Origin of the sequence: Azospirillum lipoferum (assembly GCF_024170005.1) — a bacterium.
GTDB classification, from domain to species: domain Bacteria; phylum Pseudomonadota; class Alphaproteobacteria; order Azospirillales; family Azospirillaceae; genus Azospirillum; species Azospirillum lipoferum.
Map to the genome: position 1 here is coordinate 1 of NZ_JALJXJ010000006.1, position 227,714 is coordinate 227,714.

At 67.9% G+C, this 227,714-nt stretch carries 197 protein-coding genes and 5 tRNA genes (1 of these 202 running past the window's edge); 101 read left to right on the forward strand and 101 right to left on the reverse strand.

Features of this window, described 5'->3' with window-relative positions; translation table 11 throughout:
* The 12 genes from J2848_RS14525 to J2848_RS14580 form a co-directional block, all read left to right on the forward strand.
* A partial coding sequence (locus tag J2848_RS14525; RefSeq protein ID WP_253568655.1) for a porin occupies positions 1–471 on the forward strand: 471 nt, incomplete at its 5' end.
* Positions 472–924: 453 nt separating this feature from the next.
* Entirely contained in the window at positions 925–1,893 is a 969-nt protein-coding gene (gene ytfQ / locus J2848_RS14530) for a galactofuranose ABC transporter, galactofuranose-binding protein YtfQ (RefSeq protein ID WP_149232043.1), read from the forward strand.
* Positions 1,894–1,971: 78 nt separating this feature from the next.
* Positions 1,972–3,552 (forward strand): galactofuranose ABC transporter, ATP-binding protein YtfR, encoded by a 1,581-nt coding sequence (gene ytfR / locus J2848_RS14535; RefSeq protein WP_149232042.1) that lies wholly within the window; start codon positions 1,972–1,974, stop codon positions 3,550–3,552.
* Positions 3,549–4,592, forward strand: a complete 1,044-nt coding sequence (locus tag J2848_RS14540) for an ABC transporter permease (protein ID WP_149232041.1) — start codon at positions 3,549–3,551, stop codon at positions 4,590–4,592. Before ytfR ends, J2848_RS14540 begins: the two co-directional genes overlap by 4 nt.
* Positions 4,589–5,575, forward strand: coding sequence for a galactofuranose ABC transporter, permease protein YjfF (yjfF, locus tag J2848_RS14545; protein ID WP_149232040.1), 987 nt, complete (start codon positions 4,589–4,591; stop codon positions 5,573–5,575). The genes J2848_RS14540 and yjfF overlap by 4 nt, the downstream gene beginning before the upstream one ends.
* Complete coding sequence (locus tag J2848_RS14550; RefSeq protein ID WP_149232039.1) at positions 5,575–6,621, forward strand: aldose epimerase family protein; 1,047 nt, start codon at positions 5,575–5,577, stop codon at positions 6,619–6,621. Before yjfF ends, J2848_RS14550 begins: the two co-directional genes overlap by 1 nt.
* A 96-nt stretch (positions 6,622–6,717) precedes the next feature.
* The gene (locus J2848_RS14555; protein ID WP_149232038.1) at positions 6,718–8,367 is read left to right on the forward strand and encodes a phospholipase D-like domain-containing protein; all 1,650 of its coding nucleotides are present in this window, start codon (positions 6,718–6,720) and stop codon (positions 8,365–8,367) included.
* 74 nt (positions 8,368–8,441) lie between these two features.
* Positions 8,442–8,528 (forward strand) — tRNA-Leu (locus tag J2848_RS14560).
* Positions 8,529–8,567: 39 nt separating this feature from the next.
* Positions 8,568–8,643: transfer RNA gene (locus tag J2848_RS14565), tRNA-Ala, on the forward strand.
* Between the two features lie 72 nt (positions 8,644–8,715).
* Positions 8,716–8,792, forward strand: a tRNA-Asp gene (locus J2848_RS14570).
* 4 nt (positions 8,793–8,796) lie between these two features.
* Positions 8,797–8,871, forward strand: a tRNA-Gly gene (locus J2848_RS14575).
* A gap of 28 nt (positions 8,872–8,899) precedes the next feature.
* A tRNA-Val gene (locus J2848_RS14580) sits at positions 8,900–8,974 on the forward strand.
* A 137-nt stretch (positions 8,975–9,111) separates the two neighbouring features.
* Here J2848_RS14580 and J2848_RS14585 read toward each other — a convergent pair.
* Positions 9,112–9,570 carry a hypothetical protein gene (locus J2848_RS14585; RefSeq protein WP_149232037.1) on the reverse strand — a complete coding sequence of 153 codons (459 nt, stop codon included), beginning with the start codon at positions 9,568–9,570 and terminating at the stop codon, positions 9,112–9,114.
* Between the two features lie 388 nt (positions 9,571–9,958).
* Between J2848_RS14585 and J2848_RS14590 the strand changes: the two genes are divergently transcribed.
* The 8 genes from J2848_RS14590 (at position 9,959) to hflX (ending at position 17,608) form a co-directional block, all read left to right on the forward strand.
* Entirely contained in the window at positions 9,959–10,783 is an 825-nt protein-coding gene (locus J2848_RS14590; protein ID WP_246193928.1) for a winged helix-turn-helix domain-containing protein, read from the forward strand.
* Between the two features lie 197 nt (positions 10,784–10,980).
* Complete coding sequence (locus tag J2848_RS35915) at positions 10,981–12,225, forward strand: flagellin N-terminal helical domain-containing protein (RefSeq protein WP_149232036.1); 1,245 nt, start codon at positions 10,981–10,983, stop codon at positions 12,223–12,225.
* 219 nt (positions 12,226–12,444) lie between these two features.
* A complete protein-coding gene (locus tag J2848_RS14605) occupies positions 12,445–12,864 on the forward strand; it encodes a flagellar biosynthesis regulator FlaF (protein WP_149232035.1) in 420 nt (139 codons plus the stop codon).
* Positions 12,854–13,327 carry a flagellar biosynthesis repressor FlbT gene (locus J2848_RS14610; RefSeq protein ID WP_149232034.1) on the forward strand — a complete coding sequence of 158 codons (474 nt, stop codon included), beginning with the start codon at positions 12,854–12,856 and terminating at the stop codon, positions 13,325–13,327. Before J2848_RS14605 ends, J2848_RS14610 begins: the two co-directional genes overlap by 11 nt.
* Before the next feature lie 4 nt (positions 13,328–13,331).
* Positions 13,332–13,712 (forward strand): hypothetical protein, encoded by a 381-nt coding sequence (locus tag J2848_RS14615; protein WP_149232033.1) that lies wholly within the window; start codon positions 13,332–13,334, stop codon positions 13,710–13,712.
* Positions 13,709–14,500, forward strand: coding sequence for a DUF1217 domain-containing protein (locus tag J2848_RS14620; RefSeq protein WP_149232032.1), 792 nt, complete (start codon positions 13,709–13,711; stop codon positions 14,498–14,500). Before J2848_RS14615 ends, J2848_RS14620 begins: the two co-directional genes overlap by 4 nt.
* A gap of 169 nt (positions 14,501–14,669) precedes the next feature.
* On the forward strand, positions 14,670–15,701 hold the full coding sequence (locus tag J2848_RS14625) for a hypothetical protein (protein ID WP_246193927.1): 1,032 nt from the start codon (positions 14,670–14,672) through the stop codon (positions 15,699–15,701).
* 560 nt (positions 15,702–16,261) lie between these two features.
* A complete protein-coding gene (gene hflX / locus J2848_RS14630) occupies positions 16,262–17,608 on the forward strand; it encodes a GTPase HflX (RefSeq protein WP_149232031.1) in 1,347 nt (448 codons plus the stop codon).
* Between the two features lie 70 nt (positions 17,609–17,678).
* Here the strand turns inward: hflX and J2848_RS14635 are convergent, their stop codons facing one another.
* From J2848_RS14635 to fliI, 3 genes are all read right to left on the reverse strand, one after another.
* Positions 17,679–18,098, reverse strand: coding sequence for a YbaN family protein (locus J2848_RS14635; protein ID WP_246193926.1), 420 nt, complete (start codon positions 18,096–18,098; stop codon positions 17,679–17,681).
* 75 nt (positions 18,099–18,173) lie between these two features.
* Positions 18,174–18,782 (reverse strand): hypothetical protein, encoded by a 609-nt coding sequence (locus tag J2848_RS14640; RefSeq protein ID WP_149232030.1) that lies wholly within the window; start codon positions 18,780–18,782, stop codon positions 18,174–18,176.
* The gene (gene fliI / locus J2848_RS14645) at positions 18,779–20,122 is read right to left on the reverse strand and encodes a flagellar protein export ATPase FliI (protein ID WP_149232029.1); all 1,344 of its coding nucleotides are present in this window, start codon (positions 20,120–20,122) and stop codon (positions 18,779–18,781) included. Before fliI ends, J2848_RS14640 begins: the two co-directional genes overlap by 4 nt.
* A gap of 126 nt (positions 20,123–20,248) precedes the next feature.
* Between fliI and J2848_RS14650 the strand changes: the two genes are divergently transcribed.
* The 11 genes from J2848_RS14650 (at position 20,249) to thiD (ending at position 30,305) form a co-directional block, all read left to right on the forward strand.
* Complete coding sequence (locus J2848_RS14650; protein WP_149232028.1) at positions 20,249–20,641, forward strand: flagellar biosynthesis protein FlgG; 393 nt, start codon at positions 20,249–20,251, stop codon at positions 20,639–20,641.
* Positions 20,642–20,657: 16 nt separating this feature from the next.
* A complete protein-coding gene (flgC, locus tag J2848_RS14655) occupies positions 20,658–21,077 on the forward strand; it encodes a flagellar basal body rod protein FlgC (protein WP_085940669.1) in 420 nt (139 codons plus the stop codon).
* Between the two features lie 11 nt (positions 21,078–21,088).
* Entirely contained in the window at positions 21,089–21,448 is a 360-nt protein-coding gene (gene fliE / locus J2848_RS14660; RefSeq protein ID WP_149232027.1) for a flagellar hook-basal body complex protein FliE, read from the forward strand.
* 44 nt (positions 21,449–21,492) lie between these two features.
* Positions 21,493–21,759, forward strand: a complete 267-nt coding sequence (fliQ, locus tag J2848_RS14665) for a flagellar biosynthesis protein FliQ (protein ID WP_042690077.1) — start codon at positions 21,493–21,495, stop codon at positions 21,757–21,759.
* Between the two features lie 36 nt (positions 21,760–21,795).
* Positions 21,796–22,542, forward strand: a complete 747-nt coding sequence (locus tag J2848_RS14670; protein ID WP_246193925.1) for a lysozyme family protein — start codon at positions 21,796–21,798, stop codon at positions 22,540–22,542.
* A gap of 95 nt (positions 22,543–22,637) precedes the next feature.
* A complete protein-coding gene (flhA, locus tag J2848_RS14675) occupies positions 22,638–24,731 on the forward strand; it encodes a flagellar biosynthesis protein FlhA (RefSeq protein ID WP_149232025.1) in 2,094 nt (697 codons plus the stop codon).
* Between the two features lie 4 nt (positions 24,732–24,735).
* A complete protein-coding gene (locus J2848_RS14680; protein WP_149232024.1) occupies positions 24,736–25,494 on the forward strand; it encodes a flagellar biosynthetic protein FliR in 759 nt (252 codons plus the stop codon).
* A gap of 17 nt (positions 25,495–25,511) precedes the next feature.
* Complete coding sequence (gene flhB, locus J2848_RS14685; protein ID WP_149232023.1) at positions 25,512–26,609, forward strand: flagellar biosynthesis protein FlhB; 1,098 nt, start codon at positions 25,512–25,514, stop codon at positions 26,607–26,609.
* 116 nt (positions 26,610–26,725) lie between these two features.
* Complete coding sequence (gene folP / locus J2848_RS14690; protein WP_149232022.1) at positions 26,726–27,880, forward strand: dihydropteroate synthase; 1,155 nt, start codon at positions 26,726–26,728, stop codon at positions 27,878–27,880.
* Between the two features lie 224 nt (positions 27,881–28,104).
* Positions 28,105–29,478, forward strand: a complete 1,374-nt coding sequence (gene glmM / locus J2848_RS14695) for a phosphoglucosamine mutase (RefSeq protein ID WP_149232021.1) — start codon at positions 28,105–28,107, stop codon at positions 29,476–29,478.
* Entirely contained in the window at positions 29,475–30,305 is an 831-nt protein-coding gene (thiD, locus tag J2848_RS14700; RefSeq protein WP_149232020.1) for a bifunctional hydroxymethylpyrimidine kinase/phosphomethylpyrimidine kinase, read from the forward strand. The genes glmM and thiD overlap by 4 nt, the downstream gene beginning before the upstream one ends.
* Before the next feature lie 22 nt (positions 30,306–30,327).
* Here the strand turns inward: thiD and J2848_RS14705 are convergent, their stop codons facing one another.
* The 7 genes from J2848_RS14705 to cyoA all read right to left on the reverse strand — a co-directional run bounded on the left by J2848_RS14705 (position 30,328) and on the right by cyoA (position 37,218).
* On the reverse strand, positions 30,328–30,882 hold the full coding sequence (locus J2848_RS14705; protein ID WP_149232019.1) for a response regulator transcription factor: 555 nt from the start codon (positions 30,880–30,882) through the stop codon (positions 30,328–30,330).
* Positions 30,869–32,146, reverse strand: a complete 1,278-nt coding sequence (locus J2848_RS14710; protein ID WP_246193924.1) for an ATP-binding protein — start codon at positions 32,144–32,146, stop codon at positions 30,869–30,871. The genes J2848_RS14705 and J2848_RS14710 overlap by 14 nt, the downstream gene beginning before the upstream one ends.
* An 89-nt stretch (positions 32,147–32,235) precedes the next feature.
* On the reverse strand, positions 32,236–33,006 hold the full coding sequence (locus J2848_RS14715) for an SURF1 family protein (protein ID WP_149232017.1): 771 nt from the start codon (positions 33,004–33,006) through the stop codon (positions 32,236–32,238).
* Positions 33,003–33,437 (reverse strand): cytochrome o ubiquinol oxidase subunit IV, encoded by a 435-nt coding sequence (cyoD, locus tag J2848_RS14720; protein WP_149232016.1) that lies wholly within the window; start codon positions 33,435–33,437, stop codon positions 33,003–33,005. Before cyoD ends, J2848_RS14715 begins: the two co-directional genes overlap by 4 nt.
* Positions 33,434–34,093, reverse strand: coding sequence for a cytochrome o ubiquinol oxidase subunit III (gene cyoC / locus J2848_RS14725; RefSeq protein WP_376992977.1), 660 nt, complete (start codon positions 34,091–34,093; stop codon positions 33,434–33,436). The genes cyoD and cyoC overlap by 4 nt, the downstream gene beginning before the upstream one ends.
* Before the next feature lie 3 nt (positions 34,094–34,096).
* A complete protein-coding gene (cyoB, locus tag J2848_RS14730; protein ID WP_149232015.1) occupies positions 34,097–36,094 on the reverse strand; it encodes a cytochrome o ubiquinol oxidase subunit I in 1,998 nt (665 codons plus the stop codon).
* A 14-nt stretch (positions 36,095–36,108) separates the two neighbouring features.
* The gene (gene cyoA / locus J2848_RS14735; protein WP_170307062.1) at positions 36,109–37,218 is read right to left on the reverse strand and encodes a ubiquinol oxidase subunit II; all 1,110 of its coding nucleotides are present in this window, start codon (positions 37,216–37,218) and stop codon (positions 36,109–36,111) included.
* Between the two features lie 224 nt (positions 37,219–37,442).
* Between cyoA and J2848_RS14740 the strand changes: the two genes are divergently transcribed.
* Entirely contained in the window at positions 37,443–38,708 is a 1,266-nt protein-coding gene (locus J2848_RS14740) for an MFS transporter (RefSeq protein ID WP_318604981.1), read from the forward strand.
* Here J2848_RS14740 and J2848_RS14745 read toward each other — a convergent pair.
* From J2848_RS14745 to J2848_RS14770, 6 genes are all read right to left on the reverse strand, one after another.
* Positions 38,642–39,226, reverse strand: coding sequence for a DprA-like winged helix domain-containing protein (locus J2848_RS14745; RefSeq protein WP_246193923.1), 585 nt, complete (start codon positions 39,224–39,226; stop codon positions 38,642–38,644). The two genes, J2848_RS14740 and J2848_RS14745, sit on opposite strands and share 67 nt — an antisense overlap.
* Before the next feature lie 56 nt (positions 39,227–39,282).
* Positions 39,283–40,806: a nitrilase-related carbon-nitrogen hydrolase gene (locus tag J2848_RS14750; RefSeq protein WP_149232013.1), complete on the reverse strand. Its 1,524-nt coding sequence runs from the start codon at positions 40,804–40,806 to the stop codon at positions 39,283–39,285.
* A gap of 5 nt (positions 40,807–40,811) precedes the next feature.
* The gene (locus tag J2848_RS14755) at positions 40,812–41,387 is read right to left on the reverse strand and encodes a cyclase dehydrase (RefSeq protein ID WP_149232012.1); all 576 of its coding nucleotides are present in this window, start codon (positions 41,385–41,387) and stop codon (positions 40,812–40,814) included.
* A gap of 9 nt (positions 41,388–41,396) precedes the next feature.
* Positions 41,397–42,569, reverse strand: coding sequence for a zinc-dependent alcohol dehydrogenase (locus J2848_RS14760; RefSeq protein WP_149232011.1), 1,173 nt, complete (start codon positions 42,567–42,569; stop codon positions 41,397–41,399).
* 116 nt (positions 42,570–42,685) lie between these two features.
* On the reverse strand, positions 42,686–43,291 hold the full coding sequence (locus tag J2848_RS14765; protein ID WP_149232010.1) for a hemerythrin domain-containing protein: 606 nt from the start codon (positions 43,289–43,291) through the stop codon (positions 42,686–42,688).
* A 74-nt stretch (positions 43,292–43,365) separates the two neighbouring features.
* Positions 43,366–44,835 (reverse strand): glycosyltransferase family 87 protein, encoded by a 1,470-nt coding sequence (locus tag J2848_RS14770; RefSeq protein ID WP_149232009.1) that lies wholly within the window; start codon positions 44,833–44,835, stop codon positions 43,366–43,368.
* A gap of 297 nt (positions 44,836–45,132) precedes the next feature.
* On the opposite strand from J2848_RS14770, the gene J2848_RS14775 reads away from it, so the two are divergent.
* From J2848_RS14775 to putA, 3 genes are all read left to right on the forward strand, one after another.
* Positions 45,133–45,687, forward strand: coding sequence for a DUF1003 domain-containing protein (locus J2848_RS14775; protein WP_149232008.1), 555 nt, complete (start codon positions 45,133–45,135; stop codon positions 45,685–45,687).
* A 201-nt stretch (positions 45,688–45,888) separates the two neighbouring features.
* Positions 45,889–46,506, forward strand: coding sequence for a metal-dependent hydrolase (locus tag J2848_RS14780; protein ID WP_149232007.1), 618 nt, complete (start codon positions 45,889–45,891; stop codon positions 46,504–46,506).
* 351 nt (positions 46,507–46,857) lie between these two features.
* Positions 46,858–50,589: a trifunctional transcriptional regulator/proline dehydrogenase/L-glutamate gamma-semialdehyde dehydrogenase gene (gene putA / locus J2848_RS14785; RefSeq protein ID WP_211103159.1), complete on the forward strand. Its 3,732-nt coding sequence runs from the start codon at positions 46,858–46,860 to the stop codon at positions 50,587–50,589.
* A gap of 129 nt (positions 50,590–50,718) precedes the next feature.
* Here the strand turns inward: putA and J2848_RS14790 are convergent, their stop codons facing one another.
* From J2848_RS14790 to J2848_RS14800, 3 genes are read right to left on the reverse strand one after another with little or no spacing between them, the layout of a single operon-like run.
* Positions 50,719–51,603, reverse strand: a complete 885-nt coding sequence (locus J2848_RS14790) for a helix-turn-helix domain-containing protein (RefSeq protein ID WP_149232005.1) — start codon at positions 51,601–51,603, stop codon at positions 50,719–50,721.
* A gap of 29 nt (positions 51,604–51,632) precedes the next feature.
* Positions 51,633–52,460, reverse strand: coding sequence for an alpha/beta fold hydrolase (locus J2848_RS14795; protein ID WP_149232004.1), 828 nt, complete (start codon positions 52,458–52,460; stop codon positions 51,633–51,635).
* 28 nt (positions 52,461–52,488) lie between these two features.
* Positions 52,489–52,866, reverse strand: a complete 378-nt coding sequence (locus J2848_RS14800) for a nuclear transport factor 2 family protein (protein ID WP_149232003.1) — start codon at positions 52,864–52,866, stop codon at positions 52,489–52,491.
* A gap of 207 nt (positions 52,867–53,073) precedes the next feature.
* Here J2848_RS14800 and J2848_RS14805 point away from each other — a divergent pair, with 207 nt between their 5' ends.
* A complete protein-coding gene (locus J2848_RS14805; protein ID WP_149232002.1) occupies positions 53,074–54,219 on the forward strand; it encodes an MFS transporter in 1,146 nt (381 codons plus the stop codon).
* Positions 54,220–54,235: 16 nt separating this feature from the next.
* Here J2848_RS14805 and J2848_RS14810 read toward each other — a convergent pair whose 3' ends face one another.
* Positions 54,236–55,519: a family 4 glycosyl hydrolase gene (locus J2848_RS14810; protein ID WP_149232001.1), complete on the reverse strand. Its 1,284-nt coding sequence runs from the start codon at positions 55,517–55,519 to the stop codon at positions 54,236–54,238.
* 209 nt (positions 55,520–55,728) lie between these two features.
* On the opposite strand from J2848_RS14810, the gene J2848_RS14815 reads away from it, so the two are divergent.
* The 3 genes from J2848_RS14815 (at position 55,729) to J2848_RS14825 (ending at position 59,809) form a co-directional block, all read left to right on the forward strand.
* On the forward strand, positions 55,729–57,093 hold the full coding sequence (locus tag J2848_RS14815; protein WP_149232000.1) for a GH1 family beta-glucosidase: 1,365 nt from the start codon (positions 55,729–55,731) through the stop codon (positions 57,091–57,093).
* A gap of 101 nt (positions 57,094–57,194) precedes the next feature.
* Positions 57,195–59,003 carry an ABC transporter ATP-binding protein/permease gene (locus J2848_RS14820; RefSeq protein ID WP_246193922.1) on the forward strand — a complete coding sequence of 603 codons (1,809 nt, stop codon included), beginning with the start codon at positions 57,195–57,197 and terminating at the stop codon, positions 59,001–59,003.
* Positions 59,004–59,101: 98 nt separating this feature from the next.
* Entirely contained in the window at positions 59,102–59,809 is a 708-nt protein-coding gene (locus J2848_RS14825) for a Crp/Fnr family transcriptional regulator (protein WP_301311644.1), read from the forward strand.
* 19 nt (positions 59,810–59,828) lie between these two features.
* Here the strand turns inward: J2848_RS14825 and J2848_RS14830 are convergent, their stop codons facing one another.
* Positions 59,829–62,492, reverse strand: coding sequence for a methyl-accepting chemotaxis protein (locus J2848_RS14830; RefSeq protein ID WP_149231997.1), 2,664 nt, complete (start codon positions 62,490–62,492; stop codon positions 59,829–59,831).
* A gap of 621 nt (positions 62,493–63,113) precedes the next feature.
* Here J2848_RS14830 and J2848_RS14835 point away from each other — a divergent pair.
* The 7 genes from J2848_RS14835 (at position 63,114) to J2848_RS14865 (ending at position 71,531) form a co-directional block, all read left to right on the forward strand.
* Positions 63,114–63,491: an acyl carrier protein gene (locus tag J2848_RS14835; RefSeq protein WP_253568657.1), complete on the forward strand. Its 378-nt coding sequence runs from the start codon at positions 63,114–63,116 to the stop codon at positions 63,489–63,491.
* The gene (locus J2848_RS14840) at positions 63,488–64,699 is read left to right on the forward strand and encodes an acyl-CoA dehydrogenase family protein (protein WP_170307060.1); all 1,212 of its coding nucleotides are present in this window, start codon (positions 63,488–63,490) and stop codon (positions 64,697–64,699) included. The genes J2848_RS14835 and J2848_RS14840 overlap by 4 nt, the downstream gene beginning before the upstream one ends.
* Positions 64,696–65,622, forward strand: a complete 927-nt coding sequence (locus tag J2848_RS14845) for an amino acid--[acyl-carrier-protein] ligase (RefSeq protein ID WP_149231996.1) — start codon at positions 64,696–64,698, stop codon at positions 65,620–65,622. The genes J2848_RS14840 and J2848_RS14845 overlap by 4 nt, the downstream gene beginning before the upstream one ends.
* 8 nt (positions 65,623–65,630) lie before the next feature.
* A complete protein-coding gene (locus J2848_RS14850; RefSeq protein ID WP_149232068.1) occupies positions 65,631–66,593 on the forward strand; it encodes a DUF1839 family protein in 963 nt (320 codons plus the stop codon).
* A gap of 108 nt (positions 66,594–66,701) precedes the next feature.
* Positions 66,702–69,113 (forward strand): glycoside hydrolase family 2 protein, encoded by a 2,412-nt coding sequence (locus J2848_RS14855; RefSeq protein ID WP_246193920.1) that lies wholly within the window; start codon positions 66,702–66,704, stop codon positions 69,111–69,113.
* Positions 69,110–70,906 (forward strand): alpha/beta hydrolase, encoded by a 1,797-nt coding sequence (locus J2848_RS14860; protein WP_149231994.1) that lies wholly within the window; start codon positions 69,110–69,112, stop codon positions 70,904–70,906. Before J2848_RS14855 ends, J2848_RS14860 begins: the two co-directional genes overlap by 4 nt.
* A gap of 97 nt (positions 70,907–71,003) precedes the next feature.
* Complete coding sequence (locus J2848_RS14865) at positions 71,004–71,531, forward strand: DUF2867 domain-containing protein (RefSeq protein ID WP_149231993.1); 528 nt, start codon at positions 71,004–71,006, stop codon at positions 71,529–71,531.
* 11 nt (positions 71,532–71,542) lie between these two features.
* On the opposite strand, the gene J2848_RS14870 is transcribed toward J2848_RS14865, so the two are convergent.
* Positions 71,543–72,781 (reverse strand): M20/M25/M40 family metallo-hydrolase, encoded by a 1,239-nt coding sequence (locus J2848_RS14870; RefSeq protein WP_149231992.1) that lies wholly within the window; start codon positions 72,779–72,781, stop codon positions 71,543–71,545.
* 13 nt (positions 72,782–72,794) lie between these two features.
* Positions 72,795–74,042, reverse strand: coding sequence for an allantoate amidohydrolase (locus tag J2848_RS14875; protein ID WP_149231991.1), 1,248 nt, complete (start codon positions 74,040–74,042; stop codon positions 72,795–72,797).
* 306 nt (positions 74,043–74,348) lie between these two features.
* Between J2848_RS14875 and J2848_RS14880 the strand changes: the two genes are divergently transcribed.
* Positions 74,349–74,648, forward strand: a complete 300-nt coding sequence (locus J2848_RS14880; protein WP_149231990.1) for a hypothetical protein — start codon at positions 74,349–74,351, stop codon at positions 74,646–74,648.
* Positions 74,649–74,691: 43 nt separating this feature from the next.
* Here J2848_RS14880 and J2848_RS14885 read toward each other — a convergent pair whose 3' ends face one another.
* Both J2848_RS14885 and J2848_RS14890 read right to left on the reverse strand, forming a co-directional pair.
* Positions 74,692–74,901 (reverse strand): hypothetical protein, encoded by a 210-nt coding sequence (locus J2848_RS14885; RefSeq protein ID WP_149231989.1) that lies wholly within the window; start codon positions 74,899–74,901, stop codon positions 74,692–74,694.
* 153 nt (positions 74,902–75,054) lie between these two features.
* Positions 75,055–75,594 carry a BON domain-containing protein gene (locus J2848_RS14890; protein WP_149231988.1) on the reverse strand — a complete coding sequence of 180 codons (540 nt, stop codon included), beginning with the start codon at positions 75,592–75,594 and terminating at the stop codon, positions 75,055–75,057.
* Positions 75,595–75,776: 182 nt separating this feature from the next.
* Here J2848_RS14890 and J2848_RS14895 point away from each other — a divergent pair, with 182 nt between their 5' ends.
* A complete protein-coding gene (locus J2848_RS14895; protein WP_149231987.1) occupies positions 75,777–78,206 on the forward strand; it encodes a glucose/quinate/shikimate family membrane-bound PQQ-dependent dehydrogenase in 2,430 nt (809 codons plus the stop codon).
* A gap of 70 nt (positions 78,207–78,276) precedes the next feature.
* A complete protein-coding gene (locus J2848_RS14900) occupies positions 78,277–78,900 on the forward strand; it encodes a glutathione S-transferase family protein (protein WP_149231986.1) in 624 nt (207 codons plus the stop codon).
* 78 nt (positions 78,901–78,978) lie between these two features.
* On the opposite strand, the gene J2848_RS14905 is transcribed toward J2848_RS14900, so the two are convergent.
* From J2848_RS14905 to J2848_RS14925, 5 genes are all read right to left on the reverse strand, one after another.
* Positions 78,979–79,857: a 3-hydroxybutyryl-CoA dehydrogenase gene (locus tag J2848_RS14905; protein WP_149231985.1), complete on the reverse strand. Its 879-nt coding sequence runs from the start codon at positions 79,855–79,857 to the stop codon at positions 78,979–78,981.
* A gap of 95 nt (positions 79,858–79,952) precedes the next feature.
* Positions 79,953–80,891 carry an FAD-binding protein gene (locus J2848_RS14910; protein ID WP_149231984.1) on the reverse strand — a complete coding sequence of 313 codons (939 nt, stop codon included), beginning with the start codon at positions 80,889–80,891 and terminating at the stop codon, positions 79,953–79,955.
* A 16-nt stretch (positions 80,892–80,907) separates the two neighbouring features.
* Positions 80,908–81,657, reverse strand: coding sequence for an electron transfer flavoprotein subunit beta/FixA family protein (locus J2848_RS14915; protein WP_149231983.1), 750 nt, complete (start codon positions 81,655–81,657; stop codon positions 80,908–80,910).
* A gap of 191 nt (positions 81,658–81,848) precedes the next feature.
* Positions 81,849–82,418: a cob(I)yrinic acid a,c-diamide adenosyltransferase gene (locus tag J2848_RS14920; protein WP_149231982.1), complete on the reverse strand. Its 570-nt coding sequence runs from the start codon at positions 82,416–82,418 to the stop codon at positions 81,849–81,851.
* An 11-nt stretch (positions 82,419–82,429) separates the two neighbouring features.
* The gene (locus J2848_RS14925; protein ID WP_098735145.1) at positions 82,430–82,624 is read right to left on the reverse strand and encodes a twin transmembrane helix small protein; all 195 of its coding nucleotides are present in this window, start codon (positions 82,622–82,624) and stop codon (positions 82,430–82,432) included.
* A 212-nt stretch (positions 82,625–82,836) separates the two neighbouring features.
* On the opposite strand from J2848_RS14925, the gene J2848_RS14930 reads away from it, so the two are divergent.
* Positions 82,837–84,303 carry a GH1 family beta-glucosidase gene (locus tag J2848_RS14930; protein WP_149231981.1) on the forward strand — a complete coding sequence of 489 codons (1,467 nt, stop codon included), beginning with the start codon at positions 82,837–82,839 and terminating at the stop codon, positions 84,301–84,303.
* A gap of 7 nt (positions 84,304–84,310) precedes the next feature.
* Here J2848_RS14930 and J2848_RS14935 read toward each other — a convergent pair whose 3' ends face one another.
* Positions 84,311–84,934: an NAD(P)H-dependent oxidoreductase gene (locus tag J2848_RS14935; RefSeq protein ID WP_253568659.1), complete on the reverse strand. Its 624-nt coding sequence runs from the start codon at positions 84,932–84,934 to the stop codon at positions 84,311–84,313.
* 40 nt (positions 84,935–84,974) lie between these two features.
* On the opposite strand from J2848_RS14935, the gene J2848_RS14940 reads away from it, so the two are divergent.
* Positions 84,975–85,424, forward strand: a complete 450-nt coding sequence (locus J2848_RS14940; protein ID WP_149231979.1) for a hypothetical protein — start codon at positions 84,975–84,977, stop codon at positions 85,422–85,424.
* A 4-nt stretch (positions 85,425–85,428) separates the two neighbouring features.
* On the opposite strand, the gene J2848_RS14945 is transcribed toward J2848_RS14940, so the two are convergent.
* Positions 85,429–85,731: a hypothetical protein gene (locus J2848_RS14945; protein ID WP_246193919.1), complete on the reverse strand. Its 303-nt coding sequence runs from the start codon at positions 85,729–85,731 to the stop codon at positions 85,429–85,431.
* A 260-nt stretch (positions 85,732–85,991) separates the two neighbouring features.
* Here J2848_RS14945 and J2848_RS14950 point away from each other — a divergent pair, with 260 nt between their 5' ends.
* Positions 85,992–86,984 (forward strand): peptidoglycan-binding domain-containing protein, encoded by a 993-nt coding sequence (locus J2848_RS14950; RefSeq protein WP_149231978.1) that lies wholly within the window; start codon positions 85,992–85,994, stop codon positions 86,982–86,984.
* Positions 86,985–86,997: 13 nt separating this feature from the next.
* Here the strand turns inward: J2848_RS14950 and J2848_RS14955 are convergent, their stop codons facing one another.
* From J2848_RS14955 to J2848_RS14985, 7 genes are all read right to left on the reverse strand, one after another.
* The gene (locus tag J2848_RS14955; protein WP_149231977.1) at positions 86,998–87,228 is read right to left on the reverse strand and encodes a DUF1178 family protein; all 231 of its coding nucleotides are present in this window, start codon (positions 87,226–87,228) and stop codon (positions 86,998–87,000) included.
* 85 nt (positions 87,229–87,313) lie between these two features.
* Complete coding sequence (locus J2848_RS14960) at positions 87,314–87,994, reverse strand: endonuclease III domain-containing protein (protein WP_246193918.1); 681 nt, start codon at positions 87,992–87,994, stop codon at positions 87,314–87,316.
* A 74-nt stretch (positions 87,995–88,068) separates the two neighbouring features.
* Entirely contained in the window at positions 88,069–88,842 is a 774-nt protein-coding gene (locus J2848_RS14965; protein ID WP_149231976.1) for an ABC transporter ATP-binding protein, read from the reverse strand.
* 10 nt (positions 88,843–88,852) lie between these two features.
* Positions 88,853–89,629 (reverse strand): MlaE family ABC transporter permease, encoded by a 777-nt coding sequence (locus J2848_RS14970; protein ID WP_149231975.1) that lies wholly within the window; start codon positions 89,627–89,629, stop codon positions 88,853–88,855.
* Between the two features lie 153 nt (positions 89,630–89,782).
* Positions 89,783–90,901 (reverse strand): alanine racemase, encoded by a 1,119-nt coding sequence (gene alr / locus J2848_RS14975; RefSeq protein WP_149231974.1) that lies wholly within the window; start codon positions 90,899–90,901, stop codon positions 89,783–89,785.
* 5 nt (positions 90,902–90,906) lie between these two features.
* Complete coding sequence (locus tag J2848_RS14980; protein WP_149231973.1) at positions 90,907–92,412, reverse strand: replicative DNA helicase; 1,506 nt, start codon at positions 92,410–92,412, stop codon at positions 90,907–90,909.
* Between the two features lie 132 nt (positions 92,413–92,544).
* The gene (locus J2848_RS14985; protein ID WP_149231972.1) at positions 92,545–93,129 is read right to left on the reverse strand and encodes an LOG family protein; all 585 of its coding nucleotides are present in this window, start codon (positions 93,127–93,129) and stop codon (positions 92,545–92,547) included.
* 144 nt (positions 93,130–93,273) lie between these two features.
* Between J2848_RS14985 and J2848_RS14990 the strand changes: the two genes are divergently transcribed.
* From J2848_RS14990 to J2848_RS15000, 3 genes are all read left to right on the forward strand, one after another.
* Positions 93,274–93,759, forward strand: coding sequence for a c-type cytochrome (locus J2848_RS14990; protein ID WP_149231971.1), 486 nt, complete (start codon positions 93,274–93,276; stop codon positions 93,757–93,759).
* Positions 93,760–93,762: 3 nt separating this feature from the next.
* Positions 93,763–94,659 (forward strand): cytochrome c, encoded by an 897-nt coding sequence (locus J2848_RS14995; protein ID WP_149231970.1) that lies wholly within the window; start codon positions 93,763–93,765, stop codon positions 94,657–94,659.
* A gap of 182 nt (positions 94,660–94,841) precedes the next feature.
* On the forward strand, positions 94,842–96,032 hold the full coding sequence (locus J2848_RS15000) for a LysM peptidoglycan-binding domain-containing protein (RefSeq protein WP_246193917.1): 1,191 nt from the start codon (positions 94,842–94,844) through the stop codon (positions 96,030–96,032).
* Between the two features lie 12 nt (positions 96,033–96,044).
* Here J2848_RS15000 and J2848_RS15005 read toward each other — a convergent pair whose 3' ends face one another.
* On the reverse strand, positions 96,045–96,455 hold the full coding sequence (locus J2848_RS15005) for a hypothetical protein (protein WP_149231968.1): 411 nt from the start codon (positions 96,453–96,455) through the stop codon (positions 96,045–96,047).
* A 56-nt stretch (positions 96,456–96,511) separates the two neighbouring features.
* Positions 96,512–97,537 (reverse strand): magnesium/cobalt transporter CorA, encoded by a 1,026-nt coding sequence (gene corA / locus J2848_RS15010; RefSeq protein ID WP_246193916.1) that lies wholly within the window; start codon positions 97,535–97,537, stop codon positions 96,512–96,514.
* 165 nt (positions 97,538–97,702) lie between these two features.
* Here corA and J2848_RS15015 point away from each other — a divergent pair, with 165 nt between their 5' ends.
* Entirely contained in the window at positions 97,703–98,212 is a 510-nt protein-coding gene (locus tag J2848_RS15015; RefSeq protein WP_149231967.1) for a hypothetical protein, read from the forward strand.
* Positions 98,213–98,264: 52 nt separating this feature from the next.
* Here the strand turns inward: J2848_RS15015 and J2848_RS15020 are convergent, their stop codons facing one another.
* Together J2848_RS15020 and J2848_RS15025 are read right to left on the reverse strand one after the other, a co-directional pair.
* Entirely contained in the window at positions 98,265–99,080 is an 816-nt protein-coding gene (locus J2848_RS15020) for an NAD-dependent epimerase/dehydratase family protein (protein ID WP_149231966.1), read from the reverse strand.
* Positions 99,081–99,084: 4 nt separating this feature from the next.
* Positions 99,085–99,456 carry a MarR family winged helix-turn-helix transcriptional regulator gene (locus J2848_RS15025; RefSeq protein ID WP_246193915.1) on the reverse strand — a complete coding sequence of 124 codons (372 nt, stop codon included), beginning with the start codon at positions 99,454–99,456 and terminating at the stop codon, positions 99,085–99,087.
* Positions 99,457–99,773: 317 nt separating this feature from the next.
* Between J2848_RS15025 and prs the strand changes: the two genes are divergently transcribed.
* The 3 genes from prs (at position 99,774) to J2848_RS15040 (ending at position 104,222) form a co-directional block, all read left to right on the forward strand.
* Entirely contained in the window at positions 99,774–100,685 is a 912-nt protein-coding gene (gene prs / locus J2848_RS15030) for a ribose-phosphate diphosphokinase (protein WP_149231964.1), read from the forward strand.
* Positions 100,686–100,884: 199 nt separating this feature from the next.
* Positions 100,885–101,391: a hypothetical protein gene (locus J2848_RS15035; RefSeq protein ID WP_149231963.1), complete on the forward strand. Its 507-nt coding sequence runs from the start codon at positions 100,885–100,887 to the stop codon at positions 101,389–101,391.
* The gene (locus J2848_RS15040) at positions 101,391–104,222 is read left to right on the forward strand and encodes a bifunctional diguanylate cyclase/phosphodiesterase (RefSeq protein WP_149231962.1); all 2,832 of its coding nucleotides are present in this window, start codon (positions 101,391–101,393) and stop codon (positions 104,220–104,222) included. Before J2848_RS15035 ends, J2848_RS15040 begins: the two co-directional genes overlap by 1 nt.
* 35 nt (positions 104,223–104,257) lie before the next feature.
* Here the strand turns inward: J2848_RS15040 and J2848_RS15045 are convergent, their stop codons facing one another.
* The 3 genes from J2848_RS15045 to J2848_RS15055 form a co-directional block, all read right to left on the reverse strand.
* Complete coding sequence (locus tag J2848_RS15045) at positions 104,258–105,085, reverse strand: ArsR/SmtB family transcription factor (RefSeq protein ID WP_211103158.1); 828 nt, start codon at positions 105,083–105,085, stop codon at positions 104,258–104,260.
* Positions 105,086–105,147: 62 nt separating this feature from the next.
* Positions 105,148–105,561: a type II toxin-antitoxin system VapC family toxin gene (locus tag J2848_RS15050; RefSeq protein ID WP_149231961.1), complete on the reverse strand. Its 414-nt coding sequence runs from the start codon at positions 105,559–105,561 to the stop codon at positions 105,148–105,150.
* 10 nt (positions 105,562–105,571) lie between these two features.
* Positions 105,572–105,832, reverse strand: a complete 261-nt coding sequence (locus J2848_RS15055; RefSeq protein WP_149231960.1) for an AbrB/MazE/SpoVT family DNA-binding domain-containing protein — start codon at positions 105,830–105,832, stop codon at positions 105,572–105,574.
* A 393-nt stretch (positions 105,833–106,225) separates the two neighbouring features.
* On the opposite strand from J2848_RS15055, the gene J2848_RS15060 reads away from it, so the two are divergent.
* From J2848_RS15060 to J2848_RS15070, 4 genes are all read left to right on the forward strand, one after another.
* Positions 106,226–106,822 carry a hypothetical protein gene (locus tag J2848_RS15060; RefSeq protein ID WP_149231959.1) on the forward strand — a complete coding sequence of 199 codons (597 nt, stop codon included), beginning with the start codon at positions 106,226–106,228 and terminating at the stop codon, positions 106,820–106,822.
* Positions 106,819–107,376, forward strand: coding sequence for a hypothetical protein (locus J2848_RS15065; protein WP_149231958.1), 558 nt, complete (start codon positions 106,819–106,821; stop codon positions 107,374–107,376). Before J2848_RS15060 ends, J2848_RS15065 begins: the two co-directional genes overlap by 4 nt.
* A 354-nt stretch (positions 107,377–107,730) precedes the next feature.
* A complete protein-coding gene (locus J2848_RS36140; protein WP_366520485.1) occupies positions 107,731–108,048 on the forward strand; it encodes a Fic family protein in 318 nt (105 codons plus the stop codon).
* 408 nt (positions 108,049–108,456) lie between these two features.
* Positions 108,457–109,167, forward strand: a complete 711-nt coding sequence (locus J2848_RS15070; RefSeq protein WP_253568661.1) for a hypothetical protein — start codon at positions 108,457–108,459, stop codon at positions 109,165–109,167.
* A 99-nt stretch (positions 109,168–109,266) separates the two neighbouring features.
* Here the strand turns inward: J2848_RS15070 and J2848_RS15075 are convergent, their stop codons facing one another.
* Positions 109,267–110,595, reverse strand: coding sequence for an acetylornithine deacetylase/succinyl-diaminopimelate desuccinylase family protein (locus J2848_RS15075; protein WP_149231955.1), 1,329 nt, complete (start codon positions 110,593–110,595; stop codon positions 109,267–109,269).
* 161 nt (positions 110,596–110,756) lie between these two features.
* Between J2848_RS15075 and J2848_RS15080 the strand changes: the two genes are divergently transcribed.
* The 3 genes from J2848_RS15080 (at position 110,757) to J2848_RS15090 (ending at position 113,137) form a co-directional block, all read left to right on the forward strand.
* The gene (locus J2848_RS15080; protein WP_149231954.1) at positions 110,757–111,596 is read left to right on the forward strand and encodes a 2-keto-4-pentenoate hydratase; all 840 of its coding nucleotides are present in this window, start codon (positions 110,757–110,759) and stop codon (positions 111,594–111,596) included.
* A gap of 2 nt (positions 111,597–111,598) precedes the next feature.
* Entirely contained in the window at positions 111,599–112,579 is a 981-nt protein-coding gene (locus J2848_RS15085; RefSeq protein WP_246193914.1) for a DMT family transporter, read from the forward strand.
* A 108-nt stretch (positions 112,580–112,687) separates the two neighbouring features.
* Positions 112,688–113,137: a DoxX family protein gene (locus tag J2848_RS15090; protein WP_149231953.1), complete on the forward strand. Its 450-nt coding sequence runs from the start codon at positions 112,688–112,690 to the stop codon at positions 113,135–113,137.
* Positions 113,138–113,143: 6 nt separating this feature from the next.
* Here the strand turns inward: J2848_RS15090 and J2848_RS15095 are convergent, their stop codons facing one another.
* Complete coding sequence (locus tag J2848_RS15095) at positions 113,144–113,659, reverse strand: adenine phosphoribosyltransferase (RefSeq protein ID WP_149231952.1); 516 nt, start codon at positions 113,657–113,659, stop codon at positions 113,144–113,146.
* Positions 113,660–113,877: 218 nt separating this feature from the next.
* Between J2848_RS15095 and J2848_RS15100 the strand changes: the two genes are divergently transcribed.
* The 10 genes from J2848_RS15100 (at position 113,878) to J2848_RS15145 (ending at position 125,810) form a co-directional block, all read left to right on the forward strand.
* The gene (locus tag J2848_RS15100) at positions 113,878–115,041 is read left to right on the forward strand and encodes an ABC transporter permease (RefSeq protein ID WP_246193913.1); all 1,164 of its coding nucleotides are present in this window, start codon (positions 113,878–113,880) and stop codon (positions 115,039–115,041) included.
* Positions 115,041–115,862 carry an ABC transporter ATP-binding protein gene (locus tag J2848_RS15105; RefSeq protein WP_149231950.1) on the forward strand — a complete coding sequence of 274 codons (822 nt, stop codon included), beginning with the start codon at positions 115,041–115,043 and terminating at the stop codon, positions 115,860–115,862. Before J2848_RS15100 ends, J2848_RS15105 begins: the two co-directional genes overlap by 1 nt.
* A 9-nt stretch (positions 115,863–115,871) precedes the next feature.
* Positions 115,872–116,831, forward strand: coding sequence for an MlaD family protein (locus J2848_RS15110; protein WP_149231949.1), 960 nt, complete (start codon positions 115,872–115,874; stop codon positions 116,829–116,831).
* Positions 116,832–116,839: 8 nt separating this feature from the next.
* Complete coding sequence (locus J2848_RS15115) at positions 116,840–117,454, forward strand: ABC-type transport auxiliary lipoprotein family protein (RefSeq protein ID WP_246193912.1); 615 nt, start codon at positions 116,840–116,842, stop codon at positions 117,452–117,454.
* A gap of 124 nt (positions 117,455–117,578) precedes the next feature.
* Complete coding sequence (locus J2848_RS15120; protein ID WP_149231947.1) at positions 117,579–118,343, forward strand: DUF6969 family protein; 765 nt, start codon at positions 117,579–117,581, stop codon at positions 118,341–118,343.
* Positions 118,344–118,503: 160 nt separating this feature from the next.
* Positions 118,504–119,640 (forward strand): SpbR family protein, encoded by a 1,137-nt coding sequence (gene spbR / locus J2848_RS15125; protein ID WP_149231946.1) that lies wholly within the window; start codon positions 118,504–118,506, stop codon positions 119,638–119,640.
* Positions 119,637–120,986, forward strand: a complete 1,350-nt coding sequence (locus tag J2848_RS15130) for a PAS domain-containing sensor histidine kinase (protein ID WP_149231945.1) — start codon at positions 119,637–119,639, stop codon at positions 120,984–120,986. Before spbR ends, J2848_RS15130 begins: the two co-directional genes overlap by 4 nt.
* A gap of 33 nt (positions 120,987–121,019) precedes the next feature.
* Positions 121,020–122,207, forward strand: coding sequence for a GNAT family N-acetyltransferase (locus tag J2848_RS15135; RefSeq protein ID WP_149231944.1), 1,188 nt, complete (start codon positions 121,020–121,022; stop codon positions 122,205–122,207).
* Between the two features lie 66 nt (positions 122,208–122,273).
* Positions 122,274–123,983 (forward strand): adenine deaminase, encoded by a 1,710-nt coding sequence (gene ade / locus J2848_RS15140; protein WP_149231943.1) that lies wholly within the window; start codon positions 122,274–122,276, stop codon positions 123,981–123,983.
* A 165-nt stretch (positions 123,984–124,148) separates the two neighbouring features.
* Entirely contained in the window at positions 124,149–125,810 is a 1,662-nt protein-coding gene (locus J2848_RS15145; protein WP_149231942.1) for a CocE/NonD family hydrolase, read from the forward strand.
* Positions 125,811–125,852: 42 nt separating this feature from the next.
* Here the strand turns inward: J2848_RS15145 and J2848_RS15150 are convergent, their stop codons facing one another.
* Both J2848_RS15150 and J2848_RS15155 read right to left on the reverse strand, forming a co-directional pair.
* On the reverse strand, positions 125,853–126,680 hold the full coding sequence (locus J2848_RS15150; RefSeq protein WP_149231941.1) for a class I SAM-dependent methyltransferase: 828 nt from the start codon (positions 126,678–126,680) through the stop codon (positions 125,853–125,855).
* A gap of 130 nt (positions 126,681–126,810) precedes the next feature.
* A complete protein-coding gene (locus tag J2848_RS15155) occupies positions 126,811–127,572 on the reverse strand; it encodes a Fic family protein (RefSeq protein WP_149231940.1) in 762 nt (253 codons plus the stop codon).
* 203 nt (positions 127,573–127,775) lie between these two features.
* Here J2848_RS15155 and J2848_RS15160 point away from each other — a divergent pair, with 203 nt between their 5' ends.
* Together J2848_RS15160 and J2848_RS15165 are read left to right on the forward strand one after the other, a co-directional pair.
* Complete coding sequence (locus J2848_RS15160) at positions 127,776–128,177, forward strand: bacteriohemerythrin (protein WP_149231939.1); 402 nt, start codon at positions 127,776–127,778, stop codon at positions 128,175–128,177.
* Positions 128,178–128,435: 258 nt separating this feature from the next.
* The gene (locus J2848_RS15165; protein ID WP_149231938.1) at positions 128,436–128,756 is read left to right on the forward strand and encodes a hypothetical protein; all 321 of its coding nucleotides are present in this window, start codon (positions 128,436–128,438) and stop codon (positions 128,754–128,756) included.
* 120 nt (positions 128,757–128,876) lie between these two features.
* On the opposite strand, the gene J2848_RS15170 is transcribed toward J2848_RS15165, so the two are convergent.
* The 5 genes from J2848_RS15170 to J2848_RS15190 form a co-directional block, all read right to left on the reverse strand.
* Entirely contained in the window at positions 128,877–130,577 is a 1,701-nt protein-coding gene (locus J2848_RS15170; protein ID WP_149231937.1) for a tetratricopeptide repeat protein, read from the reverse strand.
* Between the two features lie 35 nt (positions 130,578–130,612).
* Complete coding sequence (locus tag J2848_RS15175) at positions 130,613–131,686, reverse strand: aminoglycoside phosphotransferase family protein (protein WP_246193911.1); 1,074 nt, start codon at positions 131,684–131,686, stop codon at positions 130,613–130,615.
* On the reverse strand, positions 131,683–132,219 hold the full coding sequence (moaB, locus tag J2848_RS15180; protein WP_149231936.1) for a molybdenum cofactor biosynthesis protein B: 537 nt from the start codon (positions 132,217–132,219) through the stop codon (positions 131,683–131,685). Before moaB ends, J2848_RS15175 begins: the two co-directional genes overlap by 4 nt.
* Positions 132,220–132,272: 53 nt before the next feature.
* Positions 132,273–134,525 (reverse strand): transglycosylase SLT domain-containing protein, encoded by a 2,253-nt coding sequence (locus J2848_RS15185; RefSeq protein ID WP_149231935.1) that lies wholly within the window; start codon positions 134,523–134,525, stop codon positions 132,273–132,275.
* 228 nt (positions 134,526–134,753) lie between these two features.
* Entirely contained in the window at positions 134,754–135,635 is an 882-nt protein-coding gene (locus J2848_RS15190) for a uracil-DNA glycosylase (RefSeq protein WP_149231934.1), read from the reverse strand.
* A 150-nt stretch (positions 135,636–135,785) separates the two neighbouring features.
* Between J2848_RS15190 and J2848_RS15195 the strand changes: the two genes are divergently transcribed.
* On the forward strand, positions 135,786–137,432 hold the full coding sequence (locus J2848_RS15195) for an electron transfer flavoprotein-ubiquinone oxidoreductase (RefSeq protein WP_149231933.1): 1,647 nt from the start codon (positions 135,786–135,788) through the stop codon (positions 137,430–137,432).
* 132 nt (positions 137,433–137,564) lie between these two features.
* The gene (locus tag J2848_RS15200) at positions 137,565–138,362 is read left to right on the forward strand and encodes a zinc-ribbon domain-containing protein (protein WP_149231932.1); all 798 of its coding nucleotides are present in this window, start codon (positions 137,565–137,567) and stop codon (positions 138,360–138,362) included.
* Positions 138,363–138,371: 9 nt separating this feature from the next.
* Here the strand turns inward: J2848_RS15200 and J2848_RS15205 are convergent, their stop codons facing one another.
* Positions 138,372–139,901 carry a sigma 54-interacting transcriptional regulator gene (locus J2848_RS15205; protein ID WP_149231931.1) on the reverse strand — a complete coding sequence of 510 codons (1,530 nt, stop codon included), beginning with the start codon at positions 139,899–139,901 and terminating at the stop codon, positions 138,372–138,374.
* Between the two features lie 255 nt (positions 139,902–140,156).
* On the opposite strand from J2848_RS15205, the gene J2848_RS15210 reads away from it, so the two are divergent.
* Positions 140,157–141,458, forward strand: a complete 1,302-nt coding sequence (locus tag J2848_RS15210) for a D-amino acid dehydrogenase (protein WP_149231930.1) — start codon at positions 140,157–140,159, stop codon at positions 141,456–141,458.
* On the opposite strand, the gene J2848_RS15215 is transcribed toward J2848_RS15210, so the two are convergent.
* The 6 genes from J2848_RS15215 to J2848_RS15240 are packed head-to-tail and all read right to left on the reverse strand — an operon-like array spanning position 141,401 to position 149,205.
* Positions 141,401–141,658: a hypothetical protein gene (locus J2848_RS15215; RefSeq protein ID WP_149231929.1), complete on the reverse strand. Its 258-nt coding sequence runs from the start codon at positions 141,656–141,658 to the stop codon at positions 141,401–141,403. The two genes, J2848_RS15210 and J2848_RS15215, sit on opposite strands and share 58 nt — an antisense overlap.
* Positions 141,655–142,419 carry a LutC/YkgG family protein gene (locus J2848_RS15220; protein WP_149231928.1) on the reverse strand — a complete coding sequence of 255 codons (765 nt, stop codon included), beginning with the start codon at positions 142,417–142,419 and terminating at the stop codon, positions 141,655–141,657. Before J2848_RS15220 ends, J2848_RS15215 begins: the two co-directional genes overlap by 4 nt.
* Complete coding sequence (locus tag J2848_RS15225) at positions 142,412–143,836, reverse strand: LutB/LldF family L-lactate oxidation iron-sulfur protein (RefSeq protein ID WP_149231927.1); 1,425 nt, start codon at positions 143,834–143,836, stop codon at positions 142,412–142,414. The genes J2848_RS15220 and J2848_RS15225 overlap by 8 nt, the downstream gene beginning before the upstream one ends.
* On the reverse strand, positions 143,826–144,575 hold the full coding sequence (locus J2848_RS15230) for a (Fe-S)-binding protein (protein ID WP_149231926.1): 750 nt from the start codon (positions 144,573–144,575) through the stop codon (positions 143,826–143,828). The genes J2848_RS15225 and J2848_RS15230 overlap by 11 nt, the downstream gene beginning before the upstream one ends.
* A gap of 40 nt (positions 144,576–144,615) precedes the next feature.
* Positions 144,616–147,474 carry an FAD-binding and (Fe-S)-binding domain-containing protein gene (locus J2848_RS15235; RefSeq protein ID WP_149231925.1) on the reverse strand — a complete coding sequence of 953 codons (2,859 nt, stop codon included), beginning with the start codon at positions 147,472–147,474 and terminating at the stop codon, positions 144,616–144,618.
* A 54-nt stretch (positions 147,475–147,528) separates the two neighbouring features.
* Positions 147,529–149,205 carry an L-lactate permease gene (locus tag J2848_RS15240; protein WP_149231924.1) on the reverse strand — a complete coding sequence of 559 codons (1,677 nt, stop codon included), beginning with the start codon at positions 149,203–149,205 and terminating at the stop codon, positions 147,529–147,531.
* Positions 149,206–149,695: 490 nt separating this feature from the next.
* On the opposite strand from J2848_RS15240, the gene J2848_RS15245 reads away from it, so the two are divergent.
* The 3 genes from J2848_RS15245 (at position 149,696) to J2848_RS15255 (ending at position 155,885) form a co-directional block, all read left to right on the forward strand.
* Positions 149,696–150,466 (forward strand): FCD domain-containing protein, encoded by a 771-nt coding sequence (locus tag J2848_RS15245; RefSeq protein WP_149231923.1) that lies wholly within the window; start codon positions 149,696–149,698, stop codon positions 150,464–150,466.
* Positions 150,467–150,651: 185 nt separating this feature from the next.
* Complete coding sequence (locus J2848_RS15250; RefSeq protein WP_149231922.1) at positions 150,652–152,106, forward strand: sigma-54-dependent transcriptional regulator; 1,455 nt, start codon at positions 150,652–150,654, stop codon at positions 152,104–152,106.
* Positions 152,103–155,885, forward strand: coding sequence for a response regulator (locus tag J2848_RS15255; protein ID WP_246193909.1), 3,783 nt, complete (start codon positions 152,103–152,105; stop codon positions 155,883–155,885). Before J2848_RS15250 ends, J2848_RS15255 begins: the two co-directional genes overlap by 4 nt.
* A 5-nt stretch (positions 155,886–155,890) precedes the next feature.
* On the opposite strand, the gene J2848_RS15260 is transcribed toward J2848_RS15255, so the two are convergent.
* On the reverse strand, positions 155,891–156,841 hold the full coding sequence (locus tag J2848_RS15260) for a DUF2061 domain-containing protein (protein ID WP_149231921.1): 951 nt from the start codon (positions 156,839–156,841) through the stop codon (positions 155,891–155,893).
* Between the two features lie 261 nt (positions 156,842–157,102).
* On the opposite strand from J2848_RS15260, the gene J2848_RS15265 reads away from it, so the two are divergent.
* Positions 157,103–157,621: a hypothetical protein gene (locus tag J2848_RS15265; RefSeq protein ID WP_149231920.1), complete on the forward strand. Its 519-nt coding sequence runs from the start codon at positions 157,103–157,105 to the stop codon at positions 157,619–157,621.
* A 3-nt stretch (positions 157,622–157,624) separates the two neighbouring features.
* On the opposite strand, the gene J2848_RS15270 is transcribed toward J2848_RS15265, so the two are convergent.
* Positions 157,625–157,870 carry a hypothetical protein gene (locus J2848_RS15270; RefSeq protein ID WP_149231919.1) on the reverse strand — a complete coding sequence of 82 codons (246 nt, stop codon included), beginning with the start codon at positions 157,868–157,870 and terminating at the stop codon, positions 157,625–157,627.
* Between the two features lie 217 nt (positions 157,871–158,087).
* On the opposite strand from J2848_RS15270, the gene gltA reads away from it, so the two are divergent.
* The 3 genes from gltA to J2848_RS15285 all read left to right on the forward strand — a co-directional run bounded on the left by gltA (position 158,088) and on the right by J2848_RS15285 (position 161,373).
* A complete protein-coding gene (gene gltA, locus J2848_RS15275) occupies positions 158,088–159,419 on the forward strand; it encodes a citrate synthase (RefSeq protein ID WP_149231918.1) in 1,332 nt (443 codons plus the stop codon).
* A gap of 142 nt (positions 159,420–159,561) precedes the next feature.
* Positions 159,562–160,590, forward strand: coding sequence for an NUDIX hydrolase (locus J2848_RS15280; RefSeq protein ID WP_170307057.1), 1,029 nt, complete (start codon positions 159,562–159,564; stop codon positions 160,588–160,590).
* Positions 160,591–160,722: 132 nt separating this feature from the next.
* Positions 160,723–161,373 (forward strand): response regulator, encoded by a 651-nt coding sequence (locus J2848_RS15285; RefSeq protein ID WP_149231917.1) that lies wholly within the window; start codon positions 160,723–160,725, stop codon positions 161,371–161,373.
* A gap of 81 nt (positions 161,374–161,454) precedes the next feature.
* Here the strand turns inward: J2848_RS15285 and J2848_RS15290 are convergent, their stop codons facing one another.
* The 3 genes from J2848_RS15290 to J2848_RS15300 all read right to left on the reverse strand — a co-directional run bounded on the left by J2848_RS15290 (position 161,455) and on the right by J2848_RS15300 (position 166,479).
* Positions 161,455–162,279 carry a zinc-ribbon domain-containing protein gene (locus tag J2848_RS15290; RefSeq protein ID WP_170307055.1) on the reverse strand — a complete coding sequence of 275 codons (825 nt, stop codon included), beginning with the start codon at positions 162,277–162,279 and terminating at the stop codon, positions 161,455–161,457.
* Positions 162,280–162,281: 2 nt separating this feature from the next.
* Positions 162,282–162,872, reverse strand: coding sequence for a helix-turn-helix domain-containing protein (locus J2848_RS15295; RefSeq protein WP_149231915.1), 591 nt, complete (start codon positions 162,870–162,872; stop codon positions 162,282–162,284).
* A 103-nt stretch (positions 162,873–162,975) separates the two neighbouring features.
* The gene (locus J2848_RS15300; RefSeq protein WP_149231914.1) at positions 162,976–166,479 is read right to left on the reverse strand and encodes a hybrid sensor histidine kinase/response regulator; all 3,504 of its coding nucleotides are present in this window, start codon (positions 166,477–166,479) and stop codon (positions 162,976–162,978) included.
* Positions 166,480–166,734: 255 nt separating this feature from the next.
* Here J2848_RS15300 and J2848_RS15305 point away from each other — a divergent pair, with 255 nt between their 5' ends.
* A complete protein-coding gene (locus J2848_RS15305) occupies positions 166,735–167,916 on the forward strand; it encodes a calcium-binding protein (RefSeq protein ID WP_149231913.1) in 1,182 nt (393 codons plus the stop codon).
* An 80-nt stretch (positions 167,917–167,996) separates the two neighbouring features.
* Here J2848_RS15305 and J2848_RS15310 read toward each other — a convergent pair whose 3' ends face one another.
* Positions 167,997–169,712 (reverse strand): MFS transporter, encoded by a 1,716-nt coding sequence (locus J2848_RS15310; protein WP_149231912.1) that lies wholly within the window; start codon positions 169,710–169,712, stop codon positions 167,997–167,999.
* 226 nt (positions 169,713–169,938) lie between these two features.
* Positions 169,939–171,018, reverse strand: a complete 1,080-nt coding sequence (locus J2848_RS15315) for a transporter substrate-binding domain-containing protein (protein WP_149231911.1) — start codon at positions 171,016–171,018, stop codon at positions 169,939–169,941.
* Between the two features lie 165 nt (positions 171,019–171,183).
* Between J2848_RS15315 and J2848_RS15320 the strand changes: the two genes are divergently transcribed.
* Complete coding sequence (locus tag J2848_RS15320; RefSeq protein WP_246193908.1) at positions 171,184–174,630, forward strand: ATP-binding protein; 3,447 nt, start codon at positions 171,184–171,186, stop codon at positions 174,628–174,630.
* A gap of 35 nt (positions 174,631–174,665) precedes the next feature.
* On the opposite strand, the gene J2848_RS15325 is transcribed toward J2848_RS15320, so the two are convergent.
* From J2848_RS15325 to hmpA, 4 genes are all read right to left on the reverse strand, one after another.
* Positions 174,666–175,319, reverse strand: a complete 654-nt coding sequence (locus J2848_RS15325; RefSeq protein ID WP_149231909.1) for a bifunctional 4-hydroxy-2-oxoglutarate aldolase/2-dehydro-3-deoxy-phosphogluconate aldolase — start codon at positions 175,317–175,319, stop codon at positions 174,666–174,668.
* Positions 175,319–176,239 carry a MurR/RpiR family transcriptional regulator gene (locus J2848_RS15330; RefSeq protein WP_149231908.1) on the reverse strand — a complete coding sequence of 307 codons (921 nt, stop codon included), beginning with the start codon at positions 176,237–176,239 and terminating at the stop codon, positions 175,319–175,321. Before J2848_RS15330 ends, J2848_RS15325 begins: the two co-directional genes overlap by 1 nt.
* Before the next feature lie 223 nt (positions 176,240–176,462).
* The gene (locus tag J2848_RS15335) at positions 176,463–178,640 is read right to left on the reverse strand and encodes a methyl-accepting chemotaxis protein (RefSeq protein WP_246193907.1); all 2,178 of its coding nucleotides are present in this window, start codon (positions 178,638–178,640) and stop codon (positions 176,463–176,465) included.
* A gap of 482 nt (positions 178,641–179,122) precedes the next feature.
* Positions 179,123–180,298 (reverse strand): NO-inducible flavohemoprotein, encoded by a 1,176-nt coding sequence (hmpA, locus tag J2848_RS15340; protein WP_149231906.1) that lies wholly within the window; start codon positions 180,296–180,298, stop codon positions 179,123–179,125.
* A 134-nt stretch (positions 180,299–180,432) separates the two neighbouring features.
* On the opposite strand from hmpA, the gene norR reads away from it, so the two are divergent.
* On the forward strand, positions 180,433–182,058 hold the full coding sequence (norR, locus tag J2848_RS15345; protein WP_149231905.1) for a nitric oxide reductase transcriptional regulator NorR: 1,626 nt from the start codon (positions 180,433–180,435) through the stop codon (positions 182,056–182,058).
* Between the two features lie 109 nt (positions 182,059–182,167).
* On the opposite strand, the gene J2848_RS15350 is transcribed toward norR, so the two are convergent.
* From J2848_RS15350 to J2848_RS15365, 4 genes are all read right to left on the reverse strand, one after another.
* Complete coding sequence (locus J2848_RS15350) at positions 182,168–183,451, reverse strand: TRAP transporter large permease (protein ID WP_149231904.1); 1,284 nt, start codon at positions 183,449–183,451, stop codon at positions 182,168–182,170.
* Positions 183,448–183,987 (reverse strand): TRAP transporter small permease, encoded by a 540-nt coding sequence (locus J2848_RS15355; RefSeq protein ID WP_149231903.1) that lies wholly within the window; start codon positions 183,985–183,987, stop codon positions 183,448–183,450. Before J2848_RS15355 ends, J2848_RS15350 begins: the two co-directional genes overlap by 4 nt.
* A 79-nt stretch (positions 183,988–184,066) precedes the next feature.
* On the reverse strand, positions 184,067–185,896 hold the full coding sequence (locus tag J2848_RS15360) for a sensor histidine kinase (protein WP_149231902.1): 1,830 nt from the start codon (positions 185,894–185,896) through the stop codon (positions 184,067–184,069).
* 171 nt (positions 185,897–186,067) lie between these two features.
* The gene (locus J2848_RS15365) at positions 186,068–186,271 is read right to left on the reverse strand and encodes a con-10 family general stress protein (protein ID WP_211103157.1); all 204 of its coding nucleotides are present in this window, start codon (positions 186,269–186,271) and stop codon (positions 186,068–186,070) included.
* 220 nt (positions 186,272–186,491) lie between these two features.
* Here J2848_RS15365 and J2848_RS15370 point away from each other — a divergent pair, with 220 nt between their 5' ends.
* Positions 186,492–187,976: a sigma-54 interaction domain-containing protein gene (locus tag J2848_RS15370; protein WP_149231900.1), complete on the forward strand. Its 1,485-nt coding sequence runs from the start codon at positions 186,492–186,494 to the stop codon at positions 187,974–187,976.
* 18 nt (positions 187,977–187,994) lie between these two features.
* On the opposite strand, the gene uxuA is transcribed toward J2848_RS15370, so the two are convergent.
* The 11 genes from uxuA to J2848_RS15425 all read right to left on the reverse strand — a co-directional run bounded on the left by uxuA (position 187,995) and on the right by J2848_RS15425 (position 200,151).
* Positions 187,995–189,191: a mannonate dehydratase gene (gene uxuA / locus J2848_RS15375; RefSeq protein WP_149231899.1), complete on the reverse strand. Its 1,197-nt coding sequence runs from the start codon at positions 189,189–189,191 to the stop codon at positions 187,995–187,997.
* A 48-nt stretch (positions 189,192–189,239) separates the two neighbouring features.
* Complete coding sequence (locus J2848_RS15380) at positions 189,240–190,514, reverse strand: TRAP transporter large permease (protein WP_149231898.1); 1,275 nt, start codon at positions 190,512–190,514, stop codon at positions 189,240–189,242.
* A complete protein-coding gene (locus tag J2848_RS15385; protein ID WP_149231897.1) occupies positions 190,514–191,017 on the reverse strand; it encodes a TRAP transporter small permease in 504 nt (167 codons plus the stop codon). Before J2848_RS15385 ends, J2848_RS15380 begins: the two co-directional genes overlap by 1 nt.
* 137 nt (positions 191,018–191,154) lie before the next feature.
* Positions 191,155–192,180 carry a TRAP transporter substrate-binding protein gene (locus tag J2848_RS15390; protein ID WP_149231896.1) on the reverse strand — a complete coding sequence of 342 codons (1,026 nt, stop codon included), beginning with the start codon at positions 192,178–192,180 and terminating at the stop codon, positions 191,155–191,157.
* Positions 192,181–192,252: 72 nt separating this feature from the next.
* Complete coding sequence (locus J2848_RS15395; protein ID WP_149231895.1) at positions 192,253–193,281, reverse strand: Zn-dependent oxidoreductase; 1,029 nt, start codon at positions 193,279–193,281, stop codon at positions 192,253–192,255.
* A 40-nt stretch (positions 193,282–193,321) separates the two neighbouring features.
* Positions 193,322–194,836, reverse strand: a complete 1,515-nt coding sequence (locus J2848_RS15400) for a mannitol dehydrogenase family protein (RefSeq protein WP_149231894.1) — start codon at positions 194,834–194,836, stop codon at positions 193,322–193,324.
* A 158-nt stretch (positions 194,837–194,994) separates the two neighbouring features.
* Positions 194,995–195,753, reverse strand: coding sequence for a GntR family transcriptional regulator (locus J2848_RS15405; RefSeq protein WP_149231893.1), 759 nt, complete (start codon positions 195,751–195,753; stop codon positions 194,995–194,997).
* A 282-nt stretch (positions 195,754–196,035) separates the two neighbouring features.
* Positions 196,036–196,869 carry an ABC transporter permease gene (locus J2848_RS15410; protein ID WP_109865142.1) on the reverse strand — a complete coding sequence of 278 codons (834 nt, stop codon included), beginning with the start codon at positions 196,867–196,869 and terminating at the stop codon, positions 196,036–196,038.
* Between the two features lie 12 nt (positions 196,870–196,881).
* Positions 196,882–197,784: an ABC transporter permease gene (locus tag J2848_RS15415; RefSeq protein WP_211103156.1), complete on the reverse strand. Its 903-nt coding sequence runs from the start codon at positions 197,782–197,784 to the stop codon at positions 196,882–196,884.
* Positions 197,781–198,848, reverse strand: coding sequence for an ABC transporter ATP-binding protein (locus J2848_RS15420; RefSeq protein ID WP_149231892.1), 1,068 nt, complete (start codon positions 198,846–198,848; stop codon positions 197,781–197,783). Before J2848_RS15420 ends, J2848_RS15415 begins: the two co-directional genes overlap by 4 nt.
* Before the next feature lie 112 nt (positions 198,849–198,960).
* A complete protein-coding gene (locus J2848_RS15425; protein WP_149231891.1) occupies positions 198,961–200,151 on the reverse strand; it encodes an extracellular solute-binding protein in 1,191 nt (396 codons plus the stop codon).
* 440 nt (positions 200,152–200,591) lie between these two features.
* Between J2848_RS15425 and ppc the strand changes: the two genes are divergently transcribed.
* Together ppc and J2848_RS15435 are read left to right on the forward strand one after the other, a co-directional pair.
* The gene (ppc, locus tag J2848_RS15430; protein ID WP_149231890.1) at positions 200,592–203,363 is read left to right on the forward strand and encodes a phosphoenolpyruvate carboxylase; all 2,772 of its coding nucleotides are present in this window, start codon (positions 200,592–200,594) and stop codon (positions 203,361–203,363) included.
* A gap of 294 nt (positions 203,364–203,657) precedes the next feature.
* On the forward strand, positions 203,658–203,852 hold the full coding sequence (locus tag J2848_RS15435; RefSeq protein ID WP_149231889.1) for a hypothetical protein: 195 nt from the start codon (positions 203,658–203,660) through the stop codon (positions 203,850–203,852).
* Between the two features lie 115 nt (positions 203,853–203,967).
* Here J2848_RS15435 and J2848_RS15440 read toward each other — a convergent pair whose 3' ends face one another.
* Positions 203,968–206,604: a methyl-accepting chemotaxis protein gene (locus tag J2848_RS15440; RefSeq protein ID WP_149231888.1), complete on the reverse strand. Its 2,637-nt coding sequence runs from the start codon at positions 206,602–206,604 to the stop codon at positions 203,968–203,970.
* Between the two features lie 316 nt (positions 206,605–206,920).
* Here J2848_RS15440 and J2848_RS35920 point away from each other — a divergent pair, with 316 nt between their 5' ends.
* The gene (locus J2848_RS35920; RefSeq protein WP_281288584.1) at positions 206,921–207,043 is read left to right on the forward strand and encodes a hypothetical protein; all 123 of its coding nucleotides are present in this window, start codon (positions 206,921–206,923) and stop codon (positions 207,041–207,043) included.
* 151 nt (positions 207,044–207,194) lie between these two features.
* Here the strand turns inward: J2848_RS35920 and J2848_RS15445 are convergent, their stop codons facing one another.
* On the reverse strand, positions 207,195–207,977 hold the full coding sequence (locus J2848_RS15445; RefSeq protein ID WP_149231886.1) for a DUF2076 domain-containing protein: 783 nt from the start codon (positions 207,975–207,977) through the stop codon (positions 207,195–207,197).
* Positions 207,978–208,353: 376 nt separating this feature from the next.
* On the opposite strand from J2848_RS15445, the gene J2848_RS15450 reads away from it, so the two are divergent.
* From J2848_RS15450 to J2848_RS15460, 3 genes are read left to right on the forward strand one after another with little or no spacing between them, the layout of a single operon-like run.
* Complete coding sequence (locus J2848_RS15450) at positions 208,354–209,034, forward strand: chemotaxis protein CheC (RefSeq protein WP_246193906.1); 681 nt, start codon at positions 208,354–208,356, stop codon at positions 209,032–209,034.
* Entirely contained in the window at positions 209,015–210,910 is a 1,896-nt protein-coding gene (locus J2848_RS15455) for a PAS domain-containing sensor histidine kinase (protein ID WP_149231885.1), read from the forward strand. Before J2848_RS15450 ends, J2848_RS15455 begins: the two co-directional genes overlap by 20 nt.
* Positions 210,907–211,308, forward strand: coding sequence for a response regulator (locus J2848_RS15460; RefSeq protein WP_149231884.1), 402 nt, complete (start codon positions 210,907–210,909; stop codon positions 211,306–211,308). The genes J2848_RS15455 and J2848_RS15460 overlap by 4 nt, the downstream gene beginning before the upstream one ends.
* Before the next feature lie 24 nt (positions 211,309–211,332).
* On the opposite strand, the gene J2848_RS15465 is transcribed toward J2848_RS15460, so the two are convergent.
* The 6 genes from J2848_RS15465 to J2848_RS15490 all read right to left on the reverse strand — a co-directional run bounded on the left by J2848_RS15465 (position 211,333) and on the right by J2848_RS15490 (position 219,506).
* The gene (locus tag J2848_RS15465) at positions 211,333–212,190 is read right to left on the reverse strand and encodes an oxidoreductase (RefSeq protein ID WP_149231883.1); all 858 of its coding nucleotides are present in this window, start codon (positions 212,188–212,190) and stop codon (positions 211,333–211,335) included.
* Between the two features lie 99 nt (positions 212,191–212,289).
* Positions 212,290–214,098, reverse strand: a complete 1,809-nt coding sequence (locus J2848_RS15470; protein WP_149231882.1) for an ABC transporter ATP-binding protein — start codon at positions 214,096–214,098, stop codon at positions 212,290–212,292.
* A 329-nt stretch (positions 214,099–214,427) separates the two neighbouring features.
* Complete coding sequence (locus J2848_RS15475; protein WP_149231881.1) at positions 214,428–216,545, reverse strand: YgiQ family radical SAM protein; 2,118 nt, start codon at positions 216,543–216,545, stop codon at positions 214,428–214,430.
* A 195-nt stretch (positions 216,546–216,740) separates the two neighbouring features.
* Positions 216,741–217,988: a TCR/Tet family MFS transporter gene (locus J2848_RS15480; RefSeq protein WP_149231880.1), complete on the reverse strand. Its 1,248-nt coding sequence runs from the start codon at positions 217,986–217,988 to the stop codon at positions 216,741–216,743.
* A gap of 171 nt (positions 217,989–218,159) precedes the next feature.
* The gene (locus tag J2848_RS15485) at positions 218,160–218,735 is read right to left on the reverse strand and encodes a TMEM175 family protein (RefSeq protein ID WP_149231879.1); all 576 of its coding nucleotides are present in this window, start codon (positions 218,733–218,735) and stop codon (positions 218,160–218,162) included.
* Between the two features lie 72 nt (positions 218,736–218,807).
* Complete coding sequence (locus tag J2848_RS15490) at positions 218,808–219,506, reverse strand: pirin family protein (RefSeq protein ID WP_149231878.1); 699 nt, start codon at positions 219,504–219,506, stop codon at positions 218,808–218,810.
* Between the two features lie 136 nt (positions 219,507–219,642).
* On the opposite strand from J2848_RS15490, the gene J2848_RS15495 reads away from it, so the two are divergent.
* Positions 219,643–220,572 carry a LysR family transcriptional regulator gene (locus J2848_RS15495; RefSeq protein WP_149231877.1) on the forward strand — a complete coding sequence of 310 codons (930 nt, stop codon included), beginning with the start codon at positions 219,643–219,645 and terminating at the stop codon, positions 220,570–220,572.
* A gap of 15 nt (positions 220,573–220,587) precedes the next feature.
* Here J2848_RS15495 and J2848_RS15500 read toward each other — a convergent pair whose 3' ends face one another.
* The 3 genes from J2848_RS15500 to J2848_RS15510 form a co-directional block, all read right to left on the reverse strand.
* Positions 220,588–221,292 (reverse strand): YoaK family protein, encoded by a 705-nt coding sequence (locus J2848_RS15500; protein ID WP_149231876.1) that lies wholly within the window; start codon positions 221,290–221,292, stop codon positions 220,588–220,590.
* Between the two features lie 315 nt (positions 221,293–221,607).
* The gene (locus J2848_RS15505) at positions 221,608–223,233 is read right to left on the reverse strand and encodes a sensor histidine kinase (protein WP_149231875.1); all 1,626 of its coding nucleotides are present in this window, start codon (positions 223,231–223,233) and stop codon (positions 221,608–221,610) included.
* On the reverse strand, positions 223,230–223,913 hold the full coding sequence (locus tag J2848_RS15510) for a response regulator transcription factor (RefSeq protein ID WP_149231874.1): 684 nt from the start codon (positions 223,911–223,913) through the stop codon (positions 223,230–223,232). The genes J2848_RS15505 and J2848_RS15510 overlap by 4 nt, the downstream gene beginning before the upstream one ends.
* 136 nt (positions 223,914–224,049) lie before the next feature.
* Here J2848_RS15510 and creD point away from each other — a divergent pair, with 136 nt between their 5' ends.
* Both creD and J2848_RS15520 read left to right on the forward strand, forming a co-directional pair.
* Positions 224,050–225,405: a cell envelope integrity protein CreD gene (creD, locus tag J2848_RS15515; RefSeq protein WP_170307054.1), complete on the forward strand. Its 1,356-nt coding sequence runs from the start codon at positions 224,050–224,052 to the stop codon at positions 225,403–225,405.
* Positions 225,402–226,922: a glycoside hydrolase family 3 N-terminal domain-containing protein gene (locus J2848_RS15520; RefSeq protein WP_149231872.1), complete on the forward strand. Its 1,521-nt coding sequence runs from the start codon at positions 225,402–225,404 to the stop codon at positions 226,920–226,922. Before creD ends, J2848_RS15520 begins: the two co-directional genes overlap by 4 nt.
* A 343-nt stretch (positions 226,923–227,265) precedes the next feature.
* Here the strand turns inward: J2848_RS15520 and J2848_RS15525 are convergent, their stop codons facing one another.
* On the reverse strand, positions 227,266–227,714 hold the 3' portion of the coding sequence (locus J2848_RS15525) for a hypothetical protein (RefSeq protein WP_149231871.1). Its footprint extends 1 nt past the window's final position; the window shows 449 of its 450 coding nt (coding positions 2–450); the start codon is cut by the window's right edge — 2 of its three bases fall inside, at positions 227,713–227,714; it ends in the stop codon at positions 227,266–227,268.

Below are 227,714 nucleotides of genomic sequence, written 5' to 3' on the forward strand. Positions count from 1 at the left end.
GGCGGCGTGGCGATCAACGGCAGCCTGTTCTACCTCGGCGGCGAGGCCAAGAACTCCACCACCACCCCGGCGCAACAGTTCGACAAGCTGTCCTCGACCCATGCCGGCCTGACGCTGGCCTATGCCGGCTTCAAGATCGGCGGCAGCTATGCCTGGTCGGGCGACAGCGGCTATGCCAAGTCCAGCGCTACCATCGTCAGCCGCGAGAAGCAGGACGTCTGGACCGCCGGCGCGCAGTACACCTTCGGCGCCACCACGCTGGGCGTCGGCTACCTGAACGCCAAGGATGCCGGCGACCTGACGGTGCGCGGCCGCAGCAAGTTCGAGCTGATCACCGTCGGCGCCAAGTATGTCGTCGCTCCGGGCTTCAGCGTCGCGCCGGAATACAACCACTTCAAGCTCAGCTCCGACGTCGCCGCCAACAGCGACAAGGGCGACATCTTCATCCTCCGCACCGATCTGGCTTTCTAAGAGCCTGGTCTTCCAAGAGCCTCGCGCTCTGAAAAAGGGCCAACTGACGTCCTGGCCTTTTTCTTCTCCTTCGGCTTCGCGCCGCCGCGGCGGTTTTGTCCATCCCACCGCGGCGGTCGCGTCCCGGCGCGCTCTCCCTCGGGTGCGTCGGCCCCGCTCCTGACCGGAGCGGGGTCACCTGACGGCCGGGCTGCTTTCGCTGCCCGGCCATTTTTTATGCCCTGTTCCAGTCAAGCGTTCGGCCCGATCTTCGACCGGATATATCCTTTTCGGCATCGCATCGGTCGAGAATCGTATTGGACAGTTATGGTTCTACGTACTTAAAGTAGGCATGACGAACAATTCAGGACCGGGTGGCGATCACGATCTTTCGGCACCCCGTCCCGTCGCCTGCCCCCCATCCAGCAAGCACCGCAATCAAAACTCGCCATAAACCCTCAGGGAGTGAATCGGATGTCCAGGAAATGGGTGATCTCCGCCGCCACTGCTGCCGCGGCTCTGTTCATCGGGCTGGGCGGCGTCCAGGCCGCCGACAAGAAGCTGGTCGTCGGTTTCTCGCAGATCGGCTCCGAATCGGGCTGGCGCGCGGCCGAGACCAAGACCGCCAAGGCGGAAGCCGACAAGCGCGGCATCGACCTGAAGATCTCCGACGCCCAGCAGAAGCAGGAGAACCAGATCAAGGCGGTGCGGTCCTTCGTCGCCCAGGGCGTCGACGCCATCTTCATCGCGCCCGTCGTGGCGACCGGCTGGGATTCGGTGCTGAAGGAGGCCAAGGAGGCCAAGATCCCGGTGGTTTTGCTCGACCGCCAGATCGAGACCAAGGACCCCAGCCTCTACATGACCGCCGTCACCTCCGACACCGTGCATGAGGGCCGGGTGGCCGGCGAGTGGCTTGCCAAGCAGACCGGCGGCAAGTGCGCTGTGGTCGAGCTGCAGGGCACCGTCGGCTCGTCGCCGGCCATCAACCGCAAGAAGGGCTTCGACGAGATCGTCGCCAAGAATCCGGGGATGAAGATCATCCGCACCCAGTCCGGCGACTTCACCCGCGCCAAGGGCAAGGAGGTGATGGAGAGCTTCATCAAGGCCGAGAATGGCGGCAAGGGCATCTGCGCCGTCTACGCCCACAACGACGACATGGCGGTCGGCGCCATCCAGGCGATCAAGGAAGCCGGCCTGAAGCCGGGCAAGGACATCCTGGTCGTGTCGATCGACGGCGTGCCGGACATCTTCAAGGCGATGTCGGAAGGCGAGGCGAACGCCACGGTCGAGCTGACGCCGAACATGGCCGGCCCCGCCTATGACGCGCTGATCGCCTTCAAGAAGGACGGCAAGGCGCCGCCGAAGTGGATCCAGACCGAATCGGCTCTGTTCACCCCGGACACCGCCAAGGCCGAGTATGAGCGCCGCAAGGACGCCTACTGATCTGGGGGAAATCTCCCTCTCCCCCCTGGGGAGAGGGGATCCTCCACATGTTTCGTTGCGCATCCGGCGAGGTCCGCCATGACGGCATCCACCGCTCCCCCCTCCGCTCCGCTGCTGGCGATCCGCGGGCTGTCCAAGGCGTTTCTCGGCGTCCAGGCGCTGGACGGCGTCGATTTCACCCTGCGCCATGGCGAGATCCATGCCCTGCTGGGCGAGAACGGCGCCGGCAAATCGACCCTGATCAAGACGCTGACCGGCGTCTACCAGCGCGACGGCGGCACCGTGGCGCTGGAGGGGCGGGAGATCGCACCGCGCGGGGTCGAGGAGGCGCAGCGCCTGCACATCGGCACCGTCTATCAGGAGGTCAACCTGCTGCCGAACCTGTCGGTGGCGGAGAATTTGTTCCTGGGCCGCCAGCCGATGCGCTGGGGGCTGGTCGACCGCGGCGCCATGCGGCGGCGGGCGCGGGCGGTGCTGCAACCCTATGGCCTGTCGATCGACGTGACCGCCCCGCTCGGGCGCTTCTCGGTCGCGACGCAGCAGATCATCGCCATTGCCCGCGCGGTCGACATGTCGGCCAAGGTGCTGATCCTCGACGAACCGACCGCCAGCCTGGACGCGCAGGAGGTGGCGGTGCTGTTCAAGGTGATGCGGACCCTGCGGTCGCGCGGGATCGGCATCGTCTTCGTCACCCATTTCCTCGATCAGGTCTATGAGGTCTGCGACAGCATCACCGTGCTGCGCAACGGCCGGCTGGTCGGCGAGCGGCGCACGGCGGAGCTGCCGCGCCTCGACCTCGTCGCCATGATGCTGGGGCGGGAGCTGGAGGCGGCGGCGCACCGCATCGACCTCGGCCCGGCGGAGGTGGACAGCCGTCCGCCGCTGGCCAGTTTCAAGGGATTCGGCAAGGCGCGCAGCGTCGAGCCCTTCGACCTCGACATCCGCCCCGGCGAGGTGGTGGCGCTGGCGGGGCTGCTGGGCTCCGGCCGGACCGAGACGGTGCGGCTGGTCTTCGGCATGGACCGCGCCGACCGGGGCGAGGCGACGGTGGACGGCCGGACGATCCGGCTGAAAGGCCCGCGCGATGCCGTGCGGCTCGGCTTCGGCTTCTGCCCGGAGGACCGCAAGAAGGAGGGCATCGTCGGCGAGCTGTCGGTGCGCGAGAACATCATCCTGGCGCTCCAGGCGCGGCAGGGCTGGCTGAAGCCGATCCCGCGCCGCCGCCAGGAGGAGATCGCCGACCGCTTCATCCGCCTGCTCGACATCCGCACGCCGGACGCCGAACGGCCGATCCAGCTGCTGTCGGGCGGCAACCAGCAGAAGGCGCTGCTGGCGCGCTGGCTGGCGACCGAGCCGCGGCTGCTGATCCTCGACGAGCCGACCCGCGGCATCGACGTCGGCGCCCATGCCGAGATCATCCGCCTGATCGAGCGGCTGTGCGCCGACGGCATGGCGCTGCTGGTGGTGTCGTCGGAGCTGGAGGAGATCGTCGCCTACAGCCGCCGCGTCGTCGTGCTGCGCGACCGCCGCCATGTGGCGGAACTGAGGGGAGGGGAGGTCAGCGTGGAGCGCATCGTCGCCGCCATCGCGTCGGAGACGCCACATGCCATCGCGTCGGAGACGCCGGCCACCGGATCGGGCGCAGAGGTGCGGCAATGACGCTGTCCGCTCCCGGCCCGTCGCGCAACCTGCCGCAATATGGCGCGCTGATCGCCGTTCTGCTGGCCAACTGGCTGCTGTTTCCCGATTTCTTCGCGATCCGTCTTCAGGACGGCCGGCTGTTCGGCAGCCTGATCGACGTGCTGAACCGCGGCGCTCCGGTGGCGCTGCTCGCCATCGGCATGACGATGGTCATCGCCACCCGCGGCGTCGACCTGTCGGTCGGCGCCGTCATGGCGATCTCCGGCGCCATCGCCGCCACCATGACCGGGGCGGGCTGGAGCCTGCCGGCGGTGCTGGCGGCATCGCTGGCGGCCGGGCTGCTGTGCGGGCTGTGGAACGGGCTGCTGGTGGCGGTTCTGCGCATCCAGCCGATCATCGCCACCCTGATCCTGATGGTCGCCGGCCGCGGCATCGCCCAGCTGGTGACGGAGGGGCAGATCGTCACCTTCACCAGCCCGGCGCTCGCCTTCATCGGCAGCGGATCCTTCCTGACGGTGCCGATGCCGGTGGTGCTGACCATCGTAGCTCTGGCGGTGACGGCCCTGCTGGTGCGGGCCACCGCGCTGGGGCTGATGATCGAGGCGGTCGGCGTCAACCGGCTGTCCAGCGCCGGGGCCGGCGTCAACACGCCGGTGGTGCTGGTCGCCGTCTATGTCTGGTGCGGACTGTGCGCGGCGGTGGCCGGGCTGATCGTCACCGCCGATATCCGCGGCGCCGACGCCAACAATGCCGGGCTGTGGCTGGAGCTGGACGCCATCCTGGCGGTGGTGGTCGGCGGCACCTCGCTGCTCGGCGGGCGCTTCGGGCTGGTGCTGTCGGTGGTGGGGGCGCTGATCATCCAGGCGATGAACACCGGCATCCTGCTGAGCGGCTTCAAGCCGGAATTCAACCTGATCGTCAAGGCGGGCGTCCTGCTGGTCGTCCTGCTGCTGCAATCGCCGACGCTGACCCTGTTCCTGCCGCGACCCAAGGGCGCGCGGCCGATCGGGACGGTCAAGCCGCCGGTGGCGCCGACCAGCGGAGGGGCGAAACCATGACCGGTGCACTCCAGCGGTTCCTTCCGCTGATCGTCACCACCGCCGTGCTGGTGGTGGGGTTCCTGCTCTGTGCGGCGCAGTTCCCCAACTTCGCCTCCTGGCGGGTGGTGGGCAACCTTCTGACCGACAACGCCTTTCTCGGCATCACCGCGGTCGGCATGACCTTCGTCATCCTGTCCGGCGGCATCGACCTGTCAGTCGGGGCGGTGATCGGCTTCACCACCGTGCTGCTGGCCGTGCTGATCGAGCAGGGCGGCTGGCATCCGGTTCCCGCCTTCGCCGTGGCGCTGATCGCCGCCGGCGGCTTCGGCGCGGCGATGGGCGGGGTGATCCATGTCTTCCAGATGCCGCCCTTCATCGTCACGCTGGCCGGCATGTTCATCGCCCGCGGCCTGGGCTTCGTCCTGACCACCGATTCGGTGCCGATCAACCACCCGCTCTATGGCGAGCTGAACGACATGGCGCTGCGCTTCGACTTCGGGCTGAAGCTGAGCCTGCCGGCGCTGCTGATGCTGGGGGTGGTGCTGGCGGCGGTGGTGCTGGCGCACTGGACGCGCTTCGGCGCCAACCTCTATGCGCTGGGCGGCAACCGCCAGTCGGCGGAACTGATGGGCGTGCCGGTGGCGCGGACGACGGTGGCGGTCTATGGGCTGTCGGGGCTGTTGGCCGGGCTGGCCGGGATCGTCTTCTCGCTCTACACCGGCGCCGGCTATTCGCTGGCGGCGACGGGGGTGGAGCTGGACACCATCACCGCGGTGGTGATCGGCGGCACCCAGCTGACCGGCGGCTACGGCTATGTCGTCGGCACCTTCGTCGGCGTGCTGATCCAGGGGCTGATCCAGACCTACATCACCTTCGACGGCACCTTGAGCAGCTGGTGGACCAAGATCGCCATCGGCGTGCTGCTGTTCGTCTTCATCCTGTTGCAGAAGGGCCTGCTGGTGGTCTGGGCCGGCCGCGGCGGCGAACCGGCGGAGGCGTGATGCCCATCGAGAGTTTCCTGTTCGATATCCACGAAGGACGTCCGGTGGAGGGCTTCACCCTCTCCGCCGGCGGGCTGGAGGCGACGCTGGTCGCCCATGGCGCCCGGCTGGTGCGGTTAATGGTGCCCGGCCGCGACGGGACCAGCGCCGACGTGGTGCTGGGCTTCGACCGGCTGGCCGACTATCTGGCGAGCGACGCCTATTTCGGCGCCACCTGCGGCCGCTACGGCAACCGCATCGGCGGGGCGGCCTTCACGCTGGACGGCGTGCGCCACGGGCTGGCCGTCAACGAGCCGCCGAACCAGCTGCATGGCGGGCCGGACGGCTTCGACCGGCGGATCTGGGAGGCACAGGTCGAAGAGGCGGAGAATGCCGTCACCTTCACGCTGGTCTCGCCCGACGGTGACCAGGGCTATCCGGGGACGCTGACGGCGACGACGCGCTACCAGCTGAGCGACGACGGGGTGTTGGATATCCGCATGACGGCGACGACCGACCGCTCGACCATCGTCAACATCGTCCATCACAGCTATTGGAACCTTGGTGGGCATGCGTCGGGCGACCTGCGCGACCACCGGCTGACGGTGCGCGGCGGCTTCACCACGCCGGTCGGCGCCGACCTGATCCCGACGGGGGAGGTGCGGCCGGTGGATGGCACCCCCTTCGACCTGCGCGGTGATGTGGGGCGCGGCGGGGTGGGGCTGGGCGAGGCGCTGGAGGCGGTCGGCGGCTTCGGTTTCGACCACAACTGGTGCCTGGAGGGGCCGGCGGGCGAACTGCGCCCGGTGGCGGTGCTGGAGCATGCCGGCAGCGGCCGGCGGATGGAGCTGGCGACCGACCAGCCGGGCTTGCAGGTCTACAGCGGCGGCTATCTCAGCGAGAAAATCGTGGGCAAGGGCGGGCAGCCCTATTGCCGCTTCGCCGGTCTGGCGCTGGAAAGCCAACGCTTTCCCGGCAGCCCGAACATCGGCCATTTCCCGTCGGCGCGGCTCGATCCCGGCGAGACCTACCGGCACCGCATGCAGCTGCGATTCCGGACGAGCTGAGGCGGGGAGCGGAACCGTCCGCCGGCCCGCGGGGTTCATCGAAGGCACGGCAGCGGTCCCGCTGCCGACCCCGCGATGCCGGAAGGAAAGTTCGACATGGCTGCGACGCCGGGAACCGTTCGCGCAGAGTCCGTCTCCCAGCCCGGCCCGGTGCTGGTGCCTGGCCGGACCTGCTGGCGGCTGGAGAAGGCTGACCGGATGGCGGTCATCATCGATGCCGCCGCCTATTTCGCCCGGATCAAGGCGGCGATCCTGCATGCCCGCCACACGGTGATGCTGATCGGCTGGGATTTCGACACCCGGATCAAGCTGGAACCCGACGATCCGATGCCGGACGTGCCGAACGAGCTGGGCGATTTCCTGTCCTGGATCGTCCGGGTGCGGCCGGATCTGACCATCAATGTGCTGAAATGGGACCTGTCGGTCCTGAAGATGCCGTTCCGCGGCCGGACTCCGCTGGTTCTGCTGGACTGGATGAGCAGCCGGCGCCTGCGCTTCCGCCTGGATTCGGCGCATCCGCCCGGCGCCTGCCATCACCAGAAGATCGCCATCATCGACGATGCGCTGGCCTTCTGCGGCGGCATCGACATGACCACCGACCGCTGGGACACCCCCGACCACCGCGACGACGATCCCCGCCGGGTGCGGCCGAGCGGCGAGCCCTATGGCCCCTTCCATGACGTGACCACGGCGGTCGATGGCGATGCCGCGCGGGCGCTGGGCGAGCTGGCACGCGAGCGCTGGCGCCGGGCGACCGGCGAGCAGCTGGTCCCGCCGCCGCCGGTCGAGCCGTACTGGCCCGAGGATCTGGAGCCCGACTTCCGCGACATCCCCGTCGCCATCGCCCGCACCGATCCCTTGTCCGATGACTGGGCGGCGGATGACGAGGGGCGGGACAAGACCGGCAAGCGCGGCGTGCGCGAGATCGAGGCACTGTATCTGGCCGCCATCGCTGCCGCCCGCCGGTTCATCTATCTGGAAAGCCAGTATTTCGCCTCCCAGCGCATCGTTGGCGCCATCGCCGCCCGCCTGTCGGAGCCGGACGGGCCGGAGGTGGTGGTGGTCAACCCCGAACGCACCCCCGGCTGGGTCGAGGAGGAGGCGATGGGCAGCGCCCGCTCCCTGCTGGTCCAGCGCCTGCGCGAGCATGATCCGCAGGGGCGCTTCCGCATCCTGGCGCCGGTGACCGCGGGCGGGCAGGGCATCTATGTCCATGCCAAGGTGCTGGTGGTCGACGACCGGCTGCTGCGGGTGGGGTCGTCCAACATCAACAACCGCTCCCAGGGGCTGGACAGCGAGTGCGACCTCGCCATCGAATGCCCCGATGGCGAATGCCCGGATGGCGGGCGGCCGGAGGTTTGCCGCGCCATCCGCTCTGTCCGCACCCGCCTGATGGCGGAGCATCTGGGCGTCGCGGTGGAGGAGGTGGAGCGGACGGAGGAGGCGACCGGCTCGCTGACCGCCACGGTGGACCGGCTGATGCGCCCCGCCGGCCGCTCGCTCCGCCCGCTGGAGCCGGAACCGCTGAGCGAGACCGAGCGCCGGCTGGTCGACGAACGCCTGCTCGACCCCGACCGGCCGGAGCCGATGGCGGAGACCATCCTGCGTGGTGCCACCCTGTTCGGCGACGTGAACCGGACGGCATGGCGGATCGGCGCCGGGGTTATGGCGGGTGCTGCGGTAGGGGTCGGATTGGCGGTTCTGGCCCGCCGGAACAGGCTCGGGAAAAATTTTCGAGGAGAGTGAATTCTCTGCTTGCGGGCCGCGGTCCATCCCGCTACATAGGCGCTCCCCGCGGCGCCCAACGCGGTGCGGGGAAAGCGCTTGTGGCGGAATTGGTAGACGCGCTAGGTTCAGGTCCTAGTGGCTGAAAGGCCGTGGGGGTTCGAGTCCCTCCAAGCGCACCAACACTCCAAGTGTTGGTGAAGAGGAACAGAAGTATTAGTGGGGCCATAGCTCAGCTGGGAGAGCGCTACAATGGCATTGTAGAGGTCAGGAGTTCGATCCTCCTTGGCTCCACCACTTCTGAAGGTTTGGGTTTGTTTAGGTCTTGTCTGTCGGGGTGATGTCTTGTAAAAGGCGCCGCTCCTCAGCGCGGGTGTAGCTCAGTTGGTTAGAGCGCCGGCCTGTCACGCCGGAGGCCGCGGGTTCAAGTCCCGTCACTCGCGCCACTTTGCGGGCGTAGCTCAGGGGTAGAGCACAACCTTGCCAAGGTTGGGGTCGAGGGTTCGAATCCCTTCGCCCGCTCCATGACTGGAGCGACAGTTTTGGTTCCCGTGGTCTCGTAGCTCAGCGGGAGAGCACTACGTTGACATCGTAGGGGTCACTGGTTCAATCCCAGTCGGGACCACCATTCATGAAGGCCGCCAACCGGAACGGGTTGGCGGCCTTCGCCATTTCGGGGCTTCTGCGGGATCTCCTTCAGAATGTTCCTATCGGCCCCCTGTCGGAACGTCGCTGCCGTGCCGCATCAGGCAGCCCACTCCCCTCTCAAATCGCCGCGGGCGGCCTGAGTTGGTTCGGCCCGACCTGAATCGGCCCGCCGGCGACGGGAGGCGGCGCCGGCAGCGACCGCAGCGACGCCTGGGCGGCTTCGCGCAGCGGCGTAAACCTGTCGGCCGGAAAACGGCGGATCAGCATCTGGTAGGACGCGCGCGCCACCTCCGGGCAGTTCAGAATCCGGAACTGGTCGCCCTGGCGCAGCAGGACGGCGGCCTCGTCGGTCATCGGATGGCCGGCGATGGAGGACGCGACTCCGTACCACCGCCCATAGGCCGACCACAGGTCGCGCACCGCATCGCCGTCGCATTGGCCGGCGGTCAGCGCTTTTTCAAGGGCTTGGCGGTAATCGCTGTCGGGGGCCTGCGACAGTTGCGCGCAGCCCCCCAGGACGAGCAGGCCAAAAGCGGCCGTGGCCGCCGCAAGGACGGACGCCTTCGTTCCGGACATGGAACCTCCTCAAACACGGATGCCCGGCGACCGTAGGACAGCAGGGTTAAACCAGCGTTCATGTTTGTAAGCGCTGGTTTTCCATCTCATCACTGCCGTTAACCATAGATGGCGAACGAATTAATGGTTGTTTGTGACGATCATTCGAAATTCACAGCGACTTTCCAAGTAAAACCCCACATGAATAAAAATTTATCCAGTCTTTAGTCGAACGAAACCATTAAAGCTACGTAAAACCGGGGTTATACCTATGTCTATCCGGGTACCCCAATCTGTTGACACATCGCCTTTCGATAGGTTCTTTTGGGGCTGTGATAAGCATGTGACCTGAGCGCAATTGCGTAAAAATCAATGCTTTATCTGCGCTTGCTCGACAATGGAGAATCCAATGCAGGCTTTGCTGATTGAGCCAGCCGATCTGATCGCCGAAGCCATCGGCAAGCAACTCGCCCTGTGCAAGGTTAACCATGACCGCCTGGACCTGAATGGCCTGCGCGATCTGGTGGGTGGGAATGGCTCCGTCGACATCGCGCATGACGCGATCATCATCGGCGACGTCGGCGATACCGAAGCCTGCGTCGCCATGCTGCGCGCCCGCAACGTGACCGCCGCGATCATCTGCCTGATCGAGCGCCGTTGCGCCAACACCACCGCCGGTATCCTGCGGGCAGGCGCCGACGACGTGCTGGTGAAGCCGGTGATCAGCACCGAGATCCGGGCCCGGCTGGAGGCGATCCGCCGCCGCTCCTACGGGCTGACCAGCAATGCGGTGACGGTCGGCCGCCTGACCGTCTTCCTCGACGGCCGCGACCCGGAGGTGGACGGCGAACGCCTGCGCCTCAGCCAGCGGGAACACGCGATCCTGTCGGTGCTGGCCCTCAACCACCGCCGGGTGGTGTCGAAGGAGCACATCTACGAAGAGGTCTACGGCCTGTCCGGCTCCGACCCGCTCGACAAGGTGATCGACGTCTATATCTGCAAGCTGCGCAAGAAGATCGACACGGCGACCGGCGGCGGCCGCTACATCGAGACGGTCTATGGCCGCGGCTACAAGTTCGAGGCGCCTCCCGACCATGTCGCCCCCGACCGCGCCCAGCTGATGCTGGACCGCTGGTCGAACGCCGGCGCCCTGGCCGCCCCCCGCGTGCCCTTCATCCCGCCGGTGGTGCCCCGTGCCGCCGTCCGCGCCCCCATCCGCGCCGTCGGGCGCTGACCGCCTGTCGCTGATCGTCCGCCGAATATACCGTCCGCCCCGAACGTCCCAAACGCCCCTGATTTTTTACCCCGGCTTAAACCGGCCCGGTCATCCTCGAATTCGCCGCTCGCGCCCCCGCATTGAAGATCGGGATGGCCGGCGTGAATGGCCCCGGCGTCAGAAAGGCGCCATGCATCTCGCGAATGGAGATACCCATGGCCTCGATTCTGACCAATGCCTCGGCAATGACCGCCCTGCAGACGCTGCGTCACGTCACCGGTGACCTGGCGACCACGCAGGACCGCATCTCGACCGGTCTGAAGGTCAACAACGCCAAGGACAACGCCGCCTACTGGTCGATCGCCACCACCATGAAGGCCGACGTCGCCGGCTTCAAGGCGGTCAAGGAGTCGCTGGAACTCGGCTCCGGCACCACCAACACCGCGTCGGTGGCCGCCAAGAACATCGTCGAGAACCTGCAGACGCTGAAGGCCCGCGTCATCGCCGGCCAGACCAATGGCGTCGACAAGTCGCTGATCCAGAACGACGTCGACCAGCTGGTGAAGCTGATCAAGGGTGCCGCCGCCGACGCGTCCTTCAACGGCGACAACCTGCTGCGCGTCACCTATTCCAACGACGGCACCGCCAAGGACAAGAACGTCTCGATCCTGGCCTCGCTGAGCCGCAGCGACGGCACGGTCGATCCCAGCTACATCGATTTCCAGCGCCAGGACATGCGCGTGGAATCGATCGTCGGCAAGGCCACCATCGAGCAGCAGGTCGATTCGACCAACGCCAAGAAGGCGTCGATCGACCTCAAGTTCGGCGCCCCCGGCGAGACCTTCATCGACGGCCAGAATCTCGGCCTCGGCGCCGTCACCCTGACCATCACCAAGGAAAACGGCACCAAGACCGACGTGTCGGTCGACTTGTCGGCGCAGCTCTACGACACCGACCTCGCCACCACCCAGGGCAACATCGCCACGGCGATCAACACCGCCCTGACCGCCGCCGGCGGTGACTTCCAGGTCGCCTTCACCGGCGACAATCTGGCCTTCACCGACCAGGACGTGAACGCCGACGGCAACTTCACCGCCCAGGTGTCCGGCCTGTGGGTCGGCTCCAAGGAAAGCGACGCCTTCGGCGGCCTCGCCGACCTGACCCAGGTCGACGTGGTCAACAACTCCAAGAAGTCGCTGGAAGTCATCAACAAGCTGCTCGACAGCGCCATCGGCAAGGCGTCGGTCATCGGCTCCATCGAGAACCGCGTGTCGGTGCAGAACGACTTCGTGTCGAAGCTGACGGACTCGATGAACAAGGGCATCGGCGCCCTGGTCGACGCCGACATGAACGAGGAATCGAGCCGCCTGCAGGCCCTCCAGGTCCAGCAGCAGCTCGCGACCCAGGCTCTGTCGATCGCCAACCAGGGTCCGCAGAACATCCTGTCGCTGTTCCGCTAAGTCCCCTGGCGGGCGGCGTCATCGTCCAAATTCAGGGCCGAACCCCTGGACGATGGCGCCGCCCCGTCGGCGATGCCCGTTCCTCCCGCCCGCGGCAACCCGGAGCGGGCATCGCCGACGGCCATCCCCGTCCGTCACCCGAGTGCGATCGGTTCAGACGGAATCGTCTGAAACGTGAATCGCACGAAAAATTAAAAGACCCACCGCAGGGGTGCGCCCATGAGCATCGCCGCCTATCACCAGACCATCGCCGAGTGCGACGATCCGCGAAAGATCGAGTACCGGGTGTTCCTGCGGATCACCCTGGCGCTGGAGAACAACCGCAGCGCCGACTGGCGCTCCGCCGCGCTGAAGGACGCGCTGTGGCGGAACCTGGAGCTGTGGAACACCCTGCGCGCCGACCTGCTGGAGGACGGCAACGCCCTGCCGGAGGCGTTGCGCGCCGGTCTGGTCTCGCTGTCCTTCGCGGTGAACCGCAACACCCAGCGGGTCCTGCGCGGCGAAGGCGGCATCGACCTTCTGCTCCACATCAACCGGTCGGTGATGCAGGGCCTGCAAGGGGCGGCCCAGGGGGCGGCCCAGGAGGCGGTGCAGCCCGCGCGGGAACTGGCGACGGAGGAATTGTCCTATGGCACTTAAGCTGCGCCTGAAGCCGTGCGAGCGGGTGGTGATCAACGGCTGCGTCGTGCAGAACGAGAACCGCCGCTACACCCTGACGATCTCCAACTTCGCCCAGATCATCCGCGGCAGCGACATCCTTCAGGAAGAGGATGCGGTGACCCCGGTGCGCCGCGCCTATTTCCTGATCCAGAGCATGCTGCTTGATCCCGAGGTCGCCGCCAATGGCAGCGGTGCGGCGGCGGCGATGATGGCGCAGCTCTACACCACCTTCGTCCGGGCCGACATGCAGGACCGCATCGCCCGCGCCATGGGCCATATCGGCGAGCGCGATTATTACAAGGCGCTGTCCGCCCTGCGCCCGGTGATGGAGTATGAAGCCACGCTGCTGTCGGCGGCTCCGTCCGCTCCGGCGCCGTCTTTTCAGACGGATGGCGTCGGTCATCAAGCGGGCCGGCATCCGGGCCAATATCCGGGAGGTTGACGCCATGCCCACCCCCGTCACCGGCGTGACCGGCCCGTCCGGCGAGCGGTCGACCGCCAGCGCCGACATCATCGCCGAGGCGCGCCAGCGCCAGGCCGACCGTCTCCGCGCCGCGCAGGCCGAAACGGCCAATCCGGCCGATGTGGTGGAACCCGCCAGGAAGTCCGATGCCGCGGAGGCGGAGGCGAAGCGGCATGCTTCCCAGCCCTACCGCGTCACCCTCGCGCCGGGAACCTCCCGGCTCTACACCGAGGTGCTCGACACCGCGACGGGGGAAGTCATCATGCGCATCCCCGCCGGCTATGGGTCGGAGACCGATGCGGCGGACGAGGATCCCGCCATTCCGCGCGACCTCGATGGCAAGACCGGGGAGGTCCAGGCATGACGACGCTCGTCGATCTGCGCATGGTCAACAGGAACCACGACCGCTACGAACAGGCGATCCGCAGCCGCCCGGCGGTTCAGCGCGCCATCACCTACTTCCAGGACAACATCGGCAAGATCACCAGCACCGAAGACTTCATGAAGGACGACAAGCTCTACCGCTTCGTCCTGGACGCCTTCGATCTCGGCAGTCAGGCGAAGTCGCGCGGCCTGATCCGCAAGGTGCTGGAGGAAGGCGTCAGCGACCAGTTCTCCACCGCCAACCGGATGAGCGACACCAAGTTCCGCGAGATGGCGAAGGTCCTGGGATTCGCCGAGAACAAGGGTGAGAACCTGAAGAACCCGGCCGTCGTCCAGGCCATCGTCGACCGCTACGTCGCCGTGACGCTGGAGGTCGAATCGGAGGACAGCAATCCGGCGGTGCGCCTCGGCCTCTATTTCCAGCGGCGGTCGGCGAACATCGGCAACTGGTATCAGGTGATGGCCGACAACGCCCTGCGCAAGGTGGTCTACACGGCATTGGGGCTGCCCGAGCAGACGGCGCTGCTGGACGTCGACAAGCAGAAGGCGCTGCTGGAAAAGCGGATGGACATCGCCGACCTGAAGAAGCCGGACAAGGTCGCCAAGCTGCTCGACCGTTTCGCCGCGATGTACGACATGCAGAACGGCGATGCCGCCTCGTCTGCCGCCATGCCGTCGATCGGGCCGATTTCCCGCAACGGGCGGGCCTCGGTCATTTCCATCGATCCGTCCATCACCATGACGCTGATGAAGTTCCCGCGCTTCTGACCGGGCTGCGGGGCTCAACCCAGGCGGGAGGAGTCCAGCCGTGCAGCCGCCAGCCGGCCCCGAACAGGACCGCAGGTCCGGTGACTTACAGGACCGCAGGTCCGGTGACTTACAGGATCGGAAGCCTCGTGACCGCATCCGCCCGCCCGCCACCACCGGCGCCGCCGCGGTGCGCCTGCACGGGGCGTCTTCGGAGGAGGATGACGCGCGCGACGCGCTGCACATCCTGCCGCTGTCGATCCTGCCGCTGGAGACGCCGGGGCTGCGCCGGGCGCGGCTGATCAAGAATGTCCGGCTGGAAACGGTGGCGGAGCTGTTCAACGACGCCCAGACCGGCAGCGGCCAGATCGGCATCAACCAGCTGTCGAAATGCTTCGGCATCGACGGCCCGGAGTTCCGCCGCGACCTGCGCAAGATCGTGCAGATCGGCGAGGCCGCCAGCTTCGACGTCTACAGCCTGCGGCTGGAGCTGCGCCGCCTGAACATCGACGTGGAGGAAGCGGGCGCGCTGCGCCTGTCGGCGGCCAAGCGGGCCGAGCTGACCAGCTACATGCGCGTCTTCACCCGGCCGCTGGTAGAGCATGTCTATGGCGTGCAGGGGGCGGACATCGCCAGCATGGAGGATCTGGTCCGCCTGTTCGCCCAGCCCGATGTCGAGGAGGCGCGGCGCCGGCTTCAGCTGACCGCCGACCGGCTCGACATTCCCTTGCAGGAGATCCCGGCCTTCCTGGAGGAATATGCCGACATCTTCCTGTCGCTGGCCTATTTCAAGCGCTGCCTGGACGACATCGTGCCCGACGTGCAGGGCTTCCTCGGCTGGATGGCGGAGCTGTATCAGGTCAGCGAGGTGCGCCGCGATGCCCGCCAGGGCCGCATGCTGGACGAGATCGGCCACGACCTGACCGACATCGCCACCTCGATCACCGGGCGGTTCGAGAGCTTCGACAACCGCTCCCGCGATTTCTGGCGCGACATCAACCCGGAAAGCTTCCGCAGCATCCGCGACCTGATCGTCACCCATCACCTGACCATCGGCGGCGTGCTGTGCGGGTTGGCGGTGAAGATGAATCTGTGGAAGCACCGCTTCGGCCGCGGCGGCGGCCCGGTGCGCCGGCTGGAGTTCATCCGCTCGGAAATCCTGCCGGGCCTCGCCCACATCAAGACCATCGAACAGGCGTCGCGCAACAACATGGGCGGGTGAGGCGAGGTGAATTCCCCCTCTCCCCCCGGGGAGAGGGTCGGGGTGAGGGGGATGCACAGGGTGGATCCGGTGGGAATCGGGGAGCGCGCAATGCTTGAAAATCCTCGCTTCGCGCCCCCCTCACCCTAACCCTCTCCCTGGGGGGGAGAGGGGATACTCCCCGGAAAAATCGTCCCCGCGCCCTTGTTTCAAGCGCCGAAACCCACATCTATTCGATGTACCGGCGGCGACGCCGTATCATAGTGCGATCCCGCGTGACGAGGCCCCCCTTCCCGGCCGGCGCGGCAACTCCGGTGACTTCCCTTGATCTAAGTTCCCCGCTTTGGCGCCCTGCCTCGGGTGCGCCGACGCTCTCCTCTCCGGCTCCGTGACGCGCAGGCCGCCGCGACCCTCCCCCCGTGCCGTGGCGCCGCCGGTGGGGCCGGAGAGGATCCTCTTTTCCCAAATTCCAGAGCTTTGCATCCGCGAGCGATGCACGCACGCCGGCAGCGTCGAATGCCGGCCTTCACAAAACCGAACCACCGGACCGGTGCTGATCCCGGGCCGATACAAGGAACCTCATGGGTACGCATCCGAATACCGAGTCCAATACCGTCCAAACCCTGCGGTCCAGCCTGGGCCGCGCCCTCGTCCTCCACCCGGTCCTGCGCGGCGTGGAGACCGGCCGCAGCCCCGAAGCCTCCCTGGAAGAGGCGGTCGGCCTTGCTGCGGCGATCGAGCTTGAGGTGGCGCAGGCCGCCGTCGTCAAGGTCAACCAGCCGCGTCCGGCCACCCTGCTGGGCGGCGGCGCCATCGAGCAGTATGCCAAACTGCTGGAAGATGCGCGCGAGGCCGGCGAGGCCATCGACCTCGTCATCGTCGACCATGGGCTGACTCCGGTGCAGCAGCGCAATCTGGAAAAGGCCTTCGGCGCCAAGGTCATCGATCGCACCGGCCTGATCCTGGAGATCTTCGGGGCGCGCGCCCGCACCCATGAAGGCCAGCTTCAGGTCGAACTGGCGTCGCTGACCTACCAGAAGTCGCGGCTGGTCCGGTCCTGGACCCACCTTGAACGCCAGCGTGGCGGCTTCGGCTTCCTCGGCGGCCCCGGTGAATCGCAGCTGGAGATCGACCGCCGCCTGATCGGCAACCGCATCGTCAGGATCAAGCGGGAGCTGGACGACGTCCGCCGCACCCGCGGCCTGCACCGCAAGGCGCGCGCCAAGGTGCCTTACCCGGTGGTGGCGCTGGTCGGCTACACCAATGCCGGCAAGTCCACCCTGTTCAACCGGATGGCCGGCGCCGACGTGTTCGCGAAGAACCTGCTGTTCGCGACGCTCGACCCGACCATGCGTCAGGTGGTCCTGCCGTCCGGGCGCAAGGTGATCCTGTCCGACACGGTCGGTTTCATCTCCGACCTGCCGACCCATCTGGTCGCGGCCTTCCGCGCCACGCTGGAGGAGGTGCAGTCGGCCGACATCATCCTGCATGTCCGCGACATCGCCCACCCCGATACCGAAGCCCAGAAGGCCGATGTCGAGGCGATCCTGGCCGATCTCGGCATCGATCCGGAACGCGACCCGCGCGTGGTCGAGGTCTCCAACAAGATCGACCTGCTGGGCGGGGCGGATCTCGACGCCGTGCTCGCCCGCGCCGAGCGGTCCGGCAACGCCTGTGCGCTGTCCGCCGCGACCGGCGAGCGGTTGGACACGCTGTTCCGCATCCTCGACGGCCGGATGACCGCCGGCCGTGAGCTGGTGGAACTGGATGTCGCGCATGGCGACGGTGCGACGCTCGCCTGGCTTTATGCCCATGGCGAGGTGGTCGGCCGCCGCGACGACGACAGCCATGCCCACCTGCAAGTGGCCATCGAGCCGGCGATTCTGGCCCGCATGGGTCGTCCGGGGCAGGAACGCGTCGCGGCCTGACCGCGGCCTTTTGGAACTTGAAGAACCTTGAAGAACAGGGGCTGCCGGAAACGGCGGCCCCTGGCGCGTTTCAGGCCTGTCCCTTGTCCGAAGGGGGGGCCGAAGGCGGTGGACGGGACACCACATAGACGGCAACGGCCGCCATCATCGCGCCGGTGCCGGCGAGCACCGGATAGCCGGGCGAAGACAGGGCCAGGATGGCGAAGCTGGACGACATCCCGCCGACGGCCATGACCTTGGCCTTGACCGGGATGGCGCCGCGGTCCTGCCATTCGCGCACGGCACGGCCGAAGCGCGGATCGTTGCGCATCCGCTCCCGCAGTTCGGGATTGCCGCGGGCATAGGCCCAGCCGGCGACCAGCAGGAAGGGAACGGTGGGCAGGATGGGCAGGAAGGCTCCGGCGGTTGCCAGCCCCACCGCGCCATGGCCGACAAGGAGCCACATCCGCCGCCGTCCCTTACCCATGCCGTCACCGTTGCTGTCGTCCACCGCCCGCCTGCCCGTCAAGGAACGCCCTGCGGATCATTGAACCGCGCCCGGCGCTGCCGTGCAAGTGGGGGTTGGTCACCCCGCCTTGCGCACCACCCCCGGCGCGCCGGCCTTTGCGGTCGCTTCCAGGCTGTAGAGCTTCGCCAGCAGCTGTGGCGCCGGCTGTTCGCCCACCGGTGCGGCGACGCTGGCCATGGTTTCGGCCGCCGGGGCGGATTTGCGGCGCAAGGCTTCCGTCAGGGATTGGGGGGAGGGCAGGGCGGGGTCGCCCCCACTCCCGCCGCCCATCCAGGGCAGCGTTCCGGACGGCGTGCCCTCCGCCACGGCAGTCTCCGTCCCGTCCTCCAGCAGGCTGCCGATATGGCCCAGCACGCTGTCGCCGGTGACCTCCTCGAAGGCGACCATGGCGGCGCTGCCGATCAGGCCGGGCAGGCCGCCGAACAGGAAGCCGCCGGCCAGCCGCGCCGGGATCGAGATGCTCTCCCCCGTCGCCTCGCGGTAGACCGACCCGACCACGGGCAACTGCTGGAGCGGGTTGACGACATCGAGCAGGTCGTCGAAGCCGACGCTCATCCTGTCGGCCAGCGTTTCCTCCGGCTCGGCGGAGGCTTTGCGCTGGGCGGCCGGCGGGGTGACCGCCTGGGCGGCCAGTCTCTTGTCGATGCCCGGGGTGTTGACGCTCATGCTTGGTCTCCGATGGCGGCGAGCAGCGAGTCCAGCCGTGCGAAGCTGTCGGCGGAGGGGGAGGGGTCGTCCTTGCCCTGGCGCAGGAACTCTTCCAGCCGCGGGTGCAGGTCGATGGCGGCGTCGGTCTCCGGATCGGTGCCGCGCTTGTAGGCGCCGAGCCGGATCATCTCCTTCATGCCGTCATAGCTGGCGGCCAGTGCGCGGGCGCGGCCGACGATGCGGTTCTCCCGCGCGTCATGGCAGCCGGGCAGGCTGCGCGACACGCTGCGCAGCAGATTGACGGCGGGATAGCGCCCCTGCTCGGCGATCCTGCGGTCGAGCACCAGATGCCCGTCGAGGATGCCGCGCACCGCATCGGCGATCGGTTCGTCATGGTCGTCGCCGTCGACCAGGACGGTGAAGATGGCGGTGATGTCGCCTTCTCCACAGCCCTCCGGACCGGGTCCGGCGCGCTCCAGCAGGCGGGGCAGTTCGGCGAAGACGCTGGGCGGATAGCTCTTGGCGGTCGGCGGTTCGCCGGCGGCCAGCCCGATCTCGCGCTGGGCCATGGCGAAACGGGTGACGCTGTCCATCAGGCACAGCACATGCTTTCCCTGATCGCGCATCTCCTCCGCCACCGTCATGGTCAGCAGTGCCGCCTGCCGGCGCATCAGCGGCGGCTCGTCCGAGGTGGCGACGATGACGACGGAGCGGGCCAGCCCCTCCGGTCCCAGATCGTCCTGGATGAATTCGCGCACCTCGCGCCCGCGCTCGCCGATCAGGCCGATGACGATGGCGTCGGCCTCGGCATGGCGGGCGACCATCGCCAGCAGGGTGGATTTGCCGACGCCGGATCCGGCGAAGACGCCCAGCCGCTGGCCGCGGCAGATCGGCACGAAGCTGTCGATCACCCGGATGCCGCTGTCCAGCCGCTTGCCCACACGGCGCCGGGCACAGGCGGCCGGCGGTGGCTGGCGCAGGCCCCGCGGATGCTCGCCGTTCAGCAACGGACCCTTGCCGTCGATCGGCTCGCCCAGGGCGTTGACCACCCGGCCGAGCCAGCCGGGGCCGGGCCTCAGCGTGAAGGCGGTGTCGTCGGTGACCGCCGCGCAGCCCTCCGCCACGCCGTCGAGATTGTCGAAGGCCATCAGCAGCGAGCGCCCGTTGCGGAAGCCGATGGTCTCGCACAGCACCCGCCCGCCGCGCAGGGTCTCGGCATGGCATTTGTCGCCGACCGACAGCACGCGTTGCAGCCCGTCGACCTCCAGCGTCATGCCGGCGGCCGAGCGGATCTCCCCGCGCCACTGGCGCGTCGGCAGCCGGTCGAGTTCCGCCGCCAGGGTGGCGAGTGCCGGCATCGGTGCAGTCTCCCTCATGCCCGTCGATGAAGGCAGACTAGAGCAGTGAATTTAAATCCGGTTTTAAACGGGCGGAGCCATCGTCCGGCACAGTGTTCCGGCGAGTTGTGAGGGAACGAGGTCGCAATGGATTTAGGTAAAATCGGTTTCTTTCAGCTTGCCGGCACGCGGCTGGACTATCTGGCGCAGCGGCAGAAGCTGGTCGCCGAGAATGTGGTGAACGCCAACACGCCCGATTACCAGGCGCGCGACCTGAAGCCCTTCGACAGCGTGATGGACGGCATCCGCCCGGTGGAGACCGCCCGCACCTCCGGCCTGCATCTGGCGAGTACCCGCTCCACCGCCGGCTTCCGCGAGGAGGGCAAAGCGGCCCTGTGGGAATCGACCCCCAGCGGCAATGCGGTGTCGCTGGAGCAGGAGATGATCAAGGGCAGCGAGACCCGCGACGCCTTCGCGCTGACCACCAGCCTGTTCCAGCGCAATGTGCAGATGCTGCGCATGGCCTGGAGGAACGGTTAAGGACGGAGACGACCCGATGATGAACGATGTCCTCGGCGCCACGCTGAAGATCGCCGGCGCCGGCCTCCAGGCGCAATCGACCCGCCTGCGCGTGGTGGCGGAGAATCTCGCCAACGCCGACAGCACCGCCACCGCCAAGGGTGGCGATCCCTACCGCCGCAAGACGGTGTCCTTCGACAGCGTGATGGACCGCGGCGTCGGCGCGGAACTGGTGCAGGTCAAGCAGATCGGCCGCGACCGCAGCGACTTCCAGCTCGCCTACGATCCCTCGCATCCGGCGGCCGACGACAAGGGCTACGTCAAGAAACCCAACGTCCAGCCGCTGGTCGAGATGATGGACATGCGCGAGGCCGGCCGCGCCTTCGAGGCCAGCATGAACGTCATCGAACAATCGCGCGCGATGATGACCCGCGTCGTCGACCTGCTGCGCAGCTGAGGAGCCGTTCCATGATCGAGATGTCCGTCGGCCGCGTCGCCGCCGCCTATGCCGCCAACCGCAGCCCGATTGCCAGCGGCCTTGCCGAGACCCAGGCGGCGACCTCGCCGCTGTCCACCGCCAACCAGACCGACGCGGTGGCCGCCAGTGCCGAAAGCGACTTCGGCGGCTTCCTCGACAAGTCGATCTCCCAGGCCGTCGACACGCTGAAGGAGAGCGAGCGGGTGTCGCTCGCCGCCGTGTCGGGCAAGGCCAGCGCGCAGGAGGTGGTGCGTTCGGTGCTGGCGGCGGAGATGACGGTGCAGAGCGTCGTCGCCATCCGCGACAAGATGGTCCAGGCCTACCAGGAGATCATGCGCATCGCGGTCTGAGGCGTGGCGCGCTTGCCCCTCTCCACACAAAAAGGACCACCCCCATGAACCAGGCCGACGTGCTGGAGGTGCTGCGCAGCGGCATCTGGACGACCCTGCTGGTCGCCGCACCGCCGCTGATCGTCGCGGTGGTGGTGGGCGTGGCGATCTCGCTGGTGCAGGCATTGACCCAGGTGCAGGAGATGACGCTGACCTTCGTACCGAAGATCGTCGCGATCCTGGTGGTGACGGTGCTGGCGCTGCCCTTCATGTACGGCACGCTCGCCACCTACGCCGACCGGCTGAGCGACCTGATCGTCGCCATCGACTGAAGCGCGAAGATGCGCCTCCCCCCGTTGCGAGCGGTCATGTTTCCCCTTCTCGGGCTGCTCGTAAGTCCGGCCGGCGGTGCGGCGGCGCCGCCGGCCAACCTCTCGCAGATCGGCGTGTGGAGCACCGCCCTCTATACGCCGCCCAAACAGCCCGCCCAACCCGCCGCCAAGGCCCTGCCGCCGGAAGCGCAGTGCATTGCCGCCATCCTCGATGCGGAGAAGGCGGCCGGCATCGCCGACCATCTGCTGCTGGCGATGGGCTTCACCGAGTCCGGCCGGCGGACGGAGGACCGGCTGTTCACCGCCTGGCCCTGGACGGTCAACACCGAAGGGCAATCCCACTACTTCCCGACGCGCGACGCGGCGATATCCTTCGTGCGCGAGACCCAGGCGCGCGGCGTGCAGTCCATCGATGTCGGCTGCCTGCAAGTGAACCTGCGCTGGCACCCCGACGCCTTCCCCGATTTGGTCACCGCCTTCGATCCGGTCGCCAACGCCCGCTATGCCGCGTCCTTCCTGTCGGCCCTGCGGCGCGACCATGGCTCGCTGGACACCGCCATTGCCCGCTACCACTCCGCCCAGTCCGAGCGCGGCGAGGCCTATCGCCAGCGGGTGACCGGCAACCTGCGCTGGGTCGCCGGGGCGCTCGGCTATCTGGAGACTCTGGCCGCCGGGCCAAGCGGCACCGCCCCGGTCTGGACCGCGGCGGAGCGCGGGCGCTTGAGCTTCCTGTCTGGCCTGTTCGCCGACGGCCCGGCCCGGCCGCTGCTTCCAAGCCAATGACCGTTTAAATCCCGGTTTTACCGCAGCCCCCTATCGTTGCCGGAACGTCCTTCCTCCACAAACCCGCCCCTCCACAAACCCTTCCGGGACCCCCCATGACCCTCACGGATCACGTCCGCAGCCGGTTCGGCCTGATCGGCGACATCGGGCTGGCGAACCGCGACGTGCTGTTCGCGGTCGGCATCCTGCTGGTGCTGGCGGTGCTGTTCCTGCCGGTGCCGTCCTGGTTCCTCGATCTCGGGCTGGCGCTGTCCTTCTCGGTCGCGGTGCTGGTGCTGATGGTGTCGCTGTGGATCCCGCGCCCGCTGGACTTCTCGTCCTTCCCCACCGTCCTGCTGGTGGTGACGATGTTGCGGCTGGCGCTGAACATCGCGTCGACCCGGCTGATCCTCAGCGAGGGGCATCACGGCCACGCCGCCGCCGGCCATGTCATCCAGGGCTTCAGCCAGTTCGTGATGGGCGGCAACTTCGTCATCGGCGTGGTGATCTTCTGCATCCTGGTGGTGATCAACTTCGTCGTCATCACCAAGGGCGCCACCCGCATCGCCGAGGTCGGCGCCCGCTTCACGCTCGACGCCATTCCCGGCAAGCAGATGGCGATCGACGCCGACCTCTCCGCCGGCATGATCGACGAGGCCGAGGCGCGCCGCCGCCGCAAGGAACTGGAGGACGAAAGCACCTTCTACGGCGCCATGGACGGCGCCTCGAAATTCGTGCGCGGCGACGCTGTGGCCGGTCTGGTCATCACCGTCATCAATGTTCTCGGCGGCATGGCGATCGGCATCGTCCAGAAGGGGATGAGCTTCGAGCATGCCGCCTCCATCTACACCACGCTGACGGTGGGCGACGGGCTGGCGACGCAGATCCCGGCGCTGGTGGTGTCGCTGGCCGCCGGCCTGCTGGTCACCAAGGGCGGCAACATCGGCTCGGCCGAAAAGGCGGTGATCGACCAGCTCGGCGCCTACCCGAAGGCGCTGCTGGTGGCGTCCGGCCTGCTGGTGGCGCTGGCGATCACGCCGGGCCTGCCGATGGCGCCCTTCCTCGCCATCGGTGCCGCCTTCGCCGGCCTCGGCTGGTACGCGCCGCGCCGCAAGGCCCGCGCCGCCGCACTCGCCAAGCTGGAGGAAAGCCGCAAGGCACCCCCCGCCGCACCCGAGGAGGCGGTGGAGGACATGCTGAAGGTCGACGAGGTGAAGGTGGAGGTCGGCAACCACCTCGTCCCGCTGATCCTCAACAAGAACGGCCCGCTGACCACCAAGGTGAAGACGCTGCGCAAACGCTTCGCCACCGAGTTCGGCTTCGTCCTGCCTTCGGTGCGCATCAAGGATTCCAGCTTCCTGGCGCCCAAGAGCTACGTCATCAGCATCATGGGGGTGGAGGCGGCGAAGGGGGAGGTGCGCCCGAAGCACCTGCTCGCCATCGACCCGACCGGCGGCGCCGTGCCCGACATCGCCGGCGACGCGACGCGCGAGCCGACCTTCGGCCTGCAAGCCAAATGGATCGACCCGGCGCGGCACGAGGAGGCGGTGGCGAAGGGCTACACCGTCGTCGATCCGGAAAGCGTCATCACCACCCACCTGACCGAAATCATCAAGGACAACCTCTCCACCCTGCTGACCTTCGCCGCCCTGCAGAAACTGATCGACGGGCTCGGCCGCGAGTACCAGAAGCTGATCAACGACATGGTGCCGAGCCAGATCTCGCTGGTGGTCCTCCAGCGCGTGCTGCAGCAGCTTCTCTCCGAACGGGTGTCGATCCGCAACCTGCCGGCCATCGTCGAGGCGGTGGCGGAAGCCGTCGGCTGGACCCGCCACATCACGCTGATCACCGAACATGTGCGGATGCGGCTGGGCCAGCAGATCCACCAGGGGCTGGCCGGGCCGGACGGCTTCGTCTCGGTGATCGCGCTCAGCCCGCGCTGGGAACAGGCTCTGCTCGACAGCATCGTGGTGGAGGGTGACGATCGCCGCTTCGTCATGCCGCCCAGCCAGGTGCAGGAGTTCCTGACCGCCGTGCGGCTGAAGATCCAGAAGCACGCAACCTCGCAGGTCTGGCCCGCCCTGCTGGTGGGGGCGGAGGCGCGGCCCTTCGTCCGCTCCCTGCTGGAGCGGGTCAGCCCGATGACCCCGGTGCTGAGCCATGCCGAGTTGCACCGCAAGGCGGCGCTCAAGACCGTCGATCAGGTCTAGAGCGATGGGCGACCTGAACCAGTTCCTGACCCTGGAGATCTACCGCGGCCTGCTCGTGCTGGCGCGGGTGGCGGCGGCCATCGGCCTGCTGCCGGGCTTCGGCGAGGCGGCGGTGCCGATGCGGGTGCGGGCGGCGCTGGCGGTCATCGTCACGCTGGTCCTGCTGCCGGGGGTGGACGGTCTGCCCGACCGCATGCCGGACCAGCCGGTGGAGATGCTGCGCGCGCTGGCGGGTGAGACGCTGGTCGGCGCCTATCTCGGCCTCGGCGCCCGGCTGTTCATGGCCGCCCTCCAGACCACCGGCGCCCTGGCGGCCCAGGTGGTGGGCCTCAGCAACCCCTTCTCGATGGCGGCGGCGGGGTTCGAGGGCGGATCGGTGCTGTCCGGCGTGCTGCTGATCGGCGGGCTGGCCCTGCTGTTCGCATCGGACGTGCATTACCTGATGATCGGCGCGCTGGCCCGCTCCTACGGCTCCTGGCCGGCGGGGGTGTTCCCCGACCTCGGCATGGTCGCCCAGCGCTTCGCCGAACTGCTGGCGACCACCTTCCGGCTGGGGGTGGGGCTGGCTGCGCCCTTCATCCTCTATGGGCTGGTGGTCAATCTGGCCTTGGGGCTGGTCAACCGGGTGATGCCGGCGATGCCGGTCTATTTCGTCGCGACGCCGGGCGTTCTGATGATCGGCATGGGCCTGTTCATGGCGACTGCCGGCGCGATGCTGACCGCCTTCGTCGCCGCACTCGGCGGCTGGCTGTCGGGGTCCTGACTTCCGGAGATTGAGCCATGGCGGAACAGGACGACGAACAGAAGACCGAGGAACCGACGGAGAAACGCCTGCGCGAGGCGGCGGAGAAGGGCGACGTTCCCCGTGCCCGCGACGTCGGCCTGCTGTCGGCGATGGTCGCCGCCTGGATGATCGTGCTGATGGTGGTGCCCGGCGTCGCCGCGAACCTGTCGGCGCTGCTGCTGCCGCTGATCGAGAACCCGGACGACATCCGCATCGACGGCAGCGCCATCGACGTCATCCACAGCCTGCATTGGCTGATCGGTGGCGTCGCCGTGGCCCTGCTGCCGGTGCTGGGCATCCTGCTGGCCGGGGCGGTGGTATCGGCGCTGGGGCAGGGGCAATTCGTCGTCGCCTCCGATCGCATCCGCCCGAAATGGTCGCATCTGTCGCCGGCATCGGGCTGGAAGCGGATGGCCGGCCGGCCGGCACTGGTCGAATTCGCCAAGAGCCTGGTCAAGCTCGCCATCATCAGCATCGCGGCATGGAACGCGCTGGCACCCTACATCGCATGGACGGAGGATACTGTGGGCATGGACGTCGCCGGATTGCCCGTGCTGCTGCGGGACGTGACCTTGCGGCTGCTGCTGGCGGTCCTGCTGGCGACCGTGCTGATGGCGGCGGTGGATGTGCTGTGGAACCGCCTGGAATGGCGCCGCCGCCTGCGCATGAGCCACCAGGAGATCAAGGACGAGTTCAAGCAGAGCGAGGGTGATCCCCACGCCAAGGCCCGCCTGCGCGACATCCGCCGCTCGCGCTCCAAGAAGCGGATGATGGCGAACGTGCCGCGGGCCACGGTGGTCATCACCAACCCCACCCATTTCGCCGTGGCGTTGGAATACGAGCGCGGCCGAACCGCCGCCCCGATCTGCCTCGCCAAGGGCGCCGACCTGATCGCGCTGCGCATCCGCGCGCTGGCCCAGGAGCACGGCATCCCCATCGTCGAGAATCCGCCGCTGGCCCGCGCCCTCCATGCCTCGGCGGAGGTCGATGCGACCATTCCGCTCCAGCACTATCAGGCGGTGGCGGAGGTCATCACCTATGTGCTGAAGCTGAAGGGTCGCATCATCCCCTCTCCCCCCCGGGGAGAGGGTTAGGGTGAGGGGGCGCGCGGCGAGGATCATCAAATATCGCGCGCCCTCACCCCTTGCCATCCCGCCAGCCGCGTGCCAGGAACGGAGCAGCCAGTCCGTGACGTGATGGGGGACCCCCGATGCCGCCGCTCTCTGCAAAGCCCGCCGCCAAACCCGCGCCCAAATCGGCGGCCGGATCGCTCGCCGGCTTCTGCCCCTGGGCGGCGGAGGACGGCGTGCGGGTCTACCTGCGCCCGGTCGGGCTGATGCCCATCGCCGCCTGGGCCAAGGGCGCGGCGGTGCCGCTGGCCGGCGGACGCTTTGCCTTCTCCACCGCCGAACTGATCGTCCGCGATGCCGGTTCGCGCATCGACCGCGCCTTCGCGCCGCTGTCGGAGATCATGGCCTGGGGCTGGGAACGCTCCCGCGCGGTGGCGGAGGCGCTGGACCGCCAGCTCGGCGCCCTGACCCGCGTCCGCGCGCCCTTCGCCGGACTGTCGCCCGACCGGCCGCTGATCATGGGCATCGTCAACGTCACGCCGGACAGCTTCTCCGATGGCGGCGACTTCCTCGACCCCGCCGCCGCCATCGCCCATGGCGAGGCAATGCTGGCGGCCGGTGCCGACATCCTCGACATCGGCGGCGAGTCCACCCGCCCCGGTGCCGACCCGGTCCCGCCGGAGGAGGAGGAGCGGCGCGTCCTGCCGGTCATCCGCCATTTCGCGGCAAAGGGTGCCGCCGTCTCGGTCGACACCCGCCACGCCCTGGTGATGGAGTCCGCCGCCGCGGCCGGCGCCCGCATCGTCAACGACATCGCCGGTCTGTCCGATCCGGACGCGCTGCCGGTGGTCGCGCGCACCGCCACTCCGGTCGTCGTCATGCACATGCAGGGCGACCCCGGCACCATGCAGGCCAACCCGACCTACCGCGACGCCGCACTCGACGTGTTCGACTGGCTGGAGGAGCGGGTCGCCCGCTGCGTCGCGGCCGGCGTGGCCCCGGAGCGCATCGCCATCGATCCCGGCATCGGCTTCGGCAAGAGGACGGAGCACAATCTGGAGATCCTGCGCCACACGTCATTGTACCATGCCCTTGGCTGCATGGTGCTGATCGGCCTGTCGCGCAAGGGCTTCATCGGCCGGCTGTCGCGCGAGGAGCCGCCGAAGGAGCGGCTGCCCGGCTCGCTCGCCGCCGGGCTGGAGACACTGAACCAGGGGGCGCAGATCCTGCGCGTCCACGATGTGGCGGAGACGGCGCAGGCCCGTGCCCTGTGGGAGGCGCTGCATCCCCGGTAAGGGCCGCGACTGCGGCCCCGCAGGCCCATGCCGGCGTAGGCAAGCGGCCGAACGGCCGCGCCCGCCGATTGAGGGCAAAGATGAGTCAGCTGTAACCCTTTCGCGCAGCCGCCGATGGGGCCTTGACCCGGCCCGGCTGCCGGGTGAAGAAACATCCTTCGCTTGTACATCCGGACCCGCACCCCGACATGCGGGGCTGGAGACGGTTTCTGCACGAGGTTTTCATGACGCGACACCTGTTCGGCACCGACGGCATCCGTGGCACCGCCAACATCGACCCGATGACCGCCGAAACGGCCCTGCGCGTGGCGATGGCGACCGCCTTGCAGTTCCGCCGCGGCGACCACCGCCACCGGGTGGTGATCGGCAAGGACACCCGCCTGTCCGGCTATCTGCTGGAACCGGCGCTGACCGCCGGCTTCATCTCCATGGGGATGGACGTGGTGCTGGTCGGGCCGCTGCCGACCCCGGCGGTCGCCATGCTGACCCGCTCGCTCCGCGCCGACATGGGCGTCGTGATCTCCGCCTCGCACAACCCCTATCAGGACAACGGCATCAAGCTGTTCGGCCCCGACGGCTACAAGCTGTCGGACGAGGTCGAGGCCGCCATCGAGCGGCGCATGGCGCTGCCCTTCGCTCCCGACCTCGCCGGCCCGGCCGATCTCGGCCGCGCCAGCCGGCTGGACGACGCCACCGGCCGCTACATCGAATATGTGAAGAACACCTTCCCGCGCGGCCTGCGGCTCGACGGGCTGAAGATCGTCGTCGACTGCGCCAACGGCGCCGCCTACAAGGTGGCGCCCAAGGTGCTGTACGAGCTGGGCGCCGACGTGGTCCCGGTCGGCGTCACCCCTGACGGCACCAACATCAACAAGGGCTGCGGCGCAACATCCACCCAGACCTTGCAGGAGCAGGTGGTCGCCCATGGCGCCCATCTCGGCATCGCGCTGGACGGCGACGCCGACCGCCTGATCATGGTGGACGAGGCCGGCCGTCCGATCGACGGCGACCAGCTGATGACCCTGATCGCCACCTCCTGGGCGCGGTCGCAGACCCTGCGCGGCGGCGGCGTCGTCGCCACCGTCATGTCCAACCTGGGCATGGAACGCCATCTCGGCGGGCTCGGCCTGCATCTGGCGCGCACGCCGGTCGGCGACCGCTATGTCGTCGAGATGATGCGCGAGCGCGGCTACAATGTCGGCGGCGAGCAGTCGGGCCATGTCGTGCTGTCCGACTATTCCACCACCGGCGACGGGCTGATCGCGGCGCTTCAGGTGCTGGCGGTGCTGATCCAGGCCGATGGCCGGTCGGCCAGCGAGGTCTGCCGCGTGTTCGATCCGGTGCCGCAGAAGCTGACCAACGTCCGCTTCACCGCCGGGACCAGGCCGCTGGAGGATGCCGTCGTCCAGCAGGCGATCAAGGACGGCGAGGCGCGTCTGGCATCGAGTGGCCGCCTGCTGATCCGCAAGTCCGGCACCGAGCCGCTTATCCGCGTGATGGCGGAAGGCGACGACGCGGCGCTGGTCCACAGCGTGGTCGCCGACATCGCCGAGGCCATCCAGGCCAGCGCAACCCGCAGCCTGGAGGCCGCGCAATGAGCGCCGACAGTGTGAATGGCAGCACCATCAACGGACGCGTCCTGATCGTCGCCGGGTCGGATTCCGGCGGCGGGGCCGGTATCCAGGCCGACATCAAGGCGGTCAGCGCGCTCGGCGCCTATGCCATGACGGCCATCGCCGCGCTGACGGCGCAGAACACCACCGGCGTCTATGGCGTGGTGCCGGTCGACCCGGCCTTCGTCGCCTTGCAGATGAAGCTGGTGCTGGAGGATATCGGCGCCGACGCGGTGAAGATCGGCATGCTCGCCAACGCTCCGGTCATCGAGGCGGTGGCGGCGGAGTATGAGGAACGCGCGGTCAACGTGCCGCTGGTCCTCGATCCGGTGATGATCGCCAAGAGCGGCCACCATCTGCTCGATCCCGACGCCGTGCTGACCCTGCGCAAGCGCCTGCTGCCGCTGGCCGAGGTGGTGACGCCCAACCTGCCGGAAGCCGAGGCTCTGACCGACCTGCCGATCCGCGACCTCGACGACATGCGCCGCGCCGCCGAACTGATGCTCAGCTTCGGCCCGAAATCGGTGCTGCTGAAGGGCGGCCATCTGGAGGATGACAGCCTCTACGACCTGCTGCTGACGGAGGAGGGCGAGACGGTGTTCGAGGGCCGCCGCGTCCACACCCCCCACACCCACGGCACCGGCTGCACCCTGTCCTCGGCCATCGCCGCCGGTCTGGCCCAGGGGCTGAGCACCCATGACGCGGTGGCGCGGGCGCGGCGCTATGTCGAGACGGCGATCCTCACCGCGCCCGGCTTTGGCCATGGCCACGGCCCGCTCAACCACCTGCACACGGTGCGGGAGTTTTCGTAAGGGGGCAGGGGCGGGCGCCCGCTCACGGCACCCGCTTCTTCTCCAGCTTGCGCGCCAGCGTGCGCCGGTGCATGCCGAGCCGCCTTGCGGTCTCCGAGATGTTGAAGTTCGTCTCCACCAGCGTTTCGTGGATGCGCTCCCATTCCAGATTCTTGATCGAGGTGGTGCGGGCGGCGGGGGCGATGGAGGTGTCGCCTTCGGTGCGCTCGAAGGCCGCTTCGATGTCGTCGGTGTTGGACGGCTTGGCCAGATAGTGGCAGGCGCCCAGCTTGATCGCCTCCACCGCCGTGGCGATGCTGGCGAAGCCGGTCAGCACGACGATGCGGGTCTCCTCGTCCGCCTCGTGCAGTTCCTTCACGCATTCCAGGCCCGACCCGGTGGCGAGCTTCAGGTCGATCACCGCATAGTCGGGGTCCACCGTCTGCAAAAGCTCCCGCATCTCCTCCAGCCCGGCGCAGGCATGGACCTCGTAGCCGCGCCGTTCGAAGGACCGGCGCAGCGCGCGGGCGAAGGAGGCATCGTCCTCGACGATCAGCAGGGTGCGGAGGGCTTCCTCTTCCAACTCAGTCGTCTCCATCGGCGCCTCCCGGCGACAGGGCGGACAGCGGCAGGGTCAGCGTCACGGTGGCGCCGCCGCCGGCCCGGTTCTTGGCCGACACCGTCCCGCCCAGCTTGCGCAGCACATTCATCACCAGGAACAGGCCGAGCCCGCTGCCCGGCCGCTTCTTGGTGGAGCGGTAGGGCTTGCCCAGCTCCTCGAGGATGGCGGGGTCGAAGCCCTGGCCGGCATCGTTGACCGCCACCACCAGATTGTCGCCCTGGCGCAAGGCGGCGACGCCGATCCAGTGCGGCGAGGCCTCCAGCGCATTGTCCAGAACGTTGAACAGCACCTGTTTCAGGGCGAGGTCGGCGATCATCCGTTCCTGCGGGCCGACGGTGTTGTCATAGTCGAAGCGCTTGGGAGACCGGCTGGACAGCCAGTCCTCCACCAGCCCGTCGAGGAAGCCCTTCACCGTGGTGCGCACCGTGCCTTCGCCGCGCGCCTCGCCCGACGACATCAGGATGCCCGACACGATGGTCTTGCAGCGGTCGATCTGGTTCTGCATCTCCGCCATCTCGTCCACCAGATCGGGATCGGACTTCAGCGCCGGCATGCGGCGCCAGTCGTTGAGGATCACCGACAGGGTGGCGAGCGGCGTCCCCAGCTCATGCGCCGCCCCCGAGGCCAGCAGGCCCATGCGGACGATGTGCGCCTCCTCCATGGAACGCTGGCGCAACTCGGCCAGATAGGCGTCGCGGGCGCGCAGGTTGCGGTTGATCTGGGTGAGGAAGGGCACCAGCAGGCTCGCCGCCAGCACGAAGCAGATGAACATGCCCTGGATGTGCAGGCTGAACAGCTCGCCCTCATAGGCGGGCGGCAGGGGAAGCGGCTGGTGGGTACCGATCAGCCAGGTGAAGCCGGCGGTCGCCACCAGAACCAGCGCCCAGGCCGACCACGCCTCCAGCAGCACCGCTCCCAGCGCCACCTGAAGAAGATACAGTGAGATGAAGGGGTTGGAGGCACCACCGCTGAGATAGAGCTGCAAGGTCAGCGCCCAGACGTCGATCAGCAGCTCCAGGAAAAGCTGGGTGTTGGAAACGTTGGCGCTGCGCCGGATCTGGATCAGGCTGGCGATGTTCAGCGCGATCAGGACGAAGATCACCGCGGCCATCGGCAGCAGCGGCAGGCGGATGCCCATCTGCGCATGGACGATCAGGATCGTCACGATCTGCCCGACGACGGCAAGCCAACGCAGCTGGACGAGCAGGAACAGGTTTTTGCGGTCGGTGGTGTCGCGCACGAAAGACGTCCTGTTCCTCGCCCGGTTCATCAGCACACCGACTTATATAGACAGTTACCGGCGGCAGGGGAGTTTTAGGAGCGTCAACCTCAAGTGCGTCTGCGCCGCATTTCGCTGCGGACGACGAACAGGACGGCACCTATCAGCATCAGGTCCAGCGCGAACCAGGTCAGCGCATAGCCGAGATGGCTGTTGGGGAAGCTGACCACCGTCAGCCCGCCGACCGGCCAGCCGCCGGGATTGCGGGTGGCGTCGGCGTCTATGAAGTATGGGGCGACCTGCTCCAGCCCCTTCGCGGCGGCGATGGCGGCGACGTCGCGGGAATACCAGCGGCCGGCGGCCGGGTCGTTGCTGCGCAGGAATCCGCCCTTCGGCTCGGTGACGCGCAGCAGGCCGGCAACGGTGACCTCGCCCTGCGGCTGTCCCTCGGCGCGGGTCGCGGGATCGCGCTTTTCCGGCGGCACGAAGCCGCGGTTGACCAGAACGGTGAAGCCGCGGTCGGTGACCAGCGGGGTCATCACCCAGAAGCCGCCGCCCAGATCGCTGACGGCCTGCACCAGCGTCTCCCGGTCGTTCAGGAAGCGTCCGGTGACGCCGACCCGGCGGTATTCGTCCGAGGCGGCGGTGACCGACGGCCACGCCTCCGGCCCCGGAGCGGGAACGGGAGAGGCATGGATGCGGGCGTCCACCCGCTCGATCAGATCGAGCTTCCACACCCGGCGTTCGAGCTGCCAGACGCCGAGTGCCGTCAGGCCGGCGATGCCGGCCAGGGCCAGAAGGCCGAAGAGGGCCAGCGCCCAGACCGGGCGGGCCCTCTTCTTTGTACCACCCGCGGGGGGCGCGGACGGCAGTCCGGTCACGGCATCTTGCTCATGTCGTGGCTCATGCCGGGCATCATGTTGTAGTTCAGGTGATACATCACCCAGAGCGAACCGGCGAACATGATGACCACGACGATGATCGTGAAGATCATCGCCAGCATCGACCAGCCGCCTTCGACGCGGCCGTTCATGTGCAGGAAGTAAATCATGTGGACGATGATCTGGACGACGGCCAGCGCCAGGATCACGACGGTGGTGGTCGTGTTGTCCAGCGTGCCGTTCATCACCAGCCAGAACGGAATGACCGTCAGGATTACCGACAGGACGAACCCGATCATATAGCTGCCGAAGGTGCCGTGGGCGCCCGCGGGGTGGCCGTGATCGTCATGACCATGACCGCCGTGGCCATGACCGTGATCATGCCCGTGGCCCTGATGGGCGTGGTGATCGCTGTGCGCGTGGGTGCTCATCGCAGCGCTCCCATCAGATAGACGAAGGTGAACACACCGATCCAGATGACGTCCAGGAAGTGCCAGAACATGCTGAGGCACATCAGGCGCCGGCGGTTGGCCGGGATCAGGCCGCGGCGGGCGACCTGGACCATCAGCGTCACCAGCCACACGCTGCCGAAGGTGACGTGCAGGCCGTGGGTGCCGACCAGCGTGAAGAAGGCCGACAGGAAGGCGCTGCGCCACGGGCCGGCGCCCTCATGGATCAGGTGCGCGAACTCGAACAGCTCGATGCCGAGGAAGGCGAGGCCGAACAGCAGCGTGATCACCAGCCAGCCCTGGGTCTGGGCGGTGCGGCCCTTCTCCATCGCCAGCATGGCGAAGCCGTAGGTGATGGAGGAGAACAGAAGCATGGAGGTGTTCAGCGCCACCAGCTTCAGGTCGAACAGCTCCTTCGGCGTCGGGCCGGCGGCGTAGCTGGTGCCCAGCACGCCGTAGGTCGCGAACAGCACCGCGAAGATGAGGCAGTCGCTCATCAGGTAGATCCAGAAGCCGAGCGCGGTGCTGGCGGCTTCGTGGGCGTGCTCGTCCCTCACATAGAAGACGGGCGGGGTGGCGCCGCGCGGGGTGTCGTGCCCCGCGTGGCTGCCGTGCATGGCTTCAACGGTCGTCGTCATGCTTTACACCTGTCCGGAGAGCAGACGGGTCCGCTCGTTCTCGGTCCGCACCACCTCATCCACCGGGATGTGGAAGTCGCGGTTGTAGTTGAAGGTATGGCCGATGGCGACCACCAGCAGGCCGATGAAGCTCACCGCCGCCAGCCACCAGATGTGCCAGATCAGCGCGAAGCCGAGGGTGGTGCTGATGCCGGCCAGGATGATGCCGGCGCCGGTGTTGCTCGGCATGTGGATCGGGCGGAAGCCCTCCAGCGGACGGGCATAGCCGCGCTTCTTCATGTCCCACCACGCGTCATTGTCATGGATGACCGGCGTGAAGGCGAAGTTGTAGCCCGGCGGCGGCGAGGAGGTCGCCCATTCCAGGGTGCGGCCTTCCCACGGGTCGCCGCTGACGTCGACCAGCTGGCGGCGCTTCAGGATGCTGACGGCGATCTGGATCAGGAAGGAGCCGATGCCGAGCGCGATCAGGACGGCGCCGAAGGCGGCGATCTGGAACCAGATCTGCAGCGACGGATCCTCGAACACGCGCAGGCGGCGGGTGACGCCCATCAGGCCCAGGACGTAGAGCGGCATGAAGGCGAAGTAGAAGCCGATCACCCAGAACCAGAAGGACATCTTGCCCCAGAACGGATCCAGGCGGAAACCGAAGGCCTTCGGCCACCAGTAGTAGATGCCGGCGAACAGGCCGAACAGCACGCCGCCGATGATGACGTTGTGGAAGTGGGCGATCAGGAACAGGCTGTTGTGCAGGACGAAGTCGGCCGGCGGCACCGCCAGCAGAACGCCGGTCATGCCGCCGAGCACGAAGGTCAGCATGAAGGCGATCGTCCACATCATCGGCAGCTCGAACCGGATGCGGCCGCGGTACATGGTGAACAGCCAGTTGAAGATCTTCGCACCCGTCGGGATCGAGATGATCATCGTCGTGATGCCGAAGAAGGAGTTCACGCTGGCGCCGGACCCCATGGTGAAGAAGTGGTGCAGCCACACCAGGTAGGACAGGATGGTGATGACGACGGTCGCGTAGACCATCGAGGTGTAGCCGAACAGCTTCTTGCCGGTGAAGGTGGAGGTCACTTCCGAGAAGATGCCGAAGCACGGCAGGATCAGGATGTAGACTTCCGGATGGCCCCAGATCCAGATCAGGTTCACGTACATCATGGGGTTGCCGCCCATGTCGTTCGTGAAGAAATGCGTGCCGACATAGCGGTCCAGCGACAGCAGGACCAGCACGGCGGTCAGGATCGGGAAGGAGGCGACGATCAGGACGTTGGTGCAGAGCGAGGTCCAGGTGAAGACCGGCATCTTCATCATGGTCATGCCGGGGGCGCGCATCTTCACGATGGTGCAGATCAGGTTGATGCCCGACAGCGTCGTTCCGACGCCCGCCACCTGCAAGGCCCAGATGTAATAGTCGACGCCGACGTCCGGGCTGGCCTCCAGCCCCGACAGCGGCGGATAGGCCAGCCAGCCGGTGCGGGCGAACTCACCGATGAACAGCGAGGCCATGATCAGCACGGCGCCGCCGACGGTCATCCAGAAGCTGAAATTGTTCAGGAACGGGAAGGACACGTCGCGCGCGCCGATCTGCAGCGGCACGACATAGTTCATCAGCCCCGTCACGAACGGCATCGCGACGAAGAAGATCATGATCACACCGTGGGCGGTGAAGACCTGATCGAAGTGGTGCGAGTTGAGGTAGCCCTCGCTGCCGTTGAAGGCGATGGCCTGCTGGGCGCGCATCATGATGGCGTCGGCGAAGCCGCGCAGCAGCATGATCAGCCCCAGGATCATGTACATGATGCCGATGCGCTTGTGGTCGACGGTGGTGAACCACTCCGTCCACAGATAGCCCCACAGCTTGAAATAGCTGAGGGCGGCGACCAGCGCGATGCCGCCGAGCAGCACCGCGAAGAAGGTCGCGACGACGATCGGCTCGTGATAGGGGAAGGACTCCAGGCTGAGGCGCCCGAAGAGGAAGGTCGTCAGTGTCTCAAGCATGCCGGTGTGCCCAATCAGGGATTGGCCAGCCGCTGCGGCCCAGCCGGGGAGGCGGACGCGCTGATCGGCGTGACGGTGGGGCGCTGCACGGCGCCCGAGTTTGCGGCGGCTTCAACAGCCTCGGCCACGGTGCACAGGCCGGTCGCTTGCGTGTCCGGGAACCCGGCCAGCGTGTTGGCCCGCAGGATGGCGTCGGCCGCGGCCTTGCCGCCGGCATTCAGCCCGCCCGCACGGTCGATGGCGGCCATGTCGCTCATGCACATGGTGCCGGGACGGACGCACATGTTGACGACGGCGTTGAACAGCTTCGGATCGACCGTGCCGAAATGCTGGACCGGAACCGCCTCGCTCGGCTTCTCCAGCGCCAGATAGGCGTTGCGGTCGAGCGAGCCGCCGGACGACTTCACCTTGGACACCCAGCCGTCGAAATCCTGGTTCGACAGGCCGAGGAAGTTGAAGCGCATGTGCGAGAAGCCGGCGCCGCTGTAGTTGGACGAGAAACCCTTGTAGGTCCCCGGCTCGTTGATCACGGCGTGGAGCTTCGTCTCCATGCCCGGCATGGTGTAGATCATGCCCGCCAGCGCCGGAACATAGAACGAGTTCATCACCGTCGAGGCGGTCAGGCTGAAGCGGATCTGCCGGTCGACCGGGGCCGCCATCTCGTTCACCGACGCGATGCCGTATTCCGGATAGACGAACAGCCATTTCCAGTCGAGCGCCACCACCTGCACGTCCAGCGGCTTGGCGCCGGCGGGAACCGGCTTGTCCGACGCGATGCGGTCGAGCGGCCGGTAGGGGTCGAGCTTGTGGGTGGTCACCCAGGTGATGGCACCCAGGCAAATGATGATCAGCAGCGGGGCGGCCCAGATCACCAGTTCAAGCTGCGTCGAATGGTCCCAGTCCGGTTCGTAGCGGGCCGTGTTATTGGACTGACGGTAACGCCAGGCGAACAGCACGGTAAGCGCCATGACCGGGACGATGATCAGAAGCATCAGCAGGGTGGAGATGACCACAAGGTCACCCTGCTGGCTCGCAACGTCGCCGGCCGGGTTCAGCACGACCAGGTTGCAGCCACTCAACGCCGCCATCACTGGCAGCAGGGCGATTGCGCGATAACGGCTCAAGGCAGGACCTGTATCAAAGGTTTGCTTTGGGAGACAGCTAGCGGCCATGGGCTAGCTGCGACATTGGACAATTTGTCCAATGCCTGACTCCTGCGCGCTTGACAGATCACCGACTGTTGCGGTGACATATTGTATGATCTGCGGATCATCGCAAGCGAAATTACGCAGCCGGAGCCGACATGATGACTTCATCGATTGCGGCCGTTGAACGGGATGCGAGGCTGGTGAACGCGCGGCATCACGGGGTCAATCCCGGAGAGATTGCCATTGGCGTGATCATCGGCCGGACCTCCGAGTTTTTCGACTTCTTCGTTTACGCCATCGCTTCCGTGATCGTTTTCCCGAAGCTGGTGTTCCCCTATGTCGATCCGCTGACCGGGACCCTGTGGTCCTTCGCCATCTTCGCGCTGGCCTTCGTTGCGCGACCGATCGGCACCTTCATCTTCATGGCCATCGACGAGAGTTACGGGCGCAGCGCCAAGCTGACCATCGCCCTGTTCCTGCTGGGCATTTCCACCGTGGCGCTGGCCTTCCTGCCGGACTACGGGGCGATCGGCGCCGCCGCCGCATGGCTGCTGGCGCTGTCGCGCATCGGCCAGGGCATCGCGCTGGGCGGCACCTGGGACGGGTTGGCCTCGCTGCTGGCGATGAACGCGCCGGAGAACCGGCGCGGCTGGTACGCCATGATCCCGCAGCTGGGCGCGCCGATCGGCCTCGTGGTGGCGAGCGGCCTGTTCGCCTACATGGTCAACAGCCTGTCGGCGGAGGATTTCTTCGCCTGGGGCTGGCGCTATCCCTTCTTCGTGGCCTTCGCCATCAACGTGGTGGCCCTGTTCTCGCGCCTGCGGCTGGTGCAGACGCCGGAGTTCGAACGCCTGTTCGTGAACCGCGAACTGCAGCCCGCCCCCGTGGTGGAGACGCTGCAGGTGGAAGGCAAGCGCGTGGTGATCGGCGCCTTCGCCCCGCTGGCGAGCTTCGCGCTGTTCCATATGGTCACCGTCTTCCCGCTGTCCTGGATCTTCCTGAACGCGCAGCATGAGACCGGGGCATTCCTGATCATCGAGGTGATTGCCGCCGCCTTCGGCGTCGCGGCCATCGTCGCCTCCGGCTACATCGCCGACCGGGTCGGGCGGCGGACGCTGCTCGGCACCTGTGCGGCGGCGATCGCCGTGTTCAGCGGCTTCGCCCCGATGCTGCTCGACGCCGGCAAGGTGGGCGAGCTGGTGTTCATGGTGCTGGGCTTCGTCATCCTCGGCCTGTCCTTCGGCCAGTCGTCGGGGTCGGTGGCATCGGGTTTCAGCCAGCAATACCGCTACACCGGGTCGGCGATGACCTCCGATCTGGCCTGGCTGTTCGGCGCCGGCTTCGCGCCCTTCGTGGCCCTGTTCCTCTCCAGCCATTTCGGGCTGATCGCGTCCGGCCTCTATCTGCTGTCGGGCGCGGTCTGCACGCTGGCGGCCTTGGGGCTCAACAAGACGCTGTCGTCCTGACCGAACGCCTTTATGGTGAAATCTCCCTCTCCCCCCCGGGGAGAGGGGATCTTTCCTTGAAGCGCGTTGACGGTCAGCCGCCCGGCCGGCCAGGAGCGGACGAGGCCGGCGGCGCGCAGTTCCGGCAGGACGCTGCCGACCTGCTCGGCCGACAGTCCGGTCGCCTCGACCAGGGCGGGACAGGTCTGCGGGCCGCTCTTCAAAGCCGTGAGGATCGCGGCGGACGTTCCGGACGCTGACAGCGACTCGGCCGGGCGCGGCGGGGTCCGGCCGCGGGCGGCGGCGATCATGACCGCAAACGCGCGCAACTGGCCTTGTCGGTGCAGGTCCTCGCCGCCGGGATCGTCGCGCAGGCTCAGTGCCGTGTGGCAGCGGGCGGCAACCCGGGCGAGGGCGGCGAGGTCATCCCGCCGGTTCGCCACCATGGCGGCCACCGCCTCCTGCGCCAGAGTTTCCAACTCCGCATCCGCGACCGCCCAGTCCTGCCGCCCGATGGCGTCGAGCAGGTCGTCGCCCAATCTTTGAAAGTCCAATCTTTGAAAGCCCAATCTTTGAAAGGCTGAGTCGAGCGCGCTCATTCACCCCCCTCCGGTTCGGGCCCCTCCGGTTCGCCATCGGGCAGGGCGGGCCAGTCGGCCGGCATCCAGCGGGCATGCACATAGCCGGGAGCCGGATCGGACAGCGGCAGCGTCAGGCACTGGATGTGCGGAGCGCCGGCCTGGCTTGCCCGCGGCTGGAACAGCAGGGCCACCCCGCAATCCTCGATCACCTTGTCCTCTTCGCCGTTGGCCCGGCAATAGCGGTTGAAGCGGTGCGACAGCGCCATGCTGTTGGCGACGATCACCCGGCAATAGCCGGCGCGCGACGAGGCGCCGCCCTCCTTGGCCTGCCAGCGCCCGGTGGTCAGCCCGCTGTCCATCACCGGCGTGACCAGCCAGTCGACCATCATGCCGGACGCGATCCAGGCGCTGGGCTCCGTCCGTCCGAGATCCTCGCAGATGGCGACGGCGAGCCGGCCGAGGTCGGGCAGTTCGAACAGGGTGAAGCGGTCGCCGGTCTCGATGTCCTCGCGCGCGCAGTCCAGCAGCCGGCCGTTGCGGTCGCGCAGGTCGTAGGAGCGGCACTGGTCGCTGTCGAGGTCCCAGCAATGCAGCTTGGTCTGGCTGCCGGCCATCCGGCCGCAACGGTCGAGCAGGATCGCGCGGTTGCGCGGCCTGCCGGCCACCTCCTCCTTCACACCGACCAGAGCATAGCGGATCGGGCCGTCCACCGCCTGGGCGCGCAGGGCTTGCTGGATCGCGGACAAGGTCTCGGGGCCGGCGGACACCTCCGGGAACAGGACGAAATTGGCGCCTTGCGCCGCCAGTCCGGCGACGGCCTCGGCGGCGCGGCGGCCGAGATCGCGCGGGGTGGGATCGTACCAGTCCTCGCCATCGCGGCGGAATTGTCGGATGGCGAGGTCGTCCTCGGCTTCCGCCAGGGGAACCACACCGACGATGGGCGTCCAGGCGGGATCGCTCGGATCCTGGTCGGACACCGCGGCGATGCGGCGATACTCCACGGCGATGCGACGGTCCGGGTCGCCTTCGCGCTCGGCCCCGATGGTCAGGCCGGGCGGGACGACGAGCAGGTTTGTGAACAGATCGACGGGATCGAATTCATCGGGCTCCGCACCCTGTGAATTGATGTTGAGTGGCGCCGTCTCGCGGATGTTCATCGCGCGGGCGAGCAGGCCGGGGCGCAGGATCAGCTGCCCGTCGGCCGGATCGGTGTTGAACCGCCCGTCGCGGTTCAAGCGCCGCCGCGCCTCCAGGCGCTCGGCCGGAAGAGGATCTTCGGCCTGGACATCGTAGCGGGAGGCCAGCGGCGCGAACCATGCGTCGATGGCCTGCGCCGCCGCCAGGGTTTGGTCCAGCCGCGATCCGGCCCACTCTTCCAGTGCGCTGGTGCCGGACCGCAATCGCTCCGCCGCCTCGTCTGCCAGCTGCCCGGCGCGGGCGTGGTCCGCCTCCAGCTGTTGAGCCAGGGTGCGGACCTCGTCTTGGCGCTCCTGCAACCGCCGCCACAGCTCCATGAACAGGTCGGCCGGGTTCTTCATTCGGTTCAGGAGCTTGCGGATTGGTTCTGCGCCGGCCCCGTGGCGCTCCCTGTGGCGCCCTGGAATTGCAGGATCTTCGGCGTCCGCATATCCGTGCCGATGGGGGCGTCGCTGGCCGCACCGCGCATGGCGGAGACGGCGCGGGGGAAGCCGCTGCGGCCGCTGTAGTCCGGCACCGGCAGGCTGCGGTAATAGGCTTCCTCCCGGTGCAGCTTCTGGGCGCAGACCACGTCGAGCGCCGTCGCCGCCATCACCGCGCCGAAGGCGATGCGGGCGTTGCCGGCACGCGGATTGTCTTTCGATCCAGGGGCCATCCCCGCCGCCAGCGTCGCCATGTCGACGGCATCGCCGGCGATGCGGCTCCAGATCCACGGTTTGGGATCGCCCAGCGCCAGCAGGCCGACGCCGGCGGTGATCTCCCGCACGCCATAGGCGCGGATCAGGTTGGTCTTGTCCTCCATCCCCATCCAGCGGGCGATGCTGCGGCCGGCCATCAGTTCGGCGACGCCGAGCCCGATGCTGAACCAGCCCAGCCCGCGGGCGAGGTTGTCTCCGGTCGAGGAGCGGTCGTAATAGGCCATGTCGTCACCTCAGGGCTTGAGGACCACCTTGATGCAGCCGTCCCGCTTGTCGCGGAAGGTCTTGTACATCTCGGGTCCCTGGTCGAGCGGAACGGTGTGGGTGATGACGAAGGACGGGTCGATCTGTCCTTCCTGGATCCGGTTCAGCAGATCGTCGGTCCAGCGGTTGACGTGGGTCTGGCCCATGCGCCAGGTCAGTCCCTTGTTCATCGCCATGCCGAAGGGCAGCTTGTCGACCAGACCGCCATAGACGCCGGGGATCGACAGCGTGCCGGCCGGGCGGCAGACATAGATCATCTCGCGCAGCACATGGGCGCGGTCCGATTCCAGCATCAGCGCCTGCTTGGCACGGTCCATCATGCTGTCGAGCGTCGCGGTGGCGTGCGCCTCCATGCCGACGGCGTCGATGCATTTCTCCGGACCCTTGCCGCCGGTCAGCTCGTTCAGCCGCTCGACGACGCTCTCCTCCTCGAAATTGATGGTGATGGCGCCGCCGGCCTTCGCCATCGCCAGCCGTTCCGGCACGCGGTCGATGGCGATCACCTGTTTTGCGCCGAGCAGGATCGCACTGCGGATCGTCATCTGCCCGACCGGGCCGCAGCCCCAGATCGCCACCGTGTCGGTCGGCTGGATGTCGCACTGGGCGGCGGCCTGCCAGCCGGTGGGGAAGATGTCGCCCAGGAACAGCACCTGTTCGTCGCTCAGCCCGCCGGGGATCTTGATGTGGGTGCGGTCGGCCATCGGCACCCGCACATATTCGGCCTGCCCGCCGGCATAGCCGCCGGTCAGGTGGGTGTAGCCGAACAGCCCGGCGGTGGTGTGGCCGAACACCTTGTCGGCCAGCGCCTTGTTGCGGTTGGAGCGCTCGCAGACCGAATAGTTGCCGCGCTTGCACTGGTCGCATTCGCCGCACCAGATGGTGAAGGGAACCACCACCCGTTCGCCGACCTTCAGCGCGCTCCTGGCCTCGGCGCCCACCTCCACCACTTCGCCCATGAACTCATGGCCGACGATGTCGCCCTTTTCCATGCCGGGCATGACATGGTCGTGCAGGTGCAGGTCGGAGCCGCAGATGGCGCAGGTCGTCACCTTGACGATGGCATCGCGCGGATGCTCGATCTCCGGATCCGGGACCGTGTCGCAGCGGATGTCGTTGGCGCCATGCCAGACCAGTGCTCTCATGGAAATCTGCCCCCTTCGGCTCGCTTTCGGGATCGCTCTTACGGTCGTCTGGGGGGCAACAGGGCCGGCCGACGGAGCGTTCCGTTACCAGCCGGCCCCTTGTCTTCAGGGGACAGTCAAAGGATCAGTGCCTTTTCGCGGGCGACGCCGCCGGACATGATGGCGGTCTGGCCGTCATCCAGGCTGTTGCGCAGGGCGGGGAAGTCGATCTCCTCCTCCTGCCGGATATGGCCGTCGACGATGCGCTTCAGGTCCAGGGCGACGGCGAGCCAGCGCGGGTCGTCCTTCGGCGTCTGTTCCAGGGTGAAGAGGTGCATCTTCATCTCGGCATGTTCGCCGTAGAGATGCCTGGCGTCCTCCTCCTTCCGGGCCTCCTCGTGCAGCAGCGGATAGACGACGTCCTCCTCCGCCATGGCATGGGCGGCCAGCCGGCGCTTCAGCCGCAGCAGCAGCTGGGTGCGGCGGGCCGGCGCGTCGATCGGGGTCTGGACCATCTCCACCAGCAGATCCTGGATGTGGCGATGGTCGTCGATCAGCGCGTCGATGCCGTCGCGCCCCGCGGCATGGCGGGCGGTGCCGGCCAGCTGCGCCACCACCGGCGGCAGCAGCCGGCTCGCCACCAGCGCCAGCGCCGCCCCGCCGGCCATCATCGCCAGCCCGCGCGCCGACAGCCAGCCCGTGCCGTCCTGAGGGGAATGGTCCGTTCCTGAATAGCGTGGCATTGCGGGGCTCCTTCCTGCCGGTTGGGTCTCTGGCCCACCAACAGGCGCGCGCCCCCCGGCGTTCCGGTGGCCCGTCAGGACGGCCGAGTTGTCCGCGGCGGGTCGGCGGTCGTCACCAGCAGGTGGAGCAGCATCAGGGCGGTGAAGAACAGATAGGATTGCAGGATGTTGAAGGAGGTGTCGGCAAGCTCGCTCAGGGGATGGAAGAAGTCGTTGCTCAGGATGGCGAAACCGGCGCCCAGCAGCAGAAGCCTGCCCAATCCCCCGCGCCGGTCCTGGCCCCGCTGTTCCTTTCTGGCCCGGTCGATCAGCACGAACAGCAGATAGGCGCAGACCGGCAGCAGCACGCCGTAATGCGGAACCCAGGCGATCGGCGTGCCGATGGTGAAGCAGGTGCCGGCCACCAGGAAGGAGGCGATCGGCTGCCGCCCGCCGTCCCTGATCCGCCACAGCAGGCCGAACAGAACGAACGCCACGCCGGAAATCAGCGTCGCCACATGGACCAGCGGATGGTAGGGGGCGAAGGCGCTGCCCCGCCATTCGGTGTCGCCGTTGCTGGTCGACAGCAGGTTGGGTCCGTTGTGCAGCAGGCGGTGCAGCAGCCCGTTGACGGTCTGGTTGGAGTAGTAGCTCTCGCCATGCTGGCCCAGGAAGGACAGCACGTCGAGGTAATGCAGCGACGGAACGAAGCCGTAAAGTGCGCAGGCGGCGGCGAAGCCGGGAACCACGACGACCGCCCAGCCGATGGCGAACCCCCATTCCCGGCGCAGCAGCGCCCAGACCAGGAACAGCGACATCTGCGGCTTGATCAGCGTCGAGGCCCCCAGCAGGGCACCGGCGAGCGCCCGCCGGTCACGCAGGTAGAACAGGGTGGCGAAGACGAAGGCGGCGTTCAGCCAGACCTGGATCTGGCCGACGGCGAAGGCCTTGACCACCGGATAGAAGCACAGCGCCGCCACCGCACCCAGGGCGGCCAGGGTCAGCTGGCTGACCCCGCCGCGCACCGCCCGGTCGAAGCCCATGCGCTGCGCCAGCTCGCGCATCAGCAGCGCCATGCCGCCGACGGTGGCGACGACCATCAGCAGGTTGATCAGGGCATAGATGCGCAGATGCAGCAGACCGACCGCCGACAGCGCCTCCATCACCAGCAGCGAGGTCAGCGGATACTGGAACTTCACATGCTGGGTGAAGAAGACGGCGTCATAGACATTCTCCTTCCCATGGTCGCGCAGCCAGGTGAAGGCCGTCATCATCGGTTCCCAGGAATCAAGCGGCAGCCGTTCCGGCGACCGGCCCGCCACCAGCATCAGGACATCCCAAACCGTGGTGTCGCCGGTGCCGCCATCCAGATAGGGCCGGAAGACGACGCCAAGCAACGTATCGGCACAGAGAACGAACAGAAACGCCGCCGTCAGCGTCCAGGCGGCAAAGCGGTCCCTGGCCAAGTCTTTGACGGCCAAAGCATCGACCGCACCGGCCCTGTTTCCGCCCAGCGGCCCTTCCAGCGTTCCTTCCGCCGCGCGCACGAACTCCTTCGATTTCATCGGCGACCACTCCCTGGCATCACGTCCCGGCTTCAACCGCCGGCGAGTCCGCGAAACTATGCCAGAGCAGCGCGAATGGGGAATGTGCCCCACCCGTGCCGGACCGGAGTAATGCCATTAAGCGCCGGCCACCCGCAGCGGTAGCGGACTACCCCGCCGCGTCCGGTGCCGGCGCGTTCGGGCGGGAGTTCCGGCACTTGTCCGATGGGGAGGGGCAGGAACGGTCCTCGGCAGCCAAGGTTTTCCGGCTGCGGCGGTCCTGGTGAACGCTGCGCCGCCGCAGATGATGGAGGCACCATGACGGCAGACCGCTCTCCCACATATCCGCCACCCCAGACCCCCGGCCTCAGCGCGGTGCTGGAGCGGAACATCCAGGCCCTGCAAGCCCGCCGCAAGCGGGAGGAGGTGGAGGCCACCTTGCAGGACCGCATCGCCGATGCGGTCACCCGCTTCACCGGCAGCATGCGCTTCGTCTATCTGCACCTGATCCTGTTCGGCGGCTGGATCCTGATCAATCTCGGCTGGCTGCCCATCGTCAAGCCGTGGGACCCGTCCTTCGTCGTGCTGGCGATGATCGCGTCGGTGGAGGCGATCTTCCTGTCCACCTTCGTCCTCATCAGCCAGAACCGCATGGCCGCGGTGTCGGACAAGCGTGCCGACCTCGACCTTCAGATCAGCCTGCTGGCCGAGCATGAGGTGACGAAGCTGGTCACCCTGGTGTCCTCCATCGCCGACCATCTGGGGGTGAAGACGGAGGTCGACGCCGAACTGGACGTGATCCGGCGGGATGTCGCGCCCGAGGCGGTGCTGGACGAAATCGAAGCGACCGAGAGAAAGAACCGCACAGAGTGAATCGCGGGCCCAAGACGGTCCCCCGGCAACCCGTCGTTGTCGAACGCATGGAGGTTATGCGTTTACGGAATCCCTTGTTTCTGCTTGGCTTATTGTTCTGGTGCCGGAGAGTATTCTAAGGTCAGGCTACCCCCATTTCGGGTCCGGCAAAGCGCCGCCCCCGACTGAGACCAGCTTCAGGCCCCCGGTGACCCGACGGTGATGGCGTCCTCTCACATAATCGTCGGTGGCGCCACCTGGTTCTACCTGTCGAGCCGGTACGGGATGACCTTCGACGCGGTCGCCTTCGGGGCGGCGATTCTGGGAGCGCTGGCCCCGGACATCGACCATCCGAAATCGACGCTGGGGCAGTTGGTGAAGCCGCTGTCCACCGCGATCTCCGGCATCTTCGGCCATCGCGGCGTCACCCATTCCGCGCTGGCCATCGCCGGCTGCCTGTGGGTCCTGCACGAACACGCCGCCTACCAGCATGTGCTGATCCCCTTCATCGTCGGCTATCTCACCCATCTGGCCGGCGACCTGCTGACCCCGGCCGGCCTGCCGCTGCTGTGGCCGATCAAGCGGCGGCGCAATTTCGCCCTGCCGATTTTGAAGACCGGCGGTTTTTCCGAACAACTGGCGGTGACGCTGATGGCGGGTTGGATGATCTCCGGCCTGTTCGCCGGCGGCTGGCCGGAATTCCCGCTGCAACGCCCCTGGCGGTCGGTCGTCGCCGCGGCGCAGACCTATCTGGGGGAGGGCGGCATGGAGAAGGCCGTCGCCCCGCTCCCCATGCGCAAGCCGCCGGAAACCAGCCGGACCAAGCCGCTGAAGGGTTGAGCCCCGGCCGTTCGGGTACTCCGTCCCTTGCCCCGTTGAATCCGAAGAAACAGACCGGCAAATCCTTTCGGATCACCGGATCATGGGCTGTTCTGCCGACTTTTATTCGGAAAAATCGGATTGCCCGGCCGACTGTCTTCAAAAACCGGCCGGATGTTCTGAAAACTTGGCAGAATACTCATCATTCATTCTGTATTTCGGTTTACAATCAGAATTTAAATTGGCAAAATGGCAAAAATACCAGTTGGAAAGGATCCCGGAAAATCGGTTAGCCTGACAGGCATCGGATCGGCCTCCGCAGCTCGCAGGACAGGCGCCGTTCCGGCCCCCCCGACCAGAGCCAGCCACGCGATGAACCAGATGATCGACCCGAGCGTTGCCCCCGCCTCCGAGCCGTCCTTCTCCACCGGGGCCGGCCCCTTCGCCGCCTTCGCCCCCGTCGTTCGTCCGGCCAGTCCGCTGCGTCAGGCGATCACCGCCGCCTATCGCCGGCCGGAGCCGGACTGCGTGGCATGGCTGGTGGATCAGGCGGCGCTGCCGGCGGAGGTGACCGCGGCGGCGGCCCGGACCGCGCGCACGCTGATCGCGGCGCTGCGCGCCAAGCCGCAGGGGCGTGGGGTGGAGGGGCTGATCCACGAATACAGCCTGTCCAGCCAGGAAGGTGTCGCGCTGATGTGTCTGGCGGAGGCGCTGCTGCGCATTCCCGACCGCGCCACCCGCGACGCGCTGATCCGCGACAAGATCGCCGGCGGCGACTGGCGCGCCCATCTCGGCAACAGCCCGTCGCTGTTCGTCAACGCCGCGACCTGGGGGCTGCTGGTCACCGGCAAGGTCACCGGTGTGCTGGGCGACGGTTTCGGCGGTGAGCAGGCCCTGTCCTCGGCGCTGACCAAGCTGATCCTGCGCGGCGGCGAGCCGCTGATCCGCCGTGGTGTCGACATGGCCATGCGGATGATGGGCGAGCAGTTCGTCACTGGCCAGACCATCGACGAGGCGCTGTCCAACAGCCGCAAGATGGAGGCCGAAGGCTTCCGCTATTCCTACGACATGCTGGGGGAGGCGGCGACCACCGCCGCCGACGCCGACCGCTATTACGCCGACTATGAAAAGGCCATCCATGCCATCGGCAAGGCCTCGGCCGGGCGCGGCATCTATGACGGCCCCGGCATCTCGATCAAGCTGTCGGCCCTGCACCCGCGCTATTCGCGTGCCCAGGCGGATCGCGTCATGGCGGAACTGCTGCCGCGCGTCACCGAGCTGGCCCGGCTGGCCCGCCGCTATGACATCGGCCTGAACATCGACGCCGAGGAGGCCGACCGGCTGGAACTGTCGCTCGACCTGCTGGAAGCGCTGTGCTTCGATCCGGACCTGAAGGGCTGGGACGGCATTGGCTTCGTCGTCCAGGCCTACGGCAAGCGCTGCCCCTACGTCATCGACTTCGTCGTCGATCTGGCCCGGCGCAGCGGCCACCGGCTGATGGTCCGTCTGGTGAAGGGCGCCTATTGGGACAGCGAGATCAAGCGCGCCCAGGTCGACGGGCTGGAGGATTTCCCGGTCTATACCCGCAAGCTGCACACCGACGTCTCCTATGTCGCCTGCGCCCGCCGGCTGCTGGGCGCGCCCGACGCGGTGTTCCCGCAGTTCGCCACCCACAATGCCCAGACCCTGGCGACCATCCACCAGATGGCGGCGCACCTGAACGGTGCGTTCAAGGTCGGCCAGTACGAGTTCCAGTGCCTGCACGGCATGGGCGAGCCGCTCTACAAGGAAGTCGTCGGCCCGCTGAAGCGGCCCTGCCGCGTCTATGCCCCGGTCGGCACCCATGAGACGCTGCTGGCCTATCTGGTCCGCCGCCTGCTGGAGAACGGCGCCAACAGCTCCTTCGTCAACCGCATCGCCGACAAGAGCGTGTCGATCGACGATCTGGTCGCCGACCCGGTGGCGCTGGCCCGCGCAGCATTGCCGGTGGGCGCGAAGAACCCGCTGATCGCCCTGCCGAAGGACCTCTACGGCGCTGAGCGCGCCAACTCCGCCGGCCTCGACCTGTCGAACGAGACCACGCTGGCCGACCTGTCCGGTGCTCTGCGCGACAGCGCCGCCATGGCCTGGACCGCCGCCCCGCTGCTGGCGGACGGCGAGCGCAACGGAACCCCCCGGCCGGTGCTGAACCCGGCCGACCACGGCGACGTCGTCGGGCATTGTGTCGAGGCCGGCCCGGCCGACATCACCGACGCCTTCCTGTTCGCCGAGGCCGCCGCTCCGGTCTGGGCCGCCACCCCGCCGGCCGGGCGGGCCGCCTGCCTGTTCCGCGCCGCCGACGCGATGCAGGCGCGGATGCCGACCCTGCTCGGCCTGATCATCCGCGAGGCCGGCAAGTCGACCGCCAACGCCATCGCCGAAGTGCGCGAGGCCATCGACTTCCTGCGCTATTACGGCGCCCGGGTCCGTGACGGCTTCGCCAACGACACCCACCTGCCGCTGGGGCCGGTGGTCTGCATCAGCCCGTGGAACTTCCCGCTCGCCATCTTCTCCGGTCAGGTCGCCGCGGCATTGGCCGCCGGCAACCCGGTGCTGGCCAAGCCGGCGGAGGAAACCCCGCTGATCGCGGCGGAGGCGGTGCGCATCCTCCGCGCCGCCGGCGTGCCCGCCGGCGCGGTCCAGCTTCTGCCCGGCGCGGGGGAGGTGGGTGCGGCCCTGGTCGGCCATGCCGGCACCCGTGCGGTGATGTTCACCGGCTCCACCGAAGTCGCCCGCCTGATCCAGCGCCAGCTGGCCGGGCGCCTGTCGCCGCAGGGGGCGCCGATCCCGCTGATCGCCGAGACCGGCGGCCAGAACGCCATGATCGTCGACAGCTCCGCCCTGGCGGAGCAGGTGGTCGGCGACGTGATCGCGTCGGCCTTCGACAGCGCCGGCCAGCGCTGCTCGGCCCTGCGTATCCTCTGCCTGCAGGAGGATGTCGCCGACCGTACGCTGACCATGCTGAAGGGCGCGATGCGCGAGCTGCGCATCGGCAGCCCCGACCGGCTGGCCGTCGATGTCGGCCCGGTCATCACGGCGGAGGCGCGCGACGGCATCGCCCGCCACATCGAGGCGATGCGGGCCAAGGGCCGCCGGGTGGAATCACTGCCGTTGCCGGCGGAGACCGCCAACGGCACCTTCGTCGCGCCGACCATCATCGAGATCGACGGCATAGCCGATCTGGAGCGCGAGGTGTTCGGGCCGGTCCTGCACGTCCTGCGCTTCCGCCGGGACGATCTCGACCGGCTGGTCGATGCCATCAACGGCACCGGCTATGGCCTGACCTTCGGCCTGCACACCCGCATCGACGCCACCATCGACCGGGTGACCAGCCGGATCGAGGCCGGCAACCTGTACGTCAACCGCAACACCATCGGTGCGGTGGTCGGCGTACAGCCCTTCGGCGGCCATGGCCTGTCCGGCACCGGCCCGAAGGCCGGCGGCCCGCTGTACCTGTCGCGCCTGCTGTCCGTACGTCCGTCGCTGGAGCTGGGTGTGCGTGGCGATGACGCCGTACGTGCACCGGCCCAGGCCTTCGCCGACTGGCTGGCCGACCAGGGCGGGGCGGAGATCGCCACCGACATACGGGCGCTGGCCAAGCGCTCCCCCGTCGGCGGCAGCGTCGAGCTGGCCGGCCCGGTCGGTGAAAGCAACCTCTACAGCCTGATCCCGCGCGGCCGCATCCTGCTGCTGCCGCAGACGGAAGAAGGCCTCTACCGACTGCTGGGTGCCGCGCTCGCCACCGGCAACGAGGTGGTGGTGGACGGCGACGGTGCCGTCACCGCTGGCCTGAAGGGCCTGCCCGCGGCGCTTGCCGCCCGTGTCCGGGTGTCGGCGAGCTGGCTGTCCTTCGGTGCTCTGGCTGGCGCGCTGGTGGAGGGCGATGCCGCCCGTCTGCTGGCCGCCAACCGCCGCATCGCCGAACTGCCCGGCCCCCTCGTCCTGACCCAGGGCGTCCCGGCCGGCGGCGAGGGGGTGGAGATCGCCTGGCTGATGAACGAGCGCTCGCTCAGCACCAACACCACCGCGGCCGGCGGCAACGCCAGCCTGGTGGCGATGAGCTAAAGGCGGGAGGGGTGTGTCTCCCTCTCCCCCCGGGGAGAGGGTCGGGGTGAGGGGGAGGCATAAGGTGGATTTGGTGGGGAGCGGAGAGTACGCGATTCTTGAAGATCCTCGCCTTGCGCCCCCCTCACCCTAACCCTCTCCCCGGGGGGGAGAGGGGATTTCAGCAAGCGCCCCGCGCAGCCTATCCGCTGTTTCGGCTTCCGCCGGGAAGAAAGCCTCGATCGCCAGCTCCGACAGGGTGACGTCCACCGCTGTCCCGAACACCGTAGTCGTGCTGAACAGGCTCAGCAAACCAACGGACGTGTGCAGCCGCAACGGCACCACCACGTCGGGGTGGTGCCCTTCCGCACCACCGCCGCCGCCGCCAGCGGCACTGGCCGGCGCCGGATAGCCCTGCAACTCGCTGCGCAGAGCCACCAGCACCGGGTCGGCGCTCGCCTCGATCTGGCGGGTCAGGCGGGACAGCACATGCTCGCGCCACTGCGCCCAGTTGCCGATGCGGCCGGCCAGCCCGTCGGGATGCAGGCTGAGGCGCAGGACGTTGACCGGTCCTGCCAGCAGCTCCGGCGAGACCCCCTCCAGCAGCGGCGCCACCGCCCGGTTCGCCGCGAGAAGGTGCCAGTGCCGATCGACGGCCAGCGCCGGGAAGGGCTCGTGCCCGGTCAGCACCAGATCGACCGCCTTGCGCGCGGCCTGCATCGCCGGGCTGTCGAGGCCGTGTTCGCTGTAGACCGGGGCGAAGCCGGCGGCGACCAGCAGGGCGTTGCGGTCCCGTAGCGGCACGTCCAGCCGTTCCGCCAGATGGATCAGCATGCCGCGGCTGGGCTGCGACCGCCCGGTCTCCAGGAAACTGACATGCCGGGTGGAGATGTCGGCTTCGCAGGCAAGATCGAGCTGACTCAGGCCCCGGCGCTGGCGCCAGGAGCGCAGCAGGGCGCCGACCGGTGGTGGGGCTGGCGGCGGGGCCGGAGCCCGGCCGTTGCGGGAGGTGTTCTGCGGGGTGCCATGGGGCATGGGACTTCGCTCCGAACCGCTATCGCCGCCTATGGTTGCCGTCCTCCGCGGACGAAGGCCAGCAGTTCCGCGTTGAAGCGGTCGCGGTGGGTGATGAACAGGCCGTGCGGCGCCCCCTCGTAGAATGATAGCGTGGCGTTCGGCATCAGCGCCACCGTGCGCTCGGCAAGCGCCAGCGGCGTCGTCACGTCGCGGTCGCCATGGACGACCAGGGTCGGCACGGTGATGGCCGGCAGCTCCGCCCGGAAATCGGCCGAGGTGATGGCGCGGTTGCATTCCAGCAGGGCGATCAGCGAGGATTGCAGCGCCATTCCGGTGATCCAGCCCTTCATCTCCGCCGAGGTCTCCGCGTTCACGAAGGGGTCGATGTTGTCGCCCAGCCATTTCGGGAAGTCGCGCAGCAGCTGCTCCGTCCGGAAGGCTTCGAACAGCGCCGGATCGACGCCGTCGGGGTTGTCGCCGGTCCGCGCCATCAGCGGCGTGATGGTCCCGACCATCACCACTCCGGCGACCCGTCCGGAGCCATGCCGGGTCAGGTAGCGCACGATCTCCCCCGTCGCCATCGAATGGCCGACCAGCGTCACGTCGCGCAAATCCAGCCCGTCGATCAGGGCGGCGATGTCGTCCGCCAGCCGGTCGAAGCCGTAGCCGGACGGCGATTCGTCCGACTTGCCATGGCCGCGGCGGTCGAAGGCGATGCAGCGGCATCCCTGTTCGGACAGCGGCGCCATCTGATAGGCCCAGGCGTCGGAGGTCAGCGACCAGCTCGACACGAAGAGGATGGGCCGGCTGCCTTCCTCCTTGCCCCAGTCGCGATAGAACAGCCGCACGCCGTCGTCGGTGTGGATGAAGCCCATGATCGGTCTCCCTGCAAAAAACTTCCGGTCAAGCCGTCGGCGCCTGATCGAGGAAGCCGGTGACGCTGCGCAGCCGGCCATCCGCCGCCAGCAGGGCGAAATCGGTGCCGCGGGCGAGCGGCTCGCCGCCGTCGGGCCCCAGCGCCCAGGAGAAGCGCAGCCGGTCATTGTGCCCGTCCACCGCACCCAGCAGGCTGAAGCGCAGGCCGGGGAACTGCCGCTGCACGGCATCGATCAGGGCATCCAGCCCGTCATGGCCGTTCACGCCCGCCAGGGGGTCGAGATAGCTGGCATCCTCGCTCCAGCCCTGTGCGATCAGGGCGCGGCGGCGCTGCGGGTCGGTCTCGTTCCAGGCGGCGATGTAGAGGTCGGCGATTGCGGCGGGGGTGTTGGTCGCGTCGATCATCGTCAGGTCCCTTTCTCTGTCCGCCGGATCGTTCCGGCGAACCCAGAATTGCCCGACGGCGGGAGCCGAATCGATTACGTGCCAGGTAATGCCGTACGCGAATGGTCCCGCGGCAAGCGCATGCCTGCCATCACCGCCGCACTGCGGTACGCCCGCGGCCGATCCGGGTAAGGTCCTGAACCGTCACCGTTGCCGTTCGGATCCTCGATGCGCCTGATCTTCCTGCTCGGCCTTGCCGGCTTCGCCAGTGCCTTTTCCCTGCGCACCACCGATCCGATGCTGACGCTGATCGCCGACGACCTCGGCGTCACCGTCCGGCAGGCGGCGCTGCTGGCCTCCGCCTACACGCTGCCCTATGCGCTGATGCAGATCGTGCTGGGGCCGGTGGGCGACGCCATCGGCAAGTCGCGGCTGGTCCGGCTGGCCCTGTCGGTGCTGACGGTCGGTCTGGTGCTGTCCACCATCGCGCCGAGCTACGGCACGGTGATGGCCGGGCGCATCCTGGCCGGCGCCTTCGCCGGCGGCATCATCCCGGCCTCCATGGCGCTGATCGGCGACCGCGTGCCCTATGAGGAGCGGCAGATCGCCATCAGCCGCTTCCTGCTGGCGGTGATCCTGGGCCAGATGTCCGGTTCCGCCGTGTCGGGCGCGCTAGCCGAGGCCTTCGGCTGGCGCGCGGTGTTCGGCCTGTCCGCCGGCCTGACCGCGCTGATCTGTGCAGCATCCCTGATCGGTCTGGCGCGCGAGGTGGAGACCCGCTCGCCCTTGTCGATCGCGGAGGCGCAGCGGCGCTATGCCACCGTGCTGACCAACCCGGCCTCCCTGTTCGTCTTCGCCACGGTGGCGGCGGAAGGGCTGCTGATCTTCGGCGTCTTCCCCTTCGTGGCGCCGGTGCTGATCGAGCATGGCGCGGCCGGCGCCTTCCAGGCCGGGCTGACCATCGCCGCCTTCGCCATCGGCGGTGTGGTCTACAGCGCGGTGGTGCGGCGGCTGATCGCCTCGCTCGGCCAGTGGGGCATGATGAAGGCCGGCGGTCTGGCGGCCGGTCTGGCCTATCTGGTCATCGCCTTTCCGGTGCCCTGGCCGGTGGTCAGCCTCGCCTTCCTGGTCGCCGGCTTCGGCTTCTACATGCTGCACAACACCATGCAGACCCAGGCGACGGAGCTGGCGCCCACCGCCCGCGGCTCGGCGCTGGCCCTGTTCGCGTCGAGCTTCTTCATCGGCCAGGGCATCGGCCCGGTGCTGTACGGCTATGTCTCCACCCACACCGGCTTCGCGCCGCTGTTCCTCGGCGTCGGCGCGCTGACCGCCGGGCTGGGCTTCGCCTCGGCCCGGCTGATCCGGCGGCGGTGACGAACAATCGGCGTAATCAGAGGCAGGCCCTGATATAGGGCCGGTTCGCCTCCCACAGCTCGTCCAGGATGGCGACGGCTGCGGTGCTGGAGGTGATCACCGGGTCGATCAGCAGGGCCTGCAGCGCCAGTTCCTTCGACCCGTGCAGCGCCGCCTCCACCGACAATTGCTGCACGTTGGCCTGGACCGACAGCAGCTTGACGATGCCGTCGGGCAGCCGGCCGAGCGAGACCGGGTGGAGGCCGGCCGCATCCGCAATCACCGGCACCTCGACCGCCAGCTCGTCGGGCAGGCCGGGGATGACGCCGCGGTTGATGACGATGCCGCTTTCGATGAAGCGTTTCTGGTTGTGCAGCATGCCGGCGATCACCGCCACCGCCCGCTCGCCCCAGGACGGTTTGGTCCAGTCGTCGGGGATCGGCCGGCTGCCGGCGATGACGCCGTCCATCAGGTCGCGCAGGATGACGCGGCCCTCCTCGTCGTGGCGGAAGTCGAAGCCATGCTCCCCGGCTTCCCAGCCATAGGGCAGGAACTCGCCGGTGTGGTCGTCGCTCGGCGTGACCCACAGGCCGAAGGCGTGGAACAGGCGGCGCGCCAGCGGGGTGAAGGACGGGTCGTGCGTCGCCTCCCTCTCGCGCAGCAGGGGGTAGAGGTCGCGGCCCGTCGCCTTCTCGCGGATGGCGGTCAGCCATTGGAAATGGTTCAGCCCGGCGCCCCAGACATCGACCTCCTTCTCCGCCATGCCCAGGATCTGGCAGATGAACCAGCGCGCCAGGAAGATGCCGTGGCAGAGCCCCAGCGTCCGCACCCCGGTGCAGCGCGACAGCCCCAGCACGATGCGGCTTTCCGGGTTCGACAGGTTGATGAACAGGGCGTCCGGGCAGATCGCCTCGACGTCGCGGACGATGTCGACGATCAGCGGCAGGGTGCGCAGGGTGAAGAACAGCCCGCCGGGACCGCCATTCTCGCCCAGCGTGTGGCGGATGCCGTGCTTCTTCGGCACCTCGAAATCCAGCTTCCACAGCCGGTTGCGGTCGATGGCGATGGCGCACAGCACGAAGCCGGCACCCTGGAGGGCGGCCTTGCGGTCGGTGGTCTTCTCGATGGTGATCCCGGCCTCGCCGTGGCGGTTCATCACCCCGGCCAGCGCCGCCATGCGGTCGAGCGCGTCCACATTGGTGTCGACCAGCGTCAGGGTGCTGCCGGCCAACTCGCGGCTGGAGAACAGATCCTGGAACAGGCTGAGCCCGAAGGCGGCGCTGCCGGCGCCGATGAAAACGATTTTCGTGGTATTGGGCATGGTTGGTTTCCTCCGTAAACGGAGCGGCTGACCGCCGTCTTATCGGATCAGGCTACGCCCTTTGCGCAGGTCCGCACAGTGTCCGCGTGCAACCGCCCCCGGCTGCGCCACCGCGTCGCGCCCGTATTGGTCGCATGCTTGCCCCATGGCGAAGCACGCCCGGCTGGGGCATGCTGGGGAAAACGAACCATCCCCGTGGGAGGAAATGAATGGACAGCTTCAGCCAGCCCGTGTCCCAGGCCGCCGATGCCAAGCCGCTGAGTTTCCCGCCCGATTTCCGCTGGGGCGCCTCCACCGCCTCCTACCAGATCGAAGGGGCGGTCAATGCCGACGGGCGCGGGCCTTGCGTGTGGGATACCTTCACCGCTGATGGACGCATCATGGACGGCAGCAGTGCGGCGGTGGCCTGCGACCATTACCACCGCTACCCGGAAGACATCGCGCTGATGAAGGCGGCGGGCTTCGACAGCTACCGCTTCTCCATCGCCTGGCCGCGCATCCTGCCGACGGGAACCGGGGCGGTGGAGCCGCGCGGCCTCGATTTCTACGACCGGCTGGTCGACGGGCTGCTGGAGGCGGGGATCACGCCGATGGCCTGCCTCTACCACTGGGACCTGCCGCAACCGCTGGAGGATGCCGGCGGCTGGCAGGGGCGGGAGATCGTCGGCCCCTTCGCCGATTATGCCCGCATCGTCACCGCCCGGCTGGCCGACCGGGTCAAGAGCTGGATGATGCTGAACGAGCCGAACGTCGTCGCCATCTTCGGCTATGGCGTCGGCGAGCATGCCCCCGGCCACAGGCTGGGCGAACAGGGCATCCTGCGCGCCCTGCATCACCAGAATCTGGCGCAGGGTGCCGCCTTGCGCGCCATCGCGGCGGAGCGGTCCGGCCTGACGCTGGGCACCGTCCTGAACCTTCAGCCGACCGTTCCCGACAGCGACCGGCCGGAGGATGTGGCCGCCGCCGCCCGCTGGGACGCGGTGTGGAACCGGGTGACGCTGGACGGGGTGATGCGCGGACAGATCCCGGCGCTGCTGGCCGACAAAATGGCGGATTTCGTGCTGCCCGGCGACGAGGCGGCGATCCGCTACCCGATCGACCTGCTGGGCATCAACTACTACTCCCGCATGACGATGAAGCATGAGGCGGGGCGGCCCTTCGATGTCGGCTGGGGCGAGGCGCGCTGCCGGCGCTGGACCGGCATGGCCTGGCCGGTGCAGCCGGAGGGGCTGTACGACCTGCTGAGCGAACTCCGCACCGATTACGGCAACCCCGCCGTCTACATCGCCGAGAATGGCTGCGCCTATGACGACGTGGTGACGCCGGATGGCCAGATCCACGATGCCGAGCGGGTGCTGTTCTACCGCGAACATCTGGAATCGGTGGCGCAGGCGCTGGCCGACGGCTGCAACGTCACCGGCTACCTGTGCTGGAGCCTGCTCGACAATTTCGAATGGGCCTATGGCCTGTCGAAACGCTTCGGCATCGTGCGCGTCGATTACGACACGCTGGAACGCACGCCCAAGGACAGCTACCGCTTTCTGGCCGAGGTCGTGAGAACTGGACGGCTTTAACCCTTCTTTCGCCCCTACCCCTGTACTTTCGGCCTGTCGCGTCCTATTCGTTAGTTATACGGACGTTGAAGGATTGAGGGCGGAGGCCCGGGATGGGCGGCATGACCGACGATAAGGACGGCAGCAAGGGTGACGGCAAATCCGGCGGCGACACGCCCGGCTTCGCCCGCCGCTTCCTGGCTCTCGCGGGCGGCTACTGGCATGGCCGGTCGCGGGTGACCGTCTGGGCGCTGACCGTGGCGCTGGTGGTGCTGACGGTCGGGCAGGTCTCGGTCCCCGTCCTGATCAATCTGTGGAGCGAGCGGCTGTTCGACGCGCTCGAACAGCGCTCCATGGACCGCTTCCTGACCATGATCGGTCTGGTCGGGCTGATCATCCTCTACAACATCGTCATCGTCGTGCTGCATCTGCGGGTGAAGCGCCGGCTGCAGATGGGCTGGCGCGACTGGCTGACGCGCAAGCTGCTGGAAGACTGGCTGCGCCGCGGCCGCCACCACCAGATCGCCTACATGCCGGGCGAGCACGACAACCCCGACGGCCGCATCGCCGAGGACATCCGCATCACCGCGGAGATGGCGATCGACCTCGGCCATTCGCTGACCTACTGCGCGCTTCTGCTGATCAGCTTCACCAACATCCTGTGGATGCTGTCCGGCACCCTGTCGGTCACGCTGCTGGGGACGGAGTTGGCGATTCCGGGCCATCTGCTGTTCGTGGCGCTGCTCTACGCCGCGATGGGCACCACCATCGCCATGCTGATCGGCCAGCCGCTGGTCAATGCGGTCAACCGGCGCCAGGGCTACGAGGCCGATTTCCGCTTCGCGCTGGCCCGCATCCGCGAGAACGGCCAGACCATCGCCCTGCTGCATGGGGAGTCGGCGGAGCGCGGGCATCTCGCCGGCCTGTTCGGCGGGGTGGTGCGGGGCTGGAACGGCCAGACCCGGGCGCTCAGCCACATGATGGTGTTCAGCGCCAGCTATTCCGTGCTGTCCGCCGCCTTCCCGATCCTGGTCGCCGCCCCGCGCTACATCGCCGGCACCATCACGCTGGGCGTGCTGATGCAGACGGCGCAGGCCTTCCAGCAGACGGTCGGCGCCCTGTCCTGGCCGATCGACAATCTGCCGCGCGTCGCCGAATGGCGGGCGTCGGTGGAGCGCGTGCTGAACCTGCACGACGCGCTGGTGCGGCTGGACCGCGACGTCTGCGACGTGCCGGACGGCCATATCCAGCTGGTTCGCGCCGACGAGCACAGCACCCTGACCTTCCGCGGCGTCGCCATCGACGAGCCGAACGGCACGGCCGTCGTCCATCCTTTCGATCTGGAGGTGCGGCCGGGCGACCGCGTGCTGATCGGCGGCGACGCCACGGCGACCATCCGCCTGTTCCGGGCGGTGGCCGGCGTCTGGCCCTGGGGCCGCGGGCTGATCACCCTGCCGGCCCACACCCGCGTCTTCTTCATGCCCGAACGTCCCTATCTGCCCCATGCCAGCCTGCGCGCGGTGCTGGCCTATCCCGGCGCCTCCTCCTCGGTCGGCGACGACAAGGCGGCGGAAGCGCTGGTCAGCGTCGGGCTGCCCGATCTGGTCGACCGGCTGGACAGCCGCGACCATTGGGACGAGGTGCTGTCGGTGCCGGAGCGCCAGCGCCTGGGCTTCGCCCGGCTGCTGATCCGCCGCCCCGACTGGATCTTCCTGGAGGACGCCACCGACAGCCTCGATCCTCCGGCGGAGGAGGAACTGCTGTCCCTGATGGAGCGGGAGCTGCCGCACGCCACCCTGCTGACCATCGGCCATCATGCCGGGCTGGACGCCCATCACGGCCGCAAGCTGGTGCTGGAGCGCACCAACGGCGCCGTCACCCTGCGGGAGGAGTTCCGCGAAGTCCCGCCGGTGGCCGAAAGCGCGGCCTAGAAGCTCCCCGGAACCTTGGAACCCGTCCGAAAAGCTGCCACACTGCGCGGCGGTCACCGTTCGTACCCACAGAATAGCCGCCCCGCACCATCATGGACATGAGCGTGAAGAAGACCAGCATCAACGCGGCATGGCGGGGGCTGGCGAATTGCCGGGGGTGCGGCATCCGGGACTCGGCGCTGTTCGCCGACCTGACGGAACCCGATTTCAAGCTGATCCATCTGCCGATCGACGAGATGACGGTGGCGCCGGGCGCGGCGCTCTATCATGTCGGCGACGAGCCGGCGGCGCTCTACACCGTGCGCGGCGGGCTGGTGAAGCTGGTGCAGTATCTGCCGAATGGCGGCCAGCGCATCGTCCGTCTCCTGCGCACCGGCGACACCGCCGGGCTGGAGGCTGCGCTGGGCGAGCCCTATCGCCACACCGCCATCGCCATCCACCCGGTTTTGACCTGCCGCATCCCGCGCGCGGTGATCCAGCGCCTGTCGGAGGAGACGCAGCACCTGCACCAGCAGCTGATGCGCCGCTGGCATCAGGCGGTGGAGCGGGCCGACGCCTTCCTGGTCGAACTCGGCACCGGCAGCGCCCGGGCACGGGTCGCCCGGCTGTTCCTGACCCTGGTCGACGACCGGGGCGAATGCGACTTCTTCGGCCGGGAGGATGTCGGCGCCGTGCTGGGCATCACCACCGAGACCGCCAGCCGCGTGGTGGCGGAACTGAAGCGGCAGGGCCTCTTGGAAGAGCTGCGGCCCAACCGCTTCCGCTGCGACCTGGACGGCCTGCAAGACCTGGCGGACGGGCCGTAGCCCGTCCCCGGAAGGCTGCTCAGGCCGCCCGCATTTCCCCGACCAGCCCGTCGACCTGACCGGCCAGCGTCCGCAGCTGGTCCTGCACGGTGGAGGAGGCCGACAGCACGCGGTTGGCCGACTCCCCCGACTCCCGCGCCGCTTCGGCGACGCTGTCGATGTTGCCGCGCACATGCTGGGTGCTGTCCGCCGCCTCGCCGACATTGCGGGCGATCTCGCGGGTGGCCGCACTCTGCTGCTCCACCGCGGCGGCGATGGTGGCGGCGATCTCGTTCACCTCGCGGATGGTGCCGGCGATCGAGCGGATGGCGTCCACCGCCTCCTGGGTCACCGACTGCATGGCGGCGATCTGGGCGGAGATGTCCTCCGTCGCCTTCGCGGTCTGGGTGGCGAGCCCCTTCACCTCCGACGCGACGACGGCGAAGCCCTTGCCGGCCTCGCCGGCGCGGGCCGCCTCGATGGTGGCGTTCAGCGCCAGCAGGTTGGTCTGGCCGGCGATCGACTGGATCAGCCCGACCACCTCGCCGATGCGGCCGGCGGTCTGGGCCAGCCCCTCCACCGTGCGGTCGGTGCGCTCCGCCTCGTCGGCGGCCTTGCGGGCGATCTGGCTGGAGGCATGGACCTGGGTGCCGATCTCCTGGATCGAGGCCGACAGCTCCTCCGTCGCGGCGGCGACCGCCTTGACGTTGCCTTCGGCCTGCTGGGAACTGCCGGCGGCGGTCGTCGCCTCCCCGGCGGTCAGGTCGGCGCTGCGGCTCATGCGTTCGGCCATGTCCTGCATCTCGCCGGCGGCCTGGGCGACGCGGTCGAGCACGCCGCGGACGCTGCTCTCGAAATTCTCCGCCATCTCGACCATGGCGCGGCGGCGTTCGCCGGCCGCCCGGCCGCGCTCCGCCTCGGCACGGGCGTTGGCGGCCTTCGCCTCGTTGGCGGTGTCGCGGAAGATCATCAGGGCGCGGGTCATGTCGCCGATCTCGTCCGCACCGGCGGCGGGGATCGGCGCATCGAGCCGGCCGTCGGCGATCGCCCGCATGGCGTCGGACAGCGCGCTCAGCCGGGCGACGATGTGGCGGCCGACCACCAGCCAGGCCAGGGCGGCGGCGCCGATCAGGCTGCCGACCGCGAACAGGATCAGCATGTGGCGGCCGGCGGCGATGGTGCTGTCGGTGCCGGCGACCGCGGCCTTCGCCTCTTCCCGCATCGCGGCGATCTTGCGGTCGACGGTGGCGGCGAAGCGCTGGGCCAGCTCCCGGTTCTCGGCGAGCATCCTTTCGGTGTCGGCCATCGCCGCCAACTCGCCGCGGCGGAGCGCGATCACCCCTTCCTCGCCGCGGCCGAAGCCGATCAGCGCCTTCACCAGCGCGGCCAGCACCTCGGTGCCGGCGGCATTCTCGCCACTTTGCCCGCGCAGCGTGCCGATCCGCTCATAGAGCGACGAGGACGCGGCGGCGAAGCGCTTCTCCAGCAGATCCAGCCGCGCGGCATCGGGGGCCTGCGCCGCCTCGCTCAGGGCGCCGGTCAGGGCGGTGCCGTAGGTCGACAGCTCCAGGTTCGTGCGGAACTGCTCCAGCCCGCGGCCGAGCAGGTCCTGCACCGCCTCCTGCACCTGGGAACGGATGTCGAAGTTGGCGCGCTTGATGTCGCTCTGCACCTTGCGCAGCGGCGCCTTCAGCCCGTCGAGCAGCTGGGCGGCCTGGGTCCGGGCGGACGTCAGCCGCTCGGCCAGCCGCCGGTCGGCCACGCCGCCGCTGTTCTCGGTGCCGTCCAGGGCGGCGCGGCGCAGGTCGAAGACATTGTCCTTGCCATAGCCGAACAGGAACAGCGCATCGATCCTGCCGGCGGTGTCGGCCGGCAGGCGGTCGCCCAGCGTGCCGAGCGTGCCGGTCACCTGGGAGGACGCTTCCAGATAGGCCTGCTGCAACTCGCCGATGGCCTTGGCGTCCAGCGCGGTGCCGGACCGGTTCATGGCGTCGAGCGCGCCGGCGATGCCGCCGCGCAGGTCATAGAGTGCGATCATCGACCGCACGGCGTCCGACAGCGTCCCCATGTCACGGTCGGTGCCGCCGTCGAGCGCCATGCCTTTTTCCTGCAAGGCCTGACCGGCGCCGTCCACGAGTGGCGCCAGGGTCTTGAGGAAGCCATCATAGGTCTGGGCCAGCCGGGCGGAGGCCGCCTCGCGCCGGCCATGCAGGGACAGGCGCCGCGCCACGCCGTCGTTGATGCGGTCCAGCGTGGCGATCAGCGCGTTGCCGGTCTCGCGCACCTCCGACAGCAGCGGGTCCTGCGGCCGGCGTCCGGCCAGCTCGTCCACCAGCGACAGGAAGCGGCGGGCGCGCTCCTGCGCGTCCGTCCGCAGCCGTTCCCGCTCCTCCTGGCTGTCGGCGCCGTCCAGCATGGGGGCGGCCGAGGCGATGGCGCCGCTTTCGCCGGCCAGCCGGGTCGCCAGCTCCATCTCCGGCAGGCTGGTGTCGGCGATCTGCGCCATCGGTTGTTCGACCGCGGAGAAGGACATCAGGCCGACCGCACTCGCCGCCACCGTCATCGCCGCCATGCCGGCGAAGGCCAGCATCAGCTTGGCCCGCACACCCATCTTCACCGTCGGGCGGTACCCGGCATCCCCGCCGGAGAAGTCAGCGGATGGGGCGGAGCCCGGCTGTGGGGCGGCGGGTGCGGCGGTGGTCATGGCGTCGGTTCCCCTGAAAGACGGGTGTGGTCGCTGGTCGATCTGCACGAAAAAGAGGCCGGCACGAACTCTGCCCAAACGAACTCTGCCCATACGAACTCTGGCCGGGCGTCGGCGGCCTCCCGTGGGGCCACAAGTCCGCATTGTGCGCAATCATGGCAATGCAAGCGCCAAGGGGCGCTTGCGACCATCGGCCACACCGGCCATTGCATGCTTTTCGACGGGGCGACCAGCCGTCAACTTCTTTTCCGCTGACGAGAAAAGATAGTTCCTGCCTTTCCGCTATACGGAAGAGGTAGCCATCGCGGATGGAAAAATTTCACCCGCGGGAAACTCCATTGCCCACCGGCGGCGTTGTTGGTCCGCGGCGCAGGAGGCCCGACGCCTTGCCAGCCAATGGCCAAGCCCAAGCCGAAAGCTGAGCCTATGCGCAAGGATCATGGCCATAGCGGGCAGCACCAAAGGCATCCGGGCCATCGACCGACCCTATCCCTGTGCTTACCCCCACCGGCGAAAAAGCGATCACTTGGATAGCGTTGCCGCCATACCGATGCCGAGTGGAAGCACGGGGGTGGCGTGGCTAGCTTCTGATCAGCAAGTTTGCCCGAGGGAATTTCGAGAATGCCGCAGGATGCCAGCCCGCCTTACAATCCATCCTTCCAGGGTTCCCTGAGCGCCGGGGTCGCCGGCCTCTCCGCTTCCGCCGCCAGCGGGATCTCCGGCGGGGCCGCCGGGGGAGCAGATGACGGGATGATCGCCGGCATCCGCTCCGTCCTGGCGGAATGCGGCGGTCTGGCGGTCGATGCCGGGACGCTCGCCCTCCATGACGACCTCTATGCCGCCGGCCTCACCTCGCACGGCTGTGTCGGCCTGATGCTGGGGCTGGAGGAGCAGTTCGACGTCGAGTTTCCCGAAAAGCTGCTGAACCGCCGCACCTTCGAGAGCATCGCCGCCATCCGCGACGCGGTGCGCGGCCTCGTAAACGGGGGCGAGGCGTGAACGCCGCCCCGGCCGGCTTGGTCGAGCCGACATCCGGCTCGGTCAATGTTGCGGCCCGTGCGCGCGCCATCGGCGCCGAGATCGCCGCGCGCCATGCCGAAGCCGTCGACCGCGACGGCCGGTTCCCCACCGAGGCCTTCGATGCCTTGCGCGAGCAGAAGCTGCTGGGTGTCATGATCCCGGCGGAACTCGGCGGCGGCGGTGCCTCGCTGTTCGAAGTGGCTGCGGCCTGCCATGCGCTGGCCCGCGGCTGTGCCGCCACCGGCATGATCTACGCCATGCACCAGATCCAGATCGCCTGTCTGGTCAACCATGGCGACAACGCCTGGCATCGCGGCCTGATGGCGCGCATCGCCGCCGAACAACTCCTCCTCGGCTCCGCCACGACCGAGGCCGAGACCGGCGGCGACATCCGCAACAGCGTCTGCGCGGTGCGGGCAGATCAGGGAGCTGGGGGTGAGGGCTTCACCCTGGCAAAGAACGCGTCCGTCATCTCCTACGGCGACCAGTCGGACGTGATCCTGGTCACCGCGCGCCGCAACCCCGATGCCCCGTCGTCGGATCAGGTGCTGGTGGTGGTGACCAGGGACGATTACCGGCTGGAGAAGACCACCCGCTGGGACGCGATGGGCATGCGCGGCACCTGCTCCGACGGCTACCGGCTCGAGGCGGCCGGCGTCATCGGCCAGATCCTGCCCTTGCCCTATGCCGACCTGTCGGCCCAGACCATGCTGCCGGTGACCCACATCCTGTGGAGCAGCACCTGGCTCGGCATCGCCGCCGACGCCGTCAGCCGAGCCCGCGCCTTCGTCCGATCGGAGGCCAAGCGCAAGCCCGGCACCACCCCGGCGTCCGCCGTGCGGCTGGCCGAGGCGACCGCCAAGCTCCAGCAGATGAAGGCCGTCATTCTGACCGCCATCCGCCAGTACGAACTGGCCTGCGGCTCGCCGGAACTGCTGACCGGGCTGTCCTTCGCCACCGCCATGGGCACGCTGAAGGTCACCACCTCGGAGCTGGTGCGCGAGATCGTGGAGGCGGCGATCCGCACCTGCGGCCTCGCCGGCTACCGCAACGACACCCCTTACAGCCTGGGCCGCCATCTCCGCGACGCCCATTCCGCCGCGCTCATGATCGGCAACGACCGCATCATGTCGCACATCTCCACCCAGCTTCTCGTCCAGCGCGACGGGTCGGGGCCTTTCGAATGAACATGGTCGACATCACGGCCGCCCAGGCCGCCTATCGCGACGAGCTGGTGGAAGCGGGCCTGCTGATCCCCACCGGGGTGGATGGCCTCTATGGCCGCAGCGGGGTCTTCGAGGATGTGGTGGAGCGTTTCGACGCGCTGGTCACCCGCTGGGGCGGCCAGGACGGGGCGGAGGTGATGCGCTTCCCGCCGGCCCTGAACCGCCAGTATTTCGAGGAAAGCGAGTATCTGAAGAGCTTTCCCCATCTGGCCGGCACCATCCACAGCTTCGGCGGCGACGAAAAGGCCCACCGCACCCTGCTGCGCCGGCTGGAGGAGGGGCAGGACTGGACCGAGGATCAGGTCGCGACCGACGTGGTGATGACGCCGGCCGCCTGCTATCCCGTCTATCCGACCATCGCCCGCCGCGGCCCGCTGCCCGGCGAGGGCAAGCTGATCGACGTCTTCTCCTACTGCTTCCGGCATGAACCGTCGATCGACCCGGCCCGCATGCAGCTGTTCCGCATGCGCGAGTACATCCGCATCGGCACCCCCGATCAGGTGGTGGAGTTCCGCGAGCTGTGGCTGGAGCGCGGGCGCGAGATGATGGGCACGCTCGACGTGCCGCTCGACGTCGATGTCGCCAACGACCCCTTCTTCGGCCGGGCCGGCGCCATGCTGTCGAACAGCCAGCGCGAGCAGAAGCTGAAGTTCGAGCTGCTGATCCCGATCACCAGCACCGAAAAGCCGACCGCCTGCCTCAGCTTCAACTATCACCAGGACCATTTCGGCCATCTGTGGGACATCCACACCGCCGATGGCGGCGTCGCCCACACCGCCTGCGTCGGTTTCGGAATGGAACGCGTGGCGCTGGCGCTGTTCCGCCACCACGGCTTCGACACCGCGCAGTGGCCGGCGTCGGTGCGCAAGGTCCTGTGGGGGTGAGCGGAGCCATGTGGACGCAGCGCCACCCCGACGGCTACGACCGCCATCCCCTGCACCAGGGGGAGCGCATCTGGCCGGAGACCAACTGCTACGTCGATCTGTGGATCGAGGCGCTGCATGCCCGCGGATTGGAGCCGCGGGCCATGCTGGGCTTCACCGTCACCCAGGATTTCGAAGGCGACCAGTTCACCTTCTTCAAGGTGCCGCTGGAGGATCTGGAGACCCTGTACGGCCTGCGCGTGCAGGAGCTGGCGATCTACGACAGCGTCGAGACCCATGTGGCCGAGCAGTTGCGGCGCAGTCCGCCCGATAATCTTGGCGGCGGCGGGCTGGTGCTGGTGGAGGTCGACGGCTTCCACCTGCCGGACACCCGCGGCACCTCCTACGGCACCACCCATGTGAAGACCACGGTCGGCATCGTCCGCATCGACCCGGCCGCCGGGACGATGGATTATTTCCACAATGCCGGCTTCTACCGGCTCGACGGCGCCGATTACCAGGGTGTCGCCGCGGCGGCGGCCGGGCCGCTCTTCCCCTATGTCGAGTTCGTGAAGCCGAGCAGGAAGGCTCTGGAGGGCGGGGCGCTGGTCACCGCGTCGCTGGAGCTGCTGCGCCGCCACCTCGCCCGCCGGCCGGCCGGCAATCCGGTGACGGCCTACCGCGCCGCCTTCCCGGAGCATCTCGACCGGCTGCTGGCCCGGCCGATGGAGTATTTCCACCTCTACGCCTTCAACCTGCTGCGCCAGCTCGGCGCCAATTTCGAACTGCTGGGCGCCCATCTCCGCTGGCTCGACGGCCCGGCCGACGCGGTGGAGGCCTGCCAGTCGATCGCCGAGGGCGCCAAGGCCATGCAGTTCCAGCTGGCCCGCACCGTGGCCCGGCGCAAGGCGCCCGACCTGACCGACAGCTTCGACCGGCTGGAACGGGGCTACGACACCGTCCTGGGCAGTCTGGCCCGCCGTTACGGGTGAGCGGCGATGGCCCGCATCCGATCGGTCACGGGACAAATTCGGACCCTTCTGGATCGGGGATGGACGCTGACCGTCTCGGCGCCCGGCGGACCGGAGAGCGGGGAGGGCATGCCCGCCCCGGTGCCCGGCACCGCCGCCCAGGCCCTCCAGGCCGCCGGACTGTGGTCTCAGGAGGACCCCGCGCCGCTTCACGACAGGGATTTCGTCTACCGAACCAGCCTGATCGGCCATGGCCCCCATGTCCTGCGCTTCCACGGCCTCGCCACCATCGCGGAGGTGCGGCTGGACGGCGAGCGCATCCTGACCTCCGACAGCATGTATCTGGCCCATGAGGTGCCGGTGACGCTGGACGGCGAGGCGGAACTGTCCATCCGCTTCCACGCCCTGCATCCGGTGCTGGCGGCGAAGAAGGGCCGGGCCCGCTGGCGGCCGAAGCTGGCCGAACCGGCGGGGCTGCGCTTCGTCCGCACCACCCTGCTGGGCCATATGCCGGGCTGGTGCCCGCCGTTCCACGCCGTCGGCCCCTTCCGCCCGGTGGAGCTGGTGGAGGAGACCGGCCCCTTGCGCGTGGTCGCCGCCGATTTGCGCAGCGGCTATGACGGGCGGGACGGCCACCTCTCGCTGCGCCTGACCGTGGAGGGAGCGACGCCCGGCACCGCCGGATCGGTCGAGGTAGCCGGCCATACGGCGCCGCTCGCCTTCGATGGCGTCGACGGCTTCCAGGCCGACCTGACCCTGCCCGGCGTCGAGCCCTGGTGGCCGCACACCCATGGCGAGCCGGTTCTGCACGGCGTGACCGCCCGGATTGGATCGGTCGAAGTCGACCTCGGCCGCGTCGGCTTCCGCTCGTTGGCCGTCGACCGCGGTTTGGACGGCAATGGCTTCGCGCTGCTGGTGAATGGCGAGCGGGTGTTCTGCCGGGGCGGCTGCTGGGTCCCGGTCGATCTGGTCGGGCTGTCCTCGGACCGCGCCGCCTATGAGCCGGAGCTGCGCCGGCTGCGCGAGGCCGGCGCCAACATGGTCCGTGTCGGCGGCACCATGCTGTACGAGGGCGATGCCTTCTTCGAGCTGTGCGACGAACTGGGCCATCTGGTCTGGCAGGACGCCATGTTCGCCAACTTCGACTATCCCACCGACGCCGCCTTCCTGACCAGCGTGCGGGCCGAGATCGCGCAGCTGCTCGACCGCACCCAGGCCTCGCCGTCGCTGGCGGTGCTCTGCGGTGGCAGCGAGATGGAGCAGCAGGCGGCCATGCTGGGCCTGCCCCGCGCCTCCTGGACGCAAGCAGCCCTGACGGCGGTGATCGCCGAGGAATCGGTGGCCCGGCGGCCCGACCTGATCCGGGTGCCGAACTCGCCCAGCGGCGGGCCGCTGCCCTTCATCGCCGATGCCGGGGTGACCCATTATTACGGCGTCGGCGCCTATCTGAGGCCGCTGGAGGATGCCCGGCGGGCGGGGGTGCGCTTCGCCAGCGAATGCCTCGCCTTCGCCAACCTCCCGGCGGACGATCCGCTCGGCGTCCCGGCGCTTCACCATCCCCGCTGGAAGGCGCGGGTGCCGCGCGATCCCGGCGCCTCCTGGGACTTCGAGGATGTGCGCGAGCATTATCTGGAGACGCTCTACGCCGTCGATCCGCGCCGCCTGCGCTATGAGGACCCCGACCGCTACCGCCGCCTGTCGCGCGCGGTGACCGGCGAGGTGATGCAGGCGGTGTTCGACGAGTGGCGGCGCGCCGGATCGAGCTGTGCCGGCGGGCTGGTCTGGCAGTGGCGCGATCCGTGGCCCGGTAGTGGTTGGGGCGCCGGCTGGGGCGTGGTCGGCGCCGACGGCTCGCCGAAGCCGGCCTGGTACGCGCTGAGGCGCGCCTTCCGCCCGCTGCGGGTCATCCTGACCGACGAGGGGGTGAATGGGCTGGCAGTCCATCTGGTCAACGACACCGCCCGGCCGGTGGAAGCGCTGCTGCGGCTGACGGCTTGGCGCGATGGGGTGGTGCCTGTGCTGAAGGCGGAGCGGCCGGTGACGCTGCCGGCGAGGAGTGCGGTGGCGCTGGCCGCCGCCGAACTGTCCGACCGCTTTTTTGACACGACCTACGCCTACCGGTTTGGGCCTATCTCGCACGATGTGGTGACGGCGCAATTGCTGTCGGCCGAAAGGGGCGCGGAACCAATCGACGAGTCTCATTATTTCCCCAAGGGACGTTCGCTGCCGCGGCAGGATCTCGACCTGACGGCGGTGGTGGAGGCCCAAGGGAGCGGGGGCGGGGACGACTGGGCGTTGCGGCTTGCCACCAGGCGCTTCGCCTGTTCGGTGCATGTGGAGGACGGGCGGTTCCAGGCCGACGACGGCTGGTTCCATCTGCCTCCCGGCGTCGAGCGGCTGGTCCGCCTGCGGCCGCGGGCCGGCTCGGGAGTTGGGGTTGGGGTTACGGACGGGACGGCATCGGCCGGACGGATGGTGCCCGATGGCGAGGTCCACGCGCTGAACGCGCTGGCGCCCGTCCGCTACAGGGGGAACGCATGAAGCCGACACCGGTGGTGTTCGAGGGTTGTTTCGGATGGTTGCACCCGGCGGAGGGACGGCGCGGGGTGGTCCTCTGCGGTCCCTACGGCTATGAGGAGCTATGCGCCCACCGGGCCTGGAAGAGCTTCGCCGAGAGTCTGGCGGGGGCCGGGCTGCCGACGTTGCGGTTCGATTATCCCGGATCGGGCGATTCGGCCGGCGACGACGGCGAGCCGGACCGGGTTCGCGCCTGGCTCGACGGCATCAAGGCGGCGGTCCGCCGCCTGCGCGAGGACACCGGCGTCACCGACGTGACCCTGGTCGGCTTCCGCATGGGCGCGCTGCTCGCCACCGCCGCCGCGCTGGAGATGGCGGCGGACGGGCAGGGCATCGACAGGCTGGTCCTGCTGGCGCCGATCACCTCGGGCCGCAAGGCGGTCCGCGAACTCCAGACGCTGTCGTCCATCGTGCTGCGCCCGGTCTGCAACCCGGAACCGCCGGAGCGCGCCTCCTGGCTGAACGTCATCGGCATGCCGCTGACGCCGGAAACCGCGCTGACGCTCGGCGGCCTCAACCCCTGCGACGCGCCGGCCCTGCCGGCCCCGCGCATCCTGATCGCCGACCGGCCGGAAGGGAAGACGCCGGTGAAGCTGGCCGCCCGCTGGCGCACGTTGGGCGCGGTGGCCGAACCGATGGGCGTCAGCGGCATAATGGAGCTGACCCAGCAGCCGCAGCGCGCCCAGGCCGCCGCGGCGTTCGAGCCGGTGCTGCGCTGGATCGTCGCCGCCGCGCCGGTCGTCACCGGCGCCACCCCGCCGCCGGACCGGCCCGCCGGGCTGATGATGCCGACCGCGGTCGAACGTCCGATCTTCTTCGGCACCGCACCGGAGCTGTTCGGCATCTATTGCACGCCCGTCCTGGCCGATCCGGCCGGCAACCGGCCCGCCATCCTGTTCCTGAACAGCGGCGCCACCCACCATGTCGGCTCCGGCCGCGCCACGGTGGTGCAGGCGCGGCGGCTGGCGGCGCGCGGCTACACTTCGCTGCGCATCGATGCCGCCGGCATCGGCGACAGCCCCGACCGTCCGGGCTTCCCCGACAATCTGCTCTACAACAAGGAGGTGATGGACGACGTCCGCGCAGCACTCGGCTGGCTGGAGGAGCAGGGGCACGAGCGCGTCGTCGTCATCGGCCTGTGCGCCGGCGGAACGCCTGCCCTGCATGCCGGCCTGGGTGACGACCGCGTCGTCGGCCAGATCGTGCTGAACCCCGGCCGGTTCGAGATGGGCGGCGGCATCGCCGTGTCGGAACTGATGCGGACGGTCGCCTTCCGCTCCACCAGGGAATATCTGATGGAGGCGCTGAAGCCGTCCCGGCTGCGCGCCAGCTTCCGCAAGCCCGCCCGCCTGACCGGGCTGACCAAACGGCTGGCCGGCCGTTTCGTCCGCAAGCTGCTTCTCCGCACCGGCCTGACCCGCCACGCGCTGCGCATGTTCCGCCGCCTGTCGGCGGAAGGCCGGCGGGTGCTGGTGGTCTACAGCAGCGGCGACATGACGCTGGCCGAGTTCTACCTGCATCTGGGCGAGGGCGGCCGCGCCCTGGACGGCCTGCCCGGCATCGAGGTGGCCTATCTCGACCGCTCCGACCACAGCCTGACGGTGTGGGAGGCGCGCGACCGGCTGGACCGGATGATCGACCGCCATCTGGCCAATCTGGACAGCGCGGCGCAGGCCGACCCCGCCGGCTCGGAACTGCCCGGCTGGAACCTTGGTTTGCCATCGGGGGGGCTGCCGTCCGGTGAACGGGTGGGGTAGGGAGCACATCCGGGAAGGGCACGGGAGGCGTATTGACACGAGCCCCGGTTGAGGCGGAACGTCGGTCGAATTGCCATGTCCTGCGGAGACCGTTCCGATGCACCGGATTGAGCTTTCGGAGGTTCCGGCCGGCTGCGCGTTGTATCCGCGTCTCCCGACGGCGGACTTCCACGATTGCTACCGCTTTCCGGTGCCCGATCCGGGGCTGTCCGCCCTGGAACTCCTCATCGACGTGCTGGCCGCCAGCCCGGCCTGGATCGAGGGGATGATGTGGCTGCGGAACAAGGCCGTCCGGCTGATCGGCCTGAAGGATCTGGGGGCGCTCGGCGCCGTCGATCCGGCGAAGCCAATTGGTTCCTACCGGCCCGGCGACAGGATCGGCATCTTCACGCTGGTCGAGAGCCGCGAGGACGAGGCGGTCGTGTGCGACCGCGACCGGCATCTCGACGTCTGGCTGTCGGTGCGCAAGCTGCCGTCCGACGGGAACGGTCACTGGGCGGCGGTCACCACGGTGGTCAGGACGAAGAACCGGCTCGGCAGGACCTACATGCTGGTGGTCAAGCCGATGCACAGGATGATCGTCCCGGCCTCGCTTCGGAGCTATCTCGCCCGCAAGGCCGGGTGATCACACCCCAATCAGGCCAGCAGTTCCGCCAGCGACCGCGCCACCACCTGGGTCGCCCGCCGCAGATCCTCCAGCACCAGCTTCTCGTCGGCGCGGTGGCCGTTGGCCTCCAGCAGGTCGCGCGGGCCGGCGCCGTAGAGGATGGTGGGGATGCCGGCTTCCGAATAATGGCGGGCGTCGGTGTAGAGCGGGATGCCGTTCTGGCCGACCGGCACGCCCAGCACCTCCTGCGCCTGGGCGGCGAACAGGGCCGCCAGCCGTGGCGCATCGCCGACGGAGCGGAAGGGGCGGGCCAGCAGGATGCGGCGGATGGTGACGCGGATGCCGTCACGGCCTGCGGCTGCCCCTTCGATCAGGCTGCGCAGTTCGCCCTCGACCTCCGCCGGGTTCTCTTCCGGGATCATGCGGCGGTCGAGGCGGAAGGTGACGCGGTCGGGCACCACGTTGGTGTTGATGCCGCCCTGGATCAGCCCGACCGTCAGCGACGGGTGGGTGATGCCGGTGACGCCCGACCGGCGCGTCGCCAGTTCCGGCCGGTGGGCGTAGAGCGCGGTCAGGATGCCGGTCGCCGCCTCCAGCGCGTCATGGCCGGTGTCGGGGCGGGCGGCATGGGCGGACTTGCCGTCGACCTGCACCTCCAGATGCAGGCAGCCATTGTGCCCGGTCACCACCGAATAGGCGAAGCTGGCCGACACCGCGTAATCCGGCCTGGAAATGCCCTGGTCGAGCAGCCATTTCGGCCCGATCTCGCCGCCGGCCTCCTCGTCATAGGTCAGATGCAGCTCGACCGTGCCCTTCAGCGCGGCCTGCGAGGCCATCAGCGCCCGCAGCGCGAAGGCGTAGGTGGCGAAGTCCGACTTCGACACCGCCACACCGCGGCCATACATCACGCCGTCGCGGATCTCGGCGCCGTAGGGATCGCTCGACCAGCCCTCGCCGGGCGGCACCACGTCGCCATGGGCGTTCAGCGCGACCGTAGGGCCATCGCCGAAGCGGTGGCGGATCACCAGATTGGTGGCGCTGATCATGCCGTTCGCCCGCACCAGCTCGGCCGGCACCGGGTGGCGCTCCACCGTGAAGCCCATCGCCTCCAGCAGCTCGGCGGCACGGACGGCGTGGGGGGCGCAGTCGCCCGGCGGGTTGTCGGACGGCACCTTCACCAGCTCCGCCAGGAAACGGACCTCCTCGTCGAAGCGGGCGTTCACCGCCTCATCCAAGGTGGCGGCGAGGGAGGGGGACAGGTCGGTCATGGCAGGCGGTCCGTCACGGGATGGAGGTTGCGGGCTGGAAATTCTCGACGAAGCGGGCGAGCACGCGGGCTCCCGCCTCGGCGTCGGCGGCGGTGATGCGTTCGGCCGGGTTGTGCGAGATGCCGCGTTCGCAGCGCACGAACAGCATGGCGATGTCGGTCAGCGCCGCCACCGCCATGGCGTCATGGCCGGCGCCGCTCGGCAGCTCCGGGGCGTCCAGCCCTTCGGCGGATGCGGCGGCGGCGAACTGCGCCATCAGTGCCGGGTGGCAGGCGACGGCCGGGCTTTCATGCAGGGTCTCGAAACCGATGGCGACGCCGCGGGCGTCGGCGATCGCCTCCAGCCGGGCGCGGACGGCGCCGACCCGCTCCAGCCGCAGGGGATCGCGGTCGGCGCGCAGGTCGATGGTGAAGCGGACCTTGCCGGGGATGACGTTGGTGGCGCCGGGCGACGCCTCGATCCGGCCGACGGTGCCGACCAGCCGCTCCTGTCCGGAGCAGAGCTGCTCCACCGCCAGGATCATTTCGGCCGACGCCGCCAGCGCGTCGCGGCGCAGGGTCATCGGCACGGTGCCGGCATGGCCGGCCATCCCCTCCACCGTCACCGCCAGCCGGGTGGCGCCGGCGATGGCGGTGACGATTCCGACGGGGCGGCCCAGCGCCTCCAGCACCGGCCCCTGTTCGATGTGCAGCTCGGCATAGGCCAGGACGTCGTTGGCCTTGTAGGCGGCGCTGGCCCAGGCGGCGGGGTCGAGCCCGAAGGCCGTCATGGCGTCGGCCAGCCGGGTGCCGGCGGCGTCGCGGGTCTCCAGCACCGCCGGATCGAAGGTGCCGGCGATGGCCCGGCTGCCGATCAGCGTGGACTGGAACCGCGTGCCCTCCTCGTCGCCGAAGCCGATCACCTCGACGGCGAAGGGCGGGCGCCGGCCGCGGGCGTTCAGGTCGGCGACCACGGCGATGCCGGTCAGCACCCCCAGCATGCCGTCATAGCGCCCGGCATCGCGCACGGTGTCGAGGTGCGAGCCGATCAGCAGGGCCGGCAGCCCCGGCCGCTCGCCCTCGTAACGGCCGATGATGTTGCCGACCGCATCCTCGCGCACGCCCATCCCCGCCTCGCGCATCCAGCCGGCGACGAGGTCGTTGGCGCGGCGGTGTTCCGGCGTCAGGTAGAGGCGCGACAGCCGCCCCTCCTCCGCGCTGATCGCCGCCAGGGCGTCGATGCGGGCGAGAAGGGCCGGTCCGGACAGCAGAGAATCGGGCATCGGCGGTTCCGAAATGCACTGAGGAGACAGGACGATGGCACCGGTTATACGCCGAAGCCACGCCTTGGCCCTAGCCCCCGGCCGGCGAAGACAGTTTCAAAGAATCGCGGAAAGGCACCCGGGCGGGGTTTTCAGGGTGTGCCGCAGCGCAAAAAGACAGCGAAAAATTCGTTGGAGGTGCCGAATAATGCCTACCACCCTCTGGAATCCTTCGGCAGACTTCGTAGATGAAGGTGAACAAAATCACCGGATCAAGGCGCATATTTGCTGCGAGTGCGAAAGAAACAGCTGAGGGGAGGTGCGTCCATGACGTCGTTCGATCCCGACATGCCTTTCGAAAACGCAACACCGATTGGCCGGCCGGGTGCCGGTCTGTGGTTCAACGACCGGACCGAACTGGTCCAGGCCCGCACGCTGGCGGGATGGATCACGCTGCTGGCGGAGGACCGCGAGCTGGACGACCATCAGCTGGCCGCCGCCACCGGTCTCGACATCGAGGATGTGCGTGCGGTTCGCGACGGTGCCGTGGCGATGCTGCCGCCCCGGCTGCTGAACCGCGCGCTGGCCCGGCTGGAGGGCCGGAACGACAAAGGGCGGCTGCAATAGCTGCAAGGCCGCCCTTTCGCATTTTGAAAGCCGTGGCGTCGCGTCAGGCGACGGACAGGACATCCACATACATGTTGGCCGGGGCCGACAGGTGGATGCGGTACAGCATGCCGGACTGGTCGACGATGATGTCGGCGACCGGGTTCTTGCTGGACAGGTCGGTGACCGCGGCGCGGACGTTGCGCGGCAGTTGGTCCAATTCGACGTCGCGGTAGCCGGACTTGTCGGAAAGCTTGATGGTCTTGTTGCCCATGATGGCAGCTGCTCTGTTCCAGAAGGCTTGAGAGGGGATACTCGTTCAGCCGCGGGACAATGGTCCCCGCCGGTTAACCAAGAGTTAACCGCCTCCCTCGGGCCTTCCGATCCTCCGCGCAGGGCAGCAGCGCTTCCGGTGCAGGGGCGTCGGTCAGCGCCGGTCGCGCCCGCTACCGGTCCCGCCACTGCCGGCCCCTCTACCACCGGCCATGGCGTCACCGCGCCGCAGGGTGTCGTCCTCCGGCAGCGGCTGCTTGCCCAGCACCATGGAGCTGTTGTCGAGTGCGGCGACCATCGCGTCCCGTGCCGGGGCGCCGGGGCCGGTCACGCTGCCTTCGCCCTGCGGGGCCGCCGGTTCCACCCGCTCGCCCATCCCGACGCTTGTGGATTGGGTCCGGCTGGTGACGCGCAGGTCGTTCTGCACATGGCCGACGCCCGGCACGCTTTCGGCGATGTCCTCCGCCCGGCGGCGGGCGGCGCGGTCGGTCACCGTGCCGGACAGCGTCACCTCGCCGCCCTCCACCCTCACCCCGATGTCGGAGGCGTCGATCTGGTGGTCGTCGGTCAGGCGTTCGTTGATGTCCTCCAGGATGCGCTCGTCGGAGCGGCGGTAGTTGCGCGGGCCGACGCCGCGATAGCGGGCCTGCGGGCTCATCTTGACGAACTCCTCGCTCCAGGGATGGCGGTGCATGGCGGCCTCCGTCTGATGGATTTCGGGATTCTCCGCCCTTCAACAAAAGTCGTGCCGTTCCCGTTCCGACGCGTCCGGAAGGGCAGCCCTGCAAGGCGAAAGGCGGTAGAGGCCGAACGGTGTCGCAACCTTGGCCGTGCCTGGCTGTTCGGTCCGGAAAGCTTTCGGTCGAGGTACGTGCCATGAAACATTCCGAACGAGGCGTCGCCCTCTGGGCGATGGTCATCCTGCTGGCGATTCTGGGGCTGGGCGCGCTGGGCGGCGGGCTGTGGCTGATCCTGCTGGGCGGGTCCTGGTACTACGCCGTCGCCGGCCTGCTGTTCCTCGCCACCGCAGCACTGCTGGCGAAACGCTCGCCCACGGCGCTGTCGGTCTATGCGCTGCTGGTGATCGGCACGCTGGTCTGGGCGCTGTGGGAGGTCGGGCTGGACTGGTGGCCGTTGTCGGCGCGCGGCGACGTGGTCGCGGTGGTCGGCTTCCTGCTGCTGCTGCCCTGGATCACCCGCCGCCTGGGCGAGCGTGAGCCGATGGCCGGCGAACCGGCGCCGGGCGCCTATCCCGTCGGCGTCTTCCGCGGCGCCGGCATCCCGCTGACCGCCGCACTGGCCATCGTGCTGCTGGTCGCCGTCGCCTCCTGGTTCACCGACCCGCACCGCATCGACGGCACCGTTCCGTCCCGGCAGCAAACGGCATCGGCGGGCACACCGTCCGGTCCGGCGATCCCGGACGGGGAATGGCAGGCCTATGGCCGCACCGGCTACGGCCAGCGCTATTCGCCGCTGACCGGCATCACGCCGGAGAATGCCGACAGGCTCCAGGTCGCCTGGAGCTACGAGACCGGCGACCAGCGCGGCCAGCCCGGCGACCCGAAGGAAACCACCTTCGAAGTGACCCCGCTGAAAATCGGCAACCGCCTGTTCCTCTGCTCGCCGCACCAGCATGTCATCGCGCTGGATGCCACCACCGGCAAGGAGGTCTGGCGCCGCGACCTGCAGATCGACCCCAAACAGCTGGCCTTGCAACACCTGACCTGCCGCGGCCTGTCCTACCGTCCGGCGCCGCAATCCGCCGCTTCCACCCCTGCGGCCGGCGGCGCCTGTGCCGCCAGGCTGTACATGCCGACCGCCGACGGCCGTCTGGTGGCGCTGAACCCGGAGGACGGGTCGATCTGCACCGGCTTCGGCGAGAATGGTCAGGTCAATCTGTGGGCCAACATGCCGAATGTCCGGCCCGGCGCCTATTATTCGACCTCCCCGCCGGTGGTGACCGCCAACCTCATCATCGTCGGCGGCACGGTTCTGGACAATGTCTCGACCAAGGAGCAGTCGGGCGTCGTCCGCGCCTTCGACGCCGACAGCGGCCGGCTGGTGTGGAACTGGGATTCGGCCAGGCCGGACCAGACCGCGCCGATCGCCGAGGGCCAGACCTACACCGTCAACTCGCCCAACAGCTGGTCGATCGCCAGCGTCGACGAGGCGCTGGGCATGGTCTATCTGCCGCTGGGCAACCAGCCGCCCGACCAGTTCGGCGGCAACCGCAGCCCGGAGGTGGAGCGTTTCTCCTCCTCCGTCGTGGCGCTCGATCTGGCGACGGGGCAGGTGCGCTGGGTCTTCCAGACCGTGCATCACGATCTGTGGGACTATGACGTGCCGGCGCAGCCCAGCCTGATCGACCTGACCGTCGACGGCCGGACCGTCCCGGCGCTGGTCCAGCCGACCAAGCAGGGCGAGCTGTTCGTGCTCGACCGCCGCACCGGCCAGCCGGTGCTGCCGGTGACCGAGAAGCCGGCGCCGCAGGGCGCCGCCGAGGGCGACCATTCCGCCCCGACCCAGCCGGTCTCGGCCCTGTCCTACGACCCGCCGCCGCTGACCGGGGCGGACATGTGGGGGGCGACGATGTTCGACCAGCTCGCCTGCCGCATCGCGCTGAAGCGGCTGCGCTATGACGGCCGCTTCACCCCGCCGTCCTTGCAGGGCTCGCTGATCTATCCCGGCAATTTCGGCGTCTTCAACTGGGGCAGCGTCGCCGTCGATCCGCAGCGCCAGATCGCCTTCACCACCCCGACCTATCTCGCCTTCGTCTCGCAGCTGGTGCCGCGCCAGAACGACAGGGACCTGTATGTCCAGGGCGGGGAGCGGCCGCAATTCAGCCTGCCGGCGCTGAACGAGAATTTCGGCGCGCCCTATGCGGTGAAGCTCGCCCCCTTCGTCTCGGTGCTCGGCCTGCCCTGTCAGGCGCCGCCCTGGGGCTATGTCGCCGCCGCCGACCTGACGACCGGCAAGATCGTGTGGAAGCACAAGAACGGCACCACCCGCGATGCCGCCCCGGTGCCGCTGCCCTTCCGCATGGGCGTGCCCAACCTGGGCGGCCCGGTCATGACCGCGGGCGGCGTCGCCTTCCTGTCCGGCACCATCGACTATTATGTGCGGGCCTACGACGTCTCCACCGGCAAACAGCTGTGGGAAAGCCGCCTGCCGGCCGGCGGTCAGGCGACGCCGATGACCTACCAGGGCGAGGATGGCCGCCAATATGTGCTGGTGGTCGCCGGCGGCCATGGCTCGCTGGGGACCAAGGGCGGCGATTCGGTGATCGCCTATGCGCTGGCGAAGTGAAGTCCGTCCGTAGAAGGTGGTGTAGGATCGCCAACTCTCCGCGATTCCACCGATCCCGAGAAGGTAGTCCATGGCCATCATCGTCCATCATCTCAACAACAGCCGGTCGCAGCGGATCCTCTGGCTCCTGGAGGAGCTGGAGCTTCCCTACGAGATCCGCTTCTACCAGCGCGACAAGACGACCAATCTGGCCCCGCCGGAGCTGAAGGCGGTGCATCCGCTGGGGAAATCGCCGCTGCTGGAGATCGACGGCCGGATCATCATGGAATCCGCCGCCATCGTGCAGCATCTGTGCGAAAACTTCGGTGCCGGCCGTTTCCTGCCGGCGGCGGGCTCGGATGACGCGTTGCGCCATCTCCAGCTGATGCATTTCGCCGAAGGGTCGGTGATGACGCCGGTCCTGCTCGACCTCTATGTCGGGCGGCTGGGCGAGGCGGGCGCGCCGCTGCATCCCCGCATCCAGGAGCAGCTGGCCAGCCATTTCGAGTATCTCGAATCCGAGCTTCGCCCGTCCGGCCATTTCGTCGGCGACGGCCTGACCGGTGCCGACATCATGCTCAGCTTCCCGATCGAGATTGCGATGCTGAAGGGCAATCGCAGCCGCTGGCCGAAGCTTGCCGCCTTCGTCGACGCCATGCATGCCCGTCCGGCCTGGCAGCGCGCCCTCGCCAAGGGCGGCGCTTACTTCCAGTGATGGTTTGCCGGCTTCATCAATGAAAAAAGCCCGCTCCGGTTTCCCGAGGCGGGTTTTCTTTAAAGGCGCAGCAAACGCTCAGCGCGTCGGCACCGGCGGCGTCTGCGAATAGTCGTAGAAGCCGCGACCGTATTTCTTGCCGATCCAGCCGGCCTCGACATACTTCACCAGCAGCGGGCAGGGGCGGTACTTGCTGTCGGCCAGACCTTCATACAACACCTGCATCACCGCCAGACAGGTGTCCAGCCCGATGAAGTCGGCCAGCTCCAGCGGGCCCATCGGGTGGTTGGCGCCCAGCTTCAGCGCGGTGTCGATGGCCTCGACGCCGCCGACGCCCTCATAGAGGGTGTAGACGGCCTCGTTGATCATCGGCAGCAGGATGCGGTTGACGATGAAGGCCGGGAAATCCTCGGCCACCGCGGCGGTCTTGCCGATGGCGAGCGTCAGTTCCTTGATGGCGTTGAAGGTCGGCTCGTCGGTGGCGATGCCGCGGATCAGCTCGACCAGCTGCATCACCGGCACCGGGTTCATGAAATGCATGCCCATGAACTTGGCCGGACGGTCGGTCGCCGCCGCCAGACGGGTGATCGAGATCGACGAGGTGTTCGTCGCGATCAGCGCCTCCGGCTTCAGGTGCGGGACCAGCTTCTTCAGCAGGTCGCGCTTCAGCGCCTCGTTCTCGGTCGCGGCCTCGATCACCAGATCGGCATCGCCGAACACCGACAGGTCGGTGCCGGTGGTGATCCGGCCGAGTGCTGCGGCCTTCGCCTGCTCCTCCAGCTTGCCCTTCTGGATCTGCCGGTCGTAATTCTTGCCGATGTTGGCGAGCGCCTTTTCCAGGACCGCCTCGCTGATGTCGGACAGGACGACATCATAGCCGGCCTGGGCGCAGACCTGGGCGATACCGCTGCCCATCTGGCCGGCGCCGATGATGCCAATCTTCTTGATCGTGGTCATGGAGGCTGTCCCGCGAAGGATGTGGGTAAAAGGGTCCGCCGCGACGGGCACCGGGTCATGCCGGTGACCGCCGCGGCGGTCCGGATCAGCGCGCCTTATCCAAGCTTTTCCGTCAGCTCCGGCACGGCCTTGAACAGGTCCGCGACGAGGCCGTAATCGGCGACCTGGAAGATGGGCGCTTCCTCATCCTTGTTGATCGCGACGATGACCTTGCTGTCCTTCATGCCGGCGAGGTGCTGGATAGCCCCCGAGATGCCGACGGCGATGTACAGCTCCGGCGCCACGATCTTGCCGGTTTGCCCGACTTGGTAGTCGTTCGGCACGAAACCCGCGTCCACGGCGGCGCGCGATGCGCCCACGGCGGCGCCCAGCTTGTCGGCCAGGGCCTCCAGCAGCGGGAAATTCTCGCCCGACTGCATGCCGCGGCCGCCCGACACCACCACGCGGGCGGCGGTCAGTTCCGGACGCTCCGACTTGGTCAGCTCGGCCGAGACGAAGCTCGACAGGCCGGCGGCACCGGCGCCCGCGACATTCTCGACGGCGGCCGAACCGCCTTCGGATGCTGCGGTCTCGAAGGCGGTGGTGCGGACGGTGACGATTTTCACCGGGTCGGACGACTGCACGGTGGCGATCGCGTTGCCGGCATAGATCGGCCGCTCGAAGGTGTCGGCCGACAGCACGGCGGTGATGTCGGAGATGGCGGCGACGTCCAGCAGCGCCGCGACGCGCGGCAGGAGGTTCTTGCCGACCGAGGTGGCGCCGGCCAGGACATGGCCGTACCCAGCCTTGGCAATCGATACCACCAGCGGAGCGACGTCTTCCGGCAGCTGGTGCTCGTAAGCCGAATCGTCGGCCAGCAGCACCTTGGCGACACCGGCCACTTTCGCGGCGGCATCGGCGGCGGCCTGCGCGCCCTTGCCGGCGACCAGGATATGGATGTCGCCGCCGATTTTGGAAGCAGCGGTGACGGCGTTCAGCGTGGCGGGCTTCAGCGAGGCGCCGTCGTGTTCCGCGATGACGAGAATGTTGGCCATGGTCAGTTCGTCCCCCTCAGATCACGCGGGCTTCGGTCTTGAGCTTGTCGACCAGGGTGGCGACGTCCGGCACCTTGATGCCGGCCTGACGCTTCGGCGGTTCGGTGACCTTCAGCGTCTTCAGGCGCGGGGTGACATCGACGCCGAGGCTGTCGGGGGCGACGGTCTCCAGCGGCTTCTTCTTGGCCTTCATGATGTTGGGCAGCGAAGCGTAGCGCGGCTCGTTGAGGCGCAGGTCGGCGGTGACCACGGCCGGCAGCTTCAGCTCGACCGTCTCCAGACCGCCGTCGATCTCGCGCGTCACCGCGACCTTGCCGTCGCCGGCAGCGATCTTGGAGGCGAAGGTGCCCTGGCCCCAGCCGAGCAGCGCCGCCAGCATCTGGCCGGTCTGGTTGCAGTCGTCGTCGATCGCCTGCTTGCCGAGGATGACGAGGCCGGGGGCCTCCTTCTCGACCAGTGCCTTCAGCACCTTGGCGACGGCCAGCGGTTCGGTCGTCACGTCGGTCTGCACCAGGATGGCGCGGTCGGCCCCCATGGCGAGCGCGGTGCGCAGCGTCTCCTGGGCCTGGGCCGGGCCGACGGACACCACCACGATCTCGGTCGCCTTGCCGGCTTCCTTCAAGCGCACGGCTTCCTCGACGGCGATCTCGTCGAAGGGGTTCATGCTCATCTTCACGTTGGCGGTCTCGACGCCGCTGCCATCCGCCTTGACACGGATCTTCACGTTGTAGTCGACCACTCGCTTAACGGGGACGAGGACTTTCATAACTCACCCTGGCTGCTGAGCGCGCGCCTTATTACGGCGAACACCGCGAAAATTGCTGTGGTTGCGAACGGACCATAGGATCTGGCATTACCACTGTCAATGACGTGCCCGATGCGCGGGCAACGTGCCGGCCGGCCCGTTTGTCGCGGTCCAGGCGCAGGCGCTCAGCGGCTAAGGCTGGCGGCCAAGGCTCAGCGATTTGCGCCGGGCACCCACAGCACGTCGTCCGCCCCGTTGCGGTTGACCACCCGGCTCAGCACGAACAGATGGTCCGACAGCCGGTTGACGTATTTCAGCGCCGCAGCGCCCACCGGCTCATGCCGTGCCAGATCGGTCATCAGCCGCTCCGCCCGGCGCACCACGGTGCGGGCCAGATGCAGATGCGCCGCGGCCGGCGAGCCGCCGGGCAGGATGAAGGAGGTCAGCGGCGCCAGATCGGCGTTCATCGCGTCGATCTCCGCCTCCAGCCGGTCGACCTGGGCCTGCACGATGCGCAGCGGCGGGTATTTCGGCTCCTCCTCCTCCGGCGTGCAGAGGTCGGCGCCCAGATCGAACAGGTCGTTCTGGATGCGGCCCAGCATGGCGTCGGCGTCGGTCGGGCCGCGGGTGTGCAGGCGCGCCATGCCGATGACGGCGTTCGCCTCGTCCACCGTGCCGTAGGCGGCGACCCGGCGGTCGTGCTTCGGCACCCGGCTGCCGTCGCCGAGCGAGGTTTCGCCGGCGTCGCCGCCGCGCGTGTAGATCTTGGTCAGCTTCACCATGGGGGGAACCGTCAGCCTTGGGTCAGGATGGCGAGGACGAACAGCAGCAGCGCCGCACCCTGCAGCATCACGCGCAGCCGCATCGCCTTGTTGGAGCGGCGCGGATCGCCCCGCCCGCCGCGGGCCATGAAGAAGAGGCCGACGAACAGCGAGCCGACCACCGCCAGCATCGCCATGACCATCAGGATGGGGAAGAGAGTCTGCATCGGCTCACTATATCCCAGCATCCGGCCCACGCCTATGGCGACGCTGGCCCTCCCCATAGGGCGGCGCCCCCTCCCTTGGAGGGGCGGCTCCGGGTAATCCCCCGGTTGCCAAAGCCGTTGGAGTGCATAGAGTGCGCGGCGGCGGGCGACCGTCGCCGCTGCCGGCGGCGGAACCGGCGGCAAAAACCGGCGGACAAGTGGAGATGCAGGCGATGCTGCGGCGGACATTCCTGAAGACGGCCCTGAAGGCGACCGCGGTCACCGCGGCCGGCACCGGCGCGCTGGCGGCGCTGAGCCGGGAAACCGTCCTGGCCGCCCCCGGTGCCGCCGGAACCGCGACCCCGTCGGTGTCCTTCCCCATGGACTTCCTGTGGGGCGTGTCCACCTCCAGCTACCAGATCGAGGGCGCCGTCGCCGAGGATGGGCGCGGCCCCAGCGTCTGGGACACCTACAGCCACTCCTTCGGGCGGATCGCCAACGGCGACACCGGCGACGTCGCCTGCGACCATTACCACCGCTATGCCGAGGATGTGGATCTGATGGCGAAGGCCGGGATGAAGGCCTACCGCTTCTCCATCGCCTGGCCGCGGGTGATGCCGCAGGGCACCGGGGCGGTGAACATCAAGGGGCTGGACTTCTACGACCGGCTGACCGACACGCTGCTGGCGAAGGGCATCCAGCCCTGGCCCTGCCTGTTCCATTGGGACCTGCCGCAGGCGTTGCAGGACCGTGGCGGCTGGACCAACCGCGACATCGCCGGCTGGTTCACCGACTATGCGCTGGCGGTGACCGCCCGGCTCGGCGACCGCGCCCGCAACTGGGTGATGCTGAACGAGCCGTCGGTGGTCGCCATCTTCGGCCACGGCACCGGCGGGCATGCGCCGGGGATGACCGGCCGCGAGAACTGCCTGAAGGCGATCCACCACCAGAACCTCGCCCAGGGCACGGCGATGGCGGCGCTGCGTCAGGCCGGCGGCAGGGACTGGCGGCTCGGCACCGTGCTGTCGCTCCAGCCGTCCTGGCCGGTCGGCGGGCTCGACTCGAACTATCCCGCCTCGCTGATGTGGGATGCGCTGTGGAACCGCTCCTGCCTGGACCCGCTGTTCATGGGCCGCTTTCCGGACCTGCTGGAGGCGGAGTTCACCCGCATCGCCAAGCCCGACGATCTGGCGCGGATCAAGCAGCCGGTCGATTTCCTCGGCGTCAACTACTACAGCCGCATGCACCAGCAGCCCGACCCGCAGGGGCTGTTCGGCACCGGCTACGGCTCCGCGCCCGAGGGCACGCGCAAGACCGGCATGGAATGGCCGGTGGAGCCGGACGGGCTGAGCGAGATCCTGGCCGAGTTGCAGGAGAAATACGGCAACCCGCCGGTCTATGTGACGGAGAACGGCGCCGATTACCCCGATACGGTCGGCCCGGGCGGCCGGGTGGAGGACCGCGACCGCATCGCCTATCTGCGCGACCATCTGCTGGCCGCCGCCAAGTCGATCGACGAGGGCTGCAACCTCAAGGGCTACATGGCCTGGACTCTGCTGGACAATTTCGAATGGTCGGAGGGCTACCGCCGCCATTTCGGCCTCGTCCAGGTCGACCGCAAGACGATGGCCCGCAAGCCGAAGGCCAGCTACGACTGGTATGCCTCGGTCATCCGCAACAACGCCGTTCCGCTGGCCTGACGGGCGGTCAGCCGAGGCGGCGCATCGCGCCGTCCACCCGGTCGAGGAAGCGCTTCCGGCTGAGGTCGGTGGACCGGTCCATGTCGTAGTGGGCGAGGTAGCGGAAACTCGCCTGCGGCGCGCAGGCGGCCAGCACGCCCTTCCTCAGGATGCGGCGGGCGGGGTTGCGCATGTAGAGTTCCGTCAGCCACCAGGGCGATCCGAAGCTGGTCAGCACCGCCACCGTCCGCAGCCCGGTCAGCAGCGGCAGGATGCGGCCGCCCTCGCGGTCGTGCCGGAAGGCGATGCCCGGCCCCCACACGCGGTCGATATATCCCTTGAGGATCGCCGGCTGGTCGAACCACCAGTGCGGGTAGCAGAACACCAGCCCTTCCGACCAGCGCAGCCGCTCCACCAGACCGGCGACGGCCGAGACATCGTAGTCGGGCGAAAAATAGCTGGCGCGCTCGGCGACGGTCAGCGCCGGAGCGAAACCCTCGGCATAGAGGTCGGTCTCCATCACCTCGTGGCCGGATGCGCGCAGGGCGGACACCGCCGTGTGGTGGACGGCGGCGGCGAAGCTTTGCGGCAGGGGATGGGCGAGGATGGTCTGGATTCGCATCGCGGAACGATAGCATGGCGGCCGGTTCATGATACCCTGCCGTCACTCAGCCCAGAACCCTCCGTGATCCATGCCGTCCCCCCGCCCGCCGCAGCCGACCCGATTCGCCATCCAGAAGGCGCGTGGCAAGGGTTGGAAGACGCTGGAGGTGGGGGAGGAGCTGGCCCATGCCAAGGCGCGCTTCGACCGGATGGTCGGTGTCAACCCACGGGCCTATTTCCGCCTGATCCAGCTCGATTACAACGCCGACTCCGGCTATGAGGGCATGGAGTTCAACTGGACGCTGATCGAGCTGTATGACCCTACCCAGGGGCCGGCCAAGGGGCCTGCCCAAAGGCCGACTGGGGGCGGTCATGTCCGGCCAACGCCGAAGCCGGCCGCGACGGCTCAGCGCAAGCCGGGAAGCAAGCGTAAGGCCGGCGAAACCGTCGCCCTGCCGCTGCGAATCTATCTGGCGGTGATCCTGATCGGCACGCTGGCGGGCGCCCTGGCCTACCTGCACTTTGCCGGCGGGCGGTAAGGCGTCACTCCGTCGTGTAGCCCTTGCGGCGCATGCACTGCGCGAAGATTTCCTTGCGATAGCCGAACTGCGGCGTTTCCGGCAGCGGGCGCTGGGGATAGCCGCGCAGCCGCATGGTGTTGTCCACCTGCTCGGTGCACTCGTCATAGGCGACGGTCGGCACGTCCGGGCTGGCGGTCCACTCGCGGTAGGCGGGCGGGCTGCCGCATCCGGTCAGCAGGGCCACGGCCGACAGGAAGGCCAGCCCCGGCAAGGCCGGCAGCAGTCGCGGGCGTGCGGTGTCGGTCCCGGTCATGGCGGTCTTCATGCTCCTTTTTCGCCCCCGATTTGACGCTACCACGTCCGGCCCTTTCCGATCCATTTTCGCGCACCATTTCCGGTAACGCGCCTTTTCGGCAACGCTGCGCGGCTGACAAAGCAGACGCCCAAAAATCGCCGCCGGAAATGCGACGCAATCTGGTAACACGATCCTGGTTTCCCGCGATTCGCGGGGGCCCCGGTCCCCGATTAGGGGGGAGTGTCGTGGCTCTGAAGTCGGTCTGGCGTCACGGACGAAAGGGAGAGGCAATGTCTGGGTTTGCGCGGCGGGCGCATGGTGGCGCCGCGAAGTCGGCCGGGGCGGCGGCTGTCGCGGTGGTGGTGTCGGCTCTGGCGATGGGAGCGCCCGGTTCGGCCTGGGCCGAGGCGTCGGTCGCCGACATCCAGTGGGCGCAGACCATCCTGAAGGACAAGGGCTACAACATCGGCGGCCGGGCCAAGGGCCAGATGACGCCGGAAACCCGGTCCGCGCTCAGCGCCTATCAGAAGTCGGTCGGCCTGCCCGCCACCGGCAACCTGGACCAGGCCACCATCAACAAGATGATGGGCGAGCGCGAGAGCAAGGCCGCGCCGACCATGGGCAGCCTGTCCAAGAGCCAGATCGGCCAGACCCGCCACGAGAAGGAGGTGGCGCCGCGCGCCGCCCCGACCGGCCGGGTCGAATCCGGCAACGAGAGCATCGGCGGCATGGCCCAGTTCGGCGGCGCCCCGGTGTCGTCGCCGTCCTCTTCGTCGTCGTCGGCGGCGGCGAGCCACAGCGCACCCGCCGCGGCGCCGGCTGCGGCTCCAGCGGCCCGTCCGTCGGCGCCGGCCGCCGGTGCCGCGGCTCCCGGTGCGGTCTCCCAGAGCGCGCCGCGCCCATCGGCCAACGCGTCCGCCAGCGCGTCCGCCAGCCTGTCCGAAGGTCCGACCCCGCAGGCGGCCCCCCGCGGGGCGGTGGCGGCGACCACGCCGGACGGCAAGCCGGCCCCGGTCGAGGAACCGGCGGCGGTTGGCGCCGCCCCGTCGATCTGGCAGTCCAATGCGGCGCGCGCCGGTGTCGCCGGGCTGATCGCCGCGACGCTGGGTGGCATCGGCTTCGCCTGGTGGCGCAGCGGCCGCGGCGTCGATCCGCTCAGCCGGGCGCCGGCCGGCGACGACCGGCCGCGTGAAAATCGCGTCGAGCCGAGCTTCGGCTCCCCCCGCCGCCGGGAGGAGCTGACCACCGGCCCGCGTCTGACGGCGGAGGCGCGGCGGCGCTGAGCGCCGCCGCCCGTCACATCATCATCGGGCAGCCACCCCCGCCGCAGCCGCCGGCAGCACAGGCGGGGGCGGGCGCCGGCTGGGACTTGGCCACGCGCGGCGCCATGATGGCCTTGGCGACCTCGGTGCCGCCGCAGGACGGGCAGGGGATGCCGGCGGCCTTCCTGGCGTCGTAATCGGCCATATTGTCGAACCACTGGTCGAAATCCTGGCCGCAGGCGCAGTGCAGGGCGTAGACGATCATCGCAAGAGCCTCGAAAAGCGGAACCTCGGCCGCTCTTTTAGCGAGGCGTCCGGCCCCCAGCCAGGATCTGCATCAATTGCCGCCTTCAGCGCGACGTGGTCACCCCCACCCGCGCGCACATCGACAGCAGCGGGCAGGTGGAGCAGCGTGGCCGTTCGCCGGTGCAGATCCATTTGCCGAAGGGCACCAGCCGCTCGTTGATCTCCACCCAGTAGCGTTTGGGCAGCACCGCCAGCAGTGCCGTCATCGTCTTTTCCGGCGTGCGCGCCTGGACATAGCCCCAGCGGTTGGTGACGCGGTGGACATGGATGTCGACCGCCAGCGCCGGGATGTCGAAGCCGACCGCCAGCGTCAGCGCCGCGATCTTCGGCCCCACCCCATGGAAGCGCATCAGCCCGTCCGGCGTGTCGGGCACCTCGCCGCCATGCTCCTCGACGATGCGGCGGGACAGGTCACGGATGTCGCGCGCCTTCGGTTCCGGGAAGGTGGCGCCGTGCAGAAGCTCCACCAGCCGCTCCTTCGGCAGGGCGGCCATGGCGGCGGGGGTGGGGGCGACGGCGAACAGCCGTTCGGCGACCACCAGCGACGTCTCGTCCCGCGTGCGGGCGGAGATCAGGCTGGCGACCAGCTGCTGGAAGGGGGAGGTGTAACCGCGGTCGCGCAGCTCGAACATCGCCGCCTTGGGATAGGGGGCGACCGCGATCCGCAGGCGGCGGAAGACCTCGTCGATGTCGAAGTCCTGGGACGTCGCGGGCTGCACACTCACGGGAGGCCACCTCCGGGGAACGGGCTGCTGAAGAGCCCTGTCCGGTAACCGGCCAGTCCCCGTTATTGTTCCGCTTAAAGCGCCTTGATCTGCATCTTGATCGGCCCGTCCGCCCGGCCATGGACGAACTGGTCGACATAGGCGTTGCCCGAATTGTCGATGTCGCGGGCGTGGCCGGTCCAGATGATCCGGCCCTGGTAGATCATGGCGATGCGGTCGGCGATCTTGCGGGCCGAGGCCATGTCGTGGGTGATGGTGACCGCGGTGGCGCCGAGGTCCTTCACGCACTGCACGATCAGCTCGTTGATGACGTCGGCCATGATCGGGTCGAGGCCGGTCGTCGGCTCGTCGAAGAAGATGATCTCCGGCTCGTCGGCGATGGCGCGGGCGAGGCCGACTCGCTTCTGCATGCCGCCCGACAGCTCCGCCGGCGACAGCTCAGCCACGTCGGGGCCGAGTCCGACGGCGCCCAGCTTGGCGACGGCGATCTCCTTGGCCTGGGCACGCGGCATGCGGGCGCCCTGGATCAGGCCGAAGGCGACATTCTCCCAGACCTTCAGGCTGTCGAACAGGGCCGCACCCTGGAACAGCATGCCGAACTTGTGCAGCAGCTTCTCGCGCTCGCGCGAGCGCAGCCGGGTCGTCTCGACGCCATCGACCTGGATCGAGCCGGAATCCGGCGTCAGCAGGCCGAGGATGCTTTTCAGCATCACCGACTTGCCGGTGCCCGAGCCGCCGATGACCACCAGCGATTCGCCCTTCGCCACTTCCAGATCGATGCCGTTCAGCACCTTCTTCGGGCCGAAATGCTTGGTGACGTTCTTGAGCGCGATCTTGGGGACGGTCATAGGAAGGCGCTCACTTGGTCGAGAAGAAGAGGCCGGTGATCAGATAGTTCCACACCAGGATCATGATGGAGGCCGACACCACCGCGTTGGTGGTCGCCGCACCGACGCCCTGGGCGCCGCCCTTGGAGTGGTAGCCGTGATAGCAGCCCATCAGCGCGATCAGGAAGCCGAAGATCGCCGCCTTGACCAGACCGGAAATCACGTCGACCGGCTGGAGGAATTCCCAGGTGCGGTTGATGTAGCTGGCGGCGTTGAAGTCCAGCCGGTAGACGCCGACCAGGAAGCCGCCGAACACGCCGATGATGTCGGCGACGATGACCAGCAGCGGCACCATGGTCAGGCCGGCGATCAGCCGCGGCGCCACCAGATACTTGTGCGGGTTGGTCGACAGGGTGGACAGGGCGTCGATCTGCTCGGTCACCCGCATGGTGCCGATCTCCGCCGCCATGGCGGCACCGATGCGGCCCGCCACCATCAGGCCCGCCAGCACCGGCCCCAGCTCGCGCGTGATCGACAGCACGACGACGGTGGCGATGGCGCCCTCCGCCTGGAAGCGCGAGAAGCCGCTGTAGCTCTGCAACGCCAGCACCATGCCGGTGAACAGCGCCGTCAGCCCGACCACCGGCAGCGAGTAATAGCCGATGTCGATCATCTGCCGCAGGATCTGGCGCGGATAGAGCGGCGGCCGCACGCAGTGCGACAGGGCGGACCCGGTGAACAGGGCAAGGCGTCCGGTCGCTTCCAGGAAGATCAGGAAGGCCCGGCCGGTGGCGGCGAGGAAACCCATCAGTCGGCCCGCATCCTTGGTGTGAATCTCATTTGGGCGATGCGGTCATAGCACCGTTGGGCGCCGCGGTCATCCTTGGACTTCGCAATGGTGGGGCGATGGGCCGGGCGTGGTGATCTCGCCCTCTCTCCCCCGGGGAGAGGGACTCCAAAGTCACTCCCCCACATAAACCCGGTGATAGCGCCGGCCGAGCGAGGTCAGGATCTCATAGCCGATGGTCCCGCCCTCCGCCGCCACCCGGTCGACCGGGCGGTTGGGACCGATCAGCTCGACCATGCGGCCGGCCTGCGCCACCGACTCCGGCAGGCCGGTGACGTCGATGGTGATCAGGTCCATCGAGATGCGGCCGACGATGGGAGCGGCGACGCCGTCGACGAAGACGTGCCCCTTGCCGCTCAGCGCGCGCATGTAGCCGTCGGCATAGCCGACGCCGATGGTGGCGATCCGCGCCGGGCCGGTCACCTTGTGGGCGGCGCCGTAGCCGACCGTCATCGGAACCGCGCAGTTCCGCACCTGCAGGAGCCGCGCGTCCAGCCGCACCGTGTCGCGCATCGGGTTGGGCAGATGCGGCGTCGGGTTGACGCCGTAGAGCGCGCAGCCCGGCCGGGCGAGGTCGAAATGATGGTCCTTGCCGTGGAAGATGCCGGACGAGTTGGCGAAGCTGGCCTTGGCCTTCGGCAGCCGGGCCAGCGCACCGCGGAACCGCTCCAACTGCTCCCCGGTCATCGGGCTGTCGAACGCGTCGGCGCAGGCGAGGTGGGTCATCCAGTAGCGGACGTCGATCCCCTCCAGCCATTCCGGATGGGCGGCGAGGTCGTCCAGCTCGTCGGGGCCGAGGCCCAGCCGGTTCATGCCGGTGTCGATGTGGATCACCGCCGGCAGCACCTCGCCGCGCGACGCGGCGAAGGACCGCCACGCCGCGATCTCGCCCAGATGGTTCAGCACCGGCAGGATGCGGTTGGCGGGGAAGTCCGCCTCATAGCCCGGCGGCAGCCCGCCCAGCGAGAAGACCTGCGCGTCGGGCGCCACCGGCTCCAGCGCCCGGCGGACGGCCAGCGCCTCCTCGAACTGGGCGACGACGAAGGTCCGGCAGCCGGCGGCGGCCAGGGCCGGCACGACGCGCGCCACCCCCAGCCCATAGGCGTCGGCCTTGACGACGGCGGAGCATTCCGCGGGCGCCACCCGGTCGCGCAGCTGGGTCCAGTTGGCGACGACGGCGCCCAGATCCACGGTCAGGATGGCGCAGGCACGCGGGCTCGGGTCGGTCGTCACTGTGGTCACTCGTCGGTCTGGTGGTGCTGGTCGAGATCGCCGAACTTGGTGAACTGGCCGTCGAAGTAGAGACGGACGGTGCCGATCGGACCGTGACGCTGCTTGGCGATGATCACCTCGGCGGTGTTGTGCACCTCGCCCAGGCGCTGCTGCCAGCGCTGGTAACGGTCGTTGAACTTGTCGTCGCTCTCGTCGGGCCGGCGCGAGGGCTCGGCGCGCTCAAGATAATACTGTTCGCGGAAAACGAACATCACGACGTCGGCGTCCTGCTCGATCGAGCCCGATTCGCGCAGGTCGGCCAGCTGCGGACGCTTGTCCTCGCGCAACTCCACCGCGCGGCTCAGCTGCGACAGCGCCACCACCGGCACGTCCAGCTCCTTGGCGATGGCCTTCAGGCCGCGGGTGATCTCCGAGATTTCCTGCACCCGGTTCTCCGATCCGCGCGAGGAGGAGCCGCGCAGCAGCTGGAGATAGTCGACCACCACCATGCTGAGGCCCGAGGTCCGCTTCAGCCGGCGGCAGCGGGTGCGCACCGCGGCGACCGACAGGGCCGGCGTGTCGTCGACATAGAAGGGGCAGCGGGCCAGATCCTGGCTGGCCTGGACGAATTTCGGGAAGTCGGTGTCGCGGATCTCGCCGCGGCGGATCTTGTCGCCGGGCACCTGCACCTCGTCGGCGAGGATACGGGTGGCGAGCTGCTCCGCCGACATTTCGAGAGAGAAGAAGCCGACGACGCCGCCCTCCTGGCCGGAGGAGCGCATGTGCGCCTTGGCGGCGTTGAAGGCGATGTTGGTGGCCAGCGCCGTCTTGCCCATCGACGGGCGCCCGGCGAGGATGATCAGGTCCGACGGATGCAGGCCGCCCAGCTTGCGGTCGATGTCGATCAGGCCGGTGGTGACGCCGGTGACGTGGCTGGAGCGGCGGAAGGCCACCTCCGCCGTGGCGATGGCGTGCTTGACCGACTCGCCGAACGCCACGAAGCCGCCCTGCACGTCGCCGGTGGAGGCGAGGTCGAACAGCTGCTTCTCCGCCTCGCCGATCTGGTCCAGCGCGGTGATGTCGAGGTCGTGGCGGTACGCCTCGTTCACCATGTCGGTGCCGACCTCGATCAGCTGCCGGCGGATGAACAGGTCGTGGATGGTCTTGCCGTAATCGCCGGCATTGACCACCGTCACCACGTTGGCCGCCAGCTCGGCCAGATAGGCGCTGCCGCCCTCCACCGCCAGTTCGGGATCGTTGTCGAACAGGGACTTCAAGGTGACCGGATTCGCGATCTGGCCGCGGTCGATCATCTTGGTGATGGCGGCGAAGATGCGCTGGTGGGCCGGGTCGTAGAAATGCTCCGGCCGCAGGAACTCGCCGACCTTCTCATAGGCCTTGTTGTTGACCAGGATCGCGCCCAGCAGCGCCTGCTCCGCCTCCTCGTTGTTGGGGGGCGTGCGGTACTCGGCCGTCGGTTTGACCGCGGCGGAGGGGCGGAGATCGAACAGCGAGGAGGTCTGGTTGCTCATGACGGACACAATAGCAGAAACGTAACGGGAACGCTCGGTGAAGGGTGGATAACCCTCCACAAAAGCTGTGCACAGAAGTTATCCACAGGGTGGGAAGTCTGGGGATAACCGCGGGAAGGGGCTTCTGCCGCTTCAGAGCTTCTTGTGCTGGACCGGCTGGGCGGCGTCCGGCATCACCTCCAGCGCCTCGAACACGCCGTCGATCTGGTCGGCGACGCGGTAGAGGGTGGAGCGGTCGATGCGGGCGAAGCCCTGGGCGACCATGTGGTCGATCAGCCCCAGCAGCGGGCGCCAGTAGCCGTCGACGTCGGCGATGATGATCGGCTTGTCGTGCAGCTGCAGCTGCTTCCAGGTCAGGATCTCGAAGGCCTCGTCCAGCGTGCCCAGGCCGCCCGGCAGGATGACGAAGGCGTCCGACCGCTCCACCATCATCCGCTTGCGGGTGTGCATGCTGTCGACGACATGCAGCTCGGTCAGGCCGGTGTGCTCGACCTCGGCCGACTGGATGTGTTCCGGGATGATGCCGATCACCTCGCCGCCGGCGGCGATCGCGGCATCGGCGGCGATCCCCATCAGCCCGACCCGGCCGCCGCCGTAGACCATGCGGATGCCGCGCCGCGCCAGCCCGTCGCCCAGCGCGTGGGCGGCCTCCTTGTGGACATCGGCGACACGGGACGACGCACCGCAATAGACGCAGACGGACGACAGGCTCTTCATCGCGGGTCACCCTTTCTCGCCGCCGCCATCCATCGGGGCGGGGCCTTGTAAAAATCTGGCGAACGCCATGGAATATCGGGTGGTGGCGGCGCGTCAACAGCGGCACGAGCACCGTTAAGCCACGGCATCATCGGGAGGGACCACATGAGCAACCGGGTCGTCAATGTTCTTGCGGCGGCATCCGTCGCCGGTCTGATGTTCACGCTGTTCGGCATGTCGGCCGGCACCGCCGGCGCCGCCGATCCGGCGGAGCAGGTCAAGGACCGGCAGCAGACCATGAAGAAGCTGGGCGGCGGCATGGGCGCCGTCGCCAAGTTCGTCAAGAACGAGGGCGCCACCGCCGAGGACGCGGCCAAGGGGGCGGAAGCCGTGCTGGCGGTGTCCAAGATGGACCCGAAGAAGATCTTCCCCGAAGGCACCGCCGTCGGCGTCGCCGACAGCGCCGCAAAGCCGGAGCTGTGGAAGAACTGGACCGAGGCGCAGAAATACTGGAGCGCCGTCCAGCCGGCGGCCGAGAAGCTGGACGCTGCCATCAAGGGCGGCGACCGCGCGCAGATCGCCCAGGCGCTCGGCGCCACCTCCAAGACCTGCGGGAGCTGCCACGAGGACTTCCGCGTCAAGAAGAACTGACCGGTGCGGCGTGTCCTGACCGCCGCCGCCCTGCTGCTGCCGCTCGCCTTCGCGGGCGGCAGCGCGCGTGCCGCCGGCGAGGCTCCTCCGAACGGCGCGGCGAACGATGCGGTCAGCCGGGGCGCCTACCTCTTCAACGCCGCCGGCTGCCTCGGCTGCCATACCGACGAGAAGGGCGGCGGCCAGCCGCTGGCCGGCGGCCGGGCGCTGGCGACCCCCTTCGGCATCTTCTACACCCCCAACATCACGCCGGACCCGGTGAACGGCATCGGCCGCTGGAGCGATGCGGACTTCATCCGCGCCGTCCGCGAGGGCGTGCGCCCGGACGGTGCCGCCCTGTTCCCGGCCTTTCCCTATGCCAGCTACACGCGGATGACCGACCGCGACCTGCTGGATCTGAAGGCTTATCTGTTGAGCCAGCCGGCGGCCTCGACCGCGAACAAGCCGCACGACCTGACGCCGCCCTTCTCCTGGCGCTTCCTGGTGCCGGCCTGGCAATGGATGTACCTGACCCCCGGCCCGGTGCCCGACGACCCGGCCAGGCCGGCGGCCTGGAACCGCGGGCGCTATCTGGTCGATGCGCTCGGCCATTGCGCCGAGTGCCACAGCCCGCGCACCCAGCTTGGCGGGCTCGATGCCGACCGCTATCTCGCCGGCAATCCGCAGGGTCCCGACAACGACAAGGTGCCGGGCATCACCAGCTCCAAGACCAAGGGCAAGGGGATCGGCGGCTGGTCGGACGGTGATCTGGCGCTGTTCCTGGAAGCCGGCCTGACCCCGGACGGCGACGTTGCCGGCGGGGCGATGGGCGAGGTGGTGCGCAACACCACGTCGAAGCTGACCGCCGACGACCGCGCCGCCATCGTCGCCTATCTGAGGACGGTGCCGGCCAAGGAGTGACGCTTGCCGGCAACAGGCGCCGATTTGGTGCGGAATCGTGATCCGTTGGGGCAACCAAGCCCCTTTGGCGGATGGTTTCGCTCCAACGGCGCCATTCTTTTGCGACCTGTCCTTCTGCTATAGTCGGTCATCCTGCCAATGTGGCGGGCCGCCGGATGGGTGCTCAGGTGAAACGAAACGCGTTGTTCGCAGCTTTGGGCGTGGCTCTGATGGGCGGGGCGGCGGCGATCGCCCTGTGGCCTGCCGGCAAACCGGCCGACAAGCCGGCGATTGGGCCGGTGACGCTGGCCTCCGTTCCGGCACCCGCTGCCACGGCCGCCGCCCCGATTGCGCCCCAGGCTGCCGCTTCCCAGTCTGCTGCTTCCCAGTCTGCCGCCGCCCCGGCGCAGACCGCCGCGACGCCGGAACCGGCGAAGGAACCGGCCAAGCCGGCGGCACCCAGCTTCGACGTGGTACGGGTGGCGCCCGACGGGGCGACGGTGATGGCCGGCCGGGCCGCGCCCGGGTCCGAGGTGACGGTCACCGACGGCGGCAATCGCGTCGCCTCGGCCAAGGCCGACCAGCGCGGCGAATGGGTGATGCTGCCCGACAAGCCGCTGGCGCCCGGCACCCGCGAACTGAACCTGACCGAAACCCGCCCCGGCGCCGCTGCGCCGCTGCCCGCCGACAAGGTGGTCGTGGTGATGGTGCCCGAGCCGGCGGCAAAGCCTGCACCCGAGTCGCCGGCCGCAACCGCTTCGGCACCCGCTGCTCCGGCCCCGACTGCTCCGGCCCCGACTGCCCAGACCCCGACTGCTTCGGCACTGGCCGCTCCGGTCGCCGTGGCGGTGCCGCGCGACGGGCTGGCCGGCGCGACGCCGGCCATGGGCGGCAGTTCGATTCTCCAGGCGCCGCCGGTGCCCGACAACGGGGCGCCGCCGCCGCCGGGCGGCGTGTCGGTGGAGACGATGGACTATGATCCCGTCGGCCGGGTGGCGCTCGGCGGACGGGCGGCGCCCAACAGCGCGGTGCAGCTCTATCTCGACAACATCCTGGTCGGCAGCGCCCACAGCGATCCGAAGGGCAACTGGCGCCTGACCCCGGAAAAGCTGATCGACCCCGGCCTCTACACCCTGCGCGCCGATCAGGTCACGCTGTCCGGCAAGGTGATGGCGCGGGCCGAGCTGCCGGTCCAGGTCTCCGCCCTGCCGGCCTCCGTCACCGACGGGCGCAACGTCGTCGTCCAGCCCGGCAACAGCCTGTGGCGGCTGGCGCGCCGCACCTATGGCGACGGCATGCTCTACACCACCATCTACACCGCCAACCGCGAGCAGATCCGCGACCCGGACATGATCTATCCCGGCCAGATCTTCACGCTGCCGCAGGTGAACTGACGAAGGTTGTGCTCAGTCCGCCGCCATCCGGCCGATGGCGGCCCAGCCGAGCGGGGCGAGGCGCAGCACTTCCGGCCCCTCGCCGGCCGGGTTCGGCTCCAGGCTGACCAGCTCGCGATTCTCGAACCAGGCCCAGCGCGCCACCTCGGCGGTGGTGCCGGGCCAGCCGTCGGCCAGCCGCTTCAGAACGTCGAGATCGGCCGACGCGATGGGAAAGCGCGGCTTTGCCACCACCGGCCTTGCCGCGGGCGCAGCCGGGGTGGCGGCCGGCAATGGCGGGGCATCGACCCCGGCGCGGCTGCGGATCCAGTCGGTCTGATAGCTGCGCAGCGCCTGTTCCAGTTCCGTGCGCGCCGCCTCCACCGGGCAGCGCAGATAGGCATCCAGCAGGGCGTGCAGCGTCGTGTTCGTCGCGTCGGTCATGTCCGTCACCAAAGTTCAAGCGAGACGCCCCGACGGGAGCGCCGTCACCGCCATCATCACAGCCATCCCATCCGCCGGAAGCGGACATAAAGTGCTGCGCAGACCAGGACGATCAGCGTCAGCACCGCCGGGTAGCCGTAGCGCCAGTGAAGCTCCGGCATATGCTCGAAGTTCATGCCGTACAGGCCGGCGACGGCCGTCGGCACGGCGAGGATGGCGGCCCAGGCGGCCAGCTTGCGCGTCACGTCGTTCTGCCGCGCGGAGGCCAGGATCATACTGGTTTCGAAAGCGAAGGACAGCACCTCGCGCAGCGAGCCGATCTGTTCGTTGACGCGGATCACATGGTCCTGCACGTCGCGGTAATAGGGGCGGATCGCCGGGTCGATCATCGGCAGGTCGAAACGCTCCAGCCGCGAGCAGACCTCCAGCAGGGGCGAGGCGTTGCGGCGCAGCCGCTCCAGGTCGCGGCGCAGCTGGTGGATGCGCTCGATCTCCCCGGTGCTGGGCGGGCGGGCGATCAGCAGGGCATCCAGCTCGTCCACCGTGGCCGCCATCTGGTCGAGCACCGGGAAGTAGCAGTCCACCACATAATCCATGATGGTGTAGACGATGAAGTCCTCGCCATGCTTCAGCAGATGCGGCGCGCTTTCCGCCCGCGCCCGCACCGGTGAATAGCTGCTCGATGCGCCGTGCCGCACGGTGACGACATAGCCGCGGCCGGCGAAGACATGGGTCTCGCCCAGCACCAGCTCGCCCTTCTCCAGCTTGGCGGTGCGCAGGACCATGAACAGGCTGTCGCCATAGACGTCCAGCTTCGGCCGCTGGTGGGCGTGCAGGGCGTCCTCCACCGCCAGTTCATGCAGGCCGAACTGGTGCTTCACCTCCATCAGCAGCGCCTCGTCCGGCTCCCACAGGCCGATCCAGACGAAATGCCCTGCCTTGGCCGCCCAGGCGCCGGCCTCGGCGATCGGCAGGTCGGCGACGCGGCGGCCGTCGCAATAGGCGGCGCTCGCCACCACGGCGGCGCGGGCGTCATCGGGGGCGGAGGAAGGGGCCGGGGCGGATTCGGGCGGCAGCGTCATGGAAGGGAAAACCGGGCAGAGGGCGGCAGGTCGGCGCCACTCTAAAGAGGTTCCCCGGCAGCGTCGACGAATCCGCTATGGCCGTTCGGGCGGACTGTCCGTTCAGCGCGTTGTCACCGCCAAGGGCCGGGCCAAGGACCAGCTTGCGATGCGGAGGGGAGGGCGATGTTCGAATCGGCGACGCGCGGGATGTATCTTCTGGCGGCGGTGACGCTCGGCCTGTTCGCCCTGCTGTTCATCGGCCTGTCCGCCCTGACGGTGGTGGAAGGGGTGGTGGCGCTGGACAGCGCCGTGCTGACCGCCGCGATGCTGGATGGGGTCGGGCTGATCGTGCTGGCCATCGCCGTGTTCGAGATCGCCAAATACCTCTACGAGGAGGAGATCGTCCGCGAACGCGAGCTGCGCCGCGCCGACGAGGCCCGCCGCACCCTGACCAAGTTCCTGACCACCATCATCATCGCCGCCAGCCTGGAAGGTCTGGTCCTGGTGTTCGAGGCGCGCACCAGCGAAATTTCCGCCATCATCTACCCGGTGATGCTGCTGGGCGTGGTGACGCTGCTGGTGGTCGGGCTGGGCGCCTTCCAATGGATGGCACGCACCGCCGAGAGCATTCCTGTCGATCCCCGGGCCTCCGAAGCGGACGAGGCGGAGGCGGACAAGCGGCCCGAGGGTTAGAAGGCGGTTTCCAGAACTCTCCTTCGCTGACGGCCCTGCAAGCGCCATGTTCCTATAATATTCCTTCCTGTGCGGCCTGATGAACCGTCCTCACGGCCGGCTGGAAACCAAGGCTCCGCGCAAGCGATGCATCGACATGGAGATACCAGGGATTTTGCATCGCCTCGGCCGAGGGTTCCATTTGGTGGCCCACAAGTCCTGCCAGTTCATACACCGTCGTCGGCGCTTCATCGGATATGTTGACGATCCGGCCATCGAAGGCGCCTGCCAGCGCCAATCTTGTCGCCGTCGCAATGTCGCGATGATGTATCGTGCTCATCCGATTGGCGGGATGGAAGCCGAAGGCGGCCAAGTGCTTTGGCAGCATCTCCAAATGGCCGTCGCCGTCGCCGTAAACGAACGGGAACCGTAGGATCGACCAGGTCAAGCCGCTCTCGCGCAGCAGAGTCTCGGCTGCGACCTTGCTGGCGGGGTAGGCTTGTTCCGGCTCGACACGATCCGTTTCCCGGCCGGGCCGGGTGGAGTTCCTGTTATAGACATTCGACGTGCTCGCCATGATGAGGCGAGCGTCAGCTGCATCGGCTTGCACGGAGGCGATCAAATTCCGGGTGCCCTCCAGGTTGCTCCTCCAGATCAAATCCGTATCCGGGCTGCGGAAGACGGCGGCCAGATGCACAATCGCCGAAACACCCCGAACGGCTTCCGACAGGGTCGAAGGATCGAGAATGTCGCCGGTCACGGCCGTTGCGCCGGGGGGGCAGGTTTTCCCTGTCCGCAGCAGCAGCCGGCAATCAAGCCCCGCTTCCACCAGCCGGGGAACAAGCCGAGCGCCGACAAGACCTGTCGCTCCGGTTATCAGGATCGTCATTGACTCATGCCTTCCGTGAGAGGGTCTGGAGCCGCTCGGTCGCCAATCGAAGGACGCGGATCGTCGTAACCAGATCGGTCTCGGCGATGCCGTCGAAAGCAGCCTGGTGAATAAACGAGAGGTCCGGGAGGTCGCGCCACAGGGTCTCGCCCGAACTCGTGAGTGTCAGGAGACGCTGGCGCTGGTCTTCTCCGTCCGAGGTCTGCTGGACCAAACCCTTGCGAACCAGCGTGGCGATGATCCCGCTTAATGTCGCCCGTTCCAGCTCAAGCGCACGCCCGAGATCGCGCTGAACCGTTGGACCGGAATTTGCGAGATGCCAGAGAACGTACCACTGCGTCGAACCCAGATCGTATGGTCGCAGTGTCGCGTCCATCAGGGCCCGTCCCGCAAAGTAGCACCGCTTTGTCCATGCCCCCACGGTCAGATGGTCGTCCTGCATACCGCGAAAGCCCTTCTGGTTCGTTCGCTACCTTGCAAATATCGCAAGGTAGCGAACGAATGTCCAGCGTGTCTGCGTTGGCGGAAGCTCTGTGCGCGGAACCCGACTGGAAACCGTCTCTTGGACCGGCACCGCATAGGCCGACCTGCCGGGACGGCGGCTCGGCAAAGCTTGCCCTTTGCCATGATTGACCCGGCCGTGCCGCCTGCGCCAAGCTTGCCGCTGTCCAAGGTGGTACAGGGAGATGGGGCATGGCCCGCAATACGGGCAACTACACGGCCGTCTACGGCTTTCCGGAATCGGCGGACGCCGCGCGCCGTCTGGCCCAGGCGCTGGAGATCCCCTGCCACATCGCCGAACTGCACCGCTTCCCCGACGGCGAAAGTCTGGTCCGCCTGCCGGAGCCGGTGGAGCGCGCCATCGTCTACCGCTCGCTCGACCGGCCGAACGACAAGCTGGTCGAACTGACGCTCGCCGCCTCGGTCCTGCGGCGCCAGGGGGCGGCCGACCTCTGCCTGGTGGCGCCCTACATGGCCTACATGCGCCAGGACGCCGTCTTCAGGCCGGGCGAACCGGTCAGCCAGACGGTGGTCGGCGACTGGCTCGGCCGCTGTTTCGACCGCTTCGTCTGCGTCGAGCCGCATCTGCACCGCACCCACACGCTGGACGAGGTGTTCGTCGGTCGCCCCTCCGCCGCACTGAGCGGCGCGGCCCCCATCGCCGGGCATCTGCGGGGGAACGGCGTGGCCGCCGGCACCGTCATCGTCGGGCCGGACGAGGAATCCGCGCCGCTGGTGGAGGCGGTGGCCGGTCCGCTCGGCCTGACCGGCATCGTCGGCCGCAAGGAACGGCGCGGCGACCGCGACGTGACGGTGGTGCTGCCGCCCGATGCGCCGATCCACGGCCGGCCGGTGGTGATCGTCGACGACGTCATCAGCTCCGGCGAGACGATCTTCTCCTGCGCCCGCGCGGCGCGGATGCTGGGGGCCAGCCGGGTGCAGGTCTATGGCGTCCATGCCCTGTTCAGCGACATCGTCGCCGAACGCTTCGTGGCGGAGGGGTTGGGCAGCCCGCTGTCCTGCGACGGCGTCCCGCATCCGTCCAACGCCCTGTCCCTGAGCGATCTTCTTGCCGATGCGATCCGATCGTTCGCGAACAACTGAAGGGTGAAGGATGCGCGGGGCGGCGCCTCCGGTCCGCACCGCCGGTTTCCGGCCCCCCGGTGACGGATCGTCGCGCGGCAACCCATCGGTAATACTAACGTTCGTGGTAGGAACTGGTGTAGTCTGGTCACCGGCGCGCCAGGGGTGGCGCGCCGGTGCCGGCAATGCGCGGGGTCGGTCCCTTGAATGGAGGCGTGTGATGTCGAAGGTGACGGACGTCGTGCTTCGGATGGCCCGCAAGCTGACCGAGGACATCGCCGCCCTGGCCCGCCTGCGCGCCGCCGGCAAGCCGAAGACCTTTCCGCGATTCCGTGAGATCCGGGCCGCCTATCTCGACATCCAGGGTCTGATCTTCTCGATCCAGGAAAGGCTGGAGGCCGCCGGACGGGAGCTGCCGCCGAACTTCCCGCAATGGGTGCTCCGGCAGAAGCTGAGCGCCATCGCCATCTTCACCGACATCAGCCATTCCTTCGTCAGCGACCCGCCGCTGGCGCTGACCGCCTCGCTGGGGGCCTTCGACGTGCTGGTGGCGGAGCAGAAGGCCTTCAACGAGACGCTGCACACCTTCGACACCATGCTGATGGAGGCCGGCATCGACGACCGGATGGCCGACGAGCTGGACGCCACCCGCAGCAAGATCGAGCAGATCCTGGGCATGATCGAACAGCTTCTGCTGACCAGCCCGAAGATCCTAGAGGAGTTCTGATGCCCGAGCCGGCAGCCGATCCCGAAGCGGACAGCCGGCCGGCCCCGGGTCCGGACCCAGCCATTCGCCGCCTTTTCCGCACGCCCAATCTGCCCGATCTCAATTTGCCGGTATCTGTCCCGCTTCTGGCCTTGATCGTCGGCACCGGCCTGTCCCTGCTGGCCATGCTCCAGTCGGAGCGCCTGCTGTACCGCGAGGAGGCGCACCGCTTTTCCGCGCGGGTCGAGGAAATCCACGGCCAGCTCGCCGACCGTATCCGGGTGTACGAGCAGGTGGCGCGCAGCGCCGCCTCGCTGGTGATGACCTTCCCCGACCTGCATTGGACGGCGTGGAACCGCTTCGTCGAGGCGCTGGACATGCCGCAGCGCTATCCCGGCATCATCTCCATCGCCTATGCCCGCGCCATCGCCGCCGACCGGGCCGGCGATCTGGTCGCGTCGATGCGGGCGGCCGGCCTGTCGACCTTCCGCATCTGGCCGGAAAATGCCGGGGCGGAGCGGGTGGTCAACATCTTCACCGCCCCGGTGAACGAGGCGAATGTGCGGGCCATAGGGTTCGACATGATGTCGGAGGTGAACCGGCGGTCGACCATCGAACGGGCGCGCGACAGCGGCGAGCCGGCCGCCACCCGCGCGATCACCCTGAAGATCGACGAGGCGACAGGGGCCAGGCCCGCCTTCATCCTCTATCAGGCGACCTACCGCGGCGATCCCCTGCCGCCGTCGCTGGAGGCGCGGCGCGCGTCCTTCACCGGCGTGGTGCTGACCCCGGTCAGGATCGGCCCGCTGGTCGACGGGCTGATCGACGGCCGCCGGCCCGACAACCGGCCCGGCAGCCAACCCGACACCGGCATCGAGATCTACGACGTGCCGCCGGCGGAGGCCGAATTTCCGCTGTACCGCAGCCACCGTCCGCTGAAAGCCTCGTCCGCCCTCAGCCTCAGCCGCGAACTGCCGGTCGGCGGGCGCATCTGGACCGTCCGCTACGACAGCCTGCCCAATGGCCTGATCACCGCCCATGACTGGGTGCCCGGCGCCCTGCTGGCCGGCGGCATCGCGCTCAGCATCGCGCTGTCGCTGGTGCTGCGCATGGTGCTGGCGACCCATTCCCGCGCGGTGGAGCTGGCCGGCGAGATGACCGCCTCGCTGCGTTTGCAGGAGGCCGAGCGCCAGCAGCTGTTCACCCAGGCGCCGCTGGGCATCGCGCTGGTCGGCACCGACGGGCTGGTGATGGACTGCAACCCGGCCTTCGCCGCCGCCGCCGGCCTGCCGCGGCAGGAGCTGCTGGGCACCGACTTGCGGCTGCGTTCCGGCGACCAGGCGTCGGTCTCCGCGCTGGAGGCGGCGTTGCAGGGGGAGAGCGGCAAGCTCGAATCCGACCAGCCCCTGCTGCTGGGCGGCCGGCGCAGCCATTTCAGCCTGCATTTCCAGCCGGTCACCGCGGAGGGCGCGCTGAAGTTCGTCCTGGCCTTCGCCGAGGACATCGGCGAGAAGCGCCGGGCCGAGCAGCACATCCAGTATCTCGCCCATTTCGACGCGCTGACCGGCCTGCCCAACCGTGTCCTGCTGTATGACCGCATCGCCCAGGCCCTGCGCGAGGGGCGGCGCGACGGCACCAAGGTGGCGGTGCTGTTCATCGACCTCGACCGCTTCAAGGTGATCAACGACAGCCTGGGCCACAGCTTCGGCGACGAGGTGCTGCGGTCGGTGGCGCGCCGGCTGCAATCGGGCCTGCGCGAATCCGACACGGTCGGCCGGCTGGGCGGCGACGAGTTCCTGATCGTCGTCCGCCGGGTGACGGAGCCGAACGACGCCGCCTGCGTGGCGGAAAAGGTGGTGGCGCATCTGGCCAGCCCCTTCGCCGTCGGCGGCCAGAATTTCGTGGTGACGCCCAGCATCGGCATCAGCCTCTATCCCGACGACGCCGACGATCCCGAAGGGCTGATCCGCTGCGCCGACATCGCCATGTATCATGCCAAGGAGCAGGGGCGGAACGGCTTCCGCTTCGTCACCAAGGAGATGGGCGCCAAATCGCGCGAGCGGATGGACCTGGAGGGCGCGCTGCGTCGGGCGATCCGCGAGGGCGAGCTTTTCCTGGTCTACCAGCCGCAGGTCGACACCCTGACCGGCCGCATCGTCGGGCTGGAGGCGCTGGTCCGCTGGAACCACCCCGAGGAGGGGCTGATCCTGCCCGGCCGCTTCCTGCCGGTGGCGGAGGAGACCGGGCTGGTGCAGGCGATGGGCGACTGGGTGCTGTTCGAGGCCTGCGCCCAGATCCGGCGCTGGCGCGCCCGCTTCGACCTGTCGATCCCGGTGGCGGTCAACGTGTCCGGCGCCCAGTTCCGCGACGGGCAGCTGCCGGCCAAGGTCGCCCGCGCGCTCGACGCCAACGGCCTGAGCGGGCCGGAGCTGGAGATCGAGGTGACGGAAAGCACCCTGATCGACGATGTCGAGGCCGCGGCGGAGACCCTGACGGCGCTGAAGCGGCGCGGCGTGCTGATCGCGCTGGACGATTTCGGCACCGGCTATTCCAGCCTCAGCTACCTGCACCGGCTGCCGATCGACAAGCTGAAGATCGACCGCTCCTTCATCCACGACCTGTCGACCGGCGCCAGCGACGCCTCCGTCCCGCGCGCCATCGTCGGGCTGGGCCGCAGCCTGGGCCTGTCGGTGATCGCCGAGGGGGTGGAGACGCAGGAGCAGTTGCAGCTGCTGCGCGATCTGGCCTGCGAAAGCTACCAGGGCTTCCTGTTCAGCCGCCCCGTCCCCGCCGAGGAGGTGGAGCGGCTGCTGGAGAAGCTGACGGCCGCACATCCGGTGTCGGCGGAGTAGCGGTCCGCCTCAACCGGCCAATTCAGCCGGCCAATTCAGCCGGCCGGCGCGTAGGCCGGCTCCATGGCGAAGGGAATGCCGGTCTCCGCCAGCGTCTTCAGGCGCGACAGCGTTTCCGGCCAGCCGGAGACGACCGCCTTCGAGGTGGCGGTTTCGCCGTCGAACCCGTCATGGACCAGGGTCAGCTTGCAGGCGTCGGTGCCGACCGGGGTGATCTCCCAGGTGACGCGCGACGGCTTGTCCGCCGCCACCTCGGGCGACCAGCGGGCGTGGAAGCTCATGGTCAGGCGCTGCGGCGGCTCCAGCGCCAGGATCTCCCCGGCGATCACCGCGCGGTCGCCCATCAGGAACTCGATGCTGCCGCCCACCCGCCAGTCGGTGCGGGAAGTCATGTTGAAATGCTGGTAGAGCGGCGTCTTGGCGTCGTCGGTGATGATGTCCCACACCGCCTGGGCGGTGGCGCGGATATACAGCTCATACACATGGCGAGGCGCGGATGGCGTCATTGGCGTGGTCCTTTCCTCCAGATGCGTCTTCAGATCGCTCATCGCCCGCAGGAACGGCGCGGCGTAGCGCGAAATCCAACGGTCGGCCACCAGCTGGAGCGGGGCCGGATTCAGGTAATGGTGCTTCTCCCGCCCCACCTTGCGGGTGGTGACGAGATGGGCGTCCTCCAGCACGCGCAGATGCTTCATCACGCCGAAGCGCGTCATCTGCATGTCCTGCGGCAGATGCCGCTCCAGGTCGCCCAGCGTCCGCCCGTCCCGCTCGAACAGCAGGTCGAGCAGCCGGCGGCGGGCCGGGTGGGCCAGCGCAGCGAAGATGTCGTCCATGGCGGTGAGAATAGGTGACTGGATGGTCACATGTCAAGGCGCAGGCTTGGCGGTGCGGTTCCGCTGCCGCCCTGTTCTGAACAAGGATGTGGTTACTGCCGGGGGGCCGGTGACGGGGTGAGGAGTTTCACGGTGCCGGTTCCTGCCCGCTTGGCGAAATCCTGGTCTAAGGTGACCAGAGTCGCGGCTTTCGCCTTTTCGGACTCATACAGGATCACGCCGTCGGCGAAGTCCCCTCCGGCCGTGAGCAGGCGGAGACCGGCTTCGGCCGCGGCCCGGTTGGTTTCGACGGTGCGGCTTTCGATCAAGCCTTTCAAAGCGGCGGCGATGTCCTCAATCCGGTAGCGGTAGGCCCGCTTCAACACCCAAACGACTTCGCACAACACGACGGTCGAGATGAAGACCGTTTCCGCTTCCTCGATGATGCGCGCGGCTTCGTCGGCCTGTTCGGGGGCATCCCAGGTCAGGAACCGGACCAGGACATTGGTGTCGACGGCGATCTTCACGCTGTGGTCCTCATCCCTCGTCGCTGCCGCCCCTGCCTTGTTCGATCGCCTCCTGCATTTCCTGCAAGGTCACGGCGGTTTGGCCGGGACGCCGCAGCATGCCGCGCAGCCGCGCCAACTTTGGGCGTGTACCGGCCGGGCGCAACTCCACCCGTCCGTCCGGCAGCAGCTCCACATCGACATGGTCGCCGGGCTTGATGCCGAGATGGTCGAGAACGGCTTGCCGCAAGGTGATCTGTCCCTTCGCGGTGACAGTCAGTTCCACCCTCATGGCGCGCTCCCTGGTAATGGTTCCTGTGCCTTACTGTAAGGAGGACGTGGCCGTTCATCAAGAGAGCACGGCTCCGTCGGCTATTCTCACTCCTTGGCGACGGCGCGGGTTCCGAGCCGGGGCAGGATTTTTGCGGTAGCGGATCACATTCAGCGTACTGCCGAGCCTTCGGTGGCGGGACTGCTGTGATGATCATATATATTGACATAGGAAGTAGGCGACCCTACAATCACTTGCCCATCGCGGGTGACGCCTGTTCACCTACAATCATCTAGGTTCTTCAGCCTAGTTCGCCCAGCTAGAAGCAGAATATTTGCCAAGAGGATCGCCGTGGACTTGCAGTTACGGATGGCGTCTATCGTAGTGATAGCACGGTATCATAATCCGTCGATCATGAATGACGATTTCCTCAAGATCAATCGTATCATTGGACACACTTGGGGAGAGCCCTCCGAGTTTATCTCGACTCCGCCATACTCGACTATTTCTTATCAGGCAAAAAACTTTCGTATATCGTGTCAGGAAGAACGGCTCCAGTTTGACCAAGTTTTGAGTCCTGGAGACTGGGACATCTCTGAGTTGGTTGAAGCTGCAAGTAATTATGTGGGTGTCCTTCGTCACGTCCAGTATATATCGATTGGAGTCAATGCGATTTTCTCTGGAACCACCCAAACTGAAGGGAGTGAGTGGATTAAATCCGAACTGCTCTCGGAATCGATGGTGCGGCGAGCAGGCCATGTGGCCAGTGCAGGCATCCGTTTGCAGTTGGCGATTGATCCGGGTAGCTCCCTAACTATTATGGTCGAGCCTGCTCCAAGAGGCGAAGGCAGCTCAATCTCTGAGCAAGAGAGCAATCAAGTTCAGTTCCAGACAAACTGCCACAGAACTTTGAGTTCAGGTCATCCCGAACTTATAGAATTGATCAAAAGTACTCCTGAAGACTTGAAGAAAACTAAAGAAACAATCGAGAAAACCGTGGGAGTGGCATGATGCTGTGCGAATTGGTGACGGCTTCTGACTTTCGCCCTGCTCCGCAAATTGCTTGGAAAGGGGTTCATCTTCACGGTGTGAACGAGGATTTGCTGAAGGGTGTAGATGCTGGCACAGAGCCGGACACCATGCTTCTTGTGAAGCTCAGCCCTAAAGAGCCAGCAACACAAACTACTGGCTATACCAGGAACCAAGAAGCCATTGGATTCTGGTACAAAAATGCTCAGTTTAGCTTTCAAGAAATGCCAACAACGCCTTTGCAGCCTCGGGATGTTCGTCAAGGATTTCTCGATCTGCTTTCCGAAATCTCTGCATCTCTTGCTAAAGCTCCGGACCTAAATTCAGTACGGAAGGATCAGGCTGAGGTAGCGTTTGATGCTCGACGCAATCTTCTGGAGATTGTCGAAGGGACAGCCGCTGCTGGAAGCGTAATTCCGGACAGCCTAATGGCTGATCTCCATGCGGCAGTAGCTCGCATGGAGAATGGGGAACCCAAGGACATGGAGGATTGGGCGGGGAAACTTGCACTTGACTTGTCCAGGTTCAAAGATTAGTCGGCTCTGTTCAGGTCTATTTTTATGTTCCATACGACACTTTCGTGCCCAAGCTGGGAATATAGTACAATTCCCGGACATGATGACGTACTGAAGCAAAGGGCTCAGGCGGTGCTGTCCCATATTGGGACGGCATCGCCAACTGCAGTGCTTTTTCTTGCATCAGATACTCGTACAGTTCACGGGACATATTTCGAGAATTTGACGCCGCCCGGCTGCGACTACTATCGTGGACACTATAGGGGTGAGAAATTTCCTTGCCTTGAAGGATGCGAAGTAGGAATTTCTTCAGATCCTCGTGTCGGGCACAAGGCATACTCTGTGCCTGAGAAGATGAAGATTTTTGCAAAGGATATGGATGAAGCTGTCCAAAGTGTTGATGTCGCGTGGGCTGCTAACAATCAGGTTTTCAGTAAAGCTGAGAAGCTGTATCGATCTGTTCGAACAGTTGCAGCGTTATTCGTTTATTTTCTTGAAGTCCACCCCTATGCCAATGGCAACGGGCATATGGCTCGTTTCATTCTCATCGCACTCTTGCGTCGCTACGGACTTTTCCTATCACGTTGGCCTATCCATCCTCGGCCCGCGGACCCGCCGTACTCAAAGTGCATCGCCCTCTATAGAGATGGGCACCCGATACATTTGGAAAAATTTATCCTAAACTGCATTTAGTTCTTCGACCTTCTGGTCCCTATGTGGTTTGGGCTGGTCAGATTGCTGATGAGCTATGGCTTCGTAGCAGATGGGATAGCCTAAAGCACTGTTTCCTAAAGAATTCAATGTGCGGTCGCACTGTCGAGGACTATTAGGAATCCTATCCTCCGCCCCATCGGGAAACACCGATCTCGATAGTGCTGCCTGCCGGCTGTTCATGTCCGCTCCTGGCACCTTTCGGACGCTATCACGATACAGCACCGCAAGCCAGACACCGAGCCTATGTCAAACCGGTTCTACGGCATCATGGTAGCCTTCAAACCCATCAATCCCACCAACCCGCCCGTGCTTTTATAGAATCCCGCCGTAAAAGGAAAATTTTCCTGTAATCTCCCCCACAAGCCCTCTCACTTGTGGAGTTCCGCCATGCTCCTCGACAGCCGCAGCTTCATCAACGACCAGTTCCCCCGCTGGGCGGAGGAGCCGCCGACCCCGTCCGAAGGCTCGTTGGTCCCCGGTTCGCAGTTCCATGAGGAACAATGGATCATGGCCGCCGGCATGCTGGCCCGCGGCAACAGCTTCCTCCAGGTCTCCCGCGCCATGGGGTGCAGCCGCACCACGCTGTGGCGGGCCTATTACGGCTCCCAGGATTTTCGTCACAGGGTCTGGTGGGAGAGGCAGGCGCTGAACCGCGAGGCCGAGCTGCGCCTGTCCTCGCTGCGCATCCTGGTGGCCGAGCAGATCGAGCGGCTGGTCACCTCCGGTGATCCCGCCACCGTGCGCTGGCTGGCCGAGCGGCTCGGCCTGTTCGCCGGCCTCGACATGCCCACCGCCAAGCGGAACGCCGCCCAGCCCGACCGGCAGCGCGACGATCCGCCGGCCGCCGGACCCGCCCCGAAACCGGAGGACCCGCCCGCCGTCACCGTCCCCGAACTGGACGACGACGACATCCCCGGCGCCATTCGCGAACGCAGGATGCCCAACCCCGCCATGGTCGCCGCCGTCCTGGCCGAGCCGGAGGCGGAGGGACCGAAGGGCGTCTTCCCCTATACCGTCAACCAGTACGAGGAATACCCCAACCTCAATCCCGGCCCGGTTCCCCGCCGCGCCGCCGGTGCCTTCTCCTGGCGCCGGTAGATGGAACATGCGCCGGATTCTGTTCCACGCCGTTCCATCCGCCGCTCCGCCACACGGTCGAGCCCCGATGCCACCATCCTGATCGCAGGGCGGGCGCCTTCAGAACCGCAGCCCGCCCCCAACGTCCATCTCGCCCCCCAGCAGCCCCATCGTCGCCAGCGCCATCACCTGCGCCGCCTTTACCATGTCGTCGATGCCGACCCACTCGTCGGGCTGGTGGGCGAGGTCGAGGATGCCGGGGCCGTAGGCGATGCAGTCCTTCAACTGGCCGACCCGCACCACATGCTTCTGGTCATAGGTGCCGGGGGAGACCACATGCTGCGCCGGGCGGCCCAGCACCGTCTCGATGGCGGCGGCGACCGCCCGCACCACGGGGGCGTCGGCGTCGGTCATCGTCGGCAGGAAGGCCAGCACCTCGCGCAGCTCGTAGTCGAAGCCGGGGCGGCTGCGGCGCAGATCCTCCAGGATGGCGACGATCTCGCCGCGCACCGCCTCGGGGTCCTCCTCGATCAGATAGCGGCGGTCGATCACCATGCGGCAGCGGTCGGGCACCATCGGGCTGGGCAGCCCGTCATGGTCCTCGCGCTGGCCGCCATGGATGGCGTTGATGTTGATGGTGGACTGGCGGGCACCCTCCGGCACCACCGGCATCTCGGTGCGCTTGGCGGCGAGGCGGGGGATCAGTTCCGTCTCGATCCGGTGCAGCACCGCGCCCATGTGGCGCACCGCGCAGTTGCCGAGGAAGGGCATCGAGCCGTGGGCGACGCGGCCCCTGGTCTCGATCTCCGCCCACCAGACGCCGCGGTGGCCGATGCAGACGCGGTCGACGTTCAGCGGCTCCGGAATGATGACGTGGTCGACCCTGGGCCGCGAGAAATAGCCGAGCTTCGCCAGATGCCCGACGCCGCCATAGCCGCCGGACTCCTCGTCCACCGTGCCGGAGATCTCCAGGGCGCCGGCCGTCAGCAGCCCTTCCTCCAGCAGCGATTCCACCGCGATGATCGAGGCGGCGATGCCGCCCTTCATGTCGCAGGCGCCGCGGCCATAGACCCGGCCGTCCTTCACCACCCCGCCGAAGGGATCGACGGTCCAGCCCTGGCCGGCCGGCACCACGTCGATATGGCCGTTGAAATGGACGCAGGGTCCCGGCCGCGGCGCCTCGATGCGGGCGACGATGTTGGTGCGCGGATAGCGGTCGCTGTCGCCGGCCGCCCCCTCCGCCCGCACATACTCCACGGCGAATCCGCGCGCCGCCAGCCGCCGGCCGATCAGCTCGGCGCAGTCGGTGTAGACGTCGCCGGGCGGGTTGACGGTGGGGATGCGGATCAGATCCTGCGTCAGCGCGACCAGATCGTCGCGCCGCTGGTCGATCCGGCCGAAAAGCCGGCGGAACAGTTGGGTGGTTGCGGCGTCGGTGTCGGAACGCATGGCCTCTCCCGCGGCAAGGATCCCGCCAGTGTCGCCGCAAGCGGATGCTCCGTCCACCCCGCCTTTCGGGAAGCGGGCCTGTTGGCAGTCTGGTGCAACGCACTTTCCCGGACCGGCCGGCGCCGCTACAGTCGCGGCGCCCTTCAGCGGAGAAGTTTCCCATGACCGTCACGCATCCCATCGGGCTGAGCGCCCCGACCCTGGCCGACCCGGTGATCGCCGAGGTTGCGGCCCGCTTCGTCGCCGCCCGCCGCAGCGCGACCGGCCTTGCCGATTTCCCCGGCCCGCTGCCGGCCGACCTCGCCACCGCCTACGCCATCCAGGCGACGGCGACCGCCGCCTGGCCCGACGAGGTCGCCGGCTGGAAGGTGGCGCGGGTGCCGCCGGCGCTGGAGGAGGCGCTGGGCGCCATGCGCTACATCGGCCCGATCTTCGCCGGCACGGTGAAGACCGCCGACGGCGGTCCCCTGAGCTTCCCGGTCATTCCCGGCGGCTTCGGCGCGGTGGAGGCGGAGTTCGCGGTGCGCATCGCCGCCGACGCCCCCGCCGACAAGCTGGACTACAGCCCGGCGGAGGCCGCCGCCTTCATCGCCGCCGTCCATGCCGTCATCGAGGTGGCGGGCGGACCGCTGGCCCCGGTCAACACGCTCGGTCCGACCGCCTCGACCTCCGTCTTCGGCAACAACAACGGCCTGATCGTCGGCGAGGAGATCGTCGGCGGCGTCGAGGCGGCCGACGCGCTCAGGGCCGAGGTGCTGATCGACGGGCAGAGCGTCGGCGTCGGCAGCAGCGCCAAGCTGCCGGGCGGCATCGCCGCCGCGGTCGCGGTGGCGCTGGGCATGGCGGCGCGGCTGGGCCGGCCGCTGAAGGCCGGGCAATGGGTGTCGACCGGCGCCCTGACCGGCGTGCACGCCATCGCCATCGGCCAGCAGGCGCGGATCGCCTTCACCGGCCTGGAACCGATGTCCGGCACCGCCGTTGCGGCCGGGCCGGTCACCTGACCATGGCTGGTGCAACCCGGGGTGCCGCTTTGTCCCAGTCCCGCCTGTCTTCCGAAGCACCCGAGGTTACGGCACCGCGCCTGCTGCCGCCGGTCCAGATGCTGGCGGGGCTCGGCCTTGCGGTGGCTGGGGTGGTCGCCTTCTCGTTCCGGCCGGTCATCATCAAGCTGGCCTACCGCTACAATGTCGATCCCGTCACCCTGATCATGCTGCGCATGGTCTTCGCACTGCCCTTCTTCCTGGGCATGGCGCTTTGGGCAGGGGCCAAAAAGGGAGAGCGTGCGCCGATCGCCGGGCGCGACCTCGCCCTGACCGTGGCGCTGGGCGTCACCGGCTATTATGCCGCGAGCTTCTGCGATTTCCTGGGCTTGCGCTATGTCTCGGCCGGGATGGGGCGGCTGCTGCTGTTCCTCTACCCGACCATCGTCGTGGTGTTGTCCGCGTTGTTCCTCGGCAAGCGGATCGGCCTGCGCGAGGTGGTGGCGCTGGTCGTCTCCTACGCCGGTGTCGCCCTGGTGGTGTGGTCGGAGATCGGGACCGGCCATCCCGACTTCATGACCGGGGCGGCGCTGGTCTTCATGGGCGCCTTCCTCTATTCGATCTATCTGGTCGGCAGCAGCCGGGTGGTGCAGCGGATCGGCTCCATGCGCTTCACCGCCTATGCGATGACGGCGGCCTGCCTGTGCTGCATCCTGCAATTCCTGCTGCTGCGCCCGCTGTCGGCGCTGGATTTGCCGCTGCCGGTCTATGGGCTGTCGGCGGTGATGGCGGTGGTCTGCACCGTGCTGCCGGTGCTGATGACGGCGGAGGCCTTGCGCCGGGTCGGCCCCAATCTGGTGGCGCTGTGCGGCGCCATCGGCCCGGTCGCCGCCGCCGTCTTCGGCTATCTGGTGCTGGCGGAGCCGATGGGCTGGCTGCAACTGGCCGGCGCCGCCCTGACGGTCGCCGGCGTCATGATCATCAGCCTTTGGAAGACCGCCTGAGTTTTCCCCCTGAGTTTTCCCCCTGAGTTTTTCCCCTGAGTTTTTCTGCGGAATAACCGGCCGCCCGCCGTCGTCTCATCTTCCAACACAACGAAAAGGATATCCGAGATGACGAACTACGCGAGCACACCGGCAAGCTACGGTGCCGCCACCGCCGGTCAGGATGCGCTGCTGCTGGCGGCCCGAATCCTGCTGGGCGCCATCTTCGTGCAGAGCGGCTTCGGCAAGCTGATGGCGCTCGGCGGCTTCATCGCCGGGATGGAGAGCCAGGGCGTGCCGATGGCCACGATCGTCGCCCCCATCGGCGCGCTGGTCGAGGCGTTCGGCGGGCTTGCCATCGTGCTGGGCGCCTGGACCCGGCTGGCGGCGCTGCTGGTCGCCGCCTTCACCGTCGCCGCGACCGTGATCGCCCACCGCTATTGGGATGCCGCGCCCGACGCCATGAAGATGCAGCAGATCCAGTTCATGAAGAATCTCGCCATCATCGGCGGCTTCCTCTCGCTGGTCGCATCGGGCGGCGGGCGCTTCAGCGTCGACGGCTGGCTGTCCCGCCGCTGAAGCGGGCTACGAATCGTATGCCATCAGCGAGAGGCTGGGCACGTCGATCCGGTTACGGCCATTCAGGAAGGTCAACTCCACCAGGAAGGCGGCGGCGCGGACGTCGGCGCCGACCTGGCGCAGCAGGTTGATGGCGGCGGCCATGGTGCCGCCGGTGGCGAGCAGGTCGTCCAGCACCACCACGCGCTGGCCGGGCTTCACCGCGTCGGCCTGCACCTCGATGGTGTCGGTGCCGTATTCCAGGTCGTAGGAATGGGCGATCTTGTCGCCCGGCAGCTTGCCGTGCTTGCGCACCATGATGAAGCCGATGCCCAGCGCCAGCGCCAGCGGTGCGGCGACGAGGAAACCGCGCGACTCGATCCCGACCAGCAGGTCCGGCTTGTGCGGGCGCACCGCCTCGGCCAGTTCGTCGATGGCGGCCTTCCAGGCGGCACCGTTCGCCAGCAGCGGCGAGACGTCGTAGAACAGGATGCCGGGCTTCGGGAAATCGGCGATGCCGCGGATATGGTCTTTCAGGTTCATCGGAGTTCTTGTCCGTAAGGAAACATATGCCGGCATGACCGGCCCAGTCCACCACGCGGCACTCTAGCGGCTGACCACCCCGGCGCAAAGACGGGAGTGGGTATCGGGACGATACGGCTATGAGCCAGATGGGGTTGACCATCCGGCGATGCTCCGCCACGTTCCAGGCGCACCGGCCAGACGTACCGGTGGATGTGGGGATGCGTGCGGCGGAGCCTGTGGCAGCGACTTTAGCGAAGGACGAGGCAGCGGACAGGGCCCGGATCGATGCCGGTCCGGCGGATGGCGCGTGGCGGATCGCCGCCGCCGGGCGCTGGACGCTGCATGCCGTCTCCACCGCGTCGGATGCGATCGACCGCGCACCGCAGCCGGCCGCCGGTGCCGCTGTTCGGCTTGACCTTGCACGGCTGGAGGCGCTCGACACCGTCGGCGCCTATCTGCTGAACCGGCTGGCCGAGCGGCTAGGGGCGGACGGGCATGCCGTGGCGGTGGTCGGGTTGCGGCCGGAGCATGCCGCCCTGTACGACGCCGTGCGCGAGGCCGGCAAGGCGCCGCCCCATCCGATCGAACGCGAGCATCACCCGATTCTCGACATGGTCGTCCGCACCGGCGAGACGACGGTGCATGCGGCAAAGGAGGTCCTCGACCTCGTCGGATTCCTCGGCCTCGTCACCGTCACCTTCGCCCGGCTGATCCTGCGCCCGTCGCGCCTGCGCCTGACCTCCGTCCTGTTCCACATCGAGCAGACCGGGCTGAACGCCCTGCCGATCCTGGGGCTGCTGTCCTTCCTGATCGGCGTGGTTCTGGCCTTCCAGGGGGCGGACCAGCTGAAGCGCTTCGGGGCGGAGCTGTATGTCGTAAACCTGCTGGGCATCTCCGTCCTGCGCGAGATCGGCATCCTGATGACGGCGATCATCGTCGCCGGCCGCTCCGGTTCGGCCTTCACCGCGCAGATCGGCACCATGAAGGTGAACCAGGAGGTCGACGCCATCGGCACCATGGGGCTCGACCCGGTGGAGCTGCTGGTGGTGCCGCGGGCGCTGGCACTGATGATCACGCTGCCGCTGCTGGCCTTCTACGCCGATGTGATGGGGCTGTTCGGCGGGGCGGTGATGGCCTACGCCACGCTGGACATCACCTTCGGGCAATTCATCCGCCAGCTTCACAGCGCCGTCGGCATCAACACCGTGATCGCCGGCCTGATCAAGGCGCCGGTCTTCGCCCTGGTGATCGCCATGGTCGGCTGCTACGAGGGGCTGAAGGTCTCCGGCAGCGCCGAGAGCGTGGGCATCATGACCACCAAGGCGGTGGTGGAGGGCATCTTCCTGGTGATCGTCATCGATGCGGTGTTCTCCGTCCTCTTCTCCATGCTGGGGGTGTGATGGCCGGCGCTCCCGTCATCCGCGTGCGCGGGCTGGTCACCCGCTTCGGCCCGCAGACCGTCCATGACGGCCTCGACCTCGACGTCGAGCGGGGGGAGGTGCTGGGCGTCGTCGGCGGATCCGGCACCGGCAAGTCGGTGCTGCTGAAGGAGATCCTCGGCCTGATCGACCCCGCCGCCGGCCGGATCGAGCTGCTGGGCCACGACACCGCCGAACTCGACCGGGCGGAGCGCACGGCGCTCCAGGCCCGTACCGGTGTGCTGTTCCAGAACGGCGCCCTGTTCAGCTCGATGACGGTGGCGGAGAATGTGATGCTGCCGCTGAAGGAGCACACCGACCTGCCTCCGCCGCTGATCGCCGAGGTGGCGCGGGTGAAGATCGCCATGGCCGGGCTGCCGCCCGATGCCGGCACCAAGCACCCGGCCCAGCTGTCCGGCGGCATGATCAAGCGCGCCGGTCTGGCCCGCGCGCTTGCGCTCGACCCCGACATCCTGTTCCTGGACGAACCGACCGCCGGCCTCGACCCCATCGGCGCCGCCGCCTTCGACACGCTGATCCAGGGGTTGCAGCGCAGCCTGGGGCTGACCGTCTTCATGGTCACCCATGACCTGGACAGCCTGACCTCCATCTGCGACCGCATCGCCGTGCTGGTCGACAAGAAAATCCGGGTGGGCACCCTGGCCCAGCATCTGGCCGACCCGCACCCCTGGATCCACGACTATTTCCACGGACCGCGCGGTCGTGCGGCCCTCGACGCCAGAGAGCGCAATCAAGCTCTGACGCTTGAAAACGAAGACGCTCCGCGTCTTGCGAAAGGGTAGGGGCAGTTCATGGAAACCCGCGCCAGCTATATCCTGGTAGGCAGCTTCGTGCTGGCTCTGGTCGCCGGCCTGCTGGTCTTCACCGCCTGGATCGCCAAGGTCCAGCTGGACGAAACGCGCGAGACCTACCGCATCTATTTCAGCGGCTCCGTCACCGGTCTGCAGCAGGGAAGCCCGGTGCGCTACCGCGGCGTGCCGGTGGGAACCGTGTCGGACATCCGGCTCGACCCCGACAACGTGACGCGGGTGCGGGTGACGATCACGGTGCAGAACGGCACGCCGATCATGTCCGATTCCATCGCCTCGCTGGAATTGCAGGGCATCACCGGCGGCGCCTATGTCCAGATTTCCGGCGGGACGGTGGGGGGCAAGCATCTGACCGCCACCGATGCCGATGGGGTGCCGACCATCCCGTCGCGGCCCAGTTCGCTGACCGCTGTGGTGGACAGCGCGCCGCAACTGGTCAACCGAGCGCTGGAGGTCATCACCAAGCTGGGCGAGATGCTGAACGGCGACAACCAGAAGGCCATCGGCGACATCCTGGCCAACGCCCGCACCATCAGTGCCGAGCTTGCCCGCGCCAGCGCCGGCCTCGAGGACACCATGGCCCAGGCGCGCCGGACCTTGCACGGCTTCGAGACGGTCGGGCCGCAGCTGGACCGCACGCTGGCCCAGGCACACGACACGCTGGCGACGGTGGACGGCACCGCCAGGCAGCTGGGCGGCGAGACGCGCGAACTGATGCGGTCTCTGAAGCGCACGTCGGATACGCTGAACACGCTGGTCGCCGAAAACCGCGAGCCGGTGCGCGACTTTACCGCCACGGGGCTGTATGAATTGACGCTGCTGATCACCCAGCTGCGCGATCTGTCCGGTCAGTTGTCGCGGGTGGTCACGCGGATCGAGAACGACCCGTCGAATTTCCTCTTCGGCGGGACGCGGCAGGGTGTGGAGGTGCGTGGGAAATGAGGCGGGCGATGATAGGCCGGATTCTGGGGGTTGGCCTGCTGCTGGGGCTTGCTGCCTGTTCGACGTTGAACCCGACGGCGCCGCATCTCTACACCCTGACCCCGCGGGCGAGCGTCGCCCCCGGTCCGAAGGCTGACTGGCAATTGCTGGTGGAGACGCCGGCGGCAGCGGCGGGGATCGACACGCCGCGCATCGCGCTGGCCCGCACGCCGACCTCGCTCGACTATTTCGCCGACGTGTCCTGGGCCGACCGGGCGCCGAACATGGTGCAGGGGCTGATCGTCCAGACCTTCGAGGACAGCGGTCGCATCGTCTCGGTCGGCCGCGATACGGTGGGATTGCGCTCCGACTATGTGCTGAAGTCGGAACTGCGCGACTTCCAGGCCGAATACGCCACGCCGGGTGCCGCCATGCCCGACCGGGTGCATGTGCGCCTGTCGGCCAAGCTGGTCGCCATGCCGCGCCGGACCATCGAGGCCGGCGAGACCTTCGAGGCGTCGGCGCCGGTGCGCGGCCGCTCCTTCACCGACGTGGTCGCCGCCTTTGACGAGGCGCTGGGCCGGGTCACCGGCGAACTGGTCAGCTGGTCGCTGTCGCAGCGCTTCCGCCCTTCCGGCAGTTGAACGGCCGGCTGAAGGCCCAAGCGCAGGCGGGACTGCAACCGCAGGTGCGAAAGCTGAAAAGACCTTGCCACGCCCGTATAGCCGCGTACGTAATAGGGATGTTCGCGTAGCGCAGGATCGGGCGATGACGGATTTGTCGGACGTGTCCCGGGAAGAGTTGGAGGCGATGGCCGAGGCGGGACGGGAAGTGCGCCTGTGCCAGCGCGTCCTGGCCAAGACCGGCGACACGGTGGTCGGCGAGCTTCTGCGCGGCCACGGTACGCTTTACGAGTGGAAGCACTATCCGCCGGGCGACGTCTACGACGCCGAATTCCATGCCCAGTATTACTATCACTGCCACCCCGAAGGCGAACGGCCGCAGGGGGAGCATGGGCATTTCCATACTTTCCTCCGCCCGCACGGCATGCCGCCGGGCCTGCGTCCGGCCCCGCTGGCCGATTTCGTGACGCCGGACAACGACAACGACGCGCTGTCCCACCTGATCGGCATCGCCATGGACGTGGCGGGCCAGCCGGTGCGGCTGTTCACCACCAACCGCTGGGTGACGGGGGAGACCTGGTACAAGGCCGACGATGTGATCGCCATGCTCGACGCTTTCGAGGTCGACCATGCCCGGCCGTCCTGGCCGGCCAACCGCTGGATCACCGCGATGATGCGGCTGTTCCGACCGACCATCGTCGCCCTGCTGCACGAACGCGACGCCGCCATCCAGCGCTGGGCCGACGGCCATCCCGAGGCCTATGTCTACGAGGATCGCGGGCTGGAGGTCGCGTCGCAGCGCCACATCTCGGTCGAGCAGCAGATCGCCGAAGTGGCGCTGCAACTGCGCGGAACACGCCGCCGCCGCTCCATCCTGCCGGAGCCGCCGAGCTTCGTCGAAATGCCGTGAGTTGCTCCTCCTGTGGGCTTATGACCGCGGGGCGTTAAGGAAGGTTCAATCGTTTCGGAAGATCCTTGATCTCGTGGACAAGTCTCCGCCCACATCCGCGCGGGTTTTGCGTTCCGCGATCCCTATGGAGACGGACCAGGGCAGGAAGGGTCCGGGACCCATGAGTGACGGTTTCAAATCGGGTCATCTGACCCAGCAGGACGTGGCCCGGCTTCTGGCCGACCCGTCGCCGAACAGCCGGACCGATCTGGCCGCCAAGCTGGCTCAGCAGTTCGACAGCCCCGAGCTGTCGCAGTCGGAGCGCAAGCTGGCGGAGGACATCATTCGCGTCATGGTCAATGACACGGTCCTGCGTGTCCGCCAGACCCTGGCGGAGAATCTGAAATCCAGCCCCTCCCTGCCGCGGGACGTCGCCATAACCCTGGCCCGCGATGTGGAGGCGGTGGCGATCCCGGTGCTGAGCGTCTCCACCGTGCTGACCCCGGCCGATCTGGTCGAGATCGTCCGGTCGGGTGCCGATGCCAAGAGCACTGCCATCGCCCAGCGGCCGAACGTGCCGGCCGTGGTCGCCGACGCGCTGATCGAAAGCGGATCCGAACGCGCGGTCGCGGCGCTGGTCGCCAACGAGGGGGCGGAACTCGGCGAGCAGAGCCTGGGCCGCGTCATCGACCGCTTCGGTGGTAGCGAGGCGGTGCAGGATCCGCTGGTCCATCGCTCCAAGCTGCCGATCACCATCGCCGAACGGCTGGTCGCCGTGGTGTCGGAACGGCTGCGCCAGCATCTGGTGTCGCACCATGAACTGCCGTCGAAGGTCGCGTCGGAGCTGATTCTGCAAAGCCGAGAACGGGCGACCGTCGCCCTGTTCACCGGCGAAAGCGACGAAGGGGCGCTGGACCGGCTGGTGAGCCAGCTTGCCCGCACCGGCCGCCTGACGCCGTCGCTGCTGGTCCGCTCGCTGTGCACCGGTGACATCGCCTTTTTCGAGACGGCGATGTCGCGCATGGCGAACGTGCCCCTGACCAACGCCCGGCTGCTGATCCACGATGCCGGGCGGTTGGGGCTGAAATCGCTGTATGACAAGGCGAAGCTGCCGCCGGCCCTGCTGCCGGCCTGCCGCATCGCCATCGACGTGTTGAAGGAGACCCCCTATGATGGTGAGCCGGGCGACCGCGAGCGCCATCGCCGCCGCGTCATCGAGCGAATCCTGACCCAGTACGAGGATCTGGCACCGGAGGATCTGGAGTTCCTGCTGGCGAAGCTGGGCGACATCATGCAGCCGGAAAACGCCGCGGCGTGACCGACCCGACCTTCCTCTCCGGCCCGACCCGGTTACAGAAGCCGACGCCGGGCGTCGGTCCGGCCGACACCATCGGCCGGCTGGAACGCCGCATCGCCGAGCTGGAAGCCGCCCTGCGGCAGAGCGAGGCGCGGGCCGGCGAGGCACGCTTCCGTTCCCTGCTGCGGACGGCGGCGAGCATCATCCTGGTGCTGGGCGACGATGGCCGCATCCTGGAGGCCAACCGCGACGCCGAGCGAGCTTTCGGGCTGGATCCGGGCAGCGTCATCGGTCGTCTCTGGACGGAGGTGATGAGGGAGCAGCAGACCGGCCCCTTCGCCGCCCAGCTGGCAAACGCCGCGGAGGGCACGGAGGTTCGCAACTTCGAGCAGGCCCTGCGCGAGCAGGACGGCATGAGCGAGCGGGTTCTGCTGTGGAACCTGAACCGGTTGCCGCAAGCCGATGGCGCGCCGGCGGGCATCCTGTGCGTCGGCCAGGACATCACCCGGCGCAAGCGCGCGGAACTGGCCCTGCGTCAGGCCCGCGACGAGCTGGAGATGCGGGTGGCCGAGCGCACCCGTGCGCTGATGCAGGAAATCCAGGAACGCCGCCGTGCCGAACAGGCGCTGATCCAGGCGAAGGAGCAGGCCGAGCTGGCCAACCGCGCCAAGAGCGAGTTCCTGGCCAACATGAGCCACGAGCTGCGCACGCCGCTGAACGCGATCATCGGCTTCTCCTCGATGATGGAAAGCGAGATCGTCGGGCCGCTCGGCCATCCCAAATACCTCGACTATGCCAAGGTGATCGGAAAGTCGAGCCAGCATCTGCTGGCGGTCATCAGCGACATCCTGGACGTCGCCAAGATCGAGGCCGGCAAGCTGGAGATGCATCCCCAGCCGATGGACGTGCGCGACGCGGTGGAAAGCTCGCTTCTGCTGATCGCCGAGCGCGCGGAGGAGGGCGGGCTGACCCTGATGCAGGACATTGCCCCCGACACACCCCACCTCCTGGGCGATCCGGTGCGGGTGAAGCAGATCCTGCTGAACCTGCTGACCAACGCGGTGAAGTTCACCCCGGCCGGCGGAAGCGTCGCCCTGCGGGTCCGTCCGGACAGCGGCCGTATCCTGATCGAGGTTGCGGACACCGGGATCGGCATGAGTGCGGAAGGCATCGCCATCGCCCTGCAACCCTTCGGTCAGGTCGACAGCCAACTGTCCCGCCGCTCCGGCGGCACCGGACTGGGCCTGCCGCTGGTGCGGTCCTTCGTGGATCTGCTGAACGGCACGCTGGACATCCGCAGCCGCGAGGGAGAGGGCACGACGGTCAGCGTGCGTCTGCCGGTGGCGCTGCCCTATGATGGGGAATGATGCGGGAAATGATCCGGACATGACATACCGGTGATGCAGGAACCAGCCGTGCAGGACGGCGACCGGCGCAATGCGCCGTTGTCGGTCGCGATGGTGTTCGGGATTTCCGGAATCGATCCGCTGGAATGGGACGCCTGTGCCGCCGGCAAGGGGCCGTTCCTGAGCCATGCCTATCTGAAGGCGGCGGAGGAAAGCGGCTTGGCCGGCCCGGACAATGGCTGGCGTCCCGCCCACATGATCCTGCGGGAAGCCTCGGGCCGGCTGGTCGGCGCGGCTCCCCTCTATCTGCGCGACCGGTCGACCGACGAGTTCTGGCCGGATCAGGCCTGGGTCGACGGCTTCCAGGCCTCGGGCGGGCGTTATTTCCCGAAGCTGGTCATGGAGGTCCCCTACACGCCGGTGACCGGGCCGCGCATCCTGCTGCGCCAGGGAGCGCCGTCCGGTGCTGCCGATGCGCTGATCGGCGCATTGCGGTCTTTGGCCCGCCAGCACGGATTGTCGTCCATCCATGTCGCCTTTCCCGACGAGGAGGACCGTGTCCGGTTCGAAGCCGCGGGATGGCTGACCCGCCACAGCATCGATTACGAGTGGCGGAACCAGGGCTATCGCGACTTCGCCGACTTCACCGCCGCCCTGAGGTGCCATCGGCGCGGCACGCTGCTGTGGGAGCGGCGCAAGGTCAGGGAAAGCGGGGTGCGGATCCGCGACCTGCCGGGCAGCCGGGTGGGAGAGGCCGACGTCATGGCTTTCCTGGATTTGCTGGCCGATCTCCATGCCCGCAAGGGGAGGCGACAGGCGCTGACCATGGATTTCATCCTGCGGCTCTGTGCCGCCTTCGGCGATAGCCTCACGCTGACCTTTGCCGAGGTGGGCAGTGTCGTCATCGGTGCCCTGCTGACCATGGAAGGGGACGGTTGCCTCCATGTCCGCAGCTGGGGGGCGAGGGAGGATGCGCGGCTGGTCCATTTCGAGATCTGCTATCACCGCACCGTGGAGCGGGCGATCGCCCGGGGGCTGGACCGGGTAGATGGCGGACGCGGCGGTCCGCACAAGCTGGCCCGCGGTTTCCTGCCGAAGCTCTGCCATGCCTGCCACTGGTTCTTGCACACCAACATGCGCCGCGCGGTGGCGGAAGGGCTGGAACTGTACAACGCAAGGACTCTCGCAGCCTTTACGCGGGAGCAGGCCCGCTCCCCGTTCCGCCAGCAGGCCGGCCGATAGCCGCTTGCGCGGCGCGGTGCGGCGCGCCACTTTGCCTCTTCGAATAGACGACAGGTGGGGTGGGAGATGACGGTCAGCCGCGACGATCTGAAGACGCGCATCGGGCAGGCGCTGGGCGAGGAGAGGGCCGATCTGGTCATCAAGAACACGCGCTTCCTCAATGTTGTCACCGGCGAGATCGCGGAGGGCGACATCGCCGTCTGCGGCGAGGTCATCGTCGGCACCTACGAGTCCTATGATGGGGTGGAGGAGATCGACGGGCGCGGGCTGACGGTGGTTCCCGGCTTCATCGATACCCATGTCCATTGCGAATCCACCTGCGTCACCCCGCAGGAGTTCGACCGCTGCGTCCTGCCGCGCGGCACCACCACGGCCATCTGCGACCCGCACGAGATCTGCAACGTGCTGGGCGAGCGGGGCCTTCGCTATTTCCTCGACAGTGCCGGGGGCACGGCGCTCGACCTGTTCGTGCAGCTGTCCTCCTGCGTGCCGGCGACCGAGCTGGAGACCTCCGGTGCCCGGCTGGAGGCGCCGGACCTGATCCGCCACATGGACCATCCGCGCGTGCTCGGGCTGGCGGAGTTCATGAACTTCCCCGGCGTCTTCCACAAGGTGGACGGAGTGCTGGACAAGCTGGCCGCCTTCGACGGGCGCCATATCGACGGCCATGCTCCGCTGGTGACGGGCAAGGAGCTGAACGCCTATCTGTCCTGCGGCATCCGCAACTGCCACGAGACGACCAGTGCGGATGAGGCGATGGAGAAGCTGCGCAAGGGCATGCAGGTGCTGATCCGCGACGGGTCGGTGTCGAAGGACGTCCATGCCCTGGCCGAGGTCATCAGGCCGGAGACCTCGCCTTTCCTCGGCTTCTGCACCGACGACCGCAACCCGCTGGACATCGCGGAGGAGGGGCATATGGATCACCTGATCCGCAGCGCCATCCGACTGGGTGCGCCGGTTGCCCATGTCTATCGTGCCGCCACATGGTCGGCCGCCCGCGGTTTCCGCCTGTATGACCGCGGACTGGTGGCGCCGGGGCACCGCGCCGACCTCGTCCTGCTCGACGATCTGGAGGACTGTGCGGTCAACCGGGTCATCCGCAACGGCAAGGTCGTCGGCCCGCACAGTTTCGACGGCCGGCCGGCGGTGACGCCGGTGGGGCTCGATTCGGTGAAGCTGGATCCGGTGGCGGAGGAGGATTTCGCCGTGCCGGCCGGCGGATCGGTCCAGTCGGTGATCGGGCTGGAACCGGGCAAAATCCTGACCGAACACCGACGGATCGAGGTGCCGGTGGTGGGCGGCCGGATGGTCGCCGATCCGTCGCGCGACCTGCTGAAGATCTGCGTCTTCGCCCGCCATGGCAGCAACAGGAACATCGGCCGCGGCTTCGTCCAGGGCTTCAGCCTGACGGAGGGGGCGCTGGCCTCGTCGGTCGGCCATGACAGCCACAACATCTGCGTGGTGGGGGCCAGCGACGCCGACATGCGCGTCGCGGTGAACCGTCTCATCGAGTTGCAGGGCGGCTTCGTCGCCGTGCGCAACGGACAGGTGGTCGGCGAACTGGCACTGCCGCTGGCCGGCCTGATGAGCCTGGAGCCGTTCGAGACGGTGGAGGTGAAGCTGCGCTCCCTGCGCGCCGCGGTCCGCGCCATGGGCTGCCCGCTGGCCGAGCCGTTCCTGCAACTGGCCTTCCTGCCCCTGCCGGTCATTCCCCACCTGAAGATCACCGACCGTGGCATGGTCGATGTCGACCGCTTCGAACTGATTGCCGCCTGATCGGGCGGACTGCCTGTAAAAACGGCAGAGGGCTGGAGATTGGGCGGGCCATAACGCGGCCTGTCCAGCGCATAAGCGTGGAAATGACGCAGTTGGACCACTGGCACGAGCTTTGCCACGACGACACATTATCCGTTGTCCGTCATCGAGCGAGCCCGACCCGCCATGACCCATCTGGCCCCGATGATCCACCAGTCGCACAGCCTGCTGCCGGTCCGGCCGCCGGAAACCGTGTCGATGCGGACACGGGACGGCGTGCGGCTGGATGCCGACCTCTACCGGCCTGACGCCGCCGGGACATGGCCGGTCCTGCTGCTGCGCGTTCCCTGCGGCCGGCGCACCGCCCTGACCAGCCATTACGCCCATCCGCGCTGGTATGCGGCGCGCGGCTATGTCGTGGTGGTGCAGGATGTGCGCGGCTGCGGCACCTCCGACGGCCGGTTCCGCCCCTTCGAGGCGGAGCGGGAGGACGGAGCCGACGCCGTGGCCTGGGCGGCCTCCCTGCCGGGATCGTCGGGGGCGGTGGCGATGTATGGCTGCGGCTATGCCGGCATGGCGCAGTGGCTGGCTCTGGCCGAGGCGCCGGCGGCCCTGCGCGCGGTGGCGCCGGCCTTCGCCGGCTGGGACGTCTTCTCCGACTGGGCTTATGAGGGCGGGGCTTTCCGGCTGGCCGACGCCATGGGCTGGGCCTTGCGCACCGCGGCCGATACGGCGCGGCGGGTCGAGGACGGAACCGGTCACCGGGTGCTGTCGGACGCGGCGCGCAGCCTGCCGATCGACGACGAGATTCCATCGCGGCCGCAGGCCCTGCGCGATTATGCCCGCTACACCCATTACGACGACTGGCTGACCAACCCGGTGCCCGGTCCGGCCTGGGCTGTGCTGTCGCCCAAGGCGATGCAGGATGCCATGCCGGCCGACGTGGCGGTCCTGCAGATCGGCGGCTGGTATGACCCGCGGTTGGCCGGCATGCTGGATGCCCATGACCACGTCAAGGCACGGGGACGGGCGCCGGTGCGGCTGGTGGTCGGTCCCTGGGGGGCCGATGGTCCGGCGGCAGCCCCGGGGCAGGCGCCGACGCTCGACACGCTGCAACTGGCGTGGTTCGACCGCGTGCTGAAGGGGGACGGGGGCGACCGTGGCGGCCCGGTTCGCCTGCATGACGTGGAGACCGGACGCTGGCACGACCTTCCCGACCTTCCCGCGGCCGAGGCGGTCCTGCATCTGTCCAGCGACGGCCTCGCCAACCGGCAGGGCGGGCGGCTGGAACTGGAGATGCCGGAAATGGAGGCACTCGACGTGGTCGTCCACGATCCGCGCACGCCGGTGCCGACGGTCGGTGGCCATGCGGTGCCGGATGCCGCCGGGCGAATCGACCGCGCCGCCGTCGACCGTCGGCCGGACGTCGCCACCTACACCAGCCTGCCGCTGGACGAGCCGCTGATGCTGGCCGGGCGGGTGGCGCTGGAGGTGTGGGTGGAGGCCGATGCCCCGTCCTTCGACGTCAGCGCCGTGCTGTCGGTGCTGCGGCCCGACGGGCAGGTACTGCCGCTGACCCAGGGCCATGCGCGGGTGGAGCCGGGCGACCCGACCCGGCCGCTGACTGTCGCGATGCGGGCCACCTGCGCCACGCTGGCACCGGGATCGGCGCTGCGCCTCAGCCTCGCCGGGTCCTGCTTCCCGGCCTATCCGGTCAATCCCGGCACCGGGGCGGAACCGGGGGAGACCCGCCGGGTCGATGCGCTGCCGATCACGCTGCTGATCCACAGTGGTCCCGACCGGCCGTCACGCCTGCGCCTGCCTGCCGGAGCGTCTGCTTTGACTTGAGGAGCGTTTTCGAAACCCGCTGGCGCTGCGTCTTTGTCCCGTTCACTGCCTGCGGCAGATCACCTCGGTCGGGAGGATGCGCTGCTCCTCCAGGTTCCTGACCTGATTGCGCGCCATCTCGCGAAACTCCGGGCCCATGAGGAGATGAAAGCCGAGCGGTGGCGGACCATCGCGCTCGATCCGCTCGCGCAGGGACTGGAACCATGCGCGGCCTTCCGCGCTGGTGTCGCGCCAACCGATGATCTCGAACCCGCTTCCACTCAGCAGATCGCGGAGGTCCTCCGGTTCGGCGAGAAAACTGGTGGCCGGATCGCGCGCCCAAGGCACAGGGAAGTGAACCGGGCCGCCCGGTCCCTGGAGCAGATCGTAAAGACCGAACAGGCCACCCGGTTTGAGGACGCGCGCGATCTCGGTGTAGAGCCGCCGCTTGTCGGAGATGTTCATTGCCACATGCTGGGTGTAGACCCGGTCGAAGCTGGCATCGGGCAAGGGTATGTCCAGGGCGGAGCCATGCAGATACTTGACGGTGCCATCGAGTCCGACCCGGCCCGCCAGGATGCTTGCGGTGCGGCAATACTCTTCAGTCAGGTCCAGCCCGACGATCCGGCAGCGGTAGAGATCCGCGAGGTGACGGGAGGGACCGCCGAGCCCGCTGCCGACATCCAGAACCGTGGTGTCCTGGTCCAGAAGGAGAGCCTGGCCGAGTTCGGCGGTGGCCTCGCGCCCACGGATGTGAAACTCGTCGATCGACGCGAGGTCATCGGGACGTAGGCGGGTAATGTCTTTTCCAGCACGTTCCAGGGCGGCGAGGATCTCCGCAGCCAAGTCCCGGCGTCCATAATGCTCGGCCACCTGTTGCTCGACAGACATGCCGCCCTCCCCTGCTGTGGATCCCCGGCTCCACCGGGCACGCCGATGATCACCGATGGCGGGCTTGCAGCCTGGATGTTTTCAATGGTTGGCCGCAACGGACATTTCGGCGAACGCGTCTTAAGTCGCCTTAAGTCGCGATGTCCCCTTCCGTGACCTCTCCGTCCTGGCCGGCGGCCTCCAGGCAGAAATCGAGGCTCTGGGACAGGAAGCGCAGCATCAGGTCGCGGAAGGGCGTTTTGTCGCCGACCGACCATGCCCGTTCGACGAGGTCCAGATACAGGCTGCGGTCGTCGGCGGCGATCACCACCGGTGGATAGCCGGCGCGGTTCAGGATCAGGTTGCACAGCAGCAGCGCCGTCGCCCGGTTGCCGGCATGGAAGGGGCGGATCGCGCTCAGCCGGTGATGCGCCTCGAAGGCGGTGTCGGGACCGGCGTCCGACTTGCGCATCCAGGTCGACAGCGCCGACATCGACACGCGCAGCTTGGCCGGGTCGGGTGCGGTTTCCGTCGGGTCGTCCTTCGGCGGGCCGTTGCGGTATTTGCCGGCGTCATCCTCGATCCCGCGATAGAGCACATTGTGGAAGGCGGTGACGGTGCGTTCGGTGACGGCACCCGACGGATCGAAGGACAGCCGGGCCATCAGTTCCAGCGCCGCGCGGTGGTTCAGGACGAAGCGCTGCTCCTCCACCGCGCGATGGCGCAGGATGCTGCCGCGCTCCAGGATCGTCTTCACGTCGGCGGGCTTGAGCGGATAATCCTCCAGCACCGCGGCAGCGACGGTCAAATCCAGCTCGAACCGGTCGGCGATGCCGTGGACGACCTCCTGGGGCAGAGGGCGTGCGGCGTCCAGCGCCCGTTTCTTCTCCGCGATCTCGTCGAGCAGGGCCATCGGTCACTCTGTCGCTTGGCAGGGAAGGGCGTGGCGCATTGTGCATCCTGCCGCCCCCTGCGGGGATTTGCCGCTTGGACTGGCACGGTTGCCGGTTTTAGGATCCCTGTCAAGATGTCCACAACCCAGCCATGGCCGGCCGCAACCGCTTGATTCCGCGGGATGCCCCTGCCGTCGCGGGACGCGAGGGGGAGATCGCTGCGATGAGCTACGTCGTCTGGGATGAATCCATGAGCGTCGGCGTGCCCGTGCTCGACGACGAGCATCGGCGACTGCTCGACCTGTTCAACGGCCTGCTGGAAAGCGGCATCACCCCCGCCAACCGGGACGAGCTGTCCAGCCTTCTCGCCAGCCTCCGCGACTATGTCGCCGTCCATTTCGCGCGCGAAGAGGCAATGATGGAGCGTTGCGGCTATCCCGATCTGGACGGCCATCTCGCCGCCCACCGCTATTTCGCCGACGAGGTGGAAAAGCTCGCCCGCGACTTCGAGGGCGACAACCCGACCATGCTGCGCATGGACCTGATCCTGCTGCTGAAGGACTGGTTCGTGGAACACATCCAGCAGACCGACAGCCTGTACAAGCCCTATGTGGGAGTGGCGTAAGGCTTCCCTTGCTGTGGCCGTTCGGTCGAGTGACGCATTGTTAAATAAAGTCAGTGGCCGGCCCTCCGAAATGGGCGAAGCTGGCGGTCACCTTTGAGAGATGCTGTCCGAGCGACGTGCTGGTGATCGGGCGGCTTAATCGGCTGGCGGGAAATACCAGATAGTCGCTATATCTATTGGAGGCAGGTCGCGGAATGTGGAAGTGCGATTTCCGGCTGCGGCAAACCCGCCATTACCATTGCTATGAAAGAAGTATAAATGAAGATCTGCTCTATAAAAACAGTATTTGGGGTTTCCTTGGCTCTGTCCTTATGTGGTTGCGCTGCGGAAATACAGCAAATGCCAATCTTGGTAGGGCAAAAAGATGGGCGGGCACTATTTTCTTTTCGCGGCTTTACTCCTCTTGGAAAAACAACTTACGAAGACGCTCGTCAAACTGCACAATCGTACCTTCCCTGGCTCTGCAAAGATGGTGAACCATCGTTGGTTGATGTCCAGACATCAGATGCGCTAAAGCCGATGGGTGGCCAACAACTGGGATGGATGGCGACATACACCTGCGGCAAGGCATCTCAATAAGTTGGCGTGAAGTAGGAAGGGGCGAGCACGAGAGCGCTGACATCGGCGCTCCGTGCATCCTCCTCACCGTAGCCCTCTCCCCGGGGGGAGAGGATTACCGAGGCGTGAGAGAGCCTGCACTCACTGCTTCGCGGCGGCCTTCTGGTCGGGCAGGCCCTTGTCCAGCTTGGCCTGGATGGCGCCCTTGTCGGTCTCCTCGTCGGCGTTGCGCAGCGCGCGCATCCACTGGAAGCGCGCCTCGTTGCGGCGACTGGCCCGCCAATAGGCGTCGCCGAGATGGTCGTTGATGGTCGGGTCGCCCGGCTTCAGTTCAACCGCGCGTTCCAGCTTGGCGACTGCCGCCTCGTAATCGCCCAGCGTGTAGAGTGCCCAGCCCAGGCTGTCGACGATGTAGCCGTCGCGCGGGCGCAGTTCCACCGCGCGCTCCACCATCGCCCTGGCCTTGGGCAGATTCTCGCCGCGGTCGATCCAGCTGTAGCCGAGGAAGTTCAGCAGCGACGGTTCGTCCGGCCGCAGCTTCAGTGCGGTTTGCAGGTCGGCCTCGGCCTGCGGCCACTGCTTGGTCTTTTCGTAGCTCATGGCGCGGGCGTAGAGCAGCGGCCAGTGCCGTTCCTGCGGCGTGCCGATCCGCTCCAGCGCCGTGGTGTAGGCGGGGATCGCCTCGGCATAGCGCTTGGTGTAGCGGTAGAGGTCGCCCAGGCGGGTGATGGCGTCGGTCCGCTCCGGCCGTTCGGCGGAGAGGTCCTTGAGGATCGCGATGGCCTCGTCGTTGCGCTCCATGCGGGCGAGGCTGTCGGCCTCGCGCATGCGGGCGGTCCAGCCGAGCAGCGGGTCCGTCTCCAGCCGCTTGTAGGCGGCCAGCGCCTCTTCGTGATGGTCGCGGGACGCGGTGATGTCGCCGATCAGCAGATGGGCCAGCGCCAGATCGTCGCGCAAATGCAGGGCGATGCGGCCGAACAGCAGCGCCGGTTCGTCGGCATTCTCGTGGTGCAGGGCGCTGCCCAGGTCGAACAGTGCCTCGGCAAGGCCGGAGCGCGCATCGGGGACCGGACGGGTTTCGGACGGCGCGTTCGCCATTGCAGCCAGCGCCGGCTCCACCAGCAGACCGTCGGGGTTGTTGCCCTGGAAGGTTTGGTAGAGCTTGCGCGCCTCGTCCTTGCGGCCGGTGCGGGTCATGAAGTTGCCGACGATCTGCACCACCCGCAACGGCGCGTCGGTCTCCGTCACCTTGGCATAGCGGGCCGCCGCCTCGTCATTGCGGCCGGCAAGGTCGAGGATCAGTGCTGCATGCAGGTTGTAGAGCGCCTCGAACCCCTGAACGCCGGAGAGCGGCTGCAGGGTGGCCAGCGCCTCGTCCGTCTTGCCGCGGGCCGTCGCCAGCCAGGCGCGGGTCAGCGGTGTCAGGAAGCGGCCGAGCCCGTCGGCCGGCAGGCGGGCGGCATAGCCATCGGCCTCGTCCAGCTTGCCCTTGGCCAGCGCGTCGGCGGCCAGCAGGGTCAACGCCATCTGCGGCTCGCCCTGGTCGTCGAGCAGCCGGTTGGCATAGTCGATGGCCGGCTCCATCCGTCCTTCGCCCAGCCGCAGCAGGAAGGTACGGCGCAGCAGGGCGGGGTCGTCCGGATCGGCCGCCAGCGCCTGGGCGGTGAAGCGGGCCGCCGCGGTCCAATCGTCCTGGTGCTGGGCATAGCGGCCGGCCAGATAGCTGCCGGTGGCGGAGCCGGCGCCATCCACAGGGCCTGCGGCCATGGCGGGTGCCAGGGTGGTCCCGGCCATCAGGACGGCCAGGGAGATCGGCAGCAACCGGCGTCGGAAACTCGTCATGCTCTCGTCACCTCGTTTTCCGAGTCGACATCCCATCATTTTCGGCAGGGCGCGGGCAAGAGACTTTCATACCCTTCCCCTTTTCGCATCCGCCAATGCCACTCCTGCCGCACCTGCTCGATCCGCTCCGGGCGCAGGATATCGGTGGCGTGGGCGTCCATGTGGGCGCGCAAGCCCTCCGGCATGCCCGGCGACAGGGTGGCGCCCTCGACCGACCAGCGGGCCATCCACGACAGGGTGCGCAGCCAGGTCAGCCGGCGCAACGGCTTCAGCCAGGGCCGCACCTCATCGGCCAAGTCGCTTGGCACCGCCATCGCCCAGGCGGCGACGAAGGCATCGACCTCGGCCGGAGCCAGCTCCGCATTCACCGCCGGGTCCCATTTGGTCGAGGTGTAGAGGCTGGCATGGGCGAGGTCGCTGGCCGGGTGGCCGTATTGCAGCTTCTCCAGATCGGTGAACCACGCCTTGCCGTGGGCATCGATCAGGAAATTGCCGGGATGCACGTCCACCCCGACCGCGGTCAGCGGCATCGGCGTCTCGGGCGGCGGGGCGAGGTCGCCGGCCCGGGCGGCGGCAAGCTCCTCCGCGATCAGGGTGCGGGCCTCCGGCAACAGGGCGGCCCGGTCGAACCACTCCGCCTGCCGTTCGACCTGGGCCAGCAGGGCCGCGACCGGATCGGGCGGGGCGGGCAGCGGATCAAAGAAGTCGGGCGGCGCCATGCGGTGCAATGCTGCGAGCGCGCGGGCAATGGCCGGCATGTCGTCGGGCAGAACCGGCGTGCGCCCCTCCACTTCGCCGACCACCAGGGCACCCAGCGGCAGTTCCTCTCCGGGGGGAAGCAGGCCGGCGAAGCGCGGGGTGTGACCCGACATCTCCGCTCGCCGGAAGGCGGCGGCCTGCCGGTCCAGCGCCGTCCAGGCATCGAGGCCAAGCTGGCTCCAGCGCGGAATGCGGGCGACCAGCCGCTGGCCGCGCAGCCGCACATGGTCGTGGGCGACGCCCTTCAGCGGCATCGGTTCCAGCGCGTCGGGAGAGAGATCGGCAAGGCGCGGCAGCCGGATCAGGGCGGCGTGCAGGGCCTTCATTGAGAAACCTGTCAGTTCGGTCACGCCATATGCTCGCGCAGGCGGGGCATCAGCTCCACCAGATTGCAGGGGCGGTGGCGGTTGTCGAGCTGCCAGACCAGGATGTCGTCCCAGGCATCGCGGCAGGCGCTGGGCGAGCCGGGCAGGGCGAAGACATAGGTGCCGTTGGCGACGCCGCCGGTCGCCCGGCTCTGGATGGTCGAGGTGCCGACCTTGGCATAGCTGAGATAGCGGAACAGCTCGCCGAAGCCGGGAATCGCCTTTTCATAGAGCGCCTCGACGGCCTCCGGCGTCACGTCGCGGCCGGTGACGCCGGTGCCGCCGGTGGTCAACACCACGTCGATCTGCGGATCGGCGATATAGGCCTGGACCTGGGCGCGGATCGCCGCGATGTCGTCCTTCACGATGGTCCGGGCGGCGACCTTGTGGCCTGCTCCGGCGATCCGCTCCGCCAGGGCGTCGCCGGACCGGTCGTCGGCGGCGCTGCGGGTGTCGGACACCGTCACCACGGCGATGTTCACGGGAAGGAAGGGGCGGCTCTCGTCGATCTTCGGCATGGCGGCAGGCGTATCCTCATGTCGGGCCGGAACCCGACAAGGGGGACCGGCGGTCAGGGTATCGGGCTGGCCTCTCCCCGCTCGGCCACCGTTTCCACCGGCACCGTTCCCATTGGCACGGCGTCCACCGCATCCGGTGCTGCCGCGACAGGCACATCCGTGGCCGGGGGTGCCGTCTTCGCCACAGGTTGCGGGTCGGGACGGGCCGCAACCTGGGCCGGACGGTTGTCCACCGGGGTGTAGCTCGGCCATTTCCCGTCGGCGACGGCGGTGAGCGAGGCGGTCTCCTGGCCCAGCCGAAGCTGGTAGATCCAGAAATTCGCCATCACCTTCTCCACATAGTCGCGCGTCTCGCCGAAGGAAAGGCTTTCGATGAACAGCAGCGGGTCGGTGATGTCGCTCAGATCCCGCCGCCATCGCGCCAGCGTGCCCGGCCCGGCATTGTAGGCGGCCGTCGCCAGGAACAGGTTGCCGTCGATTTCCGGCATGCCCAGCAGTTCCGACAGGTAACGCTGACCAAGCTCCATATTGCGCGACGGATCGAACAGCGCGTCGCGGTTGGCGTCGTCGCTGCCGATGTCGGCGTTGCGTTCCCGCACATGCTGGGCGGTGCTGGGCAGGATCTGCATCAGCCCGGTCGCTCCGGCGGAGCTGACCAGCCGAGGGTCGAAGCGCGATTCCTGCCGCATCACCGCGAAGACCAGCGCGCGGTCGACCGCGAAGCCGTCGCGCGGCGTCCAGTGGGGCAGCGGGTAGAGGGCCGCGGCATAGGGCGCGCCGTCCGGTCCGGCAACCGCATTGCCCAGCTTCAGCGCCAGCGAGGCCACCCCGGCGCGGTCGGTCAGCGTCACCATCGCCTGTTCGACCAGCGGCTCGCCCTGCGGGTTGATCCGCTGCAACTCCAGCCCCGCCAACTCGCGCTGGCCGGCCTGAAGCAGGGCGATGGCGCGGGACCCTGCCGGCTTGGCTGCCACTGCCGCCAGCTGCCGCCCGGTCAGATCCGGCGCCAGCCAGCGCACGTCGTTCAGGCTGCCCAGCGTTTGCAAGGCGATCAGGCCATAGAAGGTGTGGGGATAGCGGGATGCCGCGGCCAGATGGTCCGCCGCCTCCTTCTCTTTACCGGGCTTGCGGGCCAGGGCGCGGGCCGCCCAGTAATCGGCTGCGGCGGCCTTCCAGGGGGAACGCGGGCCGGCGGCGGCCATGCCTTCGAAATGGCGGGCGGCGCGGTCGGTCTGCTTCAGCCGCCAGGCGGCGAGACCGGCAATCCAATGCGCTTCCGGCAGCATGTCGCCGGACCGCGCGGCGCTGGCCGAGGCCAGCGTCAGCGCCTGCGCCGTCTCGCCGGAATAATAGAGGGCCGCGGCGATGCGGGCGCGGGCGGCATCATACTGCACGGTGTCGAGCTTGCCGCCGAACTCGTCCTGGTTCAGCAGGCTCAGGGCGCTGCCGGTGCGGCCGGTGCGCAGCAGATCCTCCACCCGCGCCACGGCCGCGCGGTCGCTGCGGGCGCGGGACACGGTGCGGCTGCGCGGGGCGACGGTGAGGCCGTCGTCCTCGTCTTCTTCGTTGCTGGCGATGGTGCGCAGGCCGCCCAGCCGTTCCAGCGACCCGACGAGGCGGACGCGCTCCTCCCCCCGCGGCGGTTTCGGTGCCTTCTGGCCGGCGGGCTGGCGCTTCTGGGCGAGGTTGTGCACCCGCTCCGCTCCGGCGAGATCGCCGTAATCCTGCATCCAGCGGGCGAGTTCCTCGTAGCTGGCGCGGCGGTCGGGATGGAGATAGCGCTGGCGCAGGACGTAGCCGATCAGCCGGCGGTCCTTCAGCTTCGCGATCTCGGCATCGGCGGCGTCCCATTCCGCCCGCTCCTGCGCGGCGAAGATGCGGCGATAGCGGGCGGCATCCTCTTCGTTCAGCTGGACGGCTCGGGCCTCCTCGTCGGCCGCGAGCAGCAGGGGCATGCCGGCCGGGCCGGGCGCCTCCTCAGCCACCGGGGCTGCCACTGGAGCCGGCGCAGGGTCGGGGGTAGCGGTTTCGGAAAGCCCCATCGGCGGATGGCTTGGCGTCGGATCGCTTGGCGCGTCACCGAAAACGGGGCTGGTGGGGTCAGGCACGGAATCCCCGCCGGGCGGGACGACGGCGTGACCGTCCGGCGCGTGGATGATGAGGGCGGCGCAAGCGGGCCGGAGCCCGACCGCACCGTCGGGTCCCAAGGTGTAAGCCACCGTGAGACCCAGCACCCCCAGAAGGTTCCGCCGCAGCGGGGCCGCGCTCGCGACCCGGTATGCTGCACTGCAAAATATCCGGAGCATGGCTCCGGGATACCCCACGTCGATGCGAACCGCAAGCAACGGATTCACACGGAATGTGTCAGCGCCGGTAATCGCGAGATGTTACAACGCTTTAACAGAGCTGGAAAAAAGGCTCTAGCCCGTTGGGAAGGTGCCTTTCGGCATGGGTTGGCTGCATTTGTGCTGTGCAACGCCTGCGGTCATACGAACGATTTCGGCGACGCTGTGACATCGCATTTTCTCTTTGGATTACTTGGCGCTTTCTTCAATGATCTTTTGTTGCAACGCAAGCATATCCCGCCATGCTTCCCGTTTTGCGATAGGGTTGCGCAGGAGGTACGCCGGATGGAGCATCGGCATCAGCGGGACGGGGGTGCCCGCGACTTCATAGCTTCGCCATTGCCCGCGCAGGCGGGTGATCCCCTCCGCCCGGTTGAGCAAGGTTTTGGCGGAAACCCCGCCCAATGCCACCAGTAGTTTCGGTCGCACCAGCTCCACATGCCGTTCCAGGAAGGGCAGGCAGGCGGCGATCTCCGCCTGGGTCGGGCTGCGGTTGCCGGGCGGACGCCAGGGCAGGATGTTGGAGATGTAGACCTTGCCGCGGTCCAGCCCGATCTGGGCCAGCATGCGATCCAGCAGCTTGCCGCTGACCCCGACGAAGGGCTTGCCCTGCCGGTCCTCGTCCTCGCCCGGCGCTTCGCCGATCAGCATCACCTGCGCTTGCGGGTTGCCGTCGGCGAAGACGGTGTTCATCGCGGTGGCTTTCAGCGGACAGCCGTCGAAGCTGCGCAAGGCGGCTTCCAGCGCCTCCAGTGTCTGCGCTTCGCCGGCGCGAGCGCGGGCCTGGATGCCGGCCTCGCTGGCGCCTAGCGGCTGGTCGGGAGCGAAGAGAGCAGCGGGCGGGCGGGCTGCGGGAGTCGGAGCCCGAGTCGAGGCAGGACCACGCGCCGCATTGGAGCCCGAAGCGGAGCCGGGAGCACCGCCGGCCGCGGACGGGCCTGCGGACGGCGCACGCGCCATTGGCCGGGCGGTCAGGGTGGCCCAGTCGGTCGGCTCATCGCCGATGGCCTCGTCGCAGCCGACGTCGGCATGCCAGCGCAGCGCGTCGAGGATGTCGCATACGTCAATCATCGTTTGACCTTACCACAGATCGTGTGGTCTTACATGTCCAGATACCCAATTTGGGTGCGGCGCAAACCGTGCTACAAGCACGCGCCCGCAAAAACACTAGGGCGTCCCGAGGGAAACAGTACCAAAACAAGACGGTGGGGGAGTGTGGTGATGGAACGCGAACCGCGCGAGGTCATGGAGTATGATGTTCTGATCGTCGGCGCCGGCCCATCGGGCCTGAGCGCCGCGATCCGTCTGCGGCAGCGCGCGGTCGAGACCGGGCAGGAACTCAGCGTCTGCGTGATCGAGAAGGGGTCGGAGGTCGGTGCCCACCTGCTGTCCGGCGCCGTTTTCGAGCCGCATGCGCTGGACGAGCTGATCCCGGACTGGAAGGAAAAGGGCGCCCCCCTCACCACCCAGGCGCGTGAGGACCATTTCCTGTTCCTGACGGAAACGAAGGCCTACAAGTCGCCCTTCGCCCCGCCGCAGATGAACAACCACGGCAACTACATCATCAGCCTGGGCAATCTGGCCCGCTGGATGGCGACTCAGGCGGAAGAGCTGGGGGTGGAAATCTACCCCGGCTTCGCCGCCGCCGAAGTGCTGTATGACGACAAGGGCGCGGTGAAGGGTGTCGCCACCGGCGACATGGGCATCGGCAAGGACGGCGAGAAGACCGGCAACTATACGCCCGGCATGGAACTGCACGCCAAGCAGACCATCTTCGCCGAAGGCTGCCGCGGCTCGCTGACCAAGACCCTGTTCGAGAGGTTCGACCTGCGCCGCGACTGCCAGCCGCAGACCTACGGCATCGGCATCAAGGAGCTGTGGGAGGTCGACCCGTCGCAGTCCAAGCCCGGCCTGATCGTCCACACCATCGGCTGGCCGATGGACCCCAAGACCTATGGCGGGTCGTGGCTGTATCATATGGAAGGGAATCTGGTGTCGGTCGGCTTCGTCGTCGGCCTCGACTACTGGAATCCGCACATGAGCCCGTTCGAGGAGTTCCAGCGCTACAAGACCCACCCGGCGATCCGCCCGACCTTCGAAGGCGGCCGCCGTCTCGCCTATGGCGCCCGCGCCCTGTCGGAGGGTGGCTTCCAGTCGATCCCGAAGCTGACCTTCCCCGGTGGACTGATCATCGGCGACGGCGCTGGCTTCCTGAACGTGCCGAAGATCAAGGGCAACCACACCGCCATGAAGTCGGGCATGGTTGCGGCCGAGGCGGTGTTCGACCACCTGACCGGCGGCGCGGACAACGCCGAAGTGATCGCTTATCCGGAGCGGCTGAAACAGTCCTGGGTGTGGCCGGAGCTGTACGCCGTGCGCAACATCCGCCCCGGCTTCCAGAAGGGCCTGTGGGCGGGTCTGGCGAACGCCGCCTACGAGACGGCGCTGAAGGGCAAGTCGCCCTGGACGCTGAAGCACCATGCCGACAACACCACCCTGGTGAAGGCCAGCGAGGCGCCGAAGATCGCCTACCCGAAGCCGGACGGCAAGGTCAGCTTCGACCGCCTGTCCTCGGTCTACCTCTCCAACACCAATCATGAGGAAGACCAGCCGCCGCACCTGACGTTGAGGGACAAATCGGTCCCGATCAGCGTCAATCTGGCGCTCTACGATGCGCCGGAGCAGCGCTATTGCCCGGCCGGCGTGTACGAGATCGTCCGCAACGACGATGGCGGCGACCCCCGGTTGCAGATCAACGCGCAGAACTGCGTCCACTGCAAGACCTGCGACATCAAGGACCCCACCCAGAACATCAACTGGGTCGTGCCGGAAGGCGGCGGGGGGCCGAACTATCCGGGCGGGATGTAAGGGGCTGTTTCCCTTCCCCAACCCTTCCGCCGCTCGCAGGAGCGGGAGGGAGGGTTGGGGCCGTCGGGTGCCGGTTGCGCTGCGGGCCACTCCTATCTATAAGGCAAGCGGTAACCTCTCTGCGACGGCGCGATGATCGTTTCCTGTCCGACCTGTTCAACGCGCTACACCCTGTCCGACGAATCGCTCGGACAGGATGGCCGGAAGGTTCGTTGCGCCCGCTGCGGCCACACCTGGTGGCAGATGCCCGACCGGGCGGAGCTTGAGCCGGTCATCCCCGACGCACTGACCGAACTGCGGCCTTCCAAACCGGCGAAGCCTGCCGGGAAGGGCGCTGGAAAGAATGGAGTCAAGCCGTCCAGGTCCCCGCGCGCCAAGCCAGCGCGCAGCACGGTGATCGGCTTCGCCGTGCTGGGAATGCTGGTCCTCGGTTCTGCAGCCGGCGCCTATTTCGCCCGCGACGCCATCGTCCGCAGCTGGCCGCCTGCGGCATTGCTCTATGAAACCTTCGGCATGCCGGCGGAGCCGCCGGGCTTCGGGCTGGAATTGCGCAACATCCGTTCCGAACAGAAACAGGAGGGCGGGAAGACGGTTCTGCTGCTGGAGGGGGAGGTCGCCAACACGACCGACACCGAGCGCATGCTGCCGCCATTGCGCGTCAACACCTTTGGTCCGGAGCACAAGCTGCTGCAAAGCTGGGCCATCGAGCAGTCTGCCGAAACACTCGGCCCCGGCGCCGCGGCGGGATTCCGCCACAGCCAGCCTGATCCCGGCCCGGTGACCGAGGTGACGATCACCTTCGGCGGTCCGCCCCCCGGCCTGGAGCCGCCGGTGGCCGAAAAGCCTGCCGAGAAGGCCCCGGAAAAACCGGCTGCTGCGAAGCCGGCCGCCGACAAGCACGCCGCTCCAGCCAAACCGTCGGGCCACTGACCGACTCCGTCACCGTTCCGGAATGCCGTATTTCCGCAGCTTGTTGGCGATCATGGTGTGCGAGGTGTTCAGCCGCGCCGCCAGCTTGCGGCTGGACGGGAAGCGCGGGTAAAGCCGGCGCAGCAGCATCCGTTCGAACCCCTCCACCGCGTCCTCCCAGCTGCCGGCGTCCTCCGCCGGCAATTCCGCCGCCTGCATGCCGGCACCGGCCAGTTCCAGATCGGCGGCGTCCAGCGAACCGCCGTCGCTCATCGTCATGGCGCGGAAGATGACGTTCTCCAACTGGCGCACATTGCCCGGCCAGCGGTTGGCGAGCAGGGCCGCCGCCGCCGCCGGGGTCAGCCGGCCGGGTGGACGGCGGGCCTGTGCCGCGGCGCGGGCGATGAAGTGGCGGGCGAGCAGCAGGATGTCCTGTCCGCGCTCCCGCAAGGGCGGAACGTCCAACGTTAGCACGTTCAGGCGGTAGAACAGATCCTCGCGGAAGCTGTGGTCGGCCACCATCGCCTCCAGCGAGCGGTGGGTGGCGCTGATGACGCGGACATCCACCTTCTGCTCGCGCTCGCCGCCCACCCGGCGGAAGCTGCCGTCATTGAGGAAGCGCAGCAGCTTGGCCTGGAGATAGGCTGACATCTCGCCGATCTCGTCGAGGAAGACGGTGCCGCCATGGGCCAACTCCAGCAGGCCCGGCTTGCCGCCGCGCTGCGCCCCGGTGAAGGAGCCGGGGGCGTAGCCGAACAGCTCGCTCTCCGCCAGATTCTCCGGCACCGCGGCGCAGTTCAGCGCCAGGAAGGGCTTGTCGCGGCGTGGGCTGGCACGGTGGCACGCATGGGCGATCAGCTCCTTGCCGGTGCCGGTCTCCCCCAGGATCAAGAGCGGCGCCTCCATCGCGGCGACCCGGGCGGCGCGAGCCTTCAGCGCCCGGACCGGCGGTGATTCGCCGAGGATGCGGTCGAAGCCGCCCTCATCGAAATTCTGGATCGCGTCGAGACGCTCGCCCAGGCGCGACGGGGTGAACAGGGTGATGACAGCGCCCGCCGCCTCGACGTCGACGATGGGCGTGACCTCCAGCAGGAAGGGCTGGCCGTTCAGCGTCACCTCGCGGCCCGACATGCGGAAACCGCCGTCGGTCAGTTCGCGGGTCAGGCCGGGTTCGCCGAACAGCTCGCCTAGGTCGAGGCCGGCGAGGCGCGACTCCGGCAGTCCGGCGACCTGGGCAGCGGCGGCGCTCGCCACCACGACACGACCCTTGTGGTCGATTGCCAGCACCGGGTCGGGCAGGGCGGCGAGCAGAGCATCCAGGTGCAGCCGCCGCCGCGTACCCGGCAGCATGTCGATGGCCGCCACCGACCGCACGCCTACGATGCCTTGCAGCGCGTCGGACAGGGCGGGGAGTGCTGCCGGGTCCAGGCCGGGCGCATCGATGTGGATCAGCGGCGGGTCGACCTCGACGCCGACGACGTTGAGCCGGCGCAGCGCCAGCACGGCGAGGATTTCATGGGCGATGCCGACGCGGTCGTTGAAGGTGACTTCGATGCGCATGGGGATGGCATTGTGGTGAGAGCGTAGCCATCACTGTACACATATCGTTACGATGTATCAAAATCTTTACACCCTTCTAACCCCTTGTCCTGCAATATATCCAGGCGCCATCTCACTTATGCTGTAAACATTTTCATACACACAACCACTTGCCGACCTCTCCGCATCGCAGCAAATCCGCCATTTTCCCTTCTGGCACGCCCTTTGCGAAATCCCTTCCAAGCGAAGTCATCCATCCCTCGGGGAGCCAGTCTCATGCGCGTGATCGTTCTGGGCAGCGGCGTCATCGGTGTCACCACCGCCTATTATCTGGCGCGCGCCGGGCATGAGGTGACCGTGATCGACCGTCAGGCCGGTCCGGCGCTGGAGACCAGCTACGCCAACGCGGGCGAGGTGTCGCCGGGCTATTCCGCTCCCTGGGCGGCGCCGGGGCTGATGCTGAAGGCCGCCAAGTGGATGATGATGAAGCATTCGCCGCTGGTGATCCGGCCGAAGCTGGATCCGGCGATGTGGTCCTGGTGCCTGAAGCTGCTGGCCAACGCCAACGAGGCGAGCTACCAGTTGAACAAGAGCCGCATGGTCCGCGTCGCCGAATACAGCCGCGACTGCTTGAAGGCTCTGCGCGCCGAGACCGGCATCACCTATGACGAGCGCACCCAGGGCACACTCCAGGTCTTCCGCAACCAGAAGCAGATGGACGCCGCCGGTTACGACATGGCGGTGCTGGAGCGCTACGGCGTGCCCTACAGCCTGTTCGACCGCGACGGCCTGACCTCGGTCGAGCCGGCGCTGGCCCATGTGAAGGACAAGCTGGTCGGTGCGCTGCACCTGCCGGGCGACGAGACCGGCGACTGCTTTCAGTTCACCAACAAGCTGGCCGCCTATGCCGCCAAGCGCGGGGTGGAGTTCCGTTACGGCGTCTCCATCCGCGGACTGGAAAGCGACGGTCGCAAGATCACCGGCGTTCTGACCGACCAGGGCACGCTGACCGCCGATAGCTACATCGTCGCCATGGGCAGCTATTCGCCCAAGCTGGTGAAGCCGCTGGGCATCGACCTGCCGGTCTATCCGGTGAAGGGCTATTCGCTGACCCTGCCGATCACCGACGCCGCCCACGCCCCGGAATCGACGGTGATGGACGAGACGCACAAGATCGCCGTCACCCGGCTCGGCGACCGCATCCGCGTCGGCGGTACGGCGGAACTGACCGGCTTCGACCTGAGCCTGCGCCAGAGCCGCCGCGGCCCGCTGGACCATGTCGTCAGCGACCTGTTCCCGAAGGGCGGTGACCTGTCGAAGGCGGAGTTCTGGACCGGCCTGCGGCCCAACACGCCGGATGGCACGCCGATCCTGGGGCCGACCCATGTCCGCAACCTGTATCTGAACACCGGCCACGGCACGCTGGGCTGGACGATGTCCGCCGGTTCCGCCCGCGTGCTGGCCGATGTGGTCGGCGGCCGCCAGACCGACATCGACATGGAAGGCCTCAGCGTCGATCGCTACGGCCGCAAGCCGTCGGTGGCGGTGTCGCGCCCGGCGGCCGTCCGTCCGGCCTGATGGGATAATGGGACCCGCGCCGCCCGGCGGACGCGGGTCATCGCCAGCTCAAGAAGGGCGGCGTCGGTGATCTCGGCCCCATCCAGCCGATGTCGCCCGCGCCGCCCTTCGCATTTCTCCACCCGGTGGCCGAGACGCCTGAGATGCAGGATCGCCTCGTAGAGCCGGATTGGCGGTTCCGCGGTCGGACGGCCGGTCACGGATGGACCACCAGGACGATCAGCCGCTTGGGGCCGTGGACGCCATAGGCCAGCGTCTGTTCGATGTCGGCGGTCTTGCTGGGGCCGGACACCAGCAGCAGGTTGGTCGGCATCGCCTGTGCCCATCCCTGTTCGCGCATCGCTTGCAGGAACGTGTCGTAGAGCGCGTCCGCACGCAGCAGCGCAATGTGGATGTGCGGGACGAGCGAGAGGGTACGCGGTTCGTCGGCCGTCGGCCACAGGATCAGGCTGCCGGTCTCGGCGATGGCGCCGCGGGTGGTGGTCAGGCCGGCTTCGATGGACTCGAACAGATGGGACTTGAGGTCTTCGAGCGGGCGGTCGTAGGGGATCAGGGTGGGGTTCGGTCCCCTCTCCCCCCCGGGGAGAGGGTTAGGGTGAGGGGGATGCGCGGCGGGACCTTCGGGGGATTCATGTGGTGCCTCCCCCCGGGGGGGAGAGGGGGAAGCGGTTTCCCACCCCTCGACCAACCTCTTCCCCGCCTCCGTCGCCGGCGCGTAGAGCAGTGACCCCACACCCTCGCGCGCCAGGAATTCGCGCAGAACGGCCGGCCAGTCGGATTCCGTCGCATCGAGGAATTCCGTATGCACCGCCTCCATCAGGCGTCGGATGCGGGGCAGGCGCTCCTGATCCGGCCACTGCTTCGCCTCGATCGGCGCGAAGTCCGACGCGGGCGGGCTCAGCGGGTGGGCGTCGCGGGTGGTGCGCAGTTTCGTCAGGATGGAGCTGCGGGCGTCAGACATCGGGAACCCCCTTGGCGCGGGCGAGGTCGTGCAGGGTGCGGCCGGCGAAGCGCGGCTTGGTGCGGACATTCGTCCACTCCTTCAGCATGGGCAGAGACGCAGGTGCCGCGTTGCCGAGCCTGCTCATCGCCGCGGTCGCGATGCGGTAGGCGGTGGGGGAGGCGTTCATCGCCGCCCAGCCGCTCCACACCATCGCTTCCGCCCGGCTGGCCTTGGCGCCGCCGTCCTTCACCGCACCGCCGGGCTTCACCGCCTCCACCCGCAGCCGCCCCATGATCTCGACGATCGGGATCTTCACCGGGCAGATCTCGACGCAGGCGTTGCACATGGTGCAGGCGTGGGGCATGGCGCCACGCTTGGCCAACCCTTCGATCTGCGGCACCAGGATCTTGCCGATCGGACCGGGATATGGGGCCTCATAGGCATGGCCGCCGACCTTGGTGTAGACCGGGCAATGATTCATGCAGGCGCCGCAGCGGATGCAGCGCAGCGTGTCGCGCAGTTCCGGGTCGGCGTAGATGCCGGAGCGGCCGTTGTCGAGGATGACCAGATGCACCTCGCGCGGGCCGTCCTTCTCGCCGTCCTTCCGGGGACCGGAGATCATGTTGACGTAGGTGGTGATCGGCTGTCCGGTGGCTGAGCGTGGCAGCAGGCTGATGACCGGCGGCACGTCCTCCAACGTCTCCACCACCTTCTCCAACCCCATGAAGGCGATGTGGACCGGCGGCACCGTGGTGCACATGCGGCCGTTGCCCTCATTCTCGATCAGGCAGAGGGTGCCGGTCTCCGCCACCGCGGCGTTGACGCCGGACATGCCGACATCGGCGGCCTGGAACTTGGCGCGCAGCACCCGGCGGGCGAGGTCGGTCAGATAGGCGGCATCCTCCCGGCTCTCGGCATCCTTGATCTTGCGCTTGAACAGATGGGCGATCTGCTTGGTGTTCAAGTGGATCGCCGGCATGATGATGTGCGACGGCATGGTGCCGTCCAGCTGCACGATGTATTCGCCGAGGTCGCTTTCCAGCACCTCGATGCCGTCCTTTTCCAGAACGGCGTTCAGGTGCATCTCCTCCGTCACCATCGACTTGCCCTTGACCACCAGCTTGGCGTTCGCCTTGTGCAGGATGTCGAGAGCGATGGCGTTGGCCTCCTCCGTCGTGGCGGCCCAATGGACGGCAATGCCGTTGCGGGTGCAGTTCTCCTCCAGCTTCTCCAGCAGTTCCGGCAGCTTCGACAGCGCGCGCAGACGGACCGAGGCGGCCAGCGCCCGCACACCGGTCCATTCGCCGGTATCGGCGAACTGGGCGGCGCGCTTGCTCATCAGGCCATCCATGGCGCGGCGGAAGTTGCCGCGCAGCTGCGGATCGGCCAGCGCCGCGCGCGAGGCGGCGGCGAAATCCGGTGCGTTACCGTCCATGGATGCGCTCCTTCAGGAACTGGGCGATGTGCTGGCCGCGTGCGGCCTTGGCACCGGCCTCCAGCGCGCCGGTGATGTTCAGCAGGCAGCCGCAATCGCCCGACACCACGCGGGCGGCGCCGGTACCCTCGATGTCCGCCACCTTGTCGCCGACCATTGCGGCGGAAATTTCCGGGTGGCGCACGGCGAAGGTGCCGCCGAAGCCGCAGCATTCCTTCTCCCGCTTCAGCTCGACCAGTTCGACATTGGCAAGCTGGCGCAGCAGGGACTTCGGTTCCTCGACCACGCCCATCTCGCGCTGGGCATGGCAGGAGGCGTGCCAGGTGACACGCACCGGCTCGCCCTTGTCGGTGAACTGGACGTCCAGCACATGGACCAGGAACTGGGTCAGCTCCCAGACGCGCCCGGCCACCTGCACCGCCTTCGCCTCGTCCGGTTCGCCATGGAACAGGTCGGGCCAGTGCTTCTTCATCATGCCGGCGCAGGAGCCCGACGGCACGACGATCGGGTCGTCGCCGGGGAACAGGTCCAGCTGGGCGCGGGCGACCTTCAAGGCGTCGGCGCGGTAGCCGGAATTGTAGGCGGGCTGGCCGCAGCAGCTCTGCCCCTGCGGGAAGACGACGGTCAGGCCCTGCGACTGCAACAGCTCGATCCCCGCCATCCCGGCATCGGGAAAGAACAGGTCGACGAGGCAAGTGCCGAAATAATAGACGCGGGTGGGTTTGGGGGTCGCGGACATCGGGCGCTTCCTCAGGGATATTCTTGTCGGTGGACGTCGCTCAGAAGGCCGGTTCCGCCACTCGGACCGATTCCTCCACCTTCGCCGTCGCGCAGGCGTCAACCAGATAGACGATGGAGCGGTAGGGAACGCCCGCCGTATCGGACAGGCCGATCTCGCAGGTACGGCTGGTCGAATAGCCCGACGCGCAGCCGTCCGGCACCGAAGCCGGCAGGTGGCGCAACGCGTGGGCGTTCAGCTCCGGTGTGGTGAAGCCCTTGTCGCCGGCGAAACCGCAGCAGCCGACGTCGGGCGGCACCACCACCGTTTCGGCGCAGGCCTTCGCCACAGCGGTCAGGGCGCCGTCCAGGCCCATGCGGCGGGTCGAGCAGGTCAGGTGCAGCATCACCGGCTCCGCCGCCTTCGCGATGTCGAGGCGGGGCAGGGCGAACTCGCTGAGGAACTCCGCGACATCGAGGATGCGCAGGCCGGCGTCGGTCAGCCGCTTCTTCAGGCGCAGCGCGCAGGGGCTGGTGTCCATCACCACCGGGTAGAGGCCTCCCCGGCTCGCCTTCGACAGGGCTGCCAGCATGGCGTCGGCCTTGGCATCGGCGGCGTCGATCAGCCCCTTGCTTTCCAGCGGCATGCCGCAGCACTGGCCGTCGGCAGCCTCCGGATAGAGGATGCGGAAGCCGGCCTTGTGCATCACCGATTCGACGACCTCGGGCAGCGGGCGCTGCTGAGGATCGCCGGCGGCGGGACCCATGGTCCGGCTGACGCAGCTGGGGGCGTAGACCACCGTCGGTACGTCGTCGGCTGTGACCGCCTCCGCCTTCGGCGAGAAGGTTGCGGCGGTCGGCAGGCTGCGCGGCAGCGAGGGCAGGGCGCCGCCGGTGATGGCGCGGGCGGCCGCTTGCGTGGCGCTGTGCCCAACCGTGCGCCGTGCAAGGTCGGCCAGCCGCAGGCCGGTGCGGGCGAGGCCGAGCGTGCCTTCCATGTGCTCGGCGATCAGCATCCCGGCCTTGCGGGCCACGGCGCCGCGACGCTCGCCGCGCATGGATTTGATCAGAAGTCCGGTCTCGATGCCCACCGGGCAGGCGGTGGCGCACAGGCCGCAGGCGGCACAGGTGTCGATGCCCTGGTACTCATAGGCGGTTGCGATCTCGGCCAAACGCGGGGTGTTGTCGCCGACAGCCTCCAACCGCGCCATCTCGCGCCGGCCGACGATGCGCTGGCGCGGCGACAGGGTGAAGCGGTGGGATGGGCAGGTCGGCTCGCAGAATCCGCACTCGATGCAGGTGTCGACCAGCGGATCGGCGGGGGGCAGCGGCTTCAGGTTCTTCAGGTGGGCCTGCGGGTCGCCGTTCAGGATGACGCCGGGGTTCAGCAGCCCTTCCGGGTCGAAGAGATCCTTGATCTCCTTCATCAGCCCATAGGCCTGCGGACCCCATTCCATTTCGACGAAGGGGGCCATGTTGCGGCCGGTGCCGTGCTCGGCCTTCAGCGAGCCGTCGTAACGGGTGACCACCAGCTCTGCGACGTCGTCCATGAAAAGGCGGTAGCGGTCGATCTCCGCCTGGGTGTCGAAGGCCTGGGTGAAGACGAAGTGCAGGTTTCCTTCCAGCGCGTGGCCGAAGATGATCGCCTCGCGATAGCCGTGGCGCTCGAACAGCGCCTGCAGCTCGCGCGTTGCTTCGGCCAGCCGGGGCAGGGGGAAGGCGACGTCTTCGATGATGACGGTGGTGCCGGTCTGGCGGATGGCGCCGACTGCCGGAAACAGGCCCTTGCGGATCTTCCAGAACCCCTCGCAGGCCTTGGCGTCGGTGGTGAAATTGGTGTCGCCGATGGTGACGCAGCCGGCCAGCACCTCGGCGATCTGCGCCACATTGGCGTCGAGCGCCGCGGCGCTCCCGGCGCGGGTCTCCACCAGCACCGCCGCCACCTCGGGACCGAAGCCGCGGATCTGCGGCGGCATGCCCGGCTTGTCCTGGATGGAGCGGAGCGAGGCGCGGTCCATCAGCTCGGCCGCATCGACCGGGGCGGCCTTCAGCAGTGCCACCGCGCGGCAGGCCTCGGCGATGTCGGGGAAGAACAGCAGGGCGCTGGCCTTGTGCGGATGCTCCGGCACGGTGCGCAGCGTGATGGTGGAGATGAAACCCAGCGTCCCTTCCGATCCGATCATCAGGTGCTGGAGGATGTCGACCGGGTCCTCATAGTCGACCAGCGCGTTCAGGCTGTAGCCGGTGGTGTTCTTGATGCGGAACTTGTCGCGGATGCGGCCCGCCAGCGCTCCGTCGGCACGGGTCCGGGAACCCAGCGCCGCCAGCCGGTCGAGCAGGGTGCCGTGGCTTTGCTGGAAGGCGCGGCAGCTGGCCGCGTCTGCGGTGTCCAGTACCGTGCCGTCGGCCAGAACCAGCCGCATCGACTCCAGCGTGCGGTAGCTGTTCTGCGCGGTGCCGCAGCACATGCCGCTGGCGTTGTTGGCGGCGATGCCGCCGATCTTGGCGGTGGCGATGGAGGCTGGATCGGGACCGATCTTGCGCCCCAGCGGGGCGAGGCGGCGGTTCGCCTCCGCCCCGATCACGCCCGGTTGCAGGGTGACGGTGGCGGCCGCCGGGCCGATGCTGCAGCCCCGCCAGCCGTCGCCCAGCACCACCAGCACGCTGTCGCTGACCGCCTGTCCCGACAGGCTGGTGCCGGCGGCGCGGAAGGTCACCGGAACCTTGTGCCCGCGGGTGATGCGCAGCAGCCGTACCACCTCCTCCTCCGTTTCCACCAGCGCGACGATCTTCGGGATCAGCCGGTAGAAGCTGGCATCGGTGCCGTAGGCCAGCGTGCGCAGCGGGTCGGTGACCAGCCTTGCCTGCGGGATGACGGGCTGAAGCTCGGCCAGCACACGGTCGTAAGGGGCGGGCAGCATTGGCGGCGGCTCCTGCTTGGGGGAGGAGGACGTGGAGTTGGAGGGATCGGCCGCTTAGCGGCCGATGACCATGGCGGTGAAGGGCCACAGATAAGCCTGCGCCATCACCAGCAGGCCGACCAGCGCGGTCAGCGCCAGCGAGTGCCAGATGACGAAGCGCAGGATCTTGCCCTCATGCCCATGCCATTTGGTGGCGACGGCGGCGACGACGATGCTCTGGGCGTCGATCATCTTGCCCATCACGCCGCCCGAGCTGTTGGCGGCGGCCATCAGCGTCGGCGGCAGGCCGAGCTGCTCCGACGACACCTTCTGCAGGCTGCCGAACAGCACGTTGGACGCCGTGTCCGACCCGGTCAGCGCCACGCCCAGCCAGCCGAGGAAAGTGCCGAAGAACGGGTAAAGGAAGCCGGAATTGGCGAAGGCGAGACCCAGCGTGGTGTCCAGGCCCGAGTAGCGGGTGGTGTAGCCCAGCGCCAGCATCGCCGAGATGGTCAGCAGCGAGTTGCGGATGGCGTAGAGGGTGCGGCCATAGGTCTTCACCATCTCGACCGGCGAATAGCCCATCAGCAGACCGGAGATGACGGCGGCGATGAAGATGCCGGTGCCGGTGGCCGACAGCCAGTTCAGGGTGTAGACGGCGGCTTCCGGATGGGCCTTGGCAACCACCGGGGGGACGCGCATCACCATGTTGTGCAGGCCGTCGATCGGGAACTTGAAGATCGACACGCCGTCGAGGAAGGCCTTGACCTCCGGGATGCCCCACAGGAAGACGAGGATGCTGAGGATCGCCCACGGCGTCCAGGCGCGACGGACCTCCGCGGCGCTGTAGCCGTGGTTGCGGCGCGCCTCGCCCTGGACCACGGCGGCGCCGACACCCTGGGTCAGGGCGGACGCCCCGCCGGCGGTGTGCCAGATCGCCTTCGGGTGCCAGACCTTCAGGAACAGGGTGACCGAGACCAGCGAGACGATGGCGGCGGCGACGTCCACCAGCCAGGGGCCGTGATAGTTCGACACCAGATACTGCGGCACGGCGAAGGAGACGCCGGCGACCAGGATGGCCGGCCAGATCTGGATCATGCCGCGCCAGCCGGCGAAGGCGACGATCAGCCAGAAGGGCACCAGGACCGAGAAGAAGGGCAGCTGCCGGCCGATCATCGCCGACAGGTCCAGCAGCGGCAGGCCGGTGACCGCCGCCAGCGCCAGCACCGGCGTGCCGAGCGCGCCATAGGCGACCGGGGCGGTGTTGGCGATCAGCGACAGGCCCGAGGCCGCCAGCGGGGTGAAGCCCAGCCCGATCAGCATGGCGCCGGTGACGGCGACCGGCGTGCCGAAGCCGGCGGCACCCTCGAAGAAGGCGCCGAAGCAGAAGGCGATCAGCAGGAGCTGGAGCCGGCGGTCGTTGGTGATCCCGGTGATGCTTTCCTGCAGAATCTTGAACTGCCCGCGCTGTTCGGTCAGGTGGTAGAGGAAGATGATGTTGATGACGATCCAGCCGATCGGCAGCAGGCCGTAAGCCGCACCCAGCAGCGCGGTCTTTCCCGCCATCGCCACCGGCATGCCGAACACGGCGACGGCCACCGCCAGCGCGGTCGCCAAGCCAGCCAAGGCCGCGCGATGCGCCTTCATGTGGAAGATGCCGAGACCGCCCAGCATCACCAGGACCGGCAGCGACGCGAACAGCGTCGACAGCCAGATGTTGTTCATCGGGTCGTAGACTTGCGACCAGCTCATCGTCAGGGGTCTCCTTCTCGGGGAGTGATGTCGGTCCGAACGGTGTCCCGGGAGAAGGAGCGCCGCATTTGCGCGCACCCGGCCTTGCCCGCGCCTGGATGGCGGCGCAGGGGGAGGCCGGATGTTCGGCAAAGCGGAGGCGTTCACCGCCGCCGGGGTCTTGCGGCCCCGATGCTCGCGGTGCGGATGCGCCCTTGCGGGTGCTGGTCCGTCCTGTCCCGGTACGTTGTGGATGCACTTTCCGCCCCGGCCGGTTTGGGGAAACCCCCTTGCCAATCCGGCGGCGCTGGACATCTCTTATCCATACGGTGAGCGTTGGATAAAATATTTTACCAGACTGTGCAATGGCTGAATCGTTTGCCAGCCGACCAACTTTGGTAGGGGGGTGACGGCAGGGGTGCGACCTTGCCGGCCTCCGCCGCTCTGGACGCCTGTTCCGTCCGTCGTTATTGAAGAGGATTGAGACGTACAGGGAGAGGCCGCCCACCCAATGCAGGGTACGATCAAACCGGCCAAGCTGGCCGACGCCATTGCCGAGCATCTGGAACGGCTGATCCTGGAGGGCGCCCTGCGTCCGGGGGAAAAGCTGCTGGCTGAACGCGAACTGGCGGTGAAGCTGGACGTGTCGCGCCCGTCCTTGCGCGATGCCATCGCCAAGCTGGAGGAGCGCGGCCTGCTGGTCACCGGGCGCAGCGGCACCCATGTCGCCAGCTTCCTGTCGCAGATCGCCGATCCGCTGATGACGCTGATGCGCAACAAGCCGGACGCGTCCTTCGACTATCTGGAATTCCGCCGCTCCATCGAGGCGGCGGCGGCCGGGCTGGCAGCCCAGCGGGCGACCGACCTCGACCGCGACGGCATCCGCGCCATCGTCGCCCGCATGCAGGCCGCCCACGGCAAGGACGACAGCTCGGAGGAGGCGGATTCCGACGCCGACCTCCATCTGGCGATCTATGAGGCGGCGCACAACGTCGTCATGCTGCACATCATGCGGACGCTGTCCGATCTTCTGCGCAACGATGTGTTCTACAACCGCACCGATCTCTATTCCCGGCCGGGAGTGCGCGAGTTGCTGCTGCAACAGCATCTGACCATCGCCAACGCGGTGCTGGCCGGCGACGCGGCTGCGGCCAGTGCGGCGGCCGAGGCCCATGTGGAGTTCACCTTGCAGACCCTGCGCGAGATCCGCGAGCACAATGCCCGGGTCCAGGTCTCGCTGCGGCGGATCGGACGGACGGATTTGATCGACAGCGGGGTGTGAGGAGCGAGGGGGCTTTCCGGCAGGTTTCTATGTCAAAGGCACTATACCTGTGGATGTCAAAGGCACTATGCCTGTGGGCTTGCCCTGACTGGTGGTAAGGCCTTGGTCACGTTACACTGGGACGTATCTCTGTCGTTGCCATCCGCCCGACCAGACTGCCCGACCAGACTGCCCGAGTGCCGCCCTTGTCCTCTCCCTCCCCCTCATCCCCTTCCAAGAAGCGCCGGATCCTGCTGATCGAGGATACGGTACCGCTCGCCAGGCTCTACATCGAGTTCCTGCGCGCGGAGGCCCACGAGGTCGTGCATTGCACCCGCGGGGGCGAGGCGCTGGACGCCGCGGCGGCAGCGGCGCCCGATGCGGTGATCCTCGACCTGAAGCTGCCGGACATGGATGGGCTGGAGGTGTTGCGGGCGTTGCATGCCCGCGACGCCAGCGTCTCGGTGGTCATCATCACTGCACACGGTTCGATCGATCTGGCGGTGGAGGCGATGAAGCTCGGTGCCTTCGACTTCATCGTGAAGCCGTTCAACGCCGATCGCCTGAACCTGACCCTGCGCAACGCTCTGGAACGGCGCACGCTGGCCCGCATGGTGGAGGGCTATCGCAAGGATCTGGACCGCGGGCGCTTCCACGGCTTCATCGGCAGCTCACCCGAGATGCAGGCGGTCTACCGCACGATCGAAAGCGTGGCCGCCAGCCGCGCCAACGTCTTCATCACCGGCGAAAGCGGGACCGGCAAGGAGGTGGCGGCCCAGGCCATCCACCGCGCCAGCCCGCGGCGCGACGGCGCCTTCGTCGCGCTGAACTGTGCCGCGATTCCGAAGGATCTGCTGGAGTCGGAGATCTTCGGCCATGTAAAGGGCGCCTTCACCGGGGCGACCGGCGACCGGCCCGGTGCGGCGCTGCTGGCCGACGGCGGCACGCTGTTCCTGGACGAGATCTGCGAGATGCCGTTCGATCTGCAGAGCAAGCTTCTGCGCTTCGTCCAGACCGGCACGGTAAACCCCGTCGGCAGCGGCCGGGAGGAGCGGGTGGACGTGCGCTTCGTCGCCGCCACCAACCGCGATCCGCTGGCCGAGGTGCAGGCCGGCCGCTTCCGCGAGGATCTCTATTACCGCCTGCACGTCATCCCGCTGGCCCTGCCGCCGCTGCGCGACCGTGGCGACGACATGATCGAGATCGCGCGGTCCTTCCTGATCGACTATGCGCGGGAGGAAGGAAAGGCGCTGTCGGCCTTCGCGCCGGAGGTGGAGGCGCGGCTGCGCGCCCATGACTGGCCGGGCAATGTGCGGCAATTGCAGAACGTCGTCCGCAATGTCGTGGTGCTGAACGACGGAGCGCAGGTCACTCTGGACATGCTGCCGCCGATGGGCGGCCCGGCACTCTGCGGACCCGATGGCGGCATGGCCCCCTGCGCCACTTGCGGTTCGTCGTCCGTCGACGCATCGGACGAGGATGGCGCCGTGCAGCCGCTGTGGCAGGTCGAGAAGGAGATGATCCGGAAGGCGTTGCGGCTGAGCGGTGATGATGTGCCGCGCGCCGCCCTGATGCTGGAGATCAGCCCCTCCACCATCTACCGCAAGCTTCAGCAATGGCGAAGTGCCGAAAGCCGCTCCGCCGGGGAGACGGCTGCGTGAGTGCGGGAGTGATCGTCGGGGTGGCTGCGGGTGTCGTGCCGGCGGCCCGGCCGCCCGACGAGAGCAGCCGGCAGGCGGTTCTGGAGTCCTACTGCATCCTCGACACCCCGCCGGAGCCGGGGTTCGACAACATCACCCGTCTGGCCCAGCATTTCTTCCGAACCCGCTTCGCGGTGGTGTCGCTGATCGACCGTGACCGTCAGTGGTTGAAGAGCCGGGTCGGGCTGGAGGCGACGGAGACCCACCGCGACCTCGCCTTCTGCGCCCATGCCATCTTGGGCGACGGCGTGCTGGTGGTGCCCGACGCGACGGAGGACCCGCGTTTTGCCGGCAATCCGATGGTCACCGGGGAGCCCCATATCCGCTTCTATGCCGGAGCCCCGCTGGTCGTGGACGGGCATAAGCTGGGGACGCTGTGCGTTTTCGACGATGCCCCTCGGGATGGCTTTGACGCGCGCGAGGCGGAGACGCTGACCCAGCTGGCGCAGCTGGTGGTGGACGAGATGACGCTGCGCCGCGAGGTGGCGCGGCGCGAGCAGGCGGAAGCGGAGCTGAGCGACCGGTCGCGCCTGCTGAACCTTGCCGAGGAGATCGGTCAGTTCGGCCACTGGTACATCGACTTCGCCACCGGCGCCCGCCGCTGGTCCGATGAGGTCTATCGCATCCTGGGCCTGCCGCAGCAGCAGGAACCGCCGACGGTCGAGCAGTCGCGCGCCTGCTACCATCCGGACGACCGTCCGCTTCTTGTCGGTCTGGCCGACCGGGCGCGGGCGACCGGTGAAGGGTTTTCGGTCGAGGCGCGTGTCATCCGGACCAGCGGGGAGTTGCGCCACGTTTTCATCCGCGGCGTGGCCGAATGCGGGCCCGACGGCCGGCCGGCCGGCCTGCTCGGCGTCGTCCAGGACATCACCGAATCCAAACGAGAAGAGGCGGAACTGCGGTCGAACCGTGAGCTTCTCGACCTGACCGTCCAGGCGACGCGGGACGGCATCTGGGACTGGAACCTGGAAGGTGGCGGGATCTGGTTCTCCCCCACCTGGAAGGAGCAGATCGGCTATGGCGACGGCGAACTGGAGAACAGCCTGGACATGTGGGCCGGCCTGATCTTCGACGAAGATCGGATCGCGGCACTGGAAATGGTCCGCGCCTACAATGACGGGCTGATCCCGAAATTCGAGGCGGTGCAGCGCTTCCGCCACAAGCAGGGTCACACCGTCTACATTCTCAGCCGCGCCATCCACATCCGCGATGCCGAGGGCCGGGTCGTGCGCATGGTTGGCGCCCATACCGACATCACGCGCGAAAAATTGGCGGAAGAGGAATTGCGGCTCGCCAAGCAGACGCTGGACGACGCGATCGAAGCGGTGCCGGAGGGTCTGGCCTATTTCGATGCCGGCGACCGGCTGATCCTGTGCAACGAGCGCTACCGCGAGGCCCATCCGCTGACGGCGCCGCTGCTGACCCCCGGCCGCCCGTTCGAGGACATCCTGCGCGCTGCCATCGCCAACGGGGAATTCGCCGGCAACCCGGACGGACCGAGCGACGAGGCCTGGATCCAGGCCGAGCTGGCCCAGCACCGCAACCCCGGTCCGCCGTTCGAACGGGAGCTGCCCGACGGCCGCTGGATCGTGGTGGCGGAGAACCGGACCAGCAACGGTTCGCTGGTCTGCACCCGCACCGACATCACCGAACGCAAGCGCTTCGAGGCGGAGTTGCAGCGTCAGGCCGCCGACATGTGCGCGCTGGCCGAAGGGCTGGATGCCGCCCGCGAGGAGGCCGACGCGCTCCGTGCCCGTGCCGAGGCGGCCACCCAGGCGAAGTCGGAATTCCTGGCGGCGATGAGCCACGAGATCCGCACGCCGATGAACGGCATCATGGGCATGACGGAGTTGCTGTTCGACACCCGCCTGACCCCCGAACAGCACCAGTTCGCCCAGGCCATCCGCAGCTCGTCCAACGCGCTGCTGACGATCATCAACGACATCCTCGACATCTCGAAGCTGGAGGCCGGGCGCGTTACCATCGAAACGCTGCCTTTCGATGCCGCCGATCTGGTGGAAGGGGTGGTGGAACTGCTGACCCCGCGTGCGCACGAGAAGGGGATCGAGATCGGCTTCTATATCGATCCGCTGCTGCGCCGGACGCTGCTGGGCGATCCGACGCGTATCCGGCAGATCCTGGTCAATCTGGTCGGCAACGCGGTGAAGTTCACCGACCGGGGCTCCGTGGCGGTGGAACTGGAGGTGCTGGACGCCACGGACGCCCATTTGGTGATGCGCATCACCGTGACCGACACCGGCATCGGCATCCCCGAAGAGGCGCTGCCGACCCTGTTCAACAAATTCCAGCAGGTGGACGGTTCGATCACCCGCAAGTTCGGTGGCACCGGTCTGGGGTTGGCGATCTGCCGGCAGCTGTCGGAACTGATGGGCGGCAGCATTGCGGTGGAAAGCGGCCTAGGCGTCGGCAGCCGTTTCCAGGTCGACCTGCCGCTGGTCCTGTCGCAGGAGCTTTCGGACGGCGCGCAGCAGCCGGCCGAACCGCCGCTGGCCGGACGCCGCGTGCTGGTGGTGGATGATCTGGCGGTGAACCGCCGGGTGATGGCGTCGATGCTCGACAGCCTGGGAGCCCGACCGACCATTGTGGACAACGGCTCCGACGCGCTGGAGGTGCTGCGCCGCGCGGTGGCCGGCGGGCGGCCCTTCGACGTGGTGCTGGCCGACCAGACCATGCCCGGGATGGGCGGCGACGCGCTGCTGGCGTCGGTTGCCGGCGATCCGGCGCTGGTGGAGACGCGGCGTGTGCTGATCGTCACGCTGGGGCCGGCGGCGCGCAGTGAAAGCGGGCCGGTGCCTGGATTGGCCCATGCGACCCTCAACCGCCCGCTGCGCCAGGGTTCGCTGGCCGCCTGCCTCACAGGGTTGTTCACCGCGGTGGCTCCTAACACGCCGGCTTCGGCGTCTCGGGATGCCAGGGTGGAGGAAGCGCCGCGCCGCGGCCGCATCCTGCTGGCAGAGGACAACCGCACCAACCAGCTGTTCGCCACCACCCTGCTGCGCCGGCTGGGCTACACGGTCGAGGTGGCGGAGGATGGGGAACAGGCGGTGGCGGCGGCCTGCCGTGGCGGCATGGATCTGGTGCTGATGGATGTCCAGATGCCGGGAATGGACGGGCTGGAGGCCGCCCAGGCGATCCGTGCCCGCGGCGGTGCGCTGGCCAGCCTTCCGATCATCGCCCTGACCGCCGATGCCATGCCGGGCACGCGTGAGCTGTGCCTGCGCGCGGGCATGAGCGACTATCTGACCAAGCCGATCAGCCGGGCCGGCCTGCTGTCGGCGCTGGACCGCTGGATCGGCACTGTGAAACCCCCAGCCGTCACGGCGGAGGCCGGCGACGGGGGCGATGAAGGCGGAGAGGTGCTGGACGAGGCGGTGCTGACCGATCTGGTGGAGACGGTCGGGCCTGAGAACCTGGCGCTGATCGTCGACAGCTTCCTGGAGGATGTCTCACACCGGCTGAAGCGGTTGTCGGCGATGGCGGATGCCATGCCAGCGGGTATCGTCGATCTGCGCGCGCTGGCCCAGGAGGCGCACGACCTGTCCAGCCTTGCCGGCAGCTTCGGCGGCATGGCGGTCATGCATCTCGCCTGGAGGATGGAGGTCCTCTGCCGCAATGGCGACCGGGATCAGACAGCCCGGCTTCTGCCTGTGCTGCTGCGCGAGGCGGCCCGGCTGGAGCGGGGCTTGCGCGAGCGCACCGGCGTGCGGCCGGTGGGCTGAACGCGTCAGGGCAGCGCGCCGCTGCCCGAACCGCTGCCCGAGGAGGCACCGGGGAATTCAAGCATCGGCGGCCCTTCGCTGGAGTATCCCCATGCCAGTTCATGGCCGAAATAGAGGACGCTGTTGACCACCGCACCGGTCGCCGCAAGCCCGCCGGACAGAACCGGGTCGCCGGTGAACAGGTAGGCGACGGCAAGATCGCCGACGGTGCCGACCGCCCGCCAGCTGAGCGTTTTCATCAGGCTGGTGCCCCAACTGACCTCGCCGGTTGCCGCCGGGGAGACCGGTTCCGCAGGGGGTGGCACTGCGGCCGGGGCGGCCGACGCGGGATTGGGCATGGACAGGGCGTCGCCCGCACCCAACCGGCCGTGCAGTCCATGTTGGACCGCCGACAGGGCTTGCGCGCTCCAGGCGACGGCGGCCTGGGGGGTGCCGTCGGCGAAATGGTAACGGACGTCGATCACGTCCCGCCGGTCGGTCAGGCGCACACCCGCCATCAGCCACCGGTCGGGCACCGTCCAGCCCTGCTGCCGCGCCATCTCCGCCGCGGCGGTCCAGGCCGGCGCGGTGCCGGGGCGGGTGCCTGTGGCGACCCGCCCGACGAAGCGGCAGGCCCCATCGATGGCGGAGGCGTAGTCGATGGCTGCGAAGGCGCCTTCCCGGCGTGAGCAGTCGCGCGTCAGGCCCCATCCGGCGGTCCCAGGCTCTGCGTTCGTCGTCGCGATGACGAAGGCGCGGACCTGCCGCCCGTCCAGCTGCATGAAGACCGCGGTCTGGAACGGTGCCGATCCTTGATGTCCGGCCCCGTCGCTTCCAGCCAGGACCCATTCGCCGGCCGGCAGGGGAACCTGCTTGCCGGCCAGGGTGGCATGGCCGCTCATCGGTTCGGCAGCCTCGGCACCGGCCGAGAGGACTAGAAGCAGTGCCGGCAGAGGGATGAAGAACGGGCGCGGCATGCGGTCTTCCCTGGCTCGGTCGTCGTTGGCCCGAACCTACCATCCGAAAGTGGTGCAGACCACAGCATAGTCTTTCGTGCGCACACGCAAGGCGCGAGCAAACCGGTTGCCATGCGCCTGCTGCTCTGCGACATTGGCGAAAGTGATATATTGGCCATGGGGCTTCCGGTGCGCGCAGCTTCCTTCGCTCTCCCGTCTCAGTTGCAAAAGGTCGCCGTGAGTCTGTCGGTTGCATCGGTCCTGGCATTTCCGGGGACCGTCTTGGCCGCCGAGCCCGCTCCGCAGGGGACGGAGGCGTCGCTGGAGCGCTCGGCCATGCGGGCGCTGACCTACAAGGTGGGGACGTTCCTCACCAACACGGTGGCCTATTCCATGACCACCGGCGACATGATGCAGGGACTGGCGCTGTCGTCGGCGCTGACCGCCTATTCGTCGGTCAGCTATGTCCTGACCGACTATTTCTGGGACAGCGCCTATCCGCAGATGCACGCCGGCGACGCCCCGGCGGAGGTGCTGAAGGAAAGCGCGGAGCGCACCACCTGGAAGTTCATGACCTATAAAGTGGTGAACCTGCCGGCCCTGTTGGGCATCAGCTATTACGCCACGGGCACGGCGAGTGGTGCGCTGGGGCTGGCGTCGGGCCTGTCGCTGTTCAAGGCCGGCTGGTTCTATGCCAACACCATGATCTGGGACTATTACAGCCCGCCCCCATCCAAACCGGTACCGTCCAAGCCGGTGCTCCCGCTGGCCGGAACGGTGATGCAGCAGGCGGCGAAATAGTCGTCAGCCGGTACCGGGCTGGGTCGAGCCGTCGGTGTCCTCCGCCCGTTCCCGCAGCTCCTTCGACGACATCCCGGCCGGGGTGGCATCCTGAAGCGTGCCGTCACCCGGCGTCTTCGTCATGTCCTCGCGCGGGGAGCGCTCGCCGGCCGGGGTCTGGTCATGGGTGTTGTCGGGATTGTCCACTCCGGATTTCTTCGGCTTGGGCATTCCTTCGGAGGGGGTGCGTGTTTGAGGCGTGTCGGTCATGATGTCCTCTGCTATCTTCTGAGAGAGTCAACGACCAGGAAGGATGCGTGTTCCGCATCCTTCCTGGTCGTAGGGAGACCGGGAGAAGACGGCGCGGCGCTCCAGGGCGCCGAAGAGCGTGCTTTCAAGCGCGCCTGACGACGGGCCAACCACCAAGGTCCGGCAGCGGAGGCCGCGAGCCGCCGCCCAGCCGGCCAGCAAGGAGTGTGAAAAGGTCATGGAATCGAGCAAGCACTCGCCGCATGGCGATGTGACCCAGGTCGGCACCGTCACGCTGACCGATGACGCCACCGGCAAGACTCTGAAGCTGCCGCTGCTCGGCGGGTCCACCGGTCCCAACGTGATCGACATTCGCAAGCTCTATGCCGAAACCGGCTATTTCACCTACGATCCCGGCTTCACCTCCACCGCCGCCTGCGATTCGGCCATCACCTACATCGACGGCGACGAGGGCATCCTGCTGCACCGCGGGTATGCCATCGCCGATCTGGCTGAGAACTGCGACTTCCTGGAAGTCTGCCACCTGCTGCTGAACGGCGAGCTGCCCAACCCGCAGCAGAAGGCCGATTTCGAGCGCACCATCACCTACCACACGATGGTGCACGAGCAGCTGGCCAAGTTCTACAGCGGCTTCCGCCGCGACGCCCACCCGATGGCGATCATGTGCGGCGTCGTCGGCGCGCTGTCGGCCTTCTATCACGATTCCACCGACATCTTCGATCCGGTACAGCGCAAGATCGCGGCGCACCGCCTGATCGCCAAGATGCCGACCATGGCCGCCATGGCCTACAAATACACGGTCGGCGAGCCCTTCATGTATCCGCGCAACGACCTGTCGTATGCGGAAAACTTCCTCTACATGACGTTCGGCACGCCGTGCGAGGAATGGAAGGTCGATCCCGTCCTGTCGGCGGCGATGGACAAGATCTTCATCCTGCATGCCGACCACGAGCAGAACGCCTCGACCTCCACCGTCCGTCTCGCCGGTTCGTCGCATGCCAACCCGTTCGCCTGCATCGCGTCGGGCATTGCCGCCTTGTGGGGTCCGGCCCATGGCGGGGCCAACGAGGCCGTGCTGAAGATGCTCGATCAGATCGGCTCGGTGGAGCGCATCCCCGAGTTCGTCCGCCGGGCCAAGGACAAGAACGACAGCTTCCGCCTGATGGGCTTCGGCCACCGGGTCTACAAGAACTACGATCCGCGCGCCAAGATCATGCGCGAGACCTGCTACCAGGTCCTCGACCGCCTGGGCATCCGGGACGAGCCGCATCTGGCCATCGCGATGGAACTGGAGAAGATCGCCCTGTCGGACGAGTACTTCATCGAGAAGAAGCTCTATCCGAACGTCGACTTCTATTCGGGCATCATCCTGAAGGCGATGGGCTTCCCGACCAGCATGTTCACCGTGCTGTTCGCGCTCGCCCGCACCGTCGGCTGGATCAGCCAGTGGAAGGAGATGATCGAGGATCCGGCCCAGAAGATCGGCCGCCCCCGTCAGCTCTTCACCGGCTACGCCGCCCGTCCCTTCGTCCCGCTGGACAAGCGTTGAAGTCAGCAGCCTATCCCCGCCTTCAATCCCCTCTCCCCCCCGGGGAGAGGGTTAGGGCGAGGGGGAAGCGCGGTGAGGATTCACGGGAGGGCATGCGGTGCATCCCCCTCACCCCGACCCTCTCCCCGGGGGGGAGAGGGGGATGCGTGCGCACCCCGTGACCCACCCCCTTCAACTCGGCCTGTCGGTCGCCATCGTCGCGGTGACCGGCGGGACGCCGCGTGTCGTGACGGTGCGCAGCGGCTTCACCGTGCCGGAAGACCACCGGCGCGGCGACGAGCCGTTGCCGCACCGCGACGCGCTGCCCGGCGCACCCTTCGAACCGGAGCGCTTCCGCACCCTTCAGGACGGCGTCCGCGCGGTGGCGGAGGGGCTGTCCGGTCTGGCGTTGCGCTATGTCGAGCAGCTCTACACCTTCGGCGACCGCTACCGCGATCCGCACGAGCTGTTCGGCGGCCCGCGGTCGGTCGTGGTCGGTTATCTGGCGCTGGTCCGAGACGGCCCGCTGGGCGGTGATGCCTCGGCCGAATGGCGCGACCTTTACGACCATTTCCCGTGGGAGGACTGGCGCGACCAGCGCCCGCCGCTGCTGGACGGGGTGATCGCCCCGGCGCTCGCCGGCTGGATCGCCTCGGCCCCCGACGAGGAGACCCGCCTGCGCCGGGAAGAACGTGCCCAGATGGCCTTCGGCCTGGATGGTGCCGATTGGGACATGGAGCGCGTGCTGGAGCGATTCGAACTGCTTTACGAGGCCGGGCTGCTGGTGGAGTCCTTCCGCGACCGCGACCTCGCCGCGCGGGTCGATCCGTCCGTGCCGGCCGGCGGGCCGATGCCGCGGGCGCTCGGCCGGCCGATGGCGCGCGACGGCCGGCGCATCCTGGCGACGGCGCTGGAGCGGCTGCGCGGCAAGCTGCGCTACCGCCCGATCGTCTTCGAACTGCTGCCGCCGACCTTCACCCTGCACCAGCTCCAGCTGGTGGTGGAGGCGCTGTCGGGCGAGCGGGTGCACAAGCAGAATTTCCGCCGCCTGATGATCTCCGGCGGCTTCGTCGAGCCCACCGGCCAGTATGAAAGCCAGACCGGCGGCCGGCCCGCCGAGTTGTACCGCTTCCGCCGTCGGGCCATCCACGAACGCACCAGCGCCGGCGCCATTCCGTCCGCGGACGGATGAGGGGAAAATCCTTCGGAAACGTCGACGCGCGGCATTGGGCGCAGTTGTCAACGGGCGGCTGCAAGGGGATACTATCGGAACGGTTTTAAACCCGGAATGTCCGTATCCGGAAATTCCATTCTCGGAAAGTCGATGTCGCACCGCATTCTGATTGCCGACGACCACCCGCTGATGCGCACCGCCTTGACCCAGACCATCGGGCAGGCGATTCCCGGCGCCGTGATTTTGGAAGCATCGCGGTTCGAACAGATCAAGCCGTTGCTGGACACCGGGGAGCCACCGGACATCATCCTGCTCGATCTGCACATGCCCGGCATGAGCGGTCTGATCGGGCTGATGATGTTGCGCTCCGAACATCCGGCGATTCCGGTGATCGTGGTGTCGGCCTCGGAGGACCCGGTGACGATCCAGCGCGCCATCGATTATGGCGCCTCCGGCTTCGTCCCGAAATCCGCCCCCAACACCCAGATCATCGAAGCGATCCATGCCGTGCTGGATGGCGAGCTTTGGTTGCCGGAGATCAACGGCGGTCCGGAGACCGACGCCCCGGACCCTGCCCAGCGTGCCGCCACCCTGACGCCACAGCAGCTCCGTGTCCTCGCCGGCATCGCCGAAGGCAAGCTGAACAAGCAGATCGCCTACGAGATGAACGTCGCCGAGACGACGGTGAAGGCCCACGTCACCACGATCCTCCGCAAGCTGGGCGTGCTGACCCGAACCCAGGCGGCGGTACTGGCGAGCCAACTGGCGCTGTCGGCCGTGCCGCCGCCGCCGGTGGAGTGAAGGGGCGTCAAACATAAAGCCATAGCGTCGTGCGTTTCATATCAAACGCACGACGCTATGAAGGATGGAAGAAAGGTAAAGCTACTTCAATTTTGTTCCACAGGAGGGGCAGAAAGTAGAGCTGTTCGGGATGACTTCATTGCAGTTTCGACAGCTTTCAATAATTGATTTTTGCCTGATGTAAGCGATATGCAGTACGGTGGGAACAGTGACTCGGTAGGCGGGACCTGCCAAGTCAATAACCGTCCACAAAGCGGTAATGGCCCAGCCGATAGGTCCGGCAAGAACACTCATGGTTCTGGTAAGGGTTGCTCCCGCAGCAAAGGAAAGCCCTCTTCCCAATAGAGCCCTTGCGATTGCGTTCGCCACGATTACCGCGATTTTGTATGATGCAAATCCACCAATTTTTATGGCTGATTGCAGTAACATCACGGGCAATGCAGATGGTATGCCAGATACTGTATCTATCCCTACTTCTTTTAAGAACTCACGTCTCTCAGAGTCGGACATTTTCTCGTAGGCATTTTCCAGAACTTTAAGCTGAATTTGTCCCTCTATGATCTCCACGCTTGAAGATTTGTTGTAGTTCACCCCCATGTGATCTGCGACATCGCGTACTATTTCAGCGTAGGGTACACCCTGTCCGCCACGCAGCATGTTCGCGAGGGTGTTCCCTCCAAATTTCTGGATCTCTGCACTGATTTCATCGCAATATAGCCTGTGATCGCCATTATATATCTTCTCTGAATATCGCGGATTATTCAGTTTGAATTCCGGAACAATTTCAAGCTGAGATGTGCTTGCGTTCAGGATGAACTCCACCAATATCCCAAGATCATCAGAAGATGCTGATCTTAAGAGTGGAATCAAATCATTGTCTGGAGATCGAAGGGTGAGGTAGCTCAATTTTAATTCCTCTTCGTTGCGTTTAGCGATAAAATGCTGGCGATTACTGACGTAATGACAGGGTTATTTGGGAGCATTTCAGATCCAATCGCTGATGCAGCCCTAATGGTCCTTCCTATGATTTCCGGAATTTGTTCCTCGGCAGAGTTGCGGATTAATCCGCTAACTATAATTTCAGAAGAAATTCTTGCTGAAATTGAAGATCCATCAAACTTCAGCGCGCTATCTTCTGATTTCAGCATGCTCTCCAGATGTAATATTTCGTCGGGGTTGCTTGTATGAGAGTATGCCTCAATAAGACTATATGCTCCTTCTCGTCCCATTATGTTGTCACATATATTTTTCCAGTCATTCGGTCCCATAATAATAGTAAAGAGAGGAACTCCAAGTTCTCTTGCGATTGCCAGAAGAGAGTAAATATTTATATTCGTTATGTTGAAACTTTCTATCTTTCCAACTTGAGATCGGCTTATGCCAACTTTCCTTGCAAGCTGTAGCTGCGTCCAGCCTAGAGCGGTTCTGGCTGCAGAAACACTGCGGCCGATGTTCAATTTCAGTTGATCGAAATCTAAGTCTGATTCTGGACTATCCATATTCTTCTCTCTTTCAGAGATTATCTATCCAAAAGATAGGTCTATGGAATTTTTGATGCAATATCGAGTTCTTCTGGGGAACATGTGCGGTCGAAGGATGGTTTCAGCCCGCCATCCGCTGCCCTTCCGCGAGCAGTTGACCCAGCAATGCCCGCAGCGCGCCCGGACGCACCGGCTTGTACAGCAGCCGGCAGCCGGCAGCCTCGATGTCTTCGCGCACGGCGGCGTCGCGATCGGCAGTGACCACGGCGGCGGGGATGTCGCTGCCGAGCGTCGCACGCAAGGTCGCCAAGGCCTCCACGCCGGTCAGGCTGCGGTCGAGGTGGTAGTCGGTCAGGATCACGTCGGGCGTCCGCCCCTCCAGCTTCGCCAGGGCGAGGTCGGGGGCGACGGCGGTGACGACGCGGCAGGACCAGCTGGACAACAGATCCTCGGTGGCGCGGGCGATGGCGGGTTCGTTCTCCAGGCACAGCACCAGCACGCCGCGCAGGTCCCGGCCGCGCGGGCGGACCACCACGGCGCGGGCGGCGACCGGCTCGTCGGTCAGCGGCACCAGCACGGAGAAGGCGCTGCCTCGCCCGACCTTGGAGCGCACCTGCACCGTGTGGCCGAGGATGCCGGCGAGACGCTCGACGATGGCGAGGCCGAGGCCGAGGCCTTTACCCCGGTCGCCCCGATCGTCGCTGTCGTTGTCGAGCTGGCGGAACTCCATGAAAATTTCCGGCACCTTGTGTTCGGGGATGCCGGGGCCGGTGTCCCACACTTCGATGGACAGGAAATTGCCCCGCCGGCGGCAGCCCAGCAGGATGCGGCCGGTGCGGGTGTAGCGCACCGCGTTCGCCAGATAGTTCTGGAGAATCCGGCGCAGCAGCGTCGGGTCGCTGCGGACGGTGGCGGAACAGTCGACCACCCGCAGCCCCAGCCCGTGGCGGCTGGCCAGCACGGTGAACTCCTCACCCAGCGGCTTCAGCAGCTCCTCGATCCGCATCGGCACCGGGTTCGGCTTCACCACGCCGCTGTCGATCTTCGACACGTCCAGCAGGTCGCCCAGGATGGTTTCCACCGACCGAAGCGAGGCGTCGATCTGGCGGATGGCGCTGTCGCCGTTGCGTTCGGACAGGGCGGACAGAAACAGCCGGGCGGCATGCAGCGGTTGCAGCAGGTCGTGGCTGGCCGCCGCCAGGAAGCGGGTCTTGCCGCGGTTGGCGCGCTCGGCCTCCGCCTTCGCTTCCGACAGGGCGTGGGTGCGCTCCTCAATGCGGCGTTCCAGCGTTTCGTTGGCGTCTCGCAGGGCGGCGGCGGCGCGGTGGCGTTCGGTGACGTCGGTGTAGACGGCGACGAAACCGCCGCCCCCCGGCTTTGGACCGGGCATTGGATTGGTGGCGATTTCCAGCACCGTGCCGTCGGGGCGCACCCGCTCGTAGACGTCGGGCTTGTTGCGGCGGCGCGGGTCGGACCGGCGTTCCAGCAGGGTTTCGATCTCGCCGTTGCGGCCATATTCGCCGCGCCGGGCGATCAGCCCGACGATGTCCTGCAACGAGGTGCCGACCTGGACGAAGCCGTCCGGCAGGTCCAGCAGCACCAGGAACTGGTTGTTCCAGGTGGCGACGCGCCAGTCCTCGTCGAACACGGCGATGCCCTGGGGAACATTCTCCACGGTGGCGCGCAGAAGCTCGTGCTGCTTCAGGATGGCGCGCGAAGCCTCGTCGATGATCGAGCGCGCATCGGTGCGCGACAGCCGGCGGTCGGACAGCAGCCCGGCCACCACCACGCGGGCCGAGGCGGAGCCGACGGCGCCGGCCAGCAGCCGCTCGGTCAACTGGATCGCCTCGCCGTCAGTGCGCATCAGCAGGGCGGTACGCAGGTCGCCATCGGCGACGCCGGTGAAGCGGCGGAAGGCGGCATCGGCGCGCGGCTGCCCGACATAGCGCACGGCGAGGTCGTGCAGGTCGGCCAGCGTGGCGCCGCGCGGCCCGTGCGGCTCGCCGTCGGCGGAGCGGCGCAGGCTCATGAAGCGGGCGGCCTGCTGGCGCTCCAGCGTCGACGGCCGGGTCAGCAGCGACACCAGGACGAACAGCAGGAGGTTCGGCCCCAGGCTCCACAGGGCGGCATTGGTCAGCGGGTCGATGCCGGCGATGCCGGCCAGCGCCACCGGGCTGAGGCCGGTCAGGCCGAACGGCCCCTCGCGCAACGCGCTGGAGGCCAGCCATCCCGCATCGGCGAAGGACGGCAGCAGCATGGTGTAGGCCCAGCCGAGGAAGCCGGCGCAGATGCCGACGAAGGCGCCGCTGCGGCTGGCCCGGCTCCAGATCAGGCCACCAAGCAGCGCAGGGGCGAACTGCGCCACCGCGGTGAAGCTCATCATGCCGATGGTCGCCAGCGGAAAGGCCGGACCGATCAGCCGGTAGCAGCCATAGGACAGCAGCACCAGCACGATCACCGCCGACCGCCGCACCAGCAGCAGGATGCCCGCCGGGTCGTCGCGCAGCCGCCGGTCTTCAGGGCGCAGCACCATCAGCAGCGGGACGGCGACGTCGTTGCAGATCATGGTGCTGAGCGCCACCATCTCGACCAGGATCATGCTGGTGGCGGCCGACAGCCCGCCGATGAAGGCGGCGAGCGCCAGCCAGGGCCAGCCCTGGCTCAAGGGGATGGACACCATGAAGGTGTCGGCGTTGGTGGTGCCATCCGGAAACAGCATCAGCCCGGCCAGCGCCACCGGCAGGACGAACAGGTTGATGGCGACCAGATAGGCCGGGAACAGCTTCGCCGACGACCGCACGTCGCCGCCATGGGTGTTCTCGACCACCGCGACGTGGAACTGGCGCGGCAGGCAGAGGATCGCCAACCCCGACAGCAGGCAGGCCACCCACCAGTCGGTGCCGATGTTGTCCAGCCGGATCAGCTCCAGAAAGCCCGGATGGCGCACCGCGGCCTCGACGAAGGTCGCCGGGTCTCCGAAGACGGAAAAGGCGATCGCTCCGCCCACGCCCAGCGCCGCCGCCAGCTTCACCACCGACTCCGCGGCGATCGCCATCATCAGCCCGCGGTGGTGTTCGTTGGCCGACACGCTGCGCACGCCGAACAGGATGGCGAAGGCCGCCATCAGCAGCGCCGCCATCAGCGCCGTCCCGCCCGGCATCTGGCTGAGGTCGGTGCCCAGCGAGGCCCCGGCCAGAATCTCGAAACTGACGCTGATCGCCTTCAATTGCAGGGCGATGTAGGGCAACAGTCCGATCACCGCGGCGACGGTGACGAGAGCCGCCAGCCCGCGGCTTTTGCCGTAGCGCGCCGACAGGAAGTCGGAGATGGAGACGACGTTTTCCGACTTCGCCACCCGGACGATGCGGGCCAGCACCGGCCAGCCCAGCCCGATCATCAGGATCGGCCCGATATAGATCGGCAGGAAGTAGAAGCCGCCGGTCGCCGCCCGACCGACTGCGCCGTAGAAGGTCCAGGAGGTGCAATAGACGCCGAAGCTCAGCGCATAGAGCCAGGGCGTGCGCCGGTCGCTGCCATGGGGACCGGTCCGGTCGCCGTACCACGCGATGGCGAACAGCGACAGCAGATAGGCCAGCGACGCGGCCAGGATGAACCAGCTTTCCATGGGGCTTTGCGCATCCCGTTTTTTGATTTTCACTCCCTATGGGCGGCAGCCTAACACAAAACCGGCACTACCGCCGTGTCCGCCGTGGGCTCCCACCTTCGACAGGACGCAAAAGGCTGCAGCCGGCGGCGCACGGGGCAAAGGGGGCCGCCCGACCGCACGCACGCTCCCGCTGGGACACTTCCCACCCTTCAGTGTTCTTCCTGCACGGCTGCGAAGCCTTCAGGCGAATATGCAAGGTGAAGGAGAGTCCGAATGGTATCGGTTACCCCTGGTTCCCAGTCCAGCATCAACACCGACGCGCTCGGCGTGACGGGCATCCAGGGGGGCACGGTCACCGTCGCCACGCCCAACCAGATCGTCGTCAGCTTTCCAGACAACCGGTTCACCGATTTCCGGGGCAATTTCACCTACGACCCCACCGGCACGACCTTGACCGGCGGCACCATCAGCAGCGTCACCAACGGAGCCAACGGCGTTGGCGACGTGACGGTGGGAGATTTGAGCCTGCCGATCGCGACGGTGGTGAACTGGGCCAACACCGGCACCGACCCGGAGGCGATCCGCGCCGCCCTGATGGGGGGCAATGACCTTCTGCTGGGGTCGGACAGCAATGACACGCTGCGCGGCTATGCCGGTGACGACACCATCAAGGGCGGGGTCGGCGATGATCTGCTGGACGGCGGCAGCGGCGTCAACCTGATCGACGGCGGCGACGGCAGCGACACGGTGGCGCGCCACGCCTCGTTGGCCGACAGCGGTGCCGTGAAATATGATGGCGAAATCTATGTGATCGACGCCAACGGTTATGACCGGCTGACCAACGTCGAGTTCATCCAGTACACCGACCAGACCGTGGCCGGCGCATCGGCCCCGGTGTTCGACGGCCTGTCCTATCTTGCGGCCAATCCGGACCTCGCCGCCGCTTACGGCACGGACAGCGAGGCCGCCTTCGACCATTACCGGTCCTTCGGCTGGAGCGAAGGGCGGACGCTGACCTTCAACGCTGCCGGCTATCTGGCCGACAATCCCGACTTGGCCGCGGCTTTCGGCACCAACACGGCCGACGCCACCCGTCATTACATCGAGACCGGCCGCAACGAGAACCGGCGGTTCGATTTCGATGCGGAGGCCTATCTGGCGGCCAACCCCGACCTGATCGCGGCCTTCGGCAACGATCCGACCGCGGCGGCCCTTCACTACGCCACTATCGGCCGGAACGAGGGACGCAGCCTCGGATTCGACGCACAGGCCTATCTGGCGCGCTATCCGGATCTGCAGGCGGCTTTCGGCAGCGATCTCCAGGCGGCGACCGCCCATTACGTCGCCGAGGGTTATGAGGAAGGTCGCAGTGCGGCACCGCTGACCCCCAGCACCGGTGCCGCCTTCGCTGTCGACGACGCGGCCCATCGGAACGCGACGCTAACGATCGCCTGACGGCAAGCGGTCCGAACCGCAAAAAAGGGCGGAGGGGTCATCCCCTCCGCCCTTTCTCTTTGCCAGACTGTCGGCAGCGCTCAGTCGTGTTGGTAGATATCCACGTCCTTGGTCTCGCGGACGAACAGCAGGCCGATCACCAGGGTCGCCGCGGCGATGACGATCGGATACCAGAGGCCGGAATAGATGTCGCCGGTGGCGGCCACGATGGCGAAGGAGGTGGTCGGCAGGAAGCCGCCGAACCAGCCGTTGCCGATGTGGTAGGGCAGCGACATCGAGGTGTAGCGGATGCGGGTCGGGAACATCTCCACCAGCATCGCGGCGATCGGGCCGTAGACCATCGTCACATAGATGACCAGCACCGTCAGCAGGGCGATGACCATCACCGTGTCGACGCGGGCCGGATCGGCCTTGGCCGGGTAGTTGGCGGTCTTCAGCGCGTCGCCCAGCCCCTTGTCGAAGGCGGCGCCGGCGGCCTTGGCGTCGGTCGGGGTGGCGGCGGTGGCCGGGCCGTGGCTCAGCGACACGGTGGTGTTGGCCTGCGGCAGGGCCGAATAGCTGGGGATGACCGTGCTGCCGACCTTGATCGAGGATACGGTGCCGGCGGGGGCCGCTTCGTTGGTGTAGGGGATGCCGCGCTTCACCAGGGCGCTCTTGGCGATGTCGCAGGAACTGGTGAACTGGCTGGTGCCGACCGGGTTGAACTGGAACGAGCATTCGTTCGGATCGGCGACGACGACGACCGGTGCCGTCGCGATGGCTTCTTCGAGCGCCGGGTTGGCGTAGTGGGTGATGCCCTTGAACAGCGGGAAATAGGTCAGGCAGGCCAGCAGCAGCCCGGCCATGATGATGGGCTTCCGGCCGATCCTGTCGGCCAGCGAGCCGAAGATCACGAAGAAGGGCGTGCCGATCAGCAGGGCGGCGGCGATCATCAGGTTGGCCGCCTGGGCATCGACCTTCAGCGTCTGCGTCAGGAAGAACAGGGCATAGAACTGGCCAGTGTACCAGACCACCGCCTGGCCGGCGACGAGGCCGAACAGGGCGAGCAGGACGATCTTCAGGTTCTTCCACTGGCCGAAGGACTCGGTCAGCGGCGCCTTCGAATGCTTGCCTTCCTCCTTCATCTTCTTGAAGGCGGGCGATTCATTCAGCATCAGCCGGATCCACACCGAGATGCCGAGCAGCACGATGGAGATCAGGAACGGGATGCGCCAGCCCCAGGCGTTGAAATCCTCCGGCGACAGGGCGACGCGGCAGCCCAGGATGACCAGCAGCGACAGGAACAGGCCGAGCGTCGCGGTGGTCTGGATCCAGGAGGTGTAGTTGCCGCGGCGGCCGTGCGGCGCGTGTTCGGCGACATAGGTGGCGGCACCGCCATATTCGCCGCCCAGCGCCAGGCCCTGCAGCAGGCGCAGGCCGATCAGGATGATCGGGGCGGCGATGCCGATGGAGGCATAGTTGGGCAGGATGCCGACGATGAAGGTCGACAGGCCCATGATCAGGATGGTGACCAGGAAGGTGTATTTGCGGCCGATCATGTCGCCGAGACGGCCGAAGACCAGGGCACCGAAGGGCCGGACCGCGAAGCCGGCGGCAAACGCCATCAGCGCGAAGATGAAGGCCGCGGTCGGGTTGACGCCGGAGAAGAACTGCGCGGCGATGACCGCGCTGAGCGATCCGTAAAGATAGAAATCATACCATTCGAAGACGGTCCCGAGCGAGGATGCGAAGATCACCTTCTTCTCTTCGCCCGTCATCGGTCGGACGGCGTCCGATGTCGAAGCCGCATAGGCCATGGTCTTCACCCTCCCAAGTGAATAAGCCATAACTGTGGTTGGTTTTTGGCGAACGGCGCATTTCAGTCGCCTGATCTGGTGACCGAGCCCGCATCTTGGTTATGTCACTGATAGTTGTGTATACGAACCGTACGCGTCACCCCCGACCATGGTCGGGGGTACTGGGTGGGCGGCAATGGGTTACACTGCTCTTTCGGACAGGTGCCGCGCGTTGTCGGAAGACGCGTTACTGAAATACAGGGGCGTAGAGCAACCCACCCTGTGTCCAGGGCCGGTTCAAGCCGCGCTCCAGCTTGAAGGGCGACCGGTTCCCGAGATTGCGCTCGAAGATCTCGCCGTAATTGCCGACCTGCACCACCGCCTGATAGGCCCAGTCCGGGCGCAGGCCGGCTTTCGCCGCCACCTCCGGCAGGCCGGAGAGCAGGCGGCGCATCTCGCTGCTGCCGGTGATGCGCTGGAAATTGGCGTTGGCACCGGACACTCCGGCATCGTCGGTCAGGAACAAGGCGAACATGGTCCAGCGCACCGCCGCCATCCAGTTGCGGTCGCCGTTCGGCGTCAGCGGGGCCAGCGGCTCGCGCGAGGCCAGGGACGACGGCGTGTCGGCGATCTCCAGCGCGTCCTGCGGTGCGCCCAGCATATGCAGGGCCGTGGTCAGCAGCGCGCGGTCGGCACTGACCGCAGCGCAGTCGCGGCTGAGAAAGGCCTCCAGGGTGTCGGGCCAGCCGGGAAAACTGCGCACCTTCCATGGCCGCTTGCCGCTGGCGATCAGGGTTTCCAACTCGGCCTGGGTGGTGGTGCCGGCCGGCACGCAGACCGTCAGCTCTCCGTCCAGCGCCGACCGGCCGTCGGGCTGCCGCCATGCGGCGATCCCCTGCACGTCGTAGAAGATCGGCGGGCCGAAATCGACGGCATAGGTGGCGTCGCGCGTCAGCGTCCAGGACGTCTGGGCGAAGGAGACGTCGACCTCGCCGGCGGCGACGGCGGCGAATTCCTGTGGCTTGGACAGCCGGCGGATCTCGATGGCGTCGGCCTTGCCCAGCACCGCGGCGGCCAGCGCCCGGCACAGGTCGACCATGAAGCCGACCGGCCGGCCGCCGTCGTCATTGGCGGCGAAGCCGGGATTGAAGGACACGCCGCAGCGCACGACTCCGCGCCGCTCGATCTCTGCCAGGACCGGGCGGTCGCCCCGGTCGCTGCTGCGTGCGGTGGCGATTTCCGCCTGCGCCATGGCGTTTCCGGCCGACAGCAACGGATGAAGCGCCAGCAGCAGGCCGACCGCGACGGCAACAGGCTTCACCCCCATCCTTCTCCCCTTATCCGACGGCCGGGCTATGATACGCTGCCGGCGCCGTCACGCAAACGATGCGCGGCCGATTAAGCAGGGACGGGAATGGCGGGCGACAGCAAGGCGGGGTCTGGCGGGTCCGAACCGGGTAAGGCCACGGATAAGGCACCAGATAAGGCCGGTGTGGCCAGGATCGGTGTTGGTGCGCGGCTGTTCGGCGCGCTCGCTTTCAACGGGCTGGTCGCTTTCCTGATCGGGCTTGGTGCCTACATCGCCTTCGACGGGCTGCATGCCGGCATCACCAAGGTCACGTCGGAACAGTTCCCGGCGGTCGTCGCCTCTGCAAAGCTGGAGCGCCAGCATCAGCGGATCATGCGGACCCTGGAACAACTGGCTCTGTCGCAGGAGAATTTCGGACGCGAAACGATCAAGCAGGGGCTGGCCGACCAGTTGGACGGCTATGACCGGTTGCTGGCGGAGATGGTCTCGTCCGATGGCCGGCAGGCGCAGCGGATCGCCGGTCTGAAATTGCAGCGCGATGAGATCCTGCGGCTGCGTGACGCCATCGACCGCGGCGTGACCGCCCGCATCACGGCACGCCGCGCCCTGGCCGACCGCAACCGCGATGTCCGGCGCATGGCCGACGCCCTGGCCGAACCGGCGCTGCGCGGGGTGGAGGATGCCGACGTGCAGCGCTGGCTGGCGATGGCGGAGCGGCTGCTGTTCCTGATCGCCTCGGTCCATCAGGCGGAGAACAGCTTCGCGCTGACCCGCTTGGCCGACAGCGCCGCGGCGCAGTTGGCGGTGCTGGACGGCTCCATTCCGTTGGGTGGAGACGTGTCGGAGCGGCTCGCCCGGCTGGCCGAGAGCATGCGGTCGGTGGTCGAGGGCGACCGTTCGGTCTTCCGCCAGCGGCAGGCCGAGTTGCAGGCGTCGGAGATGCTGAACGGACTGGTCGACCGCGCCAATCAGGTGTCGCTGATCAACACCGGGCTCAACACCGGCATCTTCGTCGAACAGACCAAGGCGGCGGAGGAAAGCCGCCAGCAGGTCATCGAGGTGTCGACCACCTACACCCGCCTGTTCTTCGCCTCGGTCGGCGTGGTGGTGCTGGGGATGGTGCTGTCGGTGCTGTATGTGCGGCGCAAGGTGCTGGCCCGGCTGTGGGCGGTCAGCGAGGCGATCCGCGACCGCACCGGCGGCGGCCGGGCCGAGGTGCCGGTGACCGGCACCGACGAGATCGGCCAGCTTGCCCGCGCGCTGCGCTTCTACATCCAGGAGACCGAGGACAAGAGCGAGGCGCTCCGCCGCAACGAACAATGGCTGCGCACGGTGCTGGAAGTGGCCCCGGTCCCGCTGGTGATTTCCGGCCGTGCCGACGGCCAGATCCGCTTCGTCAACCGCCGTGCCGCCGATCTGTTCGAGGTCGACGAGGCCGGCGAACTGCTGGGCCGTCCCGCCGCCAGCGTCTGGTCCGTCCCCCAGGTGCGCGACGAGTTCGTCCGCGACGTCTTCACCAGCGGCCTCGCCCTCGATGTCGAGACGGAGCTGGTGACCCGCACCGGCCGCCGGCTGTGGGGCCTGCTGTCCGGCATCGCCTTCGAATTCCAGGGGGAGGAGGTGCTGCTCAGTTCGGTGGTCGACATCACCCGCCGCCGCGAGGCGGAGGAACTGTTGCGCCGGACCCAGGCCTTCCTGGACGCGGTGATCGACAATGTGCCGAGCGTGCTTTACGTGCTGGACGGCGACAGCGGCCGCGTCCTGCTGTGGAACCGGGCGGCGGAGGACTGCTTCGGCACCCGCCGTGCCGATATCGGGGACCGCACGCTGACCGAGGTGCTGGGACCGGAGACCGGGCGGGCGCTTGCCGGCGGCGATCCCGGTTCGATGCGCTCGCTGGGGGTGGAGGAGCTGGTGCTTCCGCGCAACGGCGAGAACACCGTCTTCGCCTTGCAGCGCCATCCCTTCGAATGGTCGGGCGATGGGCGCTGCCGCATCATCTGCGTCGCCAACGACATCACCGCCTCGCGCCGGGCGCGCGAGGAGTTGCGGCTGGCCAAGGAGCGGGCGGAACGCGCCGACGCCGCCAAGACCGAATTCCTCGCCACCGTCAGCCACGAGATGCGCACGCCGCTGAACGGCATCCTCGGCCTGTGCCGGCTGCTGTTGACCGGGCAGCTGCATGCCGGCGAGCGGCGCTATGCCATGTCGATCATGCGTTGCGGCCATGGGCTGCTCGATCAGGTCAACGACATTCTCGATCTGCGCAAGATCGAGGACGGCAAGCTCGATCTCGACCCTGCGCCCTGCGCCCTGCTGCCGGTGCTGGAGGAGGTCGTTGCGACAGTGGAAGGACTGGCGAACGAGAAGGGGATCGACCTCGATCTCGAGATCGCGCCGCAGGTGCCGGATCAGGTGGTGGTCGACCGTCAGCGGCTGCGCCAGATCCTGGTGAACCTCGTCGGCAATGCGGTGAAGTTCACCGAGCGTGGCGGGGTCGACCTCCGCGTCGACATCGAACCGGCTCCGGAACGTTCCGGGTCCGGAGAGATGCTGCGTCTGGCGGTGCGCGACACCGGCATCGGCGTGCCGGCGGACCGCCGCGCCGCCATCTTCGAGAAGCTGGAGCAGGCCGATCCCAGCATCGCCCGGCGCTTCGGCGGCAGCGGGCTGGGGCTGGCCATCGTCCGCCACCTGCTGGATGCCATGCAGGGCAGCATCCGCCTCGACAGCGCGGAGGGGCTGGGCAGCGTCTTCACCGTCACCATCCCGTTGCAGCGGGTGGTCGAGCCGGCGCTTCCTACCCGGCCCGGCCGGCTGCTGCCGATCAGCCGGGTGCGCTCGCTGGCCCTGCTGCTGGTGGAGGATGATGCGATCAACCGGGAGGTGGCGCTGGGCCTGCTGTCCGACGCCGGCCACCGCATCACCGTGGCGGAGACCGGCGAAAAGGCGCTGGAGCTGGCGACCCGGCGGCGCTTCGACGCCATCCTGCTGGACATCCGCCTGCCCGACATCGACGGTCCGGAGGTGGCGCGCCGCATCCGCGCCCTGGAGGATGCCGACCGCGCGGCGGTGCCCATCGTCGCGGTGACCGCCAACGTCTTCGCCGCCGACCGCGCCCGCTACATCGCCGCCGGCATCGACGCGGTGATCGAAAAACCGATCTTCCCCGAACGGCTGATGCACCTGCTGTCGAACGCCGTCGCCTCGCGATCCGATGACGACGAGGATGCGGCGGTCGTGATGGATCCGGCGGAAACGCCCGCCCGTCCGCCGGTGGTCGAGGACGATGTGAACGAGGAGATTCTGGAGCGCTACATCCGCTCCCTGGGGCCCGCCCGCTTCGGCACCATCCGTGGCCTGCTGCTGGAGTCGGCGCAGGAGGGGCTGCCCCGACTGACCGCCGCCGACACCCCCGACGACGAGATCGAGGACATCGCCCACAGGCTTGCCGGCGCTGCCAGCCATTTCGGCCTGACCGCTTTCGTCGGCCTGATGCGCGCGGTGGAAGACGGGATGCGCGAAGGCCGCCGGGCGGAGGCGCAGGAGCTTGCCGCCACCGCGGAGTCGGCCTTCAGCCGCGGCCTTGCGGCGATGGATGCGGTGAGGGAAGTGCTGGAGGGGGTTTGAGGCGGGGGTTGAACTCCCGCCTCATGCCACGCTGCTCACGCCCCCTTGGCGGCGCGATAGGCTTCCATCAGCTGGCGGCCGGCGGCGAGGATGCCCTCGCGGTCGCCCTTCTTGACCAGGGTTTCATCGACCAGCTTGCCGCCGGCGCCGACGCAGGCGACACCGGCCGCGACATAGGACGCCACGGTGGTGGCGTCGATGCCGCCGGTGGGGACGAAGCGGACGCCGGGGAACACCGACTTCAGCGCCTTGATGTGGGCCGGGCCGACGGTGGAGGCCGGGAAGATCTTGATGGCGTCGGCACCGGCGGAGATGGCGGCATGCACCTCGGTCGGGGTCAGGGCACCCATCAGGCAGGCCACGCCATGGTCGCGGCAGGCGGCGGCCACCTTCGGCACGACACAGGGCGACACGACGTACTTGGCGCCGGCCTTGACGACGTCGGCGACGGCGGCCGGGGTCAGGACGGTGCCGGCGCCGATCAGGGCGCCGCCCTCCGCCGAGAGTTCCTCGATCAGGCCGACGGCGCCGGGGGTGGTCATGGTGATCTCGAAGGTGCCGTAACCGGCCTCGCGCAGCCAGGTCACGGCGGTGCGTGCCAGATCGGCGGAGCTGTTGCGGATGACCGGGACGACGCCGTAAGCGACGAGCTGATCCAGGATTTCGACGGGGTTCTGGGAGGTGGACATCAGGATTCCTCGGAGGTCTTCTGGGTGACGGTGGATTTTGATGGGGAAGCCGGTCGTTCCGGCACGCGATGGTGCCCGGCCAGCACGGCCTTGATGCGGGCCAGACGGCGGTCGAGGCCGGGCGGGGACTGCAGGCCGACCGCGACGGTCAGCACGTCGATCAGCGCCAGCTGCGCCAGCCGCGAGGCCATCGGGGTATGGACGGCGGTGTCCTCGTCCACATCGACGGTCAGGCGGATGTCGGCGCGTTCGGCCAGCGGCGTTGCCGACGCGGTGATGGCGATCACCGTCGCCCCGCCGTCGCGGGCGATGGCGGCGACGTCGAAGATTTCGTCGCTGGTGCCGGTCTTGGAGATCGCCAGCAGCGCGTCGCCGGGGCCGAGCGTCGCCGCCGCCATCGCCTGGAGATGGGCATCGGTGCTGGCGGTGACCTGCGGCAGCAGGCGGAACAGCTTGTGATGGGCATCCAGCGCCACGGTTCCCGATGCGCCGACGCCGACGATCTGCACCCGCCGCGCCTGCGCCAGCACCCCGGCCGCCTTTTCCAGCGCCATGCCGTCCAGCCGGCTGCGCAGGCGGACCAGCGCGTCGATCGAGCGGTTCAGCACCTTCTCCGCCGCACTGGCGACGCTGTCGCCGGGAGAGAGGTCGCGCACCAGCGGGGTCGGGCGGTCGCCGACCTCCTCCCGCACGGCGGACGCTGCCAGATGCTGGGCCAGCGCGATCTTGAATTCCTGGAAGCCGCCGAAGCCGGCGGAGCGGCAGAAGCGCAGGACGGAGGGTTCGCTGACCCCCGCCTTGCCGGCCAGCTGGGCCAGGCTGTCGCGCACCGCGGCCCCCGGATCGGCCAGCACGCTGCGCGCCACCGCGGCTTCCGCGCGGCGCAGGCTGTCGAGGGAGGAGGCGATGGTGTCCAGCATTGGAGTGGCCAGCGTGGCTGCCGAGGAACGATTGTAGTTTTACTACAGACGCGTCATTCTGTCGACCTGCCTGTGAAGCAAAGCTACAATTCGTTTGCGCACCCCTTTACTTTCCGGCTGGACGTTTGAGGGGCGGGCAGCCAATGCCAGGCCCAATGCCGGATGATGGTTCCGGGGGACCAAATGAAAAGCCCCTCTCCGGGGAGAGGGGCTTTCTGATGGGTCAGGCCGACCGTACCTGACTGAGGAAGCGGTCGATCTGCTGCTGGAGACGTCCGGTCTGGGTCGAGACCTCCTGGGCGACCGACAGGACTTCCTGGGCCGACTGGCCGGTCTGGCCGGCGGCGGTGCGGACCTGTCCGATGTTCTGGGAGGCCTGGGCGGTGCCGCCCGCCGCCTGCTGGACGTTGCGGGCGATTTCCGAGGTGGCGGCGCCCTGTTCCTCCACCGCCGCGGCGATGCTGGCGGCGATGTCGTTCAGGCGGGCGATGGTCTGGCCGATGCTGCGGATGGCGTTCACCGCCTCGCCGGTCGCCTGCTGCATGGCGCCGATCTGGCCGGCGATCTGGTCGGTGGCCTTGGCCGTCTGGCTGGCCAGCTGCTTGACCTCCTGCGCCACCACGGCGAAGCCCTTGCCGGCCTCTCCGGCCCGGGCCGCCTCGATGGTCGCGTTGAGTGCCAGCAGGTTGGTCTGGCCGGCGATGTCGGAGATCAGGTCGAGCACGGCGCCGATGCGGCTGGCAGCCTCGTTCAGGTCCCGCATGGTGCTGTCGGTGCGGTCGGCTTCGCTCGCCGCCTTGGCGGCGATGGTCGCCGATTCCGTCACCTGCCGGGCGATCTCGCTGATCGACTGCGACAGCTCATGCGCGGCCGATGCGGCACCGTCGACATTGACCGACGCCGTCTCCGCCGCCTCGGCGGCGTTGCCGGCCCGGCGGGAGGTATCGTCGGCGGTCGCCACCATGCCGGCGGCGGTCTGGTGCATCTGGGTGGCGGCGGCGGAAACCGTCTCCACCACCGTCTTCACGCCGTTCTCGAACTGGTCGGCCAGCGACAGCATGGTCTGGCGGCGTTCGCCGGCGGCCCGCTGGCGTTCGGCCTCGGCGGCGGTGCGGGCGGTCTCCACCTCGCGTGCGGTGTCGCGGAAGACCAGCAGTGCAGCCCCCATCTCCGCGATCTCGTCCTGACCGTTCAGCGCGATTTCGGCATCCAGATCGCCGGCGGCGATGCGGCCCATGCCGGTCTTGAGCGTCATCATCCGGCGGATGACGATCCGGCCGATATAGAGCCAGACCACCAGGATCGAGACCAGGATGCTGACGCCTGCGACGGCGATCTGCGTCATGCGGCTGTTGTCGAGCATGCGGCCCGTGGCGGCGCTGGCTTCGGCGATGCTGCTCTTCTGGCCTTCGACCAGGGTGGCGATGCTCTTGGCCAGCGTGGTGGTCAGGGCGTGGTTGCTTTCCAGCAGCTGGGTGAAATAGCCTTCGATCGCCAGCTCCTTCTGGCGCAGGGTGACCAGCGACGTGTCGCCCGTGCCGAAGCCGGTCAGCAGTTCCGCCTGCTTGGTCGCGACGGCGGCCAGACGTTCCGGCAGCCCCTGGGCGTTGGCGCTGAGGCCGGCCAGCGACACGCCGATCCGGGTTTCGATGATCGCCAGCCGCTGCTCGTCCCGGGTGGTCGCCGCCTCCATCAGCATGTTGCGGATGTTGGCGGCCTCGGTCGTGACGGAGACCAGTGGCTTCTTCTGCGTCATCACCTGGGTCAGGGTGGCCGCCGCCTCGCGCATGGCGGTGGCATCCGCATCCGGCTCCGCCAGGGTGGAGCGGGCCTGTTCCTCGTCATTGTTCAGGACGGAGTTCCAGGGCGCGGCGAATTTCTGGATTTCAGTCTCGGCCGCCATCACCTTCGGCATGGTCGCCGTGCGTTCGGCGGCGAGCGCCACCCGTTCGGCAGCGGCCTGGTCGAGTTGCGTGAGATTGTCGAGCAGCCCCTTCGATGCCTCTTCGATGGCGGCGAGCTGAGTCCCGGCGGAACCGCTGGCCCTGAGCCGGGTCAGACGCGCATTGAACTCCTCCTTCGCGGCGGCGATTCGGGCGGAGACCGCCTCGCGCGCGGCGGCGGTGTCGGCGGAGGTCAGGGCCGGGGCCAGCGCCACCAGCCGTTCGGCCTGCTGCGCCACCGCCATGCCTTCGGTCATCGCCGGCACCGCTTCGCCGACGATGGCGTCGATGGTCGTGCGCACGTTCGCATAGCCGATCAGCGCGACCGCGGCGGCGACCAGCGTGCCGGACAGCACCACGCCGATGGCGATCATCAGCTTGGCGCGCAGGCCGGAATACCAGGCGGCACCCCCGGCGTGTGCATTCTGGCGCGTCATGATCTGGCTATCCTTCGACATCCCGTCCTCCCCCCGGTGCTCGGACACCGGCTCTCCACAGGCCATTGCGGCCGGCCATTCCGGCTCTCGCCGCACCATCGTTTCATCGCGTCCCGCCCTGTGCCGGCGTCGCCGATGTCACAGGAAAGGTACAATTGTAAATAATTCGACCGTTCCACGACTAGGAAAGCGCCAAATTCACTAAGAAAGAAATAAGGAGAATCCACGATTCTTCCGTGGCAGCCTACGAAACATGCCGCAACGCAATGGACAGGCGCCCATGCCCTGTAACAATTTCACTAAAAGCGCGCATGCCCTGGTGGGCGCAAGTCGGAATGGCGATCTACGCCAGTCGTCGGCATATATAAAGTTGGTGATATAACAGTTTTATTCACAACCGACGGAGGCAGGCGCGGCGCATATCGGCAGATCGACAAAAAAGGGCTGGCCTTGCAGAAAAGGCCAGCCCGTTCAGTTGGAGGCAAAATGGCTTCGGCGCCGCGTCAGGCAAGTGCTTCGCGCGGGCCGAAGAACTCGTGCACGATGGCCGACTCCGGCAGGCCCAGCGCGGTCAGCGCCTTGACGACCGCGGCCATGAAGGGCTTCGGACCGACGACATAGGCGGCGACACCCGGTTCCTTCGGCAGCAGCTTGCCCAACCGCTCCTCATCGAGCAGGCCGATCATGTGCGGCGTGTCGCCCGGCTGCGGGTCGGCATAGCAGTAGACCGGTTTCAGCGTCTCATGCAGGGAGGCCAACTGGTCGATCTGCCGACGGAAGGCGTGGACCGAGCCGTTGAGTGCGGCATGGACATAGATGACCTTGCGGCCGGCGGCCAGCGCCTGTTCGGCCAGCGGCAGGGCGGGGGTCTGGCCGACGCCGCCGGTGATCAGCAACAGCGGACCGGCGCCCTCGCGCAGCACGAACTCGCCGGCGGGCGGATAGGCGTCGATTTCGTCGCCGACCTGCACGCGGTCGTGCAGGAAGCCGGAGACCAGCCCCTGCGGCTCCCGCTTCACCGAAATGCGGTAGTCCTTGCCGTTGGGCGAGGCCGACAGGCTGTAGTTGCGGTGCACGGTCTCGCCGTCGATGCTCAGGCGCAGGCCGAGATACTGGCCGGGATGGAAGTCCATCACCTTTCCGCCATCGACCGGCGCCAGCCGGAAGGAGGTGATGACGGCGCTCTCCGGAGTTTTCTCGACGATCCGGAAGCGGCGGGCGCCGCGCCAGCCGCCGGTCAGCGCCGCCTTGCGGGCATATTCCTTCTCTTCCGCTGCGATCAGCAGGTCGGCCAGCTGCCAATAGGCCGCACCCCAGGCGTCGGCGACCTCGGTGGTCACCGCGTCGCCCAGCACCTTGCCGATGGCTTCCATCAGGCAGGTGCCGACGATCTTGTACTGGTCGGGGGTGATGTTCAGCGAGACGTGCTTCTGCACGATGCCTTCGACCGCCGGGCCCAGAACCTCAAGCCGGTCGATGTTGGAGGCATAGGCGATGATGGCGTTGGCCAGGGCCTCCGGCTGGGCGCTGCTGCGCTGGTGGCTCTGGTTGAAGACGGCGCGCACCTCGGGGAAGCGCTCGAACATCAGCGGATAGAAGGTGCCGGTGATCTTGTTGGCGTTGGCGGCGACGACGGGGGCGGTGGCCTTGATGACGGCGATCTGGGCAGGCGTCAGCATGGGTGGGGGCAATCCTTTTGCGCGTCACGATGTCGCAATGGAGTGGCAAACCCTGTGCCAAAGCGACGCAGCCTGGAATTCCGCCCCACGTGGACGAAGTGTTGTCAAAGCGACCACGGATGCTACGATGTCGGATGGACAACGAAGCGGTCATTTCGACATCGGCGCTCCCGCTGGAAAAGGTCGGAGCCCTGTTACGGGCGCTGGACGATCCGGCGCGGCTGTGGCCGTTGCTGCTCGACCTGATGGCCCGCCATCTGCCCTGCGACGCCTGCGCGCTGCTGCGCCGGGACGCTCGGGCCGGAATCGGGCAAGCAGGGGAAGGGCTGCTGGTGCCGCTCGCCACCCGCGGGCTCAGTCCCGACACGTTGGGCCGGCGTTTCGAACTGAACGAACATCCTCGCCTGAAGGCGATCGCCGAGGTGGAGGGCGGACCGTTGCGCTTCCCCGCCGGCTGCGAGCTTCCCGATCCCTATGACGGGCTGATCCCCGACCTGCGCCAGCGGCTGCATGTGCATGACTGCGTCGGGGCGTCGCTGACCGTCGACGGGCGGCCTTGGGGCATGCTGACCCTGGACGCGCTGAACGAGGGGCGCTTCGACGGCTGGGAGGAGGCGATTGCCGACTGGGCGCGGCTGGCCGCCGATCTTGCCGCCGCAGTGGAGCGGCGTGCCGCCCTGACCGGCGATGGCGGGGCGGGCTTGCGGATCCTCGACGACCAGCCGCAGGGTCTGGGCTTCGATCCCGTCGGCGCCAGTCCGCCGATGGCGAGTCTTCTGACGGAGATCGACACGGTGGCGGCCAGCGACCTCGTCGTGCTGGTGCTGGGCGAAACAGGGGTGGGCAAGGAGTTGGTGGCGCGACGGCTGCACGCCCGCTCTCCCCGCGCCGCCGGGCCGCTGGTCCATGTCAACTGCGCCGCGTTGCCTGACGCGCTGGTGGAAAGCGAACTGTTCGGCCATGTGCGCGGCGCCTTTTCCGGCGCGGTCGCCGACCGGCGCGGCAAGTTCGAGCTGGCCGACGGCGGCACCCTGTTCCTGGACGAGGTCGGCGAGCTGCCGCTGGCGGCACAGGCGAAGATGCTGCGGGCCTTGCAGAACGGCGAGATCCAGCGCGTCGGCTCCGACCGCCACATCACCGTCGACGTGCGGGTGATCGCCGCCACCAACCGCGATCTGGCGGCGGAGGTGCGGGAGGGCCGCTTCCGCGCCGACGTCTATCACCGGCTCAGCGTCTATCCGCTGCGGGTGCCGCCGCTGCGCGACCGCGGCACCGACATCCTGCGGCTGGCCGGCCTGTTCCTGGAGCGCAACCGGGCGCGGCTCGGCCTGCGCAACCTGCGCCTGTCGGCGGCGGCGGAGCGGCGCATGCTGGCCTATCCCTGGCCCGGGAATGTGCGTGAGTTGGAGCACGCCATCGGCCGCGGCGCCATCCGTGCCCGCGTCGCCCGCCCGCCGGATGGCGGCGTGCTGACCCTGACCCCGGCCGATCTGGGTTTGGCCGATCTGGGGCTGGAGGGGGGGGAAGGGAGTGCCGTGACGATAACGGCGACCGTGCAGCAGCCCCGCTCGATGGCGCCGCAGGCAGCGCCCGACCTGCCGGAACTTCCGCTGCGTGATGCGGTGGAGGATCTGGAGCGCCGGATGATCCGCGAGCATCTGGCCCGCCATGACGGCAACTGGGCGCAGGTGGCACGGGCGCTCGGGCTCGACCGCAGCAACCTGTTCCGCCTCGCCCGCCGGCTGGGGTTGCGGGAATGACGGCAGAGAGGCTGTCCTGGCGCGCGGACATCGACGCGATGGTCTTCCAGCCGGCGGGGCACGGCGGCTGGTGCGCCGTCCGCCGGCTGGCCTTCCGCGCCCACCTCCTTTAGAACCCCATCTGCCGCGGCATCCACAGCGCCAGATCCGGCCAGACGATCACCGCGACCACCACCAGCAGCATGGTGACCAGCGGCCACATCACCCAGCGCAGGGTGCTTTCCATCGTGCAGCCGGTCATGCGGCAGGCGACCATCAGGTTGACGGCCATCGGCGGGGTGAACTGGCCGACGGCGATCATCAGGGTCAGGATGACGCCGAACCAGGTCAGGTCCCAGTTGTAGGCCTGGGCGATGGGAATCAGCAGCGGCAGCAGGATGATGAAGATCGAGATGCCGTCCAGGAAGGTGCCGACGACGGTCAGCAGCACCACCAGCAGCGCCATCACGCCATGCTCGCCGAGGCCGGAATGGATGATGGCGTCGGCGATGGGGTCGATCACCGACAGGGTGCTCAATGCCCAGCCGAACACGCTGGCAAGCGCGATCACCGTCAGGATGATGGCGGAAATCTCCGCCGCCTCGACCAGCATGGAATAGAGGTCGCGGAAGCGGATGGTTCGGTAGACCACCATGCCCAGCAGCAGGCCGTAGGCGACCGCGATCACCGCCGCCTCCGTCGGAGTGAAGATGCCGAGACGCAGGCCGCCCAGGATGATGACCTTGGCGAACAGGCCGAGCGACGCGTCCCACAGGCTGCGCCAGAAGGGCGGGCGCGGTTCGTGCGACAGCTTGGCGCCCAGATTGTGTTTCCGCGCCAGCCAGAAGACCGGAATGATCAGAGCCAACCCGGCCAGCGTGCCCGGAATGATGCCGGCGGCGAACATCGAGGTGGTCGGGGCGGCCGGGACAAGCACGCTGTAGATGATCAGCGCCACCGACGGCGGGATCAGGATGTCGGTGGCCGCCGCCGCGGCGATGACGCTGGCGATGTAGGGGCGGGGATAGCCGGCGCGGATCATGCTGGGCGCCATGACGCCGCAGACCGCGGCGGCGATGGCGGGACCCGAGCCCGAAATGCCGCCCATCATCATCGCCACCACCACGGCGATGACGGCCAGCGCGCCCTTGCCCTGGCCGACGATGGCGGTGGCGAAACGCACCAGCTTCTGTGCCACGCCCGAGCGGTCGAAGATGGTGCCGGCCAGCACGAACATCGGGATGGTCAGCAGCGGGTACTTGGCGATGCCGGTATAGACGCTGGTCGGGACCGAAATGACGCCGAGATGGGCGAAGGCGATGGCGGCGGTGCCGGCCAGCCCCAGGGCGGCGGCGATCGGCACCCCCAACACCATCATCACCAGAAAGGAGCCGAAAAGCAGGGTGGTGATCACGGCTCGCCCTCCGGCAGATGCCCGGTTTCCAGCGGCTCGGTGCCCTTGTGGATGCGGATCATGCGGCCGACCGCCCGGGCCAGCACCACCAGCGACAGAACCGGCAGCCAGACCGTATAGATCCACTGCGGCAGCCCCAGAGCCGGCGAGGTCACCTCGAACCGGTAATCGTCCCAGGTCGCCCAGGTGCCGTAGACCACCAGCAGCCCGTACATCAGCGCGACGCAGGCCATGGCGAACTGTTCCGCCCGGCGGCGGTTGGCCGGCGACATCTTGTCGGTGACGAAGGTGATGCGGATGTGGCGGTCCTTCACCACCGCGGCCGAGGCGCCGAGGAAGGTCAGGATCACCATCAGCGCGATCGAATATTCCTCGGTGAAGGCAAAGGAGACGTCGGTCAGGTAGCGCACCACGACGTTGGCGAAGGTGATCAGGGCCACCACCGCCATGGTGACGGCGACCAGCACCTCTTCGATGCCCAGTGGGACGCGGGGTTTCGGCACCGGCCGGACGACGGTGGGGTCGTGATCGCTCATATTGCCAGGGTCCAGATGGAGGGAGCGGGATTATTCCCTTCACCGGGCAATCAATGCAAGAAACGATCTCCCGGCCGGATTACTCCGCCGGCATGCCGGCCATCCCGTCTTCGCAGAGCGCTTCTTCACACAGAGGGAGCCGCAGGGTGAAGACGCTGCCCTCGCCCAACCGGCTGTCCACCGTCACCGTTCCGCCATGCAGCGCCGCGATGCGGCGGACCATGTTCAGCCCGACGCCGCTTCCCGCCGCCGTCCCGGTGTTGGACGCGCGGAAGAAGCGGTCGAACACCCGTTCCCGCTCGCCGTCCGGGATGCCGATGCCCTGGTCGGCGACCGACAGCGCCAGCCATCGTCCATCCGCCGCGTTCTCCGTGCTGGCGCGGAGTCGTACCGGCGTGCCGGCAGGCGAGTATTTCAGCGCATTGTTCAGCAGGTTGTGGACGCACAGCTCCAGCATCGGCCCATCCCCCGCCATCCGCTGCGGACAGGCGGCCAGATCCAGTTCGATCCGCCGGCCGGGGGCGGCATCGCCCTGGGCCGAGGCGGCGGCGCGCAACAGGGCCGGCAGATCCAGCAGGTCGTGGCGGAGCGTGAAGGCAGGGTCGTTCAACCGGTCGTCGGCCAGACAGGTTTCCAGAATATTGACCTGCCGGCGCACGGCGCGACGAATCTTCTCCAGTCGCGGCAGCATGCCGGGGGCCTTCACCTCGGCATCCATCGAAAGAAGCTGGGCGGCGCCGTCGATGATGGCGAGCGGGGTCTTGAACTCGTGCGCCGCCATCGACAGGAAGCCGTTCAACGCCCGCTTGGCCTCCTGTTCCGCCACCAGCCGCTCTTCGGCCTCCAGCCGGGCGAGGTCGAGGCGCCGGACGGTGTCCTCCAACCGCATCTCGGCCCGGTGACGGTGGGTCACGTCGCGCAGCATCAGCAGGCAGCCGACCTCGCGCCTGCCGCCGCCCGCCGTCAGCGGCACCCAGGTAACCTCGAAGCTCCGTGGGGAGCCGCCGCAGTCCAGCGTCAGCGATCCCGGTGCTGGTGCCGGCATGGCGGCGACCATGCTGGATAGGGCCGACAGCCCGGGCAGGTCGACAAGCCGTCGCCCGATCGCGGCATGATCGCCGGCGAGCGCCTGTGCCGCCGGATTGGCTTCCACCACGGTGCCGTCGCCGTCCAGCACCAGCACCGGATCCGGCACCGCGTCCAGCAGCGCGTCGCGGGCCACCGGCAACAGTTCGAACAGGCGCCGCCGGGTGATCAGCCAGTAAAAGATCCCATCCATCATCAGGAAGCTGAAGGCGGTCGGATCGAGGTCGAACAGGGTCAGGTTGCCGAAGACATAGCCGGCATTAGCGGCCCACGGCACCGCCATTACCACCAGAAAACCCAGGTAATGGGTGCGGTAGGCCGGCATCGCCCGGTGGATGCCGCTGGCGGTGACGACGATGCTCATCACCATGAAGGCGTAGATGTAGATGGTGACGGCGTAGAACAGCAGTCCGTGGCTGTAGACCAGGGCGGCGCCCGGCTCCGCGTCGACCGGGTGGACGGCGGTGTATAACAGGTGGTGGGCATCATTGGTCAGGGCCACGGCCCAGGTCGCCAATCCGATCGTCACCAGCACCAGCCGCCAGCGTGCCGGCAACTCGCCCCTGGTGTAGGACCACAGGAAGAACGCCCACAGGCTCGGCGTGCAGACGATGCCCAGCCAGGCCATTTCCGCCCACAACAGCTTGTCGGCGGGAGCCGGCACCATGCTCTCGACGGCGACAGCTGTCGACCACCAGGCGGCCGACAGCTGCATCAGTACGAAATCGGTGCGGCCGGGAAAGGCGGGCAGGGTCCAGCTGCGCGCCGCGATCCACAAGGTTGCCACGACTGCGGCCAGAAGCAGGACTGACGGCAGGCTCATCGCGGAGAGGTCATTGCGGTGCGCTCGGGAAAGACGGGAAAGGCAGCGGCCGAACAATGAACCCTCCGACCAATCCGGCGCAAGGCTGCAACCGAAAAGAAAAAGCGCGCCGCAAGGGCGCGCTTTTTCGGAGTGGGCTGGACCGGCCGCGGGGGGCGGCCGGTAGAGATCTCAACCTTTTTTGCCCTGGCCGCCATGGCTGTGCTGGCCACCTTTCTGGCCGGCTTCGGATGCACGCTCCGGGTCGTTCTTGAAGTTGCCACCCGAGGACTTTCCGCCCTTGCTACCGGCTTCGGACGCGCGTTCCGGATCATTCTTGAAGTTGCCGCCGGAATGCTGGCCGCCCGCGCTGCGCCCTTCGTTCTGGTTCGCCATGTTGGTGATTCCCATAATGTTGAAAACGCAACCACGTCCTTCCCAACAGCCTTGCCCCCGATGGGTTGCGCCGGCTCTGCCATCGGTACAGTCCGCCTGTCAGGTGCCGTCATACGAATGGCTATGCCGGCCATGGGGGCAGCGCCCTCTCGCGGCGCGGTTGCGGTTTCGGCCGTGCCGACCGATAACGGGCGGGACGGAACTGACGGGGGTGGACGGCGTGGCGGATCGGGATGACGGGCACTTTCTCGATGCATCGCCCGACAGCGCGGCGCTGTTGCGCAGCCGCGCCATCCCCTCGCTGTTCGAGGCGCTGGAAACCCAGTCCGAAGGCACGGTGGCGGTCGACCGCGACGCGCGGGTGGTGTGGATCAACGCCAAATATGCCCGCATGCTCGGCATCTCCGACCCCGCCGAGGCCATCGGCCGCGAGGTGGAGGAGATCATCCCCCATTCGCAGATGCGTCAGGTGCTGGCGACCGGCCAGCCGATCCTGCTCGACCTGATGTTGTTCGGGACGCAGCGGCTGGTGGTGACGCGTTTCCCGCTGACCGACGATGCGGGCACGGTGATCGGCGCCGTCGGCTTCGTGCTGTATGACAGCCTGCACCGGCTGAAGCCCCTTCTGGCCGAGCTGTCGCGGCTGGAAGCGGAACTGGCGGCGACCAAGCGCCGGCTCGACGAGGGGCGGCAGCCCCGTTACACGCTGCAAAGCTATGTCGGCGACAGCCCGGTCTGCCTGGAGGTCAAGCGCAAGGCACGGCTGGCCGCCCGCACCGATGCGCCGATCCTGCTGCTGGGCGAGACCGGGACCGGCAAGGAGCTGATCGCCCAGGCGATCCACGGACTGTCGGCGCGCAGCGGCCGGTCCTTCGTCGGCGTCAACGTGGCGGCGATCCCGGAAACGCTGCTCGAGGCGGAGTTCTTCGGCGCGGTGCCGGGCGCCTACACCGGGCTGGACCGCCGCGGCCGGGAAGGCCGCTTCAAGACCGCCGACGGCGGCACCCTGTTCCTCGACGAGATCGGCGACATGCCGCTGGGGCTTCAGGCCAAGCTGCTGCGCGCCTTGCAGGAGCAGGAGATCGAACCGTTGGGCTCCGACCGGCCGGTGAAGGTGGATGTGCGGGTGATCGCCGCCACCAATGTCGACCTGGAGCAGCGGATCCGCGACGGCCGCTTCCGCTCGGATCTCTATTACCGGCTGAACGTGCTGCCGATCCGCCTGCCGGCCCTGGCGGAGATGGGTGGCGGGCTGGAGGCCATCGCGGAATCGATCCTTCAGGAGATTGCCGCCCGCAGTGGCCTACCCCTGCGCGGCCTGACGCCGGAGGCGGTCGAGGTGCTGGGTCGCCACCGCTGGCCCGGCAATGTGCGCGAGCTGCGCAACGTGCTGGAGCGCGCCTGTCTGCTGACCGAGAACCGCCGTCTGACCGCCGCCGACCTTACGGAGGCGTTGCCGGATCTGGGTAAGGCCACACCGCTTGAGGTCTTGCCGGTACCGATCGGCACCACGGTCCGGGTGGAGCCGCAACAGCAGCCTCTCCCGGACTATGACCAGGCCTTCGACGAGTTTGAGCGCGGGCTGCTCGGTCGGGCACTGGCGGCCAGCGGTGGCAGGGCGACGGAAGCGGCACGGGCGCTCGGCATTTCCCGCGCCGCCTTCTACAAGAAGCTCGCCCGTCTGGGGATGCGCGCCGGCGAGTGAGGCCGGCGCGCATCCAACTCACACCGGCAGCTGCCTCATCGCCGCGACGGCGGTCATCACGCCGCGGATTTCGGCCAGACCGCGCAGGCGGCCGATCATCGGATAGCCGGGGTGGGTCGGCTTGCCCACGTCGTCCAGCAGCTCGTGGCCGTGGTCGGGGCGGAAGGGCAGGCGCCAGTTGTCGTTGCCGGCGTCCTGGCGGCGCTTCTGCTCCTCCAGCAGGGTGGTGACGACCGACACCATGTCGACGTCGCCGCCGAGATGGTCGGCCTCCTCGAAGGACCCGTCCGGATCCTTGGCGACGTTGCGCAGATGGACGAAGTGGATGTCCTCGACGAAGCGCTTGGCCATCGCCGGCACGTCGTTGGTCTGCCCGGCCCCCAGCGAGCCGGTGCAGAAGGTCAGCCCGTTGTTGGGCGACTTCACCGCGTTGATCAGGTGGGCGAGGTCGTCCTCGGTGCTGACGATGCGCGGCAGGCCGAACAGCGGGCGGGGCGGGTCGTCGGGATGGATCGCCATGCGGATGCCGACCTCTTCCGCCGTCGGGATCACCTCGCGCAGGAAGCGGGCCAGCGTCTCGCGCAGGCCGTCGGCGGTCATGCCGTTGAAGCGCGCGATCATCTTGCGCAGGCCGGGGATGTCGTAGCGGTCATAGGCGCCCGGCAGGCCGGCCATGATGTTGGTCAGCAGCTTGGCCCGGTCGCTTTCCGACGAGCGGTCGAACCACTCCTTGGCCCTGGCGAGAACCTCCGGCGAGTGGTCTTCCTCCGCACCCGGGCGTTCCAGCATGTAGACGTCGAAGGCGGCATGCTCATGGGCGTTGAAGCGCAGCGAGGTGCCGCCGCCCGGCAGCGCCGCTGCCAGCTCCGTCCGCGTCCAGTCCAGCACCGGCATGAAATTGTAGCAGATGGTGGTCACGCCGCAGGCGGCGAGGTTGCGCATCGACTGGCGGTAATTGTCGAACAGCTCGGTCAGGTCGCCTTCGCCGATCTTGATCGCCTCATGCACCGGCAGGCTTTCGGTGACGGTCCAGCTGAGGCCGAGTTCCTCGTCGGACTCGATCATCGCCTTGCGCTTCTGGATTTCCTCGACCGACCAGACCACGCCGTAGGGGATGTGGTGCAGGGCGGTGACCACGCCGGTGGCGCCGGCTTGGCGGATGTGGTTCAGCTTGATGGCGTCTTCGGGGCCAAACCAGCGCCAGGACTGTTCCATGGCTTCGAACTCCTTGGAAAGAGAGGGGGCTTTGGAAGTCTGAAGAAATCAGCGGAAAAGCAGGCTCGGCAGCCACAGCGACAGGGCCGGGATGTAGGAGACCAGGAACAGGATCAGGATGTTGCAGAGGAGGAAGGGCCAGATCGCCTTGGTGATGGCGCCCAGGGAGATCTTCGCGATGTTCGCTGCGACGAACAGGCAGACGCCGACCGGCGGGGTGGTCAGGCCGATCATCAGGTTCAGCACGGCGAAGGTGGCGAAATGGATCGGGTCGATGCCGACCTGGGTCGCCACCGCCAGCAGCGGCGGGAACAGGATGATCAACGCCGCGATCGTCTCCATGAAAGTGCCGACGATCAGCAGCAGGATGTTGATCAGCAGAATGATCAGGTACTTGTTGGTGGTCAGCGCCAGCATCGAGGCGGCGATGGCCTGCGGGATCTGCTCGCTGGTCAGGATCCAGCCGAAGACATTGGCGAGGCCCACCAGCAGGATCAGCCCGCCCGCCCCGATGGCGCTCTCCAGCAGGATCGCCGGCAACTGGCGGAGCTTGAAGCCCTTGTAGACGAACAACCCGATGACGAAGGCGTAGATCGCCGAGACGATGGAAGCCTCGGTCGGAGTGAAATAGCCGCCGACGATGCCGAACAGGATGATCGCCGTCATCAGCAGCGCCCAGAAGGCGCCGCGGCTGGCGCGCAGCAGGGCACCGAACCCCTGCCAGGGCTCGCGCGGATAGTTGCGCACCCGTGCCAGGATCCAGACCGTCAGCATCATGCCGAGGCCGAGCAGCAGGCCCGGGACGGCGCCGGCCATGAACATCTTGCCGACCGACAGGCCGGTCAGGGTGCCGACGATGATCATCGGCACGCTGGGCGGGATGATCGGACCGACGGTGGAGGCGGCGGCGGTCACCGCGGCGGCGAAGGGTGCGTCATAGCCGGACTTGCGCATCGCCGGGATCATCACCGCACCGATGGACGCCGTTTCCGCCACCGCGGTGCCGGAGATCCCGGCGAACACCATCGAGCCGGTGACGTTGGCAAGGCCGAGGCCACCGCGGATATGGCCGACCAGCCGGTTGCTGAACAGCACGATCTGATCGGTGATGCCGCCGCCGTTCATCAGGTTGCCGGCCAGCACGAAGCCGGGGATGCAGAGCAGGACGAAGCTGTCCATGCCGGCATACATGAACTGCGGAACCACCGCGAGGTCGATGTCGCTGCCGACCAGATAGACCGCCGACGCACCGCCCAGCGCGATGCCCACCGGCGCGCCCAGGATCAGCAGGACGGCGAAGGTGACGAAGAGTGCGGTGACCATCAGACGGTTTCCCCATGGCTGGGCGGCGCCGAATCGCGCCCGAGCCCGGCCAGCCGGGCGATCGAGAAGAAGGCGAGCGAGACCGGAATGATCAGCGTCACGACATAGACCCAGATCATCGGGACGTTGATGGAGCGCGCCCGCTCGCCCAGGCTGCCGACGACGTAGTCCCAGGCGCCGGGGATGATCGCGACGGCAAAGACCAGAATCGCGATGTCGACCAGCCGCGCGACGACCGTTTGCATCGGCTTGGGCAGCAGCAGGATGAACATGTCGACGTTCACCAGCTCGCCGCGCAGCAGCGCCAGCCCGCAGGAGAAGGCGACGAGATGGACCAGCGCGAAGCGGGCCACCTCCTCCGTCCAGGGCGGCGAGGGAAAGCCGGGAATGCGGCCCAGCACCTGGATGGTCACGACGATGATGAGGACGCCGACGGCCGCCAGGGTACCCCAACGGCAGAGGGCGGAGACGGCCGACACCAGGGCGGCAAAGGCGTTGCGCATGGACATGGCTCTTGCGGTTGGGGGAGGGGGACACGGCTCCGTATCCCCCTCTCTCCGCTTTCGGCGGACCGGGGGTCCGCCTGTCGCGTCAGCGCAAACAGAGTTTGCGCGTGAGCGGGGGAGAGGGGATCTTCCCCTCACTTCACCGCGAGGATTTCGTCGTAGATCGGCTTGATCTCCGGCGACAGCGCGGCGACCACGGCCGGGCGGCCCTTCTCGGCGAAGGCGGCCTTGTCGACGGCGACGAACTCCATGCCCTTGGCCTTGAGGTCGGCGGCCAGCTTGGTCTCGTCCTCGATGAACAGCTTGCGCTCGGCGGCCTGGGCAGCCTTGGCGGCTTCCATGATGGCGGCGCGCTGTTCGGCCGGCATCTTGTTCAGTTTCTTCGACCCGCCGACCAGATAGATCCAGCTGATGACGTGCTCCGTCTGGTTCACGTATTTCTGGACTTCGTAGAAGCTCGCCGACTTGATCAGCGCCAGCGGGTTCTCCTGCGCCTCGATGGTGTCGTTCTGCAGGCCGGTGAAGACCTCGGAGAAGGCCATCGGCGTCGGCTTGGCGCCCAGCCCCTGCCAGAAGGAAACGAACAGCGGCACGTTGGGAACGCGCATCTTCAGGCCGTTCAGGTCGTTCGGCGACTTGATCGGGCGCTTGCTGGTCAGGTTGCGCGGGCCGCGGGCGAAGTAGGTCAGCGGGACCAGCTGGGTCTTCTGTTCGATCGATTCGGCGATCTTCTTGCCCGGCTCGCCGGTGACGACCTTGTCCAGGTGATCCAGGTCGCGGATGGCATAGGGAACCGCCAGCAGGGCCGCGGCCGGCGCCCAGTTCTGCAGGGACTCGCCGGTGATGGTGAAGTCGATGGTGCCGAGCTGGATGCCCTTGATCAGGTCGGTTTCCTTGCCGAGCTGCTCGTTGGGGAACACCTTGACCTCGACCGCGCCATTGGTGCGCTTCGCCACTTCCTCGGCGAAGACCAGCGAGGCCTTGTGCCAGACATTGTCCTCGTTGGCGAGGTGACCGAGCTTCAGCGTCGTCTTGGCCTGGGCGCGCACGATGGCCGGTGCGGCGATGCCGCCCAGCAGCGTCGCGCCCGCGGCGAGGCCGGCGCCGAGGCCGATGCTCTTGGCCAGCGTGCGGCGCGAGATCGGGGTCTTGCTGTTCATCCTGGTGTCCCTCCGTTTCGGGCGGATCAAGTCCGCCATTGCTTGATTGGTTGGCTGCCGTCCGGCAGGCGGTCAGCTTTCGAAGTCGAGCTGGACCTTGATGGTGCTGGACGGGTCGGTTTCGATCAGCGAGAAGGCGCTCGCCGCGTCGGCGATCGGGAAGACCTGGGTGATCATCGCCGCCGGTTGCAGCTTGCCGCTTTCCAGCCAGTCGATGACCTGCGGCAGCAGGCGGCGGTTCAGGCGCGAGCCGACCAGCGTCAGTTCCTTCTTCACGATCTCCTGCTGGCTGATGTTGCAGGGGGCGGGCGAGAAGCCCAGCAGGCCGATGCGCGCCGCCGGGCTGGCGAGGCGGCAGGCCTCCTCCAGCAGCGCCGGCACTCCGGCCCCGTCGATCACCACCGTCGGGCCGAGCCCGTCATTCTCGTCGCGCACCGCATCGGGCACCGACACGCGTGAGGAATTGAGGACGACGTCGGCGCCGAACTCCTTCGCCCGCTCCAGCCGCCTGTCGTCCAGGTCGGCGACGATGCAGCGGGCGCCGTGCAGCTTGGCGACCTGCACCACCGTCAGCCCGACGGTGCCGGCGCCATAGACCAGCAGCGTGTCGTCGGCATTGATGCCGGTGCGCGACAGCACATTCGCGGCGATGGACAGCGGTTCCGCCAGCGCGGCGATCGAGATCGGCAGGTCGGAGCGCACCTTGATCGCATTGGCGGCTGGGACCACGACATGGTTGCGGAACCCGCCGTCGCGGTGGACGCCGAACACCTCCAGATTTGCGCAGACATTGGTGCGCCCGGCCCGGCAGGCATAGCAGCGGCCGCAGGACACCACCGGATCGACCACCACATGATCACCGGCGGCGACGTTGGTCACGCCGTCGCCGACCGCCTCGACGGTGCCGGCGAACTCGTGGCCGATGACACGGGGATAGACGGCGAAGGGGTTGGAGCCGTGGTAGATGTGCAGGTCCGACCCGCAGATGCCGGCACGCTGGACGCGCACCAGCACCTCCCCGGCCTTGACCGGCCCGGCAGCGGGGGCATTTTCAGGGAGGAGCGCCAGCACATGCGGCTTTTCGACGGTCAGGGCAACCACGGGAACACTCCCTACTGAAGAGGATGCTGTGAAACGGAGGTCAGGCGGTGGCGGCGACCACGGCGCGGGCGCCCTCGGCGAACAGGCGCCTGAGCGCGGCGGTCACCGGGCCGGTGAAGCGCGGGTCGCGCGGCAGATCCTCACCGAACACCGCGGTCAGGCCGAACAGCGCCTCGGCCAGCCGGTCCGGGTTTCCAGCGGTGGCGGCCGCGATCTCCGCCAGTTTGCCGGCCAGCGGATCGCGCACGTCGATGGACTGCCCCTTCTCGTCGGTGCCGGCGACGTAGCGCATCCAGGCGGCGACGGCCAAGGCCAGCCGGTCAATCGCTTCACCGGCGGCCAGCCGGTCACGGATCGGGTTCAGCAGCCGCTGCGGCAGCTTCTGCGTGCCGTCCATGGCGATCTGCCAGGTGCGGTGGCGCAGCGCCGGATTGCGGAAGCGGGTGAGCAGCGCGTCCTTGTACTGCTCCATGTCCGCACCGGGCGGCATGTGCAGGGTCGGCCCGGTCTCCTGGTCCATCAGGTTGCGGACCAGCGTGGCGAAGGCGGGATCGGCCATGGTGTCCGACACCGTCTCGTAGCCCGCCAGATAGCCGAGATAGGCGATGGTGGAGTGGCTGCCGTTCAGCAGCCGCAGCTTCATCGTCTCGTAGGGATGGACGTCGGCGACCAGTTCGACCCCCACCGTCTCCCAGGCCGGGCGGCCGGCGGGGAAGCGGTCCTCCACCACCCATTGGGTGAAGGGCTCCGTCACCACCGGCCAGGCATCCTGAACGCCGAGCGACCGGGACACGCGCGCACGGTCGGCCTCGGTGGTGGCGGGAACGATGCGGTCGACCATGCTGTTGGGGCAGGCGACCGTTTCCGCCACCCAGGCGCCGAAGGCCGGATCGCGCAATTCAGCGAAGCGGCGCAGGATGCGGGCGACGGTGTCACCGTTGCTCGGCAAATTGTCACAGCTCAGGACGGTGAAGGGCGCCAGCCCGGCGGCGCGGCGGCGGGCCAGCGCCTCGGCCAGGAAGCCGATGGCGGTGCGCGGCTTGCCCGGATTGTCGATGTCGTGACGGATGTCGGGATGGGCCTCGTTCAGCGCGCCGGTCGCCGGATCATGGCAATAGCCCTTCTCCGTCACCGTCAGGGTGACGATGCGCACCGACGGGCGGCACATCCGCTCCAGCACCGCGTCGGGATCCTCATGCGCCACCAGCAGGTCCAACAGGCAGCCGACCACCCGCAGCCGCTCGCCTTCCGCATCGCGCACCGCGACGGTGTAGAGCCCGTCCTGCGGCTCCAGCGCGTCGCGGGTGTCGGGGCTGCGCAGGCTGACCCCGGCGATGCCCCACGGCCCGAACTGCTTTCCCAGCAGGGCGTCGGTGTAGGCTGCCTGATGGGCGCGCTGGAAGGCGCCGACGCCGAGATGGACGATCCCGATGTCGAGATGCCCGCGGTCATAGCCGGGCCGCGCCACCCCAGCCGGCAGGATGGGCAGGCTGGAGACGCCCAGGCGCCGTGACGGGACGCCGGAAGGAGAGGTGTGGGACGCGGACGATTCCATGGAGGCATTTCCTTCCTGGCGAGCGGTTGGCTCACATTCTTGTATGGTAGTATGTCAATAAGCGCGGGGAAGGGCAACCCGGATTGTCACCTTAACGAACCATATAGTCCCGCTACGGACCGCCCACAGATACCGCCGGTCCCGAAATGCCGCGCAGGTCAGCGCAAGGCGGCAACCCGCGACCGGCCGCTGCTTCGCGAGGGCACCTTTTGCGTCGGCGGGGCGCTGGCGTCCTCAAGGGTGAACAGGTCGGGGAACTTGCCTTCCAGTTCGGGCAACGAGGTCAGAATCTCGCGCAGATGCAGTCCCATCGCGGCCTCCGCCTTGACGGGATCGCGGGCGACGATCGCCTCCAGCACCGCCTGATGCTGCGAGATCAGCCGGCGGATCGGCGTGGCATAGGGGACGCTGAGATAGCGGACTCGGTCCATCTGCGCCTTCGTCTCCTCGACGATGCGCCAGGCATAGTCGCACTCCGCCCCGATGGCGATGGCGCGGTGAAAGGCCTCGTCCAACTCCAGGAAGCGCACGGGAACCGGCTCGTCGGCGATATCCCACTGGGCCTTCAGGTTGTCGCGCAACTCGGCGATGCCGGCCGCCGTGATGGTCTCGCAGGCCTTGCGCACCACGGCGGTTTCCACCGCCTCGCGGACGAAGCGGGCGTCGAGCACCTGCTTGACCGAGATCTTGACGACGAAGCTGCCGCGCTGCGGACGGATGGTGAGAAGGCCTGCCTCGCTCAGCTTGATGAAAGCCTCACGCACCGGCTGGCGGCTGACGCCCAGCTGGTCGGCGATCTCCTGCTCCGACAGGGCTTGGCCGGGGCGGAACTGCATCGTCACGATGGCTTGGCGCAGCACCCGGTACACACGCCGCGCGATCGGTTCGCCGGACTCCACGTCGATCTTGTTCAGCATCGGCACGTCATGGTTTATGGCGCCTCGAAACCTGCCCGAAGGGCCGGAGAGAATAACTGGTCTATCAGGATACTACCATACCAAGTGATCGGCAAGAGTATTTCCCGCCATCCTCACTTGACCCGATGCGGATTTTCAACGGAAGATCTTCCAGATCAAAGAGTCCTCGTCAGAGTTCCACAAACAAACCGTCGGCAGGTAAAAACTGGAATTACGGGAACCCCGTTCAAGATCATGGTGTTGGTATCAAAACCTTGAGCGGGGGCAGGCACGGAATCGGCCTTACGCCGCCGGACGCTTCCCGCGGCCGACGATCTGGGTCGGGTTGACGAAACGCAGGGCGACGATCAGCCAGACCAGCGTGGTCGCCATATAGATGACCGCCATGGCGTCGATCGACTGCACCGCCCGAACGCCGGAGGCGAACACCGCGTAATAGAGCGCTACCACCAGGGTCTGGCTGCCGGGTCCGGAGACCAGGAAGGTCAGTTCGAACATGCCGATGGTCCGCACCAGCACCAGCAGCAGCGCCGCCAGCACACCCGGCATCAGCATCGGCACCAGCACATGGACGAACATCTGGAAGATGTTGGCGCCGAAGACTCGGGCCGCCGCTTCGGTGCGCGGATCGATCTGCTCGATGAAGGGGATCATCACCAGAACCACGAAGGGCACGGTCGGCACCAGATTGGCCAGGATGACGCCGGTCAGCGTGCCGCCCAGCCCCGCCTTGTAGAGCACCGTCGCCAGCGGGATGCCGTAGGTGATCGGCGGAACCAGCAGGGGCAACAGCAACAGCAGCATCACCGCCCGCTTGGCCGGAAACTCGCGCCGCGCCAGCGCATAGGCGGCGGGCACCCCCAGCAGGCCGGACAGCAGGACCACTGCCCCGACCGCCTGGAAGGTGACCCACAGCACGTCACCCAGCTGGAATTCGTCCCAGGCGGCGAAATACCAGCGGGTGGTGAAGCCCGCCGGCAACCAGGTGCCGAGCCAGCGGGTCGCCACCGAGGAGGTCAGCACCGAGGCGATCAGCCCCATGAGATTGACCAGGAACAGCCCGATCACCGCCCAGACGGCGAAGACCCAAAGGCGGGACATGATGGATTTCTGCATTGCCGCCTCTCCTCAGCCTTTGGCGCCCGCGGCGGGGCCGCGGTAGAACAGCGAGCGGCAACCCAGGACCGCCACGACCACCAGCAATTGGACCGCCCCCATGATCATCGCGATGGCCGAGGCCATGGAGTAGTCGTACTCCTCGAACGCGGCCTGGTAGGCGGCGATGGAGATGACACGGGTGGCATTGGCCGGATCGCCGACCAGCACCGCCGACGGCAACACCGAGTAAGCCTGGACGAAGGACAGGCAGAAGGTGATGGCGAGGCCGGGCACCAGCAGTGGCAGGAAGACCTCGCGGAAGCGGGCCGCCGGCCCGGCGCCCAGCGTCGCCGCCGCATTCTCCAGCGACGGGTCGATGCCGGTGACGTAGGACAGCGTCAGCAGGAAGGTGAAGGGGAAGCCGGTCAGCACCAGCGAGATGAAGACGCCCCAATAGCCGTTCAGAACGGAAACCGGGCTGGACAGCAGTCCGGCGGCCATCAGGATGCGGTTGAACCAGCCCTGCGGCCCGAAATAGAACAGCATGCCTTCGGCGACCAGCACGGTGCCCAGCGTGATCGGCAGCACCAGCAGGGTGGTCAGCAGCCGCTGGCGCCGCATCAGCCGCACCCGGAAGGCGATCGGGATCGCGATCAGCAGGTTCAGCAGCGTCACCGGGAAGGCCAGCCGCAGCGTCTTGAAGATGGTGCCGTAGAGGAACGGATCACTGAAGAATCTGGCATAGTTGCCGAACAGCGACCCGTCCTTGGGCTGGAAGGACAGCACCAGCCCGTACAGGAACGGGTAGATGAACAGCCCCAGGATCAGTGCCACGCAGGGCAGCACCAGCAGGGTCGCCCCGTCGATGCCGCGGGCGGCCAGCCGCTGGCGCAGGGTCGGCCCCTCGGCCCGGCCTTCCATGACGGCGCTCATCGCGCGTCCCCGAACACCAGCACGCGGCCGGCATCGGCGCCGAGCCGGACGGCGGCCCCCCGCTGCAGCGGGTAGGGGGAGGCGAAATGCAGCTCGGTCCCCGACGCGGTGACGCCGACGCCGTGGAAGCCGCGCCCGCGATACTCCACCGCCTCCACCCGTACGGGGATGCCGCTGTCGGTGCCGGTCGGCTCAAGATCGTCGGGACGGATCGCCGCGACGGCCGCCCTGCCGGAGGACGCCGCGCGCATCCGGCCGCGGATCACCGTGCCCTCGATGTCGAGCAGGGCATCCTCGCCCTCCATCCCGACCAGTTCGCCATTGACCCGGTTGCGGAAACCCATGAAGTCGGCGACGTCGAGATGGGCGGGCAGGGCGTACAGCTCCGCCGGGGTGCCGACCTGACGGATGGCGCCGTCGCGCAGGACGACGATGCGGTCGGCCAGCGACAGCGCCTCCTCCTGGTCGTGGGTGACGTAGATGGTGGTGGAGCCGAGCGACTGGTGGATGCGGCGGATTTCCTGGCGCATCTCCAGCCTCAGCTTGGCGTCCAGGTTGGATAGCGGCTCGTCCATCAGCACCAGCGGCGGCTCGACCACGATGGCGCGGGCGATGGCGACGCGCTGCTGCTGACCGCCGGAAAGCTGACCGGGCAGCTTTCCCGCCTGCGATTCCAGCCGCACCGCCGCCAGGGCGGCGTCGACGCGCTTTTCCAGCTCCGGCTTCGGCACGCCGCGCATGCGCAGGCCGAAGCCGATGTTCTTCCGCACGGTCATGTGCGGGAACAGGGCGTAATTCTGGAAGACCATGCCGAAGCCGCGCTCTTCCGGCCGCAGCACGTCGACCCGGCGGTCATCCAGCATGATCCGGCCGCCGCTGACCGGCAGCAGGCCGGCGATGCAGTTCAGCGCGGTGGTCTTGCCGCAGCCCGACGGGCCGAGCAGGGCGATGAACTCGCCCCGCTCGATGGTCAGGTCCAACCCTTTCAGCGCCGTGAAGGCGTCGAACTCCCGCCTCACTCCCTGAAGGTGCAGTTGCTTGAAGGTGGCGGGTCCGACGGTCATTCCGGGGTCCTGTGGCTGGATGAGGCGCATTCGTCGGAGGCATCCTTCGCCCGGTCTCGAGCGAAGGATGCCTCCGTTTCACGTCGTCGGCTGTAGAACGGTCACTTGCCCGTTACTTGCCCTTGCGCGCGCCGATCTCCTCGTCCCAGCGGCGGAAGGCCTGGACCAGCTTGTCGGCGGCGAGCGGCAGTTCGATGGGGTTGTCGGCGATCAGCTTGTCGTAGGACGGGCGGCCGAACTCGGCGATGGCGTCCTGGCTTTCCTTCGGCGCCATGGCGAGCGTCACGCCCTTCACCGCCGGGCCGGGATAGAAATAGCCCTCGTCATAGGTGTAGGCCTGCTGCGCCGGGGTCAGCAGATGGTTCATCAGGTCCAGAAGGACGGCCAGCTTCTCCGCCGAAACGCCCTTGGGGATGCACATGTAATGGGCGTCGGCGACCCAGCGGAAATTCTCCACCGCGAAGACCTCGGCCGACTTCGGCACCACGCCGAGCACCCGCGGGTTGATGTCCCAGCCGGTGGTCGACGCGATGATGTCGAGCGAGCCTTCGCCCAGCGCCTTCATGGTCGGGGTGGTGCCGGCCGGATAGGCCTCGATGGTCTCGCCCAGTTCGCGCAGGTAGGCCCAGGTCTTCTCCCAGCCATTGACCGGATCCTTCGGGTCCTTGTCGCCCAGGATGTAGGGCAAGCCCATCAGGAAGGTGCGGCCGGGACCGGAGTTGGCCGGGCGGGCATAGGCGAAGCGCTTCGGGTTGGCCTTGGCCCAGGCCAGCAGCTCCGCCGCGGTCTTCGGCACCTGCTTCACCCGCTCCGGCGCATATTCGAACAGCGGACCGGAGGGGTAGTAGGTGACGACCACGCCCTGGCCTTCGGCGAGGCCCTGCATGCGGGCGGCCGGCTCCAGATAGATGTCGGACAGCTTCGGCAGGTCGCCGGCGCGGTCCGGCAGCAGATTGACCCACAGCTTCTGGTCGATGCCGGCGGACAGCACGTCGGTGCCGGTCAGCACCAGATCGATGTCAACCCGGTTGGCGTCCTGCTGCGCCTTCAGCTTGCCGGGAAGCTCCGGTGCCGGCGCCTTGGAGAAGACGATGCGCGAGGCCCAGTCGGGCTTGGCCTTGCGGTAATTCTCGATCGCCTTCTGGGTCAGCGCCAGATTGCCCGCGACGTCCACCACGTTCAGCGTGACCGGGCTCGCCGGCTTCTGCAAGGCCGCGAACACCGGCCGGCCGGCGGCCAGCAAACCGGCGGTGCCGGCGGATGCCGCAAGGAAGCCGCGTCTTGAAATCCCGAGGTCGATCATTGGAGTCCCTCCCGTTCAGGCTTTTTTGAATGTGGCCGGCATGCTGGAAGCGGCCGGCGCCCCAAGGGCCCGGCCGAACTGTGGCTGATGTCGCGGAAGATGCGGATAATCCGTAATCCGTCCGAATGCTAGTATGGTAGCCGGAGGCCCGCAAGCCGAAACTTGTATGGTAGTGCCCGGAGCACACGATTTTGTGTAGGAGGCGGCGGTTGGCCAGGCAAATGTGCAACGTCTTATGCGACGTCGCATTTCTCAGCGCTGCGACTTTTGGAAATCATTTCGCACCAGCACACGGACGGTTGAAACTTCTGACAGAATGGGCATGCTGTCGCCGATGGTCTGACCACTTCGCGTGCAGGGGCGCCCCCTGCCCGGAAAATGATCATCCCCGTTCGCGCGTCGCCCGTATCCGTCCATCCTCGACCAGGAAACCGTCGCCCATGTCCGCCATCGTGCTGCAGGAAAGCTCCGAGACGAAGGACCAGCCGCTCCGCGAAGACATCCGCCTGCTGGGGCGCATCCTGGGCGACACCGTCCGCAGCCAGGAAGGGGAGGCGGTGTTCGACATCGTCGAGCGCATCCGCCAGACCTCCATCCGCTTCCACCGCGAAGAGGACCAGGGCGCCCGCAAGGAACTGGAAGGCATCCTGAACAGCCTGTCGCCGCCGCAGACGGCGCGGGTGGTGCGGGCCTACAGCTTCTTCTCGCACCTCGCCAACATCGCCGAGGACCAGCACCACATCCGCCGCACCCGTGCCCACGCGCTCGCCGGTTCGGCCGCACGCGACGGCACCATGGCCCATGCGCTGGACGAGGCGGCGAAGGCCGGCGTCACCACCCAGCAGTTGAAGGAGTTCTTCGACGGCGCGCTGGTCAGCCCGGTGCTGACCGCCCACCCGACCGAGGTGCAGCGCAAGAGCATCCTGACCGTGCAGATGCAGGTCGCCAAGCTGCTGGCCGAGCGCGACCACGGGCCGATGACGCCGGAGGAGGAGGAGATCAACCTCGAATCGCTCCAGCGTGCCGTGCTGACCCTGTGGCAGACCGCGATCCTGCGCGCCACCAAGCTGGCGGTGACGGACGAGGTGGCCAACGGCCTGACCTTCTACGACTACACCTTCCTGCGCGAGATGCCGCGCTTCTACGCCCAGCTGGAAGACCATCTGCGCAGGACCGATCCGTCCTGGACGACGACGGAGCTGCCGTCCTTCCTGCGCATGGGCAGCTGGATCGGCGGCGACCGCGACGGCAACCCCTTCGTCACCGCCCCCGTGCTGCGTCAGGCGATGCGGATGCAGAGCACCCGTGCCCTGCAATTCTATCTGGACGAGCTGCATACGCTGGGGTCGGAGCTGTCGCTCAGCACCCGCGTCATCGACGTGTCGGAGCCGCTGCGCCAGCTGGCCGAACGCTCGCCCGATCCCTCGCCGCACCGCAAGATGGAGCCGTACCGCCGCGCCATCTCCGGCATCTATGCGCGGGTCGCCGCGACCTTGCGGACGCTGGACGGGCTGGAGGCGCCGCGCCACGCCGTGGGCGACGCGCCGCCCTACCTGGCCCCGGCGGAATTCCGCGCCGATCTCGACATCATCGACCGCTCGCTGACCGTCAACGGCTCGGCCGCACTCGCCAAGGGCCGGCTGCGCCATCTGCGCCGGGCGGTGGACCTGTTCGGCTTCCATCTGGCCAGCATCGACCTGCGCCAGAATTCCGACGTGCATGAGCGGTCCGTGGCGGAGCTGCTGTCCTTCGCCGACGCCGGCGTCGACTACACGGCGCTGTCGGAGGACGAGCGGATCGAGCTGCTGGTCCGCGAGCTGGAGACCAACCGGCCGCTGGCCTCGCGCTACGCCGATTATTCGGAGGAAACCAACTCCGAACTCGACATCCTGCGCACCGCCGCCGATGCCCGCGCCCGCTTCGGCGCCGATGCGGTGGTGAACTGCGTCATCTCCAAGACCGACGGCGTGTCGGACATCCTGGAGGTCGCCGTCCTGCTGAAGGAAGCCGGGCTGCTGCGGCCGAAGGACAAGGCGCTGGACCTGAACATCGCCCCGCTGTTCGAGACGATCGGCGACCTGCGCAACTGCGCCGCCACCATGGACCGGCTGCTGTCGATCCCGACCTACCGGCGCTTCCTGGAAAGCCGCGGCAATCTGCAGGAGGTGATGCTCGGCTATTCGGACAGCAACAAGGACGGCGGGTTCCTCACCTCCGGCTGGGAGCTGTACAAGGCCGAGATCGCGCTGGTCGAGGTGTTCGCCAAGCATGGCGTGCGGCTGCGGCTGTTCCACGGTCGCGGCGGTTCGGTCGGCCGCGGCGGCGGACCCAGCTATCAGGCGATCCTGGCCCAGCCGGCCGGCGCCGTGCAGGGCGCCATCCGCATCACCGAGCAGGGCGAGGTCATCGCCGGCAAGTACTCCAACCCGGAGGTCGGCCGCCGCAACCTGGAAACGCTGGCGGCGGCGACGCTGGAAGCCACGCTGCTGCACCCGGAATCGGCAGCGCCCTGCACCGACCTGTTCCTCCAGACCATGGAGGAGCTGTCGGAGCATGCCTTCAAGGCCTATCGCGGTCTGGTCTACGAGACCGAGGGCTTCGAGAAGTATTTCTGGGAATCGACGGTGATCGGCGAGATCGCCAACCTCAACATCGGCAGCCGCCCGGCCTCGCGCAAGAAATCGACCAGCATCGAGGATCTGCGCGCCATTCCCTGGGTGTTCAGCTGGGCGCAGTGCCGCCTGATGCTGCCGGGCTGGTACGGCTTCGGGTCGGCGGTGAAGGCCTATCTGGCCCAGCATCCCGACGGGATGGAGCGGCTGCGCGCCATGCACCGCGATTGGGGCTTCTTCAGCACGCTGCTGTCCAACATGGACATGGTGCTGTCCAAGTCGAACATCGCCATCGCATCGCGCTATGCCGGGCTGGTGTCGGATCCGGCGCTGCGCGACGCCATCTTCTCCCGCATCCGGGCGGAGTGGCAGGACAGCATCGATGCCCTGCTGGCGATCACCGAGCAGTCGGCCCTGCTGGAGAAGAACCCGCTGCTGGCGCGGTCGATCCGCAACCGCTTCCCCTATCTGGACCCGCTGAACCATGTCCAGGTCGAACTGCTGAAGCGTCACCGCACCAGCGACAGCGGCGAGCAGATCGCCCGCGGCATCCATCTGACCATCAACGGCATCGCTGCCGGCCTGCGCAACAGCGGCTGACCACAGCGCACTCCCAACTACCGCAGCGCAGCGGCGGGCGACGTTCCGCCGCATGGTTGCCGACAAAAACGCCCTTCCTCCCCCGCGAGGAAGGGCGTTTTATGTTTGTGGGAAAATGGGTTGGTCCGCCTTGCCCTCTTCTTGTGCATTGCACGGTCAACTCTTCGCCGTCGCAAAAGAAAGCTTGGCTATTGGCATGGATGCCAAAATAAGTCACGGCGGATCTGCCGAAAATCACAGTTGATCGTCGATGAGTATTTTGATACCTCATGCCTCCCCGAGAGGAGAAATGGTATGACCACTCAGTCACAGCAGCAGCAAATGGCCCAGCCGCACCAGCAGCGGGCGACCACCAACACCCAGGGCAGCAATCCCGGCACCCAGGGCGGAGCGACCGACACTCACGAGGAATTCTGCGGCGGCGCCTGTGGTGCCGGTGCCGGCGCCGCGGTGATCTGGCGTCCGATCACGGTCGAGACCCGGCGCTGACCAGCGACGGTCCTGGCATAGGAAAAGCCCCTCTCCGCTGACGGAAGAGGGGCTTTTTCTTTCAGGTCACTCTTTCAGATCTCTACTTCAGATCTCTGCGGCTTCGGCAGGCCGATCATCCCGCCCGCATGCGGTTGACCAGACTGTCGACCTGGGACCCCAGCGAGCGCACCTCGTCCGCGACGGTGGAGGAGGCGGTCAGCACGCGGGTGGCGGACTCGCCGGATTCCGCCGCGGCGCGGGCGACGGAATCGATGTTGCGCCGGACATGCTGGGTGCCGTCGGCAGCCTCACCCACATTGCGGGCGATCTCGCGGGTGGCCGCACTTTGCTGTTCGACCGCGGCGGCAACGGTGGCGGCGATCTCGTTGATTTCGCGGATGGTGCCGGCGATGGAGCGGATGGCATCCACGGCATCCTGGGTCACCGCCTGCATCGCCTGGATCTGGCTGGAGATCTCCTCCGTCGCCTTGCCGGTCTGGTTGGCGAGGCTCTTCACCTCGCTCGCCACGACGGCGAAGCCCTTGCCGGCTTCACCGGCGCGGGCGGCCTCGATGGTCGCATTCAGCGCCAGCAGGTTGGTCTGGCTGGCGATGTCGTTGATCAGCTGCACCACCTCGCCGATCTTGTTGGCCGACTGCGACAGCCCCTCCACCGTGCGGTCGGTGCGTTCGGCCTCGGTCGCCGCCTTGCGGGCGATCTGGCTGGAGGCGTGGACCTGGCTGCCGATCTCCTGGATGGAGGCCGACAGTTCCTCCGTCGCGGCGGCGACCGCCTTGACGCTGCCTTCGGCCTGCTGGGAGGTGGTGGCGGCGGTCGCGGCCTCGCCGGTGGTGGCCTCGGCGTTGCGGCTCATGCGCTGGGCCATGTCCTGCATCTCGCCGGCGGCGCGGGCGACGCGGTCGAGCACGCCGCGGACGCTGCTTTCGAAATTCTCCGCCATCTCGACCATGGCGCGGCGGCGTTCGCCGGCGGCCCGGCTGCGTTCGGCCTCTGCCCGCGCGTTGGCGGCGCTCGCCTCGTTGGCGGTGTCGCGGAACACCATCAGGGCGCGCGTCATGTCGCCGATCTCGTCCGAACCGGCGGCGGGGATCGGCGCATTCAGGTTACCGGCGGCAATCGCCCGCATGGCGTCGGAGAGCGCGCTCAACCGGGCGACGATGTTGCGGCCGACCACGAACCAGGCCAGCGCCGCGGCACCGATCAGGCTGGCGACCGCGAACAGGATCAGCACCTTGCGGCCGGCCGACAGCGCGTCGGTCGCCCCGGCGGCGGCGGTGTCCGCCTCCCGCTTCATCGCGGTGATCTGGTCATCGATCATGCCGGCGAACTGCTGGGCGATCTGGCGGTTCTCCGTCAGGACCTTCTCGTTCTCGGCAGCGGCGTCGAGTTCGGAGCGGCGCAGCTTGAACAGGCTGTTGTCGCCCTTGCCGAAGCCGGCCAGAAGCTCGGCGCTCCTCACCAGCTTCGGCAGCCCGTCGTCGCCGGCGGCCTGGAGAGTCTTCAGCCGCTCCTCCATCGCCTTGGCGGCGGCGGCGAAGCGGGTTTCCAGCATGGACAGCCGGTCGGCGCTGGGCGCCTGCGTCGCTTCGTTCAGCGCGCCGACGGTGGCGGCGGCGTAGGTCGACAGCTCCAGATATGTGCGGAAGCGGGCCAAACCGTCGCCCAGCAGATCCTGCATGGAATCGCGTGTCTGCGAGCGGACGTTGACGCTCGACAGCTTGATCTCGGCCTTCAGCCGCATCAGCGGCGATTCCATCTGATCCAGCAAATTCGCCTGCCGTCGGGCGGCATCGGCCAGGACCTCGGTCGTCTTCTGGCGGATGGCGTCGCGTTCGGCGCTGCCGACCGGCAGTTCCAGCGCCTTGCGGCGCATGTCGAAGACGCCGTCGGCACCGTCACCCAACTGGAAGAAGGCGTCCAGCCCGTCGGAGGTCTCCTTGCCCAGCCGGCTGCCGACCTGGGCGGTGGCGCTGACCATCCGGGCGGCCGCTTCCAGATAGTTCTGCTGGAATTGCGTGATGGCGAAGGCGGTTTCGGCGCCGCCGGCGCGGGTCAGCGATTCAGACGCAATGCCCAGGTCACCGCGCACCTCGTACATGGTGATCAGCGAGCGGACGGCGTCGCCCAGCGCGTTCATGTCGCGCTCGGTGCTGCTGTCCAGCGTTTCGCCTTTGCTGCGCAGGGTGGCACCGGACCGTTCGGTCAAGGGAGCGAGATTGGCGAGGAAGGCGTCGTAGGACTTGGCCAGGTCGACCGCCATCGTCTCGCGCGTGCCGCGGACGGACAGGCGCAGGTTGGCGGCGGCGTTGCCACGCTCCAGCGTCGCGATCAGTCCCTGGGTTTTACCGCGCAGCTCGCCGATCCGCGGATCGCCGGACCGGTGGCTCGCCAACTCTTCGACCAAGGAGTTCAGGGCTTTACCGTTGCCCATGATTTCGCCATAGACGCGCTCGCGCTCGCTCTGGCTTTCCGCGGCGGCCAGCACCGGGGCAGCGGCGGCGATGCCGCTGCTCTCACCGGACAGGCGCTTCGCCAGCTCCATCTCCGGCAGGCCGGTGCCGACGATCTGCGTCAACGGCCATTCCACTGCGGAGAAGGAGAACAGTCCGACCCCGCTGGCGGCGACCGTCATGCCGGCCATGCCGGCGAAGGCGAGCAGAAGCTTGCCGCGCACCCCCAACCGGCGGCCGCCTGCTGCACCGGTTGGGCGCTCTGGTATCGAGGTGTCGTCGCGCGCGTCCATCGTCATATGAGTCCTGCTCCCCGGAAAATGCATCCACGTCGGGCTTTTCGCCCGTTTTGTTCTTGTGCCTGCCGACGACAGACCGCTCCCCCGCTCCCAGGGATTGTTCCGGCCTGCACTGCTTGGCAGCTCAATCATACTGCAGTGTGGTTGACAGAACCTTACAGGGGAACTCTCATTTTATGCCTTTCCCAGGCATAGCCATTTTAGCTTACCGCGGTGGGTGCCCTTGTAACGGGATCGGACCGTTGTGCGATTTGATCGATTGCCGGCTGCAGAACCAGACGATGACGGTCGCCCTGCCGACGGAACGCATGACCGCATGCACCGCCTGCCGCAAAGCCGGTCCAAGCGGGTCCTGGGCCTACAAACCGGAGAGGTGGCGGAGTCCGCCCTGGAGGACGGGTCAAGGGACATCACCGGCCGCTACAGCGACGAGGAGTGATCGGCGATTCGAAGTTCAAGGGTACGTTTCCCGGCTGTCTTCCGGTTCAAGAATGTCCCCCTCGGCAGGGCTATCGCACATGGGGGGTGTTCGCAGAAAAAGCCCCTCTGCCCTTGCGGGAGAGGGGCTTTTGAAATGGTGAGGTCTTCGCTCAGATCCAGGAATCATCCCCGCCACTGCTGCCGCCGTCGTCGAAGGACGAATCGTCGTACGACGTGTCGTCGGCCGGCGGCGGGTCGGGCTGGTAGGCGACGTCCCGCGCCGTGTCGCGCCCCGCATCGCCTTGCGGCCCCTGGTCGTCGCCGTAATAGTTGTTGATCACCGTCTCGTTGATCGTCTCGCCAGCCAGGGGCTGGGCCATCGCCGTGCCGAAGGGGCCGGGCGAATGGTGCAGCAGGGACGATATGGCGCTCGCCGCCAGCATGCCGCCGGCCACGCCCGCCGCGGTCTGCGCCGCTCCCGCGAAGAATCCGCCGCCGCGCGGGGCCATGCCCGGCTGCGGGAAGGGGGAGGGGCTGTATTGCTGCGGTGGGTAGGCGGCATCGGGGGCCGCGCCCCAGGGGCTGCGGCCGGCGACAGGCTGCCCCTGCGGATAGGCGGGGGCAGGGGGAGGTTCGGCACTGCGCCCCCACGGGCTGCGGCCGATGCCGAGCGCGTTGGACAGGAAGCTGCCGCCGCCGGACTGCGCCGGCTGGGCCGGTCGTTCGCGCAGTTGCCGCTCCAACTCCTCGATCCGGGTCTGGGCCGCGGTCAGCGCCTGCTGCTGCACCAGCACCGTCTGTGCCATGTAATAGGACGACAGCGGCTGGTCCTGGACCGACCGGCGGATGAAGTCCTCCGCTTCGGCGTCACGCGGCTGGGAGCGCTGCTGGGCCTCCACCTCGCGCAGGCGACGGAACAGGTCGGACAGAAGCGTGCGTTCCTCGGGGGTCATCGACGTCTCCTAACATGGCGCCCATCGCAAGGGGCGCCACCCCTACATGTGGAGTCGCCATCCCCCACCGGACAAGTCCCCCATAGGCTGTCCGCGCTCTGAAAGACCGTCCCGTCCGACAACGCGGCGCCGGTCCTTTAGTTTCGCATCCAAAGCAATATTGTACAAGAACGCTCGCTGCTTGCCGAAGATTCCGAACGCGGCTCTTTGGATGGTGGATTATCAGCCTGACCATTGTGGGAAGTGGGGCGGCTATATCGGCTATGGCGTCGCCGGCTTAACATATGACATTGACGGGGGTGCCTTTTTCCAGATCGATGGGCCACATTTGGGATGCGACCGCCCGGCGGCGCCGGTTGCGAGGCCGAGACCAAGAATGGACAGGCGCCGAGAGATGGTGGAACTGACCGACCTGGAGCGCGATGCGCTGACCGAGTTGGTGAACATGGGGGTCGGCCGCGCCGCCACCCATCTCAGCCGCATGGTCAACGACCAGGTTCTGCTGTCGGTGCCGACCGTGGACATCGTCAGCCGGCAGGAGGCGTCCGATTTCCTGTCCGCACGCGAACGCCATGGGCTGGTGGCGGTGGAGCAGCAGTTCCAGGGCTCCTTCGACGGCCGCGCCATGCTGATCTTTCCGGAAGCCAACAGCCTGGAGCTGGCCCGCGCCGTCCTGGGCGGCGACCTGACCCTGGCGGAGATCGTCGATCTGGAACAGGACGCCCTGGCGGAGATCGGCAACATCATCCTGAACGGCTGCCTCGTGATCGTCGCCAACGCCCTGAAGGACCGGCTGATCATCTCGCTGCCGGCGGTGCTCCGCGGCGACGGCGCCAACATCCTGAAGGACAAGGCCGGTGGCGCCGACGAGCTGGTGCTGTTCCTCTACATCGATTTCACCATCCGCAGCCGCAGCATCCGCGGCTACATTGCCCTGCTGATGGGGGTCTCGTCCCTGCAGTCGCTGAAGCAACTGATCCACGCCTTCATCGAAGGCATCGCCGCCGAAGAACCCACATCCGCCGGAACGTCGTCGCATGGCCCCCAGATTGCCTGAACAACCCACCTGGGCGCTCGATGTCCTTGGCGCGCTGGATGCCGGCATCCTGCTTCTGGACCGCCATTGCCGGGTTCTCTACTGGAACGGCTGGATGGAGCAGGCCTCCACCCTGACGGCCAGGGAAATACTCGGGCACGACCTGTTCGATGCCCTGCCCAACCTGCGCGAATCGCGTCTGCACATCGCCGTGCGCGACACGCTGGCCACCGGCGCGCCCGGCGTGCTGTCGCACACGCTGAACCCGATGCTGTTCCCGCTGCGCCTGCCCGACGGGCGGCGGATGGTCCATAATGTGGTGATCCGTCCGCTGCCGTCGCGCGCGTCGTCGCCGCATTCGCAGGCCGCCGGCAACGAGGCGCGCTGCCTGATCCAGGTGACCGACGTCACCGCCTCGGTCAACCGCGAGCGGGTGCTGCGCGAACAGCGCGACGCCCGCTATCGCGCCATCGTCGATACGGCCCCCGACGCCATCATCACCACCGACACCCGCGGCATGGTGCAGTGGATGAACGGCACCGCCACCCGCCAGTTCGACTACCGCCCGGACGAGCTGATCGGCCGGAGCGTCACCGTCCTGCTGGGCGACGACGCGCCCGACTGGATCGCCATGGCGGAGCACAGCGGGCCGGGCGCCGCCGGCATGGATGCCGCGACCCAGCCGGTGGAGCTGTCCGGCCGGCGCCGCGACGGCAGCCACATCGACCTGGAACTGTCGATGGCACGCTGGGAATCGGAAGGGCGCAGCTTCATCACCGGCATCCTGCGCGACATCACCGAACGCCGCCGCACCCGGGAGGAGCTGCGGACCAGCGCGCTCGCCATGCGGCAGCTGGCCGAACAGACCAAGGCGACGCTGGATGCGCTGCCGGCCTTCATCGCCGTGCTCGACCGCTCCGGCCACATCGTCTCGGTCAACCGCGCCTGGGCGGAAGCGGGACCGGAGACGACCTTCCTCGGCCAGGGCTGCATCGTCGGCGACGATTACCTCGACCATTGCGGCCGCGGCGAGACCGCCGACCCGCGGGCCGACAGCGTGATGGAGGGCTTGCGCACGCTGTTGAGCGAGGGCGGGCCGCCGGTGTCGGCCGAATATGTCACCAACAACCAGCACTGGTTCCGCTGTCTTGCCGCACCCATGCCGGCCGGCCCCTTTGGCGGCACCGTGCTGATGCACATCGACGTGACTGAGATCAAGTCGATGGAGGCGGCGCTGCGCAAGCTGGTCGGCCAGAAATCGACCCTGCTGCGCGAGGTCAACCACCGCGTCAAGAACAGCCTGCAGCTGGTGTCCAGCCTGCTGACGCTCCAGACGCTCAGCCTGCCCGACGAAGGGGTGCGGGTGCATTTCCAGGATGCCCGCAGCCGCATCGAGGCGATCGCCCGCGTCCACAACCGGCTCTATCAGGCCGACCAGTTCCAGACCATCGAGTTCGGCACCTACCTGAACGAGCTGTGCGAGGATCTGGCCCGCGCATCCGGCGGCGACAGCATGTGCGACATCGCCGTACGGTCCGACGTGATCGACCTGCCGATCGATCACGCCGCCCCGCTGGGCCTGATCGCCAACGAACTGATCACCAACGCGGTCAAGCATCGCGGCAACGGCCCGGCGAAGGTCGATGTGACCTTCCGGCGCGAGGACGACCGGCTTGCCCTGACCGTCTCCGACCGCGGTCCCGGCCTGCCGTCGAACTTCGACATCCGCAAGAGCCGCAGCCTGGGCATGCGCCTGATCTCCAGCCTCGCCGGCCAGATCCGGGCCGGCGTCGACATCGACACCAACCCGCAGGGCACCACCTTCCGCATCGAGCTGCCAGTGCCCGACGAGGTGCCGCTGCTGGAGACCTCCTCGCCCGAGGAGATCAAGGGATGAAGATCCTGCTGGTGGAAGACGAGGTGCTGATCGCGCTGGAACAGCAGCTCTATCTGGAGAATGTCGGCCACAGCATCATCGGCCCGGCGGTCACCGCGATGGAAGCGGTGGAGATCGCCGCCGCCGACAAGCCGGATCTGGCGCTGGTCGACGTGCATCTCGGCATGGGCTCCAACGGCATCGACGCCGCGCGGGAGCTGACCAGACTGGGCGTGCCCTGCCTGTTCATCACCTCCTTCCGCGACGAGCTGAAGAAGGATGGCCCGCTGACCGGCATCGGCTGCCTGCCCAAGCCCTTCACCGAAAGCGGCCTGATCGCCGCCGTCGACGTCGCCCGCGCCATCCTGGCGGGGGAGACGCCGCGCAACGTGCCGCAGACGATGGAATTGTTCGTGTGAGGAGAGGGGGCTGACGCCGCCCCCTTACCCTGCATCCGGGAAGTCAGCCCCCAGCGTCGTCGCCTCCCACGCGTCGATCTCGTCCAGAACCGAGCGCAGCTTGCCGCGCACGCCCTCCAGCGCCGGACGGCCGAGCACGAGACGGAGAGGCGGCTTTCCGGCGGTCACCGCCGTGATGATCGCCTCGGCCGCCCGCACCGGATCGCCCGGCTGCTTGCCGCTGTAGCCGGAGATCTGCTTGCGCCGCGCGCCGGAGGTCTGTTCGTAATCGTCGATCCAGGTCGCCGACTGCTTCAGCGAACGGCCGGCCCAATCGGTGCGGAACGGTCCCGGCTCGACGATCAGCACGCGGATGCCGAGCGGCGCCACCTCCTTCGACAGCGATTCCGACAGCCCCTCCACCGCGAATTTGGTGGCGGCGTAATAGCCGGAGCCGGGGAAGCCGATCATGCCGCCCTGGGACGAGATGTTGACGATATGGCCGGCCCGCCGCGCCCGCATCCCCGGCAGCACCGCCCGCGTCACTGCGGCCAGTCCGAAGACGTTGGTCTCGAACATCGCGCGGATTTCCGCATCCTCGCCTTCCTCGATGGCGGAGAGATAGCCGTAGCCGGCATTGTTCACGACGACATCGAGCCGGCCGAACGCCTTCTCCGCCTCGGCCACGGCGCGGGCGACCTGGGCCTGATCGGTCACGTCCAGCGCGATGGCCCGCCCGCGCTCGCCATGGCCGGCGAGCAGATCGTCCAGCTTGCGCGGATCGCGGGCGGTCGCGGCGACGCGCCAGCCCTTTTCAAGCACCAGCCGCGCCAGTTCGCGGCCGAACCCGGTCGAACAGCCGGTGATGAACCAGACGGGCGTGTCGGTGGTGGTCTGTGCCATGACGATTCCTGCGGTAGGCGAAATCAGTTGGTCGCCAGGGACATACGCCGACTCACCGCTGCGGCCACCCCATCTTTCGACAAATGGAGCGGCGTCCTCTCAGCCGCCGATCCGGCGGATCGGTTCCGGCGCCGACTGTTGTTCGAACAGGCGGCGGTAGAGCCCGCCCGGCCGGTGGAGCAGGGCGGCATGGCTGCCTTCCTCCACCACCCGGCCCTGGTTGAAGACCAGGATGCGGTCCAGCGTGCGGACGGTGGACAGCCGATGGGCGATGATGATGGCGGTGCGGCCCTGCATCAGCCGTTCGATGGCTTCCTGGATCAGAGCCTCCGATTCCGAATCCAGGCTGGAGGTCGCCTCGTCCAGGATCAGGATCGGCGCGTCGGCCAGGAAGGCGCGGGCCAGCGCCACCCGCTGCCGCTCGCCGCCCGACAGCTTGACGCCGCGCTCGCCGACCAGCGTCCCGTAGCCCTTCGGCAGACGGGCGATGAAGTCGTGCGCATTGGCGAGCCTGGCCGCCCGTTCGATCTCCGCCATCGACGCGCCGGGCCGGCCATAGGCGATGTTCTCCGCCAGAGTGCGGTGGAACAGGATCGGCTCCTGCGGGACGATGGCGATCTGCGAGCGAAGGGAATGCTGCGTCGCCCCCGCCACCTCCTGCCCGTCGATCAGGACCCGGCCCCCGGTCACGTCGTAGAGGCGCTGGATCAGCTTGACGAAGGTGGTCTTGCCCGACCCCGACGGCCCGACCAGCCCGACCCGTTCCCCCGCCTTGATGGTCAGCGACAGGTCACGGTAGAGCGGCGTGGTATGGCCGCCATACTGGAAGGTGACGTGGTCGAAGCGCACCTCGCCCGCCCCGATGCGGATGGGTGCGGCCTCCGGCCGATCCTCCACCCCCAGCGGCTCGGCATGGATCGCCACCAGCTCCTCCATCTCGTTGACGGAGCGCTGGAGGTGGTTGATGTGCATGCCGATGTCGCGCAGATAGCCATGGACGACGAAATAGGTGGTCAGCACATAGGCGACGTCGCCCGGCGTCGCCTGCCCGCGCCACCACAGCCAGAGCGCGGTCGCCACCACGGCGCTGCGGATCAGCAGCAGCACGACCAGTTGCACGGTGCTGTGGCGCGTGTGCCGGGTCCAGGTGCGGTGCGTGCGGCGGCTCCATTTGTCCACCACACCGGCCAGCCGGTCGTCCTCGCGCGGCTCGGCGCCGAAGGCCTTGACCACGGCATTGCAGCCGATGGCATCGGCCAGCGTTCCGCCGAGCTTGGTATCCCAGGCGTTCGACAGCCGGGCGGCCGGCGCTATGTAGAGGGTGGAGAACAGCACCGTCATCGCGATGTAGATTGCGGTGCCGAGCGCGATCACCAGCCCCATCGCCGGCCAGTGCAGCCCGAGCGTCACCATCGTGCCGATCAGCACGACCAGCGACGGCCACAGCGCCAGCAGCAGCGTGTCGTCCAGCGTGTCGAGCGCCCACATGCCGCGGGTGATCCTGCGCACCACCGACCCGGCGAAGCTGTTGGCGTGCCAGTCGGTGGAGAAGCGCTGAATGCGGTGGAAGCTGTCCTGGCCGACATCGGCCATGATGCGCAGGGTGAAGGGGATGACCCCGCTCCAGGCGAGGTGCCGCATCACCACCATGCCGATGCCCAGCGCCACCATGGCGCCGAAGGCGGTCAGCGCCGCATGCAGCGCCGCGTCGCGGTCGCCCGGCAGCAGGGTCAGCGCATCGACTAGCCGGCCGGCAAACAGCGGCATGAAGACGTCGGCCAGCGTCGACAGGGCGATGGCCCCGGCGATGCCGACGGCCAGCGGTGTCTGGCGCCGCCAGTGGCGGAAGGTGAAGGCCAGAACGCTGCGGATGGCGTTCGGGCGGGAGGTGCGTTTCGACTGAGCCATTGGGATCCAACCGGGGCAGGGCCGGCGGTGAAGGGCCGGCTCCACGGCGCGCGGCCCGCAGGCCCCAAGCAGGGACTGCGGTCGGCGACGCCGTTCGGGAAAGAGCGGGAAAAGGAACGGTGCGGGGCTTGCGACAGCCCGCGCTGATACCGCCTCGTTTCGAACCTAGGAGTGGCGGTTCGGAAGGACGCGGCTGGCCGGCGCGGGAGTGTTCAGCAGGCACTTGATACGCATGCAGCCTCCCGTCCGGCAGGAAATGAAAAGACGCTCCGGTATAACAAAGTTGCAGGGTGGGCGCCACTCCCTCTTCTGGGAAGGCACCGCGTCGCTCACCGCCCCTTGAGGTTCGTCTGACGCGGTTTCATGCCGGAAGGTTTGCCCCCAGCCCCAGCCGGTTTCGGCCCTGGCGCCTTGCCCACCGGCGGCACCACACGGCGTCCCTGGCCGGCCTGCTGGGTCAGGAAGACCTTGCCTTTCGGCCCCTTCTCCCGCGGCGTGGCGGTGGCGCCGACCGGCTGCCAGGCCGGAATCAGCTGTTCCTCGCCCGGACCGATCAGATCCTCGCGGCCCATGCGTTTCAACGCCTCGCGCAGGATCGGCCAGTTCTCCGGATCGTGGTAGCGCAGGAAGGCCTTGTGCAGGCGGCGCTGCTTCAGCCCCTTCGCCGACGACACCATCTCCGACCCGACGCGGCGCACCGGACGCAGGGGATTGCGCTCGCTGTGGTACATCGCGGTCGCCAGCGACATCGGCGAGGGCAGGAAGGTCTGCACCTGATCCGCCTTGAAGCCGTTCCGCTTCAGCCACAGCGCGAGGTTCATCATGTCCTCGTCGGTGGTGCCGGGATGGGCGGCGATGAAGTAGGGGATCAGGTAGAGCTTCTTCCCCGCCTCCTTCGCCGCCTTGTCGAACATCCGCTTGAACTCGTCGTAGGCGCCCATGCCCGGCTTCATCATCTTCGCCAGCGGGCCCGGCTCGGTATGTTCCGGCGCGATCTTCAGGTAACCGCCGACATGGTGGGTCACCAGCTCCTTGACATATTCCGGATTGCGCACGGCGAGGTCGTAGCGCAGGCCCGACGCGATGTGGATCTTCTTCACCCCCGGCACCGCGCGGGCCTTGCGGTAGAGCTGGACCAGCGAGGAATGGTCGGTGTTCAGGTTCTTGCAGATGTCCGGGAAGACGCAGGACGGGCGGCGGCAGACCGACTCCGTTTCCTTGTCCTTGCAGGCGAGCCGGTACATGTTGGCGGTCGGCCCGCCCATGTCGGAGATGACGCCGGTAAAGCCCTTGGTCTTGTCGCGGATCTGCTCGATCTCGCGCAGGATCGACCCTTCCGACCGGCTCTGGATAATGCGCCCCTCATGCTCGGTGATCGAGCAGAAGGAACAGCCGCCGAAGCAGCCGCGCATGATGTTGACCGAGAAGCGGATCATCTCCCAGGCCGGGATGCGCGCATCGCCATAGGACGGATGCGGCGCCCGGGCATAGGGCAGGTCGTAGACGCCGTCCATCTCGTTGGTTTCCAGCGGGATCGGCGGCGGGTTCAGCCAGACGTCGCGGTCGCCGTGGCGCTGGACCAGTGCGCGGGCGTTGCCGGGGTTGCTCTCCTGATGCAGCACGCGGCTGGCATGGGCGTAGAGCACCTTGTCGGCGGTCACCTGCTCGAAGCTGGGCAGCCGCACGACCATGCGGTCGGCCCCGGCGGCGCGCGGCGACACCGGCGCCGACGGATCGTCGATGGAGCTGCTGTCGACCACCGTCCAGCCGTCCGGCACCGAGGAGCGCATGATGGCGGTGCCGCGGATGTCGGTCATCGCCTTGGGCGATTCCCCCTTCAGCGCGCGCTGGGCGATCTCGATGATGGCGCGCTCGGCATTGCCGTAGACCAGCATGTCCGCCTTGGAATCGACCAGGACGGAGCGGCGGATCTTCTCGCTCCAGTGATCGTACTGGGCGATGCGGCGCAAGCTGGCCTCGATACCGCCAAGAACGATCGGCACGTCCTTGAACGCTTCGCGGCAGCGTTGGGAATAGACGATGACGGCGCGGTCCGGCCGCTTGCCGCCTTCGTCGTTCGGCGTGTAGCTGTCGTTGTGGCGCAGGCGGCGGTCGGCCGTGTAGTGGTTGACCATCGAATCCATGTTGCCGCCGGTCACGCCCCAGAACAGCCGCGGCTTGCCCAGGATCTTGAACGGTTCCGCACTGCTCCAGTCAGGCTGGGCAATGATGCCGACGCGCAGACCCTGCGATTCCAGCAGCCGGCCGATGATCGCCATGCCGAAGCTGGGATGGTCGATATAGGCATCGCCGGTGACGACGATGACGTCGCACTGGTCCCAGCCCAGCCGGTCCATTTCCGCACGCGACATCGGCAGGAAGGGTGCGGCCTTGGGGCGCACGCTCCGGTCGGGGCGGTGGGCGAACAGGTTGGGGGCCGCGAGCATCGCGTTCTCCGGGTCTCGATCAACAATGCGGGTGGATAAGCCGACACTCTTACCCTGTCGGCCGGCAAATTCCCACCGCTGATAACGCAGCGGAGCAATGGGACATTGTGCGGGGTGGCGCGACAGCTATGTGGGACGCCCCACAACCGGTGCAAGGGCCGGCCGTGGGGCAAGACGCAGGGCAGGGCGGCGGTGTCAGGCCGCCACGCTGCCCGCCTCTTCCGCCCGGCCGTTGCGGCGCGCCACCACCCAGCCGATCAGCGCGCCGGCCAGCATCACCAGCGCCGCGATCAGGAAGGCAGCACCCGGATGCGGGAACAGCGGATCGCCGCCCACCGACGCCGAATAGACCGACCCGAAGAAGATCGGGGACAGGATGCCGGCGACGCTCGCCACGCTCATGTTGGCACCCTGCAACTGGCCCTGTTCGGACGGGCTGACCCGCTGCGTCATCAGCGACTGGATGGTCGGCATCGCCAGCCCCCACAGCGCATTCGGCACGACGGCGAAGGCGAACCAGCCGCCGTCCGGTGCCAGCCCCATGCAGGCCAGCCCGGCGGCTCCGCCGAACAGGCCGATCACCATCGTGCCGCGGTCGCCCAGCCACTTCACCACCCGCGACACCACCAGACCCTGCATGACCATGTCGAGCGCGCCGACCACCGCCAGCAGAAGCCCGACATCCCAGGCGCTCCAGCCATAGCGATGCGCGGCATAGAGCACGAAGACGGCGGGGAAAATCTGGTGGGAGACATGCAGCATGAAATTGACCAGCGCCAGACCCGACAGCTCCGGGTGCGAGCGCAGCAGCCGCAGCGCCCCGAACGGATTGGCCCGCCGCCAGGAAAACGCCATCCGGTTCTCGGGTGTCAGCGATTCCGGCAGCACCACCAGACCATAGAGGAAGGCCAATCCGCTGAGCAGGCCCGCTCCCCAGAAGGGTGCCCGCGGCGAGACCTCGCCCAGCAACCCGCCCAGCAGCGGACCGGCGATGAAGCCGGCACTGAAGGCGGCGCCGATCAGGCCATAGGCGCGCGCCCGCTGCTCCGGCGGCGTCACATCGGCCATATAGGCGAAGACGGTGGTGAAGCTGGAGGAGGTGATGCCGGCAACCGCCCGGCCGACCACCAGCCACCACAAATTCGGCGCCACCGCCATCAGCACATAGTCCGCCGCCAGACCAAGTGTCGACAGCAGGATCACCGGCCGCCGCCCGAAGCGGTCCGACAGCGACCCGATCACCGGGGAACAGAAGAACTGCATCAAGGCCCACAACGTCACCAGCGCGCCGTTGATGGTGCCGGCCTGCGCGTCGGCCCCGGCGAACTGCTCGATCAGCGCCGGCAGCACCGGAATGACGATGCCCATCGCGACGATGTCGAGTGCTGCGGTGACGAGAATGAAGGCTATGGCGGCCTTGCGCGGACGAAGGACGGAAGACATGGAGGGACCTTGGGAGACCGGAACAGGGGAGGAGCAGGGCGGCCGGAAATACGGGCCGACACCGGGGCACCGAAGCCGCAGATATAGGCGCCCGGATCGAAAATCACAAGCGGAATATTTCCTATGTCGGATGTTTCTTCGATCCCCCCGTCACAGTCCCCGTTCGCCCCGTCACTCCTCCAGGATGCGCTCGATCCGCCGGTCCGGCACCAGCCACAGCAGGATCACCAGCACATACAGCACGACGGACAGCCATTGCAGGACGAAGGCCAGCGGAATGGCCAAGCCATAGAGTCCCAGGCTGATCTTGCCCTTCCGGTCGGTTCCAACCGCCCGCGCCACCGCGGATTCGCGTCCGCCACAGGCGATGATGGCGCGTTCGGTCAGGCTGTAGCCGATGGCCGCCATGCCGAGGACGACGCCGTAGGATGCCGTCGCCACCGGCGAGAAGTCGCTGGCATCAAGCCAGCGGATGACGAAGGGGACCAGCGACAGCCAGAACAGCAGGAACAGGTTGGCCCACAGCACCCGCCCGTCGATCCGCGTGGTCGCCTGCAGCAGATGGTGATGGTTGTTCCAGTAGAGCCCGATATTGATGAAGGACAGCACGTAGGCCAGCAGGATCGGGACACGCTCCGCCAGGGCGGCGAGGCTGCCGTCCTCCGGCACCTTCAACTCCAGCACCATGATGGTGATGGCGATCGCCACTACCCCGTCGGTGAAAGCCTCCAGCCGGCCGGTCTTCATGGCCCGATCTCCAGTCGTTATGAAGAACGCCGTGCCGGGACCGAAAAGCCCCCGGCACGGCATCGGTTACGGTCAGGCCGCGTCGACCATGACGATTTCGCTGTCCTCAAGCGCCGTCACCGTCAGGGTGTCGAGGTCGGCGATCGCCGCACCGTCGCGGGCGTTTACCCGCACCCCGTCGATCTCCACCGCCCCGCTGGCGGGGACGAGATAGGCGCGGCGGTCCTTGCCGAGCGGGTAGGACGCCGTCTCGCCGGCCTTCAGCGTCGCCCCCAGCACGCGGGCGTCGGTGCGGATCGGCAGGGCGTCGCCGTCATCGGCATAGCCCGAGGCCAGGGTGACGAAATGGCCGCTGCGATCCCCCTTGGGAAAGGGCTTGCTGCCCCAGCCCGGCTTCTCACCGCTGCGCGTCGGCATGATCCAGATCTGGAAGATGCGCGTGGTGACGTCCTCCAGATTGTATTCGGAATGCGCGATGCCGGTGCCGGCGGACATCACCTGGACGTCGCCCGCCTCGGTGCGGCCCTTGTTGCCAAGGTTGTCCTGGTGGGTGATGGCGCCCTCGCGGACATAGGTGATGATCTCCATGTCGCGGTGCGGGTGCGGCGGGAAGCCGGTGTGGGGGGCGATGGTGTCATCGTTCCAGACCCGCAGGTTGCCCCAGTTCATCCGCTTGCGGTCATGGTAGTTGGCGAAGGAGAAGTGGTGCTTGGCATCCAGCCAGCCGTGATTCTCGCCGCCCAGGCTGTCGAAGGGACGCAGTTCGATCATGGTCCGTCTCCTGACTGTGCAGCCGATGCGTCCTTGCCGCATCGGCCGCCGTGTTTCGCTTGAGAGGACAATAGCGCTGGTCGTCTTTCAGTTTTACCCCTATAAATCGGCACAAGATGTTCAAGAAAGTTGAACGATGACCAGCATCGGCACCCCCAGCTTCGATCAGCTCAGCATCTTCCTTGCCGTGGTGGATGCCGGCAGCTTCGCCGGGGCGGGGCGGCGGCTGAACCGGGCGGTCTCCGTCATCAGCTACGGCATCGCCAATCTCGAAGCGCAGCTCGGGCTGCCGCTGTTCGACCGCGAAGGGTCGCGCAAGCCGACGCTGACGGCCGCCGGGCGGGCGCTGCTCGCCGAGGCGCGGACGATCGCACAGGGGATGGACGGCTTGCGGGCCAAAGTGCGGGGACTGCATGAAGGGCTGGAAGCCGAGGTCGATCTCGCCGTCGACGTGATGCTGCCGGCCGACCGGCTGGGCCGGGTGCTGCGGGACTTCGCCCGCGACTATCCGACGGTCTCGCTGCGCCTGCATGTCGAAACCCTCGGTGCGGTCGCCGCCCTGGTCCTCGACCGCCGGGCGGTGCTGGGCATCTCCGGTCCGGTGGCGGCCGGGATGGACGGGCTGGACCGGACGACCGCCGGATCGGTGCCGATGGTGCCGGTCGCCGCTCCCGATCATCCCTTGGGCCGCATGGCGCAGATTGCCCCCGGTGCCGGACGCGACCATGTGCAGCTGGTCCTCACCGACCGGTCGCGCGCCACCGAGGGGCAGGATTTCTCGGTGATGAGCCCCCGCACATGGCGGCTCGCCGATCTGGGCGCCAAGCACGCGCTGCTGCGCGAGGGGATCGGCTGGGGCAACATGCCGCTGCCGATGGTCGAACCCGATCTCGTCGCCGGCACCCTGGTGCGGCTCGCCATGCCCGACCATCCCGGCGGCACCTATCGTTTCTCCGGCGTCTGGCGGCGCGACACGCCACCCGGCCCGGCGGCCTCCTGGCTGCTCGCCCAATTCGTGCAGCTGGGAACCGGCGACCGGGAGGAGGACGGCTTCACCGATCTCTGACCCACTCTTGCGGCGTCAGGCCGCCGCCGGCGCGGTCGAGGCCGGATGGAGCGCGCAGAGCGCGGTGCCCGCCAGCACCAGCGCGCCGACGACCACCAGCGGGAGCACCAGCCCGCTCTGCATCACCATCACGGCACCGATCGCGGCTCCGAGGAAGATCGCCGCCACGCCGGCCATCCGGCGCTGCGCATTGGTGTTCGCCCCGCCGGCGAGGCTGGAATCGGCGGCCAGTCCGGTCAGGGTCAGCGTCAGGACCGTCGTCGTCAGGTCGGGAACCTTCATCTGCCGGACCGTGGCGTTGCGGAAGCCCATGGCGAAGCCGGTCAGGACGATGATCGCATAGAGAGCCGCCGCGGGAGCCTGCTCACCGACGTCGAAGCCGGCGGCAACGGCGGCGGCGATCCAGAACAGGACAGTCTCGAACAAGGCGGCAGCCAGCAGCCAATGCCGCATCGGCCGGCCGGCGAATGTCCTGCCGAGGCGGCCGGCGATCAGGGCACCGACCAGGAAGGACAGCAGCGCCGCCACCGCCGGCAGGACCCGGAAGCCCGGCGTACCGACGACGGCGAAGCCGAGGAAGACGATGTTGCCGGTCATGTTGGCGGTGAAGACCTTGCCCAGGCCGAGGACGCTGATGGCATCGACGAGCCCCGTCGTCACCGACAACAGCAGCAGGAGCCAGGGCAGGGGGGAGGTGCCTGATGCGGCCGGTGCGGACATGTCTGTCGTTTCCTGCTGTTTTTCTCGGGTGAAGGGGCAGTATCGGCGGCGACGGCGGATATGGTCTTGTCGCTTCGGCACGGGCTTGGACCATTCTGCACATCGGGGGAATCGCTTCAGGTCCTTTAGAGTGTGATCGCTTCAAGCGGAATCGCTTGAAGCGTGAATCACACGGAAAACCAAAAGCTTAGAGTGTGTCTGGTGCTTCAATAAGTACCAGACACACTCTAACCGTTCGACCTCCCGACCGCCACCACTCCGGTCCTTTTTGCACGAACGCCGGACAAGGCGGCCTGCTGCCCCCCATCGGCAGCCTCACGACGATGCCCGGACCCGGCGCAGGGCGACCTCGAACAGGGCGCCGCGTTCCGACGGCAGCAGGGCGATGCTTCCGCCATGGGCCTCCACCAGCCCCCGCGCGATGGTAAGGCCGAGACCGGTGCCGCTGCGCTCGCGCGCGGTGGTGAAGAAGGGGACGAAGACGCGGTCGGCGTTCGCCGGCGAGATGCCCGGCCCGTCGTCGGCGACCCGCAGGATCGCCTGCTCCCCCTCGGTCCGCAGGGTGACGGTCACCCGCGCGTCCGCGCCGGCATGGTGTCTCGCATTCTCGATGAGGTTCGCGAGCACGCTTTCCAGGGACTCCTGCCCGATGGCGACCGGCAGCGACGCCGGCAGGGACGCGTCTGCGCCATGACGCTCGGCCAGACGGGCGGCGACCGGCACGGCGTCGGTCACCACGTCGTCGGTCACGGTCATCACGTCGGCACGGGCCAGTTCCAGCAGGCGGCGGACGAGGCGGGACAGCCGACCGGCCTCGGCATCCATGTTGGCGAGGAAGCGGTCCCGGTCTTCGCGAGGCATGCTGTCGATGTGGTCGCGCAGCAGCTCGACGGTGCCGCGGATGGTCGTCAGCGGCGTCTTGAACTCGTGCGAGACGTGGGCGGCGAAGTCGCGGATGTAGTCGGCCCGCTCCTCCAGCGTCCTGGCCATCCGGGTCAGCGCATCCGACAATTCGGCGACCTCGCGCACCACCGGGCGCGGCAGCGGGACCATCACGCCCCGTTCGCCGTCCGCCGTCCGCTTCGCCAGCCCGGTGACCGCGCGGAGCGGACGGGCGATGGCGACCGTCCCCAGCCGCGCCAGCACCCCGACCGACACGAGAAGCAGCACCGCCAGCCCGGCGAGGTGCCAGCGCTTGCCGTAGAGGGTGTCGGCGATGCTGCGCGGCGTGCGCGACACCACCACCACGCCGACGACGCGCCCGTCGTCGAGCACGGGCTGGGCGGTGAAGACCCGCACCGACCGGCTGCGGTCCGGCACGGCCGGGCTGTCCGAAACGGACCGGTAGCCGATTCTCTCTTGGCCGGGGCGGTCATGGCTCGTGCGTTCGCGCAGGACGCTGGCGGCCTCGCCGGCCAGGGCGCGGCGGACCTCGTCCTGCCGGGCCAGCGACAGGCCCATCTCCTCGCCGGTGCTGGCGACGACCACGCCCTGGTGATCGGTGACCCTCATGCCCGCCAGGGTGATGCGTTGCGCCTCGCGCAGGATCGGGCCGAGCGTCGAACCGGCAACGGCGGCGGCCGGGTCGGTCGCCGCCGCCGGCACCGGATCGGGGGCGGGGGGAAGGATCGGATCCTCTGCAAGGTCGAGGCTGGCGAAGCGGGGCGTCCAGGGCGGGTCGAAGCCCGGCGGGCGCGTCCAGGCCGGATCGACCGGAGGGCCGAGCGCCTCCGCCTTCCCGCCGGCCCGGCGCCAGGCGTCGCGGTAGAAGGCCGCGACCACCCCGGCCTGGGCGATCAGTTCCGATTCCGTCTGGCGGATCAGGGCGCTTTCGTAGAGACGCAGGATCCACAGGCCGCTCAGCGGCAGGACCAGCGCCGCCACCGTCATGACCAGCAGCACGGTCGCGATCGACGGCCGCCGTCCGAACGGCGGCCTCATCGGCAGTCCGACAGCTTGTAGCCCAGCCCATGCACGGTTTCGACCGGAGCGCCGCCGACGGCCTGGAATTTGGCCCGGACCCGGCGGATATGGCTGTCCACGGTGCGGTCGGCGACATAGCGTTCGGTGGCATAGGCGCCGTCCATCAGGGCGTCGCGGCTGAACACCTTGCCCGGCCGGTCGGCGAGGGTGCGCAGAAGGCCGAACTCGGTGGCGGTCAGCACCACCTCCGTCTCGTCCCAGAAGGCGCGCACGCCCTCCAGGTCCAGGCGCAGGCGGTTGTGGCGGAGGACGGGGTCCTGCACCGCAGGTTCCGGCGGGACCATGCGGCGCAACACCGCCTTGACCCGCGCCGTCAGCTCGCGCGGCGAGAAGGGCTTGCTGACGTAATCGTCGCCCCCCAGTTCGAGGCCGAGAATCCGGTCGATCTCGTCGTCGCGCGACGACAGGAAGATGATGGGCACCCGGCTGTCGCGGCGGAGCCGGCGGCAGACCTCGGTGCCGTCCATCTCCGGCATGCCGATGTCCAGCAGGATCAGGTCTGGGGAGTCCGCCTGGGCCAGCGCCAGCCCCCGGACGCCGTCCCCGGCCTCGATGACGGCGAAGCCTTCCCGGTTCAGGGCGAAGCGGACGATGTCGCGGATGTGGGGATCGTCGTCGATCAGCAGGATCTTGGTCATGGCAGCGCAACCCTACCCGATAATCTGCACAAGTTCTGCACGGAGATTCCTTCCCGGCTGCACGGCCGCGTCATCGCCGCGGCATCCCGGGCCGCCACGCTGTGGGCCTGTTTCCCACCCCTCGTGGAGTGTCCGAATGACCATGCCGCCCGAATCCACTCCCAATCCGCTGGCCAATCCCCCACCCGTGCGGCGAAACCGCCGGTCCGCGAAGTTCCTGCAGATCGTCCTGCTTCTGGCGGTGACCCTCATCGCCGGCCTGCCGGTCTCCGGGATCATCGGCGAACGCTCGGACCGGCAGGCCGAAATGCAGGAGGAGCTGGCGCGGAGCTGGAGTCCGGAGCAGACCTTGCGGACACCGGTCCTGGCGGTTCCCTATCTCGCCGCCGACGGCAAGACCCGCGGTTACCTGAAGATCGCGCCCGCGACCCTGGCGACGCAGGCGGCCCTGGTGCCGGAGCGCAAGAGGCGCGGCCTGTTCTCCGCGACCGTCTACACCGTGGCGCTGGAGATGACCGGCAGCTTCGCCGTCCCGTCCGCGCCCAGCCTCGAAAAGCTGGTCGGGCGCGGCGGCTCCATCTCCTGGCAGGACAGCGTCTTCCTTCTCCAGGTGTCGGGATTGGCCGGCATGACGGCCGAGGACCGCGTCGTCTGGAACGGCGAGACCATTCCCTGGCGGGGCTGCCAGGAACTGGTCGCCCGCGCCGAAGACTGCTGGGGCGCCGCGCTCGCCGCCCGTCCGACGATGGCGGCGGCCCCCGCCACGAATGTCGAGATGAAGTTCCAGGCGACGGTGACCCTGCGTGGCACCGGGGCCTTCCACCAGACCCTGGACGGCCGGCAGGCCACGGCGGTCATCAAGGCGCCGTGGCCGACGCCGAGCTTCGTCGGCACCGTGCTGCCGTCGGACCCGACCGTGACCGCCGACGGCTTCGAGGCGCGGTGGAACGTTTCCGACTATTCCAGGCCGCCGCTCCGCTCCGACGCGGCTCTGCTGGACTCCGCCGAAGCCCAGTATCTCCCCTCGGTCGGCGTCGAGCTGCTGGAGGCGGTTCCCACCTACCGGATGATCAACCGCGCTTCGAAATACGCGAGCCTCTTCGTCGTCCTGTCCTTCACCGTCTATACGCTGTTCGAGCTTCTCTCCAGCGTGCGCATCCACATCGTCCAGTATGGCCTGCTGGGGCTGTCGATGACGCTGTTCTCCCTTCTGCTGGTGTCCTTCGCCGAACCGTTCGGCTATGTCGCCGGCTATTGGATCAGCGCGGCGCTCGTCCTGGTCCAGGCGACGGCCTACACGGCGGCCGTCACCCGGCGCGCGAGGTCAACCCTGGTCTTCGCGACGGCGCTGGCGAGCCTGTTCGGCTTCCTCCACCTCCTGCTCGGCCTGGAGAACTACTCCCTGCTGGTGGGGACGGTCGCCTTGTTCCTGGTCCTGTCGGCGGTCATGGCCGTCACCCAGCGGGTGGACTGGCAGGGAGAGGAGCCGTGAGGGCCATCACCTGGGCAGGAGTCTGGTGGGTCGGTGGCCTGCTGCTGGCCTTCGCGGGGGCCAATATCCACGATCCCTACATGACCCCGGTCAAGGGCTGGTCGCTGTCCCTGATCGTGGTGGCCGGGCTGTGCGGCCTGCTCGTCCTGCGGCGGAGGGGCTTTGGCCGGCGGCCGGCGCTCGTGCTGCTCTGGCTGGCGGTGCCGCTCTGCACGGTGGGTGCGGAGGCCGTGTTCCAGATCCGCAAGGTGCAGGTCCTGGCGATGCGGGAGCCGCTGGCGGTCGATCTGGGGCGGCACTTCATCGTCGGCTACCGGCGGGTCGAGGAGGTCGAAGCGCTGGCGGCGCGCGGGCTGATCGGCGGAGTCTTCGTGTCCCGGCACAATCTGGCCGGACGGACGGCCGAAGCGCTGCGCGACGAGATCGGCCATTTGCAGGAGATCCGGCGGCGGGCCGGGCTGCCGCCGCTGGTGGTGGCCGCCGACCAGGAGGGCGGCATCGTATCCCGGCTGTCGCCCTGGCTGCCGCATCGCTCCGCCCCGGCGGCGCTGGCCGGCCTGCCGCCCGGTGAGCGCCGCGCCGCCGCGCGCGCGCTCGGGCGGGCGCATGGGCGGGATTTGCAATCGATCGGCGTGACCGTCAACCTCGCGCCGGTCCTCGATCTGCGCCGCGACCATCCGCCCGATCCGCTGGATTTCCACAGCCTCATCGCGCAGCGGGCGATTTCCGACGATCCGGAGGTGGTGGCCGAGGTCGCCGCCGCCTATGCCGGGGGTGTCACCGACGGCGGCGTCCGGCCGACCGCCAAGCATTTCCCCGGCCTGGGCCGGGCGCAGAGCGACACCCACCATTTCCGTGCCGTCATCGGCGACCCGCGCGAGGTGCTGGAAGCGACCGACTGGCTGCCCTTCCGCCGCGTGCTGGCCGCCGATCCGCACACCCTTCTGATGGTCGGCCATGCCATCGTGGCGGCCGTCGATCCCGACCGGCCGGCCTCCCACTCGCGGCGGCTGATCGACGGGGTGATCCGCCGGGATTGGGGGTTCGACGGCCTGATCGTCACCGACGACATGGTCATGACGCCGGTCTACCAGTACGGGCTGTGCCGGGCGGTCGTCGAGGCGCTGAACGCCGGGGTCGATCTTCTGCTGTTCGCACTCGACGGCAGCCAGTTCTATCGGGCCATGGCCTGTGCCGTGGACGCCGGAAAACACGGCCGGCTCGATCAGGCCATGCTGGCGGCGAGCGACAGGCGCTTGCTTGCCGATGATGTCGGCGTCCCGCGCGCAGCGGCTTCATCGGCGTCGCCTCCCGCGCTTCGATCAGGAGGTTTGGGCCATCTTGCCCGCCCACAGGTCGACGGGACCCATCCGGTCGGCCCCCTGCGTGGCGAGCGTCCAGCCGGGATATTCCGGCGGCAGTTCGCTGACCGCGTCGAGCTTCACGATCTCGTCGTCGCTCAGTTTCTTGAAGTAGAGACCTTTCGCGGGGGGCAGAGAACTCGTTTCCCGGCGTGATCCGCCGCGTCATCTCTTCGGTGCTGAGAGTTGCCATGGTCGCAGTGTCACCGCGCCCAGAACGCATCCAGGAAGGCTCTTGCGATCTCTTCTTTCTGCTTGCCGTCCATCACGCATCCCCCTTCTGGCTGCTCATTTTCAACCTCGCCAGGCCAATCTGCTTATTCGATATTTGGAAGAAAAATCCAAGTAATGGCGGACTATGTTCCAAATTTGGAAAACAGCGGGGTGCCTGATTGGGTGGTGATCGGGGGCCGTTCACCTGACGGAGGCAAAGAGAAGGCCCCGGCGGGTGAACCGCTCGGGGCCAAGGCCATGGGAGGAAAGAGGTGTAACGCGGTACTCAGCGCTGGCGGACGAGGGCGCCCTGGCCGGCGACGTTGCCGATGCCGGCGGCGAGGTTCTGCACGTTGGCGAGGTTCGGGGCTCCGAAAGGCGTCCGGCCACCGGAGCGCTGGAGCACCGTCACGCCCTGCATCGCCGAGTTGCCGATGCCCGCCGCGGTGTTCGACACGTTGGCCATCGAGCCGCCGGGGAGCAGCCCGCCGCTGCGCTGGCCGACCAGGACGCCCTGGCTGGCGGTGTTGCCGATCCCGGCGGCGAGGTTCGAGACGTTCGCCGCGTTCGGACCGCCGAACAGCCCGCCGCTGCGCTGCATCGTCGTGACGCTCTGGGCAGCACTGTTGCCGATGCCGGCCGCGGTGTTCGACAGGTTGGACACATTCTGCGCCATGGCCGGGGCGGCGAGCAGGGCCAGGGTGGCGAAGCCGGCGAGCAAGGAGGTGCGGATCA

What these genes read in the sequence shown, in the direction of transcription:
- J2848_RS14810 (WP_149232001.1), bottom strand. Translation starts at nt 55,519, where the DNA reads ATGCCCAATACCACGAAAATCGTTTTCATCGGCGCCGGCAGCGCCGCC.
- J2848_RS15200 (WP_149231932.1), top strand. Translation starts at nt 137,565, where the DNA reads ATGATCGTTTCCTGTCCGACCTGTTCAACGCGCTACACCCTGTCCGAC.
- flhA (WP_149232025.1), top strand. Translation starts at nt 22,638, where the DNA reads ATGACCCTCACGGATCACGTCCGCAGCCGGTTCGGCCTGATCGGCGAC.
- J2848_RS15040 (WP_149231962.1), top strand. Translation starts at nt 101,391, where the DNA reads ATGCCCGAGCCGGCAGCCGATCCCGAAGCGGACAGCCGGCCGGCCCCG.
- J2848_RS15460 (WP_149231884.1), top strand. Translation starts at nt 210,907, where the DNA reads ATGAAGATCCTGCTGGTGGAAGACGAGGTGCTGATCGCGCTGGAACAG.
- J2848_RS35920 (WP_281288584.1), top strand. Translation starts at nt 206,921, where the DNA reads ATGCACCGCCTGCCGCAAAGCCGGTCCAAGCGGGTCCTGGGCCTACAA.
- cyoB (WP_149232015.1), bottom strand. Translation starts at nt 36,094, where the DNA reads ATGCTTGAGACACTGACGACCTTCCTCTTCGGGCGCCTCAGCCTGGAG.
- gltA (WP_149231918.1), top strand. Translation starts at nt 158,088, where the DNA reads ATGGAATCGAGCAAGCACTCGCCGCATGGCGATGTGACCCAGGTCGGC.
- J2848_RS15495 (WP_149231877.1), top strand. Translation starts at nt 219,643, where the DNA reads ATGACCAGCATCGGCACCCCCAGCTTCGATCAGCTCAGCATCTTCCTT.
- J2848_RS14760 (WP_149232011.1), bottom strand. Translation starts at nt 42,569, where the DNA reads ATGAGAGCACTGGTCTGGCATGGCGCCAACGACATCCGCTGCGACACG.
- J2848_RS15475 (WP_149231881.1), bottom strand. Translation starts at nt 216,545, where the DNA reads ATGCTCGCGGCCCCCAACCTGTTCGCCCACCGCCCCGACCGGAGCGTG.
- J2848_RS15005 (WP_149231968.1), bottom strand. Translation starts at nt 96,455, where the DNA reads ATGACCGACGCGACGAACACGACGCTGCACGCCCTGCTGGATGCCTAT.
- ytfR (WP_149232042.1), top strand. Translation starts at nt 1,972, where the DNA reads ATGACGGCATCCACCGCTCCCCCCTCCGCTCCGCTGCTGGCGATCCGC.
- J2848_RS15425 (WP_149231891.1), bottom strand. Translation starts at nt 200,151, where the DNA reads ATGATCGACCTCGGGATTTCAAGACGCGGCTTCCTTGCGGCATCCGCC.
- uxuA (WP_149231899.1), bottom strand. Translation starts at nt 189,191, where the DNA reads ATGGAACAGTCCTGGCGCTGGTTTGGCCCCGAAGACGCCATCAAGCTG.
- ppc (WP_149231890.1), top strand. Translation starts at nt 200,592, where the DNA reads ATGTCCGCCATCGTGCTGCAGGAAAGCTCCGAGACGAAGGACCAGCCG.
- J2848_RS15355 (WP_149231903.1), bottom strand. Translation starts at nt 183,987, where the DNA reads ATGAGCGATCACGACCCCACCGTCGTCCGGCCGGTGCCGAAACCCCGC.
- J2848_RS15055 (WP_149231960.1), bottom strand. Translation starts at nt 105,832, where the DNA reads ATGAGGGTGGAACTGACTGTCACCGCGAAGGGACAGATCACCTTGCGG.
- J2848_RS15190 (WP_149231934.1), bottom strand. Translation starts at nt 135,635, where the DNA reads ATGATTGACGTATGCGACATCCTCGACGCGCTGCGCTGGCATGCCGAC.
- ade (WP_149231943.1), top strand. Translation starts at nt 122,274, where the DNA reads ATGACGGTCAGCCGCGACGATCTGAAGACGCGCATCGGGCAGGCGCTG.
- fliQ (WP_042690077.1), top strand. Translation starts at nt 21,493, where the DNA reads ATGAACCAGGCCGACGTGCTGGAGGTGCTGCGCAGCGGCATCTGGACG.
- J2848_RS14935 (WP_253568659.1), bottom strand. Translation starts at nt 84,934, where the DNA reads ATGAACCGGCCGCCATGCTATCGTTCCGCGATGCGAATCCAGACCATC.
- J2848_RS15105 (WP_149231950.1), top strand. Translation starts at nt 115,041, where the DNA reads ATGGCCGGCGCTCCCGTCATCCGCGTGCGCGGGCTGGTCACCCGCTTC.
- J2848_RS15135 (WP_149231944.1), top strand. Translation starts at nt 121,020, where the DNA reads ATGCAGGAACCAGCCGTGCAGGACGGCGACCGGCGCAATGCGCCGTTG.
- J2848_RS15240 (WP_149231924.1), bottom strand. Translation starts at nt 149,205, where the DNA reads ATGAGCTGGTCGCAAGTCTACGACCCGATGAACAACATCTGGCTGTCG.
- J2848_RS15485 (WP_149231879.1), bottom strand. Translation starts at nt 218,735, where the DNA reads ATGAAGACCGGCCGGCTGGAGGCTTTCACCGACGGGGTAGTGGCGATC.
- J2848_RS15160 (WP_149231939.1), top strand. Translation starts at nt 127,776, where the DNA reads ATGAGCTACGTCGTCTGGGATGAATCCATGAGCGTCGGCGTGCCCGTG.
- norR (WP_149231905.1), top strand. Translation starts at nt 180,433, where the DNA reads ATGGACAACGAAGCGGTCATTTCGACATCGGCGCTCCCGCTGGAAAAG.
- J2848_RS15170 (WP_149231937.1), bottom strand. Translation starts at nt 130,577, where the DNA reads ATGACGAGTTTCCGACGCCGGTTGCTGCCGATCTCCCTGGCCGTCCTG.
- J2848_RS14770 (WP_149232009.1), bottom strand. Translation starts at nt 44,835, where the DNA reads ATGAAATCGAAGGAGTTCGTGCGCGCGGCGGAAGGAACGCTGGAAGGG.
- J2848_RS15085 (WP_246193914.1), top strand. Translation starts at nt 111,599, where the DNA reads ATGGCTGGTGCAACCCGGGGTGCCGCTTTGTCCCAGTCCCGCCTGTCT.
- J2848_RS15300 (WP_149231914.1), bottom strand. Translation starts at nt 166,479, where the DNA reads ATGGAAAGCTGGTTCATCCTGGCCGCGTCGCTGGCCTATCTGCTGTCG.
- J2848_RS15145 (WP_149231942.1), top strand. Translation starts at nt 124,149, where the DNA reads ATGACCCATCTGGCCCCGATGATCCACCAGTCGCACAGCCTGCTGCCG.
- J2848_RS14835 (WP_253568657.1), top strand. Translation starts at nt 63,114, where the DNA reads ATGCCGCAGGATGCCAGCCCGCCTTACAATCCATCCTTCCAGGGTTCC.
- J2848_RS14775 (WP_149232008.1), top strand. Translation starts at nt 45,133, where the DNA reads ATGACGGCAGACCGCTCTCCCACATATCCGCCACCCCAGACCCCCGGC.
- prs (WP_149231964.1), top strand. Translation starts at nt 99,774, where the DNA reads ATGGCCCGCAATACGGGCAACTACACGGCCGTCTACGGCTTTCCGGAA.
- J2848_RS15325 (WP_149231909.1), bottom strand. Translation starts at nt 175,319, where the DNA reads ATGTCCACCTCCCAGAACCCCGTCGAAATCCTGGATCAGCTCGTCGCT.
- J2848_RS14755 (WP_149232012.1), bottom strand. Translation starts at nt 41,387, where the DNA reads ATGGCCTATTACGACCGCTCCTCGACCGGAGACAACCTCGCCCGCGGG.
- J2848_RS35915 (WP_149232036.1), top strand. Translation starts at nt 10,981, where the DNA reads ATGGCCTCGATTCTGACCAATGCCTCGGCAATGACCGCCCTGCAGACG.
- J2848_RS15165 (WP_149231938.1), top strand. Translation starts at nt 128,436, where the DNA reads ATGAAGATCTGCTCTATAAAAACAGTATTTGGGGTTTCCTTGGCTCTG.
- J2848_RS15210 (WP_149231930.1), top strand. Translation starts at nt 140,157, where the DNA reads ATGCGCGTGATCGTTCTGGGCAGCGGCGTCATCGGTGTCACCACCGCC.
- J2848_RS36140 (WP_366520485.1), top strand. Translation starts at nt 107,731, where the DNA reads ATGGATGAAGCTGTCCAAAGTGTTGATGTCGCGTGGGCTGCTAACAAT.
- hmpA (WP_149231906.1), bottom strand. Translation starts at nt 180,298, where the DNA reads ATGCTGACGCCTGCCCAGATCGCCGTCATCAAGGCCACCGCCCCCGTC.
- J2848_RS15410 (WP_109865142.1), bottom strand. Translation starts at nt 196,869, where the DNA reads ATGCAGAAATCCATCATGTCCCGCCTTTGGGTCTTCGCCGTCTGGGCG.
- J2848_RS15235 (WP_149231925.1), bottom strand. Translation starts at nt 147,474, where the DNA reads ATGCTGCCCGCCCCTTACGACCGTGTGCTGGCCGAGCTTCAGCCCGTC.
- J2848_RS14845 (WP_149231996.1), top strand. Translation starts at nt 64,696, where the DNA reads ATGAACATGGTCGACATCACGGCCGCCCAGGCCGCCTATCGCGACGAG.
- folP (WP_149232022.1), top strand. Translation starts at nt 26,726, where the DNA reads ATGCCGCCGCTCTCTGCAAAGCCCGCCGCCAAACCCGCGCCCAAATCG.
- J2848_RS15455 (WP_149231885.1), top strand. Translation starts at nt 209,015, where the DNA reads ATGGCCCCCAGATTGCCTGAACAACCCACCTGGGCGCTCGATGTCCTT.
- J2848_RS15465 (WP_149231883.1), bottom strand. Translation starts at nt 212,190, where the DNA reads ATGGCACAGACCACCACCGACACGCCCGTCTGGTTCATCACCGGCTGT.
- hflX (WP_149232031.1), top strand. Translation starts at nt 16,262, where the DNA reads ATGGGTACGCATCCGAATACCGAGTCCAATACCGTCCAAACCCTGCGG.
- J2848_RS15420 (WP_149231892.1), bottom strand. Translation starts at nt 198,848, where the DNA reads ATGACCGTCGGACCCGCCACCTTCAAGCAACTGCACCTTCAGGGAGTG.
- J2848_RS15500 (WP_149231876.1), bottom strand. Translation starts at nt 221,292, where the DNA reads ATGTCCGCACCGGCCGCATCAGGCACCTCCCCCCTGCCCTGGCTCCTG.
- creD (WP_170307054.1), top strand. Translation starts at nt 224,050, where the DNA reads ATGACCATGCCGCCCGAATCCACTCCCAATCCGCTGGCCAATCCCCCA.
- J2848_RS14980 (WP_149231973.1), bottom strand. Translation starts at nt 92,412, where the DNA reads ATGAGCAACCAGACCTCCTCGCTGTTCGATCTCCGCCCCTCCGCCGCG.
- J2848_RS15385 (WP_149231897.1), bottom strand. Translation starts at nt 191,017, where the DNA reads ATGCGCAACGCCTTTGCCGCCCTGGTGTCGGCCGTCTCCGCCCTCTGC.
- J2848_RS15260 (WP_149231921.1), bottom strand. Translation starts at nt 156,841, where the DNA reads ATGCCGCGCCCGTTCTTCATCCCTCTGCCGGCACTGCTTCTAGTCCTC.
- J2848_RS15490 (WP_149231878.1), bottom strand. Translation starts at nt 219,506, where the DNA reads ATGATCGAACTGCGTCCCTTCGACAGCCTGGGCGGCGAGAATCACGGC.
- J2848_RS15270 (WP_149231919.1), bottom strand. Translation starts at nt 157,870, where the DNA reads ATGACCGACACGCCTCAAACACGCACCCCCTCCGAAGGAATGCCCAAG.
- J2848_RS15090 (WP_149231953.1), top strand. Translation starts at nt 112,688, where the DNA reads ATGACGAACTACGCGAGCACACCGGCAAGCTACGGTGCCGCCACCGCC.
- J2848_RS14650 (WP_149232028.1), top strand. Translation starts at nt 20,249, where the DNA reads ATGGATTTAGGTAAAATCGGTTTCTTTCAGCTTGCCGGCACGCGGCTG.
- J2848_RS14875 (WP_149231991.1), bottom strand. Translation starts at nt 74,042, where the DNA reads ATGCCCGATTCTCTGCTGTCCGGACCGGCCCTTCTCGCCCGCATCGAC.
- J2848_RS14805 (WP_149232002.1), top strand. Translation starts at nt 53,074, where the DNA reads ATGCGCCTGATCTTCCTGCTCGGCCTTGCCGGCTTCGCCAGTGCCTTT.
- ytfQ (WP_149232043.1), top strand. Translation starts at nt 925, where the DNA reads ATGTCCAGGAAATGGGTGATCTCCGCCGCCACTGCTGCCGCGGCTCTG.
- J2848_RS14540 (WP_149232041.1), top strand. Translation starts at nt 3,549, where the DNA reads ATGACGCTGTCCGCTCCCGGCCCGTCGCGCAACCTGCCGCAATATGGC.
- J2848_RS14955 (WP_149231977.1), bottom strand. Translation starts at nt 87,228, where the DNA reads ATGATCGTCTACGCCCTGCACTGCGCCTGCGGCCAGGATTTCGACCAG.
- J2848_RS14850 (WP_149232068.1), top strand. Translation starts at nt 65,631, where the DNA reads ATGTGGACGCAGCGCCACCCCGACGGCTACGACCGCCATCCCCTGCAC.
- J2848_RS14970 (WP_149231975.1), bottom strand. Translation starts at nt 89,629, where the DNA reads ATGGGTTTCCTCGCCGCCACCGGCCGGGCCTTCCTGATCTTCCTGGAA.
- flgC (WP_085940669.1), top strand. Translation starts at nt 20,658, where the DNA reads ATGATGAACGATGTCCTCGGCGCCACGCTGAAGATCGCCGGCGCCGGC.
- J2848_RS14920 (WP_149231982.1), bottom strand. Translation starts at nt 82,418, where the DNA reads ATGGTGAAGCTGACCAAGATCTACACGCGCGGCGGCGACGCCGGCGAA.
- J2848_RS14825 (WP_301311644.1), top strand. Translation starts at nt 59,102, where the DNA reads ATGAGCGTGAAGAAGACCAGCATCAACGCGGCATGGCGGGGGCTGGCG.
- J2848_RS15120 (WP_149231947.1), top strand. Translation starts at nt 117,579, where the DNA reads ATGACGGATTTGTCGGACGTGTCCCGGGAAGAGTTGGAGGCGATGGCC.
- J2848_RS14890 (WP_149231988.1), bottom strand. Translation starts at nt 75,594, where the DNA reads ATGCACCGCCATCCCTGGAGCGAGGAGTTCGTCAAGATGAGCCCGCAG.
- J2848_RS15390 (WP_149231896.1), bottom strand. Translation starts at nt 192,180, where the DNA reads ATGAACAGCAAGACCCCGATCTCGCGCCGCACGCTGGCCAAGAGCATC.
- J2848_RS15315 (WP_149231911.1), bottom strand. Translation starts at nt 171,018, where the DNA reads ATGGGGGTGAAGCCTGTTGCCGTCGCGGTCGGCCTGCTGCTGGCGCTT.
- J2848_RS15070 (WP_253568661.1), top strand. Translation starts at nt 108,457, where the DNA reads ATGCTCCTCGACAGCCGCAGCTTCATCAACGACCAGTTCCCCCGCTGG.
- J2848_RS15415 (WP_211103156.1), bottom strand. Translation starts at nt 197,784, where the DNA reads ATGAGCGCCGTCATGGAAGGCCGGGCCGAGGGGCCGACCCTGCGCCAG.
- J2848_RS14680 (WP_149232024.1), top strand. Translation starts at nt 24,736, where the DNA reads ATGGGCGACCTGAACCAGTTCCTGACCCTGGAGATCTACCGCGGCCTG.
- J2848_RS15020 (WP_149231966.1), bottom strand. Translation starts at nt 99,080, where the DNA reads ATGACGATCCTGATAACCGGAGCGACAGGTCTTGTCGGCGCTCGGCTT.
- J2848_RS14895 (WP_149231987.1), top strand. Translation starts at nt 75,777, where the DNA reads ATGAAACATTCCGAACGAGGCGTCGCCCTCTGGGCGATGGTCATCCTG.
- J2848_RS15365 (WP_211103157.1), bottom strand. Translation starts at nt 186,271, where the DNA reads ATGGCGAACCAGAACGAAGGGCGCAGCGCGGGCGGCCAGCATTCCGGC.
- J2848_RS15245 (WP_149231923.1), top strand. Translation starts at nt 149,696, where the DNA reads ATGCAGGGTACGATCAAACCGGCCAAGCTGGCCGACGCCATTGCCGAG.
- J2848_RS15310 (WP_149231912.1), bottom strand. Translation starts at nt 169,712, where the DNA reads ATGGCCTATGCGGCTTCGACATCGGACGCCGTCCGACCGATGACGGGC.
- J2848_RS15035 (WP_149231963.1), top strand. Translation starts at nt 100,885, where the DNA reads ATGTCGAAGGTGACGGACGTCGTGCTTCGGATGGCCCGCAAGCTGACC.
- J2848_RS14585 (WP_149232037.1), bottom strand. Translation starts at nt 9,570, where the DNA reads ATGTCCGGAACGAAGGCGTCCGTCCTTGCGGCGGCCACGGCCGCTTTT.
- J2848_RS14780 (WP_149232007.1), top strand. Translation starts at nt 45,889, where the DNA reads ATGGCGTCCTCTCACATAATCGTCGGTGGCGCCACCTGGTTCTACCTG.
- J2848_RS15440 (WP_149231888.1), bottom strand. Translation starts at nt 206,604, where the DNA reads ATGACGATGGACGCGCGCGACGACACCTCGATACCAGAGCGCCCAACC.
- J2848_RS15115 (WP_246193912.1), top strand. Translation starts at nt 116,840, where the DNA reads ATGATAGGCCGGATTCTGGGGGTTGGCCTGCTGCTGGGGCTTGCTGCC.
- glmM (WP_149232021.1), top strand. Translation starts at nt 28,105, where the DNA reads ATGACGCGACACCTGTTCGGCACCGACGGCATCCGTGGCACCGCCAAC.
- yjfF (WP_149232040.1), top strand. Translation starts at nt 4,589, where the DNA reads ATGACCGGTGCACTCCAGCGGTTCCTTCCGCTGATCGTCACCACCGCC.
- J2848_RS15505 (WP_149231875.1), bottom strand. Translation starts at nt 223,233, where the DNA reads ATGAGGCCGCCGTTCGGACGGCGGCCGTCGATCGCGACCGTGCTGCTG.
- J2848_RS14620 (WP_149232032.1), top strand. Translation starts at nt 13,709, where the DNA reads ATGACGACGCTCGTCGATCTGCGCATGGTCAACAGGAACCACGACCGC.
- J2848_RS14860 (WP_149231994.1), top strand. Translation starts at nt 69,110, where the DNA reads ATGAAGCCGACACCGGTGGTGTTCGAGGGTTGTTTCGGATGGTTGCAC.
- J2848_RS15230 (WP_149231926.1), bottom strand. Translation starts at nt 144,575, where the DNA reads ATGTCCGCGACCCCCAAACCCACCCGCGTCTATTATTTCGGCACTTGC.
- J2848_RS14940 (WP_149231979.1), top strand. Translation starts at nt 84,975, where the DNA reads ATGCCGTCCCCCCGCCCGCCGCAGCCGACCCGATTCGCCATCCAGAAG.
- J2848_RS14670 (WP_246193925.1), top strand. Translation starts at nt 21,796, where the DNA reads ATGTTTCCCCTTCTCGGGCTGCTCGTAAGTCCGGCCGGCGGTGCGGCG.
- J2848_RS15185 (WP_149231935.1), bottom strand. Translation starts at nt 134,525, where the DNA reads ATGCTCCGGATATTTTGCAGTGCAGCATACCGGGTCGCGAGCGCGGCC.
- J2848_RS15150 (WP_149231941.1), bottom strand. Translation starts at nt 126,680, where the DNA reads ATGTCTGTCGAGCAACAGGTGGCCGAGCATTATGGACGCCGGGACTTG.
- J2848_RS15360 (WP_149231902.1), bottom strand. Translation starts at nt 185,896, where the DNA reads ATGAGCCTGCCGTCAGTCCTGCTTCTGGCCGCAGTCGTGGCAACCTTG.
- J2848_RS15280 (WP_170307057.1), top strand. Translation starts at nt 159,562, where the DNA reads ATGCGTGCGCACCCCGTGACCCACCCCCTTCAACTCGGCCTGTCGGTC.
- J2848_RS15205 (WP_149231931.1), bottom strand. Translation starts at nt 139,901, where the DNA reads ATGCGCATCGAAGTCACCTTCAACGACCGCGTCGGCATCGCCCATGAA.
- J2848_RS14605 (WP_149232035.1), top strand. Translation starts at nt 12,445, where the DNA reads ATGAGCATCGCCGCCTATCACCAGACCATCGCCGAGTGCGACGATCCG.
- J2848_RS15065 (WP_149231958.1), top strand. Translation starts at nt 106,819, where the DNA reads ATGATGCTGTGCGAATTGGTGACGGCTTCTGACTTTCGCCCTGCTCCG.
- J2848_RS15335 (WP_246193907.1), bottom strand. Translation starts at nt 178,640, where the DNA reads ATGTCGAAGGATAGCCAGATCATGACGCGCCAGAATGCACACGCCGGG.
- cyoC (WP_376992977.1), bottom strand. Translation starts at nt 34,093, where the DNA reads ATGACGACGACCGTTGAAGCCATGCACGGCAGCCACGCGGGGCACGAC.
- J2848_RS14990 (WP_149231971.1), top strand. Translation starts at nt 93,274, where the DNA reads ATGAGCAACCGGGTCGTCAATGTTCTTGCGGCGGCATCCGTCGCCGGT.
- corA (WP_246193916.1), bottom strand. Translation starts at nt 97,537, where the DNA reads ATGACGCTGCCGCCCGAATCCGCCCCGGCCCCTTCCTCCGCCCCCGAT.
- cyoD (WP_149232016.1), bottom strand. Translation starts at nt 33,437, where the DNA reads ATGAGCACCCACGCGCACAGCGATCACCACGCCCATCAGGGCCACGGG.
- J2848_RS15060 (WP_149231959.1), top strand. Translation starts at nt 106,226, where the DNA reads ATGAATGACGATTTCCTCAAGATCAATCGTATCATTGGACACACTTGG.
- fliI (WP_149232029.1), bottom strand. Translation starts at nt 20,122, where the DNA reads ATGCCGGCACTCGCCACCCTGGCGGCGGAACTCGACCGGCTGCCGACG.
- J2848_RS14870 (WP_149231992.1), bottom strand. Translation starts at nt 72,781, where the DNA reads ATGACCGACCTGTCCCCCTCCCTCGCCGCCACCTTGGATGAGGCGGTG.
- J2848_RS14555 (WP_149232038.1), top strand. Translation starts at nt 6,718, where the DNA reads ATGGCTGCGACGCCGGGAACCGTTCGCGCAGAGTCCGTCTCCCAGCCC.
- J2848_RS15095 (WP_149231952.1), bottom strand. Translation starts at nt 113,659, where the DNA reads ATGAACCTGAAAGACCATATCCGCGGCATCGCCGATTTCCCGAAGCCC.
- J2848_RS15470 (WP_149231882.1), bottom strand. Translation starts at nt 214,098, where the DNA reads ATGGCTCAGTCGAAACGCACCTCCCGCCCGAACGCCATCCGCAGCGTT.
- J2848_RS15400 (WP_149231894.1), bottom strand. Translation starts at nt 194,836, where the DNA reads ATGGAATCGTCCGCGTCCCACACCTCTCCTTCCGGCGTCCCGTCACGG.
- J2848_RS15450 (WP_246193906.1), top strand. Translation starts at nt 208,354, where the DNA reads ATGGACAGGCGCCGAGAGATGGTGGAACTGACCGACCTGGAGCGCGAT.
- J2848_RS14865 (WP_149231993.1), top strand. Translation starts at nt 71,004, where the DNA reads ATGCACCGGATTGAGCTTTCGGAGGTTCCGGCCGGCTGCGCGTTGTAT.
- J2848_RS14905 (WP_149231985.1), bottom strand. Translation starts at nt 79,857, where the DNA reads ATGACCACGATCAAGAAGATTGGCATCATCGGCGCCGGCCAGATGGGC.
- J2848_RS15195 (WP_149231933.1), top strand. Translation starts at nt 135,786, where the DNA reads ATGGAACGCGAACCGCGCGAGGTCATGGAGTATGATGTTCTGATCGTC.
- J2848_RS14880 (WP_149231990.1), top strand. Translation starts at nt 74,349, where the DNA reads ATGACGTCGTTCGATCCCGACATGCCTTTCGAAAACGCAACACCGATT.
- J2848_RS15075 (WP_149231955.1), bottom strand. Translation starts at nt 110,595, where the DNA reads ATGCGTTCCGACACCGACGCCGCAACCACCCAACTGTTCCGCCGGCTT.
- J2848_RS14965 (WP_149231976.1), bottom strand. Translation starts at nt 88,842, where the DNA reads ATGACCGTCCCCAAGATCGCGCTCAAGAACGTCACCAAGCATTTCGGC.
- J2848_RS15285 (WP_149231917.1), top strand. Translation starts at nt 160,723, where the DNA reads ATGTCGCACCGCATTCTGATTGCCGACGACCACCCGCTGATGCGCACC.
- J2848_RS14765 (WP_149232010.1), bottom strand. Translation starts at nt 43,291, where the DNA reads ATGCCACGCTATTCAGGAACGGACCATTCCCCTCAGGACGGCACGGGC.
- J2848_RS14900 (WP_149231986.1), top strand. Translation starts at nt 78,277, where the DNA reads ATGGCCATCATCGTCCATCATCTCAACAACAGCCGGTCGCAGCGGATC.
- fliE (WP_149232027.1), top strand. Translation starts at nt 21,089, where the DNA reads ATGATCGAGATGTCCGTCGGCCGCGTCGCCGCCGCCTATGCCGCCAAC.
- J2848_RS15015 (WP_149231967.1), top strand. Translation starts at nt 97,703, where the DNA reads ATGTTCGAATCGGCGACGCGCGGGATGTATCTTCTGGCGGCGGTGACG.
- J2848_RS15110 (WP_149231949.1), top strand. Translation starts at nt 115,872, where the DNA reads ATGGAAACCCGCGCCAGCTATATCCTGGTAGGCAGCTTCGTGCTGGCT.
- J2848_RS15220 (WP_149231928.1), bottom strand. Translation starts at nt 142,419, where the DNA reads ATGTCTGACGCCCGCAGCTCCATCCTGACGAAACTGCGCACCACCCGC.
- J2848_RS15510 (WP_149231874.1), bottom strand. Translation starts at nt 223,913, where the DNA reads ATGACCAAGATCCTGCTGATCGACGACGATCCCCACATCCGCGACATC.
- flhB (WP_149232023.1), top strand. Translation starts at nt 25,512, where the DNA reads ATGGCGGAACAGGACGACGAACAGAAGACCGAGGAACCGACGGAGAAA.
- J2848_RS14930 (WP_149231981.1), top strand. Translation starts at nt 82,837, where the DNA reads ATGCTGCGGCGGACATTCCTGAAGACGGCCCTGAAGGCGACCGCGGTC.
- J2848_RS14820 (WP_246193922.1), top strand. Translation starts at nt 57,195, where the DNA reads ATGACCGACGATAAGGACGGCAGCAAGGGTGACGGCAAATCCGGCGGC.
- J2848_RS14705 (WP_149232019.1), bottom strand. Translation starts at nt 30,882, where the DNA reads ATGGAGACGACTGAGTTGGAAGAGGAAGCCCTCCGCACCCTGCTGATC.
- J2848_RS14800 (WP_149232003.1), bottom strand. Translation starts at nt 52,866, where the DNA reads ATGATCGACGCGACCAACACCCCCGCCGCAATCGCCGACCTCTACATC.
- J2848_RS14640 (WP_149232030.1), bottom strand. Translation starts at nt 18,782, where the DNA reads ATGAGCGTCAACACCCCGGGCATCGACAAGAGACTGGCCGCCCAGGCG.
- J2848_RS15025 (WP_246193915.1), bottom strand. Translation starts at nt 99,456, where the DNA reads ATGGACGCGACACTGCGACCATACGATCTGGGTTCGACGCAGTGGTAC.
- J2848_RS14750 (WP_149232013.1), bottom strand. Translation starts at nt 40,806, where the DNA reads ATGAAGAACCCGGCCGACCTGTTCATGGAGCTGTGGCGGCGGTTGCAG.
- J2848_RS14985 (WP_149231972.1), bottom strand. Translation starts at nt 93,129, where the DNA reads ATGAAGAGCCTGTCGTCCGTCTGCGTCTATTGCGGTGCGTCGTCCCGT.
- J2848_RS14615 (WP_149232033.1), top strand. Translation starts at nt 13,332, where the DNA reads ATGCCCACCCCCGTCACCGGCGTGACCGGCCCGTCCGGCGAGCGGTCG.
- J2848_RS15435 (WP_149231889.1), top strand. Translation starts at nt 203,658, where the DNA reads ATGACCACTCAGTCACAGCAGCAGCAAATGGCCCAGCCGCACCAGCAG.
- thiD (WP_149232020.1), top strand. Translation starts at nt 29,475, where the DNA reads ATGAGCGCCGACAGTGTGAATGGCAGCACCATCAACGGACGCGTCCTG.
- J2848_RS14590 (WP_246193928.1), top strand. Translation starts at nt 9,959, where the DNA reads ATGCAGGCTTTGCTGATTGAGCCAGCCGATCTGATCGCCGAAGCCATC.
- J2848_RS15405 (WP_149231893.1), bottom strand. Translation starts at nt 195,753, where the DNA reads ATGCTGAACAAGATCGACGTGGAGTCCGGCGAACCGATCGCGCGGCGT.
- J2848_RS15305 (WP_149231913.1), top strand. Translation starts at nt 166,735, where the DNA reads ATGGTATCGGTTACCCCTGGTTCCCAGTCCAGCATCAACACCGACGCG.
- J2848_RS15380 (WP_149231898.1), bottom strand. Translation starts at nt 190,514, where the DNA reads ATGGTCACCGCACTCTTCGTCACCTTCGCCGTCCTGCTGATCCTGGGC.
- J2848_RS14945 (WP_246193919.1), bottom strand. Translation starts at nt 85,731, where the DNA reads ATGAAGACCGCCATGACCGGGACCGACACCGCACGCCCGCGACTGCTG.
- J2848_RS15445 (WP_149231886.1), bottom strand. Translation starts at nt 207,977, where the DNA reads ATGACCCCCGAGGAACGCACGCTTCTGTCCGACCTGTTCCGTCGCCTG.
- spbR (WP_149231946.1), top strand. Translation starts at nt 118,504, where the DNA reads ATGAGTGACGGTTTCAAATCGGGTCATCTGACCCAGCAGGACGTGGCC.
- J2848_RS15155 (WP_149231940.1), bottom strand. Translation starts at nt 127,572, where the DNA reads ATGGCCCTGCTCGACGAGATCGCGGAGAAGAAACGGGCGCTGGACGCC.
- J2848_RS14610 (WP_149232034.1), top strand. Translation starts at nt 12,854, where the DNA reads ATGGCACTTAAGCTGCGCCTGAAGCCGTGCGAGCGGGTGGTGATCAAC.
- J2848_RS14830 (WP_149231997.1), bottom strand. Translation starts at nt 62,492, where the DNA reads ATGACCACCGCCGCACCCGCCGCCCCACAGCCGGGCTCCGCCCCATCC.
- J2848_RS15080 (WP_149231954.1), top strand. Translation starts at nt 110,757, where the DNA reads ATGACCGTCACGCATCCCATCGGGCTGAGCGCCCCGACCCTGGCCGAC.
- J2848_RS15330 (WP_149231908.1), bottom strand. Translation starts at nt 176,239, where the DNA reads ATGCTGGACACCATCGCCTCCTCCCTCGACAGCCTGCGCCGCGCGGAA.
- J2848_RS14550 (WP_149232039.1), top strand. Translation starts at nt 5,575, where the DNA reads ATGCCCATCGAGAGTTTCCTGTTCGATATCCACGAAGGACGTCCGGTG.
- J2848_RS14950 (WP_149231978.1), top strand. Translation starts at nt 85,992, where the DNA reads ATGTCTGGGTTTGCGCGGCGGGCGCATGGTGGCGCCGCGAAGTCGGCC.
- J2848_RS15480 (WP_149231880.1), bottom strand. Translation starts at nt 217,988, where the DNA reads ATGTCTTCCGTCCTTCGTCCGCGCAAGGCCGCCATAGCCTTCATTCTC.
- J2848_RS14885 (WP_149231989.1), bottom strand. Translation starts at nt 74,901, where the DNA reads ATGGGCAACAAGACCATCAAGCTTTCCGACAAGTCCGGCTACCGCGAC.
- J2848_RS15225 (WP_149231927.1), bottom strand. Translation starts at nt 143,836, where the DNA reads ATGGACGGTAACGCACCGGATTTCGCCGCCGCCTCGCGCGCGGCGCTG.
- J2848_RS14855 (WP_246193920.1), top strand. Translation starts at nt 66,702, where the DNA reads ATGCCCGCCCCGGTGCCCGGCACCGCCGCCCAGGCCCTCCAGGCCGCC.
- J2848_RS14795 (WP_149232004.1), bottom strand. Translation starts at nt 52,460, where the DNA reads ATGGGCTTCATCCACACCGACGACGGCGTGCGGCTGTTCTATCGCGAC.
- moaB (WP_149231936.1), bottom strand. Translation starts at nt 132,219, where the DNA reads ATGCCGAAGATCGACGAGAGCCGCCCCTTCCTTCCCGTGAACATCGCC.
- J2848_RS14910 (WP_149231984.1), bottom strand. Translation starts at nt 80,891, where the DNA reads ATGGCCAACATTCTCGTCATCGCGGAACACGACGGCGCCTCGCTGAAG.
- J2848_RS14925 (WP_098735145.1), bottom strand. Translation starts at nt 82,624, where the DNA reads ATGCAGACTCTCTTCCCCATCCTGATGGTCATGGCGATGCTGGCGGTG.
- J2848_RS14815 (WP_149232000.1), top strand. Translation starts at nt 55,729, where the DNA reads ATGGACAGCTTCAGCCAGCCCGTGTCCCAGGCCGCCGATGCCAAGCCG.
- J2848_RS14790 (WP_149232005.1), bottom strand. Translation starts at nt 51,603, where the DNA reads ATGCCCCATGGCACCCCGCAGAACACCTCCCGCAACGGCCGGGCTCCG.
- J2848_RS15295 (WP_149231915.1), bottom strand. Translation starts at nt 162,872, where the DNA reads ATGGATAGTCCAGAATCAGACTTAGATTTCGATCAACTGAAATTGAAC.
- putA (WP_211103159.1), top strand. Translation starts at nt 46,858, where the DNA reads ATGAACCAGATGATCGACCCGAGCGTTGCCCCCGCCTCCGAGCCGTCC.
- J2848_RS14915 (WP_149231983.1), bottom strand. Translation starts at nt 81,657, where the DNA reads ATGAAAGTCCTCGTCCCCGTTAAGCGAGTGGTCGACTACAACGTGAAG.